Source organism: Rhodopila sp., from assembly GCF_035548095.1.
In the GTDB taxonomy this organism is placed as follows: domain Bacteria; phylum Pseudomonadota; class Alphaproteobacteria; order Acetobacterales; family Acetobacteraceae; genus Rhodopila.
In genome coordinates this window covers 57672-254922 of record NZ_DASZUV010000014.1, presented here as the reverse complement: position 1 = coordinate 254922, position 197251 = coordinate 57672, and the positions used below count along the sequence as shown (strand labels likewise).

187 protein-coding genes, 2 tRNA genes, 1 other RNA gene and 2 pseudogenes (1 of these 192 running past the window's edge) are annotated in these 197251 nt (G+C 66.8%); 80 read left to right on the top strand and 112 right to left on the bottom strand.

Features of this window, described 5'->3' with window-relative positions; translation table 11 throughout:
* Positions 1–326 precede the first annotated feature (326 nt).
* From VHC04_RS11835 to VHC04_RS11785, 11 genes are all read right to left on the bottom strand, one after another.
* Positions 327–824, bottom strand: a complete 498-nt coding sequence (locus VHC04_RS11835) for a DUF1269 domain-containing protein (RefSeq protein WP_325681343.1) — start codon at positions 822–824, stop codon at positions 327–329.
* Positions 825–896: 72 nt separating this feature from the next.
* Positions 897–1232, bottom strand: a complete 336-nt coding sequence (locus VHC04_RS11830) for a hypothetical protein (RefSeq protein ID WP_325681341.1) — start codon at positions 1230–1232, stop codon at positions 897–899.
* 252 nt (positions 1233–1484) lie between these two features.
* Complete coding sequence (locus tag VHC04_RS11825) at positions 1485–3131, bottom strand: complex I subunit 5 family protein (RefSeq protein ID WP_325681339.1); 1647 nt, start codon at positions 3129–3131, stop codon at positions 1485–1487.
* Entirely contained in the window at positions 3128–4663 is a 1536-nt protein-coding gene (locus VHC04_RS11820; protein WP_325681337.1) for a complex I subunit 5 family protein, read from the bottom strand. The genes VHC04_RS11825 and VHC04_RS11820 overlap by 4 nt, the downstream gene beginning before the upstream one ends.
* The gene (locus VHC04_RS11815; RefSeq protein WP_325681335.1) at positions 4660–4980 is read right to left on the bottom strand and encodes an NADH-quinone oxidoreductase subunit K; all 321 of its coding nucleotides are present in this window, start codon (positions 4978–4980) and stop codon (positions 4660–4662) included. Before VHC04_RS11815 ends, VHC04_RS11820 begins: the two co-directional genes overlap by 4 nt.
* A complete protein-coding gene (locus VHC04_RS11810; protein ID WP_325681333.1) occupies positions 4977–6011 on the bottom strand; it encodes a hydrogenase subunit MbhD domain-containing protein in 1035 nt (344 codons plus the stop codon). The genes VHC04_RS11815 and VHC04_RS11810 overlap by 4 nt, the downstream gene beginning before the upstream one ends.
* Complete coding sequence (locus VHC04_RS11805; RefSeq protein ID WP_325681331.1) at positions 6008–6349, bottom strand: monovalent cation/H(+) antiporter subunit G; 342 nt, start codon at positions 6347–6349, stop codon at positions 6008–6010. The genes VHC04_RS11810 and VHC04_RS11805 overlap by 4 nt, the downstream gene beginning before the upstream one ends.
* The gene (locus tag VHC04_RS11800; protein ID WP_325681329.1) at positions 6346–6636 is read right to left on the bottom strand and encodes a monovalent cation/H+ antiporter complex subunit F; all 291 of its coding nucleotides are present in this window, start codon (positions 6634–6636) and stop codon (positions 6346–6348) included. Before VHC04_RS11800 ends, VHC04_RS11805 begins: the two co-directional genes overlap by 4 nt.
* Positions 6629–7111 (bottom strand): Na+/H+ antiporter subunit E, encoded by a 483-nt coding sequence (locus VHC04_RS11795; RefSeq protein ID WP_325681327.1) that lies wholly within the window; start codon positions 7109–7111, stop codon positions 6629–6631. The genes VHC04_RS11800 and VHC04_RS11795 overlap by 8 nt, the downstream gene beginning before the upstream one ends.
* Positions 7108–10248, bottom strand: a complete 3141-nt coding sequence (locus VHC04_RS11790; RefSeq protein WP_325681325.1) for an efflux RND transporter permease subunit — start codon at positions 10246–10248, stop codon at positions 7108–7110. The genes VHC04_RS11795 and VHC04_RS11790 overlap by 4 nt, the downstream gene beginning before the upstream one ends.
* Complete coding sequence (locus VHC04_RS11785) at positions 10248–11303, bottom strand: efflux RND transporter periplasmic adaptor subunit (RefSeq protein WP_325681323.1); 1056 nt, start codon at positions 11301–11303, stop codon at positions 10248–10250. The genes VHC04_RS11790 and VHC04_RS11785 overlap by 1 nt, the downstream gene beginning before the upstream one ends.
* Before the next feature lie 341 nt (positions 11304–11644).
* Between VHC04_RS11785 and VHC04_RS11780 the strand changes: the two genes are divergently transcribed.
* Both VHC04_RS11780 and VHC04_RS11775 read left to right on the top strand, forming a co-directional pair.
* Entirely contained in the window at positions 11645–12706 is a 1062-nt protein-coding gene (locus tag VHC04_RS11780; protein ID WP_325681321.1) for an AI-2E family transporter, read from the top strand.
* The gene (locus VHC04_RS11775) at positions 12703–14460 is read left to right on the top strand and encodes a metallophosphoesterase family protein (RefSeq protein WP_325681320.1); all 1758 of its coding nucleotides are present in this window, start codon (positions 12703–12705) and stop codon (positions 14458–14460) included. Before VHC04_RS11780 ends, VHC04_RS11775 begins: the two co-directional genes overlap by 4 nt.
* Positions 14461–14585: 125 nt before the next feature.
* Here the strand turns inward: VHC04_RS11775 and VHC04_RS11770 are convergent, their stop codons facing one another.
* The 7 genes from VHC04_RS11770 to VHC04_RS11740 all read right to left on the bottom strand — a co-directional run bounded on the left by VHC04_RS11770 (position 14586) and on the right by VHC04_RS11740 (position 23477).
* Positions 14586–15890 (bottom strand): LLM class flavin-dependent oxidoreductase, encoded by a 1305-nt coding sequence (locus tag VHC04_RS11770; RefSeq protein WP_325681318.1) that lies wholly within the window; start codon positions 15888–15890, stop codon positions 14586–14588.
* 63 nt (positions 15891–15953) lie between these two features.
* The gene (gene rsmA / locus VHC04_RS11765; protein ID WP_325681316.1) at positions 15954–16766 is read right to left on the bottom strand and encodes a 16S rRNA (adenine(1518)-N(6)/adenine(1519)-N(6))-dimethyltransferase RsmA; all 813 of its coding nucleotides are present in this window, start codon (positions 16764–16766) and stop codon (positions 15954–15956) included.
* Positions 16767–16801: 35 nt separating this feature from the next.
* Positions 16802–18247 (bottom strand): peptidylprolyl isomerase, encoded by a 1446-nt coding sequence (locus VHC04_RS11760; protein ID WP_325681314.1) that lies wholly within the window; start codon positions 18245–18247, stop codon positions 16802–16804.
* 18 nt (positions 18248–18265) lie between these two features.
* Positions 18266–20500 carry an LPS-assembly protein LptD gene (locus VHC04_RS11755; protein ID WP_325681311.1) on the bottom strand — a complete coding sequence of 745 codons (2235 nt, stop codon included), beginning with the start codon at positions 20498–20500 and terminating at the stop codon, positions 18266–18268.
* A gap of 1 nt (position 20501) precedes the next feature.
* The gene (lptG, locus tag VHC04_RS11750; protein WP_325681309.1) at positions 20502–21614 is read right to left on the bottom strand and encodes an LPS export ABC transporter permease LptG; all 1113 of its coding nucleotides are present in this window, start codon (positions 21612–21614) and stop codon (positions 20502–20504) included.
* A gap of 3 nt (positions 21615–21617) precedes the next feature.
* On the bottom strand, positions 21618–22748 hold the full coding sequence (gene lptF / locus VHC04_RS11745) for an LPS export ABC transporter permease LptF (protein WP_325681307.1): 1131 nt from the start codon (positions 22746–22748) through the stop codon (positions 21618–21620).
* An 81-nt stretch (positions 22749–22829) separates the two neighbouring features.
* Positions 22830–23477: a cytochrome b/b6 domain-containing protein gene (locus tag VHC04_RS11740; protein WP_325681305.1), complete on the bottom strand. Its 648-nt coding sequence runs from the start codon at positions 23475–23477 to the stop codon at positions 22830–22832.
* 275 nt (positions 23478–23752) lie between these two features.
* Here VHC04_RS11740 and VHC04_RS11735 point away from each other — a divergent pair, with 275 nt between their 5' ends.
* Positions 23753–24604 carry a carbon-nitrogen hydrolase family protein gene (locus VHC04_RS11735; RefSeq protein ID WP_325681303.1) on the top strand — a complete coding sequence of 284 codons (852 nt, stop codon included), beginning with the start codon at positions 23753–23755 and terminating at the stop codon, positions 24602–24604.
* A 71-nt stretch (positions 24605–24675) separates the two neighbouring features.
* A complete protein-coding gene (locus tag VHC04_RS11730) occupies positions 24676–25428 on the top strand; it encodes an NAD kinase (protein ID WP_325681363.1) in 753 nt (250 codons plus the stop codon).
* A gap of 25 nt (positions 25429–25453) precedes the next feature.
* Here the strand turns inward: VHC04_RS11730 and VHC04_RS11725 are convergent.
* A pseudogene (locus tag VHC04_RS11725) lies at positions 25454–26910 on the bottom strand (MFS transporter).
* A 235-nt stretch (positions 26911–27145) separates the two neighbouring features.
* Here VHC04_RS11725 and VHC04_RS11720 point away from each other — a divergent pair.
* The 7 genes and pseudogenes from VHC04_RS11720 (at position 27146) to VHC04_RS11690 (ending at position 37482) form a co-directional block, all read left to right on the top strand.
* Positions 27146–28345, top strand: a complete 1200-nt coding sequence (locus VHC04_RS11720) for a serine hydrolase domain-containing protein (protein ID WP_325681301.1) — start codon at positions 27146–27148, stop codon at positions 28343–28345.
* A gap of 162 nt (positions 28346–28507) precedes the next feature.
* Entirely contained in the window at positions 28508–30289 is a 1782-nt protein-coding gene (locus tag VHC04_RS11715) for a putative bifunctional diguanylate cyclase/phosphodiesterase (protein ID WP_325681299.1), read from the top strand.
* A gap of 54 nt (positions 30290–30343) precedes the next feature.
* Positions 30344–31519 (top strand): serine hydrolase domain-containing protein, encoded by a 1176-nt coding sequence (locus tag VHC04_RS11710; protein ID WP_325681297.1) that lies wholly within the window; start codon positions 30344–30346, stop codon positions 31517–31519.
* 182 nt (positions 31520–31701) lie between these two features.
* Entirely contained in the window at positions 31702–32628 is a 927-nt protein-coding gene (gene truB, locus VHC04_RS11705; RefSeq protein ID WP_325681295.1) for a tRNA pseudouridine(55) synthase TruB, read from the top strand.
* A 280-nt stretch (positions 32629–32908) separates the two neighbouring features.
* Positions 32909–33178: a 30S ribosomal protein S15 gene (gene rpsO / locus VHC04_RS11700; protein WP_325681293.1), complete on the top strand. Its 270-nt coding sequence runs from the start codon at positions 32909–32911 to the stop codon at positions 33176–33178.
* A gap of 154 nt (positions 33179–33332) precedes the next feature.
* Positions 33333–35804, top strand: a pseudogene (gene pnp / locus VHC04_RS11695) (polyribonucleotide nucleotidyltransferase).
* A gap of 265 nt (positions 35805–36069) precedes the next feature.
* Entirely contained in the window at positions 36070–37482 is a 1413-nt protein-coding gene (locus VHC04_RS11690; RefSeq protein ID WP_325681291.1) for an NAD(P)H-dependent flavin oxidoreductase, read from the top strand.
* 47 nt (positions 37483–37529) lie between these two features.
* Here the strand turns inward: VHC04_RS11690 and hemH are convergent, their stop codons facing one another.
* The 10 genes from hemH to rfbB all read right to left on the bottom strand — a co-directional run bounded on the left by hemH (position 37530) and on the right by rfbB (position 45652).
* The gene (gene hemH / locus VHC04_RS11685) at positions 37530–38588 is read right to left on the bottom strand and encodes a ferrochelatase (RefSeq protein WP_325681289.1); all 1059 of its coding nucleotides are present in this window, start codon (positions 38586–38588) and stop codon (positions 37530–37532) included.
* The gene (gene hemE, locus VHC04_RS11680; protein ID WP_325681287.1) at positions 38578–39612 is read right to left on the bottom strand and encodes a uroporphyrinogen decarboxylase; all 1035 of its coding nucleotides are present in this window, start codon (positions 39610–39612) and stop codon (positions 38578–38580) included. Before hemE ends, hemH begins: the two co-directional genes overlap by 11 nt.
* 152 nt (positions 39613–39764) lie before the next feature.
* Complete coding sequence (locus VHC04_RS11675) at positions 39765–40241, bottom strand: DUF1178 family protein (protein WP_325681285.1); 477 nt, start codon at positions 40239–40241, stop codon at positions 39765–39767.
* A gap of 141 nt (positions 40242–40382) precedes the next feature.
* A complete protein-coding gene (grxC, locus tag VHC04_RS11670; protein WP_325681283.1) occupies positions 40383–40640 on the bottom strand; it encodes a glutaredoxin 3 in 258 nt (85 codons plus the stop codon).
* Positions 40641–40651: 11 nt separating this feature from the next.
* Positions 40652–41914: a CCA tRNA nucleotidyltransferase gene (locus VHC04_RS11665; RefSeq protein ID WP_325681281.1), complete on the bottom strand. Its 1263-nt coding sequence runs from the start codon at positions 41912–41914 to the stop codon at positions 40652–40654.
* Complete coding sequence (locus VHC04_RS11660) at positions 41898–42140, bottom strand: DUF6111 family protein (RefSeq protein ID WP_325681279.1); 243 nt, start codon at positions 42138–42140, stop codon at positions 41898–41900. Before VHC04_RS11660 ends, VHC04_RS11665 begins: the two co-directional genes overlap by 17 nt.
* Before the next feature lie 141 nt (positions 42141–42281).
* A complete protein-coding gene (rfbD, locus tag VHC04_RS11655; RefSeq protein WP_325681277.1) occupies positions 42282–43172 on the bottom strand; it encodes a dTDP-4-dehydrorhamnose reductase in 891 nt (296 codons plus the stop codon).
* Positions 43165–43716, bottom strand: coding sequence for a dTDP-4-dehydrorhamnose 3,5-epimerase (rfbC, locus tag VHC04_RS11650; protein ID WP_325681275.1), 552 nt, complete (start codon positions 43714–43716; stop codon positions 43165–43167). Before rfbC ends, rfbD begins: the two co-directional genes overlap by 8 nt.
* Complete coding sequence (gene rfbA / locus VHC04_RS11645) at positions 43713–44588, bottom strand: glucose-1-phosphate thymidylyltransferase RfbA (protein WP_325681272.1); 876 nt, start codon at positions 44586–44588, stop codon at positions 43713–43715. The genes rfbC and rfbA overlap by 4 nt, the downstream gene beginning before the upstream one ends.
* Positions 44585–45652 carry a dTDP-glucose 4,6-dehydratase gene (gene rfbB / locus VHC04_RS11640; protein ID WP_325681270.1) on the bottom strand — a complete coding sequence of 356 codons (1068 nt, stop codon included), beginning with the start codon at positions 45650–45652 and terminating at the stop codon, positions 44585–44587. The genes rfbA and rfbB overlap by 4 nt, the downstream gene beginning before the upstream one ends.
* A 228-nt stretch (positions 45653–45880) precedes the next feature.
* On the opposite strand from rfbB, the gene VHC04_RS11635 reads away from it, so the two are divergent.
* Complete coding sequence (locus VHC04_RS11635; protein ID WP_325681268.1) at positions 45881–46849, top strand: PEP-CTERM sorting domain-containing protein; 969 nt, start codon at positions 45881–45883, stop codon at positions 46847–46849.
* A gap of 170 nt (positions 46850–47019) precedes the next feature.
* On the opposite strand, the gene VHC04_RS11630 is transcribed toward VHC04_RS11635, so the two are convergent.
* The 3 genes from VHC04_RS11630 to VHC04_RS11620 all read right to left on the bottom strand — a co-directional run bounded on the left by VHC04_RS11630 (position 47020) and on the right by VHC04_RS11620 (position 50021).
* Positions 47020–48516 carry a fatty acyl-CoA synthetase gene (locus VHC04_RS11630; protein WP_325681266.1) on the bottom strand — a complete coding sequence of 499 codons (1497 nt, stop codon included), beginning with the start codon at positions 48514–48516 and terminating at the stop codon, positions 47020–47022.
* 2 nt (positions 48517–48518) lie between these two features.
* Entirely contained in the window at positions 48519–48908 is a 390-nt protein-coding gene (locus tag VHC04_RS11625; protein ID WP_325681264.1) for a RidA family protein, read from the bottom strand.
* An 84-nt stretch (positions 48909–48992) separates the two neighbouring features.
* Entirely contained in the window at positions 48993–50021 is a 1029-nt protein-coding gene (locus VHC04_RS11620; RefSeq protein ID WP_325681262.1) for an alpha/beta fold hydrolase, read from the bottom strand.
* A 141-nt stretch (positions 50022–50162) separates the two neighbouring features.
* Here VHC04_RS11620 and VHC04_RS11615 point away from each other — a divergent pair, with 141 nt between their 5' ends.
* Complete coding sequence (locus tag VHC04_RS11615; RefSeq protein WP_325681260.1) at positions 50163–50738, top strand: hypothetical protein; 576 nt, start codon at positions 50163–50165, stop codon at positions 50736–50738.
* 10 nt (positions 50739–50748) lie between these two features.
* Here the strand turns inward: VHC04_RS11615 and VHC04_RS11610 are convergent, their stop codons facing one another.
* Together VHC04_RS11610 and nudC are read right to left on the bottom strand one after the other, a co-directional pair.
* Positions 50749–51234 (bottom strand): DUF488 family protein, encoded by a 486-nt coding sequence (locus VHC04_RS11610; protein ID WP_325681258.1) that lies wholly within the window; start codon positions 51232–51234, stop codon positions 50749–50751.
* On the bottom strand, positions 51234–52172 hold the full coding sequence (nudC, locus tag VHC04_RS11605) for an NAD(+) diphosphatase (RefSeq protein WP_325681256.1): 939 nt from the start codon (positions 52170–52172) through the stop codon (positions 51234–51236). The genes VHC04_RS11610 and nudC overlap by 1 nt, the downstream gene beginning before the upstream one ends.
* Positions 52173–52599: 427 nt before the next feature.
* Between nudC and VHC04_RS11600 the strand changes: the two genes are divergently transcribed.
* The 3 genes from VHC04_RS11600 to VHC04_RS11590 all read left to right on the top strand — a co-directional run bounded on the left by VHC04_RS11600 (position 52600) and on the right by VHC04_RS11590 (position 56913).
* A complete protein-coding gene (locus tag VHC04_RS11600) occupies positions 52600–54591 on the top strand; it encodes a glycosyl transferase family 90 (protein ID WP_325681254.1) in 1992 nt (663 codons plus the stop codon).
* A gap of 165 nt (positions 54592–54756) precedes the next feature.
* On the top strand, positions 54757–55875 hold the full coding sequence (locus tag VHC04_RS11595; RefSeq protein WP_325681252.1) for a tetratricopeptide repeat protein: 1119 nt from the start codon (positions 54757–54759) through the stop codon (positions 55873–55875).
* Between the two features lie 366 nt (positions 55876–56241).
* Positions 56242–56913: a class I SAM-dependent methyltransferase gene (locus VHC04_RS11590; protein WP_325681250.1), complete on the top strand. Its 672-nt coding sequence runs from the start codon at positions 56242–56244 to the stop codon at positions 56911–56913.
* Positions 56914–56935: 22 nt separating this feature from the next.
* Here VHC04_RS11590 and VHC04_RS11585 read toward each other — a convergent pair whose 3' ends face one another.
* From VHC04_RS11585 to hpaH, 7 genes are all read right to left on the bottom strand, one after another.
* On the bottom strand, positions 56936–58069 hold the full coding sequence (locus VHC04_RS11585) for an amidohydrolase family protein (RefSeq protein ID WP_325681248.1): 1134 nt from the start codon (positions 58067–58069) through the stop codon (positions 56936–56938).
* Complete coding sequence (locus VHC04_RS11580; protein WP_325681246.1) at positions 58066–59136, bottom strand: amidohydrolase family protein; 1071 nt, start codon at positions 59134–59136, stop codon at positions 58066–58068. The genes VHC04_RS11585 and VHC04_RS11580 overlap by 4 nt, the downstream gene beginning before the upstream one ends.
* A gap of 2 nt (positions 59137–59138) precedes the next feature.
* Positions 59139–59450, bottom strand: coding sequence for a non-heme iron oxygenase ferredoxin subunit (locus VHC04_RS11575; protein ID WP_325681244.1), 312 nt, complete (start codon positions 59448–59450; stop codon positions 59139–59141).
* A 75-nt stretch (positions 59451–59525) separates the two neighbouring features.
* The gene (locus VHC04_RS11570; protein ID WP_325681242.1) at positions 59526–60308 is read right to left on the bottom strand and encodes a short-chain dehydrogenase/reductase; all 783 of its coding nucleotides are present in this window, start codon (positions 60306–60308) and stop codon (positions 59526–59528) included.
* A gap of 138 nt (positions 60309–60446) precedes the next feature.
* Positions 60447–61367, bottom strand: coding sequence for an amidohydrolase family protein (locus VHC04_RS11565; protein WP_325681240.1), 921 nt, complete (start codon positions 61365–61367; stop codon positions 60447–60449).
* Between the two features lie 536 nt (positions 61368–61903).
* Positions 61904–62419: a homoprotocatechuate degradation operon regulator HpaR gene (gene hpaR / locus VHC04_RS11560; RefSeq protein ID WP_325681238.1), complete on the bottom strand. Its 516-nt coding sequence runs from the start codon at positions 62417–62419 to the stop codon at positions 61904–61906.
* Complete coding sequence (gene hpaH / locus VHC04_RS11555) at positions 62416–63222, bottom strand: 2-oxo-hept-4-ene-1,7-dioate hydratase (RefSeq protein ID WP_325681236.1); 807 nt, start codon at positions 63220–63222, stop codon at positions 62416–62418. Before hpaH ends, hpaR begins: the two co-directional genes overlap by 4 nt.
* A 186-nt stretch (positions 63223–63408) precedes the next feature.
* Between hpaH and VHC04_RS11550 the strand changes: the two genes are divergently transcribed.
* From VHC04_RS11550 to VHC04_RS11535, 4 genes are all read left to right on the top strand, one after another.
* Entirely contained in the window at positions 63409–64866 is a 1458-nt protein-coding gene (locus tag VHC04_RS11550) for a 4-hydroxyphenylacetate 3-hydroxylase N-terminal domain-containing protein (RefSeq protein WP_325681234.1), read from the top strand.
* 60 nt (positions 64867–64926) lie between these two features.
* Positions 64927–65430 (top strand): DedA family protein, encoded by a 504-nt coding sequence (locus tag VHC04_RS11545; protein ID WP_325681232.1) that lies wholly within the window; start codon positions 64927–64929, stop codon positions 65428–65430.
* A 246-nt stretch (positions 65431–65676) separates the two neighbouring features.
* Positions 65677–67335 carry a 2,3-epoxybenzoyl-CoA dihydrolase gene (gene boxC, locus VHC04_RS11540; RefSeq protein ID WP_325681230.1) on the top strand — a complete coding sequence of 553 codons (1659 nt, stop codon included), beginning with the start codon at positions 65677–65679 and terminating at the stop codon, positions 67333–67335.
* 38 nt (positions 67336–67373) lie between these two features.
* A complete protein-coding gene (locus VHC04_RS11535) occupies positions 67374–67505 on the top strand; it encodes a hypothetical protein (RefSeq protein ID WP_325681228.1) in 132 nt (43 codons plus the stop codon).
* A gap of 61 nt (positions 67506–67566) precedes the next feature.
* Here the strand turns inward: VHC04_RS11535 and VHC04_RS11530 are convergent, their stop codons facing one another.
* From VHC04_RS11530 to VHC04_RS11505, 6 genes are all read right to left on the bottom strand, one after another.
* On the bottom strand, positions 67567–68244 hold the full coding sequence (locus VHC04_RS11530) for a 3-oxoacid CoA-transferase subunit B (RefSeq protein ID WP_325681226.1): 678 nt from the start codon (positions 68242–68244) through the stop codon (positions 67567–67569).
* A gap of 5 nt (positions 68245–68249) precedes the next feature.
* The gene (locus tag VHC04_RS11525) at positions 68250–68990 is read right to left on the bottom strand and encodes a CoA transferase subunit A (RefSeq protein WP_325681224.1); all 741 of its coding nucleotides are present in this window, start codon (positions 68988–68990) and stop codon (positions 68250–68252) included.
* Positions 68991–69057: 67 nt separating this feature from the next.
* Positions 69058–70941, bottom strand: coding sequence for a hypothetical protein (locus VHC04_RS11520; protein WP_325681222.1), 1884 nt, complete (start codon positions 70939–70941; stop codon positions 69058–69060).
* Between the two features lie 82 nt (positions 70942–71023).
* Positions 71024–71287, bottom strand: coding sequence for a hypothetical protein (locus tag VHC04_RS11515; RefSeq protein ID WP_325681220.1), 264 nt, complete (start codon positions 71285–71287; stop codon positions 71024–71026).
* A gap of 292 nt (positions 71288–71579) precedes the next feature.
* Positions 71580–73028, bottom strand: a complete 1449-nt coding sequence (locus tag VHC04_RS11510; RefSeq protein ID WP_325681218.1) for a VanZ family protein — start codon at positions 73026–73028, stop codon at positions 71580–71582.
* A 141-nt stretch (positions 73029–73169) separates the two neighbouring features.
* A complete protein-coding gene (locus VHC04_RS11505; RefSeq protein ID WP_325681217.1) occupies positions 73170–73994 on the bottom strand; it encodes a DUF4349 domain-containing protein in 825 nt (274 codons plus the stop codon).
* Positions 73995–74258: 264 nt separating this feature from the next.
* Between VHC04_RS11505 and VHC04_RS11500 the strand changes: the two genes are divergently transcribed.
* On the top strand, positions 74259–74480 hold the full coding sequence (locus tag VHC04_RS11500; protein WP_325681215.1) for a hypothetical protein: 222 nt from the start codon (positions 74259–74261) through the stop codon (positions 74478–74480).
* A 193-nt stretch (positions 74481–74673) separates the two neighbouring features.
* On the opposite strand, the gene VHC04_RS11495 is transcribed toward VHC04_RS11500, so the two are convergent.
* Entirely contained in the window at positions 74674–75597 is a 924-nt protein-coding gene (locus VHC04_RS11495) for a homoserine O-succinyltransferase (protein WP_325681213.1), read from the bottom strand.
* A 182-nt stretch (positions 75598–75779) separates the two neighbouring features.
* Here VHC04_RS11495 and VHC04_RS11490 point away from each other — a divergent pair, with 182 nt between their 5' ends.
* A complete protein-coding gene (locus VHC04_RS11490) occupies positions 75780–76625 on the top strand; it encodes a TauD/TfdA dioxygenase family protein (RefSeq protein ID WP_325681211.1) in 846 nt (281 codons plus the stop codon).
* Here VHC04_RS11490 and ruvC read toward each other — a convergent pair.
* Positions 76604–77134, bottom strand: a complete 531-nt coding sequence (gene ruvC / locus VHC04_RS11485; protein ID WP_325681361.1) for a crossover junction endodeoxyribonuclease RuvC — start codon at positions 77132–77134, stop codon at positions 76604–76606. The genes VHC04_RS11490 and ruvC overlap by 22 nt on opposite strands.
* Positions 77135–77341: 207 nt before the next feature.
* Here ruvC and VHC04_RS11480 point away from each other — a divergent pair, with 207 nt between their 5' ends.
* Positions 77342–78010, top strand: coding sequence for a glycosyltransferase family 2 protein (locus VHC04_RS11480; protein WP_325681209.1), 669 nt, complete (start codon positions 77342–77344; stop codon positions 78008–78010).
* A 35-nt stretch (positions 78011–78045) separates the two neighbouring features.
* On the opposite strand, the gene VHC04_RS11475 is transcribed toward VHC04_RS11480, so the two are convergent.
* From VHC04_RS11475 to VHC04_RS11450, 6 genes are all read right to left on the bottom strand, one after another.
* Complete coding sequence (locus tag VHC04_RS11475) at positions 78046–78795, bottom strand: YebC/PmpR family DNA-binding transcriptional regulator (RefSeq protein ID WP_325681207.1); 750 nt, start codon at positions 78793–78795, stop codon at positions 78046–78048.
* 186 nt (positions 78796–78981) lie between these two features.
* A complete protein-coding gene (locus VHC04_RS11470; RefSeq protein ID WP_325681205.1) occupies positions 78982–81372 on the bottom strand; it encodes a hypothetical protein in 2391 nt (796 codons plus the stop codon).
* A gap of 424 nt (positions 81373–81796) precedes the next feature.
* Positions 81797–82615 (bottom strand): TIGR00282 family metallophosphoesterase, encoded by an 819-nt coding sequence (locus VHC04_RS11465; RefSeq protein WP_325681203.1) that lies wholly within the window; start codon positions 82613–82615, stop codon positions 81797–81799.
* A gap of 197 nt (positions 82616–82812) precedes the next feature.
* Positions 82813–82969, bottom strand: a non-coding RNA gene (gene ssrS / locus VHC04_RS11460) — 6S RNA.
* Positions 82970–82978: 9 nt separating this feature from the next.
* A complete protein-coding gene (locus VHC04_RS11455; protein ID WP_325681201.1) occupies positions 82979–83329 on the bottom strand; it encodes a cell division protein ZapA in 351 nt (116 codons plus the stop codon).
* Positions 83330–83338: 9 nt separating this feature from the next.
* Entirely contained in the window at positions 83339–83590 is a 252-nt protein-coding gene (locus VHC04_RS11450; protein ID WP_325681199.1) for a hypothetical protein, read from the bottom strand.
* 81 nt (positions 83591–83671) lie between these two features.
* Between VHC04_RS11450 and VHC04_RS11445 the strand changes: the two genes are divergently transcribed.
* From VHC04_RS11445 to thiE, 3 genes are all read left to right on the top strand, one after another.
* Positions 83672–84103 carry a hypothetical protein gene (locus tag VHC04_RS11445; RefSeq protein WP_325681197.1) on the top strand — a complete coding sequence of 144 codons (432 nt, stop codon included), beginning with the start codon at positions 83672–83674 and terminating at the stop codon, positions 84101–84103.
* 126 nt (positions 84104–84229) lie between these two features.
* Positions 84230–85144 (top strand): class I fructose-bisphosphate aldolase, encoded by a 915-nt coding sequence (locus tag VHC04_RS11440; RefSeq protein WP_325681195.1) that lies wholly within the window; start codon positions 84230–84232, stop codon positions 85142–85144.
* Positions 85144–85815, top strand: coding sequence for a thiamine phosphate synthase (gene thiE, locus VHC04_RS11435; RefSeq protein WP_325681193.1), 672 nt, complete (start codon positions 85144–85146; stop codon positions 85813–85815). Before VHC04_RS11440 ends, thiE begins: the two co-directional genes overlap by 1 nt.
* Positions 85816–85873: 58 nt before the next feature.
* On the opposite strand, the gene VHC04_RS11430 is transcribed toward thiE, so the two are convergent.
* Positions 85874–86362: a CinA family protein gene (locus VHC04_RS11430; protein WP_325681191.1), complete on the bottom strand. Its 489-nt coding sequence runs from the start codon at positions 86360–86362 to the stop codon at positions 85874–85876.
* A 629-nt stretch (positions 86363–86991) separates the two neighbouring features.
* On the opposite strand from VHC04_RS11430, the gene VHC04_RS11425 reads away from it, so the two are divergent.
* The 3 genes from VHC04_RS11425 to VHC04_RS11415 all read left to right on the top strand — a co-directional run bounded on the left by VHC04_RS11425 (position 86992) and on the right by VHC04_RS11415 (position 90579).
* Positions 86992–87888 carry an NUDIX hydrolase gene (locus VHC04_RS11425; RefSeq protein WP_325681189.1) on the top strand — a complete coding sequence of 299 codons (897 nt, stop codon included), beginning with the start codon at positions 86992–86994 and terminating at the stop codon, positions 87886–87888.
* Positions 87889–88163: 275 nt separating this feature from the next.
* Positions 88164–89285, top strand: a complete 1122-nt coding sequence (locus VHC04_RS11420) for a hypothetical protein (protein ID WP_325681187.1) — start codon at positions 88164–88166, stop codon at positions 89283–89285.
* A gap of 19 nt (positions 89286–89304) precedes the next feature.
* The gene (locus VHC04_RS11415) at positions 89305–90579 is read left to right on the top strand and encodes a hypothetical protein (RefSeq protein WP_325681185.1); all 1275 of its coding nucleotides are present in this window, start codon (positions 89305–89307) and stop codon (positions 90577–90579) included.
* A gap of 24 nt (positions 90580–90603) precedes the next feature.
* Here the strand turns inward: VHC04_RS11415 and VHC04_RS11410 are convergent, their stop codons facing one another.
* Entirely contained in the window at positions 90604–91110 is a 507-nt protein-coding gene (locus VHC04_RS11410; RefSeq protein WP_325681183.1) for a prolyl-tRNA synthetase associated domain-containing protein, read from the bottom strand.
* A 192-nt stretch (positions 91111–91302) separates the two neighbouring features.
* On the opposite strand from VHC04_RS11410, the gene nadA reads away from it, so the two are divergent.
* The 3 genes from nadA (at position 91303) to VHC04_RS11395 (ending at position 94519) form a co-directional block, all read left to right on the top strand.
* Positions 91303–92286: a quinolinate synthase NadA gene (gene nadA / locus VHC04_RS11405; RefSeq protein ID WP_325681181.1), complete on the top strand. Its 984-nt coding sequence runs from the start codon at positions 91303–91305 to the stop codon at positions 92284–92286.
* A complete protein-coding gene (gene nadC, locus VHC04_RS11400; protein ID WP_325681179.1) occupies positions 92286–93131 on the top strand; it encodes a carboxylating nicotinate-nucleotide diphosphorylase in 846 nt (281 codons plus the stop codon). The genes nadA and nadC overlap by 1 nt, the downstream gene beginning before the upstream one ends.
* 179 nt (positions 93132–93310) lie before the next feature.
* Positions 93311–94519 (top strand): MFS transporter, encoded by a 1209-nt coding sequence (locus VHC04_RS11395; RefSeq protein WP_325681177.1) that lies wholly within the window; start codon positions 93311–93313, stop codon positions 94517–94519.
* A 179-nt stretch (positions 94520–94698) separates the two neighbouring features.
* On the opposite strand, the gene VHC04_RS11390 is transcribed toward VHC04_RS11395, so the two are convergent.
* The gene (locus VHC04_RS11390) at positions 94699–95742 is read right to left on the bottom strand and encodes an MBL fold metallo-hydrolase (protein ID WP_325681175.1); all 1044 of its coding nucleotides are present in this window, start codon (positions 95740–95742) and stop codon (positions 94699–94701) included.
* Between the two features lie 528 nt (positions 95743–96270).
* Here VHC04_RS11390 and VHC04_RS11385 point away from each other — a divergent pair.
* Entirely contained in the window at positions 96271–97179 is a 909-nt protein-coding gene (locus tag VHC04_RS11385; RefSeq protein ID WP_325681173.1) for an SMP-30/gluconolactonase/LRE family protein, read from the top strand.
* A gap of 61 nt (positions 97180–97240) precedes the next feature.
* On the opposite strand, the gene VHC04_RS11380 is transcribed toward VHC04_RS11385, so the two are convergent.
* Positions 97241–98155, bottom strand: a complete 915-nt coding sequence (locus VHC04_RS11380; protein WP_325681171.1) for a metal ABC transporter solute-binding protein, Zn/Mn family — start codon at positions 98153–98155, stop codon at positions 97241–97243.
* A 97-nt stretch (positions 98156–98252) separates the two neighbouring features.
* On the opposite strand from VHC04_RS11380, the gene VHC04_RS11375 reads away from it, so the two are divergent.
* Positions 98253–98954 (top strand): M48 family metallopeptidase, encoded by a 702-nt coding sequence (locus VHC04_RS11375; RefSeq protein WP_325681169.1) that lies wholly within the window; start codon positions 98253–98255, stop codon positions 98952–98954.
* A 101-nt stretch (positions 98955–99055) separates the two neighbouring features.
* Here VHC04_RS11375 and VHC04_RS11370 read toward each other — a convergent pair whose 3' ends face one another.
* From VHC04_RS11370 to rpsL, 31 genes are all read right to left on the bottom strand, one after another.
* Positions 99056–100393, bottom strand: a complete 1338-nt coding sequence (locus VHC04_RS11370; RefSeq protein WP_408903802.1) for a replication-associated recombination protein A — start codon at positions 100391–100393, stop codon at positions 99056–99058.
* An 84-nt stretch (positions 100394–100477) separates the two neighbouring features.
* Positions 100478–100903: a 50S ribosomal protein L17 gene (gene rplQ, locus VHC04_RS11365; protein WP_325681167.1), complete on the bottom strand. Its 426-nt coding sequence runs from the start codon at positions 100901–100903 to the stop codon at positions 100478–100480.
* 73 nt (positions 100904–100976) lie between these two features.
* On the bottom strand, positions 100977–102008 hold the full coding sequence (locus VHC04_RS11360; protein WP_325681165.1) for a DNA-directed RNA polymerase subunit alpha: 1032 nt from the start codon (positions 102006–102008) through the stop codon (positions 100977–100979).
* Positions 102009–102110: 102 nt separating this feature from the next.
* The gene (gene rpsK, locus VHC04_RS11355) at positions 102111–102506 is read right to left on the bottom strand and encodes a 30S ribosomal protein S11 (protein ID WP_325681163.1); all 396 of its coding nucleotides are present in this window, start codon (positions 102504–102506) and stop codon (positions 102111–102113) included.
* A gap of 81 nt (positions 102507–102587) precedes the next feature.
* A complete protein-coding gene (rpsM, locus tag VHC04_RS11350) occupies positions 102588–102965 on the bottom strand; it encodes a 30S ribosomal protein S13 (protein WP_325681161.1) in 378 nt (125 codons plus the stop codon).
* Positions 102966–103151: 186 nt separating this feature from the next.
* The gene (locus tag VHC04_RS11345) at positions 103152–103802 is read right to left on the bottom strand and encodes an adenylate kinase (RefSeq protein ID WP_325681159.1); all 651 of its coding nucleotides are present in this window, start codon (positions 103800–103802) and stop codon (positions 103152–103154) included.
* Positions 103799–105136 carry a preprotein translocase subunit SecY gene (gene secY / locus VHC04_RS11340; protein ID WP_325681157.1) on the bottom strand — a complete coding sequence of 446 codons (1338 nt, stop codon included), beginning with the start codon at positions 105134–105136 and terminating at the stop codon, positions 103799–103801. The genes VHC04_RS11345 and secY overlap by 4 nt, the downstream gene beginning before the upstream one ends.
* A gap of 363 nt (positions 105137–105499) precedes the next feature.
* Positions 105500–105988, bottom strand: coding sequence for a 50S ribosomal protein L15 (gene rplO, locus VHC04_RS11335; RefSeq protein ID WP_325681155.1), 489 nt, complete (start codon positions 105986–105988; stop codon positions 105500–105502).
* Between the two features lies 1 nt (position 105989).
* Positions 105990–106172 (bottom strand): 50S ribosomal protein L30, encoded by a 183-nt coding sequence (rpmD, locus tag VHC04_RS11330; protein WP_325681153.1) that lies wholly within the window; start codon positions 106170–106172, stop codon positions 105990–105992.
* On the bottom strand, positions 106165–106761 hold the full coding sequence (gene rpsE / locus VHC04_RS11325) for a 30S ribosomal protein S5 (RefSeq protein ID WP_325681151.1): 597 nt from the start codon (positions 106759–106761) through the stop codon (positions 106165–106167). Before rpsE ends, rpmD begins: the two co-directional genes overlap by 8 nt.
* 15 nt (positions 106762–106776) lie before the next feature.
* Positions 106777–107139 carry a 50S ribosomal protein L18 gene (gene rplR / locus VHC04_RS11320; protein WP_325681149.1) on the bottom strand — a complete coding sequence of 121 codons (363 nt, stop codon included), beginning with the start codon at positions 107137–107139 and terminating at the stop codon, positions 106777–106779.
* Positions 107136–107669, bottom strand: a complete 534-nt coding sequence (rplF, locus tag VHC04_RS11315; RefSeq protein WP_325681147.1) for a 50S ribosomal protein L6 — start codon at positions 107667–107669, stop codon at positions 107136–107138. Before rplF ends, rplR begins: the two co-directional genes overlap by 4 nt.
* A 12-nt stretch (positions 107670–107681) precedes the next feature.
* Positions 107682–108080 (bottom strand): 30S ribosomal protein S8, encoded by a 399-nt coding sequence (gene rpsH, locus VHC04_RS11310; RefSeq protein WP_325681145.1) that lies wholly within the window; start codon positions 108078–108080, stop codon positions 107682–107684.
* Positions 108081–108092: 12 nt separating this feature from the next.
* Positions 108093–108398, bottom strand: a complete 306-nt coding sequence (gene rpsN / locus VHC04_RS11305) for a 30S ribosomal protein S14 (protein ID WP_325681143.1) — start codon at positions 108396–108398, stop codon at positions 108093–108095.
* A gap of 60 nt (positions 108399–108458) precedes the next feature.
* On the bottom strand, positions 108459–109016 hold the full coding sequence (rplE, locus tag VHC04_RS11300; protein ID WP_325681357.1) for a 50S ribosomal protein L5: 558 nt from the start codon (positions 109014–109016) through the stop codon (positions 108459–108461).
* 142 nt (positions 109017–109158) lie between these two features.
* Positions 109159–109476, bottom strand: coding sequence for a 50S ribosomal protein L24 (rplX, locus tag VHC04_RS11295; RefSeq protein WP_325681141.1), 318 nt, complete (start codon positions 109474–109476; stop codon positions 109159–109161).
* Entirely contained in the window at positions 109476–109844 is a 369-nt protein-coding gene (gene rplN, locus VHC04_RS11290) for a 50S ribosomal protein L14 (RefSeq protein ID WP_325681139.1), read from the bottom strand. The genes rplX and rplN overlap by 1 nt, the downstream gene beginning before the upstream one ends.
* A gap of 12 nt (positions 109845–109856) precedes the next feature.
* Positions 109857–110132: a 30S ribosomal protein S17 gene (rpsQ, locus tag VHC04_RS11285; protein ID WP_325681137.1), complete on the bottom strand. Its 276-nt coding sequence runs from the start codon at positions 110130–110132 to the stop codon at positions 109857–109859.
* Between the two features lie 12 nt (positions 110133–110144).
* Positions 110145–110351 carry a 50S ribosomal protein L29 gene (gene rpmC / locus VHC04_RS11280; RefSeq protein WP_325681355.1) on the bottom strand — a complete coding sequence of 69 codons (207 nt, stop codon included), beginning with the start codon at positions 110349–110351 and terminating at the stop codon, positions 110145–110147.
* Positions 110352–110365: 14 nt separating this feature from the next.
* Entirely contained in the window at positions 110366–110782 is a 417-nt protein-coding gene (rplP, locus tag VHC04_RS11275) for a 50S ribosomal protein L16 (protein ID WP_325681135.1), read from the bottom strand.
* Positions 110783–110788: 6 nt separating this feature from the next.
* A complete protein-coding gene (rpsC, locus tag VHC04_RS11270) occupies positions 110789–111466 on the bottom strand; it encodes a 30S ribosomal protein S3 (protein ID WP_325681133.1) in 678 nt (225 codons plus the stop codon).
* Positions 111466–111858 (bottom strand): 50S ribosomal protein L22, encoded by a 393-nt coding sequence (gene rplV, locus VHC04_RS11265; RefSeq protein ID WP_325681131.1) that lies wholly within the window; start codon positions 111856–111858, stop codon positions 111466–111468. The genes rpsC and rplV overlap by 1 nt, the downstream gene beginning before the upstream one ends.
* A 1-nt stretch (position 111859) precedes the next feature.
* Positions 111860–112138: a 30S ribosomal protein S19 gene (rpsS, locus tag VHC04_RS11260; RefSeq protein WP_325681129.1), complete on the bottom strand. Its 279-nt coding sequence runs from the start codon at positions 112136–112138 to the stop codon at positions 111860–111862.
* A 3-nt stretch (positions 112139–112141) separates the two neighbouring features.
* Positions 112142–112972, bottom strand: coding sequence for a 50S ribosomal protein L2 (rplB, locus tag VHC04_RS11255; RefSeq protein WP_325681127.1), 831 nt, complete (start codon positions 112970–112972; stop codon positions 112142–112144).
* Between the two features lie 16 nt (positions 112973–112988).
* Positions 112989–113282, bottom strand: a complete 294-nt coding sequence (locus VHC04_RS11250) for a 50S ribosomal protein L23 (protein WP_325681353.1) — start codon at positions 113280–113282, stop codon at positions 112989–112991.
* 20 nt (positions 113283–113302) lie between these two features.
* Positions 113303–113968, bottom strand: a complete 666-nt coding sequence (gene rplD, locus VHC04_RS11245) for a 50S ribosomal protein L4 (protein ID WP_325681125.1) — start codon at positions 113966–113968, stop codon at positions 113303–113305.
* A gap of 14 nt (positions 113969–113982) precedes the next feature.
* Complete coding sequence (gene rplC, locus VHC04_RS11240; RefSeq protein ID WP_325681123.1) at positions 113983–114702, bottom strand: 50S ribosomal protein L3; 720 nt, start codon at positions 114700–114702, stop codon at positions 113983–113985.
* Positions 114703–114706: 4 nt separating this feature from the next.
* Positions 114707–115015 (bottom strand): 30S ribosomal protein S10, encoded by a 309-nt coding sequence (gene rpsJ / locus VHC04_RS11235; RefSeq protein WP_325681121.1) that lies wholly within the window; start codon positions 115013–115015, stop codon positions 114707–114709.
* 85 nt (positions 115016–115100) lie between these two features.
* The gene (gene tuf / locus VHC04_RS11230) at positions 115101–116288 is read right to left on the bottom strand and encodes an elongation factor Tu (RefSeq protein WP_325681119.1); all 1188 of its coding nucleotides are present in this window, start codon (positions 116286–116288) and stop codon (positions 115101–115103) included.
* Between the two features lie 63 nt (positions 116289–116351).
* Positions 116352–116828, bottom strand: coding sequence for a 30S ribosomal protein S7 (rpsG, locus tag VHC04_RS11225; RefSeq protein ID WP_325681117.1), 477 nt, complete (start codon positions 116826–116828; stop codon positions 116352–116354).
* A gap of 12 nt (positions 116829–116840) precedes the next feature.
* Entirely contained in the window at positions 116841–117212 is a 372-nt protein-coding gene (gene rpsL / locus VHC04_RS11220) for a 30S ribosomal protein S12 (RefSeq protein WP_325597476.1), read from the bottom strand.
* A 457-nt stretch (positions 117213–117669) separates the two neighbouring features.
* On the opposite strand from rpsL, the gene asnB reads away from it, so the two are divergent.
* Together asnB and VHC04_RS11210 are read left to right on the top strand one after the other, a co-directional pair.
* Complete coding sequence (gene asnB, locus VHC04_RS11215) at positions 117670–119433, top strand: asparagine synthase (glutamine-hydrolyzing) (protein WP_325681115.1); 1764 nt, start codon at positions 117670–117672, stop codon at positions 119431–119433.
* Positions 119434–119525: 92 nt separating this feature from the next.
* Positions 119526–119601 (top strand) — tRNA-Ala (locus VHC04_RS11210).
* 26 nt (positions 119602–119627) lie between these two features.
* Here the strand turns inward: VHC04_RS11210 and VHC04_RS11205 are convergent.
* The 4 genes from VHC04_RS11205 to VHC04_RS11190 form a co-directional block, all read right to left on the bottom strand.
* Positions 119628–119876: a hypothetical protein gene (locus tag VHC04_RS11205; RefSeq protein ID WP_325681113.1), complete on the bottom strand. Its 249-nt coding sequence runs from the start codon at positions 119874–119876 to the stop codon at positions 119628–119630.
* Between the two features lie 277 nt (positions 119877–120153).
* Positions 120154–121164 carry an asparaginase gene (locus tag VHC04_RS11200; protein WP_325681111.1) on the bottom strand — a complete coding sequence of 337 codons (1011 nt, stop codon included), beginning with the start codon at positions 121162–121164 and terminating at the stop codon, positions 120154–120156.
* Positions 121161–122600, bottom strand: coding sequence for an amidase (locus tag VHC04_RS11195; protein ID WP_325681109.1), 1440 nt, complete (start codon positions 122598–122600; stop codon positions 121161–121163). Before VHC04_RS11195 ends, VHC04_RS11200 begins: the two co-directional genes overlap by 4 nt.
* Positions 122600–122800: a hypothetical protein gene (locus VHC04_RS11190; protein WP_325681107.1), complete on the bottom strand. Its 201-nt coding sequence runs from the start codon at positions 122798–122800 to the stop codon at positions 122600–122602. Before VHC04_RS11190 ends, VHC04_RS11195 begins: the two co-directional genes overlap by 1 nt.
* Positions 122801–122911: 111 nt before the next feature.
* Between VHC04_RS11190 and VHC04_RS11185 the strand changes: the two genes are divergently transcribed.
* The 9 genes from VHC04_RS11185 to bfr all read left to right on the top strand — a co-directional run bounded on the left by VHC04_RS11185 (position 122912) and on the right by bfr (position 132483).
* Positions 122912–124990 (top strand): hydantoinase/oxoprolinase family protein, encoded by a 2079-nt coding sequence (locus VHC04_RS11185; RefSeq protein ID WP_325681105.1) that lies wholly within the window; start codon positions 122912–122914, stop codon positions 124988–124990.
* Between the two features lie 19 nt (positions 124991–125009).
* Positions 125010–126674 (top strand): hydantoinase B/oxoprolinase family protein, encoded by a 1665-nt coding sequence (locus tag VHC04_RS11180; RefSeq protein ID WP_325681103.1) that lies wholly within the window; start codon positions 125010–125012, stop codon positions 126672–126674.
* The gene (locus tag VHC04_RS11175) at positions 126652–127101 is read left to right on the top strand and encodes a globin (RefSeq protein WP_325681101.1); all 450 of its coding nucleotides are present in this window, start codon (positions 126652–126654) and stop codon (positions 127099–127101) included. Before VHC04_RS11180 ends, VHC04_RS11175 begins: the two co-directional genes overlap by 23 nt.
* 93 nt (positions 127102–127194) lie before the next feature.
* Positions 127195–129117, top strand: coding sequence for a polysaccharide biosynthesis protein (locus VHC04_RS11170; RefSeq protein ID WP_325681099.1), 1923 nt, complete (start codon positions 127195–127197; stop codon positions 129115–129117).
* An 11-nt stretch (positions 129118–129128) separates the two neighbouring features.
* Positions 129129–130268 (top strand): DegT/DnrJ/EryC1/StrS family aminotransferase, encoded by a 1140-nt coding sequence (locus VHC04_RS11165; protein WP_325681097.1) that lies wholly within the window; start codon positions 129129–129131, stop codon positions 130266–130268.
* A gap of 457 nt (positions 130269–130725) precedes the next feature.
* Positions 130726–131247, top strand: coding sequence for a hypothetical protein (locus VHC04_RS11160; protein WP_325681095.1), 522 nt, complete (start codon positions 130726–130728; stop codon positions 131245–131247).
* Between the two features lie 11 nt (positions 131248–131258).
* The gene (locus VHC04_RS11155) at positions 131259–131492 is read left to right on the top strand and encodes a hypothetical protein (RefSeq protein WP_325681093.1); all 234 of its coding nucleotides are present in this window, start codon (positions 131259–131261) and stop codon (positions 131490–131492) included.
* A complete protein-coding gene (locus VHC04_RS11150) occupies positions 131492–131734 on the top strand; it encodes a (2Fe-2S)-binding protein (RefSeq protein WP_325681091.1) in 243 nt (80 codons plus the stop codon). Before VHC04_RS11155 ends, VHC04_RS11150 begins: the two co-directional genes overlap by 1 nt.
* Positions 131735–131997: 263 nt before the next feature.
* A complete protein-coding gene (gene bfr / locus VHC04_RS11145; RefSeq protein WP_325681089.1) occupies positions 131998–132483 on the top strand; it encodes a bacterioferritin in 486 nt (161 codons plus the stop codon).
* Positions 132484–132529: 46 nt separating this feature from the next.
* Here the strand turns inward: bfr and mtnA are convergent, their stop codons facing one another.
* From mtnA to VHC04_RS11130, 3 genes are read right to left on the bottom strand one after another with little or no spacing between them, the layout of a single operon-like run.
* Complete coding sequence (mtnA, locus tag VHC04_RS11140; protein ID WP_325681087.1) at positions 132530–133618, bottom strand: S-methyl-5-thioribose-1-phosphate isomerase; 1089 nt, start codon at positions 133616–133618, stop codon at positions 132530–132532.
* Positions 133615–134115: a UPF0262 family protein gene (locus VHC04_RS11135; protein WP_325681085.1), complete on the bottom strand. Its 501-nt coding sequence runs from the start codon at positions 134113–134115 to the stop codon at positions 133615–133617. The genes mtnA and VHC04_RS11135 overlap by 4 nt, the downstream gene beginning before the upstream one ends.
* Complete coding sequence (locus VHC04_RS11130; protein WP_325681083.1) at positions 134112–134531, bottom strand: DUF983 domain-containing protein; 420 nt, start codon at positions 134529–134531, stop codon at positions 134112–134114. Before VHC04_RS11130 ends, VHC04_RS11135 begins: the two co-directional genes overlap by 4 nt.
* Before the next feature lie 143 nt (positions 134532–134674).
* On the opposite strand from VHC04_RS11130, the gene VHC04_RS11125 reads away from it, so the two are divergent.
* Positions 134675–135325 (top strand): aspartate/glutamate racemase family protein, encoded by a 651-nt coding sequence (locus VHC04_RS11125; protein ID WP_325681081.1) that lies wholly within the window; start codon positions 134675–134677, stop codon positions 135323–135325.
* A gap of 358 nt (positions 135326–135683) precedes the next feature.
* Here the strand turns inward: VHC04_RS11125 and VHC04_RS11120 are convergent, their stop codons facing one another.
* Positions 135684–136670, bottom strand: a complete 987-nt coding sequence (locus VHC04_RS11120) for an N-carbamoyl-D-amino-acid hydrolase (RefSeq protein ID WP_325681079.1) — start codon at positions 136668–136670, stop codon at positions 135684–135686.
* Positions 136671–136882: 212 nt separating this feature from the next.
* Here VHC04_RS11120 and VHC04_RS11115 point away from each other — a divergent pair, with 212 nt between their 5' ends.
* The 3 genes from VHC04_RS11115 (at position 136883) to VHC04_RS11105 (ending at position 140533) form a co-directional block, all read left to right on the top strand.
* A complete protein-coding gene (locus VHC04_RS11115) occupies positions 136883–138382 on the top strand; it encodes an MmgE/PrpD family protein (protein WP_325681077.1) in 1500 nt (499 codons plus the stop codon).
* 18 nt (positions 138383–138400) lie between these two features.
* Positions 138401–139558: a bifunctional 2-methylcitrate synthase/citrate synthase gene (prpC, locus tag VHC04_RS11110; RefSeq protein ID WP_325681075.1), complete on the top strand. Its 1158-nt coding sequence runs from the start codon at positions 138401–138403 to the stop codon at positions 139556–139558.
* A gap of 570 nt (positions 139559–140128) precedes the next feature.
* A complete protein-coding gene (locus tag VHC04_RS11105) occupies positions 140129–140533 on the top strand; it encodes a histone H1-like repetitive region-containing protein (protein ID WP_325681073.1) in 405 nt (134 codons plus the stop codon).
* A gap of 138 nt (positions 140534–140671) precedes the next feature.
* On the opposite strand, the gene otnK is transcribed toward VHC04_RS11105, so the two are convergent.
* A complete protein-coding gene (otnK, locus tag VHC04_RS11100) occupies positions 140672–141967 on the bottom strand; it encodes a 3-oxo-tetronate kinase (RefSeq protein ID WP_325681071.1) in 1296 nt (431 codons plus the stop codon).
* Entirely contained in the window at positions 141912–143015 is a 1104-nt protein-coding gene (locus VHC04_RS11095; RefSeq protein WP_325681068.1) for a glycosyltransferase family 4 protein, read from the bottom strand. The genes otnK and VHC04_RS11095 overlap by 56 nt, the downstream gene beginning before the upstream one ends.
* A gap of 451 nt (positions 143016–143466) precedes the next feature.
* Here VHC04_RS11095 and VHC04_RS11090 point away from each other — a divergent pair, with 451 nt between their 5' ends.
* Together VHC04_RS11090 and VHC04_RS11085 are read left to right on the top strand one after the other, a co-directional pair.
* Entirely contained in the window at positions 143467–144708 is a 1242-nt protein-coding gene (locus VHC04_RS11090) for a DEAD/DEAH box helicase (RefSeq protein ID WP_325681351.1), read from the top strand.
* Positions 144709–144847: 139 nt separating this feature from the next.
* The gene (locus tag VHC04_RS11085) at positions 144848–145573 is read left to right on the top strand and encodes an aspartate/glutamate racemase family protein (protein ID WP_325681064.1); all 726 of its coding nucleotides are present in this window, start codon (positions 144848–144850) and stop codon (positions 145571–145573) included.
* A 113-nt stretch (positions 145574–145686) separates the two neighbouring features.
* Here VHC04_RS11085 and VHC04_RS11080 read toward each other — a convergent pair whose 3' ends face one another.
* Together VHC04_RS11080 and VHC04_RS11075 are read right to left on the bottom strand one after the other, a co-directional pair.
* Positions 145687–146640 carry an aldo/keto reductase gene (locus VHC04_RS11080; protein ID WP_325681062.1) on the bottom strand — a complete coding sequence of 318 codons (954 nt, stop codon included), beginning with the start codon at positions 146638–146640 and terminating at the stop codon, positions 145687–145689.
* 85 nt (positions 146641–146725) lie between these two features.
* Positions 146726–148444, bottom strand: coding sequence for an N-acyl-D-amino-acid deacylase family protein (locus VHC04_RS11075; RefSeq protein ID WP_325681060.1), 1719 nt, complete (start codon positions 148442–148444; stop codon positions 146726–146728).
* Positions 148445–148499: 55 nt separating this feature from the next.
* Between VHC04_RS11075 and VHC04_RS11070 the strand changes: the two genes are divergently transcribed.
* Entirely contained in the window at positions 148500–148805 is a 306-nt protein-coding gene (locus tag VHC04_RS11070; RefSeq protein ID WP_325681058.1) for a hypothetical protein, read from the top strand.
* Positions 148802–150319 carry a 2,3-bisphosphoglycerate-independent phosphoglycerate mutase gene (gpmI, locus tag VHC04_RS11065; RefSeq protein ID WP_325681056.1) on the top strand — a complete coding sequence of 506 codons (1518 nt, stop codon included), beginning with the start codon at positions 148802–148804 and terminating at the stop codon, positions 150317–150319. The genes VHC04_RS11070 and gpmI overlap by 4 nt, the downstream gene beginning before the upstream one ends.
* A 164-nt stretch (positions 150320–150483) precedes the next feature.
* Here gpmI and VHC04_RS11060 read toward each other — a convergent pair whose 3' ends face one another.
* A complete protein-coding gene (locus tag VHC04_RS11060) occupies positions 150484–151704 on the bottom strand; it encodes an ABC transporter substrate-binding protein (protein WP_325681054.1) in 1221 nt (406 codons plus the stop codon).
* 200 nt (positions 151705–151904) lie between these two features.
* Here VHC04_RS11060 and argE point away from each other — a divergent pair, with 200 nt between their 5' ends.
* Together argE and VHC04_RS11050 are read left to right on the top strand one after the other, a co-directional pair.
* Entirely contained in the window at positions 151905–153080 is a 1176-nt protein-coding gene (argE, locus tag VHC04_RS11055) for an acetylornithine deacetylase (protein ID WP_325681052.1), read from the top strand.
* A gap of 6 nt (positions 153081–153086) precedes the next feature.
* Complete coding sequence (locus VHC04_RS11050; protein WP_325681050.1) at positions 153087–154070, top strand: succinylglutamate desuccinylase/aspartoacylase domain-containing protein; 984 nt, start codon at positions 153087–153089, stop codon at positions 154068–154070.
* Positions 154071–154155: 85 nt separating this feature from the next.
* Here the strand turns inward: VHC04_RS11050 and VHC04_RS11045 are convergent, their stop codons facing one another.
* Both VHC04_RS11045 and VHC04_RS11040 read right to left on the bottom strand, forming a co-directional pair.
* On the bottom strand, positions 154156–155313 hold the full coding sequence (locus VHC04_RS11045; RefSeq protein ID WP_325681048.1) for a GNAT family N-acetyltransferase: 1158 nt from the start codon (positions 155311–155313) through the stop codon (positions 154156–154158).
* Positions 155314–155323: 10 nt separating this feature from the next.
* On the bottom strand, positions 155324–155791 hold the full coding sequence (locus VHC04_RS11040; protein ID WP_325681046.1) for a RidA family protein: 468 nt from the start codon (positions 155789–155791) through the stop codon (positions 155324–155326).
* A gap of 238 nt (positions 155792–156029) precedes the next feature.
* Here VHC04_RS11040 and VHC04_RS11035 point away from each other — a divergent pair, with 238 nt between their 5' ends.
* The 3 genes from VHC04_RS11035 (at position 156030) to dnaJ (ending at position 160128) form a co-directional block, all read left to right on the top strand.
* Positions 156030–156593, top strand: coding sequence for a nucleotide exchange factor GrpE (locus VHC04_RS11035; RefSeq protein ID WP_408903801.1), 564 nt, complete (start codon positions 156030–156032; stop codon positions 156591–156593).
* 176 nt (positions 156594–156769) lie between these two features.
* The gene (gene dnaK, locus VHC04_RS11030) at positions 156770–158698 is read left to right on the top strand and encodes a molecular chaperone DnaK (RefSeq protein ID WP_325681044.1); all 1929 of its coding nucleotides are present in this window, start codon (positions 156770–156772) and stop codon (positions 158696–158698) included.
* A gap of 296 nt (positions 158699–158994) precedes the next feature.
* The gene (gene dnaJ / locus VHC04_RS11025; RefSeq protein WP_325681041.1) at positions 158995–160128 is read left to right on the top strand and encodes a molecular chaperone DnaJ; all 1134 of its coding nucleotides are present in this window, start codon (positions 158995–158997) and stop codon (positions 160126–160128) included.
* A 223-nt stretch (positions 160129–160351) separates the two neighbouring features.
* Here dnaJ and VHC04_RS11020 read toward each other — a convergent pair whose 3' ends face one another.
* Complete coding sequence (locus tag VHC04_RS11020) at positions 160352–163621, bottom strand: ribonuclease E/G (protein WP_325681039.1); 3270 nt, start codon at positions 163619–163621, stop codon at positions 160352–160354.
* Positions 163622–164267: 646 nt separating this feature from the next.
* Here VHC04_RS11020 and VHC04_RS11015 point away from each other — a divergent pair.
* The 3 genes from VHC04_RS11015 to prfB all read left to right on the top strand — a co-directional run bounded on the left by VHC04_RS11015 (position 164268) and on the right by prfB (position 169114).
* A complete protein-coding gene (locus tag VHC04_RS11015) occupies positions 164268–165212 on the top strand; it encodes an N-acetylmuramoyl-L-alanine amidase family protein (RefSeq protein ID WP_325681037.1) in 945 nt (314 codons plus the stop codon).
* A 107-nt stretch (positions 165213–165319) separates the two neighbouring features.
* Positions 165320–167953, top strand: a complete 2634-nt coding sequence (locus tag VHC04_RS11010; protein ID WP_325681035.1) for a penicillin-binding protein 1A — start codon at positions 165320–165322, stop codon at positions 167951–167953.
* A gap of 29 nt (positions 167954–167982) precedes the next feature.
* Positions 167983–169114 (top strand): peptide chain release factor 2 gene (gene prfB, locus VHC04_RS11005; protein WP_325681033.1). Its coding sequence is split into 2 segments (ribosomal slippage): positions 167983–168051 and positions 168053–169114, totalling 1131 coding nucleotides; the frame shifts between segments, so codons are not numbered across the junction.
* Between the two features lie 109 nt (positions 169115–169223).
* On the opposite strand, the gene VHC04_RS11000 is transcribed toward prfB, so the two are convergent.
* Together VHC04_RS11000 and VHC04_RS10995 are read right to left on the bottom strand one after the other, a co-directional pair.
* Entirely contained in the window at positions 169224–170528 is a 1305-nt protein-coding gene (locus VHC04_RS11000; RefSeq protein ID WP_325681031.1) for an MFS transporter, read from the bottom strand.
* A 145-nt stretch (positions 170529–170673) separates the two neighbouring features.
* Positions 170674–172074: a helix-turn-helix domain-containing protein gene (locus VHC04_RS10995; protein ID WP_325681029.1), complete on the bottom strand. Its 1401-nt coding sequence runs from the start codon at positions 172072–172074 to the stop codon at positions 170674–170676.
* 252 nt (positions 172075–172326) lie between these two features.
* Here VHC04_RS10995 and VHC04_RS10990 point away from each other — a divergent pair, with 252 nt between their 5' ends.
* On the top strand, positions 172327–172731 hold the full coding sequence (locus tag VHC04_RS10990) for a hypothetical protein (protein ID WP_325681027.1): 405 nt from the start codon (positions 172327–172329) through the stop codon (positions 172729–172731).
* A 24-nt stretch (positions 172732–172755) separates the two neighbouring features.
* On the opposite strand, the gene VHC04_RS10985 is transcribed toward VHC04_RS10990, so the two are convergent.
* A complete protein-coding gene (locus VHC04_RS10985; protein WP_325681025.1) occupies positions 172756–176349 on the bottom strand; it encodes a hydantoinase B/oxoprolinase family protein in 3594 nt (1197 codons plus the stop codon).
* A gap of 285 nt (positions 176350–176634) precedes the next feature.
* Between VHC04_RS10985 and VHC04_RS10980 the strand changes: the two genes are divergently transcribed.
* From VHC04_RS10980 to flgH, 14 genes are all read left to right on the top strand, one after another.
* A complete protein-coding gene (locus VHC04_RS10980; protein WP_325681023.1) occupies positions 176635–177471 on the top strand; it encodes a transporter substrate-binding domain-containing protein in 837 nt (278 codons plus the stop codon).
* A 12-nt stretch (positions 177472–177483) separates the two neighbouring features.
* Positions 177484–178137: an amino acid ABC transporter permease gene (locus tag VHC04_RS10975; protein WP_325681020.1), complete on the top strand. Its 654-nt coding sequence runs from the start codon at positions 177484–177486 to the stop codon at positions 178135–178137.
* A complete protein-coding gene (locus tag VHC04_RS10970) occupies positions 178134–178790 on the top strand; it encodes an amino acid ABC transporter permease (RefSeq protein WP_325681018.1) in 657 nt (218 codons plus the stop codon). The genes VHC04_RS10975 and VHC04_RS10970 overlap by 4 nt, the downstream gene beginning before the upstream one ends.
* A 19-nt stretch (positions 178791–178809) precedes the next feature.
* A complete protein-coding gene (locus VHC04_RS10965; RefSeq protein ID WP_325681347.1) occupies positions 178810–179580 on the top strand; it encodes an amino acid ABC transporter ATP-binding protein in 771 nt (256 codons plus the stop codon).
* A 13-nt stretch (positions 179581–179593) separates the two neighbouring features.
* The gene (locus tag VHC04_RS10960) at positions 179594–180976 is read left to right on the top strand and encodes an aspartate aminotransferase family protein (protein WP_325681016.1); all 1383 of its coding nucleotides are present in this window, start codon (positions 179594–179596) and stop codon (positions 180974–180976) included.
* A gap of 128 nt (positions 180977–181104) precedes the next feature.
* A tRNA-His gene (locus tag VHC04_RS10955) sits at positions 181105–181180 on the top strand.
* 16 nt (positions 181181–181196) lie between these two features.
* Complete coding sequence (gene mobA, locus VHC04_RS10950; RefSeq protein ID WP_325681014.1) at positions 181197–181811, top strand: molybdenum cofactor guanylyltransferase; 615 nt, start codon at positions 181197–181199, stop codon at positions 181809–181811.
* 13 nt (positions 181812–181824) lie between these two features.
* Positions 181825–182625 carry an aspartate dehydrogenase gene (locus VHC04_RS10945; RefSeq protein WP_325681012.1) on the top strand — a complete coding sequence of 267 codons (801 nt, stop codon included), beginning with the start codon at positions 181825–181827 and terminating at the stop codon, positions 182623–182625.
* Positions 182626–183144: 519 nt separating this feature from the next.
* Positions 183145–184497, top strand: a complete 1353-nt coding sequence (locus VHC04_RS10940) for an MFS transporter (protein ID WP_325681010.1) — start codon at positions 183145–183147, stop codon at positions 184495–184497.
* A 341-nt stretch (positions 184498–184838) separates the two neighbouring features.
* Positions 184839–186671, top strand: coding sequence for a translational GTPase TypA (gene typA, locus VHC04_RS10935; RefSeq protein ID WP_325681007.1), 1833 nt, complete (start codon positions 184839–184841; stop codon positions 186669–186671).
* Between the two features lie 409 nt (positions 186672–187080).
* Complete coding sequence (gene flgF / locus VHC04_RS10930) at positions 187081–187830, top strand: flagellar basal-body rod protein FlgF (RefSeq protein ID WP_325681005.1); 750 nt, start codon at positions 187081–187083, stop codon at positions 187828–187830.
* An 81-nt stretch (positions 187831–187911) separates the two neighbouring features.
* Positions 187912–188697, top strand: coding sequence for a flagellar basal-body rod protein FlgG (gene flgG, locus VHC04_RS10925; RefSeq protein WP_325681003.1), 786 nt, complete (start codon positions 187912–187914; stop codon positions 188695–188697).
* 5 nt (positions 188698–188702) lie between these two features.
* On the top strand, positions 188703–189713 hold the full coding sequence (gene flgA, locus VHC04_RS10920) for a flagellar basal body P-ring formation chaperone FlgA (protein WP_325681001.1): 1011 nt from the start codon (positions 188703–188705) through the stop codon (positions 189711–189713).
* Entirely contained in the window at positions 189710–190450 is a 741-nt protein-coding gene (flgH, locus tag VHC04_RS10915; protein WP_325680999.1) for a flagellar basal body L-ring protein FlgH, read from the top strand. Before flgA ends, flgH begins: the two co-directional genes overlap by 4 nt.
* Before the next feature lie 118 nt (positions 190451–190568).
* Here flgH and VHC04_RS10910 read toward each other — a convergent pair whose 3' ends face one another.
* Positions 190569–191894 (bottom strand): ABC transporter substrate-binding protein, encoded by a 1326-nt coding sequence (locus tag VHC04_RS10910; RefSeq protein WP_325680997.1) that lies wholly within the window; start codon positions 191892–191894, stop codon positions 190569–190571.
* A 127-nt stretch (positions 191895–192021) separates the two neighbouring features.
* Here VHC04_RS10910 and VHC04_RS10905 point away from each other — a divergent pair, with 127 nt between their 5' ends.
* The 4 genes from VHC04_RS10905 (at position 192022) to VHC04_RS10890 (ending at position 195215) form a co-directional block, all read left to right on the top strand.
* A complete protein-coding gene (locus VHC04_RS10905) occupies positions 192022–192705 on the top strand; it encodes a GNAT family N-acetyltransferase (RefSeq protein ID WP_325680993.1) in 684 nt (227 codons plus the stop codon).
* Positions 192702–193508, top strand: coding sequence for a S49 family peptidase (locus VHC04_RS10900; protein ID WP_325680991.1), 807 nt, complete (start codon positions 192702–192704; stop codon positions 193506–193508). The genes VHC04_RS10905 and VHC04_RS10900 overlap by 4 nt, the downstream gene beginning before the upstream one ends.
* A gap of 98 nt (positions 193509–193606) precedes the next feature.
* Positions 193607–193975 (top strand): VOC family protein, encoded by a 369-nt coding sequence (locus VHC04_RS10895; RefSeq protein WP_325680989.1) that lies wholly within the window; start codon positions 193607–193609, stop codon positions 193973–193975.
* A gap of 157 nt (positions 193976–194132) precedes the next feature.
* The gene (locus tag VHC04_RS10890; protein ID WP_325680987.1) at positions 194133–195215 is read left to right on the top strand and encodes a zinc-binding dehydrogenase; all 1083 of its coding nucleotides are present in this window, start codon (positions 194133–194135) and stop codon (positions 195213–195215) included.
* 22 nt (positions 195216–195237) lie between these two features.
* On the opposite strand, the gene VHC04_RS10885 is transcribed toward VHC04_RS10890, so the two are convergent.
* Together VHC04_RS10885 and VHC04_RS10880 are read right to left on the bottom strand one after the other, a co-directional pair.
* On the bottom strand, positions 195238–196467 hold the full coding sequence (locus tag VHC04_RS10885; RefSeq protein ID WP_325680985.1) for an MFS transporter: 1230 nt from the start codon (positions 196465–196467) through the stop codon (positions 195238–195240).
* On the bottom strand, positions 196467–197251 hold the 3' portion of the coding sequence (locus VHC04_RS10880) for a CinA family nicotinamide mononucleotide deamidase-related protein (protein WP_325680983.1). The gene runs 469 nt beyond the window's last position; the window shows 785 of its 1254 coding nt (coding positions 470–1254); its start codon lies beyond the right edge, outside the window; the stop codon is at positions 196467–196469. Before VHC04_RS10880 ends, VHC04_RS10885 begins: the two co-directional genes overlap by 1 nt.

Sequence of the window (197251 nt, the reverse complement as noted above, 5' to 3'; positions counted from 1 at the left end):
AATCCCATCCACGCGTCGAACTGCTGGTCTTTCGGTAGCGTGCTCGTGTCGAAGCGCAATGATTCCATCGGACTTTCAGCTGTCAGCGGGTCAAGCGGACGGTGCCATGAGGACTATGACCGGAGGAGCTATCACGAGGAGCTGTCACAAGCAGGACTGTCACGGTGAGGACTACCGTATGTCGCGAGGCGGGAACACGCAACGACATTGAGGGCGCAAGGCCGTCATTGCCTTGCGCCCGATCAAACCGCCCCATCCGCGCCGCATGCCGCGGACCGGCCTCCCGCGGCCGGCCGCACGCCGATTCCCGCGCCGGATGCCGAGGCCTATGGTTGCGCCTGCAAGCCTTCCAGCGCCTGCCGCAAAACATGCTCCTTCGTCTCATCGAAGGAGCTCCGCATGATCGTGCCGCCGGTGCCAGCCAGTTCCGCCGCGACCTTCTCGGTGGTCATCTTGCGGATCAGCAGGAACAGCGCCGCATTACCGGACTGCAGGGTACTGCCGACTCCCTTCATGAACTTGTCGTCGATGCCGACATCGGTCAGCGCGCCGCCGACAGCGCCTGATGCGGCGCCGATCGCCGCGCCGGCCAGCGGCATCATGAACAGCAGCCCCACCAGGGCGCCCCACAGCGCACCCGACGCCGCGCCGGTCTTCGCCGGGTGGTACAGCTGATTCAGCCGGACATGACCTTCGGGACATTTCGTCACGATGACCGCATCTCCCAGCTCGATCAGGTATTCCTTCTGCATGGCCAGAAGGCGCTGGCGGACTTCCTCGGCCTTCGCCTCAGTCGGATATTCGATTACGAGCAGGTCTGACATGAAGAACCCTTTGTCACATGACTGAAACGTCATGCCGTGCCGCCGGCCGACGGCACGGCATGACGTCGTCTTCTACTTGATCATAAGGGTCGTGGTATCGAAATTCACCGTTTCCATCTTGCCGGCCGTGGTCGACACGACGGCGATGCCGCGGTTGAAGTCCAGCGCGACGATCCGGCTGCCAGGGTGCTTCAGCTTGATGTTGTTCAGCAACATGGTCTGCAGGATCTCATAGACCGTCTGGCCGCCCTTCGACAGGCGGGTCTGCACCTCGGCGCGCTTCTCGGGCGACAGCCCGGCCATCTCCGCCTGTTCCAGCGTCGTTGCCGTCTGCGCGTAGGCAAGCGGGGCCGCGATGGCGGTGAAGGCAGCGCCCAGAATCAGGGCCTTGCGAATGGTTGCGATCATTCTGATCTCCTGTGAACGGCGAAAGGCCGCTTGTGTCCCGGCGGATCACCCGCCGGAAATCGGCGGAGAGATACCAGTCTTCGCCATGCCTGGGATGTGCCTGGAGTCCCAGCGGCAAGTTGCGGCGTCCCAATTGCCAGACCGCCCCGATCGCGGCTGTATCTTGATTGGGACTACGAATTTTTCACATTGCCGCCGACACCGCAATACCACGACACCACGACACTGGCACGGCCGGTGCCGGCTGCTGGCTCAGCCCCACATCAGCGCCGCCAGCGCCAGGACCAGCGCGAGCAGCGACGCCGTGGCGACCGGCCATAGCCGGGCGGCCGCATCCACCCGCTCGATCGCCGCGCCGACGGACAAGGTCGACCGAGCGACGGTGCTGGAGACGGGCAGCACGATGGCCTGGTCGCGCAGCAGGAAGCCGCCCCAGCGCCGCCATCCCAGCCCCAGCACGACACCCACCGCGACCGGCAGCGCCGCCTCGATCAGGTTCAACGGCGACAGCGCGTCGACCACATCCTCGCCCGGCACGGCGGCGAAGAGCACCCAAGGCAGCAGCACCGAGGCCAGGGCGGTCGCCAGCCACGGCCAAGCAAGCACGCGCGGCGGCTCCGGCACGCCGGCAACCAGCGGCAGCGCGGCGACGCGGCACAGGAAATGCGTCATCAGCAGGGCGGTCGCCGCCGATGACAGCACGCCCAACACACCCGCCAGGCCGTAGCCCAGCACCGGCTTGATCGCCAGCTTGGCCAGATAGCCGCCGGTCAGCGGCAAGCCGGCCATTCCCAGCGCCATGATCGCCGCCGGCACCAGCACCAGCCAGCCGCGCCGCGCTCCGGACAGCGGCGCAAGCCCGACACCGAGGAACAGGCCGCCCTTCGCCAGCGTGTGATGGGCGCCATAGAAGGCCGCCGCCAGCGCCACGGCGGTGCTGCCCGTCATCAGCCCCATGCCGAACACCGCGACGATCACGCCCATCTGGCTGATGCTGGAAAAGGCCAGGACGGTTCGCGGATTGCTCTGCCGCAGGCCGACCAGCGCGCCGTAGAACGCCGAGACGAAGCCCAGCACCACCATTGCCTGCCCCCAGCCCGGCAGCGCCGCGCCCAGCGGCAGAAAGCGGATCAGTCCGATGACGCCGGCCTTCACCGCGGCCCCGCTCATGACCGCGGCGGCGGGGATCGGGGCGGTGCGGTAGGTCACCGGCATCCAGGCCTGGAACGGCACCATGCCCAGCTTGATGCCGAATCCCAGGATGAGCAGCGCCGGAACCACCACGCGATAGCGCGAGCCAGGCAGCGCCGCCACCACCGCGTGGATCATGCCGGCGTCGCCGGGCGCGGATTGCGCCAGCATGACGAAGGCGATCAGCAGCAGCGCCTCGCCGACCACCGCAAAGGCGACATAGATCAGGCCGACGCGCTGGGCATCGGCCGTCGCCGCCTCGATCACCAGGCCGTAGGCCGCCAGGCTGACCAGCGAATACAACAGGTAGAAGCTGACAAGGTCGGCGGCGACGAAGACGCCCAGGCTGCCGGTCAGGGTCAGCAGCCACCAGACGGCGATGCGGCCCCGCCTGGGATCGTCGCGCAGCCAGCCTGCCGCGTAGATCCCGGCCGCCATCCACAGCAATGCCGCCACGCCGAGCAGGATTGCGCCGGGCAGGTCCAGGCTCAGCCGCAGCCGCAGCAGCAGGGGCGGCAGGTCCAGTGACTGGTTCACGGCGAACAGCGCCGCCCACAGGCCCGGCACCGGCGCCAGGACCAGCCATGTCACCATGCGGTCCCGAACGCCGGCCCGCAGGCAGCCGAGCAGCATCAGCAAGGGCAAGACCAGCGTCGCGGCCAGCGGCACCGCGAACGACAGCGCCAGGGCTGCGACCAGCGCGCTCATTGGACTGCCTGGATCAGCGCGGGGCGGCCGATCTCCAGCAACAGGGACGGCCGCACCGGCATCAGGCCCAGGGCCAGCGCCAGGATCGCCAGCCCCAGCACGACGGCCTGCCGGGTCCACCCGACCGGCGCCACGACCACCGCCGGGGCAGCGGCCGACAGCGCCGGGCTTAACACGCGGAACGTATAGCCCGCCGCCAGCAGGCCACCCACCATGATGACCAGCGCCCACCACCACTGCCCCTCGCCGACCGACGCCAGCAGCAGCATCGCCTTGGCGATGAAACCGCCGCTGGGCGGCAGCCCCATCAGCGACATTCCCGCCAGGCCGAAGGCGAACAGCACCATCGGCAGCGTCCGGCCCACACCGGCCAGGCCGGCGATGCGGTCATGGCCCAGCGCCTCGGCGATCAGGCCGGCAGCCAGGAACATCGCCGCCTTGGCCACCGCATGGGCGACCAGCTGCATCATGCCGCCGGTCCAGGCGAAGCGGGTCCAGTCCGTATCCGCACCCGCCAGGGGGGAGACAGCCAGCGGCGACGCGGCGAGGGGAAACAGGAAGAACAGGTAGCCAATCTGTGCCACGGTCGAGTAGGCGATCATCATCTTCAGCCGCGCCTGCCGCAGGGCCAGCACGCTGCCGACGATAATGGCGCACGCCCCCATCGCACCCAGCAGGGTGGCGGCGCCGGCCCCTGCCCCGCCCACGCCGGCGGTGGCATCGAACCACAGCCGCACGGCCAGGATGAAGGATCCCTTGACCACTAGGGCCGAGAGCAGCGCGCTGGCAGCCGCGGGCGCCCCGGCATGCGCCGGCGGCAGCCAGAGATGCAGCGGGAACAGCGCGGTCTTCGCCGCCAGCCCCGCCGTCATCAGCGCCACCGCCACGTAAGTCACCGGCTCGGCCCGCACCGCGTGGCTCAGCAGGGTGATATCCAGGGTGCCGTAACCGCCATACAGCACCCCGCATCCCAGCAGGTACAGCACCGACCCGATCAGCGCGAACAGCATGTAGCGCAGCGCCGCGACCAGCGTTTCCGGCTTGCCCTCCAGCGACACCAGCGGCACGGCGCCGAAGGTCAGGAGCTCCAGCGCGACGTAAAGCGAGAACAGGTCACCGGCGAGCCATACCATGCTCAGCCCGGACCAGACGCCCATCAGCATGGTCCAGAATACCAGCGGCGCCCTGTCCGCGCCGCCGTCCGTGGTGGCATCGGCCTTATGCGCGAACCCGGCCTGGGCATACAGCGCGATGGCGGCGATCACCACCGCGCTGACCAGCAGCATGACGGCGGACAGGCCATCGGCGCGCAGCGCGATGCCCAGCGGCGGTGCCCAGCCGCCCAGGACGTACACCAGCGGGACGCCGGTCCGCCACAACGTGCCGGCGATCCCGGCAGCGATGGCCAGCTCGGCGGCGCATACCGCCAGCATGGTCCAGGCGGCGACCCGGCGGCCGAAGGCCACCGCCAGCACGACGCCGACTGCCGGCACCGTGATGGCCAGCACCGGCAAGGCGGAGGCGTCGATCATTCCTCCCCGGTTCCCGTCGGCTCCAGGACCGTGTCCCCCGTCGCCTGGAAGATCCGCAGCAGCAGCGCAACAGCCAGCGCGGTCGCGGCAAAGGCGACGACGATGCCGGTGATCACCATGGCCTGCGGCACCGGATCGCCGCCCAGGCCGGCATCGGCGCCGCGGCGGGATACCACGCCGAACATCAGGAAAGTCCCCGCCCCGAACAGGTTCAGCGCCAGGATTTTCCGCAGCGGTTGCGGGTCGACCAGCGCGCCGTACAACCCGATGCCGATCAGCCCCGCCGCGCACAGGCCGAACAAGGTCAACGAGCTCATGGCCGCCGCTCCGCCGGGCCGGTCACCAGCAGGCCCAGGATCACCGCGATCGACAGCAGCAGCGGGAATTCGATCAGGATGATCATCGCCTTGGCGACGCCGGGCGGGTAGGACAGGAATCCGGCCGGGAAGGCGAACCCGGCAAACCCGGCCGCCAGGAAGATGGCCGGCCCGACCGCCACGGTCCAGCGCACCAGCCGGCTGCCCAGCAGCGGCGCCTGCCGCAGCCCGGCCAGCAGCACCAGCAGCCACATCGCCGCCAGGATGGCCCCGCCCTGGAAGGCGCCGCCCGGTTCCTCGGCGCTGACCCACAACAGATACACCGCGACGACGATGCCGATCGGCGGCAGCAGCCGCGCGATCAGGGTAACCGCGCCACCCTGGGCCGGGATGGCGGCGGGAAATGGCCTGCCGCCCCAGACCGTGTCCCGCGCCAGCGACCACACGCCGACCAGGGCCAGCAGCAGGACGATCTTTTCCATCAGGGTGTCGAAGCCGCGATAGGCCATCAGTACGCCGGTGACCGCGTTGTACAGGCCCAGTTCGGGCAGGTGGCGCAGCGCCGTCGCTGCCTGGCTGTGCGACGGGCCGGTGGTCCACAGGACCAATCCGGCCAGGCAGGCGGTGACCAGGCCGGACAGCAGCAGCGCCGCCAGGCGGATCGCCGCCTCCCCGAGAATGACCTTGGGGCGTGCCGCCCAGCCAGGCATGACCTCGGGGCGTGCCGCCCCGCCGGGCATGGCCTTGGGGAATGCCGCCTCGGGGTCCGCTTCGGGCGGAATGTGCGGCAGCGTCGGTGGCAAGCGCATGGCGGCGGCGACCAGCACCGCGCCGGTGACCCCGCTGCCGATCGCCGCCTCGGTCAGCGCCACGTCGCCGGCATGCAGGCGCATCCATGCGAGTGCCAGCAGCAGCCCGAAAGCGACGAAGGCCACCACCGCCGCGAAGGCATCCGCCGCCGCCGTCGCCCGCAGGGCCAGCCCGAGCAGCAGCAGCACCAGGACGCCGTCCGCCACCAGGGTCGCGCTCACGACCGGGGAGCCTCCGATGAAGAAGCGTGCGATGGCGAAGCACCGGGTGGCGACGCTCCGCGCCAGATCGCCCGCGCCATCACCTGCGTGACCGTCGCGCCGGCCACCTGGGTCAGCAGCCAGATCGCCAGCAGCTTCAGCGCACCCGACACGCTGGCGGCCTGCGGCAGCAATCCCAGCACGATCAGCCCCAGTCCCAGGTTGTCGGCCTTCGACAGGGCGTGCAGCCGGGTCATGGCATCCGGAAAGCGCAGCAGCCCGACCGTGCCGGCGACGAAGAACACGACGCCGGCGGTCACCAACACGGCCGTCGCGAGGGCCGCCGGCAGCGCCGTCACCGCCGGACCTCCGCGTCCCGCGGCGATGGATCGGGGCTGGCCGCCAGTCCGCGCACGAAGACCACCGCCACGAACACCGCCAGCAGCGCCAGCACCAGCGCCAGGTCGACCGAGCCGGGCAGGCCGGTGGCGATTCCCAGCAGCAGCAGCGCCGCGATGCCGCCCGTACCCAGCAGCTGGGCGGCCATCATCCGGTCGAAGTCCGACGGCCCCCGCAGAATGCGCACCAGGCCGATGGCGACCATCAGCAGGATGACGGCGGCGGCGATGAGCAGGAATTCAGGCATCGTCTCGGCCCAGCATGCGGATGAAGCATGCTTCCTCGTCCGCCATTTGCTGTCCGACCGGCTGCGCGCCGTCAAGGCAGTGGATGACGACGGCGCCATCATCGCCGGTCACCACCGGCACGGTGCCCGGCATGGTGCTGGCATAGGCCAGGAAGGCGTCGCGCGCCGGTCCGGGCGGCAGGCGCGGCGCGAACGGCACGACGTCCACCCGCAGAGGCATTGCCGGCGAGAAGGCACGGCGTGCCACGTCGATGCCGGCGGCCAGCGACTGCGGCGGGAAGCGCAGCACCATCCGCAGCAGGTCCGGCAGCGACAGCACGCCCTCGGCCGGCGGCGACAGCACCATGCTCGCCCAGGCGGCCAGGACGGCGGCGGCGGCGGCCGCGGGCAGGTCGGCCAGATGGGCGCCGGCCAGAACCAGCCACAGGATCAGGAACAGCACCCCGCGCAGCAGGACCTCGATGGCGGCGATCATGCCTGACGACCGAGCGTCTGCACCGGTGGATCATCCCGCGGCCCGCCGGGCGCGCTCTCCCGTGCGTCGGCCGGAATATCGTCCTGCGTCCTGCCGCGCGTCGCGCCCGGGGGTGGCTCCGGGATCCGGAACCAGGTGACATACAGGGCCGGCAGGAAGATCAGCGTGACGAGGGTGCCGATCAGGAACCCGCCCATCACCGCGAACGCCATCGGCCCCCAGAAGATCGTCGCCGCGATCGGGATCAGGCCCAGCACGGTGGAGATCGCGGTCAGCATGATCGGGCGGAAGCGCGACACCGCCGCGTCAACCACGGCCACCCAGCGGTCTTTCCCGGTCACCAGCTCGATCTGGATCTGCTCCACCAGGATGACGGCGTTGCGGGCGATCATGCCGATCAGCGACAGGATGCCCAGGATCGCCACGAAGCCCAGCGGCTGGTTGAAGATCAGCAGGGCGGCGATGACGCCGGTCATCGCCATCGGCACGACGAGCAGCACCAGCGCCAGCATGCTGAAGCTTTGCAGCTGGATCATCAGGAAGGTGATCATCACCAGCAGCATCATCGGCACGACGGCCTTCACCGAGGCCTGGGAGTTCGCGCTCTCCTCCACCGTGCCGCCGACCGCGATCCGGTACGGGACCGGCAAGCCGGCATTCAGCGCGTCGACCTCGGATTCCAGGTGGGAGACCACGGTCTCCGGCAGGATGCCCGGCACCACGTCGGCCTGCACCGTCAGGGTCGGCACCCGGTCACGCCGCCAGATCAGCGGGTATTCCTGGTCGAAGGAGAAGGTGGCCAGTTGGCTCAGCGGCACCGTCCGCCCGTTCGGCAGCGGCAACTGCACGTTGCGCAGCGTCTCCAGCGAAACCCGCTGCTCATCGGTGGCACGCACCATCACATCCACGAGGTAGATGCCGTCGCGCAGCTGCGTGACGGTGGTGCCGGCGACCACGGACTGCAGCACCGATGCCAGTGCCGCAGAGCTCAGGCCCAGCAGGCGCGCCTGGTCCTGGTCGATATTGATGCGGACCCGCCGCGCCGGCTCCATCCAGTCGAAATTGACATGGGTGGCGCCGGGATCGGCGGCCACGATGCCGGCCAGCTTCATGGCGATGTCGCGCACCTCGGCGATATCGGGTCCGCTGACCCGGTATTGGATCGGCCAGCCCACCGGCGGCCCCAGGCCCAGTGGGGAGACGCGGGATACCGCGCTGGGGAACTGGTCGGCCAGCACCTTTTCCAGCCGCGCATGCAGGCGTTCGCGGGCGGCGACGTCCTTGGCGATAACCACGGTCTGGCTGAAGAAATCGTTCGGCAGTTCCACCGCCAGAGGCAGGTAGAAGCGGATGGCGCCGCGGCCGACATAGGTGCTCCAGCTCGCGACATCCGGATCGGTGGACAGGAATTTCGACAACCGGGCGGACGCGTCCTCCGACGCGAAGATGGAGGCGTTCTGCGGCAGGCGCAGGTCGACCAGCAGCTCCGGCCGGTCGGATGGCGGGAAGAACTGCCGCTGGATCAGCGGCGACAGCAGCAGCGCCACGACCAGCGCGCCGGCGGTGACGCCGATGGTGATCCAGCGCATGCGCATCGCGCGCAGCAGGATTCCCTTGAACACGGCCATGATCCGGCTCGGCTTCGGCTGGGTCTTCGGCGGCCGCAGCAGCCAGACACCCAGCAGCGGCGCGAAGATCACCGCGACGAACCAGGATACGATCAGCGACACCCCGACCACGACGAAGATCGAGAAAGTGTACTCGCCCGCCGAACTCCTGGCGAAGCCGATCGGAATGAAGCCGGCGGCGGTGACGAAGGAGCCGGTCAGCATCGGCATCGCGACGGTCGTATAGGCGTACGCGGCCGAATCTTCCCGGCTGTCGCCGGCGGCCAGCCGCGCGGTCATGACGTCGATCGTCGTCATCGCGTCATCCACCAGCAGGCCCAGCGCGATGATCAGCGCGCCCAGCGAGATGCGCTGCAGGTCGATGCCCGCCAGCTCCATGATCGGGAAGACGATCGCCAGGGTCAGCGGGATGGTGATCGCCACCACCAGCCCGGCGCGCACGCCCAGGCTGACGAAGCTGACCGCCATGATGATGGCGATCGCCTGCCACAGCGAGGTGGTGAAGTCGGCGATCGCGTGCTCCACGACATGCGGCTGGTCGGCGACCAGGATCGGCGTGATGCCCAGCGGCAGGTTCTGAGTGATCTGGTGGATCGCCGCATCGACGTTGCGGCCCAGCGCCAGCACGTCTCCACCCTCCCGCATCGAGATCGCCAGGCCGATCGCCGGCTTGCCGTTCACCCGGAACAGCGGCTGCGGCGGATCGGCGAAGCCGCGGTGCACGTCGGCGATATCGCGCAGCCGGATCATTCTGCCGCCGACGACGAAATTGATATTGCGAAGGTCTTCCTCGGATTCGAACGCGCCGCTGACGCGCAGCAGGATCTGTTCGTTGCCGGTCTGGATGATCCCGGCCGGGCTGACGACGTTCTGCGCCTGCAAGGCCGCGATCAGGGCGGAGCGGTCGATCCCCAGCCCGGCCAGGCGCTGCATGGAGAATTCGACGAACACCCGCTCATCCTGCGCGCCCAGCATCTCCACCTTGGAGACGTCCTGGACGCCGAGCAGCCGGGAACGGACATCGTCGACATAGTCGCGCAATTCGCGATGGGTGAAGCCGTCGGCCGTGAAGCCGTAGATGATGCCGTAGGTATCGCCGAACTCGTCATTGAAGCCGGGGCCGACCACGCCGGCCGGCAAGGTATGACGCATGTCGCCGATGCTCTTGCGGACATGGTACCAGACATCCGGCACCTCCCGCGCCGGCGTCGCCCCTTTCAGGTTGACGAAGATCGTCGTCCGCCCCGGCGTGGTGAAGCTGCGCAGGAAGTCCAGGTGCGGGGTTTCCTGCAGCGTACGCTCCAACCGCTCCGTCACCTGCTGCAAGGTGTCGTCGATCGTGGCGCCGGGCCAGGCGGCCGAGACGACCATGGTCTTGATGACGAAGGCCGGATCCTCATCGCGACCCAGGCTGCGAAACGATGTCAGCCCCGCCAGGATCGAGGCGATCATCAGGTAGACGACCAGCGAGCGATGCTCGAGCGCCCATTTGGAGATATTGAAGCCCACTAGGTCGAGGGCTCCAGCAGACGGACTTTCTGTCCGGGATGCAGCGCCTGGATGCCCGCGGTCACCACGATGTCACCCGGCTGCAGCCCGTGCGCCACCGTCACGCTGGCCTGGCTGAAGGAGACCGCCTCGATGTTGCGCAGCGACACGGAAAGCGTCTTCGGATCGACGATCCAGACGGCGGGTTTGCGATCCAGCTCCGTCAGCGCCGAGGCGGGGATGGCGATGACCTGATCCGCCTCCAGCCGTAGCTGGCCATTCACCGTCGCGCCCAGGCGCATGGCCGGCGGCACGTCGGTCAACGCGATCCGGACGGCGAAGGTGCGGGTAACGGGATCCGCCTGCGGGGCGATCTCCCGCACCCAGCCGCGGGCGGTGACCGACGGATCATCGGCGAGATGCACGACGATGCGCGGATCGGAAGGCGCGGAACGCAGCACCTGCGCCGGCACGTCGAACACGGCATCACGGCCATCCTTGCGGGCGATGGTGACGATCATCTGCCCGGCCTGCACCACCTCGCCCGGTTCGGCGCCGCGCGCGGTGATCGAGCCGGCGGCATCGGCCTGCAGCACCGTGTAGCTGACCCGGTCGGCGTCGATGCGGACCTGTACCTCGGCCGCGTCCACATTGGCCTGCGCGGTGTGCAGCGCCCGTTCCGCCACCTCGAACTGCGCGCGCGGCGTATGGCCCTGGGCGAGCAGCGTCCGCTGGCGCTGGAACTCCGACCGGGCCTGCGTCAGCGCCGCCTGCGCGGCATTCAGCTGGGCCTGCGAGGCGCGCAGCGCGTTCAGTTCGTTCTGCGGGTCCAGCCGGGCGAGTTCCTGCCCGGGCTCGACCTGGTCGCCGACATTGACGAAGCGCTCGATCATGCGGCCGCTGATGCGGAAGGCCACGTTGGAGGAGTCCTGCGCCTCGACATGGCCGGTCAGCGTGACCGTGTCACCGGCCGTGGTCGGCTCGACCGTCACTGTCCGCACCGGACGGGGAACCGCCGTCTCCCCCTGCTCATTCTTCTTACAGGCGCTCAACAGAAGCACGACGGATGCCGCCATCAGACAGGCCATCGGGCGGCCGTGGCCGAACCGGTGCCGGATCATGCCACGCCTCGAACGAGGCGGTCATAAAAATCCAATACAATCATCATGCTTCGCGGAGCACCCTGGGGAATCGGCCGGAACACAATCGTCGGGTCGGCTGGATTTTTCAATGGCCAGGACGGCGACGAACGTCATCCGAGCCGGCGATGCCGGCCCTGCGTCCCACCACCGTCCTGCGCGTCCCGCGCGTCCCGAACCGGCAACCGATCGATACTTTCCGGATCAACACCCGCGTTGCCGACACGCCAGCGGGTTGTTAGGACCGGGACGAGCCCCTTCGGAGGAGGTCGAAACCGATGCGTAGTCCGGTCGCAGCGCTGCGTCGGTCGGCCAACCGGTCGCTCGGCGTGATGGTCGGTGTCGGCACCGCGATCCTGTCGGTGGCGGCCCTGGGCATCGGCCAGCCCGTCTTCGCCCCGCTGTTCTTCGCGCTGTTCATCATCGCCGTCGTCTGGCCGCTGCAGGCTCGGCTGGAGCGATGGATGCCGGGCCTGCTCGCGCTGCTGCTGACGATGATCGCCGCCATCGTGCTGTTCGGGGCCTTCGCCTTCCTGATCAGCTGGGCGTTCAGCCATGTCGCCCGCTATACCGTCAGCGAATCGGCACAGTTCCAGGTCTTGTACGAGCGGGTCACGCAGTGGCTGGCCGGGCATGGCGTGGACGTGTCCAGCCTGTGGACGGAGCACTTCAACGCCGGGTGGCTGCTGGCCGCGGCGCAGCGCATCACGACGGTACTGAACAGCATGCTGAGCTTTTCGCTGGTCGTGCTGATCTATGTCGTGATCGGACTGCTGGAGGTGGAGGACACGATCGCGCGGCTGCAACGGATGCGGGACAGCACGCTGGCCTTTGTCCTGCTGACCGGCGGCGCCCGCATCGCCGCGAAGTTCCGGCGCTACATGGCGGTGCGCACGCTGATGAGCCTGATCACCGGCCTGCTGGTCTGGGGGTTCGTGGCGCTATGCGGCGTGCCGCTGGCCCGCGAATGGGGCATCATCGCCTTCGCCTTCAACTATATCCCGGTGATCGGCCCCGCGCTCGCCACGCTGTTCCCGACGATGTTCGCCATCGCGCAATTCGATTCCCTGCAAAGCGCGGTATTCGTGTTCGCCGTGCTGAACCTCATCCAGTTCCTGGTCGGCAGCTACATGGAGCCGCGGGTGGCCGGCAATGTGCTGGCGATGTCACCCTTCCTGGTCCTGCTGTCGGTGTTCTTCTGGACCTGGCTGTGGGGTCTGGGCGGCGCTTTCATCGGCGTGCCGATCGCCATCGCCATCCTGACCTTCTGCGAGGTGCATCCGGCCAGCCGCTGGGTCAGCGAGTTGTTTGGGGCGGAGCCCGAGGAACGTCCGACGTGACGACGCCCGCGCGCGACTCCTCCCCTGATCCCATCCTCGATCCCATTCTTGACCCCAGGGCCGGCGACTTCGAGGACGACGCGTCGAGCACCCATCAACGGTCCCTGCTGTCGCTGGCCGGCAGCCTGCTGAGCGAGATCAGCCTGCCGAAGCTCATCACGCTGTGGCTGCTGCTGCTGCTGCTGCCCGCGGTGCTGCTGGGACTGGCGCCGCTGTTGATCACCGCCTGGGCGATTGCCGTCTGGACCCACACAGCCGGCGTCGGAACCGAGCTGTATCCGATCCTGCTGCTGCCGGTGCTGGCCGCGATCGGCTGGTTCGGCGGACGCCGCCTGCTGCGCGTGGCGGAGAAAAGCTTCTGGTCGCTGAACGCGCTGGCGGTGCAGCCGATCTACATCTTCTTCCGCGAGGGGCTGCGGCACCTGGTGGAAGGCCTGCTGCCGGCATTGATGCGGCCGAGCTGGCGGGCGCTGGTCCGGTCCTTGTGCGCCGCCGCGTCCGGCATCGTGCTGTGCCTGCTGGGGGTCGGCCTGATCATGCTGCTATGGCCCGCGACGCTGTGGGTGGCGCACCTGGCGGATTTGCGCGGCCTGCATCTGCTGCTGCCGAGCCTGCTGGCGAACAGCATCGTCCTGATCACCGTCTACTGCGCCGCCGCCGCGCTGGTCTGGGGCGTCGGCGACGCGTTCATGGCGCAGCCACTGGATCTGCCGGGCTTTGCCCCGCCGCGGCCGGATGACCGCACCTGGCGTGTCGCGCACCTGTCGGATGTCCACACGGTGGGGGAGCGCCATGGCTTCCGCATCGAGAGCGGCCGAGCGGGCCCCAGCGGCAATCGCCGCCTGGAACGGACCCTGGCGCGGCTTGACGCGATCCATCGCGCGCAGCCATTGGACCTGATCCTGATCACCGGCGACATGACCGATGCCGGCCGGTCCGGTGAATGGGCCGAGTTCTTCGCCGCGCTGGACGCGTATCCGCATCTGGCGGAACGGATCGTCGCCCTGCCCGGCAACCACGACGTCAATGTCGTCGATCGGGCCAGCCCGGCCAGGATGGACACCCCGCTGAGCCCGATGCGGCGGCTGCGACAGATGCGGACCCTGTCGGCCCTGGAACGGTTACAGGGCCGACGCATGCACGTCGTCACCGAAGCCGGCCTGGGTGGGACGCTCGGCACGGCACTGCGTCCGCTGGCGGAGGACATCGAGGCGTTCGCCGATCTGGGCGGGCCGCGGCGCCGGGAACGGGAGCTGGGCGCGGCGTGGGATTCGGCGTTTCCGATGGTACTGCCGCCTGCCGCCCCGGACGGGCTTGGGGTGATCGCGCTGGATTCCAACGCGGACACGCATTTCTCCTTCACCAACGCGTTGGGGCTGATCCCGACGGAGCAGTTGCGGCGCGTGATGGCGGCCACCACGCTCTATCCCAAGGCCGGCTGGATCGTCGCGCTGCACCATCACGTGGTGGAGTACCCGCAAAAGGCCAAGGCACTGTCGATGCGGATCGGCACGGCGCTGATCAACGGCAGCCTGGTCATCCGCCGCCTGCAGCGCCTGGCCGGACGCGCGGTCATCATGCACGGGCACCGGCATGTCGACTGGATCGGCCAGTGCGGCAAGCTGCTGATCGTATCGGCCCCGTCACCGGTCATGGCGCCGCGCGACCCTTATTTCTATGTGCATACCTTAGTCATGGGAACGGACGGGACGGTGCGGCTGCGCGCGCCGCAACGCGTAGAGGTGGACGGGTAGGAAGCTGCCCGTCACTGCCTGCCCGTCACGGCGGACCCGAGCCCGTCATGAAAGGACTCGCCATGAAGGGTCTCATGACGCGGCAACGCCGCGTCACCTGATATCAGCCTCCACGACCCACGGGATCAGTCGTTGCCGGCGGCGGCCTGCTGCTGTTCCTCGGCCGGGTCGGCGGCCGGGATGTTGATCCCGCCACCCCGCCGCGCGGCGATGGCATTCGGAGTGGCATCGCTGGCGACGACCGATCTGCCATAGGCGGGGATCGGCGGAATCGCGTCGCGCGCCAGCGGCTGCATCCGTTGCTTCCGCCGCAGCGCCGCCTCGATATACGGCGCCAGCTCGGCCTGCTTGCGGGCGTCGCGTTCCGCCTGGTCGGCCTTCATCACCGGCATCACCTCGGCGGCGAACAGTTCCAAGGAGGCAATGATATCGGCATGGGTGTTGCGTCCGGCCTGCTGCACGAAGATCACCTGGTCCACGCCGGCGGCCTGGTACTGCCGCAGCCGGTCGATCAGTTGCGCCGGCGTGCCGATCCCGTTGCCCACGGCCGGCGGCAGGCTGCCGCGCGCCCGTTCGAACCGCTCCCAGACATTGGTCACGCCCGGTGTATGTTCGCCATAGACGTAATGATGTCCCAGCGCGTAGCCGAAGAACTGGAACCCGTCCTGGCCGCGCCGGACCGCCTCGGCCTCATCCCTGTGCACCGAGAAGCCGGTCGCCATGGCGATGTTGGCGTTCACCGCATGGCCGATCGGCACGCATTCATCGGATTTGATGATCTCGTAGTATTCACCGGCCCATTTCGCCGCCTCCGCCGGGTCCACGAAGGCGAAGGCCAGCGCGCCGATGCCGTTGCGCGCGGCAACGTGGATCGTTTCCTTGTTGGAACAGGCCAGCCAGATCGGCGGATGCGGCCGCTGCAGCGGCTTGGGCAGCACGTTGCGCGCGGGCATCGAGAAGAACTGGCCCTTGAAGCCCGGATAGGGCTCCATCACCATCATGTTGGCCGACTGTTCCGTTGCCTCGGCCCACATCAGCTTCTTCATCGCGGGATCGATATTGAAGCCTTCCAGCTCCGCCCGCGACGCCGAGGACCCGGTGCCCCATTCCGCGCGGCCCGACGACACCAGATCCAGCATGGCGATCCGTTCCGCCACGCGGGCCGGCGGGTTGTAGCCGGGCGGCGACAGCACCACGGCATGGCCGATATGGATCCGCCTGGTGCGCGCGGCGGCGGCGGCCAGGAACACTTCCGGCGCGGAGTTGTGGGAATATTCCTCCAGGAAGTGGTGCTCGTTCGCCCACACATAGTCGAAGCCCAGCCGGTCGGCGACCACGACCTCATCCAGCGCGTCCTGCACCAGCCGGTGTTCCGAGTCCGCATCCCATGGACGCGGCAGCTGAAGCTCGTAGATCAGGCCGAATCTCATGGCGCGTCCGCCTCCTGGATCGTGGATTTTCTACCGCTCAGTAGCCGAAGCGGAGACCGGCGTCTACCGAACCGGCGGATCATCGGCCAGCACCCGGACCAACCGGTCGAACTCGGCCACCGTCAGCGTCTCGGCCCGCCGTTCCGCGGCGATGCCGGCCTTGTCCAGCAGCGCCTCGCCGCCCAGTCCGCGCAACGCGCCGCGCAGCATCTTCCGGCGCTGGCCGAAGGCGGCCGCGGTCAGCGACTCCATCCGCGCGAACAGCGCCGGTTCCGGCTGCGCCGGGTGCGGGGTCAGGCCGATCACCGCCGACCAGACTTTCGGCGGCGGCGTGAAGGCGGCCGGTGGGATGCGCATGACGATCCGGGCGTCGCAGCACCATTGGGCGAGGACCGACAACCGACCATAGGCGCTGGTACCCGGGGGCGCGCAGATCCGCTCCGCCACTTCCTGCTGGAACATCAGGGTCAGGCGCTCGAAGGCCGCCGCCTGGCGCAGCCAGCCCACCAGCAGGGGCGAGGCGATGTTATAGGGCAGGTTCGCGATCACCTGCCGCGGCGGCGGCACCAGCGCCGGCAGGTCGACGGTCAGCGCGTCCGCCTCGATCACCCGCAGCCGGCCGCCGGCGGTCTCCGCCAGTTCCGACACGGCGCCGACGGCCCTGCTGTCCAGCTCGATGGCGGTCACGCTGGCGGCCGGCGAGGCCAGCAGCGACCGGGTCAACCCGCCCGGTCCGGGACCGACCTCGATGACGTGCCGGCCGGTCAGGTCCCCGGCTTCGCGCACGATCCGATCCGTCAGGTTGCCGTCCAGCAGGAAGTGCTGCCCCAACGCGTGGCGGGCGGCCAATCCGTGCCGGGATATGACGTCCCGCAACGGCGGGCGTGTCACCGTCCCGGAGGGCGGCGCTGTCACACGTTGCCGCGCAGGTCGATATTCGCCTGCCGGTGCAGGTCGCGCATGACCTGCCGCGACAGCAGCTCCACACGCTCATTGATCACCAGACGCTCCGCGTCTTCCTTGGAGATGGCAGCCAGGTTCTTTTCCTCGCGGGAGCAGACCACCATGACGGTGATGCCCTCACGCGACACCAGCGGCTCGCTCACCTTGCCGATCGGGATGGTCGCCAGCATCTGGCGGAACTGCGGCGGGTTGACCGCTTCCAGCCGGACATCGCCGGGATCGACGCCATGGGCGTCCAGCTTGTTCGCCTTGGCGTATTGTTCCATCGCGTCGCAGCCATGCACCGCGCCGGCGATCTCCCGCGCGCGGTTCAGGGTCTGGCGCTGCTGATCGGTCGGCTTCGTCGGGTCGGTCAGCAAGGAGGTGAATGGCAGGAAGGCCTGCCGCACGGCGACGACCGTACCCATCTCCCGACCGATTTCCCGCCGGCCGCGCATCTGCACGATCATGATGCCGCCGGGCACGCGCACCGGGTTGCTGATGGCGCCCACCGGCATCTGATTGGCCAGCGGCAGGATGGCCTGATCCAGCTGGTTGGCTTCCAACCAGCCCATTTCACCGCCCTCCAGCGCGTTCGGGGTCTGGCTGAACTGGGCGGCAACGATCGCGAACGGCGCGCCGGACCGCAATTCGTGGATCACCGTCTCGGCAAAGCGCTCCGCGTCCGCCGCGTTGGCGGGATCGTCGATCGGAATGAAGATCTCGCCCAGGTGATACTGCGTCTGGCCGACCATCTGCTGCATCATCTTCTGCCGCTCCGCCACATCGGCGGGGGAGATGCCGCCCCGTTCGCCCATCACCTGCCGCAGCACCTCGCCCCAGGCGAGCTGCGAGCGCACCTGGTCCACCATGGTGCGGAAACTGACGCCGTCGGCCGCCAGCTTGGCGCGCAGCATGCCCTCGCCCAGGCCGTTGCGCTGCTCGATCTCCCGGATGGCATCGGCGATCTGCTGGTCCTGGACGATGATCTTGCGCCGCAGGGCCTCCTGCATGCGCAGCCGCTCATCGACCAGCTGGCGCAGGATTTGCGGCCGCAGACGCCCCAGCACGTCCGGCGACAACGGCAGGCCGGTGGACATCGCGAACAGCCGCGTGCGCGCCTCGATATCGGCGCTGGTGATCACATCGCCATTGACCACGGCGGCGATCCGCATGGCATCAGGCCGAATGGCACCAGGATTGGCCTGCGCGGCTGCCGGCTTGCCGGCGGGGGCCCGCGGCGGCGATGCGGCCAGGGCGCCGCCAGCCGTCACCAGTATTCCGGCGGTCAGCAGCGCCGCCCGCAGCCCGGGTCGAAGCGGCGACAGCAGGCCTGGCCGCGGCACGCCTGGCCGCGGCACGCTCGGGCGGCCGCGGCCCGAGTGCCGAAGACGGATGCGAATGGCGGCCGGCATGTCACAATTCTCCCGAGGTCACAGCGCCCGATAGCCGAACTGGCCGATGGTCTTGAAGGTCAGCAGGAACAGGACCGCCGTGGCCCCGTTGTCGCCGTTGTAGCTCGTATAGCGACGGTAGAACCGCAGATCAAAGATGAAGCATTCATCCTCATACACCGCGTCGCCGCCCACATAGACCATCTGGTTGGTGGCCAGGTCGCGCCGCACATTGGCACTGAGCCGGTAATGACCCCATTGCGAGGACGCACCCAGGGTGATCTCGTTACGCGGCACATAGTAGCCGGAGCTGGCCGGCGGCGGCGGTGCCTGCTGGTAGTAATAGTAGGGATCGTAGTTCGTATAGATGTAGCCCGCGTTGACCCGGAACAGCGGCACGCCGGCGGATGCGACGGCATCCGCGAAATGCGTGGAGATCGGGCCCGGGTTGAGCCGGGTGCGATAGGTCACGTCCAGCCAGGGCGACGGCGCGAAGGTGGCGCGGGCGACGATATCCGACACCTGGTTCTGCAGGCCGGAGGCGGCCGGAAACAGATAGTCCTTGTTGGTGCGATATGACTGGCCGATGATTCCGTCGAACGCCGTGCCGCCCAGATACCAGGCGGTGTGCAGCGCGACGTTGGCGCGCGTGCCGCCTTCCAGGCGATCCACGCCGGGAAAGCGGTTGAAGCCGAACAGGTTGGCGTCGGTGAACTCGAAATCCAGGCTGTCCTCGTTCGGATAGCGCCAGTTCTGGCTGTCGCCGGTCTGCGGCGCCACGATCACCTGCGCGATCGGCTCGATCAGCTGGGTACCCCAGGCGCCGCTATTGCGCGCGAACGGCCAGCGGAAATCCAGCGCCACCTGCGGCAGCGCCCGCGCCGCGGACATGTTGTCGGTATTTCCGAAGGTCGGCTGGTTCTCAAGCTGTGAGGCATTATAGCCGATCGCGTCGCCATGCAGGGTGACCTTCCACAGATCGCCCAGCCGGCCGACGAACGGACGCTCCCAGTTCAGCGCCAGGGAGGCGCGGCGGGTATTGGTGCCGTCGGTACGGATCACGTTGAACGCGCCGGCATCGACCGAGAGCCGTCCGCCCAGGGAGTCCTGCCGGCCGAAATAGGAATACTCGTAGCGCGGCAGCACCACCGGCAGCTGGCTGTCGGTGATGGTGTCGTTCAGGCCCTGGTAGATGCGGGAATCCAGCCTGGCGTACGCGCCGTCACCGAACCCTTCCAGGTAGAACTGGCTGGCCAGGATGTTCGGATCACCGCTGAGGCCGCTGGTCAGGTGAAAGTCCCGCACATAGTCGGCGGACGACGCGCGGTTGACGACGAAGCCGTAACGCCAGGTATCGTCCCAGGAAAACTGCCCCGTCGAGGCGACGCTGCCTTGCAGCGAATCGTTGATGTAGCCGGCGGAGCCATTCAGGACGAGGTAACCGGAATTGAAGCGACGCCGGTACTCGGCGTCCATCTGCGGTCCGGCGCGGCTGGTGATCATCGGGGTAAAGGTGGCATCCGACTGGTCGTCGATCACCCAGTAGTAGGGCTGACCGTAGAACGCGCCGATATTGGACGAATTGCCCAGCACCGGCGGCAGGATGCCCGACATGCGCTTCACCGACGGATCGGCGTGCCAGAAATACGGCACGTACGCGACCGGGATGCCGAACATGTCCAAGGTCGCGTCGTAGTACTCGATCTTCTTGTGCTCCAGGTCCTGCACGGCGGACTTCGCGCGGATCTGCCACAGCAGCGGCCGGCTGGGATCGGTCGCGCATGCGTTGCAGACCGAGTAGACGACCTTCGACATCTCATTGATCTGGCCGCCGGTACGCTGCGCGCCGTTTGCCGCCATGCGTCCGTTCTGCTGCAACAGGGCACGCACATCCTTCAGGATGCCGTCCTTCATGTTGTTCCGCATCTCGGCATAGTCGGCGAACATCACCTCGCCGTCCGGCTCCAGCAGCACGACATTGCCGGTGGCGGCGGCGACGCCGGTGTTGCGGTCGAAGGTGATCCGGTCGGCGCGCAGCACGTGCCCGTTCTGCCAGGCCTCCACGTGCCCGGTCGCGGTGACCAGCGCCTTGTCCTTGTCATACTCGACCTGGTCGGCCGAGAAGGTCACCGGCTCATCCTTCTTCACATTCTCCGTCGGGGTCGGCGCCAGGATATTGCTCATCTGCGCGTGCGCCGCGCGATGCGGCAGCACCGAGCAGATGACGGCAAGCGCGGCGAGCGGCAGGCAGCAGCAGTATCGGATACCCATCATCTCAGCCGTCTTCCGTGTGCAGCAGCAATGCGACCGCCAGCATCAGTCCGGCGGCCGCCGGTGCCCAGGCCGCGAGCGTGACCGGCAGGGCGCCGGACTGTCCGATCTCCTCGGCGACCTTGGAGACCACGAACAGGGCGAATCCGGCAACCACGCCGGAGCCGATCATCTTCGCTACGCCGCCGCGCCGCGCCGGCCGCATGGAGAACCCGGCCGAGACCAGCGCCATGGTGGCGGTCAGCAGCGGCAAGGCCAGCAGGGCCTGGAAGTGCAGCCGATGGCGGATGGAGGAGAAGCCGGAGCGGTCGAGCAGCGCGATGAAGTCCGGCAGCGCCCAAACCGACAACGTATCGGGCGAGGCGAAGCTCTCCTGGACACGGTTGACCGTCAGGTCGGTCGGCAGCGTGCGGTTCTCCGGCAGTTCGGGCAATTGATCGGGACGGATGGTGCGGGCGTTCTCCAACTCCCACGCACCCGGTATCAGGGTGGCCTTCGTCGCCTCGATTCGTGCAAGCAGCTTGTCGTTGCCGTCCAGGCGGAAGACGCTGACGTCGCGGGCGGACAGCTGATGCCCCTTCAATTGCACGCCATAGGCGTGGATGATCGCCACGCCCTGCGGATTGAGCAAGCGGTCCGACTGACGCAGCCAGAGCTGACCGCCGTTCAGGGCCAGCGGGCCACCGCCGCTGCGCAGATAGGCGTTCTCCATCGCCTCGGCCCGCGCCAGCATCACCGAGGAGACAGGGCTGATGCCGGCGGTGGCGACGACGCCGAAGAGAAAGGCACAGAAAGTGGGCGCGGCCAGAAACTCCCAGGCCGAAATCCCCGCGGCGCGGGCGACGATCAGCTCCGAAGACCGGGTCAGCCGCCAGAAGCACAGGATGCCGCCCAGCAGCACCGCGAACGGCAGGATCTGCATGGCGATATAGGGCAGGCGCAGCAGCGCGATCTGCGCCACGATGCCGAACGTCGCCTCCGGCAGGCTGGCGGAGCGGCGCAGCAGCTCGATGAAGTCGAACATTGCCACCAGCCCTGACAGGGCCAGCAGCATGCCGAAGACCGCCAGCGCGAACTGCCGGACGATGTACAGCGACAGGGTGACGACGATGGTCATCGGTCAGGGTGCGCTCTCACGCAGGCGTCTGGGCGTCGGAACCAGCGACGGACCCATCAGCAGCACGCCGCAAACGATCGCCGGCAGGATGGCGTGCAGCCACATCAGGAAGATCAGCCGGTTGTCGCGCGCCGCCAGGGTGCCGATCGCCAGTCCCAGGGCGAGCAGCCCGACCATGATCCCCACCGTCACCAGCGGCCGGACCCAGCCGCCATGCCGGCGGAACGCTCCGCCCAGCGCCGACCACAGCGCCACCATCGCATAGGAGACCGTCGTCAGCGGCGCGGTCAGCCGCTTGTATCCCTCGGCGACCCATTTCGACTTGTCGCGCTCCAGCGCCGGATGCGGGTCCAGCAGCTCCGGCAGCGAGACTTCCGACATGTCGGGCAGGCGGGCGCCGGTATCCTTGGTGGCATCGGCCAGGTCGATCTCGTTCTGCTTGAAGGTCAGCATGTTCAGCCGGCCGGTCTGGTGGTCGATCTGCTGGCGACTGCCATCCAGCAGGACGACGCGGGGACCGTTCGGCCCTTCCACCAGGCGTCCGCGCTCCGCCAGGATCGTGGCATGGGCACTGGGATCACGGGCGTCATCCACCAGGATGCCGCTGAGCGTGCCGTCGGGGGCGCGGGAACGGATATAGACCGTCAGCTTGTCGGACAGCGGCGTGAACACCCCCTCCTGCAACAGGAAGGCGGCGAGCCGGTTGCGGATCTGCCACTGGTAGTCGCGAAACGCCGCCAGGCTGGCCGGCACCAGATACAGGGTCAGCGCGTACCCCAGCATGGTGGTCAGCAACGCCACCATCAGTGCCGGCCGCGCCAGCGCCCAGGGCGAGAGCCCGGCGGCACGCATCACCGTCAGCTCCCGATCCGTCGACAGGCGCTGATAGACGAACTGGATCACGATATAGGTGGTGATCGGCAGGATGACCGCGACAAAGCTGGGGATCAGCAGCCCCGTCAGGTGCACGAAGACCGCGAACGACAAGCCGCGGTTGACCACCAGCTCCACGAAGCGGAGCGACTGCGTCAGCCAGATCAACGCGGTCAGACCGCCGGTTGCCGCCACCAGCGCGACCAGCACCTGGCGGAAGATATAAATATCGAGCCGCTTGACGAGTCTGCCGGAACGCATGCGGCTTTCTGCGGCAGCCACCGGCGGGATGCAACCCACGCATTGGTAACCGCCCGGATCCGCGGCGACCGGGGCGGCCCGCTACAGCCGCACGATCCAGGCCACGATGCCGGCCGCCACGACCAGCGTCGCCAGCGCCAGCAGCGGGCTGCGCAGGCGCGGCGGCGCCATGCCGGCTGGCATCGCCTTGGTGCCGGTGATCATCGGCCGCAGCAGGTTCTGCCGCTTCAGCACCAGGTAGACCAGGATCGCCAGCACGTGCAGCACCACAACGGCCTGGATCAGCGTGAAGTTCAGACCGTGGATGTGGGTCAGCCAGTCGCTCCTGTCCTTGCCGACCAGGTGCATCAGCGGCCCCTCGGTCATGATGTCGTCATTGGCGAACAGGCCGGTGCCCGCCTGCACGCCGATCAGCGCCAGCATCAGCAGCACCATCCAGCCGCCGGCGGCGTTGTGTCCGACCTCGGTATCCGGCTCCCGCCTGGCCAGGCGGGACAGGTGGCGCAGCGCCGCCAGCGGACTGCGGACGAAGCCGGAGAAGCGGGCAGTGTCGCTGCCGACGAAGCCCCAGATCACGCGGAAGATCAGCAGCGCCAGGACCGCGTAGCCGACCAGCATGTGCCAGTCCATGTGGTTGCTGCGTTCCGTCCACCAGGCCAGCCCGATCAGCACCACCAGTATCCAGTGGAACAGCCGCGTCGGCAGGTCCCACACCGTGATCGGCCGCATCCAGGTCTCCTTGTCCGAACCGGCGCACACCATATGGTCGCTCCGGCCAACGTGCCACTATGGACATGCCGCGTCGCGCATGTCCCTCAATGGCCCCTACGGCCACATCCCCCACGGCCTTATCCCCACGACCATATCTCCACGGCCTTGTCCTCGCGGCCTTGTCCGCGGAGCGCACCCCGGTGGAGAAGCCACCACGGGCGTGCCGCATCCGCCGGCGGCGGTTGCGCCGCGTCGCCGGATCGGCTTCTCTTCCGCCACAAGCGGAGGGACCCATGCGCGTCAGCGTGATGCAGATGAACCCCGGCGCCGACAAGGAACAGAACATCGCCCAGGCGCGCCGGCTGATCGAAAGCGCGGTGGAGCAGGACCGCCCGGATATCGTCAGCCTTCCCGAGGTGTGGGATTCGCTGGGCGGCGACCGCGCGACGCGCGCCGCCAATGCCGAGACCCTGCCGCCCCCCGGCTCGAACGAGCCCGGCGGGCCGGCCTATGCGTTCCTGCGCGAAACGGCCCGCGCCGCCAGGGTGCATGTGCATGGCGGCTCGATCATCGAGCAGGGCCCCGAGAAGCTGTTCAACACCACCGTGGTGTTCAACCCGGACGGCACCGAGCTGGCGCGCTATCGGAAGATGCACCTGTTCGACATCGTGGCGCCGGACGGCACCGGATATCGGGAGAGCAACAGCTACGACGCCGGCCGCGAGGTGGTGACCTACAAGGCCGGCGACGTCACCGTCGGCTGCGCGATCTGCTACGATATCCGCTTCCCCGACCTGTTCTGGACGCTGCGCGAACAGGGCGCCGACCTGATCTTCCTGCCCAGCGCCTTTACCGCCGCCACCGGCAAGGATCATTGGGAGGCGTTGATCCGGGGCCGCGCGATCGAGACCCAATGCTGGTTCGCCGCGCCCGCGACCTGGGGCAAGCACCTGGAAGGCAAGGGTGAGCCCCGCTTCACCTACGGCCATTCCATGGTGGTCGATCCATGGGGCCATGTGGTCGCCCGGGTGTCCGACGGCGTCGGCTGGGCCACCGCCCGCATCGACCCGGCGGTGACCGACCAGGTCCGCCGCAACATGCCGGTGCTCGCCCACAGGGTCCCGGCGGCCAGGATGCGCGTGTGACGATCTCCCCGGCCACCGGCGCCCCCTATGGGCCGGTCGCCGGTGAGGATCACGGCTTTCAGGCCGGACAGATCGCGTTCCTGGCGGCGGCGACCCCGGTGGCCGTCGACGCCCATACCCGGCTGGTCGAACGCTATGGCAACTCCGACCTGCAACGGGCCGCCGTGGTGGTGGCGCTGGGCGGAGACGGCTTCATGCTGGAGACCATCCACCTGGTCCAGCCGCTGCGAATCCCGGTCTACGGCATGAACCGCGGCTCCGTCGGCTTCCTGATGAACGCCTATCAGGAGGACGAGCTGCCGGAACGCCTGTCGCGCGCCCAGGCGGCGGAGCTGCATCCGCTGCGGATGCACGCGGTGACCGCGAACGGCGCGGTGGAGGAGGCGCTGGCGTTCAATGAAGTCAGCCTGTGGCGCCAGTTGCGCCAGGCGTCGAAGATCCGCATCACCATCGACGGCCGCGTCCGGCTGGAAGAGCTGTCCTGCGACGGGGTGCTGATCTCCACCCCTGCCGGCTCGACCGCCTATAACCTGTCGGCGCATGGTCCGATCGTACCGCTGTCGGCCAATCTGCTGCCGCTGACACCGATCAGTGCCTTTCGGCCGAGGCGCTGGCGCGGCGCCCTGCTGCCCTCCAGTGCCGACGTCGTCTTCGCGGTGCTGGAGCATGAGAAGCGGCCGACCGCCGCGGTGGCCGACTTCACCGAGGTTCGCGACGTGGTTTCGGTCGCGGTCAGCGAGGACAGGTCGATTTCGGTTACCGTGCTGTTCGACCCGGACCAAGGTCTGTCGGAGCGCATTATCGCGGAACAGTTCACCGTCTGAACGGTTCACCGTCTGAACGCGGCCGTCAGCCTCGTTTGGCCGCCTCGTCCGCGCCCAGGGAGCCGTGCGGCTCCAGGCCCTGTCCGACCATCCTGGGGTCGGACCCCGGCCGGCCGCGCAGGATGCCCATCAGGCCGGCGACCAGCGCGAAGGCGACGAGCAGCCACAGACCATCGGCGATCGCGGATAGCAGATGGCGTTCCGCCAGGTTGCGGGTGGTGTCGACGGCGCCGGTGTAGACGTGCAGCCGCCAGGCCAGCAGCGCCGAGGCGCAGGCCACGCCGAGGCTGGTGCCGAGCATGCGGGCGAGGTTCAGGAGACCGCCGGCCTGGCCGCTGCGGGCGGCGGGAGCCGCGCTCATGGTCGCGCTGTTGTTCGGTGCGATGAACAGGCCAAGCCCGGCGCCGAACAGTCCGAGCGCGGCCATGACCGGGCCAAGGCTGGCCGGGGTGCCGTCCATCACCCGTGTCAGCAGGATCAGGGCCGCGCAGCAGGCGGCCATTCCACCCAGCAGCAGCACGCGCAGGCCCAGCCGCGCCTGCAGCGCGCCGGTGAACGGCGCGATGATGCCCAGCAGGACAGGCACGATGGCCAGCCGAACCCCCGCCGCCAGCGGCTGGTCCCCATAGCCGCGGACGAGCGCGAACGACATCAGGAAGAACATGCCGTAGAGCAGCGCGTAGGACAGCACGATCGCCAGGACGCCTCCGGCAAAGGCCGGCGCCCTGAACAGGCCGAGATTGAGCAGCGGCGCCGGGGCCCGCAGCTGGCGCCGGATAAATCCCGCCAGCAGGATCACCGCGGCGGCACCGCTGGCGCGCAGCAACGGCGAGGCCAGCCCCCAGGCCGCGCTTTCGCTGATGGTCAGCAGCAGGGCGGTCAAGGCGGGCATCAGCAGCAAGGCGCCGGGGCCGTCGAAGCGGCGGTCCGCCGCCGCCGCGTCCGCGGTGCGCGGCACGATCAGCCAGCCGGCCAGCGTCCCCACGACGGCAAACGGGACAGTGACCCAGAACACCCAGCGCCAGCCCAGCGCCGACAGAATGATACCGCCAGCAGCGGGCCGACGCTGACGCCGATCGCCTGCGCGGCGGCAAATACGCCCATGGCGGCTCCCTGCCGCTCCGGCCCGGCCGCCTTCACCAGGATCACCACGCTGTTCGCACCCAGCATCGCGCCCGACAGGCCCAGCAGGACGCGGAAAGCGATCAGCTGCCACAGTGTCCCGGCCATGCCGCACAGCAGGGACGCCACCGCGAACAGCGCGAAGCCGATCAAATACATCAGCTTGCGTCCGGCAATCTCCGCCAACCGCGCATAGACCGGCAGGATGGCGGCAAAGCTGAGCTGGTAGCCGATGGCAACCCAGCTCACCGCGCTGAGCGGCGCGTCGAACGCCTGTTCCAGCGTCGGCAGCGCGAGTTGGACGATACTGGCGTCGACCTGGCCGATGAAGGCGCCGATGCAGGTGACCGCCACCACCATCCACGGATAGGACGGCAATCGCCGCAGCGGGCCGGCCGGGCTGGGTTCGAAACGATTGAGCGAGGTCGTGGCGGTTTCGGACATCCGGGCCATCGTCTGGCGCATTGCATGGACAGCATAGCCAGCAGGGCCGGGCCACGCACCCCGGAATCCGCGGCATGCCGATCCCGGGCAATTTGCCGCAGCCCGCGCGGGGGTTAAGCTCCCTGCCTCCCAACGTGAGGAAACCGGCACCATGACGACCCCCCTGCCCTCTGCCCGTCCCGAGGAAGTCGGCCTCAGCCAGGCCGGGCTGGACCGGCTGGCCGCGGCGCTGAACGAGCGGATCGTCAGCGGCCACCTGCCCGGCGCCGTGGCACTGGTCGCTCGGCACGGGAAGGTCGCCTGGTTCAACAGTTTCGGCCTGCTGGATCCGGGCTCCGGCGCGGCGATGACCAAGGATGCGATCTTCCGCGTCTATTCGATGACCAAGCCGATCGTATCGGTGGCGGTGATGATGCTGTGGGAGGAAGGCCGCCTGCTGCTGAGCGACCCGATCGGCAAATACATCCCCGCCTTCAACCAGACCAAGGTCGGCGTGATCGAGGGCGACACCTGGCGCGCGGCCGAACCGGTGCGCCCGATCACGGTGCAGGACCTGCTGCGCCACACGTCGGGCCTGACCTATGAATTCCTGGGCGCCACGCCGATTCACAAGGCCTATGCGCAGGCGCGCGTCGCCCGGCTGAAGCAGTCGAACACCGACCAGGCGAATGAATTGGCGGCGCTGCCGTTGCTGCACCAGCCGGGGACGGCATGGGAATACAGCCGCTCGACCGATGTGCTGGGCCGGTTGGTGGAGGTCGTGTCGGGCCAGACGCTGGGCGCCTTCCTGTCGGCGCGCATCCTGCAGCCGCTGGGCATGACGGACACCGCGTTCTCGGTTCACGAAGCACAGCAGCACCGGATCGCCGAGGCGTTCGCGCGGGATCCGGAGAATGGCACGGCCGTCGCGCTGCTGGATGTGCGCCGCCCGGCGATGTTCGAGTCCGGCGGCGGCGGACTGGTCGCCACGACGATGGACTATGCGCGCTTCTGCGCCATGCTGCTGGGCAACGGACGGCTGGGCAACGGGCCACTGGGCGAGACCCGGCTGCTGGGCCGCAAGACCGTGGAGCTGATGACATCCGATCACCTGGGCCCGGTCATGGGCGCGCCGGACCTGCTGCCGCCCGGCCATGGCTTCGGCCTGGGCTTCGCGGTGCGCACCAGCGCCGGCATGGCGACGTTCCCCGGGTCGGTGGGCAATTATTATTGGAGCGGCATGGCCGGCACGTCCTTCTGGATCGACCCGGTGGAGCGCCTGTTCGCCGTGCTGATGATCCAGGCGCCGGTCCAGCGAGAGTACTACCGCCTGCTGTTCCGCGACCTCGTCTACGCGGCGGTGGCCGACTGACATCCGCGGCGGTGCGCCGGTTCATCGGCTGGCCAGCGCAATGACGTCGGTCGCGCAATGACATCGATCGCGCAATGACACCGGTCGCGATGAGCCGCCCCGCGTTAACGGCTTGCTAACCCTTCCGCCCGAAGCTGCGGGGCGATGGCGGACGGGTCTTCCTTGCTGGGGTTTGCTCATGGTGCCTTGCCGGCCTTGCGCATGGCGCTGCCGCTGGCCGCGCTGTGCGTGGCGGTGGCCGCGCTGACGAACGCCCGCAGCCTGTCGCGACGCCTGGCGTTGCAGGGCCGGCGCATGCGCGCCCTGGCCGACGCCGCATTCGACGGCCTGATCATCGCCCGCGCCGGCCATATCGTCGACGTCAATCCGGCACTGGCGCGATTGATGGGCGTGGGACCGGGCTGGTTCGACCATCGGCGCGTCGACTCGCTGCTGCAATCCGGGCCGCCATCGCATCTGGAGCCGGCGGCGGAACAGCGCCTGATCCTGCCCGACGGCTCATTGCATCCGGTGGAGGTCGTCGCCCGCCAGGTGGACGACACGGCGGAGCAGGTGCTGGCAATCCGCGACCTGGCGCCCAGCAAGGCGACGCAGGCGCAGATCGACCGGCTGACCCATACCGATCTGCTGACCGGCGTGGGCAATCGCCAGGCGCTGCAGAAGAGCCTCGCCAAGATGATTTCCATGGCGGACAGAGCCGGCAGGGGATTCGCGCTGCTGCGCGTCGACCTGGACCGGTTCAAGGCGATCAACGATGCGTTCGGCCTGGGTATCGGCGACCGTCTGCTGGTGCAGGCCGCGCAGCGGCTATGCGCGACGGTGCGCGAGGTCGACACCGTGGCGCGCATCGGCAGCGACGAATTCGGCATCGTCCAGCCGCTGACCGGCAGGCCGGCGGATGCGGCGGCCCTGGCCGGCCGTATCATATCGGAAATGGCATTGCCGTTCGACATCGATGGCCAGCTGGTGAAGCTGGGTGCCAGTGTCGGCATCGCCCTGTATCCCGATGACGGCGCCTCGGGCGCCGATCTGATGAGCCGGGCCGCCCTGGCCTTGAACCGGGCGCGCAAGGATGGCCATGGAACGTGGCGCTATTGCGAACCGGGCATGGACCGGCTGCTGCGGCAACGCCAGGCCCTGGCGCACGACCTGGGCACCGCCCTGATCGAGAACCAGTTCTCCCTGGTGTACCAGCCATTCTTCGAAAGCGACTCGCTGCGCGTCGCCGGCTGCGAGGCCCTGCTGCGCTGGACGCACCCGCGGCAGGGGATGGTTTCCCCCGCTACCTTCATCCCGATCGCCGAGGAATGCGGCCTGATCGTACCGATCGGCCTGTGGGTGTTGCGGACCGCCTGCGCCGCCGCCGCGGCCTGGACCAATCCCATCACCGTGTCGGTCAATCTGTCGCCGGTTCAGTTTCAGCAGGACAACATCGCCGAACGGATCGGCGCAATCCTGCGGGAGACCGGTCTGGCCCCGACTCGGCTGGAGCTGGAGATCACCGAGGGCTTGCTGATGGACGATACCGAACAGGCCATGGCAATGCTGACGGCATTGCGCCGGCTGGGCGTGAAGCTGGCGATGGATGATTTCGGTACCGGCTACTCCAGCCTGAGTTATCTGAAGAAATTCCTATTCGATAAGTTGAAGATCGACCGCAGCTTCATCCGCGACCTGGATGACAGCGCCGATGCCAGGCCGATCGTGCAGGCGATCATCGCCATGGCCCGAAGTCTTCATCTGAACGTGACCGCCGAGGGCGTGGAGACCGAACGCCAGCTGGCCTATCTGCGCCAGCAGGGTTGTCGCTTCGTACAGGGCTTCCTGCTGGGCCGGCCGGAGCCGATCGCCGATCTGCGCTGGGCGACGCACGCCGAGGAATGGGAAGCCGCCGCGGCGGACGCGGGCGAGGTGGCGGCGCACAGATCAGCCACCGGCGATTAGGCGCGACGGCGGGCGATACTGGACTTTTCCACCCGTTTCGCGCAGAAAAACACAATGAAAAACCAAGCACTAATTGACAAAGCACTGGCGACGGTGCTGGCGCGGGGGGAAATACCTGGTCTCGTGGCGACAGCGGCCGACCAGTCCGGTGTCATATACAGTTCGGCGTTCGGCCGCCGCGACATCGCCGGCCCGGCGCGCATGACCGAGGATTCCGTCTTTCGCATCGCATCGATGACCAAAGCCATCACCGGCACCGCCGCGATGCAGATGGTGGAGCAGGGCAAGCTGTCGCTGGACCAGCCGGCACAGGAGATCCTGCCGTTCCTGGCGGACACCAAGGTGCTGACCGGATTCGGCACCGGCGGCGTTCCGATCATGCGTCCCCGGAACGGGGAAATCACGCTGCGCAACCTGCTGACCCACACCGCGGGCTTCGTCTACGATACGTGGAACGGCAACATGGCCCGCTACACGCAGTTGACCAGCTTGCCGGCCGCGCGCACCGGCAAGCTGGCCGCCTTGTCCGCCCCGCTGGGCTTCGATCCGGGCGAACGGTGGGAATACGGCATCGGCATCGACATGGTCGGGCGCATGGTGGAAGTCGTCAGCGGCCTGGACCTGGAGACCTATTTCCAGCGCCACATCTTCGGGCCGCTGGGCATGGCGGATTCCACCTATGTCGAACGGTCTGAGTGGGGCAACCGGCTGGTGCCGGTCCATGCCCGAGCGGCAGATGGCCGCATGAGCATTCTGCCCTCGCCGCCCGGGCCGGTCACCGACCGCGAATTCTTCGCCGGCGGCGGCGGCCTGTTCTGCACCGCGGGCGACTACCTGCGGTTCCTGCGCGCGTTGATGGCCGGCGGCGAACTGGACGGGGAACGCATCCTGAAGCCCGGGACTGTTGCCCTGATGGGGCAGAACCACATGGGTGACCTGAACGTGCTGCCCATGAAGACCTTCAATCCGCCATTCTCCAACGATGTCGACCTGTTTCCGGGCATGCCGAAGAAATGGGGCCTGACCTTCCTGATCAACACGCAGGACGTCCCGGGCCGCCGCAGCGCCGGCAGCCTGGCCTGGGCGGGGATCAACAACACCTATTACTGGCTCGACCCAACCCGGGCCGTCGCCGGCGTCCTGATGACGCAGATCCTGCCCTTCGCCGACAAACCCGTGCTGGACGCCCTGGATGCGTTCGAGGCGGCGGTCTACGAGAGTCTGAGCTGACGACATCCGCCTGGTCCGGCCCGACCCGGGCAGGCCTCATGGGCCGCCCTCGCCCGGGTTGGTCCCGGCCCGATCTACCCCTGGAACCGACCGCCGCCCCAGCGCCTGGTTGACAAGGCGGCGGGCTGTGCCTAACCCGCCGCCTCCCTGTCGCCCTCCCTGCCGTACCGAGTGCCCCGATCATGTCCCGCCGCAAACCGCGCGGCCGTCCGCTCGACGGCTGGCTTATCGTCGACAAGCCGGCCGGCTTGACCAGCACCGACGTCGTCAACCGCGTCCGGCGCCTGTTCGACGCCCAGAAGGCGGGCCATGGCGGCACGCTGGACCCGCTGGCGACCGGCCTGCTGCCAGTGGCCTTCGGCGCGGCGACCAAGACCGTTCCCTATGTGATGGACGGTACCAAGCTCTACCGCTTCACCCTGCGTTTCGGAGAGGCCCGGGACAGCGACGACGCCGACGGCAAGGTGATCGAGACCAGCGATGTCCGCCCCGATGATGCGGCGATCCGCGACGCGCTGCCCGGCTTCCGCGGCACCATCATGCAGGTGCCGCCGATCTTCTCGGCCATCAAGGTGGCCGGGGAGCGGGCCTATGACATGGCGCGGGAAGGCCGGGCGCCGGTGCTGGAGCCGCGTCCGGCGCAGGTGGACCGGTTCGAGCTGATCGAGCGTCCCGACGCCGATACGGCGGTGTTCGAGGTTGCCTCCGGCAAGGGCGTCTATATGCGCTCCTTGGCCCGCGATCTGGCGCGTGCCTGCGGGGCGGTGGGCCACATCGCCGCGCTGCGCCGCCTGCGCGTCGGCCCGTTCCTGGAGCGGCACGCCATCCCGCTGGACCGTATCAACCGGGCCGAGGACGGCACGCCGGCCCCGGCCGATCTGCTGCTGCCGGTGGTCACGGCACTTGGCGATATCCCGGCGGTGCGGCTGACCGAACAGGAGGCGATGGAGCTGCGCCACGGCCAGGCGTTGAGCCTGGTCGGGCTGATGGGCCGCATCCCCGACGCGGCCGACCCGGATGGCGGCCTCGCGCGGGCCATGCTGGGCAGCCGGGTGATCTCGCTGTGCCGGCTGGAGGATGGGCTGCTGCGGCCGGAGCGGACGCTGTAAGGCAGGGGGACCCGGCGCCGGCCCATGCTCTCCTGCCCGCCGATCGCGGCAGCCATGCGGCCGGCAGGCGCGCGCACGATTTCACTTGCCAAACCGCCGTGTCCCGAGGATACCCCGCCGACCTTCCGGACCGCGCGATCCGACACTGACTCTGCTGGCCGACATCCCGGCACAGCCAGGGGCGGCACTCGCGGGCCGTCATCCGCATGCGCGGATGGTTCCGTGGCCATTTGCGCCGCGGCGGACGGTGGATCTTAACCCTGTTCCAGGAGACAACACGATGTCGATCACCGCGGAGCGCCGCACGGCGCTGATTGGCGAATATCAGACCGGAGGCAGCGACACCGGCAGCCCGGAAGTGCAGGTCGCCCTGCTGTCGGAGCGGATCAGCAACCTGACGGAGCATCTGAAGACGCACGCGAAGGACTTCCACTCGCGCCGTGGCCTGCTGATGCTGGTCGGCCGCCGTCGCCGGCTGCTCGACTACCTGAAGAAGAAGGACCAGGCTCGGTACCAGACGCTGATCGGGCGGCTGAACCTGCGCCGCTGACCGATACCCGCCCCGGACTTCGGCCCGGGGCGGCACGACTGCATGAATCACGGAGATAAAGCTGGCCAACGGCCGGTTTCATCCCTATGTGCAGCGCGTCGAAAGACGCGAACCTGATCGGGGGCAGGTGAACCCCCTTCAACACCGCGACGCGGTGGACATTGGATCGCCGATCCGGCACGCCCTTCATGGTGCGGGGACCAAGCGACGGCGTTTCCGGCCACATGGCCGCGGCTGCGATCCCCGGACTCCGGCCCGCAGCACGCGCTCCGTGTTACCCGAGACGCCGCCACCCCAACCCACCAGGGGGGAAGCGCGGACCGGCCGTCTACCGTCCGCCGATGCCGCGCATCCACTGGGACACTGAATGTTCAATTACTTCCGCAAGGAACTCGACTGGGGCGGCCGCAAGCTGGTCCTGGAGACCGGCAAGATCGCGCGCCAGGCCGATGGCGCCGTCATGGTCTCCTATGGTGAGACCATCGTGCTGTGCACCGCGGTTGGCGTGAAGACCGCCAAGCCGGGCCAGGATTTCTTCCCGCTGACGGTGAATTACCAGGAGAAGGCGTTTGCCGCCGGCAAGATCCCGGGCGGGTTCTTCAAGCGTGAGGGTCGACCGAGCGAGATCGAGGTACTCAAGAGCCGGCTGATCGACCGGCCGATCCGGCCGCTGTTCCCCGAGAATTTCCGTAACGAGGTCCAGGTCATCGCCACGGTGATGAGCTACGACAACGAGAATGATCCGGACATCGTCGCGATGATCGGTTGTTCCGCGGCGCTGACGCTGTCGGGCATCCCGTTCTTCGGCCCGGTCGCGGCCGCCCGCGTCGGCTACCAGGACGGCAATTACATCCTGAATCCCACCGATGACCAGAAGAAGACCAGCCAGCTCGACCTGGTGGTCGCCGGCACCGCCGAGGGCGTGCTGATGGTGGAATCGGAAGCGCAGGAGCTGTCCGAGGAGGTCATGCTGGGTGCCGTCACCTTCGGCCACCAGAACTTCCAGCCGGTGATCGAGGCAATCATCGAGCTGGCGGAACGCGCCGCCAAGGATCCGTGGCCGCTGCCGGAACTGACCGAGGCCGAGAAGGCACTGAAAGCACGGGTGGACGCGCTGGGCCGCGCCTCGCTGGCCGAGGGCTATCAGGAGAAGGTGAAGCAGGACCGCTATGCCAAGGTTGGCGCCGCGAAGAAGGCGGTGCTGGAGGCGCTGGCCGCCGAGGGGCTGGATACCGCCAAGGCCGGCGCGATGCTGCACGACCTGGAAGCCGACATCGTCCGCAACGCCATCCTGGACACCGGCATCCGCATCGACGGCCGCGACACCAGGACGGTGCGGCCGATCCTGGCCGAGGTGCACATCCTGCCACGCGCGCACGGCTCCGCCCTGTTCACCCGGGGCGAGACACAGGCGTTCTGCGTCGCCACCCTGGGCACCGGCCAGGACGAGCAGGTGATCGACGCGCTGGAAGGCGAGTACCGAGAGAATTTCATGCTGCACTACAACTTCCCGCCCTACTCGGTCGGTGAAGCGGGCCGCATGGGATCGCCGGGCCGGCGTGAGGTGGGCCACGGCAAGCTGGCCTGGCGCGCCATCCATCCGCTGCTGCCGGAGAAGGACAAGTTCCCCTACACGCTGCGCGTGGTGTCGGAGATCACCGAATCCAACGGCTCCTCCTCCATGGCCACCGTCTGCGGCACCTCGCTGGCGCTGATGGATGCCGGCGTGCCGCTGAAGCGGCCGGTGGCGGGTATCGCCATGGGGCTGATCAAGGAAGACAAGGGCTTCGCCGTGCTGTCCGATATCCTGGGTGACGAGGATCACCTGGGCGACATGGACTTCAAGGTGGCGGGCACCGAGCTCGGCGTGACCAGCTTGCAGATGGACATCAAGATCACGTCCATCACGCCCGACATCATGAAGATCGCGCTGGCGCAGGCGAAGGATGGGCGGATGCACATCCTGGGCGAGATGGCCAAGGCGTTGACCGGCCATCGCGGCGACGTGGCGACCACCGCGCCGCGCATCACCGTGATCAACGTGCCGAAGGAGAAGATCCGCGAAGTGATCGGCACCGGCGGCTAGGTGATCCGGGAGATCGTCGAGCAGACCAAGTGCAAGATCGATATCGACGATGACGGCACGATCAAGATCGCCGCGGTGGACGCCGACCAGGCGCAGAAGGCGATCGACTGGATTCGCGGCATCGTGGCGGAGCCGGAGATCGGCGTGATCTACACCGGCAAGGTGGTAAAAACCGCCGATTTCGGCGCTTTCGTCAACTTCCTGGGCTCCCGCGACGGGCTCGTGCATATCAGCGAGCTGGCGCAGGGCCGCGTCGCCAAGACCACCGACGTGGTGAACAACGGCGACACGGTGAAGGTGAAGGTCATCGGCTTCGACGACCGCGGCAAGGTCAAGCTGTCGATGCGGGTCGTCGATCAGGCGACCGGTGCCGACATCACCGACCAGGTCGGCGCCAAGCCGCAGCGTGACCCGCGGCCGGAGCGTGAGGATCGGGGTCCCCGCGGAAGCGATCGCGGCGACCGTCCGCGGCGCGACCGTGAGCCGCGTGAACTGGCACCGGTGCCGGAAGAGGCTGGACAGCCGCCCGTGGCGGAGTAACGCCGCGGCGGAGTAACAGCATTGCAACATCGTCCGGCTTTCGGGCCGGACGATGCTTAACATTCCCGTGATCGGACGATATGGTGCCTCGCTTTCAAACGAGGCACACCCGCCACGGATCGCCGGACCGGACGCTGCCTATCAGGCGCTCCCTGCGGCGCAACCGGACCGCTGACGACTCCGGCGAGTTCGGAATCCCTGAACGAGGCGAGCGTTCCCCCCACCCATGTGACGCGGCACCGCCGCGCCGGATGTCTGAAACACCATGTCTGTGATCAATGCGATACGGATGGGCGGCGCCGAAGTCCTGCCGCTGATCGAAGGTGGCAAAGGCGTTGCGATCTCCAACGGCATCTCGGCCGGCCACTGGGCACTGGCGGGTGGCGTCGGCACGTTCAGCGCCGTCAATGCCGACTCCTATGACCAGGATGGGCGGGTCATCCCGCAGATCTATCACGGCCGCACCCGACGTGAGCGGCATGAGGAGTTGATCGCCTACGCGATCCGCGGCGCATTGGCGCAGGCTCGGCGGGCCTTCGACATCACCGGCGGCAAGGGGCGCATCCACGCCAACATCCTGTGGGAGATGGGCGGCGCCGAACGTGTCATCACCGGCGTGCTGGAGCAGGCGAAGGGCTTGATCCACGGCATCACCTGCGGTGCCGGCATGCCATATCGCCTGTCCGACATCGCCGCGCGCTTCAACGTGCACTACTATCCGATCGTCTCCTCGGGCCGCGCGTTCAGCGCCTTGTGGAAGCGCGCCTATCACAAGACCGCGTCATTGCTGGGCGGCGTGGTGTATGAGGATCCGTGGCTCGCCGGCGGCCATAACGGCCTGTCCAACAGCGAAGACCCCACCAAGCCCGAAGACCCGCTGCCGCGTGTGCTCGCCTTGCGCAAGGCGATGCGGGATTTCGGCCTGCACGATACGCCGATCATCATGGCCGGCGGCGTCTGGTGCCTGGATGACTGGGCGGACTGGATCGACAACAAGGATCTGGGGCCGGTTGCCTTTCAGTTCGGCACCCGCCCGCTGCTGACCGTGGAAAGCCCGATCGGCGATGCCTGGAAGCAGCGGCTGCTGACGTTGAAGGAAGGCGACGTCTTCCTCAATCGCTTCAGCCCCACCGGCTTCTATTCCAGCGCGGTGAACAACAGCTTCATCCGTGAACTGCGTGACCGCAATGACCGCCAGGTTGCCTACTCGACCGAGGCGGTGGGTGAGCACACCGCGGAATACGGTGTCGGCCCGCGCCGGCGCCTGGTCTATCTGACGCCGCCCGACCTGGAGCGCGCCCAGGGCTGGGAGCAGAGCGGCTTCACCGAGGCGCTGCGCACGCCGGACTCGACCCTGATCTTCGTGACGCCGGACAAGGCGCGGGAAATCCTGCAGGATCAGACCGACTGCATGGGCTGCCTCAGCCAGTGCCGCTTCTCCAACTGGTCGCAGCAGGAGCCGGACTTCACCAACGGAAAGAAGGCGGACCCGCGCAGCTTCTGCATCCAGAAGACGCTGCAGGACATCGCCCATCGCGGCGATGAGCCGGACGCGGTGGAGCACAACCTGATGTTCAGCGGCCACAATGCGTTCCGCTTCGCCAAGGACCCGTTCTACTCGAACGGCTTCATTCCGACGGTGAAGCAGCTGATGGAGCGGATTCTCACCGGACGATAGCGGCCGGCGGGCAAGGGAGGCCGCCGCTTCTGCCACCGGACAGCGGCTCAGGATGCTCGCATGTCGGCCGGCGCAAATGGACAATCGCCGAAACAGGCGGCGCATAGACGCTTGCCTGTCGCATTGCACAGGCCAGGACCGCTTGCCAGGGCGCCGGCGACCAGTCCGGCCAGCGCCGCCACGAAACCGGGATCGGCGTTCTGCGTTGGGACGCGGAAATACCCGGGCACCCCCTTCGCCCTGGCCAGATCGCGATATTCCACGTCCAGTTCGACCAGCGTCTCGGAATGTTCCGACACGAAGGCGATCGGCACCACCAGTACCGCCGTCCCGTCATGTGCCGCCCGCTCCACCTCCACCTCTGTGCTGGGCTCGATCCATTTCTGCGGCGTGGCGCGCGATTGATAGCAGATTGCATGATCGACGGACCGGCCCCACGCGGCCAGCACGGCGGCGACGGTCAGTTCGATCTGCGATTGATATGGATCGCCGCGCCGGACGATGATCTCCGGCAACCCGTGCGCAGAAAACAACACCCGCAACGGTACTCCAGGGTCCAGCTCGGTTCGAGCCTTGTCATAGGCCGCGGCAACCAGGGCGGCCGTCGCGCGGATATAGGCGGGATCGGTGGGATAGCAGCAGATCGCCGTGGTGCGGACCATCAGGCCGACGCGTGACGCGGCCTCCCTCCAGGCGATCAGCGAACTGCCCGTGGTCGTGCTGGAATAGTGCGGATACAGCGGCAGCAGAACGATCTCGTCCGGTCCCCAGGCCTTCACCGCGCGCGCCGCTTCCAGGCTGAACGGATGCCAGTACCGCATGGCGATGAAGCACCGCGCCTCGTGGTCCGGCAGCGCCTTTTCCAACGCACTTGCCTGGTCTTGCGTCAGTGCCAGCAGCGGCGACTTGCCGCCAAGCAGGCGGTAGTTCCCGGTCGCCGGCGCCACTCGGGCGCGGGCAATGACACGTGCAAGCAGCGGACGGACAAAGAAGGGAACGCGCAGGATCGCCGGGTCGCGGAACAGGTTCAGCAGGAACGGCTTGATTGCCGCCGGACTGTCGGGGCCGCCCAGGTTGAACAGGACCACCGCGACCTTACGCGCCACGCACCTGCTCCCGCAGCATCGCGACGTGTTCCGGCGGGGTCTGCGGCACGATGCCATGCCCGAGGTTGAAGATGAAGGGCCGGCCGCGCGCCGCCGCCAGCACGGCCCGAGCCTCGGCAGTCAGCGCGTCGCCGCCGGCGACCAGCGCCATCGGGTCCAGATTGCCCTGCACGGCAACCGAGGCCGGCAGCATCGACGCGGCGGCGCGCAGATCGCTGCCGGTGTCGACGCCGATACCATCGACGCCGGTATCGGCATAACCGCCCAGCATCAGCCCGGCCAGGCGCGGGAAGCCGATCACCGGCACATGCGGATAGCGGCGCTTCAAGGCAGCCGTGATGATCCGGGCCGGAGCCACGACATGGCGGCGGAACAGGCTGGGAGCCAGGATGCCGGCCCAGGAATCGAACAGCATCAGGGCTTCGGCCCCAGCCTCGACCTGCGCCGACAGATACTGGACGGTGGTTTCCGTCAGCAGATCCATCAGGTCCTGGAACAGCGCCGGCTGCGCATAGGCCATGGCGCGCACCACGCCGAAGTCACGGGATCCGCCGCCCTCGATCATGTAGCAGGCCACGGTGAACGGGGCGCCGGCAAAGCCGATCAAAGCCGTTCCCCCCTCGAACCCTTCCCGCCGCAACCCGGTCCGGACCAGCCGCACCGTCTCCATCACCGGCGCGACGCGCTCGGCGACCAGCGTCGGGTCCAGCGCCGCCAGGCCGGCCCGGTCGCGCAGCTTCGGCAGCACCGGCCCCTCGCCTTCGCGGAACTCCAGCCCGTGTCCCAGCGCCCAAGGCAGCACGAGAATGTCGCTGAACAGGATCGCGGCGTCGAAACCATAGCGGCGGATCGGCTGCAGCGTCACTTCGGCCGCGAGATCGGGGTTGGTGCACAGGCCCATGAAATCCCGGACCTGGGTACGCACTGCGCGGTATTCGGGCAGATAGCGGCCGGCCTGGCGCATCAGCCACATCGGCGGAGGCCACACCGCCTCCCCGTTCAATGCCCGCAGCAAGGGTTTCATGAATTGCCGATCCATTGCGCGACCGGAGATGGGGCCGCGGCGCCTGTCTCCAAGGTCTGGCGGAAGGCGTCAAGGAGATGGATCAAATCCGCCCCGGAATCCGCCCCGGCGCCGCGGCCCGATCGAAGCGGTGCGATCGAAGAAGCCGCCGATCAGCCGTCCGCCCGCGACACCCAGGGGATGCGAGCGACCGCGATCCCCTCGTCGGCCAGGCTTTCCGCCTGTTCCTCCGACGCCTCGCCGTAGATCGGCCGTTCATCCACCTCGCCACGGTGAATGCGCCGCGCTTCATCAGCAAAATCATTGCCGACATAGTCGCAGTGCTTTTCGATCTCGGCGCGCATGCGCTGCAGCATCGCCATCATCTGTGCCGGCAGCCTGCCGGCGGCGACCTGGCCGGGCGCCGCACGATCCGGGACAGCCCCCGGCCGCGGCCTGGCGGGCACCGGCAACGCCTCCTGCTTCCGGCTCGCGACCGCGGGGGCCATCAGGGCACGCTCGACCGACGTCTCGCCACACGCCGGACATTCGATCAGCCGGCGGCCGGCCTGCTTCTCGAACGCGGCGCTGTCCTTGAACCAGCCGTCGAAATCGTGACCATCCTTGCAGCGCAACTGGTAATGAATCATCCGCTATCCTGTCATCCGACCGGTGCTTCTCGCCTCGGCCTCATGAGTCTGGCCATTCCGGGATTTTGGCACTCGAACGCCATGAGTGCCAAGCCCCTTCGTAACCGACCGCAAAAGACCTGTCCCATCAGACCAATCCCATCACGCCAGTCCCAAAAGCGGGTCCAGCTTGCCCGCCCTGTCCAGCGCCAGCAAATCGTCGCATCCGCCGATATGCTGCCCATCAATGAAGATCTGCGGCACGCTCGTCCGTCCTGAGCGGCGGATCGATTCCTCGCGCGCGGCGGAGCCGGATTGGGCGGCAATCTCCCGGAACGGGACGCCCTTCCGCGTCAGCGTGTGAACCGCCCGCTCACAGTACGGGCAGAACAGCTGCGTGTAGATTTCGATATCCGGCATTGTGTCACCTCTTATGACCCATCTTGGGCCGACGGCGACGGGACGCAAGCCTGGCGGGCGAGTTCTGCAAGGCATGCAGAGCGGTCGGCGACCGCGCCACCGGCCAGCCACCAGGCGCGGACGGCGTACAACAGCCGCCCCACCGCCGGTCCGGGCGCTTTACCCAGGGCCAGGACGTCCTTGCCCATCAGCGGAAACACCGGCTGTGGCAATGCCACCAGGCGCTGGCGCAGCCTTTCCGGTGCACCGGCGATCCAGCTTCGGTCGATGAGGTCGTCCCGGCGATAATCCGCCAGCAGGCGGCGCAACGCCGCATCGTCGTCAGCCGGTTTCGGTGCCGGCGTCGCGCGCAGACGCAGCAGGCGGTCGCGATCGTCGTTCGACAGTTTCAGGCGCTCGGCGAAGCCTGCAGGGTCGGCGTCCAGCATCGCGGCCACGCGCAGGATCGGGTCGGCGGGCGCCCCCGCATCCCGCAGCGCAGCCAGGGGCGCGGCCGACAGCTCCGGCGCCACCGCCGGCAGCACACCCAATTCCGCCATCAAGGCGACGCCGTCGACCGGATCGGCCGCGGACAGGATACGCCGCAGCTCCATCCAGACACGCTCGACCGACAGACGCGCGAGGCCGGGAATGCCGGCGCGAAGGGCCTCACGCGTCGCGGCGTCCGGCGGTGACCGCCCGTAGCGGGACTGGAACCTGAAGAAGCGCAGGATGCGCAGGTAATCTTCCCGAATTCGCGTGGCCGGATCGCCAACGAAGCGAACCAGGCCGGCTTTCAGATCACCCAGCCCCCCGGCATAGTCATAAACGCCGCCATCCCGGTCCAGCGACAGGGCATTGATGGTGAAGTCGCGCCGCATCGCGTCGGCCCGCCAATCCTCGGTAAACAGGACGACGGCGTGCCGGCCATCGGTTTCCACGTCGCGGCGCAGGGCGGTGATCTCGAAGCCACGCCGATCGACGACCGCCGTGACGGTGCCGTGCGCCAGGCCCGTTGGCACCACCTTGATGCCGGCGGCCCGCAACGCTTCCGCCGCGGCTTCCGGGGCCAGCGGCGTGGCGAGGTCGATATCGGCCACCGGCAAGCCCAGCAGTGCATCGCGCACGGCGCCCCCGACCACGCGCGCGAGCGGGAGCGCATCCCAGATACGGCTCAGCGCGACGTCTCCGGCGAAAGGCGGCGGGCTCAGTCGCAACGCCGGCACTTCGTTCGCCGCGGGGGCCGTCGCCGGGGTCATCGTGGGGATCATCGCGGGGTCATCGCGGTGCGGCATGGCCGGGGACGATCCGGCCATTGTCCATTCTGGCGGGAACATAGGCCAGATCGGCATCGCCGGCATCGCGCCCGCGCAGGAACAGCAGCAGGCCCAGCATGGCCACAACCGAGACGGCCAGCGCCGGCACCGCCCAGCGCGGCAGCGCCTGGGACGGCGATAGCAGCCGCAATGCCGCGAAGGCGGCGAAGGGCGACAGGAACAGGACGATCTCGATCAGGCGCATGGCGGGGTGCTGTGCACGATCCGGGCGATGTGGCCGGGCAGCTTGGTGCGTCCGGCAGTGCTTGACCAGCCGGATCATCACGCCGCCATACGGCGGGCCGTTTATCACGCCGCCGGGCTGCCAGGGTCCGGCGGAACGGCGCTATGGCGGTGCGATGGCGAAAATCTCGTCCACGGTGAGGCGCAGGCTGTCGCGCCATGGCGGCAGGACGACGCCGAATGTCTGCCGCAGCTTCGAGCAATCCAGGCGGGAATTCGCCGGGCGTCTTGCCGGGGTCGGATAGTCCGCGGTGCGGATCGGCGCGACCGAGGGCGTGCGCGCGCCATGACGGGCGGCCTCCTCGAAGGCCGCGACGGCCAGGCCATGCCAGGTCGTCGCACCGGTGCCGGTGGCGTGGAACAGCCCTTGATAAGCCGCCTGCCAGCCGGTTTCATCCAGGCGCCTGATGATGGCCAGGATCGCATCGGCAAGGTCGGCGGCGGTGGTCGGGCACCCCTGCTGGTCGGCGACGACACGCAGCGCGTCGCGGGTTTTCGCCAGGGTCAGCATGGTGCGGACGAAATTCCTGCCCGTCGCGGCGTACACCCATGCGGTCCGCAGGATGACCGCCTGACCGCCCTCCGCCAGCACCGCTTCCTCACCGGCCAGCTTGCTGGCGCCATAGACACCCTGGGGCGCGACCGGGTCCGTCTCGACATAGGGTTCCGGCTTGGCGCCGTCGAACACATAGTCGGTGGAGATGTGGATCAGTGGAATGCCGGCTGCCTTGCACAGCCTCGCGAGCGTCGCCGGGCCGTCGCGGTTGGCGCGGTAGGCGGCCTCGGAGTCGGATTCGGCGGCATCGACGGCGGTGTAGGCGGCGGCGTTCACCACCAGCCGCGGAGCGGTTGCCCTGACCGTCGCCTCGATCGTCTCCGGCCGGTCGAAATCGAAATCCGGACGGCCGACACGGACAACACCCGGCGCGCGGGACAGCGCCGAGGCGACCTGCCCCGCGCCGCCGGTGACGAGGATGGGTCCGGCCTCAGGCATGGAACCAGGGCTCACAGTCGCGCAGGCGCGGCAGGACCTTGTCCTTGTCCGACAGGATCACATCCGCCACCGGCCATTGGATGGCGATGTCGGGATCGTTCCAGATCACCCCGCGTTCCGCCGGTTTATCGTAGGGGGCGGTGACCTTGTAGATGACCTCGGTTTCCTCGGTCAGCGTGCAATAGGCATGCAGAAAGCCGACCGGCACCCAGATCTGGGTCCAGTTTTCCGCACTGATCTCCGCGCCCGCCCATTTGCCGAAGGTCGGCGAGCCCTTGCGGATATCCACCGCGACGTCGAAGATCGCGCCCTTGACGCAGCGCACCAGCTTGCCCTGAGCGTTCTGCCCGATCTGACAGTGCAGGCCGCGCAGCACGCCACGCGCGGTGGACAGGGCGTGGTTGTCCTGCACGAAGGGTCCCGGCACGCCGGCATCGGCGAAGCGGCCGGCATTCCAGGTCTCCGAGAAGAAGCCGCGCGGGTCGTTGAAACGCGGCGGCGTGATCAGCTTGACCTCGGGGATCGCCAGCGATTCGACCTTCACGCGTGTTCCCCCTCGGCCAGTTCCAGCAGCACCCGCCCCAGCTCCGTCTTGCCCAGGCTCAGCGCCTGTTCCCGCAGGTGATCGGCATCGATGAAGCCCATGCGGAAGGCGACTTCCTCGGGGCAGCCGACCAGCATGCCGGTGCGCGACTGGATGGTCTGCACGAAGGTTGCCGCCTGCAGCAGGCTGTCCGGCGTTCCCGCATCCAGCCAGGCGCAGCCGCGCGACAGCTTTTCCACGTGCAGCATGCCGGATTCCAGATAGACCCGGTTCAGATCGGTGATCTCCAGCTCGCCACGGGCCGAGGGGCGGATCTGCGGGGCGATCCGGCTGATGTTCTTGTCATAGAAATACAGGCCGGTGACCGCCCAGTTGCTGTTAGGCACCGCCGGTTTTTCCACGATCTCCACCGCCTTGCCGGTCTGGTCGAAGGACACGACGCCATAGCGTTCAGGATCGCGGACCTGATAGGCGAACACCGACGCACCCTGCGGCCGGCCGGCGGCGGCGCGCAGCAGGGCCGACAGGTGGTCGGCGTGGATGATGTTGTCGCCCAGCGCCAGCGCGCAGGGCTGCCCGTCGATCCAGTCCTTGCCGATCAGGAAGGCCTGGGCGATCCCCTCGGGCTTCGGCTGCACCGCATAGGCGAAGCGGACGCCGAAGCGCGAGCCATCCCCCAGCAGACGGCGGAACTGCGGCAGGTCCTCGGGCGTGGAGATCAGCATGATGTCGCGGATGCCGGCCAGCATCAGCGTCGACAGCGGATAGTAGACCATCGGCTTGTCGTAGACCGGCAGCAGCTGTTTGGAGGCTGCCAGCGTCATCGGATGCAGACGGGTGCCGGAACCGCCGGCGAGCAGAATCCCCTTCATGCCGCCCTCTCCGTCTTCGCGCCGAGCCGTTGCCCGGCATAGCGGGCCGCGCGGACGGACCGCCACCAGGCGGTGTTGGCCAGGTACCAGTCGATCGTCTTGGCCAGACCGGCCTCGAAGTCGTGCGGCGCCTTCCAGGCCAGCGCGCCCTCGGTGCGTGTCGGGTCGATCTCATAGCGGAAGTCGTGGCCCGGCCGGTCGGTGACGAAGCGGATCAGCCGCTCCCGCTTGCCGGCCGGGTCGGGAACACGGCTGTCCAGGTGGGCGCAGATTGCCTTCACCACTTGCAAATTGGTCCGCGGCTGGCGGCCGCCGATGGCATAGGTCTCACCCGGCTTGCCCTGCTCCACCACGCGGACCAGCGCGGCGGCATGATCCTCGACGAACAGCCAGTCCCGCATGTTGGAGCCATCGCCGTAGACCGGCAGCTCCTTCCCTTCCAGCGCGTTGAGCGTCACCAGCGGGATCAGCTTTTCCGGGAACTGCCAGGGGCCGTAATTGTTGCAGGTGTTGGAGACGATGGTCGGCAGCTTGTAGGTGTGCTGCCAGGCGCGGACCAGATGGTCGGAGGCCGCCTTGCTGGCGGAATACGGGCTGCGCGGGTCATAGGGCGTGGTTTCGCAGAACGGCGGGTCGTCCGCTTCCAGCGCGCCGAACACCTCGTCAGTGGAGACGTGGTGGAAGCGGAACACCGCCTTGCGGCCCGCATCCAGCGCCTCGTAATACGCTCGGGCGGCTTCCAGCAGGATGAAGGTGCCGACGACGTTGGTCTGCACGAAGTCGGCCGGACCGTCGATCGAGCGATCGACATGGCTTTCGGCCGCCAGGTGCATCACCGCATCTGGCTGGTGCGTCGTGAACACCTGCCGCATGGCGGCCGCATCGGCGATATCGGCCCTGATCAGGACGTGGCGCCGGTCGGTCCGCGCGTCCTCCAGCGCCTCCTCGGACGCGGCGTATGTCATCTTGTCGACGTTGACGATGATGTGATCGGTGTGCCGCAGCAAATGGCGCACGACGGCGGAGCCGATGAACCCGCATCCACCGGTCAGCAATAATTTCATTAAATGCAAAACCCCTGCTGTTTGCAGCCCGGGAGCCAGCCGTATCACCTTTGTGGGCGGTGCAGCAACCCGAAGCGAGGCCGAGCGGGCAAGGGTTGTCCGGCCGGCGCGCCGCTATGGTGAGCCGGACATAGGCGTCGGTCCGTCCGCATGTCTCAAAACATTGACAACCCGTCATGTGGCGGTATCGTTATTTCCAAATGGAAATAGCCAAACGGGGGTATCACCATGCGTTACGGGATCATCGGCCTGACGGCCATCGGACTGGCCCTGCTGGCGCCGGCGGCGAAGGCGGACCTGGTCTTGTCGGGGCCGACCACGGGGGCCGGCGACTATAGCACCGCCCAGCTGGCGGCGATGGCGAATGCCGGCAACACCGTGTCGGACAGCACGCTGGGCCTGACCGGTATCTCACTATGGAGCCTGCTGGGCGGCTCGTCCGGCATCACCACCAGCACAGCCGCCGGCGACAACAGCAAGAACGCCATCCTGCGCTATTACCTGGTGGGCAGCGGCGGCGGCCAGACCTCGGTGGTGTCAGCCGGTGAGATCAACCCGTCCTTCGGCAACAAGTCGGTGTTCGTGGCCTATGAGACCACGGGCGGCAGCCTGCTGGCGCAGCCGGAGCTGATCGTGCCCGGCGCGACCGGACGTGACGTGACCAGCCTTGGCAGCCTTGTGCTGACCTCGGTGGCGGCGCAGCCGAGCAGCGGCGGCGGGCAATCGAGCAGCGTGACACTGTCCGGCAACGTGGCCAGTCCGGGCACCTACTCCCTGGCGGACCTGCAGGCGCTGCCCCCCATGACGACGAGCCTGCCCGGCACGGCGACGACCTATGAAGGCACGTCGCTGTTCAATTTCATCGACCCGACGGGTGACATCACCAGCGAGATCGTGACGACGATCGGGACCGACGGCTATACGGTCGCATTCGCGGCGGCGGAGCTGGACCCGGCCTATGGCGGCGATCCCGAGAACATTCTTGCCTACGCCTCCAACGCCGGCGATTTCCCCGACAGCGGCATCGCTCGGACAATCCTCCCAGGCGACACGGTCAAGCATGGAAGATGGATGTCGAACCTGGATTCCGTGATCGTCACGAATGTGCCGGAACCGGCCTCGATGGCGGTGCTGGCGGGGGCGCTGGGCCTGTTGGGCGCGATCCGCCGGAAGACGCGGCAGCCGTCGCCGGTCTGACGGCGCGATCCCACAGGGCAGGCGGCGGACACGCGCGACCCGCCGTCTGCCCGGGGCAGCCCGCGGATCAAAGCCCGCCGCACATGACGGGGTCAGGCTGGCCTCGTCGTCCCTGGCCACGATCCGAATACCCTGGATTACCGACGCGGGCCTTGGACGGTATGCCGGGATCAGGCGTAGTGCCGCCGCAGTTCCCGCTTCAACAGCTTGCCCGCGGTATTGCGCGGCAGCGTATCGACGAACTGGACCTGCTTCGGCAGCTTGTACGGAGCCAGGTGCTGGCGGGCATGGGCGATCAGTTCCGCCCCGGCGACCTGATGGCCCGGCCGCAGCACCACGAAAGCGGTCACGGCCTCGATCCATTTCTCGTCCGGCAGGCCGACCACCGCCACCTCGGATACCGCAGGGTGGGTGAACAGCACCTCCTCCACCTCCCGGCTGGCGACCAGAACACCGCCGGTGTTGATCACATCGCGGATGCGGTCGACGATGTAGAGGTAGCCTTCCGCATCGAAATAGCCGACATCGCCGGAATGAAACCAGCCGCCGGCGAAGGCTTCCGCGGTTTCCGCCGGCTTCTCCCAATAGCCCTGCATCAGGTGCGGGGAGCGGTGCACGATCTCCCCATGCGTGCCGGGCGGCACGTCGTTCATGTCGGGATCGACGACGCGGGTGCGCACGTTCAGGCAAGGTCGGCCGCAGGAGGCCGGACGCGCCTCGTGCTCCTCGGGGCGCAGCACGGTGGCGAGCGGCGCGATCTCGGTCTGGCCGTAACAGTTGTAGGGACGCGCGTTGGGCAGGCGTTCCCGCAATTCCCGCAGCACCGGGACCGGCATGATCGAGGCGCCGTAATAGACTTTCTCCAGCGACGAGAGATCGCGCGTGGCGAAATCCGGGTGGCGCAGCAGGCTGATCCAGACCGTGGGGGGTGCGAAGAAGGAGGTGATGCGTTCCTGCTCGATCAGGCGGAGCACGAGGTCCGGCACCGGCGCCTCGATCAGGATGGTGCGGATACCGACCAGCAGTTGCGGCATGGTGAAGGCATGGGTCTGCGCCGTATGATACAGCGGCAGCGCGGCCAGAGCTCGGTCGGTCTCGGCATAGTCCATGCCGTGGATGACCGAATAGTACTGTGACAGCATCGCCTTGTGCGACATCATCGCGCCCTTCGGCGCCGCCGTCGTGCCGGACGTATAGACGATCTGCGCCAGGCTGTCGTCGTGCAGCTCCGGGTCCGGGACCGGGCCGGCCGGCGGGGCCTGGGCGATCGCCACCATGTCCATGAGCGGGTGTGACGGCACATCCAGGCCGGCCAGATTCGCTTCCAGCCCCTGCCCTACCAGCACGAGGCGGGAGCCGGACTGGGTGACGATGTAGGACAATTCCTCTCCGGTCAGGGCGTAGTTGACCGGGACATGCACGAAGCCGCCACGCACGCAGGCGAGCCAGGCGATGAAGTACGCGTCGGAGTTGCGGCCATAGGCGGCGATGCGATCGCCCGCTTGCACGCCCTGGCTGGCGAACCACGCCGCCACGCGATCGGCCGCCTGGTCCAGGCCGGTGAAAGACCAGTCGCGGTCGCCGAACAGCAGGGCTGAACGGTCCCGGAAGATATGCGCCGTGCGACCGACGGCGTCACCGACGGTGTTGCGGCGGATGATGTCCATGGTCAGGCCACCGCCTCGGCCTCGATCTCCACGACGAAGCGCGGGTCCGCAAGGCCGGCGACGAACAGCAGCGTGGAGGCCGGCGCATGGTCGCCGAACACGGCGCCGCGCGCGGTGCGGAACGCGGCCAGCAATTCCCGGTCGGTCAGGAATACGGTAGTCTTGACGATATTCTCCACACTCATCCCATTATCGCTGAGCACCGCGCGGAGATTGGCGAAGGCCTGGCCGATCTGGGCCTCGCCACTGTTCGGTATGGTGCCATCGAGCGCCATGCCAACCTGGCCGGAGACGATGAGCCGCCGCGCCGCGCCGGTGATTTCGATCGCATGGGTATAGCCGCTGGGCTCACGAACCGCCGGCGGATTGCTGCGCTTGATCTGGACTGGCATCGTCTGGTCTCCCTTTGAAACGTGGGTCGAGGCCCCTATTGGCTGGTGGGGTAACGCGAATGCGGGCGCGGAGGCAATCCTGCATCAGGTGTCCAGCCAGGCCCGGACTTCTTGTCTGATAAAGGCCGCATCGGCCGGATTGCCGACCGGGTTGCCGGCGCGATGGCCCCAGATGCTGTCGATCGGGCGCAGGACGGCGTGACGCAGGAAGGGCAGTTCCGCCTGGTTGTCGGCCACCCGGAAATACAGATCGGTCGCGCCGGGCATCAGCAGCACCCTGGCCTGGATGGCGCGCAGGGCGGCGACCAGATCGCCGTCATACAGGTCGTTGGCGCTGATGTCCGCCGCGTCCCAGGTACGCAACTGCGCGTACAGGTTCGCCGCTCGGCGTGCACCGAACCGGGCCTCCCAGTCCGTCTTGAGAAATGTTTCCAGGTCGGGCGCACCCAGATTCGGCCGCGGGCCGGACCCCAGGTGCAGGTTGGCGCGATAAAAATCCTGGCTGAGCGCCCAGGCCGCGTAGATCCGGCCGAAAGCGCGCTTCGCCGCCGCCGGTTCCGCCGAGAACCGGCCATTGCCGAGGTGCTGGGGCGCCGCCTCCAGCGTGGCCATCAGCGAGCGGAGGAAGACCTGGTTGTGCACGGCGGTGCGTGCGACGCCGCAGTTTACCACGATGCGCGCCACGTCGGCGGGGAACAGCGCCGCCCAGTGATAGGCCTGCAACGCGCCCATGGACCAGCCATAGACGCAGGCGACCTGCCGGACTCCGAACAGGCTCTCCAGCGCCGTTCGCTGTGCCCGCACATTGTCGTGGATGGTGACCAGCGTGGGATAATCGTCCCGATCCGCCGGGGACGAGGACAGGCCATTGCCGAACATGTCCGGGATCACGATGAACCAGCGTGTCGGGTCCAGCACCTTGTCGGGCCCGATCAGCCATTCCAGCTCCGGATGCCGGGCGCTGTAGCTGGTGGGGTAGACGATCACGTTGTCCCGCGCCGGCGACAGCGTGCCGTGCGCCTTCCAGGACAGGTGCGCATCGGTCAGGCGGGCGCCGGATTGCAACGTGAGATCGCCGAGCGCGAAGACGCCATGTCGGGTGGGCCAGGTCATCCGTAGGGTCTCCACTGGTGTCGCCGGAGTATGCCTTGGCGGCGCCGGCCTGGGCAGTATTTTGAAAATTTTCCTTGCACGCGGCTTTCGGGTGCGATAGTAGGCATGGAACATAACAGGAACATAGACAAGGACCCTGTGATGCCGACCCACTCCAACGCCCCCGACAACCGGTTCCTGACGGAGCGCGCGGTCGCCCGGATCGCCCCGTTCTTCAGCGACGGCTCCGCCTTGTACACCGATGAGGATTGCCGCCAGATGGCCCGCAGCGTGCTGGGCAGCTTCTCCCCCACCAACGGGCAGGAACTGCAGCTTTCGGCGCAGATCGCGGCGCTGGAGATGGCGAGCCTGGACTGCCTGCGCTGCGCCGCGCTGCTGTCGTCGACCCAGGCGGCGACCACGTTGCAGATCCATGAGGACGTGATCCGGCTGAACGCCCTGTCATCCCGCGCGCAGCGGCGCCTGGCCCGGCTGCAGCAGGATCGCGGCCATGGCGAACCGGCCGGGTTCGACGAGGAGGAGTTCAACGCCGTCCTGAGCAGGGCGCGGGAGATCGTGATGCGCGCCCGCACGCTGGGTGAGGCGTCCCGCGTCGCGCAGGACCTGGAAGCGTCATCCAAGCGGCGGGTCACCAGCGCGGCGCGGCGCAGGGCGGAGCAGGCCTGGGCCGACGACCTGCAGAACCTGACCGCGTGGACGGAGCAGACGCAGCATTGAAGGGGCGGGATCAGACCGCGAGGTGGGTGACCGGCTGGCCGGTTTCGGCGCTGATCATCTCGGCGATCAGGCGGCGGTGACACATGCGGTGGTCCCGCTCGAAGCACAGCAGGCAGGCGGTGCGTTCCTTCGCAAGCTGGACCGCCTGGTGCAATTCCGCCTGGGGCCGGTCGCCGGTGATGTGCTGCTTGTAGAGCGCGATCATCTTTTCGGGATGGCCCGCCCGCACGGCATCCCTGCCCGGTTTCGGCGTGCCGAGCGCCTGAAGATGGATGTAGGCGATGCCGGCCTCATCCAGGGCGGCCGCCAGCTGCCGCTTGGAGAAGCCGGGTTTCCGCGATTGCGGCACGGCGCGGACATCGATCAGAAGCCGGGTGTGCGCGTTGGACAGCGTCCTGATGACGCTGTCGATCGTCGTGCCTTCATAGCCGATCGTCTGGATGACGGGGGCCTGGAGGGCGGGGGCCTGGAGGGCGGGTGCTTGTGTGTCGGACATCAGCCGTGCGCGAGCCAGTCCTCGATCAGGCGGCGGGCGATGCTGTCGACGCGCGGCAGGTCGAAGCCCAGCGCCTTGTGGTTGCGCATCTCCGCCCGGCTGAACCACCGGGCGTCCTTCAGTTCGTCATCCTGCAAGGTGATCTCCTCGGTCAGGCCCTCGGCGTAGAAGCCCAGCATGATGTTGCCGGGGAACGGCCAGGGCTGGCTGGAGTGGTAGTGGACGGCGCCGCACTGGATGCCGGATTCCTCCAGCACCTCCCGCCGCACCGCTTCCTCCAGCGTTTCGCCCGGTTCGACGAAGCCGGCGAGCGTGGAATACATGGTCGCGCGCGGGAAGCGGGTGGAGTGGCCGAGCAGCGCCTTGTCGCCGCGGTGGACCAGCATGATGACGGCGGGGTCGGTGCGGGGGAAATGCTGGGCGTTGCAGACCGTGCACTGCATCATGTGGCCGGCGCTTTTGATCTCGCACGGGTTGCCGCAGACGCCGCAGAACCTGTGGCGCTGGCGCCAGTGCATCAGGCCGCGGGCATGCGCCAGCACCGACGCCTCGGGCCGCGGCACGCCCCACCCGACCGCTCGGAGGTCCACGAAGGTGCCGAGTTCGGGGGGCAGCAGCGGCACCGGGTCCTCGGCGGCGCTGATGTCGATGGCGAACACGGCGCGGGTTTCCAGGATGCCGAGGAAGGCCCAGGGCGCGTCGTCCTCGCCGTGGGCCATGCGCAGCGTGTGGGCGGTGGCACCGGAGATATAGACGGCCTCCGGCTCCTCGCCGCCATGGCCGCGGACGAGGTTGCGGGAGCGCCAGACGGGGATGAAGAGGGAGTCGGGGTCGGCCAGTCTTTCGGCGACCCAGGCCGGATCGTCGCGGCGGGGGGCGAGGCGGTCGAGCGGGGAGTTGGCGTAGACGTTGGGGCGGGAGGCGAGGATCAGGGTCATGGGCGGTCGTCCCGGGTGGGTGGTTGGGCGGGACGGTGCCATGGGGTGGGGGTGGGGGCAATGGTGGTGGGGGTTGGGGCTCCTCTCTCTGGATTTTGACATGTTGCCGCTGCGTGGTGGCACCGCTGATGAGGACAGGTTAGAAAGCCGACTTTCAGATCGCCGCTTATCGAGGCCTCATGCTCTTCAGACCACGCGTCAGATCGAGAATTGCTGTCGACGCACACACACGACGCCATGAAGGCCCAGGACATGCCAAGAGGGCCGCCCGATGATTGAGCCACACTGGCCCCCGCTTCGCTGCGCGGACTCCAGACTGAGCGAGCTACGCCGAGAAGCATCCGTTGCCGACGCCAACCCCTTCTGGGCCTTGGCTACCAGCGTTAAGCTCTTGTCGATTGGCGGTCATATATCGCTGGCACGTGGCTTGCTGGAGCAGCTGGAACAGGAATATCTGCCTGGTCAGATGAGACCGGAAATGGTCTTGCGACTTGTCGTTGGCGCCATCATGGCACGCGATCCTGATCGCGCAACCAGAATGCTGACGAGACATTTTGGGGATTCTTATCAATACCGCTTTGATATCGACACATGCGGCTTGCCGGCCAATAGCGCCCGGATGCAAGTAGATGGAAATGAAGTCTGGTTTCAATTCAGCGAGGCGATGTTTCAGTCAAAGGCGCCCGATATCATCATTGAGCGTTGGGCGTCAGTTCTTGTTTTGATCAACCACTTTATGGGATCGCCCTATCGGACCGACGGTAGTACCGCACTCAATTTGGGTGACGATGGCGGCATCCCCGGTCTGGCATTTTGTGATTTTCGACCGGGAGCATTCTTGATTCCCGATTCGCACTATCTTAGCAACAATCGATATCAGATCTTGCGTGAAGAATTCAGCAGGAATCGCATTCCCTGGCAGGAGCGGGAAGCATTGGCCTTCTGGCGTGGTTCCACGACCGGGCAAGTCGGCGGTCTGGCGAATGGGTGGCGCGGGCTGCCGCGGATCAGACTGTGCGAGATCAGCCAAGCTTTTCCCAGTATAGTGGACGCCGGCATTACCCGAGTGAGCCAAATCTTAGATAAGGATGCACAGCACGAACTGACACAAAGGGGGCTCATACGACCGGCCGTCAATCGCGTTGCATTGAATCGTTATAAATATCAGATTGATATAGACGGCAACACAAACGCGTGGGACGGCTTCTATATGCGCCTACTGACAGGAAGTCCGGTTCTGAAGGTAGCATCTCGCCAAGGCTATAGGCAATGGTACTATGACAGGCTCAAGCCATGGGTGAATGTGGTTCCTGTCGAAGCTGACATGGGCGACTTGATTGAAAAAATTGACTGGCTTCGAGCCAATGATTCCATCGCGCAGAGGATTGGCGAGGCGGGATGGGCGCTCGCGGAATCGCTTGCTGAAGAGGGAGAATTGAATAGGGTTGCACCTACTGTTGCCGCAGCTTTGCATGCTTGCTCCCGTCAGCCACTAACGGCAATTCGGTTCGATACCTTGCAAGGAGGTTCGCCCGCTACATTCGCGCCGACCAACGCTCTGGCGGCTAGCGTATCAGTGCCAGATGGCCAATTTACGTCCATCATCACGCTGCCTCCCCCGCAAGGGATCGGCGATTTTGTTCTTCTGATGGATGCCTCCTCCCACCAAAGTGATCAGATCGAAGTCGATCTGTATTTGGATGGTCAAAGAATTGCCAGTTGCATACTGGGCAGACGCCGGACCGTTTACGCCCAAATACCGACATCGCTGATCGAGGCCAAGGATGCGCTGACACTGACGTTGGTTCCGACAGGTATGAACGCGTCGGGGGAACAACACTGTCTGAAAGTGCATAGGGCAGGCATCGCTCTGGCCAGATTGGGCGTGTGGGACGGATATGAAAGTGTTTTACACCTAGTGGAGGCACTGCAGAAAATCTCGCTTGGAAAGTCGACACATGACCTTGGGGTAGCAACACGGGACCGGCCAGTTCTCTTGCCCAAACCGAACACGGTCCTGGAACCCGTTTATACGTGCTTCGGAACCAAATTATATGGGGACACGGACAAGGGCCGGATCAGACATGGATGGGACGGCGCGGTACCCGATAATTTGTTTCTTATTTCGCACGGTGGCTCGGCAATCCTGGTCCGAAAGGATCCAAATGGCACGCTTCTTCGGGTAATCGTCCGCGCGGAGGGACCGGAAGCACCGCGTGATCCCTGGACGCCGTGGACGGGGGGCTATCACCACGTATTCGGATTGGAAACCGCCGAAAATGTTGATGGGGCTCAATTTGCTTTGCGTGGTGGCAGGCTCTTCTTATGCGCTGAACCCTCTGGAGACATAACGCTCAGCCGCAAACGACGCGCTGCGTGGGAGACGTTCCGAACTAGGCCGAAAGAAGCCTCGGCATGAAATCGGCAAAATCAAGATTCTGCCGCGTGGTTCGCAAGGTCGTAGAGGAATTGCGTCGGGTGTTTGCCCTGATCTGGAGTAACTCTCCGAAGGGGCCTCGATCTTGTGGCTTCCACGCACTGCGATTTATTTCGTTCCGAGGGTAGCAGCCACAAGGATCTGTCGATGACAAGTCTTCTGACCCGTTGGCGCGATTGGCGAGAGCGCCGCGCAGGATTACGCGAACTTTATGGTCTCCGGGCAGAGGAGCGGGAGCGGGAGCGGTTTCGGGTGAAAGACGTTCTCGCCGACGCCGTTTCCGCCATCAAACGCGATGATCTCCAGCATGCAGAAGACATGTGGATAAAAGCGATATCGCTTAGCAAGCAAGACGCGGAGACGTCTCCCTGGGCCCTGCCGATCCTCCTGGGTCTAAAGCGCTTCGATGAAGCAGAAGAACTGATGAAGCGTCTTCAGGCGCGCAGACCATCCAACTCGGAATATGCACTCGGCCTTGTGAAGGTCGCCCAGGCTAAGGGGGACCACGAGGCAGCAGCGCAATTTGCCGTCCAGGTCAGAAAGCGGTTTCCACGTGTCATGGAGGGTTACACCCTGGGCCTCTCCTCTCTTCGCGATAGCAAGCGCTTTCAGGAAGCGGAGTTATTAGCACAGGAAGCAATGGAGCGCTTCCCCAATCAGGTTGAGATGTTCATGGAGCATGCGCGCTTGGCATCCGACCAAACCGACTGGGCAGCGGCCCGAGAACGATGGAACACAGTGCTGACCCGCTTCGATCATGCTAGCGGATATATCGGCGTGGGACATGTGCTAATCGAACTCAAACAGTTCGAGGAAGCGGATGAACTGCTCGCCGCTGGACGTGTTCGCTATCCGCTTGAGGTCAGTATGGTAATCGAATACGCGCATTCTGCAGAACAGCGCGGCGACACAGCCGAGGCAAAGGCAAGGTGGCGACGAGTGATAGATCGCTTCCCAACGCATGTGATCGGCGTAACTGCGGCAGCTGCGGCATTGGAACGTCTGGGGGATTCTGATCAGGCCGAACAAGTTCTTTTAGAAACGGTCGAGCGAATTCGTCACGTTCCAACTCCTCTAATTCGCTTGGGTGAAGTGCAGTTGCGACGGCATGATTTTTCTGCCGCATCGGAAACATTTTCCAAGCTGAGGGAAAGGTTTCCAGGTGAGGCGATCGGTTATCGCCGCGGCGCCGAAGCAATGGATGGCCTTGGACGTTCTGATGAAGCCAAAGCCTTGAGAACGATGCATCCTTCTGCTGAACATTAGAATTTGATCTCTGTGTACTATAGTGTGATGAAAATCCGCAATTACGCTACGCTGCGACGTCTCGACAACCCCGTGGCCGTTAGCGTCACCAGAAAACGGCCGATCGTGTTTATCGCGGACCAGTTGCGCCTGAATCCCTTGCGAGTGAACTGTGGCAGCACCGGGATCAAAGCGAGTCAGCAAGGTCACCTGTTCATGGCATTTCCTAACCGGAACCATGTCTTCAGCTCAAAGATTGAATATTTCAAGGGAGGATTTGGAAAGAACTTACCTTGATCACCGAAGACTGCCTTATTTCGGCTATACTGCACTGATCTCTTAAGGTAAGTTATGTTCGATAAGAACTCACTGCCGGTAGGATAAATTATGACACTTCTCCGTAATCAACTTGTGAGTAAAATTTACCGCGACCAAGATCCATTTATCGGATTTCCTAAGGGTCTTTACACGGTGGACATGCAGGGCTGGAATTCTCAACATCCTATCTTGCAGGAAGTTGTTAGCAGGACCGAGGCCCCAGTTGTGGTAGAAATTGGCGTCTGGAAGGGCGGTTCCACAATTCAAATGGCAAAAGCCATGGAGCGAGCCGGCGTAGATGGGGTAATAGTTGCAGTTGACACATGGCTTGGATCGCCTGAACACTGGATGGCTGACAATTTATTTTCAATGCTCCGCCTTGAACATGGCAGACCAAGTTTGATGCAAACGTTTATGTCAAACGTAGTTGAGGCGGGGGTGGAACAATATATCCTGCCTCTTCCCATCGATTCTCTCAATGCTGCGTATATGCTTCAGCGGTGGGGTTTGCGTCCTGATGTTATCCACCTCGATGCCGCACACGAATACGAAGCTGTTCTCAACGACCTTAAGGCATGGTGGCCACTACTGAAACCCGGCGGCATCTTTATTGGGGATGATTATAGTCCCACTGGCGCATGGGTCGGCGTATTGCATGCTTTCGATGATTTCTTCTCCGCACCCGGCCTTCCCCCGATCGAGCACCGGGACGGCAAGTGTTGGATACCCAAGCCAGCCTGAGCAGGCGGCAAAAGAGCAAACCCTACCGCCCCCGATAAACCCCCTCCGCATTCCCCCGGAACACCGCCTGCCTCTGCGCTTCCGTCATCTTCATCGGCAGCGCATGCGCGGGATCGTCGAAATCCCAATGCGGATAGTCCGTCGCGAACAGCACGCGGTCCCAGCCGATCCAGTCGAACACCTCGGCCAACTGCGTCCTGGGGTCAGGCTCCTCGATCGGCTGCGTCGTGAACCACACATTCGTCCGCATATACTCGGACGGCGCCTTCTTCAGCCTTGGCAGCTCCCGCTTCAGCTTCCTCCACTGCGCGTCCATCCGCCACCCCAAGGCGGCCGCCCAGGCCAGCCCGCCCTCGATCAGCACCAGCTTCAGGGTCGGATATGTCTCGAACACGCCCTCCAGGATCATGCTGATCAGCAGCGCCTGCTGCGCCTGGGCATGGCCGACCATCTCCTCAATATAGTAGCTGCCCCAGCCGCCGGCGGTGTTCGGCCAGCCGCCATTGCCGAACGCGTGCACGCCGATCGGCAGGCCGGCCGCCGCCGCCGCCTCATAGATCGGCCAGTAGCGTCGTTGCCCCAGCGGCTCCGCCGTCCGGCTCAGCAGCAGCACCTGCGCGAAGTCGGGGTTCGGCGCGCAGCGCTCGATTTCCTTCACCGAGGCGGCGGCATCCTCATACGGCACCACCACCGATCCGCGCAGGCGCCGGTCCCGTGACGTCCATTCCGCCACTTGCCAGTCATTCACCGCACGCGCCACGGCGGCCGAGGCGTCGGGGCTGATCGCCCCCTGCCCCGCCCCGAGCGGGTTGAGGATGCCCAGGGTGACGTTGTTCGGATCCAGGTGCTGGGCCTGCATGAAGGCCAGGTCACTGCCGGGCCCGCCGCCGCCGGGCGGCCAGGCGTCCCGCCGGCTCGCCTGCGGCTGGTTCTTCGGATAGGCCGCGCCCTTCTCCCACGGCTGGCGGTAGGTCAGGCTGAATTCGTGGAAATGCTCGACCCATCGCTTTTCCATATAGGGAAACAGCGACGTGCTGACGCCGCCGACCGACTTGCCAGCCGCGCGCGGGTGGATGTCGCCATCGGCGATGGCCAGCTTGCTGGTGCTGACGCTCTGCGCACCTGGCTGCTGACGCGGAAGGACATCGACGGTCATGTCACGGTCTCCCTTTCCCTCAGTCGGACATAGGTCCGCAGCGGGTTCTCTTCCATGATTTTTCGGCCCAGCGCCGGATCCAGGCCGGCCGGCAGCACATCGCTGCCATCATATTGCCAATGCGGATAGTCGGTGGAGAACAAAATCATCTCGTCCGAGCCCATATGGTCGATGATCCGCATCACGGATGCGGCATCGGGCGGCACGTCGAAGGGCTGCAGCGTCAGCTTCACCCGGTCCCGCACGATGGAGCCGGGGGGATCGGCCACCCACGGGTTCTCACTTCGGACACCCTTCCAGAATTTTGTCAATCGCCACAGATAGGCCGGCAGCCAGGTGACGCCGGATTCCATCAGCACGACGGTCAGGTTGGGGAACTTGGCGAAGACACCCTCGGCGATCAGGCTGGTGAGCTGCGATTGGAACGCCGTCGCCTGGTTCACGTATTCCTCGGTATAGCTGGTCGGCCAACCCACCGGCGTGATCGGATGGCGATACATCGATCCGGCATGGATACCCACCGGCAGCCCATGCCGCTCGGCCGCCGCATAGATCGGCCAGTTGTGGCGGCGACCCAGCGTCGTCTCCGACCCGACCAGCAGCATCACCTGCACGAAGCGGCGGTCGGCGGCGCATCGGTCGATCTCGTCCACTGCCATCTCGACATTCTGCATCGGCACGATGATGGAGGCGCGCAGCCGCGAATCCCGGTCCAGCCACTCCCGCGCCACCCAGTCGTTCAGCGCTCGGCACATCGCCTGGCCCAGGTCCTCGCTGAACTGAGCCTGCACGCCATACAGGCAATTGAGAATCCCCAGCCGCGTGCCCAGCGGGTCCAGCGCCTGCCGGGTCAAGGTGCCGACGTCGGTTGCGGTACGGCCGCTGTCGTCGCGCCAGTCCTGCCGGAAACTCAGCGGGTTGCGCGACGGGTAGCTGATCGTCGTCAGATCCTCGATCCCGCGGCGGATCGCGGTCTCCCGCCACAGCTCGTCCAGATACGGCAGCAGCGCCTGCAGGCCCGGAACGACCGGATGCAGGTCGCAATCGATCGGGCCCGTCGCAGGCATGCTCAGATTTCCACCAGCAGGTCGGTGCCCTCGACCTTCACGGGGTAGACGGCGATATCCTCATCGGCCGGCGCCGACAGCGCCTTGCCGGTGCGGATGTCGAACTGCGCCGCATGCAGCGGGCATTCGATGCAGCCGTTCTCGACCCAGCCATCCGACAGCAGCGCGTATTCGTGGGAGCAGACATTGTCCGTGGCCCGGAACTCGCCGCCGGGCAGGTGATACAGCGCGACCTCCTTGTCGCCGACCCGCACGCCGATACAGGCGCCTTCGGCCACGTCACTCGTCGCCGCCACACGAACCCAGTCCGCCATTCCGTCCTCCAGTCACCACGTTCCGCGCAGCATGCCAGCAGAATGGCCGTCAGCCAACCGGCCGGCGCCGGTGCGTCAGAACATCGACCCGCGATGCGCCGCACCGCCGTCGATGGTGATGATCGTGCCGGTGGTGTAGGCGGACAGGTCGGAGGCCAGGAACGCCACCATCGCCCCGATCTCCTCCGGCTTGCCCGCGCGGCCCATCGGCAGCGGCTTCATCAACTCCTGCCAGCGCGCCGCGTCGCCGAACCGGTCCTGGGCGCGCGTCTGCATCATCGTGACCAGCCGCTCGGTGGCGATGGCGCCCGGGTTGATGCCGACGACGCGCAGCCCGTCATCCCCGGCCGATCCGCCCAGCGCGCGGGTAAACGCCATCAGCGAGGCATTGCCGCTGGACCCCGCGATATAGCCGCGATCCACCTTCTCCCCGGCCATGCCCAGGATATTGATGATCACGCCCCGGCCGCGCGCCTTCATCGCGGCATAGAAGGCGCGGCACATGTTGATATAGCCGAAGACCTTCAGATCCCACGCCTCGCGCCACCGGCGTTCATCGATCGCCCACAGGTCGCCGCCGGGAATGGCACCGGCATTGTTCACCAGGATGTCGATGCCGGGATGCCGTTCGGCGAGGAAATCGACGTTGCGGCTGTCGGCCAGGTCCAGCGCGTGCACCTCCACGCCGGCATTGTGCCGCGCCAGAAGCGCTTGCCGAGCGGCATCCAGGTCGGCCTGGGTGCGGGAAACCAGGATGACATTGACACCTTCCGCGGCCAGCGCCTCGGCGCTCGCCAGCCCGATACCTTTCGACGCGCCGGTGATCAGCGCCGTACGGCCAGCCAGTTGCAGGTCCATGCCGTCCTCCCCCGCGATCTGCTGCCCCAGTACGACAGGACCGCCCCGGCGGCAAATCGGCGGGCAGAGACCATGGGATCAGTATCCGCCCGCCGGCGTGCCTTGATGAACGCTCTGTCGAAGGTCGCAGGACGGCTATCAACCGACGCCTGGCAACGCGACCCGGTAGAACGCCAGCGCATTCTCGGCAAACAGCTTGCGCCGATCCTCCAGCGGCAACCCCGCCGTCACGTATTTGAACTGGCAGTAGATCCAGTCCCAGCTCGCCTTCACCCCGTCCACCGGATAGTTGGAGGCAAACATGCAGCGATCGACCCCGAACATGCCGATCGTTTCGCGGATCACCCGCCCGTTCACCTGCAGCGTCCATGGCTCGCCTGCCACCGTCAGGCCGGAAATCTTGCACCAGACATTGGGGCAGCAGGACAGAGCCTCCATGCCTCGCTTCCAGACGGCAAGCTGCTCAGCGGAGCGGTCCAGCGGGTAGCCGGTATGGTTCAGCACGACGCGGAGATCAGGATGCTCCCGGCAGACATCCGCCGCTTCTGCCAGATGATACCACGGGACCCGCAAATCCCAGGACAAGCCGTATTTCGTCAGCAGCCCGAGCCCCTTGCGCCAGGCAGGGTCCTGCAGGCTGCGACTCCGGCCGCGGACCGGCCTGCCGGGGCCTTCGGCAATGATCGGCTTGGTCCGGATACCGCGGACCAGCGGATTGGCGGCCTGCGCGGCGATGATGTCCTCGGCGTCCGGCGTGTCGACCCAGGCATGCGCGACGATCGCGTTCGGCATCCCGTATCGTGCCGCGATGTCGGTCAGCCACGCCGTTTCCGCCAGTTGCTGGCTGCGGTCGCACTCGGCCTCGATATGCACGGTGGCGATCACGTTATGCAACGCCGTGTCGCGCCGATACTCCGGCGGCAAATAACTGCGGCGCAGACGGGAGTAGTCGCCTAGAAATCCGTGCTCCCCCGATGCCAGCCACGGGTATCGCAACGGGCCATCCAGGTCCCACAGGTGGTGATGCGCGTCGACAATCGGCAGGTCGTCCTGTTCCATGGGCGCCACCTAAGCAGCCCGGCGGATTTTTGTCAGCCGCGACCGGATCGCCGGAACCGTGCGCCGGTACCACCCGTGCCGCGATCGCAACAATGCACCGCGGCACCGCCGTGCCTGCCACCGGAATGGCGGCGTCCGTGCCACGGATGCCCCCTCGGTTCGGCATGGCCTGGCCGCGCCAGATCCCGGAACCGCCCCGAACCGATCCTGACAGAACCTTCGTGGCTGTGGCATGCACCGTCACCGCAACGAGCCCATGGCCGCGCAGATCGCTGGGCATCGCCACGCGCAATACGATTGAAACAAATGTCCAGGTTCTGTTGGCGGCCTTGCGCAAATTCCCGTGCAACGTGTACTAAATTATGCACGGTGGCGGCTGATAGATGCCGCATATCGCCGCATTTCACTACGACCGTATGCGGAGAACCCGACCGGCCCTGCAGCGAACTGCGCGCTTTGGTCATGTCTCACGCTGAAGTTTCGAAAACTCGTGGCAGCAAGCGCAACATAGGCTTACACACCGGAAATGCAAAGCGTTACATGTCTTCGAGTGAACTCACAGTATCGTGAGGCAGCGTCACCTCCAGGCTTTGCATCACCTCCTCCAGCTCCTCCAGCAGGCGCTGCAAATCCGCCATGCGCTCCGCCCCGAACGCGTCCGTGATGGCGCCGTAGATCACCTCCGAGTCCGGTGAGACACGTTCGATCAGCGCGGTGCCGAGCGCACTGATCCCGATATGCGCTCGGCGCAGATCGGCGGGATCGGCATGCCGTTCGATCAGCCCGCGCGCTTCCAGGTCCTTCAGGATGCGCGACAGGCTTGGGCCCAGCAGGAATGTCACCCGCGCCAGCTCCGTCACTTCCAGTCGGCTGCCATTGGCCAATGCGCGCAGAATCCGCCACTGCTGCTCGGTAATGCCGTAGCGGCGCAGTTTCGTCCGAAAATGCCGCATCACCCCTTCACGCGCACGCAGCAGAAGCATCGGCAATGAGCGGGAAAAATGCCGAAGCCGCACCCGGACGCGCGGCGCGGCATCCACCAGGTCGTTCATCGGGCAAAATGGCAGTTGATGATGCCGTACGGCCCGTAATCCGCGGTGATGGTATCACCCGGCCGCGCCTCGATCGGGCGGATAAAGGAGCCGGCGAGAATAACTTGTCCGGCTTGCAACGATTCGCCGTAGGCATGCAGCCGCTGCGCCAGCCACACGATCCCGCGCGCTGGATGGTTCAGCACACCGGCCGCCAGGCCGGTTTCCTCCACCTCGGCATTGCGGGCGACGATCGCGCCCATCCAGCGCAGATCGACCGCGTCGGGACGCATCGGACGACCGCCGGTCACGATGCCCGCGTTCGCCGCATTGTCGGCGATGGTATCGAAGATCTTCCGCGCCGCCTTCGTGTCCGGATCGGCGCGCAGCACGCGCGTATCCAGAATCTCCAGCGCCGGCAGCACATAATCCGTGGCGTTCAGCACATCCAGCACCGTCAGGGCCGGTCCCGACAGCGGTGCCTTCAGCACGAAGGCGATCTCCGCCTCGATGCGCGGCTGGATGAAGCGGTCGGGCGGAATGACATCGCCATCCTCGAACATCATGTCATCCAGCAACACGCCGGAATCCGGGATGTCGATGTTCAGCGCATACTGCATCGCCTTCGAGGTCAGCCCGATCTTCCACCCTGTCTGAACCCGTCCATCCGCCTTCTTGCGCGCCATCCAGGCAGCCTGGATAGCGTAGGCGTCATCCATCGTGATGTCTGGATATTGCACCGAGAGGATGCCGATCTGAATGCGCGTGCGTTCCGCCGTGTCGAGGCTTTCGGCGGCCTGGGCGATCTGGTCGGCGGTCAACATGACAGCGGCTCCGCGGCTGGATGGCGCGGCGGCAGCGCCGGCTCTGATTGATTAACATGTTACGGGCGGCCATCGCGCCGGGTCAAGGCGAGCACAATTCCAGGGTTGGCCGGTAGATATTTCTCATGTTAAATATCTGTCACAGGCCGCCAGCGCGGCGAAACGACGACAGGGAAGGACGACGTCATGACCGCTCGCACCGGTGCGCAATACAAGGCCGGGCTGGCCGACTCCCGCACTGTCTGGCTGGGCAGCCAGAAGGTGGACATCCTGACGCATCCGGCCTTCGCCGGCTCGATCGAGGGCATGGCCGGCTATTTCGACTGGCAGAACAGGTTCGCCGACGACTGCCTGGTGGACGATCCGGACACCGGCGCACCAATGAACGCCAGCCTGATCCTGCCGCGCGGCGCCGATGACCTGGCCCGCCGCCACCGTGCGTTCGAGCGGCTGAGCCAATACTCGTACGGCATGCTGGGCCGCACGCCTGACTATGTGAACGTTACGCTGGCCGGCTTCACGGCCCGTGCCGATGTGTTCAGCCCCACCGGCGCCGACCGGTTGCGCCGTTTCTACCGAGAGGTGGTGGATGGCGATTTGTCGATGACTCACACCATCATCCAGCCGGCGATCGACAAATCCATCCCCGATACCCATGGCATCAACGGAGAGTTGGCCGCTCGGGTCGTCCGCCGCACCGATACCGGCGTGGTCGTGCGCGGCGCCAAGGTCCTGGCCACGCTGGGCCCGTTCGCCGATGAACTGTTCGTGTATCCCGCCGCGCCGCTGCCGCCCGGCACGCCGGCGGAATACGCGCTGTGTTTCTCCGTCCCGATGGCGACCAAGGGGCTGCACACGCTGTGCCGCGACCATTGCGGTACCGCCGATAGCCGGCAGGACCACCCGTTCTCCAGCCGGTTTGATGAGCAGGACGCGTACATGATCTTCGACGATGTCGAGGTACCATATGAGCGTCTGTTCATCGATTGCGACATCGAGGTCTATAACGGCCTGCGCCGGGCGGGATGGGCGGCGAACGTGTTTCAGCAGACCTCGATCCGCGCGGCGGTGAAGCTGGAATTCGCCTATGATCTGTGCCTGCGCATGGCGCAGGTGACCAACAGCGAAACCAAGCCGGACGTCGCCGCCGCGCTGGGAGAGATCTGGGCCTATGCGCAATTGACCCGCGCGGCGACCAGGGCGGCGGAAGCCGGCGCGCATGATCAGGGAAACGGCGCCTTCTTCCTGGATGACCGGCCGCTGCGGGCGATCCGCAGCATGATGCCGGCCTGGATGATCCGGGTGAATGAGATCATCAAGTCGCTGGGATCGCACAACCTGCTGGCGACGCCCAGCCTGTCACTGTTCGACAATGGCGAGATCGGTCCCCTGCTGGAACAGCTGATGCCCGGTGCGCGCGGCGTCAGCGCCCGGGAGCGGGCGGAGGTATTCCGCACGGCCTGGGATTTTGCCGGCTCCGCACTGGGCGGCCGCGTGGAGCTGTACGAGCGCTTCTACCTGGCCAGCCAGCAGAAGAATTTTACCCGGGACCACTCCCAGTTCCTGCAGGAATCCGGTGGCGCCGGTTTCGGGTTGTTCAGTGATTTCCTGCGTGAGATTGGCGGTTCCCCGATTGGGCGGTAAGAGCGCGCGCGGCGCCACGCAAGGGGCGCGCCCCGCGCAGGAGAGACCGCCATCACTGCCTTGATCGACGCCACCCTGGCCTTCATCCGGGACCACGAGGCCTGGGCGGCGCCGATCGTCCTGGTGCTGGCCTTTGGGGAATCGCTGGCCTTCATCTCCCTGCTGCTGCCGGCCACCGTCATCCTGTTCGGCGTTGGCGGGCTGATCGGCGCCACCGGCATCGGCTTCTGGGAAATCTGGGTCGCGGCGGCCGTCGGCGCCTTTCTGGGTGACTGGCTGTCGTACTGGTTCGGCTATCACTACCAGCACCAGATCGCCGAGATCTGGCCGCTGTCGCGCTATCCGGATCTCGTGCCGCGCGGCATCCGCTTCTTCAACCGCTTTGGCATAGCCGGCGTGTTCTTCGGCCGGTTCTTCGGCCCCCTCCGCGCGGGTGTGCCACTGGCGGCCGGGATCTGCGCCATGCCGGCCCCCGCCTTTCAAATCGCCAATGCCACCTCGGCGGTGATCTGGGCGACCGGCATCCTGGCGCCCGGGACGCTGCTGTTCGACTGGTTGAAATGACCGGTGGCTGATCAACCGGGGCCGCCTTGGGGCACCGGCTGCGCCGCACCGGCCGCGATCGCCGCCGGTTCCCGCCCTGAGCCTGGATCTGGGCGGCCTGGATTTGGGCGGTCTGGATGTGGACCCGGATTTCCCTTTGGGCCGGAATGAGCAGCGGCCGCGCCGGCGATGCGGATGTGCCGTTGCCGGCCACCCGGCCCGAGACGCAGAATACGCGCCCCCGCCGCCGTTTCGAGGATTCCCAGGATGACCCATCCCCCTCCGGTCGACTATCAGACGGACCCGACGCGTTATCGGCACTGGACCCTGGCCGTCGACGGCCCGATCGCCACCCTGTCGGCCGCGTTCGACGAAGAAGCCGGCCTGCGTCCCGGCTACAAACTGAAGCTGAACAGCTACGACCTGGGCGTCGATATCGAATTGCACGACGCCATCAACCGCATCCGGTTCGAGCATCCCGCGGTCAGGACCGTCGTGATCACCAGCGCCCGCGACCGCGTCTTTTGTTCCGGTGCCAATATCTACATGCTGGGCGTGTCCAGCCATGCGTGGAAGGTCAATTTCTGCAAGTTCACCAATGAGACGCGCAACGGGCTGGAGGATTCATCGCGCCATGACGGCCTGAAATTCCTGGCCGCCGTCAACGGATCCTGCGCTGGCGGCGGCTATGAGCTGGCCCTGGCCTGTGACCGCATCCTGCTGGTGGATGACCGCAGCAGCGCGGTCAGCCTGCCGGAAGTGCCGCTTCTGGGGGTGTTGCCCGGCACCGGCGGCCTGACGCGCGTCACCGACAAGCGACATGTCCGCCCCGACCTGGCGGATGTGTTCTGTACCATGAGCGAGGGCGTGCGCGGCAAGAAAGCGAAGGACTGGCGACTGGTGGATGACATCGCGAAACCCGCGCAGTTCGCCGCGAAAACGGCGGAGCTGGCCAGGGAACTCGCGGCCGACAGCGTGCGCCCGACTGCCGCGAAACCGGTCGCCCTGACGCCTCTGGCGCGATCGGTGGAACCGGATGCGTTGCGATATCAGGCTGTTACCGTATCGATCGATCGATCGGCACGCGTCGCGACGTTCCTGGTGCAAGGTCCGTCCGATGTGCAGCCGGACGATCCGGAATCGATCCTGGCCGCCGGCGCCAACTGGTATCCGCTGACACTCTCGCGGGAATTGGAGGACGCCATCCTGTGGATGCGCACGAACGAGCTGGACATCGGCGTCTGGTTGCTGAAGACGCAAGGCGACCCCCGGGCGGTGCTGGCGCTGGACGAGATTCTTCTGGCCTACCGGGAGACCTGGCCGGTACGCGAGACCGTTGGCTATCTGCGCCGTACGTTCAGCCGCCTGGACGTGACGTCGCGCAGCCTGTTCGCCCTGATCGAGGAAGGATCCTGCTTCGTCGGCTCGCTGCTGGAGCTGGCGCTGGCCTGCGATCGGTCCTTTCACCTGGCGCTGCCCGACGACGAAACGAAAACGCCGCGGATTGCACTGACAGAGGTGAATTTCGGGCTTTATCCGACGGTCACCGGACAAAGCCGTCTGCAACGCCGCTTCTATGACGATGGTGCCATGCTGCAGACCATGCGCGCCGAGACGGGGCGCCTGTTCAGCGCCGATGAAGCATTCATGCTGGGATTGGTGACCAGCAACCCCGATGACATCGACTGGGCGGATGAAACCCGCATCGCCATCGAGGAACGTGTCGCCATGAACCCCGACGCGCTCAGCGGCCTGGAAGCCAATCTTCGTTTCAATGGAAAAGAAACGATGATGACCCGGATCTTCGGCCGCCTGAGCACATGGCAGAACTGGATCTTTCAGCGCCCGAACGCGGTGGGCGAGAAGGGCGCGCTGAAAGTTTATGGCAGGGGGGCACGACCGGAGTTCGACCGCGAACGCGTGTAGCCGGGGTGTAAACGCTTTCTTCACATCTGACGGACAAAATGAAACGGCTGGCAGGACGGGCCTGCCAGCCGTTCAAACCGGAGGATCAGATGGTAACGCATCTCGTCTTCCTGGCGCTGATTGTGGTGATCGCGACCGTCAAAGTCAAGATCATCATCAGGCAGCGTTAGGGGAACGGCCGGCCCTTCGGGGCCGGCCACCCCGGTTCGCGCGAGAATGCTCGTCCGCCCGTCACCCCGACGCGATCTCCTTCAGCCCGTCGGCAACCGTCAGCGTTCCACCGGTCACGGATCTCACCTCCTCCACTGTCAGTCCAGGGGCGATCTCGCGCAGCAGGAAGCCCGATCCAGTCGGCTCAAACAGGCCGTAATTGGTCATCACCAGGGTTACGACACCGCGAGCCGTCACCGGCAGGTCACACGCCTCCACCAATCGAGGTTCGTTCTTGCGCGTAACATGCTCCAGTATGATGAAGACGCGCCTGGCGCAGGCCGCCAGATCCATCGCGCCGCCGATGCCACCGCCCTTCTGGCCGGCCAGCTTCCAGTTGGCGAAATCGCCGCCCATCGAAACCTGATAGGCGCCCATCACCGTCGCATCGATATGACCGCCGCGAATCACGCCGAAACTGTCCGCATGGTGTACCACGGCCGCGCCCGGCCTCAGTGTCACGTTCTGGCCGCCGGCATTGACCAGGTTCAGATCCTCTTCTCCCTCGGGGGCGACGGGACCATAGCCGATCACGCCGTTCTCGGAATGATAGGTGATGTCCCGGTCACCGATATCGGTGTTGGAGCACATGGTGGGGATACCGACGCCCAGGTTCACGATCCAGCCGTCCTGGAACTCGCGCGCCACGCGGTCCGCCATCTGCTGGCGCGTCAGGCCCTTGGTCTTGCTTTCGCTCATGCCGCCTATCTCCCCCTCGCCTGGCGCTTGGCCGGCCATATACCCTCGGGTGCGGGAGGCACCTGCACCAGACGATGGACGTAGATGCCCGGTGTATGAACATCGTCGGGATCGATGGCCCCCGCCGGCAGGATCGGGTCGTCGATTTCCGCGATCGTGCAGCGCGCCGCGGTCGCCATCACGGGATTGAAATTTCGTTGCGAACGATGAAATCGGAGATTCCCCAGCACATCGGCCGTTTTCGCTCGGATGAACGCGTAATCGAGCGGGAGTGCGTATTCCAGCAGGTACTCCCGGCCGTTGATCACGCGCGTCTCACGCCCGTTGGCCAGTTCGGTGCCGACCGCCGTCGGTGTGTAGAAGGCCGGGATACCGGCACCCGCCGCGCGCATCCGCTCCGCCAGCGTACCTTGTGGCACCAGCTCGGCGTCCACCTCTCCGGATTCGTAATATTTGGTGAACGGCAGCACGTCGGTCGGCCGCGTCGCCGCGGTGAAGGCACAGATCACCTTCGCCACCTGCCCGTTTTCCACCAGCATGCCAATATCCGGCATGCGCGGCTGCTGGGCGCCCCCTGTCGTATTGGCGACCAGCGTCAGCCGCTTCGCCCCCTGCTCCATCAACGCCTTGATCAGATTGAACGGCGTGCCTGGCATGGCGAAACCGCCAAATGCGATCGTTGCACCGTCCTGTATATCCGCCACCGCATCGGCGAAACTTGCGCGCAGCTTGCTCTTCTGGGTCATCTCGTCTCCGCCCCGGCATGGGCTCCGGCCCACGCTGTTGTCACCACGTTCGGGACGCGATCAACGGTCAGCCGATGGAAGGTGTCAAGGGATCGGCGGCCGGCCGGGTCAGCAGGCCGGCGATGCATACCAGGAAGAACAATGTGGCAAGCCGTGGCGCCTCAAGCACGTCGTCGAACAGGCCGGAGACCAGGAACGCGGTCACCGCCCCCACCACCGGCGCGGCGCCGGGGATGCCGGATCGCGCACTGGCCAGCGCCTGCAGCAAGGCCGCGCCCGCCAGCGCGAGATACGCCGCGACGCCGAGCAGCCCGGTCTCAAACAACAGCATCAGATAGACGTTCAGCATGCGCCAGGCGACATGCGTGTCGTCGGTGAACAGCCACCGGTCCAGGCCCTGAGCGAAGTCACCATTCGCCAGCAACTGGTTGCCGGCGGCATCGGTCACACTGACATTCCGCACCTCCACGCGGCCGTGCTGGATGAACACGGAAAACTCGACCAGCCGGTGCAGCAGCCCCCCCAGCGCGGCACGCCCCAATCCAGCCGTGGACAGGGTCACGTCCAGCGTTTCCCACCGTCCACGTACAGGCAGGTTGATGGAACCGCCTCGGCATTGATCGGAATACAATAGGACCTTATCGCACAGGGACACCCCAAGCATGTTGGGTTCGTCAACCGCCTTGGCCTGCAGCCGCACCCGCACCGGTCCGCCATCCGTCCCGATCTTCTGGCCCAGGAAGAAAGCGGTCTCGTCACGGATCTCCAACGCGGTGTTCGCGCCCTGTGGCAGCAGGCGCAGATCGCTGGGCCGGTCGACCCGGGACCGGACCAGCATCGCCCGCTGGTAGCTGCCGAGACCCATCCCGAACAGTGTCGGCAGGATGCCCGTATCGCGGACCGCGAGTCCGGCCTGCCAGTTCCCTTCGCGCGTCGTGAAATCGCCGCTGCTGTCGGCGAAGCGAGCGCGCATGCCGGTGAAGGCCACGATGCCCGCAAGGCCGCCCACGACCACGGCCGCCGCCAGGATTCTGCCCAGCACGGATGCGTTCCGGCGGCCGCGCGGCCAGGCGAACCCCGCAGCGACCATCCCCGCGGCGCCAGCCAGGTACGCCGTGCGCGCCAGCGTCGCCGCCAGCGTATATACGCCCAGCATCAGGCCCAGCACGGCAGCGCCGATGCCCAGGATGCGCGGCCGCAGCGTCCCCAGACTCAGCGTCCCCCGACTCAGCGTCCCCAGACTCAGGGCGAATGGCAGTGCGAGAGCGGCATAGGCGCCGATATGGCCGCCACCGACATGCATGCTGGCGAACGGGCCAGCCACGCGGTAGTCGCCGCTGAAATCCAACAGGTTGGCGTATAGCAGCCTTTCCGCCGCCACGATCGCTGTCACCACCGCCAGGCCACAGGCGATGCCCTGGCCCAGGCGCAGCGCCACGTCCCCGTGCGTGCGCTGCCGCCGCGCCAGAAACGGCATCAGCAGCAGCGCGGCAATCAGGCTCCGCGCCAGGCGCAGCGCATTCAGCGGCTCCAGATACGGGATGTCCGACGGCATCGCGCCGAGCGGCGAGGCCAGACCTGCAATAACGGCGATGGCCCAGAGCATCGCGAGTGCCGCCAGGATCCAGCCGCCCGGTCCGCGCGGCAGGTCGCCGGCTTCGGGCGGTGTGCGGAGCAGCAGGATGCCCAGCGTGGCCAACACGAACAGGTCCGCTTCGCCAATGAGCAGCCAGCCGGTCCACATGGTCATGTCATATGCCGGGAGCACGATCGGCAGGATCAGCAGGAAAGCCGCAGGGCGCATCCACAGCAGGATCGCATACGCGGCCAGCACCGCACCCAATACCCAGGGGCCGAGCGGATAGAGAACGACGGTATAGGTGGCCGCAGCCAGGGGAACCAGCGCGGCCACCACGCGGGCCACGGTCTCTGGCGAAGCGTGCCTGGTCACGGATGACATCCCGCCACGCCTGGCGCGGTCCGGCAAGAGCGCGATTCACAGCTTCCAACCGCCGGCTTCAGGCGATCGCGCTTTAGCAGTCGGCGCCGCAGATCCCCGACTTCATATTCACCCTGAAGGCGGGGGCGTGCGGCGTATCGGGGGTGCAGAACTGGTAGGTCGTGCCGCTGGGGCTGGCGTCGACAGCCCAGTTGAAGCTGCCGCCCCCAGCATAGTCATAGTGCAGGATGCCGGGCGCGGTGTCGCTCGCGCCGCCGACCTGATAGGTCCCGGCCTCATCGCCACGTCCCGAACTGGCCATCCCCTTCTCATAGATGATGCCGCTGGCGCCACCCACATGGGTCTCATTCCATTCCAGGTTCGGTCGGCTGGCGCCTGGAGCACCGCATACGCAAACCGACCCCGCAGTGGTAAAAATGGAACGCAGGGCCGACCGCGTCAGGACGGTGGAACAATCGCCCTGCGCCTTAGCGAGCCCGGGCATCAGCGCGGACAGCAACGCGGCAGCGGCCATGAGCCTGGCCATAGGTCGCCTCCCCCCTTCGATTGGAACTATGTCAATTGTGGCACGCCGGATGACACACTGGCAACGCCAGATTGCAAATGCCGACCGTTCGTGCCGATATTTGTCAGTATTCTTCGACGTCACCCGCGGCTCGTCCGGCCGGCGGCGGCGCGAGGTCCCGCCGGTCCCGGCTCCGCGGCGCCGGTACCGATGCAGAGCGGCGAGCGATCGCAGCCAGCAGGGCCCAGGCCAGATCGAGCAGCGGCAACGCCAGCGCGGCCGCCAGCCCGCCGACCGCCACGGCGTTGATGTCGCCCTCCAGACCCGGGCGCAGATAGCGGGCGACCTCGACCAGCATCGACAGCGACGCGCCCAGGCAAAAGGCCAGGGCCATCCGCCCGGTCCGCGGGGCGCATAACCATACGGCCAGCCCGACCGGCAGATACATCAGCGCATGACCGACCAGGTTCTTGGCCGCCTCGGCCTTGGTCACGATGTAGTAGTCATAGAGCGGCAGCCAGCCCAGCGGATTTGTCTGCGCCATGGCATCAGGCCAGGATCGCCATGCGCCGGAAACGAGCTGGTTCGCCAATGCCAATGCCAGCAGGTACGGGATCACCAGCCACGGCACCGTCGCCGCGGCTCTCGCTCGTACCCGGAGGAGGTCCTGCCGGACCAGCCAGGACAGGCCCGCGGCACCGATGGCGATGCCCAGCGTCCGATACAGGATGGCGATCGCGGCTGGTGACGCGCTCAGCACCAGGGTCGACAGGATGAACAGGGCCACCGCCAGGCAGAAGCCGCGCGTGACCGCGGCGACAGTACCGCGCCCGACGCGGTAGCGGCCGGCAACCTTGGTGAAGGCCAGCAGCATGCCCACCGGCACGAAGGCGCTCACGGACGCCACGATCACCAGCACGCGGATCGCCACGGGCCTTCCGGCGCCCGGCACCGCCGTCAGGGTCTCGGGCAGGCGCGCGATCTGCGCCGCCAGGTCCGCCGGTTGCAGGGCGAAATCCAGCGGCATCAGCACGAACACCACCAGCGCTATCAGGTACAGCCGCAGCAGCGTGACCAGGGCGGCCACCGGATCGCGCCGGCGCAGCAAGGTGGGACCCACCGTCTCGTGCCACAAGACGAAGCCGGCACAGCCGATCAGGCAGCCCAGCGACTGCGCCAGGACATAGTTCAGCGTCACGGTACGCGGCGGGAAGAACAGCTGGAGATATTTCACCGCCAGCACCGTGACGACACACCAGGCCAGCGCGACGACAAAGGCGAACGGCTTCAGCCACCCGATCCGGCGCGGCCACAGCGTCGCGGCGACCAGGAAGCCGTAGGGCACCAGGGCCAGCAGATTGCCCATCCAGTCCGCCTGCTGGTCGGAGCCATGCGGGACAAACCGCATGTGCAGGAACGCATTCCAGGCATCCGCCGGACTGCGCGGCACGAAATTGATGCCGGCCGGTCCGACCAGCGTGCTGGAATAGATCAGCAGCGCCAGCAGCCCCAAGCTGAGCAACAGCGCCGTGCCGTTGGCCGGCCAGATGCCGGGCTGCCGTGGCTCAGGCATGCCGGCCGGGTCCGCGCCAGGGGTCCCGCAAGAGACGGCGCCGCAGACGGGCCAACGGCGAAACCCGTCGGCCGGCGGCGAAGCGGACCGCGGGCGCCTTCCTCCCACCATGGCGGGCGGAGAGCCGCTTGTTGAGCGGGCTCAACGCCGGCGGATCACCAGATGCAGCAGCCACAGCCCGATCAGCCCCAGCGGTACCCAGGGCAGCGCCAAGGCCACCCAGGCGATCATGTCTCCGGTCGAAGCGATCACCATCCGCGCGAAATCGTCCATGGCCGCTCGGATCGGTGAGATATCAAACGGCCCGGCCTGCTGGATCAGCCCGTTATAGGTGATATCCACCCGCACCGTATCCGTAATGGTCCGCAGGTAGTCGCGCTGCGCGGTCAGGCTTTCGACCGTGCCCTGCACCTCGGCGAGCTGTTTCTCGACGGCCACGAGATCGCCGACCGAAGCCCCTTGCTGCGCCAGAAGCTGCGTCAACCGGTCGCGCAGCGTGATCTGCGCCGCCAGCCGCTTGTCGATGTCGAGAGAGGCGATGGTCTTGTCCTCGGCATTCTCGGCCTGGCTGACCAGACGGGCCGGGGGAGCGGTGAGGACCGCGACGAAATCCTTGTATTTGTCCGGCGCGATGCGCACGGACAGCGAGCCCTGCACGGAACCGTCCGGCTGGCGGTCCACCCGCGCATGCAAGATCGATCCGCCGGCCGACAGCGCGGCCTGGGACGCGGCGCGCACCGCCGGTTCCACACCCTCACCCGGCAATTCCAGCACGAAGCTCTGCGTGTAGGCGACCCGCCGATCCGAGGCATCCTCGGTGCGCATCTTCATGAAATTGCCAGGCGCGGCGGCCATCATCGGGGCCGCCATCGGCGGCAGCGGCCGGATCGGCGCCTCGCGGCGGCAGGCGCCCAACAGCGCCAGGGCGACGAGCATCAGGCAAAGCAGCGAGTGGCGGCGGTTCATACGGCGGCCTGTCCCCAGCCTGTGTTGCGAGACCATGATCCTGGCAGGTGCCGACACGCACCGGGGGCTCGATAGCATCCCACCTCCGGCACCGCCAGCATGGCGTTGCCGCCACAGGGCCGGTGTTTTCTCGGCGACATGGCAGCCCCGAAGGAGCCAAGCTGGCGAATCCGAGGCGTGATCCGCTAAAGTCAAAATTGAGGTGGGCCAAGGATGGTGCACCTCGCGCCAGAATGTGCCCGACCCTCCTGATTGGAGCCTGAGATGAAACTTCGTTACCTGACCGCCGCTGCTCTCGTGGGGGCCCTGTTCGCGGGCCAGCCGGTGCTGGCGCAGACCACGACCACGGATGCGCCCGCGAAGACGACGACGCACCACCACAGCTCGCACAAGAAGTCTTCCAGCAAGAAGAAGAAGCCGACTTCGACGGCCCCTGCCTCCTCGACGGCCCCCGCCTCCTCAACGGACGGCGCGAAGACCGAATAAGCGCGTTCCGGTGCGGCCCGTGCCGAACGGTCCGCGCCGGCTTTCGCCCAGATGACGACATCGCTTCCGATAAGGCGCCGCGTGGTGACGCCCTATTTGATCCGCTGATTTTGATCCGCTGATATCGACGCATTGAACTTCGGATCGCTGTTCGTCCGTCGCCATCGGCCTCGTCCTGCCTAGGCGCGAAGTCTCAGCGCCCCGGTGCCAGCTGCTCCAGGTCATATGGCGTCCCCTGGTAGACCATATTGATCCAGTTCCCGAACAACAGGGTCCGGTGCGCGCGCCAGGTCATGCGAGGCGCCAGATCGGGGTCATCATCCGGAAAATAGTTGAACGGCAGCGCCGTCTCCAGACCCGCGTCGCGGTCGCGGCGATATTCGCCGAGCAAGGTTTCGGCATCATATTCAAGATGATTGAACATGTAGATGCGCCGGGCGGCGGCCTCTTGAATCAGGCAGATGCCGCTTTGATCGGACTCCACCAGGATCTCCAGCCCCGGCACCGCGACGACATCGGCAGGCCGCACTTCCGTATACCGTGACACCGGAACGAAGAAATTGTCGTCGAAGCCGCTCGTCAGCGGTTCGAACGGCTTCACCGTCCGGTGGCGGAAGACGCCGAATCGCTTGGCGCCCACATCGTATTTCGGCAATCGATGGAAATGGTACAGCGCCGCCTGCGCTCCCCAGCAGATGAACAGGCTGCTGAAAACATGCGTCCGAGTCCAATCCAGAATCTCGGTCAGCTCCTGCCAATAGGTCACCTGCTCATAGGCCAGGTGCTCGACCGGCGCGCCGGTGACGATCAGCGCGTCAAAACGGCGATGCCGTACGTCCTGCCATGTGTTGTAGAATGCAGTCAGGTGTTCCTGCGGCGTATTCTTCGACTCATGCGTCGCCGGGCGCAGCAATGTCATCTCGACCTGAAGGGGCGTCGCGCCCAGCACGCGCAACAGCTGCGTCTCGGTCTTGATCTTCTCCGGCATCAGGTTCAGCAGCGCGATCTGCAGCGGACGGATGTCCTGGCGCAGCGCCACATCCTCGGTAATGACGGGCACACGCTCGCGATCGAGCACGGTTCTCGCGGGCAGGTCGTTGGGGATCTTGATCGGCATGGTTCCGGTCGCTTCGCAATCGCGCGCAGACCATGCCGGGGTCCAATGCCTGGATCAATCGCCCCTGGATCAATCGCCCCTGGATCAATAGCCGGCGCGCGGGCGGACAGTATCCGCGCCGATGCTTGACAAGTCCTGCCCCCGCCCCGGACCCTGCCGGAAACACAGGAGGCGTCCGGGCCATGCGCAATCAGCTCCTCGACATCCAACCCATCGCCGGCGCGCTGGGCGCCGAGATCGGTGGCGTCAACCTGGCGGATGAACTGGGCGATGGCGTCATCGCCGAGATCCGCCAGGCGCTGCTGGACCATGGCGTGATCTTCTTTCGCGACCAGGTCCTGGACGTCGACAGGCACAAGGCGTTCGCGCGCCGGTTCGGGGACATCTTCATCCATCCCAATTTCCGCGGCACGCAGGCAGATCCCGAAGTGGTGAACGTGGTGCGCAACCCGGGCGACGCGCGCATCGTCGGTGAGAAATGGCACCATGACACGACGATGGTGGCGGAGCCGCCGATGGGCGCGGTGTTCTACGCGATCGAGGTGCCCCCGTATGGCGGCGATACGATGTTCGCCAGCCAGTACCTCGCCTATGAAACCTTATCGCCGGGATTGCAGGCCTTGCTGGAGGGACTGCGCGTCAAGCACACCGATCGCGCATTGGCCGGACCACAGGCCGGCGTCAGCAAGACCCGATCGACCGCGGTGCGGGAGGATGCCGACTGGCGCGAGACGATCACCTATCATCCCGCTGTCATCACCCATCCGGAAACCGGGCGGAAGGCGTTGTTCGTCAACCATTCCCACTGCGTCGCCTTCGAGGACATGACCGAGGAGGAAAGCCGGCCGCTACTGGATTACCTGCTGGAGCACGGGCATCGGCCGGAATTCACCTGCCGGTTCCGTTACACACCCGGTTCGGTGGCGTTCTGGGACAACCGCTGCGTCAAGCATATCGCGGTGAACGATGCCGGCCCGTTCCGCCGGGTCGCGCGGCGCATCCAGATTCAAGGCACCCGGCCGCAATAGCGTTCACCCGGCGACGGCGGCCGCCCCCAGGCCAGCCGAGAGGACCGGTGATGCGCGTGGCAGATCGCCACCGCCAGTGCGTCCGCCGCATCTGACCGGCGCAGCGCCGCACCCGGCAGCAGGCGGCGGACCATCATCTCCACCTGCTGCTTGTCGGCGCCGCCGGTGCCCACCACCGCCATCTTGACCGTCTTGGCCGCATATTCCGCGACCGGAATGCCGGCCAGTGCCGGCGCCAGCAGCGCCACGCCGCGGGCATAGCCCAGTTTCAGCGTCGCCGAGCCATTGCGGTTGACATAGGTCTCCTCGACCGCCGCTTCCTGCGGCCGGTGCCGCTCCAGCAGGTCAGCCAGCAAATCATGCAGCGTCCTCAATCGATGCGGCACGGAGTCGCCTCCGTCGGTGGCGATCACCCCGTCGGCAACATGGCGCAGCCGGCTGCCCTCGGCCTCGATGATTCCCCAACCGGTGAAGCGCAGCCCCGGATCGATCCCCAGCAGCCTGACCATCGCGCGAATCGCCCCCGTTTCAGCGATCCGCATGGTTATAGCGGCGGGCGCTGCCGCGCCATGCTATACTGAATCGTGCGACCCTGAAGGCCATGCCACCTCGGATCATATCACCCTGGACTAAATCACCCTGGACTAAATCACCCTGGGCCATGCCGCCCTGGCGGCTGCCGCTCTCGACACCCTGGACGGACCAACCCTGCCTTGATGAACATCTGCGTCGTCACGCCCTATTTCCGCGCCGATCCGGCCTGGCTGCAGCAGGCGCATGACAGCGTGAAAGGGCAGTCGATCCCGGCCCATCACATCCTGGTCTGCGACGGGTCGGAACCGGCACAGATCGCCGACTTTCAGGGCACGCACATCATCCTGCAGCGCAACTACCAGGACTATGGCAATACACCGCGTCTGATCGGCAGCTTCCGGGCGGTCACGCGGGACGCCGACGCCATCGCCTTTCTGGATGCCGATAATTGGTACCATCCGTTCCACCTGGAAGGGCTGCTGCGGTTCGCGCAGGAACGCGGGCTGGATGCCTGCGCTTCGGCGCGCATGCTGCACCGGCTGGACGGCTCGCCGATGATGAAGTGCCCGCATGTCACCGGGCGGCCGCACATCGATACCAGCTGTCTGCTGGTGATGAAGCCGGCCTTCCGCCACCTGATCGGTTGGACGCTGTTTCCCCAGGCGGTGGCGGCCGATACCGACAACCGGCTGTGGCAATACATGCGCGGGGCGGGCGCGAGGCTGGATTTTCTGGACAACCCCACCGTCGCCTATCGCACCCGCCATCGCATCCATTACGACCTGGCCGGCCTGCCGCCGCCGCCCGAGGCCGTGGTACGGTCCGACCTCAGCGGTGAGCACTATCGCTGACAGTCAATTCACGGGGTGCGGCCCGGAAGCGGCCGTCAACCGGACAGGGCCGCCATCACCGCTTCGGGGATGTCGAAATTGGCGTAGACGTTCTGGACGTCGTCATTGTCCTCCAGCGCGTCCAGCAGCTTCATCAGGCTGCGCGCGCGTTCCTCGTCCACGGCGACCGAGCTGGTCGGACGCCAGTCCAGCCGCGCGGTCTCGGGTTCGCCAAACCGCGATTCCAGGGCGTCGCGCACCGCGAAGAAATCGTCGACGGCGCAGGTGACTTCATGCCAGTCGGCGTCGCTTTCCACATTCTCCGCGCCTGCCTCGATCGCGGCTTCCAGCATGTCGTCGGCCGAGGCCGCGGCGGCCGGGTAGCGGATCACGCCCAGGCGGTTGAACATGAAGCTGACGGAATTGGTCTCCCCCAGCGCGCCGCCGTGCTTGGAGAAAGCCGCTCGCACATCGGACGCGGTGCGGTTGCGGTTGTCGGTCAGCGCCTCGACGATCACGGCGACGCCGGCCGGGCCGTAGCCCTCATACCGGACCTCGGCGTAATCGTCGCCGCCGCCCGCGCCGGTCGCCTTCTTGATGGCGCGGTCCACCGTGTCCTTCGGCATGTTCGCCTGGCGCGCTGCGATGACGGCGGCGCGCAGACGGGGATTGGACGCCGGGTCCGGCAAGCCCTGACGGGCCGAGACGGTGATCTCCCGGATGATCTTGGCGAACTGGCGGGCGCGCCGGGCATCCTGTGCGCCCTTGCGGTGCATGATGTTTTTGAACTGGGAATGGCCGGCCATGGTCGATGCGTTCAGGTTCCGTGTACGATACCGGGGGATAGATAGCGTCGGGCGGGCGGCGGGAAAAGCACGCTCAATTCACCTGGCGTGTCACCGGCCGCGTGGCCTGGCAGTCATCATCCGGCGCGGCGGCCAGGATGTCGCGGCCATGAAAAAAAGCACCACATGCTCGGACGAGCGGTGGCTTTATCCAAGGCCTGTTCCCCTTGACCCGGGCCAGGCGCCGGCGACCGCGATGCCGATCGTCAGAAGCACGCCAGCGGCGCTGAGCCATGCCGCGAGGCGCCGGACAGGGGTCCAGCCATCCCGCAGGATGATCGTGCTGTGGCCGGCGGGCAGCGGCAGGACCATCAGCCCGGCGCTGCCCTGCCAGGGCAGCACCGCCTGGCCGTCGAGGCTCACGCGCGTGGACGGAAACCAGGGATGCGCCAACTGCACGAAGCCGGGCGCGTCGCTATCGATCGTCAAACTGACCCTGTCCAGCGTGACGGCGTAGGCGGTCAGCGTGGCATGCCAGGGCTGCCGTGCCGCCGGCAATGCACCGGCGGGGCCGCGGACCGCCAGCGCCACGGCGCGGCCGGCCGCGAAATCCGGCTGCTCGATCCGCAGCAGCGCCTGCAGCGTCGCGCGGATCGACGGAATCCGCGGATCCAGTCGCGACGCCTGAAAATCATCACCCCACAGGACGGGCTTCTCAAGTCCTCGATCGGGCTCCAGGGAGACCAGGAGCCGACTGAACAGGACAGGGGCTCCCGGCACCGGCAGATAGCGGCCCAGCACGGGATCATCCACGCCGCCCACGATCGTATCAGGACAGCCGAGGGCGGTCGCGCCGTAGCAGATGACCCTCCGGACATTGAACAGGCCCAACCCCGCCTCCGCCTCGGCCGACAGGCGCCCGGTCTGCCGCAGATCCCGCGCCGCCAGCTCGGCGACCGTGACCAGCAGGTTGTGCAGCCGCGTGGCTGCCAGGTTGTGATTGCCGACGACCCGCTGCACCAGGGCGTCGTAGCTCATCGGCGTGCCATGCGGGTCGATATTCGCCTCCAGCCTGCCGTCCGGGGCGACGATCAGCGCGACGACGCGCTGGTCCGGCGCGGTGCGTTCCAGATAACGCCCCGCCTCGATCAGGAAGTCCTTGTCGGTGCGGGCCACGGGCTGGATCGCGGTGCTGGCGAGGTCGATCACCACCAGCACCACCGCGGCCAGCAGCGCCCGACCGGCCAGCAGACCGTTGTCGATCAGCCAGTCCAGGCCGATCGCGGCCAATATTGCCAGGAAGAACAGCAGGAACACGATGTCGCGGACCAGCGGGTTCCACAGGAAGAACGACGCCAGCAGACAGACCATGGCCGGCAATGCGACCGCCCGCCGCTCCGACCGCAGCCGGCGCAGCAGCAGCCCAACCAGACCGGCAAGCCCGAACAGCACAAGGCCCAGCCCCAGATAGGCCCAGACATCGGCGCCCCAGGTCGTGCGCGTGTTGCGCCACAGCACCAGATGCAGCAGCCGGCTCAGGCTGGGTATCCGTAGCCGGAACGGCGCTCCCGCCGGCTCGATCATTACCCAGTCAGCCTCGGCCATCACCGGCAGGACGGCGATCATCGACGTGACCACACCGGCGAGCCCGGCAGCCATCAGCCACGGCACGCCACGCCGGTACCAGAAGCCGACAACGAGGGAGACAGCGCTGAACAGCACCAGATAGGCGGCCACGAACAGCGCATGCGGCTGGTGGTTGACGATCAGTCCGGCCGTGGCAAGCGCGAAGATCAGCAGGTTGACCCACCGCCAGCCGCGACCTCGGCACAGCCCGTCGGCCGCGAAGAATACCAGCACCAGAAAGACGATGGTGAAGGCCTGGGGCAGCACGCCGCGGAACAGCAGCAGGTGCAGATGCGCGAACGACCCGGCAAACATCGCCGCCGCCAGCGCCGCCGCCACCGGACCGACCGACAGCCGCCGCATCCAGGCGTAGAACAGCAAGCCGCTGAGCACATGCAGCGCGAACAGCAGCCACTTCGCCGTCAGCAGCGCATCATGCACCGCATAATCGATCCCACCGCCAACGACGTACAGCAGCGGACCGGTGAACCACAGCAGCGGGGCACCCGCGTACTGGTAATTGGTCCAGAACGGCAGCGTACCGTTCTGCAGACCACGGCGCACCTCCAGGATACGCGCGATATGGGAACCGGTATCCCCGCCCAGCAGGACGCCAGGGTTGAGGTAGGCGTGGCCGAACAGGACCACCAGGATCAGCAGCAGGATGAACGCCTCAGCGCCCGAAGCGGTGCGCAGCAGCCGGCTGAAGCTCGCGCGGGCGACCTCCAGCCAGACCAGCAGGAGAAGCGCAAGCGCGGCCAGCGCCAGCATGGTGAAGCCGGCCACGCCTGGCGCCGACAGCAGCAGGCCGGCCCGGATCGGGCGTCCGTGCAGGCTGGCATCGATGACGGCGTCCTTCAGCCGGTCGATCGTAATGAAGGAGACCGCCATGATCGCTGCCGCGGCAGCCGCCAGGGCCAGCAAGGCAGCAACGTTCGCGCGCCGATCCGGCGCCGCACCGGCCTCAGGCATCGTTCCCTCAGGCATCGTTCCCTCGGGCATCGTCCCCTCGGGCATCGTGTCGCCTGAATGGCGGCCGCGCCAAGCAGGACATCAGCCATGGGTCTGGCGGGTTCAACGCCTTGTTTCGATTCGCGCTGGTCCGATGGGTGTGGCCTGGCTGGCTGGCATGCCCTGTCGCGTCCGATCCGATCGCCGGCATGTTTAGCGCAGCCCGCCTGGCCGTTGCCACGAAGAAGGCCAGTTGCGCCGACCGGGCCTTAGGCGTGCACCATCTTCGTCCGCGCGCGCACCATGCCATGCGAAGGCATGGCGGGGCGGCGGCGGCGGAAGCGGGCCGCGGTGCGGGTAGAATCCCGCTCCGCCCGCGCCGATGCGCAATGGCCGATCCTGGCTTAACGCAGCACGGAGGAGACGACAGGCCGCGGCGCCACGGTCATGACAGCTCCGGCATGACCTGCGACAGCCGCCCACCTTGCCGCAAGGGTGCGATCCGGCGGGCCTTGCCGGTGCCGTCGTCGGTTTCGACGAAGACACCGCAGACCGTTGCCTCACCCTCCGCCGGATTCAGCTTCTCACCCGGCATCTTTCGCCAGAAGCGCAGGCCCGCGCCGTCCTTCGCCATGCCGATGACGCTGTCATAATCACCGCACATTCCGGCATCGGACTGGAACGCCGTACCACCCGGCAGCACCTGCGCATCCGCCGTCGGGCAATGGGTGTGGGTGCCGACGACGAAGGAGATCTGGCCATCGAACATATGCGCATAGGCCATCTTTTCGCTGCTGGCCTCGGCATGGAAATCCGCGACGATCGCCTGCACCGAGGTGCCCAGACGGTAATGCGTCAGCACGTCCGCGGTGCCGCGGAACGGGCAGTCCAGCGGGTCCATGAACAACCGGCCCATCGCCTGCAGCACCAGCACCTTGCGGCCATCCGGCAGGGCTACCAGCACCGATCCATTGCCCGGCGTGCCGGGCGGATAGTTCAGCGGACGGATCAGCCTCGGGTTGTCGGCAATGAAGGGGATGATTTCCTTCCGATCCCAGGCATGGTTCCCGAGGGTCAGCACATCGGCCCCGGCATCGAACAGCGCCCGCGCCATATCCGGGCTCAGGCCGAAGCCGTGCGAGGCGTTTTCGGCATTCACGATCGCCAGGTCGATGCGCAGGGCCTGCCGCAGGTCGGGCAGCCTCGCCGCCACGGCGTCCCGTCCGGTCCGCCCCACCACATCACCCAGGAACAGAATTCTCATTCACCCCTCATCCGCATCGCGCCGCGTTCAGCCACGACGGCGTCCAGCGGTATGTCGTAGGAGCCGGCGGAGGTTTCGTCCACCTGTCGCGGCGCACGGACGCGATCCGGCCGGACACAGTCCAGGGCGCGGTCGTGGAAGCGCCGCCACGCGCATCGCCTGCTTCGCGGCATCCAGGTCGTCATTGATCGGGAACGTGCGGAGCCGCCATGGCCGTTGGCGCTTCATCCTCCCAGAGCCTGCTAGTGCAGGTGGGCGCCGGATACCAGGACCACGATCCCGACAGAGCCAGCTCCCGAGGGAGATGCTTAACGGCCCCGGGGATGAGTTGCCTGACGCACCGGGCAGCTCCGCCAAGTGAACTTAGGGTTGCTCGAGCCCGTCCGCAATCTCTTCCGCGCGCTTTGCCATCCGGCTGAGCTTGCGGGTCAGTTTCGGGTCCGGCTTGGCAGCGCCGGGTTCGGCGGCCTCGAGCTGCTGCAGGCGCGCCCTGGTCTCGAACAGATCATCCGCGAGCAGCAGCGAAGCCATCACCAGCATGCGTGCCTCACCCGACGGTCCGGCGGCGGCACGCACCCCGTCGATCCGCCGGTTTACCTCGGCCGCCATCGCCTCCAGGTGCTTTTCCTCTCCGTCCTGGCAGCCGATCACATAGGCGTAGCCGTTGATGCGAAGCGTCACCTGCGCCATCGCGCCTTCCTTCTGCCCGTCCATGCCTGCCGGCTACTGCGTCTTCGGTTCGCCCAGCGCCGCCCGCAGGCGGGCGATCAGCGAATCCAGCCGGTCCGCGATCTGGGGAAGAGACAGGTCGGCGTCCGATCCGTCAACCACGCCGGCCGCCGCGACCGATGGCGGTTGCGGCGACGGCATGGCCGCTGCCGTCATCGGGCGCCCCGCCGCGAGCCTGGCGATCCGCTCCAGCGCGGCCTCCAACCGGTCCGCCGCCGTTTCCGGATCTTCCGCGTCGTCCGCCATGCGCCCTGTGCTATCCCCAGCCGATACTGCGTGAGCCGATGCTGCTTGATCTGATCGCGGCTGGAGGCTTGAACGTCAAGCATGATCGTTCACCCCCCGCCATTGCCTCCGGCCGTGATCGTGCACGGTCTGGCTGATGCGCGGACCGCCCTGGCGGTGGGGATGCCGGTCACGCTGCTGTCGGCGCCAGGTGCGGCCGCCTTCGCCGGCTGTCTTTGGTGGCGTGAGATGGTGACCGCCGCCCGCGCCGCCTGCCCGGCAACCGGGGCAACCGATATCCTGGATTGCGCGGACGCGCCCGGCCTGGCGATGGCGGCCCTGCGCGGCGGGGTTTGCCGGCTGGTGCTGTCCACCGCGGTGCCGGCCTGGGGCCCGGTTCGACGGCTGGCGGAGGCGCAAGGCGGCTTCGTGCTGGCTGATGCTCCTCCTGCCCTGGATCTCGGTGCCGTGGATGGGGCATTCCGACTGCGCGCCTGGCTGAATGCCGCTGATTCCCACCCCGGAAACAGGTGACAGGAAGCAAGGGTGACAGGCACACCGGCGTGAGTTACACCCCGCCGCGCCGCCCAGGAAAACGCAGCCAGGGAAACGCATCCAGGGAAACGTCTCAGGAAATATGTCCAAGAAAGGATTTTCGTCATGCGTGTGACGCAAAAAGTCAAAAAGATGCTGGATTGGTATGAGGGCGAAAATCCCGGCGTGAAAGCCAATCTGGCGCGCATCCTGTGCACCGGGAAGCTGGCCGGCACCGGCAAGGTGGTCATCCTGCCGGTCGACCAGGGATTCGAGCACGGGCCGGCCCGCAGCTTCGCACCCAATCCGGCGGCATACGACCCGCATTATCACTACCAGCTCGCCATCGAGGCCGGGCTGAACGCCTATGCCGCACCGCTGGGCATGCTGGAGCAAGGCGCCGATACGTTCGCCGGCCAGATCCCGACGATCCTGAAATGCAACAGCTCCAACAGCCTGGCCAGCAGCAAGGACCAGGCGGTCACCGCCGGCGTCCAGGACGCGCTGCGCCTCGGCTGCTCCGCCATCGGCTTCACCATCTACCCGGCCAGTGAATACGCCTTCGATCAGATGGAAGAACTGCGCGAGCTGACCCTGGAAGCGAAGTCGGTCGGCCTTGCCACCGTCGTGTGGAGCTACCCGCGCGGCCCGAACCTCGACAAGGCGGGGGAGACGGCGCTGGATATCTGCGCCTATGCCGCCCAGATGGCGGCGCTGCTGGGTGCCAACATCATCAAGGTGAAGCCGCCGACCGCGGTGATCAGCCTGGACGCCGCCAAGAAGTCATACGCCAATATCGACGGCTCCACCCTGGCGAAACGCGTCGCGCATGTGATGCAGGCCTCGTTCGCCGGCAAGCGCATCGTCGTGTTCTCGGGCGGCGAGGCCAAGGATCTCGACGGCATCTATGAGGAAGTGCGCGGCATCCGCGACGGCGGCGGCAATGGTTCCATCATCGGCCGCAACACGTTCCAGCGCCCGAAGGAACAGGCACTGGAGATGCTGGATAAGATCATCAGCCTGTACAAGAACGGAGACTGATGCCGATCATGAGCTCGGGGGAACAGGGCTGCCGCGTCTACCTGATCACCCCGCCCAGGCTCGATCCGGGGCCATTCGCCGAAAGCCTGGCGGCGGCCCTGGACGCCGACGACGTGGCCGCGGTGCAGTTGCGGCTGAAGGATGTGGACGACGACACGTGGCGACGTGCGATCGACACGCTGCGCCCGGTGACGCAGGCGCGTGGCGTGGCGTTCCTGCTGAACGACAGGGCCGACCTTGTGGTCCCGACCGGCTGCGACGGCGCCCATGTCGGCCAGGATGATATGCCGGCGCGCGAGGCTCGGCGGTTGATGGGCCCGGACCTGACCCTGGGCGTGACCTGCAAGGGCAGCCGCGATCTGGCCATGCGTGCCGGCGAGGACGGCGCCGATTATGTCGCCTTCGGGGCGTTCTTTCCGTCCGGCACCAAGGACGTCACCGCGACGATCGGCCCCGAGATCCTGGCCTGGTGGTCCGAGATGATGGAACTGCCCAGCTGCGCGATCGGCGGCATCACAGCGGAGAATTGCGTCCCCTTGGTGCGCGCGGGCGCGGATTTCCTCGCCGTGGTCGGCTGCGTGTGGAACCATCCCGACGGCCCGGCCGCAGGCGTGAAGGCGTTGAACGCGGCGATTCGGGCGGCGGATTGGTACCGGCGGCACGGAGGCTGACGCCCGAACCGGTTCTTTCCGACACGGACGCAGGTGCCCGGTCTCGCCGGCCGCCGCTCTACGCGTCCACCGCCTCGGCCAGCAGTTCCAGAGCCCGCAGGGCGAACGCGCGCATATTGGCGATCCGGTCGTCGCTGCCGGTCTCCAGCGTGATCGCCTTGCTGAAGCCGTCACCGGCGACCGCGATGCAGCTATGTCCGGCCTTGTCGCCATATCGGTTGCCGGTCGGGCCGGTCGCACCGGTCTCGCCCAACCCCCATTTGGCGTCCAGCCGAGCACGCACCGTATCGGCGAGCAGCATGGCATAGGGTTCGGTGGAGGCTCGCTCGATCGGTGCCGGCAGCGGGTTTGGAATCTCCAGGAAGCCCCGGCGCGCCTGCGCGGTGTAGATCACGCCGCCGCCGCGGAAATAGGCGGAGGCGCCGGCCATCGACAACAGCGCGGCGGAGATCAGGCCGCCGGTCGAGGACTCCGCGATGGCGATCGTCTCCCCCCGCTCCCTCAGCTTCGCACCGATCCTGTGTGCGAGCGGCAATAGGCTGTCCATGCGTGTCTCCCCTATCCGTCATGCGATGCCGGCCGAGCCGGATTGTTGCGCGGCTCGTCCCCCATGTCCAATTGGGCGGGATCGCATGCGGCGATTTTCTTTCTTTGGTTTGGCAAACGGCATTATCATGGCGAAGGAGGGATGGTGGTTATGCATCGGTCGAAGACATCGGACTCGTCCGGGCGCCCGCCCAGGCCGGCCGGGGGCTCCTGGATGGCCGGCATGGTGATCGGCAGCGCGATCATGACCATGGCCACGAGCGCCGCCCTGTTCGGCGCATCGATGGCGATCCGTGGCGCCGGGATGAAACAAGGCTGAACCACCGGCCCGGGTGGAAATCGCCCGTAGCCGAACCATCGCCGGCTGTGCCAGAAGGCCGCATGCAGCGACAGCGCAGGCAGCACGCGACAGGAGCGGAGACCGCGGGACGCGCCGCCGGCGATATCGCTATCCAGGACCGCACTTCCCAGGAGCCTGCTTCCCGGAACCCCGTCGCCCACAGCCCCGTCGCCCACAGCCCCGTCGCCCAAAATCCCGGTGCCCAGTGTCCCGATTCCCAGAATCCTGTTTCCCAGAGCCCTGTCTCACAGCCGGGTGCGCCACAGGGAGTCACCGCGGAACTGACGGCGGTGATCGTCGCGGTCACTGACGGTGAGCCGCGCGTCCTGACCATCGAGCACGGCCAGGCGCTGCCCTCGGGGCCCTTCGAACCCGGCCACCGTTCCCTGCAGGCGGGCCTGCGCAGCTGGGTGGAGACACAGACCCGGCACCCGCTGGGCTATGTCGAACAGCTCTACACGTTCGCCGATCTCGACCGGAAAAAAGAGGCGCGCGGCCGCGCCGTGTCGGTGAGCTATCTGGGCCTGACGCGAGAAGTACCGTCCGAGACCGGATGGGATGCGGCCTGGACACCTTGGTACCGCTTCTTTCCATGGGAGGACCTGCGCTGCACGGCGGCACCCGTCAGTCACGGAAGCCTGGGCGCCGCCCTGACCGCATGGGCCGACGCGGCCGGCGATCCCGCCGCCGTCCTGGCACGCCGGCGGCGGGTGGAGATCAATTTCGGCCTCGGCGGTCAGAAGTGGAATGAGGAACTGGTGCTGCAGCGGTATGAGCTGCTGTGGGAAGCCGGGCTCGTCGCCGAATCGCCCGCCGCCGTCAAACCCCTCCCGCCGACGCTGGGAGCCGCGCTGGGCCGGCCGATGCAGCATGACCATCGCCGCATCCTTGCCACCGGCGTCGCCCGCCTGCGCGCGAAGATCAAATATCGCCCCGTGGTGTTCGAGCTGATGCCGCCGACCTTTACGCTTCTGCAATTGCAGCGGACGGTGGAGGCACTCGGCGGCCGCCTGCTGCACAAGCAGAATTTCCGCCGCCTGATCGACCAGCAGGACCTGGTGGAGGAAACCGGCGAGGTCACCACCGGCACCGGCGGACGGCCGGCGAAGCTGTTCCGCTTCCGCGGCGAAGTGCTGGCGGAGCGGCTGGTCGCGGGCACGAAGCTGCCGCTCGTCCGCGCCGTTTGAATGCGCGGCGTGCGGTGAAAATTGGCCTCGGCCCGACCGCCGGCACTGTATTGCCGGTCATGATGGCATAGACGGGCGGCATGCAAGGACGACCCGGAACGGCGGCCAAGGCCGGTCCGGCCGCCGCGTCGCCGAAGCCGTCGCGTTAACCGTCCGGCAACCTTTTGTCGGGCAGACTGCGGCATGACCACCGGTGGCCTTGCCATGGCAGCAGCATCCGCGCACGACGCCGTTTCCTCCAGCCTCATCCGCGCCCTCGTCGCGCCGCCGGTGCCATGAGCAGCGGCAGTTCGACGTCATCGGTACGCCAGTACCATCCGGCAACGTTCCTGGAACGGGGCGTGGCGATCCCGTTCACCACGCCGCTGCTGTACGGCACGCGGGCGCGGCCCGGCCAGCGCAACGGAGCGGAGCTGATCATTCCCAACCCGTCCGGCGGGCGCGGCGTCTACATCATGTCCTGGGCCAGCATGGCACAGCTGTGCACGCCCACGCTGCACGACCGCATCTTCAATGAGCAGATCGCTCTGCTGCCCAGCGTCACACCGGCCTCCATCCGGCGCGTCGCCCGCAAGATCGCCCTTGAAGGCCTGGCTGGTGACCAGGCCATGGAAGCGGCCGATGCCGCCATCGCGGCCGAAGCCACCGACCGCACGGTCACCAATTACGAGTTGCTGATGCGCCTGGTGGACCAGGTCGCGGCATCACCCAACGCGCCCTTCAGCGCGCGCGGCCACGATACCCGGGACGCCGCCCGCCGCGCCCGGCTGACGGCAGATTTCGTATCCCGCCTGCTGGGCCGATCGCCGGATTGGCTGGCCACCGCGCTGGAACAACTGGCGGACATCATCACCCCGTTCGGCACCGGGACCAACGACGCCCGCGCCCGCCTGCCGCGCGTCGCCGCCCGACTGCGCGGCGTGCGCAAGGAACTTGCCAACTGGTCCGAAGCCCAGGTGGAGGAGGGGCTGATCGAGCATTGCCGGGTGATCCTCGCACTGGCTGATGTGACCCTGGCGCTGGCGGACGACGTGCTGAAACAGGCGCAGGAGTTGACCGGCGACGTCATTGAGCTGCTGCGCCAATGGGACGCGAACCAGGACTCCATCGCCGAGCGCGCGGCCAGGCCCGACTGGCTGCTGGACGGGTGGGAACAGATTTCCCTGATCTGGAGTCATGCTCGTGACGATGCCGCCCGCCGTGCGGCGGTGGCCGAGATCGTGGCGCTGACCCCGGTCATGCCGAAGGAGGTGGATGGCTGGCTCGGCGGGGCCGAAGCAGCCAACGACATCCTGCGCTTCCGCCGGCTGGTGCCGTTGAACGAGGATTGGCGCACTGGCGCCGTCGCCTTCAAACTGGTGGCGCGGAACGAGACCTTCCGTGCCCTTGCCGCCTGATCCGGAAGGGACTCATCGCATGAAGACGGCCCCGCCCGCCGCCCCGTCTGCTTCCGCCGCCGACATGCGGCTGCTGCGCCAGGCGCTGACGCATGTCGATGACGACAAGCTGCGCCGCATCGCCGCCGTGGTGGACTCCACCGCCGATCCCGCCGTCAACATGGCGGTGCTGGAACCGTTGCGCGCCCGCCTTGGCCCGCTGCACCCGCCCCGCCTGCTGCGGCTGCCACGCCTGCTGTTCCTGCCGTTCGATCCGATCATGGTGGAGGCCAAGGCCTGGCGCGCCGAGGAGCCGTTGGTACCCCGATCAGCGGTCATGCCGGTCACCGACCTGGTGCGAACCGCCTTGGGGACGGATGCTGCGGAGATCGAGGCCCTGATCGCCGGGCGGGACACCGCGGATGTCGAGGTCGTGGCCCAGGCCGGCGGCATGCTGTGGCCGAAAGCCGCCGCCGTCGCCGCGTCGGCATCCACGCCGCCGCCGGCCTGGGCGGAGAGCGGCCTGCCGGGGGCCGCGTTTCAACCCCTGTTGCTGGGCATGGCAACCGTGTGGCGGCGGGCGGTGCGGTTGCGCGTGCTGGCGCGCGATCGCCTGCTGGACGCGATGAAGGCCAGCCAGAAGATGGTGGAGGAATTGCTGGCCGACACACCGGCCGAGTCTCCGCTGGGCTGCGCCATGATTGCTCGGCTGATCCTGCTGCAGGCCCCCAGTGCCGCCCCGTTCGTGCGCCTGTTTGCCAATGCCGCGACCAATCGCGCGGACCAGGCGATCCTGCACAAGGCGCTGGTGCAGAGCGTAACCTGTGTCGCCGCCAGCCTGGACCAGACCGATGCTTTCTGGGAGCGGATCGGCAAGGCGCCGCTGGAGGATGCCGGCGACGTCGCGCGTGGCCTGGTCTCGCTGTTGACCCAGCTCGAGGAGGACCCCGGCGGCCATGTCCCGCCGCCGCGGTTGCTCGCGATGCGCGACGGGCTGAACCGGGCGTGCCTGGCGCGCTTTGCCGACGGGCTGAACAACGGGGTGACCGCCCCGCTGCAACAGGCCTCGGAGCCGCTGTCCGCCGCCTCCCAGGGCGCGCTGGAAGACACCGCGCGCGACCTGCGGATGCTGGAGACCGCGGCACGCCCGTTGGGCGGCGGCGGCGAATATGATGCGCTGCTGGAGGCCGCGACGCGCGCCGTCCATGACGGTGGCGTCCGCGGCACCTTGTCGCGCATGGGAGAAATCCGGCTGACCGAGATCCTTGCCGGCCCCGAGGCGGCGTTGAGCCTGTATCGGGCCGGCGCGTCCTGACGCCACTTGCGCGGCGGCCGGTGGTCAGCGCGCGGTCAGGTCGGACATGCGCACGATCACTGGCTGGTAGCCCAGCGCGGTCACGAACCGCACCAGGTCGGCGGAGCGCAGCGTGGTCGAAGCTTCGTTGTGCAGCGGGTGGAAATTCACCCATTCGGAGTCCAGCATGTCATGGTCCAGAACGACGGTGACGCGGCGCTTGGTGTCGTTCAGCAGGCCGAACGGCGTCACCGATCCAGGCGTCAGTCCCAGTACCTCCTGCAGCAGAGCGGACCGCGCGAAGGAGAAGCGAGGCGCGCCCAGGGCTTTTTCCAGCCTGCCCAGATCGGCGCGGTTTTCGCCGGGCATCACCACCAGCCACAGCCCGCCCTTGCGGTCCTTGATGAACAGGTTCTTGCAGTGCAGGCCGGGAATCCGGTCATGCCAGTCCCGCCCTTCCTCCACGGTGAAGATCGGCGGGTGTTCCACCGTGCTGTGCTCGATGTGTAGCTGGTCCAGCAGGGCAAACAGGTCGTCGGGCGTCGCGGGCATCGGACGTGGGTCTGCGGTCGGTTTCGGCTATGGAAGTGCGCGAGATGTGCGGGAACCCGCCGGCGGAATCAAGCCACGGCGCGCGGCGCAGTGTTCCGACGCCACCGCGGGCGACCCTTGACATCCTTATACTCATGGCTAGCATAAGCCCAATAATGCTCATATTGAGCATTACAGGACGGGAGGATACCCATGCTGACCGCGGACCTGCTGGAGCGAACAGCGCCGCTTTATGACCGCGTCCGGTCGGTGATTCCGCCGATCGAATGGCCCAGCTTCGCCGAGGACATCGATGCGATCCTGACGCTGAAGAAGCAGCGCAACGCAGTGATCCTGGCGCATAACTACATGACGCCCGAGATCTTCCACTGCGTGTCCGACATCGTCGGCGACAGCCTGGCGCTGGCGCGGGAGGCCACCAAGGTGGACGCCGACGTGATCGTCCTGGCCGGCGTCCATTTCATGGCCGAGACGGCGAAGATGCTGAACCCGAACAAGACGGTGCTGATCCCCGACAGCGGCGCCGGCTGCTCGCTGGCGTCCTCCATCACCGCCGCCGATGTGCGGCTGATGCGGGAGAAACATCCGGGCGTGCCGATCGTCACCTATGTGAACTCCACTGCCGCGGTGAAGGCGGAATCCGATATCTGCTGCACCTCGGGCAATGCGCTGAAGGTGGTGGAATCGCTGGGTGTCGATACGGTCATCATGCTGCCGGACGAATACCTGGCGCAGAACATCGCCGCGCAGACCAGGGTGAAGGTCCTGACCTGGGCCGGCCATTGCGAGGTGCATGAGCGTTTCACCGCCAACGACGTCCGCACCCTGCGCGCCGAGAACCCCGGCGTGATCATCCTGGCGCATCCGGAATGCCCCCCCGAGGTCGTTGCCGAGGCGGATTATGCCGGCTCGACCGCCGACATGTCGGCCTTCGTCGGGCGGGAGAAGCCGGCCAAGGTCGTGCTGCTGACGGAATGCTCGATGGCGGACAATGTCTGCGTCGGCCACCCCGAGGTGTCGTTCGTCCGCCCGTGCAACCTGTGCCCGCACATGAAGCGGATCACCCTGCCGAAAATCCGGCACGCACTGGAAACGATGACCGAGGAGGTGACGATCGATCCGGCCTTGGCCGAACGCGCCCGCCGCTCGGTTGAGCGCATGCTGGAGGTCCGCTGATGCCGTCGCTGCCGATGGTGATGATCGAGCCTGTGGTGCGCGCCGCGCTGTTGGAGGATCTGGGCCGGGCCGGCGACCTGACGACCGATTCGATCGTTCCGGCCGACGCGGTGGCCCGCACGGCGCTGGTGGCGCGGCAGCCGGGCGTTGTCGCCGGTCTGGATTTCACCCGTTGCGCGTTCCAGCTGATCGATCCGGCGATCCGCATGACGGTGGCGCTGCCGGATGGCAGCCGGCTGCGTCCCGGCGATACGATCGCGACGATCGAGGGGCCGGCCCGCGGCGTGCTGACGGCGGAACGGGTGGCGCTGAACTTCCTGTGCCACTTGTCCGGCGTCGCCTCGGCCACGCGCGGCATCGCCGATGCGATCGAGGGGACGAAGGCGCAGGTGTGCTGCACCCGCAAGACCATGCCGGGACTGCGTTTTGCACAGAAATACGCGGTGCGGATCGGCGGCGGATCGAATCACCGTTTCGGGCTGGATGACGCGGTACTGATCAAGGACAATCACGTCGCCATCGCCGGCGGCGTTCGCCCGGCAGTGGAGCGCGCGCGGCGCGGTGTCGGCCATCTGGTGAAGATCGAGCTGGAGGTCGATACGCTGGCGCAGCTTGCCGAGGCCATGACCCTGGGCGTGGATGCGGTGCTGCTCGACAACATGGGTCCTGACATGCTGCGCGAGGCGGTGGGCATGGTGGCCGGCCGAGCGATCACCGAGGCATCGGGCCGCATCCGTCCGGACACCGCCCCGGCGATCGCGGCCAGCGGGGTCGACCTGCTGTCGGTCGGCTGGCTGACCCATTCGGCGACCGTTCTGGACGTGGGGTTGGACTGGGTGGGGTGACCCTCCACCCGGCCAACCCGACGGTCGATGTCAGGAGGCACGGCGCCGCCTACGTTGCGCCATCCGCCTGGCCGGTCTCCCCGTGCATTTCCATACCACCTCCGATACGCTTCCGCCGGCGGCCGGATCTGCGGCGCGTGACGGAGAAGAAGCGCCAATGGTGTCCCGTGGGATGATCCGTGGATAGCCGCCTGACCGCCGGGGCAGAGCGGCGTATTCTGGTGTGGATGTGCGTGCTGGTGGCGGTCAACCAGCTCGGGTTCGGGGCTGTGGTGCCAACCCTGCCGCTGTTTGCACGCAGCTTCGGCGTCGCCATCTCCGCCATTGGCCTGGCCATCGCCGCCTATGGCCTCGCCCGGCTGCTGGCCGCCGCCCCCACCGGGCAGATCGCCGACCGGTTCGGCCGGCGCCAGGCGCTGGCATTGGGCGGGCTGGTCACCTCGGCCGGCAACCTGTGGTGCGCGCTGGCTGGCAGCTTCCCGGAATTCGTCATCGCCCGTTTCGTGGCCGGCGCCGGCGCGGGGCTGGTCGTCACCGCCGGGCAGATCGTGCTGGCCGATATCAGCACGCCCGAACGGCGCGGCCGCATGATGGCCGTCTACCAGGGCAGCTTCATCTTCGCCGCTGGCGTAGGGCCCTTCCCTGGCGGCCTGCTGGCGGAGCTGGGCGGGCTGCGTGCGCCCTTTGCCGCCTACGCCGTCGCCGGGCTGCTGGTCGGACTCGTCGCCTGGCTCGCCGTGGGCGAGACACGCGGCCTGGCACACGCCCATCGCGGCAGCGGAGCGCCCCTGCCGCCGCTGGCGGCGCAGGTCCGGCTGCTGGGCGCCAATGTCGGATTCATGCTGGTCTGCCTGGTCTCGCTGGTGAACGCGGCCACGCGCACCGGCGGACTGTTCAACATCGTCCCCCTGGTAGGCGGCGAGCAGCTGGGCCTGTCGGTCGCCGCTGTGGGATTTGCCATGGCGTTGGGCAGCCTGGCCGGCGTCATCGTCGCCTACCCGGCCGGCTGGCTGACCGACCGGTTCGGCCGCAAGGCGGTCATCGTGCCCGCCGCCTTCGTCACCGCGGTGGCGATGACGCTGTTCAGCGTGGCGCCGAACTATCTGTGGTTCACCGCCGCCAGCCTCGCCTGGGGCGTCGCCAGCGGCATCGGCGGCGCGGCGCCGGCCACCTACGCCGCGGACGCCGCCCCACCCGGAATGAATGCCACGACCATGAGCATGTTCCGCATGGTCGGCGATATCGGCTACGTCGCCGGGCCGGTGCTGCTGGGGCTTGTTACGGATCTGTACGGCACTGGCCTGGGCCTGGCCGTGGCGGCTGGAATGCTGGCGGCCAGCGGCGGATTGTTCGCCGCTTTCGCACCCGAGAGCTATCATCCGCGATAACGCTGCAACCGTCGGGCTGCCGGTGCTGATGCCGGGCGATCCCGCTCATTTTGAACGAGCAGGGCGGAGGGGCCGCTCCAGGCGCCGCGAGGAGCGCGGCTCTGGCCCTGGCGGCGGGCACAAGTCTTGCGCGGCGGATTGGCCAAGGGGGATTGCCCAGGGGAATTGCCCAGGGGGACCTAGGTAAGGGGAATCTCGGCACGGCCACCATCGGCATCCACCGCGTCGCCGCTGCCGACCGCGCCGCTGTGCCACACCTGGCCGGGGCGCATCGGCAGGAACCGGTTCGGCGCCACGCCATGCGCGGCGAGGGCGGCGGCCAGGTCGATGGCCGGTTGTTCCGGTCCCTCATCAGTCAGGCGGAACGTACCCCAATGGTAGCCCAGCGCCTGGCGCGCGCTCAGCAGCCTGAATGCGGTCACGGCATCGTCGGGGTTCATGTGCTGCGGACCCATGAACCAACGCGGCTCATAGGCGCCGATCGGCAGCAGGGCCAGATCCGGCGGCCCATGCCGGCGCATCACGTGATGGAACGGCCGGCCGTTGTCGAAGCCGGTGTCGCCGGCGAAATAGATCGCGCCGCCCAGCCCCTCGATCACGAACCCCGTCCATAGCGCCTTGTTGCGGTCCCATGGCCAGCGCGCCGTCCAGTGATGCGCCGGCACCAGCGTCACCCGCGCCCTGCCGCCCAGCGGGATGATGTCCCCCCAGTCCGCCTCGGTCACCGTGTAGTCGGAGCGGCCGGCGCGCAGCACCGACGCATGGCCCAGCGGGGTGATCACGTGGGGCTGGTCGCGGTCCCACAGGCGGCACAGCGTTTCCAGGTCCATATGATCGTAATGGCCATGGGACAGCAGGATCGCGTCGATCCGCGGCAGGTCCGCAAAGTCGATGCCCGGTGGGTTGTAGCGGCTGGGACCGGCGAAGCGGAACGGGCTCACCCGCTCGGACCACACCGGATCGGTCAACAGATTGAGGCCGCCGGCCTGTATCAGGAAGGTCGCGTGGCCGACGAAACTGATGCGAACCGCCGCGCCATCGACCCGTGACGGCGGCACGTCGAGCGCAAACGGGCTGGGCAGCGACGGCGGCCAAGGCTCGCGCTTGCCGCGGAAACGCCACCGCAGCAGGTCACGCAACCCGCGCACGCCGGCTCCGTGCGGATTGAAGAAACGCTTGCCGTCGAAGTGGTCGCTAGATGCGCCGCGTCCATCGGGACTCATGGCGGGTGTATCGCCGGCCGGCGGATCGCGGGTTGCGGTATCGCGCGTTGGGATATCGGTTGCAGGCACGTCCAGCCGGTCCTCGTCTCTCGGGATGCCGCGTCTCTCGGGATGCCGCCGGCCCATCCCGCGTATCCACTGACGACAGCCGGCAGGATGAAGCTGGTCACTCATCCGGATGGGTAAAGGGGGCAGACAGGAGCATGTGGATCCAATCAATAGCCCTGCCCCAGCCGCCATTCCCGCGCAACAGTCCCGCGCAAGTGGCGTCCTGTCATCACGGACAACGGCACATTGCCCCCGTCACCCGGGTTCGGATCATTGCAGGCCGGATGGCCTGAGGGGAGAATCATGCGATGCGACTGCCTGGAATGACGGCGGCTATCACCCGCACGGCGCGCCTTGCCGCCCGGCCTGTTGTCAGGCACCTGTTGTCAGGCACCGTTGTCAGGCACAGGGGCCAGCGCTCGCTTGACGCGCGCCGCGTTCAGGTGAGACTGCCCCCACCATGACAGAGGGGGAAACAGCATGAGCGACGTGACAATCCTGGCCACCGGCCTCGGATTCCCGGAAGGCCCGATCGTCTGCCCGGATGGCAGTGTGATCGTCACCGAAATCCGCAACCAGCAGCTGTCAAAGATCACACCGGACGGCACCACCAGCGTATTCTCCCGCTGCGGCGGCGGCCCGAACGGCCTTGCGATCGGGCCGGACGGCGCGCTGTATCTGTGCAACAACGGCGGCAGCAAATATGTCGAGGGCTACTCGATGGGCATCGCGCCCCACCCCGACTACAAGTTCGGCTATGTGCAGCGCGTCGACGCCAAGACTGGCGCGTTCAAGACGCTGTATGCCGAGGTCAACGGCAACAAGTTGTCCGCGCCGAACGATCTCGTGTTCGACAAGCAGGGCGGCTTCTATTTCACCGACCTGGGCAAGCGCTATGCCCGCCACCGCGATCATGGTGGACTGTACTACGCGCTGCCGGACGGATCCAAGGTGACAGAGATCGCGTACCCGATCCTCAGCCCGAACGGCTGCGGCCTGTCACCCGATGAAAAGACCATTTACGTCGCCGACACCGAAGGCGCTCGGCTCTGGGCTTTCGACATCGAATCGCCGGGCGTGCTGCGCAAGCCGCCGCCGCACGTGCATCACAGCGGCCGCGTGATCGCCGGCCTGCCGGGCAATGCGCGCTTCGACAGCCTGGCGGTGCTGGCCAACGGCAACATCGCCGTGGCGACGCTGAACACCGGCTACATCACGGAAATCTCGCCCGGTGGCGACATCGTCCGCGCGGTGAAGATGCCGGACACGTACCCGACAAATATCTGCTTCGGTGGGCCGGATATGCGCACTGCGTATATCACGCTGTCGGACTCGGGCCGACTTGGCACGATGCAGTGGCCGACGCCAGGCCTGAAGCTGAACTACTGATCGGACCAAGGCAGGCGTGGCCGATTGCACCAGGCCACGCCCCTTATCAGGGCCTGACGGATCAGCTCTTGGCCGGGGCCCGCATCGCCGCCGCGAACAGCGTGGTGTTGTGGCGCAACATCGACAGATAGGTCGGCGCCGGGCCGCCGGGCGGTGACAGCGCGTCGGAATAGACGGTGCCGCCCAGTGTCGCGCCGGTTTCACGTGCAAGCATTTTTGCCATGCGCGGGCTGGTCATGTTCTCGATGAACACGGCGTGGATCTTCTCGCGCTTGATCTGCGCGATCAGCGCGGCGATGTTGCGGGCCGATGGCTCGAACTCGGTGCTGATGCCCTCGGGGGCCAGGAACTCGATGTCATACCGAGCACCATAGTAGCCGAACGCGTCGTGGGTGGTGATGATGCGGCGCTGGTCCTTCGGGATCGGGCTCAATTGCGCCTCGATCCAGGACTCCATCTGGGCGATCTGCGCGGCGAAGCCGTTAGCCGCCTGCCGATAGGCATCGGCATGAGCGGGGTCGGCATCGGCCAGCCCCTCCCCGATCGCCTGGGCGTACAGGACACCGTTGCGCGGGTCCTGCCAGGCATGCGGATCGGTGGTGATCGCGCCGCCTTCCTCCTTCATCGTGCGCGGCTGCACCTGCGCGGCGGCCACTACGGTGGTACCCTTGAAACCCGCCGCGCCGGTCAGCCGATCCAGCCACCCCTCCAGGCCAAGCCCGTTCTTCACCAGGACCTTGGACTGCGTCAGGGCACGCAGGTCGCCGGGTGTCGGTTGGTACGTGTGCGCATCGCCGTCCGGACCGACAAAGGTACGGACCGCAATCGCATGGCCGCCGACCTGCTTCGTCATGTCGCCAAGGATCGAGAACGTGGCCACGACCGGCATCGGCGCCGTGTCCGCCAGCGCCTCGGTCGCAAGAGCCGCCGCGGGCGCCAGCACCGCGATACCGGCCAGGAAGGTTCGTCTCCGCATCTCAGAACTCGCAATGTTATATTATAACATTATCCCAAGCCGCGCTCCAACTCAAGAGACGTTGACGCGACGCCACGCGATAACTGCATATGGCCGCATGGATCAGACGTTGCCGGCCACTGTCGTCCTGCCGTCAGGCACCGCCCGGATCGCCTGGCGCCGGAGCAGCCGCGCGCGGCGGGTGTCGTTGCGCATCCATCCGGCGGACGGGTCGGTGATCGTCACCCTGCCGCTACGGGCGACCTACAAGGCGGGCATGGCGCTGCTGATGGACCACGCGGACTGGGTATCCGACCGGCTGGCGGCGTTGCCCGAGGCGATCCGGTTCGAGCCAGGTGCCTGCGTACCGATCGGCGGCGTGCCGCACCTGATCCGGCATACGCCGCAAGCCAGGGGCGGCGCCTGGATCGAGGATGGAGCGCTGCATGTCAGCGGCGCGCCGGACTTCGTCCAACGCCGGGTTCGCGATTTCCTGCGACAGGAAGCGCGGCGGCGCCTGACCGCCCTGACCGCCGTCAAGGCGGCCGCGATCGGCATCGCGCCGCTGCGGGTGACGATCAAGGACACCTCCAGCCGGTGGGGAAGCTGCGCGCCGGACCGGACGATCGCGCTGAGCTGGCGCCTGGTGCTGGCCCCGGATTTCGTGCAGGACTATGTCGTGGCCCATGAGGCCGCGCATCTGCGGCACATGAACCACGGGCCGCATTTCTGGTCTCTGGTGCAGCACCTGACGCCGCATAGACATGCGGCCATGGTCTGGCTGAAGGCGGAAGGAACGCGGCTGCTGCGTATCGGGTAAGGCCACGAGCGCTGGCTTTTGCATGACCGGCGGGACTGCGTTTCCGGCCCTGGCGGTGACGGGAAAACCAACCTGGCGGCCGGCCGCGACACCGGCTCGCCCTATTCACCGTCCTGACGCTTCGCCCGCAGTTCCGCCCAATGGGCCAGGCGGCGGCCGATCTCCCGCTCAAAGCCGCGGTCGCGTGGGCGATAAAACTGCTCCCGCGCCATGCCGTCGGGGAAATAGTTCTGGCCGGAAAACGCCTCCTCGGCTTCGTGGTCGTACTCGTATCCGGCGCCGTAACCCAGCGTCTTCATCAGCTTGGTCGGCGCGTTCAGGATATGCGCCGGCGGCATCAGGCTGCCGGTCGCCTTGGCGGCCCGCCGGGCCTGGCCGAACGCGGTATAGACGGCATTGGATTTGGGAGCGGTGCCCAGATAGAGCACGACCTGCGCGATCGCCAGCTCGCCTTCGGGGGAGCCGAGCCGTTCATATGTCTCCCAACCGGCCAGCGCCTGCGGCAGGGCGTTGGGGTCGGCCATCCCGATATCCTCGGCAGCGAACCGTACCAGGCGGCGCGCGATGTAGCGCGGGTCCTCGCCACCCGCAAGCATGCGGGCAAACCAGTACAGGGCGGCGTCCGGATCCGACCCGCGCAACGACTTATGCAGCGCGGAGATCAGGTTGTAATGCTCCTCCCGATCCTTGTCGTACAGGGCCGCCCGCTTGGCCAGCAGGGTGGACAGGGCTGGCACGTCCAGCTTCGCGGTGGCCGGCGGCAAGGCGGCGATCTGTTCCGCCATGTTCAGCAGGTAGCGCCCGTCGCCATCGGCCATGGCCCGCAGCGTGGCACGTGCCTCGTCCGTCAGCGGCAAGGAACGTTGCAGCTCGGCCTCGGCGCGCGTCAGCAGCAGGTCCAGCGCCGCATCGTCGAGCCGGCGCAGCACCAGCACCTGGCAGCGCGACAGCAGCGCGCCGTTCAGGGCGAAGGACGGGTTTTCGGTGGTGGCGCCGACCAGGGTGACGGTGCCGTTCTCCACCACCGGCAGGAACCCATCCTGCTGGGCGCGGTTGAAGCGGTGAATCTCGTCGACGAACAGCAGGGTGCCCTGGCCGGTCCGGCGACGCTTCGCCGCGTCATCGAAGGCCCGTTTCAGGTCGGCCACACCCGAAAACACGGCCGAGAGCTGGACGAAATGTAGATGTGCCTGGGCGGCGAGCAGCCGAGCGATCGTGGTCTTGCCGACGCCGGGGGGACCCCAGAGGATCAGGGAGGCTAGCGACCCGCGGTCCAGCATACGGGTCAGCGTGCCGTCCGGTCCCAGCAGATGGTCCTGGCCGACGACGTCGGCCAAGATCGCTGGCCGCAGCCGGTCGGCCAATGGCCGGTGCCCGGCCGGTTCCACGGCGGGCGGTGGGGGCGCTACGGCGCCGAACAGGTCGTCGGAGGGGGGCACCGAGACAACATAATGCCTGCCACGCGGTGATGCGATGGCAGGCTTCTGATGTCAGCGCAGAAAACCGGCGGCGGTGGGCGCCGCTTATTCCTCGCCGCCCTCGTCTCCTTCCTTCGCCTGCACCGGGCCGCTGTCCTGGCCCTTGGCAGACACGTCGCGATCGATCAGTTCGATCACCGCCATGCTGGCCGCGTCGCCATAGCGTACGCCGGCCTTCAGGACGCGCGTATAGCCGCCCTGGCGGGTCTTGTAGCGTTCCGCCAGCGGCCCGAACAGCTTGGAGACGATCACGTCGTCGCGGAGTTGCGCATAGGCCAAGCGCTTATTGGCCAGCCCGCCCTTCTTGCCCAGCGTGATCAGCTTCTCGGCCACCGGGCGAAGCTCCTTCGCCTTGGGCAGCGTCGTGGTGATCTGTTCATGCTTCAGCAGCGCATGCGCCATGTTGCGGAACATGGCGGCGCGGTGGGTGGAGGTGACGCCGAGCTTTCGGCCGGCAACGCCGTGACGCATCGTAGTGACTTTCCCTTTACATCCAGCCCGTAGTCCAAGTCCCCCGGCGCGCGGCCGCGGGACGGATCACGGGTCAGAACGGCTCTTCGAGCCGCTTCGCCAATTCCTCGATATTTTCTGGCGGCCAGCCCGGCACGGCCTGGCCCAGGCTGAGCCCCATGGAGTTCAGCACTTCCTTGATCTCATTCAGCGACTTGCGGCCGAAGTTCGGCGTACGCAGCATTTCCTGCTCGGACTTCTGCACCAGATCGCCGATGTAGACGATATTGTCGTTCTTCAGGCAGTTCGCGCTGCGGACCGACAGCTCCAGCTCATCCACCTTGCGCAGCAGGTTGCGATTGAACGGCAGGTCATCCTGCGGCTCTTCCTGGCGAACATGCTGCGGCTCATCGAAGTTGATGAACAGCTGCAACTGGTCCTGCAGGATACGGGCGGCCAGGGCCACCGCATCCTCAGGCGTCACCGCGCCGTTGGTTTCCACCGTCAACAGCAGCTTGTCATAGTCGGTCACCTGGCCGACACGGGTCGGGGCAACGCTGTAGGACACGCGGCGGACCGGCGAGTAGATCGAGTCGACCGGGATCAGTCCGATCGGCGCATCCTCGGGCCGGTTGACGCTGGACGGCTGATAGCCCTTGCCCAGGTTGACGGTGAACTCCATGCCCAGCTTCACGCCGTCATCCAGCGTGCAGATCACCAGGTCCGGATTCATGATGTCGATATCGTGGCCGGCCTGAATCTGGCCGGCACGCACCTCACCGGGACCGGTCGCCGTCAGCGTCATGCGCTTCGGACCTTCGCCGTGCATCCGCAGTGCCAGCTGCTTGATGTTCAGGACGATGTCGGTCACATCTTCCCGCACACCAGGGACGCTGCTGAATTCATGCAGCACGCCGTCGATCTGCACCGCGGTCACCGCCGCGCCCTGCAGCGAGGACAGCAAAATCCGGCGGATGGCATTGCCCAGGGTCATGCCGAAGCCGCGCTCCAGCGGTTCGGCGACCACGGTGGCGACGCGCGCCGGATCGGCGCCGGGCTCGACTTCCAGCTTCTCAGGTTTGATCAGAGACTGCCAGTTTCTCTGAATAACTGCACTCTGCCTCATGCTACACCTTTCGAACCGCGCCCCGGCCGTTGCGCACCGGTCGGGAGACAGTCACACGCAGGTCAATCCGGCCGGGCGGGGCCGGACGTTACGATCAAGAACTCAGACGCGGCGGCGCTTGCGCGGCCGGCAGCCATTATGGGGAATCGGCGTCATGTCGCGGATGGTCGACACGCTGAAACCCACCGCCTGCAAGGCGCGCAGCGCGCTCTCGCGTCCCGAACCCGGGCCGCTGACCTCGATCTCCAACGATTCCATGCCGTGTTCCCGCGCCTTGCGGCCAGCATCCTCGGCGGCGACCTGGGCGGCATAGGGCGTGGACTTGCGGCTGCCCTTGAAACCCTGGCTGCCGGCGGAGGACCACGCTATGGCGTTACCCTGGGCGTCGGTGATGGTGATCACCGTGTTGTTGAAGGTCGCGGCGACATGCGCCACCCCGGACGTGATATTCTTACGCTCCTTGCGGCGCGGGCGAGAGGCGGCGGCGGGTTTCGCCATGCTGTATGTTCCTGCCTGAACTGAAGGCCGCGCCCATGACGGCGCGGCGGATACGTGAAATGCGGACCCGGAAGCCGGGGATTACTTCGTGACCTTCTTCTTGCCGGCGATGGCCACGGCCTTGCCCTTGCGGGTGCGCGCATTGGTGTGCGTGCGCTGGCCCCGTACCGGCAGGCCACGGCGGTGACGCAGGCCGCGATAGCACCCCAGATCCATCAGACGCTTGATATTCATCGCGACTTCCCGACGCAGATCGCCTTCCACGCGATAATCACGATCGATCAGCTCACGGATGCGCAGCACTTCCTCATCCGAAAGCTGGTTGACCCGACGCTCATCGGGGATGTTAAGCTTCTGACAGATCTCGGCCGCCTTGCTCGGACCGATTCCGTAGATATAGCGAAGCCCGATGGTCACTCGCTTGTTCGTCGGGATGTTCACGCCGGCAATGCGCGCCACGCTTGAGTCTCCTGTCGTCCGGGGGGCCGGATCATGCATGCCCGTAAGGGCCGAATAAAAGGCGCATGCGACGCCACGCCCTTAACGGGGTGCGCCGGGGGGTCTGCGCCGGAGCGCGGGACTATAGTCGCCGCCGCGCAGGAGTCAACGATCCATTGTCAACTCTACGTGAGACGGCGGGAGCCGCTATAACGTCGCCATGACCGCGTCGATCTGGCGTGCGACCTCATCGATATCGGCCATGCCATCCACCGGCCGCAGGATACCGGCAGCGGCATAATGTGGGATGATCGGCGCGGTTTGCGCATGATAGGCATCCAATCGCGCCGCAACGGTTTCCCGCCGGTCATCGGCGCGGCGGACGAATTCGGTGGAGCCGCAAGCGTCGCAGACGCCGCTGGCCAGGGTCGGCTTGAAGGTGTCGTGATAACCCATGCCGCACCGGGCGCAGGTGAAGCGGCCGGCGATGCGGTCGGTCAACGCCTCATCATCCACCTTCAGTTCGATCACCGCGTGCAGCTTCAAGCCCTTGTCGGCCAGCATCCGATCCAGCGCTTCGGCCTGCGGGACCGTGCGCGGGAAGCCGTCCAGGATGAAACCCTTGGCGGCGTCGGACTTGCTGAGGCGGGACGCCAGCATGCGCACCAGGATGTCGTCCGACACGAGGCCGCCGGCGGCCATTATCGCCTTGGCTTCCAGCCCGATCGGCGTGCCGGCCGCCACCTCGGCGCGCAGCATGTCCCCCGTCGAGATCTGGACGAGTCCATACTTCTCCTCAAGCCGCTTGGCCTGCGTGCCTTTCCCCGCGCCAGGCGGTCCCAGAAGAATGATGTTCACCGACGTCCCTTTGCTCGGTTCTTGCGCATCAGCCCTTCATATTGATGGGCCAACAGGTGCGACTGGATCTGTGTCACCGTGTCCATGGTAACCGACACGACAATCAGAATCGAGGTGCCGCCGAAATAAAATGGCAGCCCATAGTCGCTGATCAGCACTTCCGGCAACAGGCAGATCACCACGAGGTAGATACCGCCCACCGTGGTCAGTCGGGTCAGAATCCGGTCGAAATACTGGGCTGTGGCGCTGCCGGGCCGGATGCCCGGGATGAAGCCCCCATATTTCTTCAGGTTGTCGGCCGTCTCCTCGGGGTTGAAGACCACTGCCGTGTAGAAATACGAGAAGAAGATGATCAGGAAAGCATACAGCGCCATGTAGGCCGGCTGGCCGTGCCCGACCTGCGCCGCGATCCACTGCAGCCAGGGCGGCCCGTTGGTGGCAAAGCCGGCGACGGTGGCCGGAATCAGCAGGATGGAGCTGGCGAAGATCGGCGGGATCACGCCCGAGGTGTTGATCTTCAGCGGCATATGCGTCGAATCGCCGCCGAACATGCGGTTGCCGACCTGGCGTTTCGGATACTGCACCGGAATCCGCCGCTGCGCCCGCTCAACGAAGACGATCACGCCCACCGTCACCACGGCGATCACCACGAACAGCAGGATGAAGAACGGCGACAGCGCGCCGGTGCGTCCCATCTCCAGCAATGAGGCGAGCGCGCTGGGCAGGTTGGCAACGATGCCGGACATGATGATCAGGCTGGTGCCGTTGCCGATGCCGCGGGCGGTGATCTGCTCGCCCAGCCACATCAGGAACATGGTGCCGCCGACCAGGGTGATCACGCAGGACAAGATGAAGAACATGCCCGGGTTGATCACCGCGGAGCCGAAGCTGCCATGCATCGACTCCAGGCCGATGGCGATGCCGTACGCCTGGAACATGGCGATCAGCACGGTCAGGTAACGGGTGTACTGGTTCAGCTTCTTGCGGCCGGATTCGCCTTCCTTCTTCAAGGCCTCCAGCGACGGGACCGCGGCGGACATCAGCTGAATGATGATGCTGGCACTGATATAAGGCATGATGTTCAGCGCGAAGACGGTCATGCGCCGTAACGCGCCGCCGGTGAACATGTCGAACATGCCCAGGATGCCGCCGCCGTGCTGGTTCATCATCTCCCCCATCACGGAGGCGTCGACGCCCGGGACGGGGATGTAGGTGCCCAGCCGGTAGACGATCAGGGCGCCGAGGGTGAACCAGATACGCTGCTTGAGCTCCGTCGCTTTCGCGAAGACGCCCATGCTCATGTTGGCTGCTAGCTGTTCGGCGGCAGATGCCATCACGTGGTCTCTCGGTTGAAGGCTGGCTTATGGGTCGGCGCGCCCTTCGGCGCAAGGTGTTTGGGGGCGGATGGGCGATGCCGGACCTCGACGATTGCGATCGCGCGGGATCATGATCCGAAAAAGCGCCGATCTCATCATTGGTATGTTTTGCACCGCGGACGGCCATGCCTTGCTTCACGATGACAGGGATTCCTGCCGATGGCGACTCATCCGGAATCGGGGCTGGTACCGACCTGAACGGGCCGGACGCCTTGCGCTGTCACACATGGCAGAACGGCGCCGGCATCACGCCAGCGCCGTTCCGATGACCTTCCAATACGCCCGCAGGGACACCTGAACCGCGCGGTCGTGCGACCAGGCTCAGCCAGCCGCCTCTCCCGTGGCTTTCGGCGCCACGGTCGTGGTGATCGACCCGCCGGCCGCTTCGATGGCCGCCTTCGCCGTGGCGGAGGCACCGGACACGGTAATCGTCACGGCCTTGCTGATGGATCCCTCGCCCAGCAGCCGCACGCCGTCCAGATCGCCCGATGCCAGGCCGGCGCCGATCAGGGTCGCCTCGGTGATCGGCTGACCGGCGTCGATCCTGCCGGCGGCGATCGCCGCGTCCAGGGCGCGCAGGTTTACCGGCGCGTATTCCTTGCGGAACGGGTTCTTGAAGCCGCGCTTCGGCAACCGGCGATAGATCGGCAACTGGCCGCCTTCGAAGCCGTTCAGGGACACGCCTTCACGCGCCTTCTGGCCCTTCACGCCCTTGCCCGACGTCTTGCCCTTGCCGGAGCCGATGCCGCGTCCCAGCCGCTTCGACTTCAGCCGGGCGCCGGGATTGTCGCGCAGTTCGTTCAGGTTCATGTCAGGAAAGCTCCTCCACCTTGATCAGGTGGGCGACCTTGCGGATCATCCCACGGATCGAAGGCGTATCGTCCAGTTCCCGCGTCGCGCGGATCTTGTTCAGACCCAGCCCGACCAGGGTTTCCTTCTGGCCAGGCTTCCGCCCGGCCGCTGACGCAACCTGCGTCACGCGTACCTTAGGCATTGGCCTGCACCTCCTGCTGCGCCGGAGCCTGCTCGCGCCGGCCGAACAGTTCCGGCACCTTTTTGCCGCGGCGGGTCGCCACGGAGCGCGGGCTGGCGCATTTCTGCAGCGCCGCGAAGGTTGCCTTCACCATGTTGTGCGGATTGCGGCTGCCGAGGTTCTTCGCCACGACGTCGCCGATCCCCAGCGATTCGAACACCGCGCGCAGCGGGCCGCCGGCGATGATGCCGGTGCCTGGCGTGGCCGACCGCAGCACGACATTGCCGGCACCAAAATGCCCCTCGACATCGTGATGCAGCGTACGACCTTCCTTCATCGGCACCCGGATCATGCCGCGCTTGGCGCGTTCGGTTGCCTTGCGGATGGCCTCCGGCACCTCCCGCGCCTTGCCGGCGCCGTAGCCGACCCGACCCTTCTGATCACCCACGACCACCAGCGCCGCGAATGCGAAGCGCCGGCCGCCCTTCACCACCTTGGCCACGCGGTTGATGGTGACCAGCTTGTCGACGATGCCGTCATCCGCGTCGCGGTCCTGATTGCGCTCGCGGTCCCGGCCCCGGCCGCCACCTTCCCTGGGTTCCCGTGCCATTCGTCCGTGTCCCTACTAGAAGTCCAGCCCGCCTTCGCGGGCGGCCTCGGCCAGCGCCTTGACGCGGCCATGATACAGATACGCGCCCCGGTCGAAGACGACCTGCGTGATGCCGGCGGCCAGCGCGCGCTCCGCCACCAGCTTGCCCACCGCGGCCGCCGCCGCCTTGTCGGCACCGGTCTTCAGCGAGCCCTTCAGGTCCTTGTCCAGGGTGGATGCCGCCGCCACGGTATGACCGCGCGCATCGTCGATGACCTGGGCGTGGATGTTCTTGCCAGAACGGAAGACCGACAGACGCGGACGCCCGTGCGCCTTCTGGCGAAGCTGAAAGCGCAGCCGCTGCTTGCGGCGCGCGGCGAGATCCTGCTTGGCGCTCATTTCTTCTTGCCTTCCTTGCGCCGAATTGTTTCGTCGATGTACCGAGCGCCCTTGCCCTTGTAGGGTTCGGGGGGACGGAACGCGCGTATTTCGGACGCGACCTGGCCGACCAGCCGCTTGTCGATGCCTTCGACCTTGATCGTCGTAGGCCTCTCACAGGTGATCTTGATGCCGTCCGGCACCGGGTAGACCACCGGATGGGAGAAGCCCAGGTTGATCTCCAGGTTCTTCCCCTGCACCGCGGCGCGATAGCCGGTGCCGGTGATTTCCAGGGTCTTGTCGTACCCCGTGGAAACCCCCTTCACCATCGTCGCGATCAGCGCCCGGGTGGTGCCCCACATCATGCGGGCCTGGGTCGTATTGTTGACCGGCTTCACCGAGACCTTGTTGCCGTCGACCGTCGCCTCGACCTGGTCGGTCAGCGAGAGCTTCAGCTCGCCCAGCTTGCCCTTGGCGGTGACCAGCCCGTTGGCGATCGCCACCTGCACCCCGGCGGGTACCTCGACCGGATATTTTCCGACGCGTGACATCCGCGCTTCCCCTTAGAACACGCGGCAGAGGACTTCGCCGCCCACATTGGCGGCTCTGGCCTCGGCATCGCTCATCACGCCGCGCGGCGTGGACAGGATGGAAATACCGAGGCCGGCATAGACCCGCGGCAGTTCCTTGATCTTCGAGTACACACGGCGGCCCGGCTTGGAGACACGATGGATCTCCTTGATCACCGGTTCGCCTTCATTGTACTTCAGCTCGATGCGCAGCTGCGCGATGCCCGGGCGGACTTCCTCGGCCTCATAGCCGCGGATGAAGCCCTCGCGCTTCAGCACGCTCAACACATTGGCCCGCAGCTTCGACGCCGGCGCCAGGCAGCTTGACTGCCGAGCGCGCTGGGCGTTGCGGATACGGGTCAGCATATCCCCCAAGGGATCGGAAAGTGACATGCGCCGCCCCCTTTACCAGCTTGCCTTGACCATGCCCGGAATCTGCCCGGCACTGGCCAGCTCGCGCAGCGCGTTGCGCGACAGCTTGAACTTGCGATAGTTGCCGCGCGGACGACCGGTCAGCTCGCAGCGCAGGCGAATGCGCACGGCGGAACCATTCCGCGGCAGCTGCGCCAGCTTCAGCGTCGCTTCGAACCGGTCCTCCACGGGCAGCGACCGATCCATCACGATCTCTTTCAGAGCCTGCCGCTTCGCCTTGTCGCGCCGGGTCAGTCTCTCGCGCTCTGCGTTGCGGTTGACCTTGGAAACTTTGGCCATCCTACTCTCTTTACCTCCGGAACCTGCGCTCTCCGAGGACAGCGCGGTTTTCCAAAAAACTCAGTTGGCGAAAGGCAGATCGAACGCCTTCAGCAAGGCTTTCGCTTCCGCATCGGTCTTGGCGGTGGTGACGAACTGGATGTCCATGCCGCGCACCTGATCGACCCGGTCGTAGTTGATTTCCGGGAACACAATCTGCTCCTTCAGGCCCATGGCGAAGTTGCCGCGGCCGTCGAAGCCCTTGCCCTGGATGCCGCGGAAGTCGCGGACACGCGGCAGGGCGATGGTCACCAGGCGGTCCAGGAACTCATACATCCGCGCCTTGCGCAGCGTCACCTTGCAGCCGATCGGCAGGCCGGCACGGATCTTGAAGCCGGCGATCGCCTTCTTGGCCACCGTCTTCACCGGCCGCTGCCCGGCGATCACCGCCAGTTCCGCCACCGCGGAATCGAGCTTCTTCTGGTCCGACGTTGCCTCACCAACACCCATGTTGATGACGATCTTCTCCAGCTTCGGCACCTGCATCTCGTTGCCGTAACCGAATTCCTGGCGCAGCTTCGCCCGAATCTCGGTCTGGTACCGCTTCTGCAGCCGCGGCGCCTGTTCCGGCGTCGCCACCGGATTGTCGACGCCGGTGATCTCCACCCGGCGGGCGGCGCGCTGCGCCTCCTTGCCGACCGGCGCGCCCGAGCCGCCGCGATTCGATGCCGGCTTGGCGCCAGCCTTGCCCTTCGAGGCTGTCTTGCTTCCGCTCATGGTCCTAGCTCTCGATCACTTCGCCGGTCGCCTTGGCGACACGGACCTTGCGACCACCCTCCAGCACCCGGAACCCGACCTTGGTCGGCTTCTCCGACTTGGGATCGATCAGCTTCAGGTTGGACAGGTGGATCGACGCCTCGCGGTACTGGATACCGCCCTGCTCGGTCTGGCTCTGCCGCGTATGGTGAGTCGCCATGTTGATCCCGGCCACGACCGCACGGCTTTCCGAAGGCATGACCCGGGTCACCTCACCGCGGCGGCCCTTGTCCTTGCCGGTGATCACCAGGACGGTGTCGCCCTTGCGAATCCGCGCGGCCATCACAGCACCTCCGGCGCCAGAGAGATGATCTTCATGAACCTGCGTCCCCGCAGTTCACGCACCACCGGCCCGAAGATGCGGGTGCCGATCGGCTCCTGCTGCTTGTTGATCAGCACGGCGGCGTTGCGGTCGAAGCGAATGGCACTGCCATCCTGGCGGCGCACCGGGAAAGCCGTGCGGACGATCACCGCCTGGTGCACGTCGCCCTTCTTCACCTTGCCCCGCGGGATCGCTTCCTTGACCGATACGACGATGACGTCGCCGACCGAGGCGGTCTTCCGCTTCGAGCCGCCGAGAACCTTGATGCACTGCACGCGGCGGGCACCCGAGTTGTCGGCGACTTCCAGATTGGTCTCCGGATGAATCATCGCTCGCCCCCGTTACGCGGTGGCCGGCGGAGAGACGGCTTCGCCAACGGGCTCACCGTTCCGCTCGACCAGAGTCCAGGTCTTGCGCTTGCTGATCGGCGGGCATTCGATGATGCGCACCGTGTCACCGACCTTGCAGACATTGCCTTCGTCATGCGCCGCATACTTCTTCGAGCGGCGGATGAACTTCTTGTACAGCGGATGCATCACGCGACGCTCGACAAGAACCGTGACGGTCTTGTCCATCTTGTCGCTGGTCACCCGCCCCGTCAGGACGCGCCTGGGCATCGCCCCTTCTCCTTACGCCTGGGCGGCGGAGTTTTTCTTCTCCGCCTGAATGGTTTTCACGCGCGCAATCTCGCGCCGCACCTCACGCACGCGGGCGGTGCCTTCGGCCTGGCCCGTCGCGCGCTGGAAGCGCAGGTTGAACTGTTCCTTGCGCAGATCGATCAGCAGCGTATCCAGCTCGTCCGAGGTCTTCGTCCGGATATCGCCGGCCTTGTGCAGAGCAGCCTTGGCCATCATGCGTCTCCGATCCGGGCGATGAACTTGGTCTTGATCGGCAGCTTGGCGGCACCCAGCGTCAGCGCCTCACGCGCCAGCTCCGGCGTAACGCCGTCGATCTCGAACATGATGCGGCCCGGCGCCACGCGCGCCACCCAGTATTCGGGCGAGCCCTTGCCGGAACCCATGCGAACTTCGGCCGGCTTGGTCGACACCGGAACGTCCGGGAAGATGCGAATCCATACACGGCCGGTGCGGCGCATGGCGCGCGTGATCGCACGCCGGGCCGACTCGATCTGTCGCGCGGTGATCCGCTCCGGCTCCAGCGCCTTCAGGCCGAAGGTGCCGAAGTTCAGCGACGTGCCGCCCTTGGCATTGCCGTGGATGCGACCCTTATGCTGCTTGCGGAATTTTGTGCGTTTCGGAGACAGCATCTTCCATTACCTCTGCGGGGCCTGTTCGGCCGCCCGGCGGTCCTGCGCCATCGGATCGTGCGCCATGATCTCGCCCTTGAAGATCCAGACCTTCACACCGCAGGTGCCGTAGGTGGTCTTCGCGGTCGCCTCACCGTAATCGATGTCGGCGCGCAGCGTGTGCAACGGCACCCGGCCCTCACGATACCATTCCACGCGGGCGATTTCCGCGCCGCCCAGCCGGCCGCCGCAGTTGATCCGGATGCCCTGGGCGCCCAGGCGCATCGCCGACTGCACCGCGCGCTTCATCGCGCGACGGAACGCCACGCGGCGCTCCAGCTGCTGGGCGATGTTCTCGGCCACCAGCTGCGCGTCGATCTCGGGCTTGCGAATCTCGACGATGTTCAACGCCACCTCGGCCTTGGCCATCTTCGTGAGATCCTTCTTCAAGGTCTCAATGTCCTGGCCCTTCTTGCCGATCACCACACCCGGCCGCGCCGCGTAGATCGTTACGCGCGGCTTCTTCGCCGGACGCTCGATCACCACGCGGGACACGCCGGCGCCGCGCAGCTTCTTGCGCAGGTGCTCGCGCAGCTTGATGTCGTCATGCAGCAGCTTGCTGTAGTCCGCCCCGGCGAACCAGCGGCTGTCCCAGGTGCGGTTGATGCCCAGGCGCAGACCGACCGGATTGACTTTGTGACCCATTACTCGGTCTCCCCTTCGTCCTGCGTGCGCTCCGCGACGACGATCTTCAGATGGCTGAACCACTTCTCCACCCGCGCCGCCCGCCCGCGGCCACGCGCATGGAAGCGGCGCATCACGATGGAGCGGCCAACCTCGGCGCGCGACACGACCAGGCGGTCGACGTCGAGCTGATGGTTGTTCTCGGCATTGGAGATCGCGCTCTCCAGCGCCTTCTTCACCTGACCGGCGATGCGGCGCTTGCTGAAGGTCAGCGTGGCGACGGCGCGCTGCGCCGGCATGTTGCGGATCATCGCCGCGACAACGTTCAGCTTGCGCGGGCTGACCCGCAGGTTGCTGACGATGCACTGGGCCTCATTGTCCGCGAGGCGGCGGGGTGCTTCTGGCTTGCTCATCTCAGCCTCGCTTCGCCTTCTTGTCGGCCGCATGGCCATGGAAGGTCCGCGTCGGCGAGAACTCACCGAACTTGTGCCCGACCATGTTCTCGGTCACCTGCACAGGCAGGAATTTGTGGCCGTTGTAGACGCCGAAAGTGAGCCCCACGAACTGCGGCAGGATCGTCGAGCGCCGCGACCAGATCTTGATGATCTCATTGCGCGAGGACGCCCGAGCGGCCTCGGCCTTGTTCAGGAGGTAGCCGTCGACGAACGGACCTTTCCAAACGGAACGCGCCATCTCTTACTTGCCCTTATTCCGGCGGCGGATGATCAGGTTATCCGTCCGCTTGTTGACGCGCGTCTTGTAACCCTTGGTCGGGATGCCCCACGGCGTCACCGGGTGACGACCGCCGGAGCTGCGACCCTCGCCGCCACCCAGCGGGTGGTCGACCGGGTTCATGACGACGCCGCGGTTGTGCGGACGGAAGCCCATCCACCGCGTGCGGCCGGCCTTGCCGATCTTCTGGTTCATGTTGTCGGGGTTCGACACCGCGCCGACGCTGGCCATGCACTCGGCCCGCACCACGCGAAGCTCACCGGACATCAGCTTGATCTGCGCGTAGCCGGCATCCTTGCCGACCAGCTGCGCGTAGGTCCCGGCCGAGCGGGCGATCTTGCCGCCGGCGCCGATCTTCATCTCCACATTGTGGATGATCGTGCCGACCGGGATCGCCGCCATCGGCATCGCATTGCCGGGCTTGATGTCGACGCGTGGTCCGGAGACGACCGTATCGCCGACCTTCAGCCGCTGCGGTGCCAGGATATAGGCCAATTCGCCATCCTGGTACTTGATCAGCGCGATGAAGGCGGTGCGGTTCGGATCGTATTCCAGGCGCTCGACCGTCGCCGGCACGTTGAACTTGCGCCGCTTGAAGTCGACCACGCGGTAGGCCTGCTTGTGCCCGCCGCCGCGGAAGCGCGAGGTGATGCGTCCGTGGTTGTTACGCCCGCCGGTGCTGTGCTGCCCCTGGGTCAGGCCCTTCACGGGCTTGCCCTTCCACAGCTCCGACCGGTCGATCAGCACGGTGCCGCGCAGGCTCGCCGTGACCGGATTGAATTGCTTCAGTGCCATCCGCTAAGCGCCTTCGTCACAGGGCGGTGGAGATATCGATCGTCTGGCCGGGCGCCAGGGTCACGATGGCTTTCTTCAGATCCGAACGGACGCCGGGGCGACCGCGGAAGCGCTTGGTCTTGCCCTTCTGGATCAGGGTGTTGACCGAGGCGACCTTCACGTTGAACAGCGCCTCGACAGCGGCGGCGATCTGCGGCTTGGTCGCATCGATGGCGACCTTGAAGCCGATCTGGCCGGTCTCGTTCAGGATCGTCATCTTCTCGGTGATCAGCGGCGCGCGGATGATCTGGTACATCGCCTCACGCGACAGCTTCTTCTTCGGCGCGGCGGTCATGCTTGCGCTCCCTGGGCTGCGTCTGCCGTAGCGGCCGCCGGTGCCCCGGCCACGCGGGCCTTCAACCCGTCCAACCCGGCCTGGGTGATCGCCAACACGTCGTGGTTCAGGATATCATAGACATTGGCGCCGATCGTCGGCAGCACATCCAGCTTGTGGATGTTGCGGCTGGCACGCAGGAAGCTCTCATCCACCGTCTGGTCGATGACCAGGGCCGAGGACCAGCCCAGCGCCTTGATCTGCCTTGCCAGCGCGCCCGTCTTGCCGTCGGTGGTGGCCGCCTGCAGCACGACCAGCTTGCGGTCGGCCGCCTTCTGCGCCAGCGCCGAGATCAGACCCAGGCGACGGACCTTCTTGTTCAGGCTGTAGCCGTGGTCGCGGACAACCGGGCCGTGCACGGCGCCGCCGGTGCGGAACTGCGGCGCGCGCAGGCTGCCCTGGCGGGCATTGCCGGTGCCCTTCTGCTTGTACGGCTTCTTTGTCGTGCCGGATACCTCGCCCATGCCCTTCACCTTGTGGGTGCCGGCGCGACGCTTGGCGAGCTGCCAGTGCACGACCCGCGCCATGATGTCGGCGCGCGGCGTCACCGCGAAAATCTCATCCGGTAGCTCCGCGCTGCCGGTGGCGGTTCCCTGGTCCAGGGAGATGATATCGACCTGCATTGTCTCCCCCTCTCTCAGGCTGCCGGAGCCGTGGCTTCGACCAGCGCGGCCGGATAGGCGGCATCGGCCGGGCGAACCCGTTTCACCGCATCGCGCACCAGCACATAGCCGTCCTTGGCACCGGGCACCGCGCCCTTGATCATCAGCAGCCCCTTCTCGGCGTCCACCGCCGCGACTTCCAGGTTCAGCGTGGTAATCCGCTCGACGCCCAGATGGCCGGCCATCTTCTTGTTCTTGAAGGTCTTGCCGGGATCCTGACGGTTACCGGTCGAACCCAGCGAACGATGGCTGATGGACACGCCATGGCTTGCCTCCAGACCGGCGAAGTTCCAGCGCTTCATGCCGCCGGCGAAGCCCTTGCCCTTGGAGGTGCCGCAGACATCGACTTTCTGACCCGGCACGAAATGCGCCGCGGACAGGGTCGCGCCCGGCTCCAGCAGGCCGTCAGCGTCGACGCGGAACTCGACCAGCTTCCGCTTCGGCTCCACCTTCGCCTTGGCGAAGTGACCGCGCTGCGGCTGGGTCACGTTCTTCACCTTCGCCTTGCCCCAGCCGATCTGAACGGCGTTGTAGCCGTCCTTCTCCTGCGTGCGCGCGGCGACGACCTGCACCTGGTCAAGGTGCAGCACGGTGACCGGCACATGGGTGCCGTCATCCTTGAAGATGCGGGTCATGCCAAGCTTCTTGGCCAGAAGACCGGTGCGGACGGCCTGATGGGTCGATGGATTTGGCATGGTCTTAGATCTTGATCTCGACATCCACGCCCGCTGCGAGGTCGAGCTTCATCAGCGCGTCCACCGTCTGCGGGGTCGGTTCCACGATATCCAGCAGCCGCCGATGCGTCCGGATTTCGAACTGCTCGCGGCTCTTCTTGTCGACATGCGGGGAACGATTGACCGTGAACCGCTCGATATGAGTCGGCAGCGGGATCGGTCCGCGAACCCGCGCACCCGTGCGGCGGGCCGTGTTCACGATCTCCTTCGTGCTGTTATCCAGCACGCGGTGATCATAGGCCCGAAGGCGGATGCGGATATTCTGGTTGTCCATCGTTCGCTCTTGTTAAAGCCCCGCCGAAACGAGAGCCGGCGCCCGCCGCCCCGGAAGGGGGCGGGCGCCGGCCAGCGTTTCCGTTTTACTGCGTGATTTTGGCGACGACGCCGGCGCCGACGGTGCGGCCGCCTTCGCGGATCGCGAAGCGCAGACCCTCATCCATGGCGATCGGCGCGATCAGCTCAACCGACATCGACACGTTGTCCCCCGGCATCACCATTTCGGTGCCTTCCGGCAGCTGCACCACACCCGTCACGTCGGTGGTGCGGAAGTAGAACTGCGGACGGTAGTTGGTGAAGAACGGCGTGTGGCGGCCACCCTCTTCCTTCGTCAGGATGTAGGCTTCGGCCTGGAACTTCGTGTGCGGCGTGATCGTGCCGGGCTTGGCCAGAACCTGGCCGCGCTCGACGTCCTCACGCTTCGTGCCACGCAGCAGCGCGCCGATATTGTCGCCCGCCTGGCCCTGATCCAGCAGCTTGCGGAACATTTCGACGCCGGTCACGACGGTCTTGGTCGTCGGCTTGATGCCGACGATCTCGACTTCCTCGCCAACCTTGATGATGCCGCGCTCGACACGGCCGGTCACCACGGTGCCACGGCCGGAGATGGAGAACACATCCTCGATCGGCATCAGGAACGGACGGTCCGTCGCGCGCTCCGGCTGCGGAATATAGCTGTCGACCGCACGCATCAGTTCCAGGATCGCGTCGTGGCCGATCTCCGGCTGCTTGCCTTCCAGCGCGCACACCGCCGAACCCTTGATGATCGGGATGTCGTCGCCCGGGAAGTTGTAGCTGCTCAGCAGGTCACGGACTTCCAGCTCCACCAGCTCGACCAGTTCGGGATCCGCGATGTCCATCTTGTTCAGGAACACGACCAGGGCCGGCACGCCGACCTGGCGGGCGAGCAGGATGTGCTCACGGGTCTGCGGCATCGGGCCATCGGCGGCGGACACCACCAGGATGGCGCCGTCCATCTGCGCCGCGCCGGTGATCATGTTCTTCACATAGTCGGCGTGGCCGGGGCAATCGACGTGCGCGTAGTGACGGTTTTCCGTCTCATACTCGACATGCGCGGTGGAGATCGTGATGCCGCGGGCCTTCTCTTCCGGCGCCTTGTCGATCTGATCATAGGCCGTGAACGTGGCGCCGCCGGTCTCCGCCAGCACCTTGGTGATCGCAGCGGTCAGCGACGTCTTGCCATGATCGACATGGCCGATCGTGCCGATATTGCAGTGCGGCTTGTTCCGCTCGAATTTCGCCTTAGCCATCGTAATCTCCGTCGATCCCGACAGGGATCCTGTTGGTTAACCAGTTGCTACAAGCGCCCGCTCTTACCAGCGATAATGGCTGAAGGCCTTGTTGGCCTCGGCCATCCGGTGGGTATCCTCACGCTTCTTCACCGCCGCGCCGCGGTTGTTCACCGCGTCCAGCAATTCGTTCGACAGGCGGTCCTGCATCGTGTGCTCACCCCGCTTGCGGGCGGCATCGATGATCCAGCGGATCGCCAGGGCCTGCCGACGCTCGGCGCGCACCTCCACCGGCACCTGGTACGTGGCGCCGCCGACGCGCCGCGACCGGACCTCGACCGCAGGCTTCACATTGTCCAGCGCCTCATGGAACATCCGCACCGGATCGGCCTGCTGGCCGCCGCGGCGCTTCAGGACGTCCAGCGCGCTGTAGACAATGCCTTCAGCCACGGACTTCTTGCCGTCGAGCATCAGCGCGTTCATGAAACGGCTGATCACGACATCGCCGAACTTGGCGTCCGGCAGAATCTCACGCTTTTCCGCGCGGTGACGACGAGACATCGCTTCGCCCCGTTATTTCGGCCGCTTCGCGCCATACAGCGACCGGCGCTGACGACGCTTGGCGATGCCCTGGGTGTCCAGCACGCCACGCAGGATATGGTAGCGCACGCCCGGCAGGTCCTTCACGCGACCGCCGCGGATCAGCACCACCGAGTGCTCCTGCAGGTTGTGGCCTTCGCCGGGGATATAGCTCACCACCTCGTAGCCATTGGTCAGGCGCACCTTCGCGACCTTCCGAAGCGCCGAGTTCGGCTTCTTCGGCGTGGTGGTATACACGCGGGTGCAGACGCCACGCTTCTGCGGGCAGCCCTGCAGAGCCGGAACCTTGTTCCGGGTCTTCTGCGGCTCCCGCCCCTTGGCGATGAGCTGGTTAATGGTCGGCATGGACCTCTTTCTCTTCTCCGTTCGCGACGGCCGCAGCCTGGGTCCGGCCGTCGGCTAACAGGCAAAGCCCGCCGGGGCGGGACCGAATCCCATCCAGCGGGTGACAGGAAGCGCGCGGCCTAAGCCCCCTTGTTCAGGAAGACGGCGCCGCATGCGACATGGGCCTGCAAGCGACGGCCGGCCATCCGAAACCGGGGCCGACCGAGGGCGCGATACCTAGAAGCCCGGTCTGGCGGAGTCAACACCGATTCGCGCCGTGGCCGCGCGCGCCGCCCGTACATCCCGCAAGTCCGCGCCTCGCCCGCACCGGAAATCCCGCGCATGCGCGGCCATCAGGACATACACGAACCACCCGGCGCGTGGCGGAAAACGTGCATACCACCGCGCGCGGGACGCGACAGGGGGCGCCGCTTTGCGCTATCCGTATCGCCTGCGTGGCGGGAGTGATGACTTATTAATGTGCGGCATAGCTGGTTTGATTCTGTCCCCGGGGGCAGCGACACCCGACCCTGCCGTCCTCGCCCGCCTGATCGGCTCGTTGCACCATCGCGGCCCGGACGGATCGGGACAGACCGTCGTCGGCCATGTGGCGCTGCTGCACAACCGGCTGTCGATCATCGACCTGGTCACCGGCGACCAGCCGCTGCACGCCGGCACCGCGGCTCTGGTCGCCAATGGCGAGGTCTATAACTACCGCGAACTGCGCGCCGCCATGCCGGACACCCGCTTCGCCAGCAACAGCGACTGCGAGCCGCCGCTGCATCTTTGGCTGCGCGACGGATCGGCTTATGCGGAGCAGCTGCGGGGCATGTACGCCATCGCGATCCATGAGCGGCGGCATCATACCGTCACGCTGACCCGCGATCCGTTCGGCATCAAGCCGCTCTATATCGCCGAGGTCGCCGGCGGGCTGGCTTTCACCTCGGAACCGCAATCCCTGCTGGAGGCCGGGCTGGTGCGCCGCGCGGTGCGGCCGGGCAAGGTGGAGGAGCTGCTGCAGCTGCAGTTCACCACCGGCGCCGACACCGTGTTCGACGGCATCCAGCGGTTGCTGCCGGGTGAGACCCTGACCTGCACCGACGGCGCCGTCGCGGACCGCCAGCGCCTGAGCCCGATCCCGCCGGGACCGCCGGAGTCGCTGTCCGAGGACGAGGCGCTGCGCCGGCTGGACACGGCTCTGCTGGAAAGCGTCGATCTGCACCAGCGCTCCGACGTGCCATACGGCATGTTCCTGTCGGGCGGCATCGACAGCTCCGTGCTGATCACGCTGATGGCGCGTCTGAACGAGCAGCCGGTGCTGGCCTTCACCGCCGGCTTCGACGCGCCCGGGTCTGTCGATGAGCGCGAACATGCCGCCGCGGTGGCGAAAGCGGTGGGCGCGCGTCATGAAGCGATCGAAGTGACCGAGGCCATGGTGTGGGAACGCCTGCCTGAGATCGTCGCCGCGATGGACGACCCGGCCATGGATTACGCCATCATCCCGACCTGGTTCCTCGCTCGGCGGGCCAGGCAGGACGTCAAGGTCGTGCTATCCGGTGAGGGCGGGGATGAGATTTTCGGCGGCTATGACCGCTACCGCCGGGCGACGCTGCCCTGGTGGCGCGGTGGCCAGCGCATGTGGGCCACCGGCAGCTTCGACAAAGTGCCGGTGCTGCGATCGAAGCTGACGGCATGGCGGGACGGTATGGCGGCTGCCGAGGTGCGGGCCAACGAAGGCGGGCGCACCGACCTGGCCGGTGCCCAGGCGCTGGATATCGCCGACTGGCTGCCCCACGACCTGCTGCTGAAACTGGACCGCTGCCTGATGGCGCACGCGGTCGAAGGCCGCACGCCGTTCCTGGACAAGGGTATCGTCGAGGCTGCGTTCCGCCTGCCCGATTCGATGAAGATGCGCGGCAAGATGGGCAAGTGGATTCTTCGGAGATGGCTGGAGGCGAACCTGCCGATGGCCCGCCCGTTCGCACCGAAGACCGGCTTCACCGTGCCCGTCGGCGCCTGGATCAAGGCGAAGGGCAACCGCCTTGGCCCGCTGGTCGCCGCGCAGCCGGGCATCGCCGAGATCGCGCATCCTGATCAGGTGGAGGCATTGTTTCGGGATATCCGCCGCTGGCGGCACGGTTTCGCCTGTTGGAAGCTGCTGTTCTATGCGCTGTGGCATCGCCGCCATATCCTGGGCCTGCCGCCGCAGGGGGACGTGTTCGAGACGTTGTCGGCGCGGTAAAAAAGGGCGCCCCTGCCCCGCGAGCGGCGCCGTAAACGGCACTTGACTTCGCGGGGCGCCCCGCCCATTAACGGCGCCTCGTTGGCGGGGATGGGGCTGTAGCTCAGTTGGGAGAGCGCCTCGTTCGCAATGAGGAGGTCAGGGGTTCGATTCCCCTCAGCTCCACCACCCCTGCACCAGACGCCCCCGTTGTTTCAGTTGGTCGTTGCCTTCGGTGCCGCCGCAACGGCCGTGGCGGCGTTCCCCGCTGCATTCCGGGCATTGCCAAAATTCAGCGCCACGAAATTCACCAGCTTGTACGCCGCGCCATAGGCCGGGTTGGACGTGTCGTTCGGACGCGGCAGCACCACCGCCAGGGCGGAGCAGACGCTGACCGCCGAGGCCAGATATGGCAGCGCCGGCCCGACGCCGGGAACGGCGGCGATGATGTTCGTAAGATCCATGCACTCTCTCTTCTGAAATGGGGACTTCGGCCCGTCCGGGCCCAGGCGCGCCGCCGTAAGCCGGCATGACCGGAGGGTGCTTTGGGCTCCGGAGGCAGCGGATCACGCGCCTGTCCCGATAAGGATCAAAGTCCTGGGACTTTAATCACATTTCATGTAAAAAGTCAAGTTGGGAAACATGCGACGCGAATGGTAGGTGCCCGGTCGTGAGCGCGTTCGCGCCGATCCTCCCCGGCGGGAGCGGGATTGATGTCGATCGACGGCACCCGCCGCACGCTCAATACTCTCGGAACATCCGCAAGATCTCCTCGGGATCCTGCGTCCGGGTCAGCGCCAGGGCCAGCAGCAGCCGAGCCTTCTGGGGGTTCAGGTTGTCGGCGATCAGCAGGCCGGCCTGCCGCAGCCTTGTGCCACGAAACGTGCGGCCGGAGCCGGCGCGGGTGCATTGCAGGACGGTCACGCCCTGCTTCACCGCCTCGGTCAGCGCGGCGAATTCGTCGGGCGGCGTCATGCCGGGCGCGAACCCGGCGGCGACGATCCCTCGGGCGCCGGCCGCCACGAAGGCACGCGCGGCCGTGCCATCGCCGCCGGCATAGGAATAGGAGATATCCACCCGCGGCAATGCCTCCAGCCCGGCGATGTCGAATTCGGTGTCCGGCGCATGCCGGCGGACCGGACGGCGGTAATAGGCGATCGCATCGCCATCGGCGTGGCCCAGCGCACCGAAATCCGGGGTCCGGAAAGTCTGCAGCCGCAAGGTGGAGGTTTTCGTTACCTCGCGCGCCGCGTGGATCTCGTCATTCAGCAGCACCAGCACGCCCAGGCCGCGCGACTCCGGACAGGCGGCGACGCGGATGGCGTTCACCAGGTTCATGCCGGCATCGCTGGACAGCGCGCTGGATGGACGTTGGGAGCCGACCAGCACCACCGGCACCAAGACCTTCAGGGTCAGGTTCAGGAAATAGGCGGTCTCCTCCAGCGTCGCCGTGCCGTGGCCGATGACGATGCCGGCCAGGTCGGGATGGTCGCGTTCCAGCCGCGCGCACAGCGCCGCCAGCTCCTTCCAGTCGGCGAAGCCGATCGCCGGGCTGGGAACCGCCTTGAAGCGGATCGGCATCACATTCGCGACCAGCGCCGTCTCCGGCCATTTCTCCAGGATCTCGTCGGCGTGCATCATGCTGCCCGCCGCGGTGTAGTCCTGCAGATCCAGCGGGCCGCGCCCCAGGGAGGCGATGGTGCCGCCGGTGCCGATGAAGGCGACCTTGGGCTTTCCAGGGGACCTGCTCATGCCTCGGCTCCCGTCTGATCGACGATGGCCGGCCGCGCCCAGTGGAACTTCGTGTCCATCTGATAGGCGCCGGCGATCTTCAGGATGCGGCCTTCCGCGAAGGGCCGGCCGGCGATCTGCAGCCCGATCGGGCAGCCGTTGGGATCGAAGCCGCACGGCACGCTGATCGCCGGCAGGCCCAGGTAGTTGAACGGCCGCGTATTCGCCGACAGCGCCATGAACCGGTGCTCGGTTCCCGGCGGGCCATGGTCGATGTCGGTCTCTGCCAGGGTCGGCAGGCACGTGCGGATGGTCGGCGTCGCCAGCACATCGACCTGGGAGAAGACCTCGGCTGCGAATGCCTTCAGCACCGGCCCGCGACAACTCAGCGCCTCGATATAGTACGCGGCGGGGATGGCGTAGCCGGGATACATCCGTCCGCTGATATGCGCGCCATAGGCCTGCGGGTCGGAACGCATCCACTGAGCGTGGATCGGCGCCGCTTCGGCGCGGGAAATGATGCCGCCATAGGCGGCGACCGCGTCCATCACCGGCAGATGCAGCCGGATGATCGTCGCGCCGCGCGCCTTCAGCACCTCCAGGGCCGCGTCCACCGCCGCGACCACGGCTTCGTCGGCGTCGTCGAAAAAGACATTTGTCGGGACGCCGATGCGCTGGCCGCGCAGATCGTTATCCATGAAGGTTTCATAGGATCCCGGCACCGGTTCGCGCGAACTGGTCGGATCCTTGGGATCGTGCCCCGCGATCACCGTCAGCACGCGGGCACAGTCGCGGGCGGTGCGTGCCAGCGGGCCGACATTGTCGAGGGAGAAGGACAGCGGCATCACGCCGTGGCGTGACACACGGGTCTGCGTCGGCTTCAACCCGGTCACGCCGCAGGCCGAGGCCGGAATGCGGATCGAACCGCCGGTGTCCGACCCCAGCGCCATGTAGTTGAAGCGCGCGGCGACAGAGGCCCCCGATCCCGAGGAGGATCCGCCGGTGACATAAGGCAGGTTCCACGGATTGTGGCAGTCGCCGAAGGTCTTGTTATGGCCCGTGGGGTTCTGCGCGAACTCGGCCATGTTGAGTCCGCCGAATGTATAGGCACCCGCCGCCGACAGGCGCTCGACCACCGTGGCGGTGATGCTCGGCCGATGCTCCCGCCGCAGGGCGGAACCGCAGGTCGAAAGCCGGCCGACGTCATAATACATGTCCTTGTGCATCATCGGCACGCCATGCAGCGGCCCGACGCGGCGACCCGCCTTCACCGCCTTGTCGGCAACCTCGGCGGCTCGTTCGCCGGCTTCCCGGTCCTGCCAGATCACGGCATTCACCTGCGGGTTCACCGCGTCCAGGTTCTTCCAGCAGGCATGCAGCAACTCGCGGGACGTCGCCTCCTGCTTGCGCACCGCATCCGCCGCGCCGATCAGCGACAGGTTCGCCAGCCGGTTCATCACGCCGGCTCCTTCGTTGCCTGTAGCGCGACTTCGAAGCCGGACGGCTCATCCTCGAACGCCAGCGTGCCGCGCAGCGCCTCGAACGCGGCGATCGTCTGTTCCAGTTCGGCAGCGAGGCGCCTGGCCGGGTCGTTCGGCGGGTCGATCCCATGCCAGAGCTTGATCATGGCTTCGACCGACGGCTCGAACGCGCTCATGCTGCCTCACGATTGCTGTGCGGGTGACAGGAGACACCAGTTTGTGCAGCGCGGCAATGAGGGTGCGTTATTGCTCTTCCGCATGACCGGCACGCGGGTTAGCGTTCACTCATGAACGCCCGCACACGCCTGGCCGTCGATATCGGCGGCACGTTCACCGATCTGGTCCTCACCTTGCCCGACCGGGCCTTGCCCGACCGGATTTTGACCAGCAAGGTGCTGACGACACATGACGCGCCGGAAGCGGCGGTCATCGCCGGCACCACCGCGATCCTGGCAGAGGCCGGCCTGACCGGCGCCGACCTGGATCTGGTGATCCACGGCACCACGCTCGCCACCAACGCGCTGATCGAACGCAAGGGCGCCCGTACTGCGCTGATCACGACGGCGGGATTCCGGGACTCGCTGGAAATCGCCTACGAACATCGTTTCGAGCAGTACGATCTGTATATGGAACGGCCCGCGCCGCTGGTGGACCGCGATTTGCGGCTGGAGGTACCGGAGCGGATGGCGGCGGACGGCTCCGTGCTGCTGCCATTGGACGAAGCCGCGCTGCTGGACCTGGCCGATGTCCTGAAGTCGCAACGGATCGAGGCGGTCGCGATCAGCTTCCTTCACGCCTACGTCAACGCGGATCATGAGCTGCGCGCGCTGGAGCTGCTGAGTGCGGCGCTGCCGGATGTCGCCTTCACGATCTCCTGCCAAGTCTGCCGCGAAATCCGCGAATATGAGCGAACCTCCACCACCGTCGCCAACGCCTATGTGCTGCCGCTGATGGGCCGTTATCTGGGCCGCATGGGCGACGGCCTGGCCGGGATCGGCGTGGGCTGTCCGCTGCTGCTGATGATGTCATCGGGCGGGGTCTGCACGATCGAGACGGCACGGCGCTTCCCGGTGCGGCTGGTGGAAAGCGGGCCGGCAGGCGGCGTCATCCTTGCGCGCCGCATCGCCGCGCAGGGCGGTTACGACAGGGCGCTGTCCTTCGACATGGGCGGCACCACCGCAAAGATCACGCTGATCGACGATTTCACGCCCCAGCAATCGCGGCATTTCGAGGTTGCGCGCGCGTATCGTTTCGCCAAGGGCAGCGGCATCCCGGTGCGCATCCCGGTGATCGACATGGTGGAGATCGGCGCCGGCGGCGGCTCGATTGCGCGCGTCGACGCGTTGCGCCGGATCGCGGTCGGGCCGGACAGCGCCGGATCGGCTCCCGGCCCCGCCTGCTACGACCGCGGCGGCACCGCACCGACCGTGACGGACGCCGATGTGGTATTGGGGCGCATCGATCCGGACCGTTTCGCCGGAGGGAAGATCACGCTGCGGCCGGACAAGGCGCGCCAGGCGGTCGCCGACGGCATCGGCGTGGAACTCGGCATGCAGACCCGGGAAGCAGCCCGCGGCATCACCGAAATCGTCGACGAGACCATGGCCAGCGCCGCCCGGGTTCACGCCGTGGAGAACGGCAAGGATACGGCCAACCGTGCCCTGATCGCCTTCGGCGGGGCCGCGCCCCTCCACGCCGCCCGGCTGGCACAGAAACTGGGGATAAGGCGCGTCATCATCCCGGTGGAGGCCGGCGTCGGCTCCGCCCTGGGCTTCCTGGACGCGCCCATCGCCTATGAGGTGGTGCGCACCGTCCTGATTCGTCTGTCGGCGATCGATCCCGACCTGATCGGCACGCTGTTCCGCGACATGCGCGCCGAAGCGGAAGCAGTGGTACGCCTGGGCACGCCGGACGGGCACCTGACTGAAACGCGCACCGCCTTCATGCGCTATCGCGGCCAGGGACACGAGATCGCGGTGAAGCTGGACGATGTCGCGCTGGATCCGGTGTCCTTGCAGGCCGCGTTCGAGGCTGCCTATGAGCGCCTGTTCGGCCGCATCATCCCAAAGCTGGAGATCGAGGCGGTGACCTGGACGCTGTCGCTGGCGGAGGACACGGAACTGCCGGCCGGCGTCGAGGATCCGCCGGCCGTGAACGCCGGCGCGTCCGCCGGCACCCGTTCCATCATCGAGAGCGCCACCGGCGAGACCGTCAATGCCGCGGTCCATGCCCGCTCGGCATTGCCGCCCGGCGCGTGGCTGGACGGCCCCGCCGCCATCATCGAACCCGGCACCACCACCATCGTCCCCACCGGCATGACCGTCCGGATCGGCGGCGGCGGCGAACTGATCATCGAGGCACCCTGATGACGAAGCCAGCGGCGGCATGAGCATGCTTTCCGAAATCGACGTGCAGATCATGTGGAACCGGCTGCTGTCGGTGGTGGAGGAGCAGGGGCAGACCCTGGTTCGCACAGCCTTCAGCACCTCGGCCCGCGAGGCCGGCGACATCTCGGCGGGGGTGTTCGACCTGCAAGGCCGCATGGTCGCCCAGGCCGTCACCGGCACACCGGGTCACGTCAACACCATGGCCGCCTCGGTCGGGCATTTCCTGGAGGTGTTTCCGGTCGCGGAAATGAAGGAAGGCGACGTCTACATCACCAACGATCCCTGGAAGGGTACCGGCCATCTGTATGACCTCGTGGTCGTCTCGCCCACCTTCATGGATGGACGCATCGTCGCGCTGTTCGCCTGCACCTCGCACCTGGTGGACATGGGCGGCGTCGGACAGACGCCCGAAGGGCGGCAGATCTATCACGAGGGCCTGTTCATCCCGCTGCTGCGGCTGGCCAGCGCCGGCGTGATGAATGAGGACCTGCTGGCGATGATCCGGTCCAATGTGCGTGAGCCGGTGCAAGTGGTCGGCGATATCTACGCGCTGATGGCCTGCAACGAGATCGGCAGCCGCCGGCTGGTCGCGATGATGCGCGAATTCGGCCTGACCGGGATCGAGGCCCTGTCGGAGGAGATCATTTCACGCAGCCGCCGCGCCATGTCCGACGCGATCGGCAAGCTGCCGAAAGGCACCTGGTCCGCGTCGATGCGGATCGACGGGTACGAGGCGCCGATCGACCTGGTCGCGGCCGTGACGATCGGAGAGGATACGATCCATGTCGACTTCACCGGCTCGTCCGGCATGTCGTCCTACGCGATCAACTGTCCGCTGTGCTACACGGAAGCCTATACGACCTTTGGCGTGAACTGCGTGGTCGCCCCGCATGTGCCGAACAATGCCGGCACATTGGACGCGGTGAAGGTGACCGCCCCGCCCGGCAGGATCGTCAGCGCCACCCATCCGGCTGCCGTCTATGCCAGGTCCGTCATCGGCCATATGCTGCCCGATGTCGTCTACGGCTGCCTCGACCAGGCGCTGCCGGGCCACGTCCCGGCCGAAGGCACATCCAACCTGTGGACGCTGAACCTGATCGCCGGCCACGGCCTGACCGGCATCGGCCAGGCGGCGGGCGCCGCCTTCATGGTCAACAGTTTTCATTCCGGCGGCGCGGGCGCGCGGCCGACCCAGGACGGCCTGTCTGCCACGCCCTTTCCCTCCGGCGTCCGCAATGTGCCGGTGGAGGCGACGGAGGCGATCACCCCGCTGGTGATCTGGCGGAAGGAGTTGCGACGGGATTCCGGCGGCGCCGGGCAGTACCGCGGCGGACTGGGACAGGTGATGGAAATCGGTTCGCGCGAGAACGCTCCGTTCGGCATCTTCGCCCGCTTCGAGCGCGTGCGGTACCCGGCGCGCGGCCGTAAGGGCGGAGGCCCGGGCGCGCCGGGGCGGCTGTCGCTCGCGTCGGGCACGGTGCTGAAGGCCAAGGGGTTGAGCGTGGTGCCGCCGGGCGACCGGCTGGTGGTCGAGATGCCGGGCGGCGGCGGCATGGGGCCGCCCGCCTCACGCGACCGGGACGCCGTGCAACGCGACGTGCGGCTGGGCTATCTTTCACCCGAAGCAGCGGAGCGGGATTATGGGAACTCCGGAGGGGGCTGATCTGGCGGGGACCGGTCCGGCGGAGGCCGCCCTGACGGAGACTGACGCGGCGGTCGTCCGGGATACGCTTGAACAAGTGTCGGCGCGGGTCGCGGACCCCACACCGCATGTGTTCCGCCGCCTGTTCCAGGACATGCCGGAGACCGAGGCTCTGTTCGTCCGGGACGGCGATGCGCTCGTGCGCGGACAAATGTTTCAGGTAACGATGGAAAGCCTGATGGATTTCCTGGGCGACCGAGCCTATGGCGCCAGCCTGATCCAGATCGAGCGGATCAACCACCAGGGTCTGGGCGTGGAGACCGAGATGTTCGACCGGTTCTACTGGACAGTGATGGGGGCATTTCGGGACATCCTTGGCGACGATTGGACACCCGCGATGGACACTGCCTGGACCCGGGTGATCACCGCCCTGACCCGCAAGGCCTGACCCGCAAGGCCTGACCCGACCCGCTCGGCCGCTGCCGGACGCCTGGATGGACCCGCCTATCCGCCTCGCCTGAGCCGCGCTATATCGCGCTCCATGGCCGTTGCGCGCTCCTCGATTCGCATCGCCGTCAACGTCGCCCTGGACGGTCTGGCAGCGGCGCTGGCGGTGCCGGTTGCCTCCTGGCTGGCCGACCCCGCGGCACCCGGCCTGGCGCCCTATTGGCGGATTCCGGCCGGCGCCGCTTGTCTCCTGCTGGCTGGCGTGCCGTTCCGGCTGTCGCAGCAATACTGGCGCTTCGCCGCGATCGGCGACCTGCTGACGGTCGCCGCCAGCGCGGGCATCGGCGCGGCGCTGTTCTGGCTGATCACGCTGGGTGCCGGTGTCCCATTCCCCAACCCGGCCTTCCCCGCCATCCACGCGCTGACGCTGCTGTTGTTCCTGGGCGCGCCACGGGTGCTGTACCGCTGGGGCCGCTGGCGGCCGGACCCGCAGCAGCGCGCAGTCGAGGCCGCTTCCATCCTGCTGGTCGGCAGCATCGAGGACGCGGACTTGTTCCTGCGCGCCCTGGCCCAGGACCGGCGTCCCCAGGATCGAAGACCAGCCTTCCGGGTGGAGGGGCTGCTGGTCTCCTCCAACCGCCAGACAGGACGGCGCATCCAGGGGCGCGCGATCCTGGGCTCGCTGGATGATGCCGCGACGGTCCTGGAACAATTGCGCGCGGACGACCGTTTACCCGGGATGCTCGTCGTCGTGACCCCCGAACTGGCGAGGCTGGCCGAAGTCGTCGCCCAGGCCGACCGGTTCGGCCTGATCGTCCGCCAGGCCCCGCGCCCCACCGCCCTGGCCGACCCCGACAAGCCCCGCCCGGTGGAACTGCGTCCCGTCGCGATCGAGGATCTGCTGAACCGCCCGCAAGTCCCGCTCGACCGCGACGGCATGGCACGGCTGATCCAGGGGCGGCGCGTCATTGTTACCGGCGCCGGCGGCACGATCGGCAGCGAACTCGCCCGCCAGGTCGCCGCCTTCGGCCCTGGTACACTGATCCTGCTGGACAATGGCGAATATGCGCTGTGGCAGATCGACCTGGAGCTGGCGGAAACCCATCCCAGCGTCCCCCGCAAGGCGCTGATCGCCGATATCCGCGACGAGGCCCGCATCCACGCCATCTTTCAGGAGCACCGGCCGGAGCTGGTGTTCCACGCGGCGGCGCTGAAGCACGTGCCGATGGTGGAGGCGAACCCGCTGGAGGGCCTGGCCACCAACGCCGCCGGCACCCGTCACGTCGCCGATGCCGCCCGCGCGGTCGGCACGCTGGCGATGGTGCTGATCTCGACCGACAAGGCGGTGAACCCGACCTCGGTGATGGGCGCGTCGAAGCGGCTCGCCGAGATGTATTGTCAGGCCCTGGATATCGTCGCGCAGTCGCAGCAACAGGGCATGCGCTGCATCACCGTCCGCTTCGGCAATGTGCTGGGCTCCACCGGATCGGTCGTGCCGCTGTTCCAGCGCCAGTTGGCGCGCGGCGGCCCGCTGACCGTCACCCATCCGGACATGCAGCGCTATTTCATGACCGTGCGGGAAGCGGTGGGGCTGGTGCTGCAGGCCTCGGTGCTGGGGCTCAGCGGCGCGGCGCTGCCATCCGGCGCCACCGGCGGCATCTTCGTGCTGGACATGGGCGAGCCGGTGAAGATCGTGCACCTCGCCCGCCAGATCATCCGGTTGGCCGGGCTGCAGCCGGACAAGGACATCGAGATCCGCTTCACCGGCCTGCGGCCTGGCGAGAAGCTGTTCGAGGAATTGTTCCACGGCAAGGAGCCGCCGGTGCCGACGGGCTATGCCGGGCTGCTGATGGCCTCCCCGCGGACCGCCGACCCCGCCATCGTGGCGCGCGCCATCGAAGAGATCGGCAGCGCCTGCCGCGGTGGCCAGGTGAAACTGGCGCTGACCCTGCTCGGCCGCCTGATTCCCGAATTCGAACACAATGCCGATGGCACAGTCGGCGAAGTCCGCGCGTGAAAGAGTAGAGTATGACCGCTTCCGCCAAGCCGATCCCGTTCCTCGACCTGAAGGCCCAGCAGGTCCGCATCGCCGCCGATCTGCGCCGCCGGCTGGACGCGGTGCTGGAGCACTGCCAGTTCGTCCTGGGCCCCGAGGTGCGCGAACTGGAAGAAGCGCTGGCCGCCTTCTGCGGCGCAAAGCACTGCGTCAGCGTCAGCTCCGGCACCGACGCGCTGCAGATCGCCATGATGGCCGAGGGGATCGGCCGCGGTGACGCCGTGTTCCTGCCCGCCTTCACCTATACCGCCACCGCCGAGGTGCCGCTGGTGCTGGGTGCCACCCCGGTCTTCGTCGATGTCGATCCCCGCACCTTCCAGATCGATCCCGTCCACCTGGCCACGCGGATCGAGGAGGTGAAAGCCGCCGGCCGGCTGCGCCCGCGCGCGATCGTCGGTGTCGACCTGTTCGGTCAGCCCGCTGACTGGCCCGCCATCGCCGCCATCGCGCAACGGCACGACCTGCTGACGATCGACGACCTGGCGCAGAGCTTCGGGGGCTCCCTGCACGGCGCGATGCTGGGGACCCAGGCGGATGCGACCGCGACAAGTTTCTTTCCGTCCAAGCCGCTGGGCGCCTATGGCGATGGCGGCGCCCTGTTCACCCAGTCCGACACGCGGGCCGACCTGTATCGCAGCCTGCGCACACACGGCGAGGGCAAGACGCGGTATGAGGTGCTGCGCACCGGCATGAACGGCCGCCTGGACTCGATCCAGGCTGCGGTGCTGCTGAGCAAGCTGACCGTGTTCCCCGAAGAGCTGAAGGCGCGCGAACGCATCGCCCAGGCCTATGACCAGCGGCTGGGCAACGCCGTCACCACGCCTGCCAGAGTGCCGGACAGCACCAGCGCCTGGGCGATCTATGCGATCCTGCTGCCCGACGGTACCACTCGGGACCGCGTGCAGGGCGCGCTGAAACAGGACGGTGTTCCGACCGCGATCTACTACCCGCGTCCCCTGCATCTGCAACCGGCCTATCAGGCCCATCACGACGGCACCGCGATGCCGCAATCGGAAAGCCTGGCGCAACGGATTCTGGCGCTGCCGATCCACCCGGACTTGACGGACGCGGACGTGGATTCCATCTGCGGCGCGGTGTTGCGGGCGGTGTAAGCTGGCGGCGACCTGGTCCCGGTTGGCCAAGCGGAAACGATACCGGACGGGATAATGCCGGCCGAATGAGGCCGCGGACGCATTACCGCCTGTTCCTTGACGGGTGACGTCTTCCGAACCCACGGTTATCGCTGTGGATTGGCAATGATCAGACCGCATGTTCCGACACGACTTTCGGAACAAGCCGATGGCATGCCTGCGACGGCCGCAGACATGCGGGCGCGCCAGGCCGGCCACAGAACGGACCGCTGATGAGCGCCAGCGGGCATGCAGACCGTCCTGCACGAAGTCGGACGGCCGCTTCGACCGCCTTCCCGTGCCGTCGAACAGGGGCCCTGCGTCCCGATGGCCGAAGCGCACTCGAAGCCGCTGCAGAATGAGAATGAGAATGATTCTCTATTGCGAATCATTCTCATTCATCGCAGGATGCGGACGCCACGCAGGAGGTTCCCCCTAGATGGGCCAAATCATCCGACTCCCCGCTCACCCGGCCGCCTACCCCGACACCTGCACGCGGCTGGACACCGCCGAATGCGTGGCTTTGCTGGCGATGCGATGGTGGGTCGCCGCGTTTCGCCAGAATGAGGATCCGTTGCCGCGCATCAGCGGCGGGCTGGAACGGGCGGGTGCCGGCCGAGCGGCATTGTCGGTGGATGCGCTGATGTCGATTGTGGCGCGGTCCGCCCGGCGGTCCCTGATGATTCACCGGCCACGCTGCCCGCATCTGGGCACTGATGAAACCCATCTGCTGCATGCCGCGGCGCTGGTGCAGCAGGGCGATCGTCATTTGGCCGAAAAAGCACTGCATATCGCTCTGTTATCCGCGCAGGGCGCCGAATTCGCGCTGGGCCCGCTGGATGGGCTGGGTCACCTGTTCGCCCAGGCCCGCCTCTTCTTCCGCCGACGGCTGCCGCCTGACACCACCGTACACGATGAGGAAGGCTGGTCATCCAACCTCTACTCCGACATGGTCCATTGAGGAGGCGCGGAATGGAACGGCATTTCTCCACCGGCACCTCCATGATCGTGGCGTTGATGGCGGCGCATCGGGAAGCACAGCAGGCCGCCGCCCTTGGCCGCCGTGTCCACGCCGCCTGCTCCCAGGAAACCGTCGCTCGGATCGAGGCCTATCTACGGGATACGGTCGCTTCATCCACACCCGATCACTCGCATGTGAAAATTGCGAGTAGTTCGCATTTACATTCTCGCGAAGCTGCGCTTTAATGCCCATCACGGCCGGCGGACCCCGGCCGCAGGAGAGGTTACGCCCCGTGTATGTCTGCCTCTGCAATGCCCTGACCGACCGCCATGTGAAGCACGCCGTCACGACGGCCGGTGTGACCAAGACGTCCGAGGTCTATGCCGCCTGCGGCTGTCGCGCCCAATGCGGCCAGTGCGTCAGGTCTGTCGTGAACTTGCTGCGTGGTATTGTCGGGACAGAACCGGAGTTACACGCCGCCGATTGAGCGAACGGCATCGCCGCCCTTCGGGCGGTCGCTGGCAGCGAACCCGCCGCGCCACCAGTCGCCTTCTTGAAGGGCGCGACACTGGGTGGAGATGTTTTTCTTGCACGATCTCCTGTCACGGTAGACAACGTGGCGGCTGGCCGGGTCGGCTCTGTTTTGGTTCCCGTTTTCGGGTCGCCAAGCGCCGCCCCCTCGGCGCTCATGCCGTGCGATCTCCCACTTCCGCCGGTGGACACGATCGCACCCTACCGGAGGAATAACGGATGCTGCGCGATCCGAAGGTTGTGGAACACCTCAACACCCAGCTTACAAATGAGCTGACGGCGATCAACCAGTACTTCCTGCACGCGCGGACCCTGCAGCATTGGGGCATCACCAAGCTGGGGAAGCAGGAATACGACGAATCGATCGACGAGATGAAGCACGCGGACAAGCTGATCAAGCGCATCCTGTTCCTGGATGGCTTGCCCAACGTGCAGCGGCTGAATCCCATCCAGGTGGGGGAGGATGTGGAGCAAATCCTGAAGTCCGACCTCGCGCTGGAAGAGAAGGCGATGACGGACCTGCGTGCGGGCATCGCCTATTGTGAGAGCGTGCAGGATTTCGTGTCACGCGAGCTGCTGGTGGAAATCCTGGACAGCGAGGAAGAGCACGTCGACTTCCTGGAACGCCAGTTCGACCTGATCGCGAAGATCGGGATCGAGCGCTATATCCTGCTGAATTCGGCACCCGCGCCAGAGCAGGAATAGGGTCGCGATACGGCTGCCCCGAGGCCGGTCTCCATGCCCGCGATCTTTATGCCCGCTCGGGGAACAGCCGCGCCAACCCCTCGGCCGAGGCATCGCAGCGGCCGCGTTCCGTGATCAGGCCGGTGACCAGCCTGGCCGGCGTGACATCGAAGGCCGGATTCGCCGCCGGGCTGCCGGAAGACACGATCCGCATCGTCGCGATGGTTCCGTCGGCGAGTTGGCCGGTCATATCGGTGACCTCGGCCTGGCCGCGCTCCTCGATGGGAATATCCGCCACGCCGTCGGCTACGGTCCAGTCGATGGTGGTGGAAGGCAGCGCGACCCAGAACGGCACGCCGTTATCCTTGGCGGCGAGCGCCTTCAGATAGGTGCCGATCTTGTTGGCGACATCGCCATGCCGCGTGACCCGGTCGGTGCCGACGATCACGAGATCGACTTCGCCATGCTGCATCAGGTGGCCACCGGCATTGTCGGCGACCACGGTATGCGGCACGCCGTGCCTGCCCAATTCCCATGCCGTCAGCGCGGCTCCCTGGTTGCGCGGCCGCGTCTCGTCGACCCAGACATGCAAGTCGATGCCGGCGTCATGCGCCATGTAGATCGGCGCCAGGGCGGTGCCCCAGTCCACCGTGGCCAGCCAGCCGGCATTGCAATGGGTCAGGACGTTGACGCGCCGGGCGGGTCGCACCGCCTGCCGGATCAGCGGGAGACCGTGCCGGCCGATCGCCTCGTTCTGCGCCGCGTCCTCGTCCGCGATGCGCCCGGCCTCCTCATAGGCGGCGGCGACGCGTTCCGCCGGCGGGGTGTTGCGCAGCCGGGTCAGCATCCGCTCCAGCGCCCAGCGCAGGTTCACGGCCGTCGGGCGGGTGGCGTTCAGCAGCCCGGCGTCGCGTTCCATCGCCTCGGTGGAGGCATCGGCGCGCAGAGCCAGACACAGTGCGTAGGCAGCCACTGCGCCGATCAGCGGTGCCCCTCGCGTCTGCATGGACTTGATGGCATGGGCGCCCTGGTCCCGCGTGGTCAGGCGCAGGATATCCAGCGTCCAAGGCAGTTTGGTCTGGTCGAAGATACGGACCGACCAGCCGTCATCCGGATCGACCCACACGCTGCGGTAGGTGACGCCGTCGACCTTCATCGCGCCGGTACCCGCTGGGCGAGGACGCAGACCAGGGTGAACAGCCGGCGCGCGGTATCGAAGTCGATATCGATCTTGCCGGCCAGGCGTTGCGTCATCAGTTCCGCCCCTTCGTTGTGCAGGCCGCGGCGGCCCATGTCGATGGCCTGGATCCGCTGCTCCCGCCCCTCGTGCACGGCCAGGATGTGGCTGTCCACCAGCAGTTGATAGTCCTTTACCAGCCGGCGGAACGGCCCCAGCGCAAGACCGACGACGGTCAGCCGTCGCTCTCCGGCGTCGCGGATATCGAAGACGAGCCGTCCCTCGACGATCGACAGGTGCAGCGCATAGGGACCAGGGTCGGTGGTGCCGATCAGCGGCGCGAAATGGTTGGCCGCAGCCAGGTCGGCCACCGCCTGTTCCCGGTCCGCCTCGATATAGGGTGACAGGTTCGCGGGCATCTCGCCGTCCAGGATCACGTGGTCCAGACGGCGGGCCGAGCTTGTGATATCGGTCATCCTGGTGGCGTGGACTTGAGCATATCCAGGTTGGTCATGACCCCGACGGTGGCGCCCTTGATGGGTTGCAGCAGCGCGAGGCACAGAGCCAGGGTCAGCGGCAGGAAGATAGCCGCCATCAGCCACACCGGCGGCTCTCCCATCCGGTCTACCTCGAACAGCAAGGGTACGACGATGTGGCCGACCACGAGGATGGTCAGATAGGGCGGCGCGTCGTCGGCACGCGCCAGGCCCAGCGGGGCGCCGCACGCGCTGCAGGCGGGCACGATCTTGAGGAACTTGTTGAAAATCTTCCCCTTCCCGCAGGCCGGGCAGCGCCCCTTCAAGCCCCACAGGATGGCACTGGACATCGTTGGCTGCGGCCACGGATTGGCTGGTTTGGCGGCAGTCTCGGCGGTCCAGCGGGTCGGAGCCATGGCGAAATCTTCTCCTTCAGCGCCGGATCAGCGGTTTCTCCCGCGTCAGGACGCCCTGATAAGGTGGCAGACTAGCTTCTGCTGCACCGCAACGCCATATCGGCACGCTTGATTGCCATCTCCAGAGCGGGGAGGATCGGCGCATGGCACGTATTCTGGTGATCAACCCCAACTCCTCCGCCGCCTGTTCGGCGGGGATCGATGCCGTGGTGGACCGTTTCCGCCTGCCGGGGGCCCCGGCGATCGAGGTCGCGACGCTGTGCGAGGGTCCTCCGGCGATCATGACATGGCAGCACTGGCACGCGGTCGTCGGCCCGATTTGCGCCGAGATCGAACGGGAAGCCGCCGACGCCTATATCATCGCCTGCGCCTCCGACCCTGGCATCGAGGCCGCTCGGTCCGTCACCCGCCGGCCGGTATTGGGCATCTTTCGCTCCGCCGTGGCCAGCGCGGTGGCGCGGGCGGAGCGGTTCGGGATCATCGCCATGGTGGATGCCTCTGTGCCGCGCCACGCGGCGGCGCTGCGCTCCATGGGGCTGGAGGCAAGACTGGCCGGGGAGGTGCCGCTGAACCTGCCGATGCAGACCTTGCTGGACCCGAAGGCGGCGCGATCAGCACTGATTCGGGCCGCGGAGATGTTGCGGTCGATGGGGGCGGAGACGCTGATCCTGGGCTGCACCGGCATGGCGCACCACCGCGCCGCGGTGCAGGAGGCCGCTGGCCTGCCGGTGATCGAGCCGACCCAGGCGGCGGTGACGCAGGCGATCGGGATATTGCTGGCGGAGGCCGGCTGAAGCCTGACAGGGCCAGGCTGAGCCTGCCAGGCTTTATCAACTCTTTGATTCAAGGGCGCGATTCACGCCTTCCAACCGCCGGCTTCAGGCGATCGCGCTCTACGCGGCAGGCCAGGGTTCGTCATCAGCCGGGGAAACAATCGCCGGGGAAACAATCGCCGGGGAAACAATCGATGCTACGGTTACGGTGACCGCCTTCCATCCATGGGCCGCGTCAACCAGGGCGGATGCCGGCAGGGCGGATGGCTGCAGGGCGGATGCAGGCCGGCGGCGAGTCGTTAGCCTTTAAAAACGGACTGCATCGCCAGTGCACCGGCCGTCCCGTTCCCGGGGCACCCGCCGCCGATCCGGTGTCAGATCAAGCCCGCTTCCACACAGGCGGCTCGACGGCGCCGACCTGCCCGGTGATCCGCACATAGGCTTCCGGCCGGCGATGCTTCTCGAACGCAAAGATCGTCGTGCGACCCAGGGTGCACATGTCCAGGTCGCAATCAGCGGTGACCAGTTCGTCGTCCCAGCTTCCCGCCATGGCGATGATCTCACCCTGCGGGTTCACGATGATCGAGTGGCCGAACAGCTCGCATCCATCCTCGATGCCAGCCTTGGCCGTCGCGACAGCGAAACAGGCATTCTGATAGCAGCCGGCCTGGATCGACAGGTGGGAATGAAACACCCGCAGGTGATGTGCTTCGAACCCGCCGGCCTCCTGGTTCAGGCTGGGCGTGTTGTAGCCCAGCATCACCAGCTCCACGCTTTGCAGTCCCAGCACGCGCCAGGCTTCCGGCCAGCGGCGATCGTTGCAGATGAGCATGCCCATATTGAGGCCAGGCAGGGTTCCCATCGGCGCGCGTATGACCGGGAAGCCCAGATTGCCGACCTCGAAATACCGCTTCTCCAGATGCTGCACCTTGCGGCGCGGATCATATTCGGCGTGACCTGGCAAATGCACCTTGCGATACTTCAGCAGGATATCACCCGCCGGGCTGACCAGGATCGCCGTGTTGAAACGGCGCTTGCGCACCACGCCGGTTTCATCCGCTTCATGCGCGATCTCCGCATAGCCCAGATGAAAGCCGATCCCATGGCGCGCCGCAGCCTCGAACAGCGGGGCGGTTTCGTTCGACGGCATCGCCGTCTCGAACCAGCCATCCGCCTCGGCGATATCGGCGTGATAGTGCCGCGGAAAGAAAGTCGTCAGCGCCAGTTCGGGAAATACCACCAGTTCCACGCCGCGCTTGTGCGCACGTTCCATCAACCGGACCATGCGCTCAACCGCGACGGACCGGGGTTCCGCCTTCTGGATCGGACCAAGCTGCGCGGCGGCGACAGTGATGATGCGGGCCAAATGGTTTCTCCTTGGCAAGGGAATCTCGGGGGCGGGCATGCCGGCCGGCGACCACGGCTGCCGTATCATCATACAGAACCGCCGGTCTCCCGCCATCACGCATAACTCCGTCCCGTCCACCGTTGCGCGCTTGCCGTTCCATGGGCGCGACACTACGAAGCACGCCAATCACTGTCGTCGGACAAGGCTCCACGCGGCACGGAGGACAGCGCATGATCGACCATGACGTCCGGGTCTACCCGTCCAGAACCGAGCTGAAACGCGAGGATCAACTGGCGTGGAAACTGGCCGGCGTCGCCGCCGACAGGGTCGCCGTTGCCAGGGATGTGCGGGAGATGATCATCAACCGGATCATCGACAATGCCGCGGTGGCCGTCGCCGCATTGAACCGGCATCCGGTCGTCTCCGCGCGTGACATGGCGCTGGCCCGTCCTCACCGGCACGGCGCATCCGTGTTCGGCGTGAGGTCCAGCACCCGCGTCACACCGGAATGGGCGGCTTGGGCCAATGGCGTCGCAGTGCGCGAGCTGGACATGCACGACACATTCCTGGCTGCCGATTATTCCCATCCCGGCGACACCATTCCGCCGATCCTGGCAGTCGCGCAGACCAGGGAAAAATCCGGCCGCGATCTGATCCGCGGCATCGCCACCGGATACGAAATCCAGATCGACCTGGTGCGCGCGATCTGCCTGCACAAGCACAAGATCGACCACATTGCCCATCTGTGCCCGGCCCAGGCGGCTGGCATCGGCACGCTGCTGGGCCTGAAGCAGGACGTCATCCATCAGGCCGTGCAGCAGGCCGTGCATGTCAGCTTCACCACGCGACAGTCACGCAAAGGTGAAATCAGCTCCTGGAAAGCCTATGCCCCGGCGCATGCCGGCAAGCTGGCGATCGAGGCGGTGGATCGGGCGATGCGCGGCGAAGGGGCGCCAAGCCCGATCTATGAGGGCGAGGATAGCGTGATCGCGGCGATGCTTGACGGGCCGGCCGCGCATTACACGGTGGCATTGCCGACCACCGGCGAAGCGAAGCGTGCCATCATGGACTCCTATACGAAGGAGCACAGCGGCGAATACCAGTCGCAGGCATTGATCGACCTTGCCTTCCGCATGCGTGAGAGGATCGAGGATTTCGAGGCGATCGAAAAAATCGTGATCCATACCAGCCATCACACGCACCATGTGATCGGCACCGGTGCCAATGATCCGCAGAAGATGGATCCGAACGCCAGCCGCGAAACGCTCGACCACTCGATCATGTACATCTTCGCCGTCGCCATGCAGGACGGCACCTGGCACCACATCCACTCCTACGCACCGAAACGCGCCGCCCGGCCCGACACGGTACGCCTGTGGCACAAGATCGAAACGACCGAGGATCCCGAGTGGACGCGCCGCTACCATGCCACCGATCCAGCCGAGCTGTCGTTCGGCGGCCGGGTGGAGATTATCCTGCGCGACGGCAGCAGGCTGGTGGACGAGCTGGCGGTGGCCAACGCGCATCCGAACGGCGCGACGCCCTTCGCGCGCGCCGATTATATCCGCAAGTTCGAGACGTTGACCGACGGCATCATCGCCCGGCGCGAGTCGAACCGGTTCCTGGATGTGGTCCAGGATCTGGCGCGGCTACCGGCGGGGGAATTGCACCAGTTGAATGTCGCCGTGCCCAGCGGCACGCTGGTGGTCGGGAAGCCGGGCATTCTTTGACGGAGTCAGGAGGAAAGCATGAGTGAGACGACGACAGCAGCGCCCAACCGGGCGAAGAAGGGTGTGGGCCTGTCCGGCGTCACCGCCGGCAATACGGCGCTGTGCACCGTGGGGCGGGCCGGCAACGACCTGCACTATCGCGGCTACGACATCCTGGAATTTGCCGACAGCAGCGAATTTGAGGAGATCGCCTATCTGATCGTGCACGGCAAGCTGCCCACGCGCGCGGAGCTTGCGGGGTACAAAGCGAAACTGAAATCGCTGCGCGGTCTGCCGGCCTCTGTAAAGACCGTGCTGGAAGCATTGCCGCCGGCGGCGCATCCGATGGACGTGATGCGCACGGCCGTCTCCGCCCTGGGCTGCGCGCTGCCGGAAAAGGAAGACCAGAACCAGCCGGGCGCGCGCGACATCGCCGACCGGTTGATGGCCTGCCTCGGCTCCGCGCTGCTGTACTGGTTCCACTATGCGCATAACGGCAAGCGCATCGATGTGGAGACCGACGACGATTCCATTGGCGGCCACTTCCTGCATCTGCTGCACGGCAAGGCGCCGACGGCGGACCATGTGCGGGCGATGCACACGTCGTTGATCTTGTATGCAGAGCATGAGTTCAACGCGTCGACCTTCACCTGCCGCGTCGTTGCCGGCACCGGGGCCGACATGTACTCCGCGATCACCGCCGGGATCGGCGCGCTGCGCGGCCCGAAGCACGGCGGCGCGAACGAGGTGTCGTTCGAGATCCAGAGCCGCTACACCACGCCCGATGAAGCCGAGGCGGATATCCGCAAGCGGATCGAGCAGAAGCAGGTGATCATCGGCTTTGGCCACGCCGTCTATACGATCGCCGATCCTCGCAACAAGGTGATCAAGGAAGTCGCCCGGCGTCTGTCGAGGACCGCCGGCAACATGAAGCTGTTCGACATTGCCGACCGCATCGAGGCGACGATGTGGGATGCGAAGCGGATGTTCGCGAACCTCGATTGGTTCAGCGCCATCTCCTATCACATGATGGGCGTGCCGACCGCGATGTTCACGCCGCTGTTCGTTATCGCGCGCACATCCGGCTGGGCCGCGCACGTGATCGAACAGCGCATCGACAACAAGCTGATCCGCCCGACAGCGAATTATGTCGGCCCCGAGGACTTGAAGTTCGTGCCGCTGGATCAGCGCGGCTGAACCCGGTCGAGTCTGATTCGAACCGACCGCCGCGGCAGGGGATGCCGCGGCGGTTTCGTTTTTTACCCATGGCGTCAGCGCTGCGGGCACCGGCATCAGGGATGCGAGCATTGGGGCGTCAACGCCGCTGACGCAATTTTTTTACCGGCTTTCCATCCATCCCTGGTTGCTTTTCGTTGACATCGGCGCGGGAGACGCAGAATAGCGATTCTGTGTCCGCGAATCGATTCGTTCCATCCAGGGTTGGCGATCAACGGATGGGTCGGCGCGCGGGTCGTTCAACAGAAGGACGGTCGATGGGCCGCGACACTGCTAGGCCTGAGAAGAGTCGATCAAGCACTGAAAATGAGTGCGCAGGGCGTGTTGTCGTGCATGCCGGTCACGCCCGACCGATCGATGGCGACAACCCGCTCGTCGGTTTGGCAATGCAACAAATACCGCGGCGTGTTGATGAGCAGCGGTCAGCTTCCCCTCTGCTCGCAATCCGGCCTGTCTCAGAGGTTCGCCCGATCCGGCGCGCCGCTTCACAACGCACGACCAAGACCCGCTCGGTAACAAGGAGATTTGCAGGTGAGCACTGACGACACACTGGACGAGCCGACACGCGCCCAGCCGATGGCGATGCGCGCGGCGGTGAAGAAGGCCGCGCCGAAGAAAGCGGCCGTGAAGAAGGCGGCACCGAAGAAGGCGGCGGTGAAGAAGGCCGCCGTGAAGAAGGCGGCACCGAAAAAGGCGGCACCGAAGAAGGCTGCCGTGAAGAAGGCGGCACCGAAAAAGGCGGTGGTGAAGAAAGCCGCCGTGAAGAAGGCGGCGCCGAAAAAGGCGGCGGTGAAGAAGGCTGCCGTGAAGAAGGCGGCACCGAAAAAGGCGGCACCGAAGAAGGCGGCGACAAGGAAGGCCGCCCCAAAGAAGGCTGCGTCGCGCCGCAAGGCCGCGCCGCCCCCCGCGACCACGCCAGCGCCAGCCGAATCGTAACCCCACGCCCGGTTCGAAAAAGGCGCCGCAAGGCGCCTTTTTTGTCTCCGCACCTCAGGTCCCGCGAGCGGATCGGCGCGGCCGCAGCGGTTCCAGTCAGGCTGAAACCGCTCATCGCGCCGCTGTCGCGCGGCCATATCAGCCCAAAGTGCGAAACGCTTTCAGGAAGAAATCCGTGGCGCCAAAATTGCCTGATTTCAACGCCAGCAACAAATCGTCGCCGGCGCCCGAGGCACAGGTCCATGGCACGCCGGGATCGATCTCGGCGCCGATCCGAAGCGAACGCACGCCCAGTCGTCCAACCACCGCGCCTGATGTCTCCCCGCCAGCCACGACAAGCTGACGCACACCACGCGCCACCAGCCCCTCGGCGACACGCGCCAGTGTTTCCTCCACCAGTGCGCCCGCCGCGTCGCGACCTAGCCGGGCCTGCAGCGCCGAGACCTTGTCCGGTGGCGCCGAGGCGGCGATCACCACAGGCGTGTCGCCCAGCTTGCCATCCACCCAAGCCAGCGCAGCCTCGGCCATCGTCGCGGCATCCGGCGTTGCCAGCGGGTCCAGATCCAGCACCGGCACGTGATCACGCGCGAAACCAAGCTGAGCCAGGGTGGCGCGGGAGCAGGAACCGGCCACCACCGCACGTGCCCCGTCGATGCGCGGCAGATCGGCGCTATCGGTCCGTTCCGGCAGCAGACCGGCCTTGCGGAAGTTCGACCCCAGCCCGATCGCGATGCCGGATCCGCCAGTGATCAGCGCGTGCGCCGCCGCCGCCTCCCCGATCGCGGACAAATGCGCATCGGTGATGGCATCGACGATGGCGTAGCGCCGGCCCTGCTCCTTCAGCCGCGTCATCGCATCACGGATCGCAGCGGCACCCTGGTCGACGGTGACGAACGGAACCAATCCGACCGTGCCGTCCGTCTGGCGCGAGAGCACGCGTACCAGGTTCGCATCCTTCATCGGCGTCAGCGGATGGTTCTCCATGCCGCTTTCGTTCAGCAATGCGCCGCCGACGAACAGGTGGCCCTGGTAGATGGTACGCTGATTGGTCGGGAAGGCCGGACAGGCCAGCGCAAAGCCGCAGCCCAGCGCGGCGACCAGCGCATCGGCGACCGGGCCGATATTGCCTTGATCGGTGCTGTCGAAGGTCGAGCAGTACTTGAAGAAGACCTGTCTGGCACCGCCCGCGCGCAGCCAGTCCAGCACGGCGAGGCTCTCATCGACCGCCTGCTTCACCGGGGCGGTGCGCGACTTCAGTGCCACCACCACGGCATCGGCGTCCGGCACCGGCTGTCCGGAACCGGGCACCCCGATGACCTGGACGGTACGCATGCCGCCGCGCACCAGCATGGAGCACAGATCGGTGGCCCCGGTGAAATCATCGGCGATGGCACCCAGCAGCATGGTCATTTCCCCCTTCGGTGCGCGCCTCATCCAAGCGCGCTTCATGGTGCAGGACGGCGGCGAGACGCTGCGCCTGATCCATCCAGGATGGCAGTGCGCGTCCCGCCTCCCAGGCCGTTGCGGCGAAGTCCCGGCGCAAGGTGCCGTCGAAGATCAGGCGGCGCAGCGCCTTGGCCAACTGCTCGACATCACCCGGCGCGCAGACGACACCAGCCTCGGGCGGCACCAGCGTCGGCGCCGCGCCGGTGGCGGTTACCGCAACCGGCAGGCCGCGCCGCAACGCCTCGGCCAGGGCCATGCCGTAGCCTTCGTACCAGGAAGTCAGCGCGAACAGATCGGCGGACATCCATAAAGCGTCCATTCGCTCCGGCGGGAGTTCACCGGCGAACCTGACGCGGCGTGCGATGCCCAGTTTCTCCACCAGTGCCGCCAGGCCATTCGCATGCACCTTGTCGCGATCGGCGGCGCCGACGATCGTCAACTGCCAGTCGAGATCGGTCAGCCGCGCGAGCGAGCGCAGCAGCACGTCATACCCCTTGCGCGGGATCAGCGCGCCGACTGCCAGGATCGCGCAGCCCTTTCCGGCGGAGCCGATGCTGCGCGGCAGGTCCTCCACGCCGGGCACGATCGCCTGAACGCGGGTTCGCGGCAGCTTGAAATCGGCGGCCAGCCGGTCGGCTGTCTGCTCGCTGGTGGTGACCAGACACGGCATGGCGGCGAACAGGCAGGTCTCCAGCGCCGCAAGGCGCTGGGCGACTTCCGGTTCCAGCCCGGTCTCCTGCGACACGGGGTGATGGATCAGCGCCACCGCCTCCCGCGGCACCATGGCCGGGGCCAGCGCCGCGAAGGCCGGCAGGGCAAGGCCATCGATCAGCGGCACGCTGCCGGAGTCCAGCTCTGCCCAGGCGGCATGGGCGGCATCGATGGCGGCCTGGTCCGGATCGGGGAAGCGGCCCTGCAGCTCGACCACGCGGACATCATGACCCAGGGTGCGCAGGCATTCCACCATGCGGCGATCGTACAGATAGCCGCCGGAGATCGTGTCGAACGGGGCCGGTACCATCAGCGAGATGTGCATCGCTCGGGTTTAGCAGGCGGATGGGCGCAGGCCTACGCCGATGCGGGTTGAACGTGCGAAACCTCGACGTGTGACACGCCTGGTCCATGAATTGCCGCGCCATCTGGACGGCCCCGGCGCGGAACGAGGCCGCCGCGACGCGCCATGGCGATGTGCGCGCGGCATTGGAGGCCCGGAAGAAAACCCTCCTCACCCCGGTCTGATGGCCGAGGATTGGTCCATCCGAGCGCTTCGGCATGGCCGGGCATACACAATCGGGCTTGCAATCCGGCGCCCAGGCCGCCATATGCGGCTCGTGTTTCCGTGATTGCGTGATGAGCGGGCGTTCTTGTGCCCGAAATTTCGGAAAATTCATTTCGATCACACGTTCGTCCCCATTGATCGCGCAGGGTGACGAACAGAGGGCGCTCGCCACGGGCCGGCGCCGGAGTATCCAGTTCCCTTGACACAAGTGACTTTCGCGGCCCTCGGCATCGCCGAACCGCTGCTGCGGGCGCTCGACGCGCGCAAGTTCCATACGCCCACGCCGATCCAGGCCGATGCGATCCCACCTTTGCTGACCGGCCGCGATCTGCTGGGCGTCGCCCAGACCGGCAGCGGCAAGACCGCCGCCTTCAGCCTGCCGCTGCTGCACCACCTGGCGGCCCATCCAGCCCGCCTGGCACCATTCGCGCCGCGCGCCCTGATCCTGGCGCCGACCCGCGAGCTGGCGCTGCAGATCGAGGAGACGATCCGCTTCCTGACCCCGCATCTGCGCCTGCGCACCGCGGTGATCATCGGTGGCGCCTCCCGCTTCAAGCAGGTCGAAACGATGCGGCGTGGCGCCGATATCGTGATCGGCACACCGGGCCGCGTCTGCGACCTGATGCAGACGAAGGAGCTGCATCTGCACGGTGTCCGGCACTTCGTGCTGGATGAGGCCGACCGTATGCTCGATCTGGGCTTCATCCGCGACATCCGACGGATCGTCGCGGCACTCCCGACGCCCCGGCAGAACTGCCTGTTCTCGGCCACCATGCCGCAGGAGGTCGCCGCGCTGGCGCATGGCCTGCTGCACGACCCGGTGCGGGTCGAGATCGCCGTAAAGCAGGAAACCGCGCCGAAGATCGACCAGTTCGTCCATCACATCACTCAGGCCGGCAAGACCGGCCTGCTGCTGTCGTTGCTGGACGATGCGGCGCTCAGCCGGGTGATCGTGTTCACCCGCACCAAGCACGGTGCCAACAAGCTGGCCGCGGCGCTGGAACAGAAGGGCGTGCAGGTCAACGCGATCCACGGCAACAAGAGCCAGCCGCAGCGTGAGAAGGCATTGCGCGAGTTCCGCGGCGGAAGGGCGCGGGTACTGGTGGCGACGGACATCGCCGCGCGCGGCATCGATGTGACCGGCGTCACGCATGTGGTGAACTTCGACCTGCCGGCGGAGCCCGAGAGCTATGTCCACCGTATCGGCCGCACCGCGCGCGCCGGGGCCGCGGGCGTGGCGATCGCCTTCTGTGACCCGGAGGAGCTGGGCGCGCTGCGGCAGATCCAGCGCCTGTCGGGCACCGCACTGACAGTGGTCGGCGACGCGCCGTCGCCAGAGCAGTTCCGCTCGGCACCCGCGAAGCCGAAGCGTCCCGGCCAGGCACAGCGCAAACGGTTCGGCAACCGCAACGGCGGCAACGACAACCGGCGGGTTCGCCGGGCAGCTTGATATCCGGCCGGCCTGGCGGCTGAGGATCGGAGCATGGAAAGTCGGAACGACCTTCTCATGCTCTGCTCCGATCCGCCGGACCGGGCGCTCCATGCCTTCTGACTTTCAGCCTCGGGCGATCGCGCCGTAGACTGACGGCATGTCCGAGCCGAATGACCGAATCCTGGGTGTCCTGGGCGGGATGGGACCGCTGGCCAGTGCGCAGTTCATGCTGCGGCTGACCCTGCTGACGCCGGCATCACGCGACCAGGACCATATCCCCGCCATCCTGTGGTCGGATCCGCGGATTCCCGACCGCATCGCCGGGCGCGCCGGCACCGGGCCGGACCCGCTGCCCTGGCTCCTGCGCGGCATCGATGGTCTGCGCCAGGCGGGCTGTGCCGCCATCGTCATCCCGTGCAACACGGCGCATGCCTGGTATCCAGACATGGTGGCGCACAGCCCGCTGCCCATCCTGCACATCGTCGACGCGGCCGCCGCCGATCTGGATGCGCTGCATCTCGACTCCCGCCGCATCGGCGTGATGGGGACGGTGCCGACGCTGCAATTGCGGCTGTATCAGGACCGTCTGGCGGCGCTGGGCTGGGACTGTATCCAGCCGACCGACGACGAAATGCGGCGCCTGATCCTGCCAGCCATCGCGCAGGTGAAGGTGAATCGATTGGCCGAGGCCCATCCGCCGTTGGCAGAGGCGGTGAACCTGCTCGCCGCCCGTGGTGCCTCGGCGGTGGTGCTGGGTTGCACGGAAATCCCGTTGGGCATTCTGGCCGGGCCTTCGGATGCGCTGCGCGTGCCGGTCATCGATACGATCGACTCCCTGGCGCGCGCATCGATCCGCTGGGCACGGCCGACAGCCGAGGGCTGATATCGGCCAAAATCACCCTCAGAAGCGACCCGCCCGGGAACCGCGCTCAGAGCACGATCGCCCGGGGGATAGCGGTCAGAAAAGGGTGAACGTGCCCTTCAACCACGGGCTCGCTAGCGCGGCTTGCTGGCGGCATCGATCTTCGCGATCGAATCGGCGTCCAGTTCGATCGTCGCGGCACCGACCAGCTCCGCCAATTGCTCCAGATTGGTCGCGCTCACGATCGGCGCCGTGACACTGGGCCGCGCGATCAGCCAGGCGATGGCGATCTGGCCCGGCTTCGCCTCATAACGATGCGCGACCTCATCCAGCGCCTTGATCACGCCGAAACCATAATCGTTCAGGTATTTCTCGACGCGCGAGCCGCGCGCCTTGCCCTCGGCATCCGCTTTCGAGCGATACTTTCCACTCAGGAACCCGCTGGCCAGGGAGTAGTAGCCGATAACCCCGACCTTCTCCCTCAGACACAGATCCTCCAAGGGACCCTCGAACTCGCCGCGCTCCACCAGGCTGTATTGCGGCTGCAGGCTCTGGTAGCGCGGCAGGCCTTTTTCGGTGCTGACCTTCAATGACTCCGCCAGGCGGTCGGCGGTGAAGTTTGAGGCGCCGATCTCCCGCACCTTGCCGGCCTTGATGAGATCGGCATAGGCGGACAGGGTTTCCTCGATCGGCGTGTCGGGGTCGTCGCGGTGCGATTGGTACAGGTCGATATAGTCCGTCTGCAACCGGCGCAGCGACGCCTCGACGGCTTCCTGCATATACCGGCGGGACAATCCCTTCTTGCCAGGCGCCATCTCGATGCCGAGTTTCGTCGCCAGAATGAGCTTGTCGCGGTTGCCGCGCGCCTTCAGCCACCTGCCGATGATCGTTTCGGATTCCCCGCCGGTATTGCCGGGTACCCAGCGCGAATAGACATCCGCCGTGTCGAGGAAGTTGAACCCGGCATCCAGCCACGCATCCAGCAGGGCAAAGGATGTCTTCTCATCAGCCGTCCAGCCGAACACGTTGCAGCCGAACGTGATCGGCGGCACTTCCAGCGACGACTGGCCCAATCTGCGCTTCTGCATGTCTTGCCCTTTCGTGGCGAAACCCATTCCAGTCAGCCGCAGGGCAGCCCGCGCGGCGCCGCCCTGCCATGATGGGTGAACTTCTCTAGCCGGCCCTGGCGCGCACCAGGCGACCCGGCGTCGCACCGGTATAAATGCCATTGGCAAAGACCTCGGTGCCGGCACAGAATGTGTGGTGATAGCCGTCCACACGCTGCACCAGACGCCGCCCCTGCATCGGCAGGTCATAGCGGACCTCCGGCACGTGCAGACGCAGCTTCTGGAAGTCGATCACGTTCACATCCGCCTTCTTGCCGACCGCCAGCCGGCCGCGATCATGGAAGCCGAAGAAATCCGCCGTCTCGCTGGTCTGGCGCTTCACCATCAGCTCCAGCGGCAGCCGCGGTCCGCGGGACCGGTCCCGCGCCCAGTGGATCAGCATCCAGCTCGGCACGCTGGCATCGACGATGGACGAACAATGCGCGCCGCCATCCGACAGGCCCAGGATCGTCGCGTCGTCATTCAGCATCGCGTGGATGACGTCCAGGTTGTCGGCGCTGTAGCCGACGATCGGGAAGAACAGGAACTTGTCGGCACCCTGGGCGAGGTAGTCATACGCGACCTCATCCGGGGAGTGGTTGGACCTGGCGGCGATCGCGGCGATGCTGTCCTTCTCTTCGGGTTCATAGTTGGGCGGATCGCCCATCGGGAACATCCGATGCCAGCTTGTGGTGATCAGCTGGCGGAACTGTGACAGCCGGTGCAGCAACGCGGGTGACGGCGCCTCGGCCAGCACCTGGGCGCGGAAGGCCGGGTCCTGCATCCGCTTGATCCGCTCCGCGACGGGCAGTTGCAGCAACGCCTGGTAGCTGGGACGGATGGAAAACGGATTTAGGGCCGTATCGATTCCGAGCATGACACCTACAGGCCGGCCGGCAATCTGAGCGGTGACCATGGCGCCCTCGGAGCGGGCCTTGTGGACCCCCTGCATCAGCCGCTTCCATCGCGTGATGTCGGTCGGGCGGTCGGTCAGCAAGAACCAGACGGGCCGGCCGGTCTCCTTTCCGAACTTCGTCATCCAGGCCAGCTCCTCGGCCTCGTCGTCGAAGTCGCTGTTGACGCCGAAGGCGCCGTAGCCCAGCCCCTTGAAGGCGGAGCCGATGCCCAGCAGTTCGTCCACCTCGGAATAGCGGCCCGGTACCATGTCGCCCGTCGGTGTCTTGTGCGAGTTGGTGCGGGATGTGGTGAAGCCGAACGCGCCGGCCTTCAGACCGGCGACGACATGATCGCGCATGGCCGCGATATCCTCGGCGCTGGCCGGCTCGCGGTTGATCGCACGGTCACCCATCACGTAGACCCGCAGCGGATGGTGCGGGATCTGCGCCGCGACGTCGATCGAGCGCTTCATCTGGTCCAGCGCGTCAAGATATTGCGGAAACGTCTCCCAGTTCCATTTCAGGCCGTCGGCGAGCGCGATACCGGGGATTTCCTCGATCGATTCCATCAGGCCGATCAGGGCGGAATGATCTTCATTCCGAGCCGGCGCGAAACCGACGCCGCAATTGCCGAACAGGATCGTCGTCACCCCATGCCACGACGATGGAGCCAGCTCGGAATCCCAGGTGGCCTGGCCGTCGTAATGGGTGTGGACATCCACCCAGCCCGGCGTCACCAGCAGGCCGTTGGCGTCGATCTCCCGCTTCGCCGGGCCGGCCTTGCCGCCGACCTGGACGATAGTCTGGCCATCCAGCGCGACATCGCCGGTATAGGCGGCCGCCCCTGTCCCGTCGACGATCGTGCCGCCGCGGATCACCGTGTCGTGCATGCGTTCTTCCCCTCTGGCTGTCCTGGTCGGTTGCATGGGAAACCCGCGGCGGCCGGTGGTCAAGCTGGGCGGGTTGGCCAGTCACCGGCTACCGGCCGATCTGTACGTATTTGTTTGCTTTGTTTACGTCCGCGCACTGCCCGCCGTTTTCTTTCGGCGGCCGGACGTGGCGCCGGTCATCCGGCCGCCGCTGGCCTGGGGCGACGGCACGCACGGCAACTGGTTCGCCGCCTTTCCGTCCTACATCCGTCAGGATGCCGGGGTGACCCACGCCGGGCAACCGGTTAATCTCACGGCCTACCCTGCGGGCATCGGTGCCACGACCTGCCCGGAACCGCTGAACAAAAGGCCAGATGCATGACGAAACGCCCGGTGATGCTGGTGATCCTCGACGGGTTCGGCTGGCGCGAGGAGTCCGCCGACAACGCCGTACGTCTGGCGAAGACGCCGACCTTCACCGGCATGTGGCAATCCTGCCCGCACGCCTTCCTGCATACGTCAGGCCGCGATGTCGGCCTGCCGGAGGGGCAGATGGGCAATTCCGAGGTCGGCCACCTGAACATCGGCGCCGGCCGGGTGGTGAAGCAGGAACTGGTGCGGATCGGCGACGCCGTGGCCGACGGCAGCATTGCCGACGCGCAGGCATTCAAGGACCTCGTCGCTGCGCTGAAGAAGACCGGCGGCACCTGTCATCTGATGGGGCTGGTATCCCCCGGCGGCGTGCACTCCCACCAGGATCACGGCGCGGCGCTGGCCAGTCTACTGGACAAGGCCGGCATCCCGGTCATTGTGCATGCCTTCACCGATGGCCGCGATACCCCGCCGCAATCCGCCGGGGACGATCTGGCCCGCCTTCGCGCCGCCCTGCCGGCGAAGGCAAGGATCGGCACGGTCATCGGCCGCTACTTCGTGATGGACCGCGACAAGCGCTGGGACCGTGTTTCCCAGGCCTATGCCGCCATGGTGGACGCCAAGGGCAGTCGCCAGCCGACGCCCGACGCCGCAATCAAGGCCGGTTACGAGCAGGGAAAGTTCGACGAGTTCATCCCCGCCTCGGTGATCGGCGACTACAAGGGAATGCAGGACGGCGACGCCATTCTATGCTTCAATTTCAGAGCCGACCGGGTGCGGGAGATTTTGGGGGCGCTGCTGGACCCGGCCTTCGACGGCTTCCCGCGCGATCGCGTCGTATCCTTCTGTGCCGCCGTCGGCATGACCCGCTATTCCGACACGCTCGCCCCGTTGATGGGCGTGCTGTTTGAGCCGGAGACATTGAAGAACATCCTGGGTGAAGTCGTCGCGCATGCCGGCAAATCCCAGCTCCGCATGGCGGAGACGGAGAAATACCCGCACGTCACGTATTTCCTGAATGGCGGGGTGGAAAAGGAGTACCCGGGGGAAGACCGGATCATGGTCCCTTCCCCCAAGGTGGCCACCTATGACCTGCAGCCGGAGATGTCGGCACCGGCACTGACCGACAAGGCGGTGGCGGCAATCGATAGCGGGAAATACGACCTGATCGTGCTGAACTATGCCAACCCCGACATGGTCGGCCACACCGGCGTCCTGTCGGCGGCCATCAAAGCGGTGGAGACGGTGGATACCGGCCTGGGCCGTATCGCCGAGGCGATCCGCCGGCAGAACGGCGCGCTGCTGGTCACCGCCGATCACGGCAATTGTGAGATGATGAAGGATCCGGAGACCGGTGGTCCGCACACCGCCCACACCACCAACCCGGTGCCGGTGGTGCTGATGGGCAGCAACGCGCCCGCCCTTGCCGCGGGCCGGCTGGCCGACCTGGCACCCACCTTGCTGGAACTGCTGGGCATTCCGCAACCAAAGGAAATGACCGGCCATTCGCTGATCCAGCGCTAGACAGCACACGCTGCGTCGCCCGGGCCCCGCGACCCGGGGTGTTGCCATGGCGTGAGCAGCGTCTTTGCGGACGGGCCGGCACCGGATATCGTTCCGTTTCGGAAGCCGGCCGGCCGGCGGAGCAGGAAGCACCGGACCCGTCCTCCCGCCGCGACGCCGTCATGTCATTCCGGTAGCAGCCGGTACATCGTGCCATCGAACTGCACGAGACGCAGGCCCTTCATCGGCCGATAGTCATCCGGGCCGGTGCTGATCTCGATTCCTGGCAACACCATCGACAGCTTCGTCGTCGGCGGCAGCGATGTCGCCGCCTTCAGGATACCCTGCCGCGTCAGATCGTTGCCAGCCCGCTGCAGCACAAGCACCAGTGCCTGCGCCATGTTGTAGCCATAGGCCCAGACCGGATTGGCGATATCCGCTTCCGGCGCATATTTCGCCTTCCAGGCCATGAACTCCTTCATGCCAGGATCGTTGGCCCATGCCGGATCGGTCGGATCCTTCAAATACTGGCCCGTAATGACCCCGACCGACTTGTCGAACCCGGCCGAGGACAGCGCCGGCCGCACCAGCGCGCCATTGGAATCGATGATGTGCACCGGATGCCAACCCAGGTCGGCGATCTTGCGGATCGTCATCGCCGAGAATTTCGGCGTCGAGGCATCATAGACGACATCCACACCCGCGGACTGCAGCTCCACGATCTGAGAATCCACGGTCGCATCCGTCAGCTCATATGACAGGGTCTTCACGACCATCTTGTCGTATTTGTCGCCGAGCGCATCCTTCAATCCGGCGACGTAGTCCTTCCCCAGATCGTCGTTCTGGTAGATGATGCCGATCTTCGCGTTCGGATATTTCTGCAAGATGTACTTGCCATACATCTCTCCCTCCAGCCGGTAGCTTGGCTGGAACGGGATGCTCCAGGGGTATTCCTTGGGTGCCACGAACATCGATGCGCCGGAGCCAAGCCAGATATCCGGCACTTTCTTGGCGTTGACGTATTTGCGGATCGCGGCATTGGACGCCGTACCGATCGTCTGGAACAGGAAGGCGACCTGCTCCTCCTCGATCAGCTTGCGGATCACCTCCACGGCCTTGGGCGGGCTGTAGCCGTCATCCAGCGCGATCAGCCTGATCTTGCGGCCGTTCACGCCGCCCTGATCGTTGACCATCTGGAAGTAGTGCGATTCCGCCGTCGAAATCTGCCCATAGACGCTGGCCGGCCCGCTGAACGGTGCGTTCTGGCCGATCTTGATTTCCGTGTCGGTAATCCCGACCAGGGGCTGCTGCGCCCGGGCCGACGGCACCAGGGAAAGCTGCACCATGCTCGGCATCGCCAACAGGCCGGCGATCAGCGCACCGGCCAGCCATCGTCTCGTTGTCATTGTTTCCTCCCCGGTCCCCTTTGCCGCGGCTGGGCCGGATCACGGCCACTCCGCATGGCGTTCCGGCGCCGACGGTGGCATCCGGCGCCGCGTCCGGCAAGGCACTGCGTCCCGCCACGCGGGGCATTTTCGTGCAATCCGTCCCAAGTCAACCGATTGTAACGCCTTGCCGCACCGCGGCATGCGTATATGTTGGCAGGATGGACGCCCCCGCTGACATCGCCACGAGCTCGACCATCGCACTGCTGGAACGCCTGGTGCATTTCGACACGACCAGCCGGAACAGCAACCTGGAGCTGATCGACTTCATCCGCGCCTATCTGGACCAGCACGGTATTCCCTATCGCGTCAGCCGCGATCCGACAGGCCAGAAAGCGAACATCCATGCCATCATCGGCCCGCGGACCGCGGGCGGCATCGCGCTGAGCGGCCATGTCGACACCGTGCCGGTCGATGGACAGGCATGGAGCGGCGACCCCTTCACGCTGCGGCGGCACGACGCGACCCTGGTGGGGCGTGGCGCCTGCGACATGAAAGGCTTTGTCGCCGCCTGTCTCGCCGCCGTACCGATGCTGAAGGCGCGCGGCCTGGCGCGGCCCGTTCACCTGTTCATCAGCTACGATGAGGAAGTTGGCTGCGGCGGCGCGCGGCGCCTGATCGAGGATCTGTCGGAGTCGGGGCTGACACCGTCCCTGTGCATTGTTGGTGAGCCATCCGGCATGCAGCCGATCCTGGCGCACAAGGGAAAGCTCAACCTGAACGTCAAGGTGCGCGGCAAGCCCGGTCATTCCAGCGACCCGGCCGCCGGCGTGAATGCCGTGCAGGCGGCGGCCGAAGCGATCGCCTGGGTCGCCCGGGATGCGCGCCGGCTGGCGGCCGAAGGCCCGTTCATGCCGAATTTCGACCCGGGTTACACGACGGTTCATGTCGGCACGATGCGCGGCGGCACGATCCTGAACGTCATTCCGGAACACGCCGAATTTACCATGGAATGGCGCCACATCCCCGGGGACTCGCCCCACCTTCACATGGAAAGGATGCAGGCCTGGATTGCCGAATCGATCGAACCGCCGATGCGGGCCGTCGATCCGGCCTGCGGGTTCGCATACGATATTGAGTTGGAGATGCCGGGCATGGCACTGCCGCCGGACCATGAACTGGCCGGGCTGGTCAAGCAATTGACGGGATCGAACAGCACCGGCGCCGTCAGCTATGGGACCGAGGGAGGCTTTTACGAGAAGGCCGGCATCCCGACGATCATTTGCGGGCCGGGCCACATTGCGCAGGCTCATCAGCCCGATGAGTGGATCGCGGTATCGGAACTGGCGGCGTGCGATGCCTTCATCCGCAAACTGGCGGATCGTCTGGGCGCGTGATGTGGCATGACCCTGATCCAGACCCAAGCGCCGTTGCCCGAGTTCCAGGTCGATCTGCCCCGGCCGGACATCACGCCCTGGATCGTCGGCAACACCGGGATTGCCGGCTTCACCACGCTCGACTCCGACCGGCCCGGACCGCATGTCGCGGTATTATGCCTGACGCATGGTAACGAATTCGCCGGCGCGATCGTGGTGGATGAATTGTTGCGAGCACAGTTCAAGCCGCTACGCGGCCGGCTGTCCCTCGGCTTCGTCAACCTGACCGCCTTTGCCCGCTTCGATCCGAAACATCCCACAGCGTCACGCTTCATCGATGAGGATCTGAATCGTGTGTGGGACGATGCGATCCTGAAAGGCCCGCGCCGTTCGATCGAGTTGGATCGCGCGCGGGAGATTCGCCCGTTCATCGAAACGGCGGACATCCTGGTCGACCTGCACTCCATGCTATGGGCCTCGGAGCCCCTGATCCTGTGCGGCACCTCGGCTCGGGGAAAGGCACTGGCGATGGCGCTGGAAACGCCGACGCTGGTGATTGCCGACAAGGGACATGTGAATGGCCGGCGCCTGATCGATTATGCGCGGTTCATCGATCCCCGCGGCTCTGCCGCCGCCTGCCTGGTGGAGGCCGGCCAGCACTGGGAGACGCGGACGGTCGATACGATGCGGGCGAGCGTTGCCGGGCTGCTACGGCATTTCGGCATGACGGCTGGTGCGGATGCCCCGCTGCCGCCGTCGCCCGCGACCGTCGGCGCCTGTTCTGCCCCCCGGTTTGCACAGGTGACAGCGGCGGTGACGGCGGTCACATCACAATTCACGTTCGTGCAGGCCTATCATGGCGGCGACGTGATCGCGGCACGCAACACGCTGATCGCGATGGACGGTGACATCGAGATCCGAACGCCATACGACAACTGTCTGCTGGTGATGCCCAGCCTGCGGCCGAGCCGGGGTCATACGGCGGTGCGGCTGGCGCGGTTCGAGACATAGGGCCGGCCGCGTTACCGCGAGAATGCGCGTTGCAGCGAGGGGGGTTGGAACGACAGGCCGCTCATTCGCCCTGCACGGTCTTCCCTCATTCGCCTCCCTTCCGGAACGGCGACTCCTCGGCCAGGACAGCCATCTCCCGCTCGATCGCGTCCCGTTCCTCCACGAGGAAATTCGCCACCGCGCGACGCAGGCCCTTATGAGCGATCCAGTGGGCCGAAAACGTGTGCTTCGGCAAATAGCCGCGCTGGATCTTGTGGCGGCCCTGGGCGCCGGCCTCGACTCGTTTCAGCCCGTGTTCGATCGCCCAATCGATCGCCCTGTAGTAGCACAGCTCGAAATGCAGGAATGGCCAGTCGCCGCGGCACCCCCAGTTGCGGCCGTACAGCGCCTCGTCCCCCGCCAGGTTCAGCGCCCCAGCCACCGGCTTGCCGCCCTGCTCCGCATACATCAGGACGACCTTGTCGCCCAGGCGCGCGCCCAGCAGCGAAAAGAAGTCCCGCGTCAGGTACGCCGATCCCCATTTCCGGTCCACGGTCGCGCGGTAGAAGCGATAGAACGCATCCCAATGCGCCTCGGTGATGTCCGCCCCGGACAGCGCGTGAAAATTCAGCCCGGCGGCATTGGCATCCCGTCGCTCCCGCCGGAGTACCTTGCGCTTGCGGGAGGACAACGCGCCGAGGAAATCCTCGAAAGTCGCGTAGCCTTCATTTTCCCAATGAAACTGCATGCCGATCCGCTGCAACCATCCGGCCGCGCCCAGAGCCTCCCATTCCTCCTGGACGCAAAAGGTCACGTGCACCGATGACGTGCCCAGCGACTCACAGGCCTGCTCCATGGCGGTGGCCAGCGCGGCGACAGGGATGCCGGTGTCCGGCCGGCGCAGCAGCCTCGGTCCCGGCACCGGACTGAACGGCACCGCGACCTGCAGCTTCGGATAATAGTCACCGCCGGCGCGCTCCAGCGCGTGCGCCCAGCCATGGTCGAACACGTATTCGCCGTAGCTGTGCGACTTCGCATACACCGGCGCCGTGGCCACGACGTGCCCATCGGCATTGCGCAACACCATGTGCTGCGGCAGCCAACCGGTGCGGCGGCCGGCCGATCCGCTATCCTCCAGCGCGCTCAGGAAGGCATGGCTGACGAACGGATTGCCCGTCCCGGCACAGGCATCCCAGTCGGCGGGATCGATCTCCGCGATACTCGCATGCAGGCTCAGGGTCAGCGCAACCGAACCATCGGGCATACAAGGCAGCCTATGCGATTTCGAACATGCCTTCCACCTCAACGGCGGCATCCGCGGGCAGCGACGGCACCCCGATCGTCGTGCGCGCGTGGCGCCCGGCCTCCCCGAATACCGCCACCGCCAGGTCGGATGCCCCGTTCATCACCAGCGCCTGCTGGGTGAATTCGGGCGGTCCGGCGATGAAACCGCCGAGGCGCACCACACGCTTCACCCGATCCAGATCACCGTCGCAAGCGGACTTCAGGTGCACCAGGACATTGATGAAGCACAGGCGGGCGGCCTCCTTGCCCTTGTCGACCGATACGCCCCAGCTCACCTTGCCGGTGATGGCGATCTTGCCGTCGATCGCCGGCACCTGGCCGGACACGACGACCAGGTTGCCGGTCTTCACATAAGGTACGTAATTGGCGATCGGCGCCATCGGCCGCGGCAGCGTGATTCCCAGCTCCGCCAATTTCGCCTCGATCTGTCCGGCCATGCCGCCCGCTCCCATCACTGTAGGGTCCGGACCATAGCGCAGGGGCTGCGCCCCCGCATCCTTCTCCGATCCCCCTTGGCCAGCTCCTCCAGGCATCCCCTCGGCGCGAAATGCCCCTGCGAGCCGTTCGAGCGGGACCCGACCGGCCGAAGAAATGACGAGCCGGCTTGTTCCGAGGGGCGTGCCGCCCTAACTCAGACGCGCAATGAACCACTCACAGCAATCGAACCAGGAGCCCATGACAGATCAACCGGCGGCCGACCCGCAGGCCGCGAACCCGACACCAGAGCAGATGATGCAAACGGCGTCGGAACGTATCACCGCGCTGGAGGCGGAGTTGTCGGAGATGAAGGACCGCTGGATGCGCTCCGAGGCCGAGAACGCCAATATCCGAGCGCGCGCGCGCAAGGACGTCGACGACACCCGCCAATATGCGGTGCAGAAATTCGCCGCCGACGTGGTGGAGGCCGCCGAGAATCTGCGGCGCGGCATCGCCAGCCTGCCGCAGGGTGACCACCTGCCGGAGATCGTCATCAAGGTCCGCGAGGGCCTGGAAGGCGTCGAGCGCAGCTTCCTCGGCACCCTGGAACGCAACGGCATCAAGGGAGAGGACCCGGTAGGCCAGCCCTTCGATCCCAACCTGCACCAGGCGATGGCGGAGCAGGAGACGGAGGCCCACAAGCCGGGCACCGTGATCCAGGCCTGGTCCTCGGCCTGGACGCTGAACGGGCGGCTGCTGAAGCCGGCCATGGTCGTCGTCGCCAAGGCGCCCGCCCCGGAACTGACTGCGCCCCGCGGTTGAGGCCGGCCGCCCCTGTCACCGGCCTCGGCCCGGGGGCGGCAATTTATGTCAAATCAGGACGAAATTCCCGCCCATTACTCTTGCCGCGGCCGGGTCCGGGCCATACATCAACCGTCATTCAAATAGGGATCCCCCCGGTGCCTCGGGCCGGCGCGATCCGCTGAAAGGAGAACTTCATGAGCAAAGTGATCGGTATCGACCTCGGTACCACGAATTCCTGCGTCGCGATCCTGGAAGGCAAGGATATCCGGGTTATCGAGAACGCGGAGGGGGCGCGTACCACGCCCAGCATGGTCGCCTTCACCGACAGCGGTGAACGCCTGGTCGGCCAGTCCGCCAAGCGGCAGGCGGTGACCAACCCGTCCAACACCCTGTACGCCATCAAGCGCCTGATCGGCCGCCGCTATGACGATCCGACCGTGACCAAGGACAAGGCCATGGTCCCCTACCAGATCGTCCGCGGCGACAATGGCGACGCGTATGTGGAGGTGAAGGGGGAGAAATACTCCCCGAGCCAGATCAGCGCCTTCGTCCTGACCAAGATGAAGGAGACGGCGGAAGCCTATCTGGGTGAGCCTGTCACTCAGGCGGTCATCACCGTGCCGGCCTACTTCAATGACAGCCAGCGCCAGGCCACCAAGGACGCCGGCCGCATCGCTGGCCTGGACGTGCTGCGCATCATCAATGAGCCGACGGCCGCGGCGCTCGCCTATGGCCTCGACAAGAAGAACAGCGGCACGATCGCGGTGTACGACCTGGGCGGCGGCACCTTCGACATCTCGGTGCTGGAGATCGGCGACGGCGTATTCGAGGTGAAGTCCACCAACGGCGACACCTTCCTGGGCGGCGAGGACTTCGACCTGCGCGTCATCGACTACCTGGCCGACGAGTTCAAGAAGGAGCAGGGGATCGACCTGCGCAAGGACAAGCTGGCGCTGCAGCGGCTGAAGGAAGCCGCCGAGAAGGCGAAGATCGAGCTGTCTTCCAGCAAGGAGACCGAGATCAACCTGCCGTTCATCACCGCGGATGCTTCGGGGCCGAAGCACCTGGTGATGAAGCTGACCCGCGCCAAGCTGGAAGCGCTGGTGGACGACCTGATCAGCCGGACGCTGGAGCCGTGCCGCGCGGCGCTGAAGGATGCCGGCGTGAACGCCAGCCAGATCGATGAAGTGATCCTGGTCGGCGGCATGACCCGCATGCCGAAGGTGATCGAGACGGTGAAGTCCTTCTTCGGCAAGGACCCGGCCCGCAACGTGAACCCCGACGAGGTCGTGGCGATCGGCGCGGCGGTGCAGGGTGGCGTGCTGAAGGGCGACGTCAAGGACGTGCTGCTGCTGGACGTGACCCCGCTGTCGCTGGGCATCGAGACGCTGGGTGGGGTGTTCACCCGGTTGATCGACCGCAACACCACGATCCCGACGAAAAAGAGCCAGACCTTCTCCACCGCCGACGACAACCAGAGCGCGGTGACCATTAAGGTCTACCAGGGCGAGCGCGAGATGGCAGCCGACAACAAGCTGCTGGGCAATTTCGACCTGACCGGCATCCCGCCCGCCCCGCGCGGCGTGCCTCAGATCGAGGTGACGTTCGACATCGACGCCAACGGCATCGTCTCGGTGTCCGCCAAGGACAAGGCCACCGGCAAGGAGCAGCAGATCCGCATCCAGGCCAGCGGCGGGCTGTCCGAGGCCGATATCCAGCGGATGGTCAAGGAAGCCGAGGCGAACGCCGAGGCCGACAAGAAGCGGCGCGAAACGGTCGAGGCTCGCAACCACACCGAAAGCCTGGTCCACCAGGTCGAGAAGAACCTGTCCGAACACGGCGACAAACTGGCCGCGCAGGACAAGGGTGAAGCCGAGGCCGCGGTGGCTGCTGCGAAATCGGCGCTGGAAGGCAGCGACGGCGACGCCATCAAACAGGCGGGCGAGCGTCTGAGCCAGGCGGCGATGAAGATTGGCGAGGCGATGTACAAGGCTGAGGCCGCCGCCGGTCAGGCTGGCGCGGCCGGGGCCGGGGCTGGTGCCCAGCCAGGCGGCACCCAGGACGACAAGGTCGTCGACGCCGAGTTTGAGGAAGTCGACGAGAACAAGAAGAAGTCGGCCTGACCGGGACGGGCTGATCCATGACGGGGTGCGCGGTCGGTGACAGAACGGATCACGCGCCCCAGCGGGACCGTACCCGACGGGACCGTACCCGACGGGACCGTACCCAGCGGGTGCATTCCCGGCCGGAGGCCGCGGTGCGCGGCGTGGCGGCTCTGCCCGCCCGCCGCCCCCGGCAGTTCTTGGAATACGGCCTGTCCGAGTTGATCTCCGCGCCCGTTCTTCCAGTGAAGACGGGCGCGGTTCGTTTTGACGACACCGCGGTTGTGCCTGCTGCGGCTGTGCAATAAAGGTCTGAGATGGCCACCAAACAGGATTATTACACCATTCTCGGCGTCGGCCGGGACGCCAGTTCGGATGACCTCAAAAGGGCGTATCGCAAACTGGCGATGCAATACCACCCGGACCGCAACCCCGGCGATACACAGGCGGAAGCCCGTTTCAAGGACGTCAACGAAGCCTATGACATCCTGAAGGATGAGCAGAAGCGTGCCGCGTATGATCGTTTCGGCCATGCTGCATTCGAGAATGGCGGCGGCCCCGGCGGCATGGGCGGCTTCGATTTCGCCGCCGGCGATATCGGCGATATTTTCGAGCAGATGTTCGGCATGGGCCGCCGCGGAGGCGCCGCCCGCGCACGCAGCGGTGCCGACTTGCGCCAGGGCGTCGAGATCGACCTGGCCGAGGCGTTTTCCGGCACCAAGGTTTCGCTGCGCGTCGCCACCCGGGTGAAATGCGAAGCCTGTGAGGGCACCGGCTCCGCCGACAAGAGCCGCGCCGCCGATACCTGCCGGACCTGTCAGGGCACCGGCAAGGTGCGGGCTCAGCAAGGTTTCTTCCTGATCGAGCGCACCTGCCCCACCTGCGGCGGCCAGGGCCGCGTCATTCGCAATCCCTGCCGGTCCTGCCAGGGCGCGGGCACGGTGCAACGGGAGCGCACGACCCAGGTCGCCATTCCGGCGGGCGTGGAGGACGGCACGCGTATCCGTCTGGCGGGCGAGGGCGAGGCCGGTGGTCCCGGCGCGCAGAACGGCGACCTGTACGTCCATGTGTCGATACGTCCGCATGAATTCTTCCAGCGCGAACAGGCCAGCATCCTGATGCGCGTGCCGCTGCGCATGACGCAGGCGGCGCTGGGCACCGAGATCGAGGTGCCGGTTATCGATGGCTCCCGCGCCAAGGTGAAGATCCCCGCCGGCACGCAGACCGGCGATCAGTTCCGCTTGCGCGGTAAGGGATTTTCCGTCCTGCGCAGCCCGGCGCGCGGCGACATGTTCATTCAGGTCGCGGTGGAGACCCCGCAGAACCTGACGCCCCGGCAGCGGGAGCTGCTGGAGGAGTTCGAGGCGGAAGCCGGCAAGGGCGGCAAGGGCAGCCCCGACCATGAAGGGTTCTTCGCAAAGGTCGCGGCATTCTTCGAGGGCGGCCGCTGATCGACACCATCACAGGGTCAGCCGACCCCGTGATGGCGCCTGACGCTCGACGCTGAAAGCGAGCGCTCGAAAAGCGCCAGCCTCAACCCTGATCGGGATGACGCGGCGGCGGGGAAGCCGGCCCTGACCTGACAGGGCCGGACCGACCCTGTCAGGCTCCGCTCCTTTTTGCTTCAGAAGCGCAATCCGCGCTGTCCGGCTGCCGGCCTCGGGCGATCGTGCCCTACCGCCGCCACCAGCCGCGCTTCTTCTCCGCCGCCGGCGCATCACCGGCCCCGACCAGGATCGGCAGGATCGCCGGTGTCGGGGGCGGCGGTTCGATATGCGGCGCCGGCTGCGGCGACGATTCCGGTTCGGCATCGTTGTCCGCAACGGACGATGCCGGTCCGACCGCCGTCACCGACGAGTCCGGCTCCGATGAGTCCGGCTCTGGCGCGGCAGCATTGTGGATCTCCACCGACGCGGCCGGAACAGGGGTGTCAACCGCCGGGGCTTGCGCTGCGTCAGCCGCCACGTCGCCGACATCCGCAACCGCGGTTTCCAACACCGGCGCATCTGCTGGGGGCGCCGTCGGGTTGGCCTCACCCGCGGCAGACGCCTCCGAACCCGGTGCTTCTGCACCGGCGGGCTGCCCGGTGGGCGCCCCGACAGCCCCCTCTCCGATAGCCCCCTTTGGGGCGAACGCGATCCTGACCGGCGCCTCATCCGATACCGGCCCAGGGGTGGCTTCGGGTTCGGGTTCCGGCGCCGATACATTGACGATTGCGGCCGCCTGCTGCTTCGGCGGGGTGGAGCGCATTTCCACCTGCTCCATCACATCGAAGATGTCGAAGACCTGGCCGCCGAACGGATTGGCCGGGGTTGGACCGACATAGGCCGATGCGATATCCGGCTGCTCCGCGCCAGGGATGGCCAGAGGCGAAATCTCGCCCTCACCCTCCCGCCGCCGACGGCGGCCACCGCGCCGGCCACGACGACGGGCCCGCGACTCCTCGTCGCCCTGCGCATCGGCGGACGCTTCCGCCTGGGACTCACCCTGCGATCCTTCCCGCGTTTCCGCCGCGAATCCGCCAACTGCCTCTGCCACCGGCTCCGGTGTCATTTCCGTTTCCGGCTCCCGGCGTTCCGCTTCACGCGGTGCCGCATGCACGATGTCGGCCTCGGCGCCAACCTCCTCGGCACCCGTTTCGGCCCCCGCCGCATCGTCCTCATCGGCGGCCGCGACGGCGGATTCGGTCTCATCCTCCCGCCGGCCACCACGACGACGACGACGGCGGCGGCGGCGGCGATTGCCGTCCTCCGCTCCGTCCGCGGTCTCCGAGTCGGTCCGCGCCTCCTCGTCGCCCTCCTCCTCGTCTTCCGAGGCGACCAGATCCTCTTCCTCGGCGTCGATGTCCGCCGGCGGCGGCACCATCACCGGCCGGTCCGGCGTCACTGCCACCGGGAAATCCTCGGGGGCGCGGGCACGCACCCGGTCGATGCGGAACTGCGCCGCCGTCTGCGTATCGTCGGCGGCGATGATCACATGCATGTGATATCGCAACTCGATCTCGCGCAGCCGCTCGCGCTTGTGGTTCAGCAGGTACAGCGCGATCGGCGTCGCGCAGTGCACCACGATCTCGGCGGCCCGCCGCTTGCCGCCTTCATCCTCGATGCCGCGCAGCACGTGGATGGCGGCATTTTCGGTGCTGCGGACATGGCCGGTGCCACCGCAATGCGGGCACGGGATGAAGCTGGTCTCGGCCAGTGAGGGGCGCAGGCGCTGCCGGCTCATTTCCAGCAGGCCGAAATGGCTGATATGGCCAACCTGGATACGGGCGCGGTCGTTCTTCAGCGCCTCCTTGATCCGGCGCTCCACCATCGCGTTGTGGCGCTTTGACTCCATGTCGATGAAGTCGATGACGATCAGGCCGGCCAGGTCGCGCAGGCGCAACTGGCGCGCGGCCTCGTCCGCCGCCTCCAGATTGGTGCGCAGGGCGGTCTCCTCGACATTCCGTTCCCGCGTCGAGCGGCCGGAATTCACGTCGATCGCCACCAGCGCCTCGGTCTGGTTGATCACCAGATAGCCGCCGGAGCGGAGCTGCACGGTGGGCGACAGCATGGCATCCAGCTGCGCTTCCACCTGGCTCCGAGCGAACAGCGGCTGCCCCCCGGGGGAGCTGGCGTCGCGCCAAAGCTGCACCTTCTTGGCGTGGGACGGCATCAGCATGCGCATGAACTCATGCGCCGCGCGCCAGCCTTCCTCACCGTCCACCAGAATCTCGTCGATGTCGCGCGAATAGACGTCGCGGATCGCCCGCTTGATCAGGCTGGCTTCCTCATAGATCAATGCCGGAGCGACCGATTTCAGCGTGTGCTCGCGGATGTCGTCCCACAGCCGCAACAGATACTCGAAGTCGCGCTTGATCTCCGGCTTCGGGCGGTTTGCGCCGGCAGTGCGGACGATCAGGCCCATGCCGCGCGGGATGTCCAGCTCCGCCATGACTTCCTTCAGGCGACGGCGATCGGCGGCCGAGGTGATCTTCCGGGAGATGCCGCCCCCCCGCGGCGAATTCGGCATCAGCACGCCGAAGCGTCCGGCCAGCGACAGATAGGTGGTCAGCGCGGCACCCTTGGTCCCGCGTTCCTCCTTCACCACCTGGACCAGCAGGATCTGGCGGCGGCGAATCACCTCCTGGATCTTGTAGTTGCGCAGGAAACGGGAGGTCAGGCGGCGTTCGCGGGAATCATCGGCGCTGTCCTGGTCGGCCCCGCCGAGGATTTCCGGCGGCGGTGCATCCTCGGCCGCATCGAAATCATCATTTTCCTCGCCCGCGTCGTCATCACCCACAACGGACAGCACCGGAGGTTGCGGCACCGCCAACAGCCTGGGGGTGGAAGGCCGCGCCCAATCGCCGGCTACCGCGTCGGTGACGACCGGCGCGGCGAACGCCTCGGCGGTGCCCGGCGCCGATGCGACCGCGCCGATCGCCTCCCCCGGACCTGCGTCCACCGGCGCGGACACAATGGTTTCCCGCGAGATCAGCAAGGGAGTCGCCGGCAGCGCCCAGGGCTCCGGAGCCGCCGCTTCCGGCCCGGCATCGCGGCTGGACGCGGCGCCCGCATCCCCGGAGGCCGCTTCCTGGTCGTCGGCATCGGGCTCGGGCTGGTCGGGCGTGTGACTCAGCGCCAGCTCCAGCTCCGCCTCTTCCTCTTCACGCCGTGCTTCCTCGGCCTGCAGTTCCAGCAGGCGCTGCCGGTCGGCGACCGGGATCTGGTAGTAATCCGGGTGGATTTCGCTGAAGGCGAGGAAGCCATGCCGGTTCCCGCCATATTCGACGAATGCCGCCTGCAGGCTGGGTTCTACACGGACGACCTTGGCGAGATAGATATTGCCTTTCAGCTGCTTCTTGGTGGACGTCTCAACGTCGAAATCTTCAAGCCGGGTTCCATCCAGCACCACGACGCGGGTTTCCTCCGCGTGCGTGGCGTCGATCAACATGCGCTTCGTCATCTAGTCCTGAGCTCCGGTACGCGGACCGTCGGCCGGACCCGCCGCCAGGGTGCACTCCCTGACGGGCCGAGGCCGGACGGCCGCTTGATAGGCTTGTGAGAAGGGGCCCGTTGACGACGGCAGGAAAGGCGCGATGACCGTGCTGGCCGCGCCATCCGCCACCCGGCATGTCGGGTGAAAGTCCAATTCTGGACGGATGGAAGACGGCGTTCTTCATCAGTTCCTGACATTCGGACGGAGTGGACCGTAAAAGGCCCCCTGCCCCCGTGTGAAAGCATTGCCCGCCTGCCCCAGCGGGACGAACCCTGACGGGACGCGGCGGCCGGCGCGCCTGACTGCCCACGGACGCCATCCGTGCGGACTTACCTGCGGGCGGGCGCGCCCAATAGCGGCGATACAACTGACGCTGCCGGCGGCTGGTTGCCGTTCGCCACCCGCTCTCCCCAGAGTGGCGAAATCGAACCTAGCCCCGCCGAAGGAGCCGAGACCCGCGCGGATCGCACAGGCCCCGGTTGCACCACCGAAGCGTCATTAAAATGGATCAAATGCACCGCCGCCGCAAGCGAGTCGTGTTGCAGCGCCATGAAGCCGCCGTTTTCAAGAAGTTAAGGTGCATCTCTCAACCCTGTCTGTTAAGAGCCGAGTCATGGATGACTTGCCGGTTACCCGACGGTTGCTGTTGCGCCGCTTTTCCGGCGGCGCGTCTGTGTTCGGCACCTTCTTGTTGCCGGCGGCGTTGCACGATGCGATGGCCGCCACGCGGAGTCACCCCGGCGCTCATCCTCCCCCGCCTCGGCGGCCCAAGCCGCCCGCCGCCCAGTCCTTGCAGGACCGGCCGCTGGTGATGCTGGACCCTGGCCATGGCGGCAAGGATCCGGGCGCGATCGGCGTGTCCGGCACCTATGAGAAGCAGATCGCCCTTGCCACCGCGCAGGAGCTGAAGCGCATGTTGGAAGCCAGCGGCCGCTATCGCGTGGCGCTGACCCGATCCCGCGACGTGTTCATCCCGCTGGACGACCGGGTCGATCGGGCGCAGCGGCAAGGCGCGGCACTGTTCGTGTCGATGCACGCCGATGCGCTGGCCGATCACTCGGTGCGTGGCGCCTCGGTCTACACCCTCGCGCAGACGGCGTCGGACGCGCAGACCGCAGCCCTGGCCAGGACCGAGAACAGCGCGGACCGCTTCCTGGGCAAGCAATGGCACGGCACCTCGCCCGAGGTGGCGCAGATCCTGTCCAGCCTGGTACGGCGGGAGACTCGGGCCGGGTCGGTACGCCTCGCCCGCCAGATGGTGGGCAACCTGGACCAGGACCTGCCGATGCTGCCCAACCCGGCGCGCCACGCCGGGTTCGTGGTGCTGAAAGCGGCGGATATCCCCAGCGTGCTGGTGGAAATGGGCTTCATGTCCAACCCCCGCGATGAGGCGGCGCTGCGCCAGGCCAGGCACCGCATGATGGTGGCCCAGGCGATGCAGCGGGCGGTCGATGCTTATTTCGTGGCGCAACGGCAGACGGCAGCCGTCTGGGGAGCGGATCCCTGGGCACCCGACGCCGCGCGGCTGAGCGCCTGGAAGCCATGGACGACCGGCTGACGCCACCCGCAACCGCCCGATCAAGACGACGACTCATGCAAATAATGAGATTATGCGTCGTGATCTCTTCGCTTCCCCAGAGCTGAAAAACCTCCCATACCGCTGCCATGAAACGCCCCCTGACCGCCGGTGAGCGTCTGTCACCGCAACCGGCCTCGCGCCGCGGCGCCCAACAATCATCCGAACCGTCCACGCAAGGTCCGCATCAGACGGGGTCGAAGCGGCCGCGGAAGCGCAAGCCGAACCTGCTGGTACGTGCGGTGAACGGCTTGTTCGGCGCCATGCTGGCGATCGTCGTGCTGGTGGGAATCGCCGGCGCCGGCGCGATATGGATCGCCTATCGCCATTTCAGCGCCGACCTGCCGGATGTGGATGGGCTGCGCAACTACCAGCCGCCGGTCATGAGCCGCGTGTTCGCGGGCGATTCCCGCCTGTTGACGGAACTGGCGACTGAACGGCGTATCTTCGTGCCGATCACCGCGATCCCGCCGCTGGTGCGGCAGGCCTTCATTTCGGCCGAGGACCAGAATTTCTATACCCATGCCGGTGTCGATCCGCTGGCGATCGCCCGAGCGGCGGTTTTTGATCTGACGCATTACGGCAGCGGCAAGCGGCCCGTCGGCGCCTCCACCATCACCCAGCAGGTGGCGAAGAACATGCTGCTGGACAACCAGATGTCGATGGCGCGCAAGATCAAGGAGGCCATCCTGGCCACCCGGATCGAGGAGAACCTGACGAAGGACCGTATCCTCGAACTCTACCTGAACGAGATCTATCTGGGCCTGGGCGCCTATGGCGTCGCGGCGGCGGCGCAGGCCTATTTCAACAAGCCGCTGGATCAACTGACCCTGGCGGAGACGGCGTTCCTGGCAGCGCTGCCCAAGGCACCGAACAATTTCAACCCGTTCAAATACCCGGACGCGGCCCGCGCGCGGCGCGATTATGTGCTGGACCGCATGCTGGACGACCGGATCATCACCGCCCAGCAGGCCGCCGCGGCGAAGGCCGAACCGATCGTACCCTCGGCCTTCCGCCGTCCGCCGCCGATCCCCGGCGCCGACTGGTTCACCGAGGAAGTGCGCCGCCAGCTGATCGCGCGCTTCGGCGGCGACATGACGACGCAAGGCGGCCTGATGGTGCGCACCAGCCTGGACCCGGTGCTGCAGGCCGCGGCCGACAAGGCGCTGCGTGAGGGGCTGATAACCTATGATCGCCGCTATGGCGGCTGGCGTGGTCCGGTCGGGCACCTGATGCTGGCTCCGACGGACTTCGACACGCGCTGGCCGGCAGCGCTGGGTGAGGTGCAGCGTCCGGCCGGCATGCTGCCGGCCTGGCGTCTTGCCGTGGTCGCCTCCACCTCGGACCAGGAGGCTCGGCTGGTCTGGCTCGATCCGGCCGGCGAACGCCGCTCCGGCACCCTCATGCTCTCCGACCTGGGGTGGGCGCGGCCGGTTCGCGACGGCAAGATGGGCGCGGCCCCGCGGCGCATCTCCGATGTCGTACAAACGGGCGATGTGGTGATGGTGGAGCCGCCGGCGTCCGCCGCCGCGCCGCCGCCGATCGCCACCAAGGGCAAGCAACCGGCCGCGCCGCCGGCATCGCGGCTGGTGCTGCGGCAGATCCCCACCGTGCAGGGCGCGCTGGTCTCGATGGATCCGCGCACCGGCCGCGTGCTGGCCATGGTCGGCGGCTGGAGCTTCGAGCAGAGCCAGTTCAACCGCGCCACCCAGGCGCAGCGGCAGCCGGGTTCCAGCTTCAAGCCGATCGTCTATCTGAGCGCGCTGGAAAAGGGCGTCTCCCCCAGCCAGCGCTTCATGGATGCGCCGCTGGTAGTCGACACGCCGGACGGGCGCTGGCGGCCGGGCAACTATGAGTTGACCTTCAATGGGCCGACGCCGCTACGCATCGCGCTGGAGGAGTCGCTGAACCTCGTGACGCTGCGGGTGGCGCAGCATGTCGGCATGCAGGCGGTGGCCGACACCGCCATTGCCTTCCATATGGTCGACAGCATGCCCAAGGTGCTGCCCGCGGCACTGGGGGCCGTCGACACGACGGTGCTGCGGGAGGCCGGCGCCTATGCATCCTTTGCCATGGCGGGGCGGGAAGTCGTGCCAACCCTGATCGACAGCGTGCAGGACCGCGACGGGCATGTGGTGATGCGCGCGCCAGGCCTGAATTGCGACAATTGCGGCGATGCGGCGACGCCGCCGACATTGACCGACGACCGCAAGCAGATTGCCGATGCCGCCAGCGTGTTCCAGCTGGTCACCATGATGCAGGGCGTGGTGCAGCGCGGCACCGGCTATGAGGCCGGCAAAGGGCTGAACCGGCCGATCGCCGGCAAGACCGGTACGACGCAGGATTTCAACGACGCCTGGTTCACCGGTTTCACGCCCGACATCGTCACCGCCGTATGGGTGGGCTTCGACACACCCGCCTCGCTTGGCAATAACGAGACCGGCGGCCGGCTGGCCGCGCCGATCTGGCGCGACTACATGACCACCGCGCTACAGGGACGACCGGTGCTGAACTTCCCGATGCCGCCCGGCGTCACCATGGCCCAGTGGGACACCGGGCACGGCCCCCGGACCGATGCCTTCAAGGATGGCCAGGTGCCGGGCGCCTCGGCCGGCACCATCGGTGGCGGCGGCGGCGGCGTGGCCAGCAGCGGCGACACCGGTGGCGGTGGCGGCGGTCCGGCTCCCGGCGGGGTTGATACCAACCTGGGCGGCCTGTATTGAGCCGCCTCCATTGAACCGCCAGTGATCCCATGTCCGCCGAATCCGACGCCCTCAACGATCAGATCAAGCAGTCGATCGCGCTGCTGAGGAGGCATCTTTGACTGGGATGCCGCCGAAGCCCGTCTCGCCGACCTGAACAACCGCGCCGAGGACCCGGCGCTGTGGAACGACTCCGCCGCCGCCCAGAAAGTGATGCGGGAACGCAACCAGCTGGCCTCCGCCATGGAAGGCGTGACGAAGCTGGAGCAGGAGGTCGCCGACGCGCTGGAACTCATCGAGCTGGCAGAGGCGGACGGGGATGAGGCGATGCTGGCCGAGGCCACCGCATCGCTGCGCGCCGCCGCCGAGGAGGCGAAGCGGCGCGAGATTGAAAGCCTGCTGTCCGGCGAGGCCGACGCCAATGACTGCTATATCGAACTGAATGCCGGTGCCGGCGGCACCGAGGCACAGGACTGGGCCGAGATGCTGATGCGCATGTACATGCGCTGGGCGGAACAGCACGGCTACAAGGTGCAGCTACTGGAAGAGTCCGAGGGCGAGCAGGCCGGCATCAAGTCCGCCACGCTGCTGGTCAGCGGTCCCAACGCCTATGGCTGGCTGAAGACCGAGGCCGGGGTTCACCGCCTGGTCCGCATCTCCCCCTTCGATTCCAACGCCCGCCGGCAGACCAGCTTCGCCAGTGTCTGGGTCTATCCGGTGGTCGATGACAACATCGAGGTCGAGATCAACGAGTCCGACCTGAAGGTGGACACCTACCGCGCATCGGGGGCCGGCGGCCAGCACGTCAACAAGACGGAAAGCGCCATCCGCATCACCCATGTCCCGACCGGGATCATCGTCGCCTGCCAGACCGACCGCAGCCAGCATCGCAACCGGGCGCAGGCGATGGCGATGCTGAAGGCGCGGCTGTATGAGGCGGAGCTGCAGAAGCGCGAGGCGGCCGCCGCGGCGCAGGAGAACGCCAAGACCGATATCGGCTGGGGGCACCAGATCCGGAATTACGTGCTGGCGCCCTACCAGCTGGTGAAGGACCTGCGCACCAACGTGGAAACCGGCAATCCGTCGGCGGTGCTGGACGGTGACCTGGATGCATTCATGGCCGCCGCCCTGGCCGCCCGCGCCGGCGCCACGCGGTCGGAGGCCAGCGCCCAGGCACGGTAGCCGCCGGGCCGGGGGCGAATGCGGCCCCTGGTCACTGGCCCCTGGTCACTGGCCCCTGGTCACTGGCGCCTGATCACCGGCGCCCCGTCACTGGTGCCTCGTTGGCACGTCACACTCGCACCGCCGTCGTCCGTGGCTGGCGCCAGCCGGCGACCAGCAGGCAGCACACGCCCGTCACCGATACGACCGCGATCGGCATGATCCCCAGCGAAAAGCTGCCGGTTTCGTCCTTGATCCAGCCGATCATCCAGTTGAAGAAGAACGACGACAGGTTACCCAGCGCGTTGATCTGCGCCAGCCCGGCGGCCGCGGCGGCGGGGCCGAGCCATTCGGAGGACAGCGCCCAGAACGGGCCTTTGCTGGCATAGGTGCCGGCGGCGATCAGCGTCAGCAGACCGATGGTCAGCCACAGATTGTTGGTTACCCAGAACGTCGCCACCATCGCCAGTGCCATCCACAGCAGCGGCAGCGCGTTGTGCCACACCCGCTCACCGGAGCGGTCGGAGCTATGGCCCCACATCACCATCCAGACCGCGGCGATCGCGAAGGGCACGGCGTTCACGAGGCCGGTCTGGAAGTTGGTCAGCCCGAATGATTTCACCAGTTGCGGCATCCACAGCGCCAGCGAGGTCGAGGCACCGGACGCCCCGGCATAGACCAGCGCCATCATCAGGACGGTGCGGTTGGTCATGATCCGCCACACCGACTGATGCTCGACACGCGGCGCACGCTGACGCTCTGCTTCCAGTTTCGTCATGAGCCAGCGCTGCTGGTCCAGGCGCAGCCAGTCGGCATGTTCCGGCCGGTCGGTTAGCCAGACGAACGCGCCGATGCCCAGCAGGATGGTCGGCACGGCTTCCAGGATAAAGATCCACTGCCAGCCGCCCAGGCCAAGCACGCCGTCCAGCCCCAGGATCGCGCCGGAGATCGGCGAGCCGATCAGCCCGGCGACCGGGATCGCCACCATGAAGATGCCGACGATCTTCGCGCGGTACTCCGACGGGAACCAGTAGGTCAGATAGAGGATGACCCCTGGGAAGAACCCGGCCTCGGCCGCGCCGAGCAGGAAACGCAGGATGAGGAAGGAAGTCGGGCCACCGATCAGCGCGAACGCGGCCGAAACGATGCCCCAGGAGATCATGATGCGCGCGATCCAGGTACGGGCACCGAAGCGGGCCAGGGCCAGGTTGCTGGGTACTTCCAGGATGAAATAGCCGACGAAGAAGATACCGGCGCCCAGGCCATAGGTTTTCGGATCGATGCCGACCGCCCTGTTCATCTGCAAGGAGGCGAAACCGACATTCACACGATCGATATAACAAAGCAGATAGGCAATGATCAAAAATGGCATCAGCCGCCAGAAGACACGGCGCATGGTCGCCTGTTCCAGCTGGTCGACCGCCGAGGCAGCCATGGACATCTGTTCCTCCCAAATCCGTCTTTTGCGAAATCCTAGGCATAGATGACGCCTAGGCGCCAGTCCCGCAGGCAATGGCTTTTGGTTGGGAAAGAGATCGATCCACACGCGATGTATCCCCGGACTTTCCGGCCCGGCGCCGTCACCGCCGCCTCGCTTCAAAACGATACGGCGAGGAACCGGCCGTCAGGGGATCCAGCGCCAGGCGGTGTTCCAGAGGCGGAAAGGCACGACTGTAACAGTCCTGCCGATCGCAGAGGCGGCAGGACAGGCCGATGCCGATCTTTGATCGCTCCAGGTCCAGCCCGTCCGCATAGGCGACCTCGCCGGCATTCGCCAGCGCGCAGCCCATCGCCACGACATGCATCGGCCGCGGCTCACCATAGCGCACCGCCGGCGGAGCGACGGTACGGGCGAAGCACAGGAACGCGGTGCCATCCGGCAGTTCCGCCACCTGCACCTGTACCGTCGCGGGCTGGGCAAACGCGGTGTGCACCACCCAGCGGGGGCAAGAGCCGCCGAAACGTGCGAACGGAAAGCCGGCGGCGGAAAATCGTTTTGATACATTACCGGCCGGATCGACGCGCAGGAAGAAGAACGGCACGCCGCGCTGGCCGATACGCTGCAGGGTCGACAGGCGGTGACACGCCTGCTCGAACGACACGCCGAACCGCGCGGCGACCAGTTCCATATCATGCCGTAACGAAGCCGCCGCGCCGCGAAACACCGCGTACGGCATCAGCAGCGCCCCGGCGACATAATTCAGCAATCCGATCCGGATCAGCATTCCTGCTTCCGTGGTGCTCGGCGACGCCTCCTGCACCGCCGCCTCGACGGCGTCACGGGCCTCCAGCAGAGCCAGCTGGAACGCCATCTGGAAGCCGCGGCTCTGGCGCGGCAGGTTTTCCGACAGGGCCAGGCTGCGCGTGGCGGGGTCGTAGCGGCGCAGCGCGCCTTCCAGCGGCTGGACCGAGACGGTTACCGCATGAACCCGGCGCAGTCGTTCCGCAATCGCATGGTTCATCTCCGACGGCGTGCCGGGCGCGAGTTCCGCCGCCAGCGCCTCGGCGGCGGTCTCCAGCGCCGGGAAGTGGTTGGAGTGCTCGTCGAAGAAGTCCCGCGCCTCCTCATTCGGCAGGATGATCCGCCGGCCGGACGGCAGCGCCATGCCGCTGGCATCCTCCCGCGCTACACGCCAGGCGCGGTACAGCGCCAGGATCGCCCGCGCGGCATGCGGGCTGCCGGCGGCGATGGCCTCCACTTCGGGATGAGGCACCGCCTCCACGCCAAGCAGCGGGTCGCCAAACGCCTCCCGCAGCCCGACCTCCAACTGGCGTTCCTGCGAACCGGAAAGCTCCCGCAGATCGACCCGCAGCGTCTCTGCCAGCTTGATCAACAGGGAAGCGGTAACGGCCCGCTGGTCGTGCTCGATCAGGTTCAGATAGCTGGCGGAGATGCCCAGCGAGGCGGCCAGCGCCTGCTGCGACAGGTTCCGCTCCGAGCGCAGGCGACGGACGGTGCGGCCGATCAGGGTACGGCTCATGCAGGCTGCCTTCGCGCCGGGGCCCGGATTGCGGCAGTGGCCGCGACGGCAGGCGGCGCGCCGGAGAAGGCGGTGTGCATGGCGGGTCTCGGACCCCTCTCTCTCACTTGTTTACAACCTTTACAAATCTGGCGACAAGGCAGTGAAGTCAGTCACGGGATTGCGGATATCCGGGTGTTTTCGCCCTTCCAACCCGTCGCCAGCATGTCAATTATTCACCAACGGAGCAATTGAAAGCTGGAGGACCCGACGATGCGCACCACCCTTTTCCGCACCCCGGACGGTTTCGCCACCGGTCGCCATGGCGACACCGTCGCCCGCCGGTATGAGGGAGCAGCCGAGGGCGTCGCCTCACTTGGGATCGAGGCCGTGCCGGGCCACGAACGGGACGATGATGGCCTGGTCCATGGCCATCGCTGGGCGGACACGGAGATGCAGGCGGGGCCGCCGCGCCCTGCGCCGCACACCAGGGCGCCGGCCGAGGAGCGGTGCGATGACGGCCTCGTGCATGGCCACCACTGGGCAAGTGCCGCGGCGTCACAGGCCCCGCACGCCCGGCCGACCGCGTGGTCGCTGCCACTCGTGATGCTGCTGCGCCAGGCGGAGCAGTATGACGACGGGCTGGTGCATGATCACGCCTGGGCGGCGGGGACGTGACCAGCACCCCGCGTCCATGCCGGATCAGGCGGCGCGCCCGAATCCGCCGCCACCCGGCGTCTGGATGACGAAGACATCGCCGGGCCGCAGCTCCGCGCTGTCGGTCCCAGTCAGCACCTGGCGCACGCCATCGGCACGCTCGACCCATTGCAGGCCGGGCGCGCCATCGGCGCCGCCATCCAGCCCGAACGGCGCCACGGTGCGGCGGGAGGAGACGATCACCGCCGTCATCGGCTCCAGGAAACGGACGCGGCGCACCGCGCCGTCACCGCCACGCCATTTCCCCGCGCCGCCTGATCCGCGGCGGATGGCGAACTGCTCCAGCCGGACAGGATAGCGCAGCTCCAGCACTTCCGGATCGGTCATACGCGTGTTGGTCATGTGCGTCTGGATCGCCGAGGTGCCGTCGAAGCCGGGTCCGGCGCCGGTGCCGCCGCAGATCGTTTCGTAGTATTGGCGGGTGGCATCGCCGAACAGAAAATTGTTCATCGTGGCCTGGGAACAGGCAATGACGCCCAGCGCGCCGAAGATGGCGTTGCAGGTGGCCTGAGAGACCTCCGTGTTGCCGGCGACCACCGCCGCGCCGGGATGCGGCGACAGGAAGGTGCCGGGCGGGATCACCAGGGTCAGCGGCTTCAGGCAGCCATCGTTCAGCGGGATGTCATCGCCTACCAGGCAGCGGAAGACGTACAGCACCGCCGCCCGCGTTACCGCCGGAGGCGAGTTGAAATTTCCCTCGTTCTGCGGTCCGGTTCCCGTGAAATCCACCACCGCGCTGCGGCTCGCCTTGTCGACGCTGACCGACACGGCCAGGGTGCGGCCGTTGTCCATCTTGTAGTCGAAACGTCCCGACCCCAGCCGGTCGATCACGCGGCGCACCGATTCCTCGGCGTTGTCCATGACGTGCCGCATATACGCGCTGACCACCGGCCAGCCGAACTGCCCGACCACGCGCCGCAGCTCCTGCACGCCCTTCTCGTTCGCCGCCACCTGCGCCTTGATGTCGGCCACGTTCACGTCGGGGCTGCGGGCCGGATATTTCGCGCCGTTCAGCAGCGCCCGGAACGCCTCCTCCCGGAAATGGCCGCCGTCGACCAGCAGGAAATCGTCGATGACGACGCCTTCCTCCTCCAGCGTGCGGGAGACCGGCGGAGTCGACCCGGGCGTGATGCCGCCGATATCGGCATGATGACCGCGGCTGCCGACGAAGAACAGGATCTCCGTCCCCGCCTCGTTGAAGACAGGTGTCATGACAGTGACATCCGGCAGGTGCGTGCCGCCGTTGAACGGGTTGTTCAGCGCGACCACATCGCCGGGCTTCAACGTGTCACGACGGTGCGCCAGCACGGTGCGGACGCTTTCTCCCATGGCGCCCAGATGCACCGGCACATGCGGCGCGTTGGCCACCAGGCTGCCGGTGGCATCGAAGATGGCGCAGGAGAAATCCAGCCGTTCCTTGATGTTCACGCTCATGGACGTGTTCTGCAGCACCGCGCCGGTCTGCTCCGCCACGTTCATGAACAGGTTGTTGAACAGCTCCAGAAGCACCGGATCCGGCCGGCCGGTATCGGCGGCGACGGCGTCGGGCCGAGCCTCCGTGCGGCGGAGGATCATGTGGTCGAGCGGGGTGATTTCGGCGGTCCAGCCGGGCTCCACGACGGTGGTGGCGTTGGCCTCGCGAATCAGGGCCGGGCCGGGGATGCGGTCGCCGGCCAGCAGCGCGGTGCGATCCAGCACCGGGGCCTGGCGGGACTCGCCACCGGTAAAGATGTCGACGTGATCGATCGGTTTCGGGGCGCCTTCGCTCCGCCGGGGCAGCGCCGCCTCGCGTGCGGCCTCACCGGGAAAAATCGCCTCCGCGGCGACGGTCTCCACCACCACCGGACGGTCCGGCGTGGCGAAGCCGAAGCGGAGGCGATGCGCCTCGGTGAATGCCGCACGGATCGTCTCCAGATCGGCCAGCTTGATGATCAGTGCCGCCTCGGTGCCGGCATAACGCAGGTGGACGGTTCTCGAGATAGCGACCGAGGCGGCCGTAGCCCCTTGTTCCGCCAGCGCTTCGGTTGCCTCGGCCGCCAGCTTGTCGGCCAGTGCCTCGACCTGCGGCAGGTTCTCCGCCGACAGGGCGATTTCCACCGCCTGTTCCCGCATCGCCGTCTGGTCGGCGAGGCCCATGCCATATGCGGACAGCACGCCGGCATAGGGGTGGATGAACACCGTTTCCATCCCCAGCGCGTCGGCCACCAGGCAGGCGTGCTGGCCGCCGGCGCCACCAAAACATTGCAGGGCGAAGCGGGTGACGTCGTGCCCCTTCTGCACCGAGACCTGCTTGATCGCATTCGCCATGTTGGCCACGGCGATACGCAGGAACCCCTCCGCAACCTGCTCGGCGGAACGGGCTTCGCCGGTCGCCTGTCCGATCTCCCGCGCCAGTTCGCCGAATTTCCGCCGCACCACCTCGGCATCCAGCATCTGGTCCCCGTTCGGGCCGAAGATCGCCGGAAAATGCCGCGGCTGAATCTTGCCGACGCAGACATTGGCGTCGGTGACCGCCAGCGGACCGCCGCGGCGGTAGCAGGCCGGGCCGGGATCGGCGCCGGCGGAGTCCGGCCCGACACGCATGCGGGCGCCGTCAAAATGCAGGATGGAGCCGCCACCCGCCGCCACCGTGTTGATCGCCATCATTGGCGCCCGCATGCGCACACCGGCGACGGCCGTCTCGAAGGCGCGCTCGAAGCCGCGGTCATACAGCGCGACGTCGGTGGAGGTGCCGCCCATGTCGAAGCCGATGATCCGGTCCAGCCCCGCCATGCCGGCGGTGCGCGCGGCGCCGACGATGCCGCCGGCCGGTCCGGACAGGATGGCGTCCTTGCCCTGGAAATTCTCCGCCGCGGTCAGGCCGCCGTTGGACTGCATGAAGTAGACCTTCGTGCCGGGCAGCTCCCCGGCCACCTGGTCGACATAGCGGCGCAGGATCGGCGACAGGTAGGCATCGACGACGGTGGTGTCGCCGCGCGGCACCAGGCGCAATAACGGGCTCACCGCATGGCTGGCGGAGACCTGGGTGAATCCGGTCTCCCGCGCCAGCGCCGCCAGGCGCCGCTCGTGGTCCGGATATTTCCAGGCGTGCATCAGCACGATGGCGCAGGCGGCGATGCCGGCTGCACGTGCCTCGGCCAGCACGGCGCGGGCCTGGGCTTCATCCAGCGGTTCGACTTCCGAACCATCCACGGCGACCCGGCCGCCGATTTCCTCCACCCGTTCGTACAGCATGGTCGGCAGGGTGATGGCGAGGTCGAACAGCCGCGGCCGCGCCTGGTTGCCGATGCGCAACGCATCGGCGAAGCCGCGATTGACCAGCAGCAGGGTGCGGTCGCCCTTACGCTCCAGCAGCGCGTTGGTGGCGACGGTGGTGCCCATCTTCACCGCCTCGATCCGGCCGGCCTGGATCGGCTCGTCGAGCTTGATGCCCAGCACCGACTTGATGCCGGCGATGGCGGCATCCTGGTAGCGTTCCGGGTTTTCGGACAGCAGCTTGTGGGTGGACAGGCTGCCGTCGGGATGGCGGGCGACGATGTCGGTGAAGGTGCCGCCGCGGTCGATCCAGAACTGCCACATATGCCAAAGCGCCCGTTGTCTGAACGGCGCGTATCTGGGCAGAAGCGGCGGGTGCGCGGCAAGCCCTGAAATGGCGTGGCCCGGTTATGCTGTCCGCCGCCACGCGTCGCGGGCGCCCGGCGAGACCCATTCGCGCAGCCGGGCCAGGACGGGATCGTGCCGATCCTGCCAGGGTTGTGCTCATGCCCGCCAATAATGGACGATCGGCCACCTCCGCGTCATCGGTGCAATCCCCGAAACGCGCGGCACGGTTTTCGCAACGTCCCATCCGCAATGGGGGATGGGATGAAAACTCTGCTACGATCCGCGCTCTCCGCGCTGCTGCTTTTCACGGCATTTGCCGCGGCCAGGGCAGACGACTCACTTCTGGACACCGTTCTCAAACGCGACAAGATCATCGTCGCCACCTACAGCACCTCACCGCCGCTGGCCTATGTCGATGACAACGGCAAGCTGGTCGGATTCGAGATCGACATGGCCCACCAGATCGCCAAGGACCTGCTGGGCGATGAGAACAAGGTGGAGTTCGTCGTCGTGCAGTCCGATGGCCGCTTCCCGGCGGCGCTGTCGGGCAAGGTGGATTTCGGCCTGTGCTCGACGACGATCTTCCCCGATCGCGCGGTGCGTATCGCGTTCACCCGGCCGTACCTGGACACCGGCAACAGCCTGATCGCCCGCAAGGATGCTGGCATCAAGGATTTCGCCCAGCTCAACGACCCGAAATTCACTTATGCCATCCTGAACGTGCCGCCAGCGATCGAGCGGGCGAAGCAGTTGCTGCCGAACGCCAGGCTGCTGCTGCTGGACAGCCCCTCGGCGCTGTTCCTGGCGGTGAAGACCGGCCGCGCCACGGCGTTCAACATCGACAAGCCGATCGCTGATTATTACGAACATGAAAACGACGACCTGATGCGGCTGAACGTGGACGGTACGCCCTTCGCCTATGTCCAGCAGGACGCCATCTTCATGAAGCCCGGCGACTTCAAGTGGTGGCTGTTCCTGGATACCTGGGTCGGCGAGCTGCGCTCCGGCTCCCGCTACCCGCAATACGTGGCGTGGTACCAGAAATGGCTGCACAAGGACCCGCCCCCGCAGCGGGGCTATGATTTCAACAAATACTAAGCCGCCATCGGCATGGCCATCGACCTAAACTTCCTCGCGCGCCTGCTGCCGGATCTGTTGCAGGGCGCGCTGGTCACGGTCGAGCTGTCGGTGCTGACCATGCTGATCTGCCTGGTCTGGGGCCTGCTGGTCGCCCTCGCGCACATGACGCGGGGGCCGCTGGGCTGGCTGGCTGGCGCCTACATCCAGATCGTGCGCAACACGCCGCTGCTGATCCAGATGTATATCGTCTATTTCGGCTTTCCGATGGCGGGGTTCGCGTTCAGCGGCTTTACCTCCGGCCTGCTGGCGCTGTGCCTGCAGAATGGCGGCTACGTGGCCGAGATCTATCGCGGCGGCCTGCAATCGGTCTCCGCACGGCAATATGAGGCCGGGCGCGCCCTCGGCATGCGCCGCTGGACATTGTATCGCGTGGTGATCCTGCCACAGGTGATCGCGCGGGTGGTCCCACCGCTGGCCAACCAGGCGATCAGCATCACCAAGGACACCGCCCAGGTCGCCGCCATCGCGGTGATGGATATCATGAAGGTGGCGCAGGTCTGGGTGGAATCGTCGGCCAATACCTATGACGTGTTCTTCGCGGTGGCACTGATCTACCTGGTGCTGACCACCATCATCAGCCTGGGCGCCCGCATCGCCGAACGGCAACTGGCCTTCGCGTCATGATGAAGACGTTCGCGCCGCTGCTACACAGCTACTGGTACCTGTTCCGCGGTGCCGGCATGACCCTGCTGATGGCCGGCACCGCCGTGATCCCCGCCACGCTGCTGGGCGTCCTGCTGGCCCTGGCCCAGATCTTCGGCCGCCGCGCCACCCGCTCGGCTGTCCTCTTCTACATCCTCCTGCTGCGCGGCATTCCGCTGCTGGTGCTGCTGACCTTCGTCTATTACCTGCTGCCGCTCACCGGTATCGACCTGCCGCCGTTCTGGGGCGTGGTGCTGGTGCTGGCCTGCTACTACGCCGCGTTCATGAGCGAGGCGTTCCGTGCCGGCATCCAGGCGCTGCCCCAGGCGCAGTGGGACGCCGCCAGAAGCCTGGGCATGAGCCGCGGGCAGATGCTGCGCATCGTCATCTTCCCCCAGGCCCTGCGCCTGGCCGCGCCGCCTTTCATCAATTTGTGCGTCAACCTGGTGAAGGCGACCTCCCTGGTCTCCATCGTCGGGCTGTGGGAACTGACCATGGCGAGCCGGGAGGTGGTGGAGCGCACCCTGGCACCGTTCCAGATCTTCATAACCGCCGCCGCCATCTACTTCGTCATCTGCTATTCCCTGGCGCTGTATGGAAAATATCTTGAACGTCGAGCCCTCACCGGCCACTGACACCGCCCTGCCGAGGCCGATGCTGGCGATGTCCGGCATCGTCAAGCGCTATGGCGACAACCGGGTGCTGCGCGGCGTGTCACTGACCGTGGCGCGCGGCGAAACCGTGGTGGTCATCGGTCCCAGCGGATCGGGGAAGACCACGCTGCTGCGCTGCGTGAACCTGCTGGAGGATTATCAGGAGGGTACGGTCGCCGTGGACGGCGCCCCGGTCGGCTATGCGCTGGACCGCGCCGGCAGGCGCCAACGCATGTCCGAGCGCGACATTGCGGCGGCGCGCGAGCAGATCGGCATCGTCTTCCAGAGCTACAACCTGTTCCCACATATGACGGTGCTGGAAAACATCGTCGCCGCCCCCGTCCGCGTGCGGGGCGTGCCGCGCGCGAGGGCAGAGCAGCGGGCGCGGGACCTGCTGGCCATGGTCGGGCTTTCGGACAAGGCGGACGCCTACCCCGTCCGCCTGTCCGGCGGTCAGCAGCAGCGCGTCGCCATCGCCCGCGCCCTGGCGATGGACCCGAAGATCATGCTGTTCGATGAGGTCACCTCGGCGCTGGACCCCGAACTGGTCGGCGAAGTGCTGGCGGCGATGCAGCAGCTCGCCCGCGACGGCATGACCATGATCGTGGTGACCCACGAAATGAGCTTCGCGCGCGACGTGGCCGACCGGATCGTCTTCATGGACGGTGGCGTGATCGTCGAGGAAGGTCCGCCGGAACAGATCTTCGGCGCACCGCGGACCGAGCGGGTGCGCCAGTTCCTGAAACGGTATAATGAACGCTATCGACTCTGAGGAGAATCCCGCCATGTCAGCCAGCACGCTGCCGAACGCCACCCTGACCGCGACCTATGAGGCGATGACCCCCGGCTCGGCCGCGCTGGCAGGCAAGGCGCGGGAGCTGCTGCCCAGCGGGATCGCGCATGACAGCCGCAATTTCGATCCCTATCCGCTGTATATACAACGCGCGCTCGGCCCGGTGAAATGGGACGTCGACAACAACAAATACGTCGACTATTTCGGCGGTCACGGCGCGCTGATCCTGGGCCACAACCATCCCGCCGTCATGGCCGCCGTCCACGCGGCGCTGGACCGCGGCACCCATTTCGGGGCCTGCCATGAGCTGGAAGTACGCTGGGCGGAACTGATCACCCGGATGGTCCCCTCGGCGGAGCGGGTGCGCTTCACCTCCTCGGGCACCGAGGCGACGCTGATGGCGCTGCGGCTGGCGCGCGCCTGCACCGGTCGGGAAAAGATCGTGCGGTTCCGCGGGCACTTCCACGGCTGGAACGATCACATGACCAGCGGCTACTCGAATCATTTCGACGGCACGCCGACCAGCGGTGTGGTGCATGGATTGTCGGACAGTGTGCTGCTGTGCGATCCGAACGATGTGGACGGCATCACGCGCCTGTTCAACGACCACAAGGACATCGCCGCCGTCATCATCGAGCCGACTGGCGCCAGCTTCGGAAAGATGCCGATCCTGCCGTCCTTCCTGCAGGTACTGCGCGACCTGACCCGGCAGGCCGGCACGATCCTCATCTTCGATGAGGTCGTCACCGGCTTCCGCGTCTCCCGCGGCGGCATGCAGGCCGCATGCGGCATCATCCCCGACATGACCACGCTGGCGAAGATCGTCGCGGGCGGCCTGCCGGGCGGCGCCGTGGTCGGCAAGAAGGCGCTGCTGGACTGGCTGGACTTCAAGGTCACGACCGCCAAGGGGCTGGAGAAGATCTATCACCCGGGCACCTTCAACGCGAACCCGGTCTCCGCCGCCGCCGGCATCGCCACGCTGGAAACCCTGCAGAACACCGATGCCAATGACCGCGCCAACGCTTTCGGCGCCGAACTGCGCCGCAAGATGAACGAGGTGCTGGAGGATGAAGGCGTGAAATGGGCCGTCTACGGCACCTATTCCGGGATCCACGTCTATACCAACCCGGACGATGCCGACATCACCCCTTCCACCTTCAACGCGCTCGACTTCGCCCCCTCCATGCTCGGCAAGGCACGCGGCGCCGGCATCACCTCCAAGGTGCGGATGGGCATGCTGGTGAACGGCGTCGACATGAACTCCGGCCCGTCCGGGACGATTTCCGCCACGCACGGGGACGAGGAGATGGCGATCACCGTCGATGCGTTCCGCGCGACGATCCGTTCGCTGCGGCGCGAGGGGCTGCTGGCCTGACGCAGCCCCCGGCACGGTCGATGGCCCGGCACGCGACAGGCCTGCTGCGCGGCCGCCCGGGCGGGCTTGCGACAGGGACGGTGCTTGACGCAGATGCCGCGTCGGGCCTACACCCCGCCCCCTGGATGGCGGGCGTAGCTCAGTTGGTAGAGCGCCAGGTTGTGGTCTTGGATGCCGTGGGTTCGAGTCCCATCGCTCGCCCCATCCTCCTTCCCCGAACATGAGACAGATCGCCGGGCTGGTTCTGGCCGGGGGCGCGGCGCGCCGCATGGGCGGCGGCGACAAGCCGTTGCGCCTGCTGCTGGGGCGCCCGTTGCTGGACTACGCGCTGGCGGGGCTGGACACACCGTTGCGGGCGATCAGCGCCAATGGCGAGCCCGGCCGCTTCGGCCGGTATGGCCTGCCGGTCCTGCCGGACGGTCCCTTTGCCGGGCGCGGCCCGCTCGCCGGCATTTTGGCCGGGCTCGACTGGGCGGCCGGGCAAGGCGCCGAGCTGCTGCTGACGGTGCCGGGCGACACGCCGTTCCTGCCGCCCGACCTCTCGCGCCGGCTCATCCCCGCCCCCGCCTGCGCGCGCAGCGACGGGCAGGCGCATTATCTGACGGCCATGTGGCGCGTCAGCGATCGCGCCGCCCTGCGCGCGTTCCTGTCAAACCCCGGCTCACCCCGCGTGTCGCGATTTGCGGATAAGATCGGCCTGCGCCGCATCGATATCGCGATGGAGCACCCTCTTTGGTTCGTGAACATAAACACATTGCAAGAGCTGGCGGACTTGGAAACGATGGCATCGCGGCAAGGTGGGGCGATCGCGCCGCCTCCGTCGCAAGACCGGTAGCGGGAACGTCATGATGCGGACTGTCGCCATCGCCGGATTGGGCGCCATAGGGCTGCCGCTGGCGCGCGCCCTGGATCAGCGGATCGAGGGCCTGAAGCTGGTCGCGGTAGCCTGCCGCGACGCGGCGAAGGGCCGCGCCAGCCTGTCCGGCTTCATCGATCCACCCCCGATCGTCTCCCTGCCCGAATTGTCGGACGCCGACATCGTGGTGGAGGCCGCGCCCGCCGCCATCTTCGACAAGATCGCCACCCCGGCCCTGGAGGCGGGCCGTGTCCTGGTGCCGATCTCGGTCGGGGCGTTGTTGCCACGCATGCATCTGCTGAAGCTGGCGCAGGCAACCGGGGCGCGGATCATCGTGCCGACTGGTGCGCTGCTGGGCCTGGATGCCGTCCGTGCCGCCGCCGAGGGACCGGTGGACAGCATCACCCTGGAAACCCGCAAACATCCGCGCGGCCTGGTTGGCGCCCCCTATCTGGTCAAACACGATATCGATCTGACCGGGCTCGCCCGGCCCGAAGTGGTGTTCGAAGGCAACGCGATGGAGGCGGCGGCCGGATTCCCCGCCAATGTCAACGTCGCCGCCGCCCTGGCGCTAGCCGGGATCGGCCCGGTGCGGACCCGGGTGCGGATCTGGGCGGATCCGGCGGTGACCCGCAATATCCACACGGTCACGGTGGAAGCCGACGCCGCCCGCTTCTCCATGACCATCGAGAACGTGCCGACGCCGGAGAACCCGAGGACCGGCAAGATCACCGCCCTGTCGGTGCTGGCCTGCCTGCGCGGCATGGTGTCTCCGCTGAAGGTCGGCACCTGATCCACGGAAGGCCGGCAGGGCCGGACCGGCCCAGTCAGCCTATGGAAAATCTTCGGAAAAACTCGGTGGGGCAGACGCGCGCCACGCGGTCCTTCCAGCCCCGCAAGCGGGGTATGCCGGCCGGCACATGCATCGCCGCCATTCCGGCAATCCAGCGCCGGTCGCACCCGGGTTTGTTCCGTTACCGTACCGTACTGGCCGCAATGGGCGTCAGTGTTCCGGTATCCGGTGCCAGTGTCAGCGCGGATTGACATCACCGGCATCGTGCACGTGATTGCCACGGACGCGGGTCGGCTGGAACGCGAGCACCGACATGCAGCCATGCGGGCGACCGCGAGAGGAAACCAGGGCGGCGGCGTGCCGCTTTCCCTGCAATTGACAGGTGACATCGTGGCATGTGTCATTCGACCCGTGCTGGATTGCTCCACGCGAGCGGGCTGGAGCAAGCCAGCGGACAGGTGACCTGATCGCGGATGCAACCCGGCCACCAATGCAAGAAAAAGCAGCGGAGGACGCATCGTGACCTCGATCAGCGCCCGGTTGGACCGGCTTCCGATCACATCGACCCATCGCATGGCGTTTCTCGCGCTGGCATTCGCCTATTTCTTCGAACTCGGTGACCTCAATACCTTCGCCTACGCGGCACCGGGAATCATCCATGGCTGGGGCATCAGCGTGGACACCGTGGCGGCCATCACCGCGGCCAGTTTCGGCGGCATGTTCATCGGCGCCATGACCGGCGGCACACTGGCCAACCGGATCGGCCGCAAGCGTGCGTTCATCCTGTCCACCCTGTTCTACTCGGCGTTTTCCCTGCTCAACGCCTTTGCCTGGGATGTATCCTCCCTCGCCGTCCTGCGCTTCCTCACCGGCATCGGCTTGTCGTCGATGACGGTGATCGCCAACACCTATATCGGTGAGTTCTTCCCGGCCCGGCTGCGTGGCCACTACATGGGTCTGACCATGACGATCGGACTGGTGGGTATTCCGGCAACCGCCTGGGTCGCGCGCTTCGTCGTGCCCAGCGCGCCGTGGGGCTGGCGGCTGGTCTTCGTGTGGGGCGCGCTGGGCATCGTGGCGATCGCCTTTGCCACGCGCATGGTCGAATCGCCGCGCTGGCTCAGCATCCACGGCCGCGCCGAGGAAGCCGATGACGTGGTGCGCCGGCTGGAAAAGGAAGCCGAGAGGCACGGCCGGCTGCCGACCGCCGAGACCCGGCCGGATGAGCCGCCGCGCCCGCGGCGCGGCTACATGACGGCGCTGCGCGCGCCGCATCTCGGTCGTACCGTGTTCGTCGGCGCGATCAGCATCGTCAGCACGCTGGGCTTCTACGGCTTCATGGCATGGGTGCCGACCCTGCTGTATCAGCATGGATTCTCGGTAACCCGGTCCTTGACCTATACGAGCGTCATTGCGCTATGCAATCCGGTCGGCGCGCTGATCGCCGCCTTCCTGATGGAGCGTATCGATCGTAAGTGGTTCAATGCCGGTGTATCGTTCTGGGTCGCGGCCTGCGTCCTGCTCTACGGTCTGGCGGATACGCCGGCCAGGATCATGCTGCTGGGCGCGCTGGTGATCATCGGCCTGCAGGCCGGCGCGACCGGCCTTTACATCTACAGTTCGGAACTGTTTCCGACCGAAATCCGCTCGCTGGGCGTCGGGATGACCTATGGCGCCGGCCGGCTGACCAATGTCGCCGGACCGTTCATCATCGCCGCGGTCTACAGCAGCCTTGGCTACTCGGCGGTATTCCTGACAGTGGCCGGCACCTTCCTGCTGCTGACGCTGTTGTATGCCGTGCTTGGCCCACGGACGACCGGGCGGCCGCTGGAAGCCGTCAGCCCCGGCACGACCAGCGCCCAGGCCGTCTGACTCGCGCGGCTCGTGCGCGGGCCGCGAGGGCGGACACCGCCATCCCGCCGTCGGCGACAAACCTGGGCGCACGTGGCCGCGAGGCGGCTTGGCTCTGCCGGGGGGCGTGGCTCCCCGGACAACCTGGCTTGGAAACACCTGGCTCCAAGACACCTGGCTCCAAGACACCTGGCTGCAACCTCGTTGCGTTCGGGCTTGAAACAGCGCGGCTCCCGAGGGATCTTTCAGGGCCGTATCTGTCCGGCGCATGGCAACTACCCTCCGGAAATGGCGATTCCCCCTCGTAACCGGCGCCAATCCCCCTTATGTGTGCGCCGCACCATCCCCGAAGCCAGGCCCGTATGCAGATCAGAAACGTCGCGATCATCGCCCATGTCGACCACGGCAAGACCACACTGGTGGACAAGCTTCTTGGTCAGTCGGGCGCCTTCCGCGAGCACCAGCAGGTGGCGGAGCGGGCGCTGGACCGCAACGACCTGGAAAAGGAACGCGGGATCACCATCCTGGCCAAGTGCACCTCGGTGGTCTGGGGCGACACACGGATCAACATCGTCGACACGCCCGGCCACGCCGATTTTGGCGGCGAGGTGGAGCGGATCCTGAACATGGTGGATGGCGCCATCGTTCTGGTCGATGCCGCCGAGGGGCCACTGCCGCAAACCAAGTTCGTCGTCGGCAAGGCACTGGCGCGCGGCCTGCACCCGATCGTCGTCGTCAACAAGGTGGATCGCCAGGACGCCCGGCCGCACGAGGTGCATGAGGAGGTGTTCGACCTGTTCGCCGCCCTGGGCGCAACGGATGAGCAACTGGATTTCCCGACCCTGTTCGCCTCCGGCCGCAACGGCTGGGCGGACGACTCGCTGGACGGCCCGCGCAAGGATCTGTCGGCGCTGTTCGACCTGGTGGTGCGCCACGTCCCGCCGCCGCGGGTGAACCCGGACGCGCCCTTCGCCATGGTCGCCTCCATCCTGGAATACGACAACTTCCTCGGCCGCGTGCTGACCGGCCGCGTCGAGCAGGGCACCGCCAAGGTCAACATGCCGGTGAAGGTGCTGCGCCAGGACGGATCGGTCGTGGAAACCGGCCGCCTGACCAAGCTGTTGTCCTTCCGCGGGCTGGAGCGGGTGCCGGTGGATGAGGTCCAGGCCGGCGACATCATCGCCGTAGCCGGCCTGTCGGACGGCACCATCCCGGACACGATCGGCGCGCCCGACCTGCCAGGCCCGCTGGAAGCCATCCCGGTCGATCCGCCGACGCTGACCATGACCTTCCGCATCAATGACGGTCCGCTGGCCGGACGCGAGGGCAAGAAGGTCACCTCCCGCCAGATTCGCGAACGCCTGTTCCGCGAGGCCGAGGGCAATGTCGCCATCCGCGTCTCCGACTCCACCGAAACCGACGCCTTCGAGGTCGCCGGACGCGGTGAGCTCCAGCTGGGCGTACTGATCGAGACGATGCGCCGCGAGGGGTTCGAGCTGACGATCGGCCGCCCCCGCGTGCTGACCCGCCGCAACCCCGACACCGGCGAACGCGAGGAGCCGATGGAGGAGGTGTTGGTTGACGTGGACGAACCCTACTCCGGCGTGGTGGTGGAGAAGCTCAGCCGCCGCAAGGGGGAGATGCAGGACATGCGGCCCTCCGGTGGCGGCAAGATCCGCCTGACCTTCAGCATCCCGAGCCGTGGCCTGATCGGCTACCACGGCGAATTCCTGACCGACACGCGCGGCACCGGCATCATGAACCGGCTGTTCGCGGGATACGGCCCATGGAAGGGGCCGATCGAGGGGCGCCGCAACGGTTCTTTGATCTCCACCGAACCCGGTGAGGCGGTGCACTACGCGCTGTTCTACATCCAGGAGCGCGGCACGATGTTCGTCACGCCCGGCGAGAAGGTCTACCAGGGCATGATCCTGGGCGAGCACAGCCGGGAGTCGGACCTGGAGGTGAACCCGATCAAGGAAAAGAAGCTGACCAACATCCGAGCGGCTGGCAAGGATGACGCGATGCTGTTGGTGCCACCGCGGAAGATGAGCCTGGAACAGGCGATCTCCTACGTCGAGGACGATGAGCTGGTGGAGGTCACGCCCGGTGCGATCCGGCTGCGCAAGCGGTATCTTGATCCGCATGAGCGCAAGCGGTACGAACGCCGCATCGACGCCGAAGCGGCGGCGTAACCGGTTCAGCTGGAAGAAGGGGGCGCGAGCCCCCTTTTTTGTTGGGCGACAGGGCATGCGAACCAGCCGCCATCTTCGCACGCACCGTCGGTCAGCGGCTATCATTTCTTTCTGATAACAGAAAGCCCGACGCGCCCCATCTCCATCGATGACAGCCCGGACCACGCGGTACCGGCCGTTTCATCCTGCGTCCTGCCGGCTTGCCGAGCGCTGATTTCTGTCCTTGGCGGACCCGGCACGATCTGCCGACACAGAAACCTTTCTCGGCACCTTCTGCCCAGCCGCCGACCACCATTCAGCAAGCGGGATCCGCCAAAATCCGCCGCATCCGTCCTGGCACGCAACTTGCGGTCACAGGTGTCGACCGACGCAACCAGGCGGCATTCACAAAAGGTGAAACGGCGACGACATGGACATCGTAACCTCCCTCGCAGCCTCCCGGCTCGTCGCCCAGCAACGCGTCATGGAGGTCACCGCCAACAACATCGCCAATGCCAACACTCCCGGATACCGGACCGAACGGGTGCAGTTCTCCGACTGGATAGACCGCCAGCATGCGCTGGTGCCGGGCGCACCGTCGGGTGATCACAATGTCATCTATACGCAGGACCGGGCGACCTGGCGGGAGTCGCAATCCGGAACGATAACCCACACCGGCAATCCGTTCGACCTGGCGCTCAGCGGCGAAGGATATTTCACCGTCAGCACGCCGACCGGGCCGCGCCTCACGCGCGACGGGCGTTTCGGCCTGACGTCCAACGGTACCCTGGCCGACAGCAACGGCAACCCAGTACTGAACACCAACGGCCAGCCTATCCTGATCTCGGCCGCCGACACCAATGTCACCATCGCATCGGACGGGTCCATCTCGTCCGAGAACGGACCGTTGGGCAAGATCGGCGTCGTGCAACCGGCCGACATGATGAAGCTCTCCGCCGAGGGTGCCACCCGTTTCGTTTCCAACGCGCCGACCACGCCCGTGGCCACGCCCGGCATCGTTCAAGGCGCGGTGGAGGACTCCAATGTCCAACCCGTCATGGAAATCTCCCGCATGATCGACGATTCCCGCCAGTTCCAGCTCATGACCCAGTTCGTGCAGTCGGAGGCCGACCGCCAGCAGAACGCTATCGACAAGGTACTCAGCCAGTCGAACACCTGATCGCCGGCGCCGGGCGGCATCGCCCGGCACGTGGCGCAAACCGCACCGACACCGTGACAGAATGGCACAGGAGACCACGCCATGCGCGCGCTCGATATCGCCGGCACCGGAATGCAGGCTCAGCAAACCAATGTGGAGGTGATCTCCAACAACCTGGCGAACATGACGACCACCGGCTTCAAGCGGCGGCGCGCGGAATTCCAGGACCTGATCTATCAGAACCTGCGCCGCGTCGGCTCGGACAGTTCCGATTCCGGTACGGTCGTGCCCTCCGGCGCGCAGGTTGGCCTGGGGGTGAAGACCGCCGCCATCTACCGGATCAATGAGCAGGGCAACCTGCAGCAGACCGGCAACACGCTGGACATGGCGATCCAGGGCAACGGGTATTTCCAGGTCACGCTGCCTTCCGGCGACACCGCCTATACGCGCGACGGCACGTTCGGCCTGGCCGCGGACGGCACCATCGTCACCGCCGACGGCTACACCGTGCAGCCAGGTCTGCAGATTCCATCCCAGGCCACCGGCGTAACCATCAATACATCGGGCCAGGTGCAGGTGACCCTGGCCGGCCAGACTGCGCCACAAACGGTCGGCCAGCTTCAGCTCGCGGTATTTCCCAACGAGGCGGGGCTGGATGCGCAGGGCAGCAACCTGTTCATGCAGACCGCCGCCTCCGGCGCGCCGGTCACCGGCAATCCGAACAGCAACGGTTTCGGATCGACCATGCAAGGGTTCGTCGAAACCTCCAACGTCAATGTGGTGACCGAGATCACCAACCTGATCAGCGCCCAGCGCGCCTACGAAATGAACAGCAAGGTGATCTCGTCCAGCGATGAGATGCTGTCCACCCTGACCAACCTGCGGTGACCGCCATGCGCGCTCGTCTTTCCCTGCTGATCGCCGCCCCCATGATGCTGGCGCTGGTCCTGGCGGATGCCGGCACCGCGCCGGCCGCCTCCCTGCGCACGATGACGACGCTGCATGGGCCCGACGTCTATCTGCGCGACCTGTTCGACGATGCCGGCCACAACGCCGATGCGCGCCTGGGTCCGGGTCCCGAACCGGGTGGGCGCATCATCGTCGAAGCGGCGCAGCTGAATGCGATCGCACGACAGTTCGGCGTGGCCTGGACGTCGGTCTCCAGCTCCGACAGGGCGGTGCTGGAATGGCCGGGCCGGCCGCTGCGGCGGGAGGAGGCGGTCGAGGCCGCGCGCATCGCCATCACCGCCGCCGGTGCGCCGAACGATTGGGACATCGAGCTGCCCGGCTTCTCACCGCCGGTGGTGCCGTTCGAGACCGACGCAGTGCCGACGGTGTCGCAGCTCGACTACGACCGCCAGTCGGGACGTTTCACCGCCATCCTGTCGGTCACCGCCGAGGGGATGCACCCGATCAATACCCGCATCAGCGGCCAGGTCATGGAGATGGCCGATGTCCCGGTCGCCGCCACCCGCCTGCTGCCGGAGACGGTGCTGCGGGCGGACGATGTGCGGATGGCGCGGGTGCGGGCCTCACTGCTGGCGACGGACACGCCGCGCGCGATCGGCCAGGTCGTCGGGCTGGAGCTGCGGCGGGCGGTGCAGCCGGGCCAGCCCCTGCACGGCGCCGACCTGATCCGCCCGCCGCTGGTACGCCGCGGCGCGGTGGTTCAGATGCAGCTGGCGGTCGGCGGGTTGAGCGTCAGCGGCCAGGCCGTGGCGGTGGAATCCGGCGCCGACGGCGATCGTATCCGCGTGCAGAACATGAACTCGCGTGCGCTGTTGATGGCGCAGGTCATCGGCCCCGGCCTGGTGCGCGTCACCCCCGACGCTCCCGCCATCTATCCCGCTGGCACCGGACGCATGCCCACCCCGATCGCCACGCCCAGGCTCGCCACCCAATGAGCCGCCCGCGGCTGCGCCTGTTCGCCGTGCTGCTGCTCGCGGCGCCGGTGCTGGCGGGCTGCGGGGGACTGCAGAAACTGGCGGAGCTGGGGCGGCCGCCGAAGATGGATCCCACGGCCGACCCTACCTCCGACCCGAAATGGCGGCCAGTGACCATGCCGATGCCGAACCCGCAGCCGACGCCGAACAATCCGAACTCCCTGTGGCGGTCTGGCTCGCGCGCCTTCTTCAAGGATCAGCGCGCCGCCCAGGTCGGCGACATCGTGACCGTGCTGGTGAATATCAACGACGCCGCGAACTTGAAGAATGTAACCGCCGCCGGACGCAACAGCGCGGAGAACGCGGCGATGCCGAACTTCTTCGGGCTGGAGGCGCTGGTGCCCCCGAACGTCAACCCGTCCTCCCTGCTGAATGCCAGCAGCAACAACAACAATAACGGCACCGGACAGATCCAGCGAAATGAAGCCGTCACGCTACGCCTGGCCGGGGTGGTGACGCAGGTGCTGCCGAACGGCAATCTCGTCATTGCGGCAAGGCAGCAGTTCGTGGTGAACAGTGAGCTGCGGGACCTGCAGGTGACCGGCGTGATCCGGCCACAGGACATCGCGTCGGACAACACGGTGCAGCACGACCGGATGGCCGAGGCTCGGATCGCCTATGGCGGGCGCGGCCAGCTGACCGATCTGCAGCGGGCGCGCTGGGGGCAGCAGATGATCGATGTCCTGATGCCATGGTGATCGGGCAGCACACTGCTGTCCGGGCCCAGCGCCGATCGATAGCGGATGGACGCATCGGACCGGCAGCGGCACGCCGTCATGGCGGTCCGCGCCGGCGAGGCCGCCTGTCCGTGACCGGTTACGCCTGGTTGGACTTGTCCAGTACCGGTTGGAAAGCCTCGGTCGCCTTCTTCAGCTCCGGCGCTGGCTCCGCGCCGCCGATGATGCTGGTCAGGGCGGCGCCGATCGTATCGCGGAATTCCGTCACCGGCACGATCACCGGCAGGCCGGAGCGCGCGATCTTCAGGCTGGTGATCGTCGTTTCGAACCATTCCTTCGGGAAGCTGCTATTGGCGATCACGTCCTCCCGAGCGTAGGGGGACAGGCGCGCGGGGGTACCGGAACCGCTGCGCAACACCTCGGTCAGCATGTCCTTCCCGGCGGCCCATTGGATGAACAGCCAGGCCGGCTTCTTGTTCTTCGCCTGGGCGGGGATGCCGATACCTTCGATGAACGTGGCGGAATGCTGTGCCTTGGGACCGGCCGGTACCACGGCAAATCCGACCTTGTCCACGACCTTGGACTTCGTCTTGTCCAGCAGCGGCGCCGAAAAGCCGATGCCGTCCCACCACATCGCGCCGCGGCCCTGCATGAAGGTCGTCTGGCATTCATTCCAGTTGAAGCCGATGTTTCCGGGCGGCCCATACTCCCGCATGATCTTCTGGTACCAGCTCGCCGCCTCGATCGCCTCCGGCGTGTCGGTCAGCAGCTTCTTGCCGTCCGGCGTCACCGTCTCCTGGTCCCAGCCCAGCAGAATGTTGTCGTACAGCACGACATTGGCGTTCTTCAGTCCGCGGCCGACGAAGCCATAGACACCCTTCTTCGGGTCCGTCAGGGCGTGCGCCATCGACATCATTTCGTCGTAGGTCTTCGGCGCCGCGTTGAAGCCTTTCTCGGCCAGCAGCGCCTTGTTGTAGAAGATGATGAACAGGTCCTGGTTGTTCGGGATGACGTTGATCTTGCCGTCCGGCGCGGTCGCCACCTGCATCGAGGCCGGGCTGAAGTCCGCCATGTCCAGGTCGGGGTTGCTGATCGTCTTGTCGGCGATATAGGGCCGCAGATCATCCATCCAGTTGGCGCGCTCCACCAGACGCTTCTGCACGTGCATGCCGACATTCACCACGTCGAAGCTCGGATGGCCTGTCGCCATCTCCATCGCCACCTTCGGGCGCTGCTGCTGTTCAGGAATCGACTCGAAGCCGACCCTGATGCCGGTCAATTCCTCGAACTTCGGCAGATTGCGCTTGATCAGGTCGGCACGGGGAGAGAGCTGGAAGTTCACCTCGATGCTCTGGCCCTTGAACTGCTTCCAGTCGAACTGCGACTGGGCGTTGGCCCGCTCCACGAGCGCCGGGGCGGCCAGAGCAACCGCGCCCGCCTTCAGCACCTGCCTGCGACGTATCATCCGTATTCCTCCTGCACACGCCCCTTTGCGGGCGCTGTCGGCGGGTGTCTTACCGCGCCGCCGGCCAATGTGATAGGGGCACGACGCGCGGCGCCGCGTATGGACAGGGAAAAGGAGTGCGACAGCCATGCCACCGCCGATCGGGCCGGAGGTCGATCCCACGCCGCGGCCGCTGCCCGCCCGTATCTCCCTGCGCGGACAACACGCCGTACTGGAGCCCCTGCACCGCCGCCACGCCGCGGAGCTCTGGCAGGCGGCACAGGGCGCGGACGATAGCTGGACCTACCTGTCCGCCGGTCCCTTCGCCTCCCAGGCCGCGATGGCGCAGCATGTCATGGCCTTGTCGGTGGAGTCCGAGCGGATGGCGTGGGCGGTCCGGCCGCTGACGACGGGGATCGTGTCGGGGTGGCTGTCCCTGACGCATATCCAGCCGTGGCATGCCTCCATCGAGATCGGGTACATCTGGTTCAGTCCCCGCCTGCAACGCACCCGCGCCGCGACCGAGGCGATCTTCCTGCTGCTGAAACTGGTCGCCGAGGACCTGGGCTATCGCCGCATCGTCTGGCGCTGCAATGCGCTCAACGCCCCTTCGAAGCGCGCCGCCGAGCGGCTGGGCTTCACCTTTGAGGGCACGCACCGGCAGAACATGGTGGTCAAGGGCCATCTGCGTGACACCGACTGGTACAGCATCGTCGCCGAGGAATGGCCGCGCGTGCGCGATGCCCTGGCCGCGTGGCTGGACCCGGTCAATTTCGACGCCGGCGGAACCGCGCTGCACGGGCTGGCGGAGTTGCGGGAGCGACTGGCATGAGCACCTCCGGCCTGCTGCCCTGGCGGCGCCCGACCTACAGCGTGATCGTGCTGCATGGCACCATCTCGCCCCGCCCCGGCCAGCTCAACGCCGACTCCGCTCGGCCGCTGATCCAGAAGGCCTTCGCCGCCGCCGCCGGCAACCCGGTGATCCTGGACATCGAAAGCCCCGGCGGCTCTCCGGTCCAATCCGACCTGATCGCCGGCATGATCCGCGAACGCGCGGACCGGGCGGGACTGCGCGTGCACGCAGTAATCCGGGAAGTGGGCGCCTCGGGCGGCTACTGGCTGGCCTGCGCGGCGGATGAGATCCACGCCAATCCCATGAGCATCGTCGGCTCGATCGGCGTGGTCGGCGGCGGCTTCGGATTCCCCGGCCTGCTGTCGCGCCTCGGCGTTGAGCGCCGCCTGTACACCGCCGGCCACAACAAGGCCCGGCTGGACCCGTTCAGCCCGGAAAAGCCGGAAGACGTCGCCTTCGTGAAGGACCTGATGGAGAAGTTGCACGCCAACTTCCGCGATTGGGTCGTGCGGCGGCGCGGCAACCGGCTGCGCGGGAACCTGGATACGCTGTTCGACGGCAGTTTCATGCTGGGCCAGCAGGCCCTGGACCGCGGCCTGATCGATGGTTTCGCCACCGTTTCCTCCCTGGTCGAGCTGCTCGGCGGTCCCCGCGCCCGCCCCCGAAGCTTCGCGCCGAAACGCCGCGGCCTGTTGGCGCGCCTGCCCAGGCTGGCGGCGGAACAGGGGGTGGACGCGCTGCTGGATGCGCTGGAAGATCGCGCCGGGCTGACGCTGCGGTAAGACGGCTGACGCTGCGATAAGAGGATAGGCTGCGGTTGGGCGGGCAGAGCCGGGCCGCGGCAGGCCAGGCGGGTACCGGGTTGCCGTTGGAGGTCTCGATGTTGGATCACGTCACCATCGGTGTCAGCGACCTCGGCCGGGCGAAAGCCTTCTATGATAAGGCCTTAAAATCAATCGGTATCGAACGCCTCCATGCGGAAGGGGATTCATTCGCGGGGTACGGAAGCAATCGAAAGGCCTTCTTCTGGATCGGGCTGAAACCTGCTCCGATAGCCGGTGCTCATATCGCTTTCGCCGTCGATGATCGCGCGTCCGTCGATCGTTTCCACGCCGCGGGTTTGTCTGCCGAAGGCCGCGATAACGGCGGCCCCGGCCTGCGGCCGCATTACCATCCGCACTATTATGGGGCGTTCATCCTCGATCCGGATGGGCACAATATAGAGGCGGTCTGCCACGCTCCACCGTAGGCCGCGGGTGGCCGCGCCAGGCACGGCCTTGATCGCGACGTCCTATCGGTTCCCCCGGCAGATCCGTCCGTTGACGACACCGTGGCCTCGGCATGGCGCATAAAGCCGTCTACCCTGGGACACAGGCGTTCCGAAACGACAACGGGAGGAAACCCTCATGCGTGCCGCTGTGCTGCGGAAAGGCTCGATCGTCGTCGATACGGTTCCCGATCCGGTGCTGGAACAGGGCCAGGTGCTGGTGCGCAGCATGGCGTGCGGCATCTGCGGCAGCGATCTGCACGCGGCGAAATTCACCCGCCAGTTCGTCGATCTGGCCGCCCGTACCGGCGGCCGTTGGGGCATGGACCCCGATCGCGACGTGGTGTTCGGCCACGAATTCTGCTGCGAGGTCGTCGAATACGGCCCGAACACGCCCGCCAGGCTGAAACCGGGCACGCCGGTCGTCTCCATGCCGCTGACCTTGTCCGGGCAGACGGTGCAAGGCATCGGCTACTCCAACGACATTGCCGGCGGCTTCGCGCAATACATGCCGCTGGCGGACCGCATGCTGCTGCCGGTGCCGAACGGGCTGTCGCCGGTGCATGCCGCGCTGACCGAACCCATCGCCGTCGGCTGGCACGCGGTGCAGAGTGCGCGGCTGGATCAGGATGACGTGCCGCTGGTGGTGGGCTGCGGTCCGGTGGGACTGGCGGTGATCGCCGGCCTCGCGATCCGGGGCGTGCATCCGATCATCGCCGCCGACTATTCGCCAGCCCGGCGCGCGCTGGCACTGAAGATGGGCGCCGACATCGTCGTCAATCCGGCCGCGGCTTCGCCCTATGAGACCTGGAAGACCACCGCCACGCCCGACGGTTTCGATGGCAGCCGCTACGCCCAGCTGTTTGGACTGGGGCCGAAACTACGGCCGGCGGTGATCTTTGAATGCGTCGGCGTGCCCGGCGTGATCCAGCAGATCATGGAGGGCGCGCCCGCCTCGGCCCGCATCGTCGTCGTGGGCGTGTGCATGGAGACCGACCGGTTCGAGCCGTTCTTCGGCATCGTCAAGCAGCTGAACGTGCAGTTCGTGCTGGCTTATACAAAGGAGGAATTCGCTGAAAGCCTGTCCCACATCGCCGAAGGACGGGTGAACGTCGCGCCGCTCGTGACCGGTACGGTGGGGTTGGATGGTGTCAGCGTTGCGTTCGCCGAACTGGGGAACCCGGAAAAGCACGCGAAAATCATCGTCGATCCCTGGACGTGATGCCAGCCGACGCGCCGTTTCGCTATGCCGCCTGCCCCTCCGTCCGGCCAACCGGCGCCCCGACGCGGCGAGCGCGGCTGAGCAGGAACAATGCGATCACCAGATTGCCGATATTCCACGCTACCCCATTGGCGAATGCCGCTCGGTACGATCCGGTGGCATCGAAGATCACCCCCGACATCCAGCCGCCCAGCGCCATGCCCAGCAAGGTCATCATCATCACCAGACCGACCCGCCCGCCTGCCTGGTTTGCCGGGAAATTCTCCCGGATGATGATCGCATAGCTTGGTACCAGGCCACCCTGGAACAGGCCGAACAGCGCCGACACGACGTATAGCGACGGCAGGCTGCTGAACATCAGGTACAGCGCCAGCGCCGTTCCTTGCGCCGCCGAGCCGATCACCAGGGTCGCCAGGCCACCCAGGCGGTCGGCCAGGAAGCCGGAACCGATGCGGCTGATGATACCGAACCCGGTCATCAGCGACAGCATGAAGGCACCCGCCTGCGCGCCGTAGCCAAGATCGCCGCAATAGGCGACGATGTGCACCTGCGGCATCGACATCGCGACGCAGCATGCCAGCCCGGCCACCGCCAGCAGCAGTTGCAGCGCCCGTGGCCCCAGGTCGACACGCCGGTTCGCCATCGGCGGTGGTGCCGTGCCGGCACGGCGCTGCAGGGAGCGGGCCCGGAGGACCAGCACCAGCGGCAGCATGCCGCACACGCAGATGGCGGCCGCCGCCAGATGCGCCGTCCGCCACCCATGGGCGCGCACCATGAACTCGATGAAAGGGGGCCAGCACGCACCGGCGACGTAGTTGCCGGAGGCACACAGCGCCACGGCGATGCCGCGCCGCTGCTCGAACCAATGCGAGATATCGGCCATCAGGGGCGCGAAGGTCGAACCGGCGCCCAGCAGTCCGATCAGCACGCCGTAGACGATCCCGAACTGCCACAGCGTCGTGGCCTGGGACGCCAGCAGATTGCCCAGCCCCAGCGCCAGCGCGCCGATCACCAGCGGGATGATGATGCCCACCTTGTCGGCCAGCCGGCCCATGATCATGCCGCCGACCCCGAAGCCGATCGTGGTCAACGTATATGGCAGGGTGGCAGCGGCGCGGTCCACGCCGAAATCGGCCTGCACCGCCGGCAGCACCACGACGACGGACCACATGCCGCCACCGCCCAGCGCCGCCAGCCCCACCGAGGCGGCAAGCCGCACCCAGGCATAGGGCGAGTCGATCTCGCGCCGCATCATTGCTTTTCGAAATCGATGCGCTCCACCACCGGCAGCCCCAGCAGGAAGCGGCGCAGGCAATCCAGCCCCAGCTCGACGGCCCCCAGCCGCACCCACTCGCGCCCGCCCAGGATGCGGGAGCGGCGGAAGGCCATGCGTTCGCCATCGGTGATGCCGATGAAGATGCTGCCGCCCAGGTCGATCCGGTCGGGGCCTTCATCCAGTTCGGTCAGCACCACCAGCGCGTGGGTGGACCCGGTCTGCTCTCGAGCGGCGCGGGTGACCGCCTCGGTGGCTTCCTGGTTCAGCTCCGCCGGCAAGGTCACGCTGTGCAGGCTGGCAAGGTGGCGGGAGACGGTGCCGTGATGGAACACTTTCTCGGCGCCGGGCAGATGCGCGATGCGGGCGGCGATCTGTCCGCCGGTGAAGGTTTCCACCACCGTCAGCGTACCGCCCAGCCGGACCAGCGCGTCCAGGGTAACGCCTTCCAGCGTCTGGTCGTCCTCGGCGATGATGAAGTTGCCCAGCCGGCGCTTCACCTCCGCGATGCACGGCGCCAGCTTGCGCTGCACATCGGCCAGGTCGGCGCCGCGCACCGTCAGCTTCGTCTCGATCTCGGGATAGTGGGCACGGAAGCCCAGCTTGACGCCGCCTTCGGCGTCCAGCAGCTCGACGCCCTTCAGCAGCTCGTCGATATGCGATTCACCCAGGCCATAGCTATGGAAACGTTTCAGATGGATCGACGCCGGCTGGCCGACGCGGGCCAGGATGCGGGGGATCACCTGCTCCTCCAGCATCCGCC

Excerpts from the sequence above, each read along its gene's own strand:
- VHC04_RS11835 (WP_325681343.1), bottom strand. The coding sequence starts at position 824 with ATGTCAGACCTGCTCGTAATCGAATATCCGACTGAGGCGAAGGCCGAG.
- VHC04_RS11830 (WP_325681341.1), bottom strand. The coding sequence starts at position 1,232 with ATGATCGCAACCATTCGCAAGGCCCTGATTCTGGGCGCTGCCTTCACC.
- VHC04_RS11825 (WP_325681339.1), bottom strand. The coding sequence starts at position 3,131 with ATGAGCGCGCTGGTCGCAGCCCTGGCGCTGTCGTTCGCGGTGCCGCTG.
- VHC04_RS11820 (WP_325681337.1), bottom strand. The coding sequence starts at position 4,663 with ATGATCGACGCCTCCGCCTTGCCGGTGCTGGCCATCACGGTGCCGGCA.
- VHC04_RS11815 (WP_325681335.1), bottom strand. The coding sequence starts at position 4,980 with ATGAGCTCGTTGACCTTGTTCGGCCTGTGCGCGGCGGGGCTGATCGGC.
- VHC04_RS11800 (WP_325681329.1), bottom strand. The coding sequence starts at position 6,636 with ATGCCTGAATTCCTGCTCATCGCCGCCGCCGTCATCCTGCTGATGGTC.
- VHC04_RS11795 (WP_325681327.1), bottom strand. The coding sequence starts at position 7,111 with ATGATCGCCGCCATCGAGGTCCTGCTGCGCGGGGTGCTGTTCCTGATC.
- VHC04_RS11785 (WP_325681323.1), bottom strand. The coding sequence starts at position 11,303 with ATGGCGGCATCCGTCGTGCTTCTGTTGAGCGCCTGTAAGAAGAATGAG.
- VHC04_RS11780 (WP_325681321.1), top strand. The coding sequence starts at position 11,645 with ATGCGTAGTCCGGTCGCAGCGCTGCGTCGGTCGGCCAACCGGTCGCTC.
- VHC04_RS11770 (WP_325681318.1), bottom strand. The coding sequence starts at position 15,890 with ATGAGATTCGGCCTGATCTACGAGCTTCAGCTGCCGCGTCCATGGGAT.
- VHC04_RS11760 (WP_325681314.1), bottom strand. The coding sequence starts at position 18,247 with ATGCCGGCCGCCATTCGCATCCGTCTTCGGCACTCGGGCCGCGGCCGC.
- VHC04_RS11755 (WP_325681311.1), bottom strand. The coding sequence starts at position 20,500 with ATGATGGGTATCCGATACTGCTGCTGCCTGCCGCTCGCCGCGCTTGCC.
- lptG (WP_325681309.1), bottom strand. The coding sequence starts at position 21,614 with ATGACCATCGTCGTCACCCTGTCGCTGTACATCGTCCGGCAGTTCGCG.
- lptF (WP_325681307.1), bottom strand. The coding sequence starts at position 22,748 with ATGCGTTCCGGCAGACTCGTCAAGCGGCTCGATATTTATATCTTCCGC.
- VHC04_RS11740 (WP_325681305.1), bottom strand. The coding sequence starts at position 23,477 with ATGCGGCCGATCACGGTGTGGGACCTGCCGACGCGGCTGTTCCACTGG.
- VHC04_RS11735 (WP_325681303.1), top strand. The coding sequence starts at position 23,753 with ATGCGCGTCAGCGTGATGCAGATGAACCCCGGCGCCGACAAGGAACAG.
- VHC04_RS11720 (WP_325681301.1), top strand. The coding sequence starts at position 27,146 with ATGACGACCCCCCTGCCCTCTGCCCGTCCCGAGGAAGTCGGCCTCAGC.
- VHC04_RS11710 (WP_325681297.1), top strand. The coding sequence starts at position 30,344 with ATGAAAAACCAAGCACTAATTGACAAAGCACTGGCGACGGTGCTGGCG.
- truB (WP_325681295.1), top strand. The coding sequence starts at position 31,702 with ATGTCCCGCCGCAAACCGCGCGGCCGTCCGCTCGACGGCTGGCTTATC.
- rpsO (WP_325681293.1), top strand. The coding sequence starts at position 32,909 with ATGTCGATCACCGCGGAGCGCCGCACGGCGCTGATTGGCGAATATCAG.
- VHC04_RS11690 (WP_325681291.1), top strand. The coding sequence starts at position 36,070 with ATGTCTGTGATCAATGCGATACGGATGGGCGGCGCCGAAGTCCTGCCG.
- hemE (WP_325681287.1), bottom strand. The coding sequence starts at position 39,612 with ATGAAACCCTTGCTGCGGGCATTGAACGGGGAGGCGGTGTGGCCTCCG.
- VHC04_RS11675 (WP_325681285.1), bottom strand. The coding sequence starts at position 40,241 with ATGATTCATTACCAGTTGCGCTGCAAGGATGGTCACGATTTCGACGGC.
- grxC (WP_325681283.1), bottom strand. The coding sequence starts at position 40,640 with ATGCCGGATATCGAAATCTACACGCAGCTGTTCTGCCCGTACTGTGAG.
- VHC04_RS11665 (WP_325681281.1), bottom strand. The coding sequence starts at position 41,914 with ATGCCGCACCGCGATGACCCCGCGATGATCCCCACGATGACCCCGGCG.
- VHC04_RS11660 (WP_325681279.1), bottom strand. The coding sequence starts at position 42,140 with ATGCGCCTGATCGAGATCGTCCTGTTCCTGTCGCCCTTCGCCGCCTTC.
- rfbD (WP_325681277.1), bottom strand. The coding sequence starts at position 43,172 with ATGCCTGAGGCCGGACCCATCCTCGTCACCGGCGGCGCGGGGCAGGTC.
- rfbA (WP_325681272.1), bottom strand. The coding sequence starts at position 44,588 with ATGAAGGGGATTCTGCTCGCCGGCGGTTCCGGCACCCGTCTGCATCCG.
- rfbB (WP_325681270.1), bottom strand. The coding sequence starts at position 45,652 with ATGAAATTATTGCTGACCGGTGGATGCGGGTTCATCGGCTCCGCCGTC.
- VHC04_RS11635 (WP_325681268.1), top strand. The coding sequence starts at position 45,881 with ATGCGTTACGGGATCATCGGCCTGACGGCCATCGGACTGGCCCTGCTG.
- VHC04_RS11630 (WP_325681266.1), bottom strand. The coding sequence starts at position 48,516 with ATGGACATCATCCGCCGCAACACCGTCGGTGACGCCGTCGGTCGCACG.
- VHC04_RS11625 (WP_325681264.1), bottom strand. The coding sequence starts at position 48,908 with ATGCCAGTCCAGATCAAGCGCAGCAATCCGCCGGCGGTTCGTGAGCCC.
- VHC04_RS11620 (WP_325681262.1), bottom strand. The coding sequence starts at position 50,021 with ATGACCTGGCCCACCCGACATGGCGTCTTCGCGCTCGGCGATCTCACG.
- VHC04_RS11615 (WP_325681260.1), top strand. The coding sequence starts at position 50,163 with ATGCCGACCCACTCCAACGCCCCCGACAACCGGTTCCTGACGGAGCGC.
- VHC04_RS11610 (WP_325681258.1), bottom strand. The coding sequence starts at position 51,234 with ATGTCCGACACACAAGCACCCGCCCTCCAGGCCCCCGCCCTCCAGGCC.
- nudC (WP_325681256.1), bottom strand. The coding sequence starts at position 52,172 with ATGACCCTGATCCTCGCCTCCCGCCCCAACGTCTACGCCAACTCCCCG.
- VHC04_RS11595 (WP_325681252.1), top strand. The coding sequence starts at position 54,757 with ATGACAAGTCTTCTGACCCGTTGGCGCGATTGGCGAGAGCGCCGCGCA.
- VHC04_RS11590 (WP_325681250.1), top strand. The coding sequence starts at position 56,242 with ATGACACTTCTCCGTAATCAACTTGTGAGTAAAATTTACCGCGACCAA.
- VHC04_RS11585 (WP_325681248.1), bottom strand. The coding sequence starts at position 58,069 with ATGACCGTCGATGTCCTTCCGCGTCAGCAGCCAGGTGCGCAGAGCGTC.
- VHC04_RS11580 (WP_325681246.1), bottom strand. The coding sequence starts at position 59,136 with ATGCCTGCGACGGGCCCGATCGATTGCGACCTGCATCCGGTCGTTCCG.
- VHC04_RS11575 (WP_325681244.1), bottom strand. The coding sequence starts at position 59,450 with ATGGCGGACTGGGTTCGTGTGGCGGCGACGAGTGACGTGGCCGAAGGC.
- VHC04_RS11570 (WP_325681242.1), bottom strand. The coding sequence starts at position 60,308 with ATGGACCTGCAACTGGCTGGCCGTACGGCGCTGATCACCGGCGCGTCG.
- VHC04_RS11565 (WP_325681240.1), bottom strand. The coding sequence starts at position 61,367 with ATGGAACAGGACGACCTGCCGATTGTCGACGCGCATCACCACCTGTGG.
- hpaR (WP_325681238.1), bottom strand. The coding sequence starts at position 62,419 with ATGAACGACCTGGTGGATGCCGCGCCGCGCGTCCGGGTGCGGCTTCGG.
- hpaH (WP_325681236.1), bottom strand. The coding sequence starts at position 63,222 with ATGTTGACCGCCGACCAGATCGCCCAGGCCGCCGAAAGCCTCGACACG.
- VHC04_RS11550 (WP_325681234.1), top strand. The coding sequence starts at position 63,409 with ATGACCGCTCGCACCGGTGCGCAATACAAGGCCGGGCTGGCCGACTCC.
- boxC (WP_325681230.1), top strand. The coding sequence starts at position 65,677 with ATGACCCATCCCCCTCCGGTCGACTATCAGACGGACCCGACGCGTTAT.
- VHC04_RS11535 (WP_325681228.1), top strand. The coding sequence starts at position 67,374 with ATGAAACGGCTGGCAGGACGGGCCTGCCAGCCGTTCAAACCGGAGGAT.
- VHC04_RS11530 (WP_325681226.1), bottom strand. The coding sequence starts at position 68,244 with ATGAGCGAAAGCAAGACCAAGGGCCTGACGCGCCAGCAGATGGCGGAC.
- VHC04_RS11525 (WP_325681224.1), bottom strand. The coding sequence starts at position 68,990 with ATGACCCAGAAGAGCAAGCTGCGCGCAAGTTTCGCCGATGCGGTGGCG.
- VHC04_RS11510 (WP_325681218.1), bottom strand. The coding sequence starts at position 73,028 with ATGCCTGAGCCACGGCAGCCCGGCATCTGGCCGGCCAACGGCACGGCG.
- VHC04_RS11505 (WP_325681217.1), bottom strand. The coding sequence starts at position 73,994 with ATGAACCGCCGCCACTCGCTGCTTTGCCTGATGCTCGTCGCCCTGGCG.
- VHC04_RS11500 (WP_325681215.1), top strand. The coding sequence starts at position 74,259 with ATGAAACTTCGTTACCTGACCGCCGCTGCTCTCGTGGGGGCCCTGTTC.
- VHC04_RS11495 (WP_325681213.1), bottom strand. The coding sequence starts at position 75,597 with ATGCCGATCAAGATCCCCAACGACCTGCCCGCGAGAACCGTGCTCGAT.
- VHC04_RS11490 (WP_325681211.1), top strand. The coding sequence starts at position 75,780 with ATGCGCAATCAGCTCCTCGACATCCAACCCATCGCCGGCGCGCTGGGC.
- ruvC (WP_325681361.1), bottom strand. The coding sequence starts at position 77,134 with ATGGTCAGGCTGCTGGGGATCGATCCGGGGCTGCGCTTCACCGGTTGG.
- VHC04_RS11480 (WP_325681209.1), top strand. The coding sequence starts at position 77,342 with ATGAACATCTGCGTCGTCACGCCCTATTTCCGCGCCGATCCGGCCTGG.
- VHC04_RS11475 (WP_325681207.1), bottom strand. The coding sequence starts at position 78,795 with ATGGCCGGCCATTCCCAGTTCAAAAACATCATGCACCGCAAGGGCGCA.
- VHC04_RS11470 (WP_325681205.1), bottom strand. The coding sequence starts at position 81,372 with ATGCCTGAGGCCGGTGCGGCGCCGGATCGGCGCGCGAACGTTGCTGCC.
- VHC04_RS11465 (WP_325681203.1), bottom strand. The coding sequence starts at position 82,615 with ATGAGAATTCTGTTCCTGGGTGATGTGGTGGGGCGGACCGGACGGGAC.
- VHC04_RS11455 (WP_325681201.1), bottom strand. The coding sequence starts at position 83,329 with ATGGACGGGCAGAAGGAAGGCGCGATGGCGCAGGTGACGCTTCGCATC.
- VHC04_RS11450 (WP_325681199.1), bottom strand. The coding sequence starts at position 83,590 with ATGGCGGACGACGCGGAAGATCCGGAAACGGCGGCGGACCGGTTGGAG.
- VHC04_RS11445 (WP_325681197.1), top strand. The coding sequence starts at position 83,672 with ATGATCGTTCACCCCCCGCCATTGCCTCCGGCCGTGATCGTGCACGGT.
- VHC04_RS11440 (WP_325681195.1), top strand. The coding sequence starts at position 84,230 with ATGCGTGTGACGCAAAAAGTCAAAAAGATGCTGGATTGGTATGAGGGC.
- thiE (WP_325681193.1), top strand. The coding sequence starts at position 85,144 with ATGCCGATCATGAGCTCGGGGGAACAGGGCTGCCGCGTCTACCTGATC.
- VHC04_RS11430 (WP_325681191.1), bottom strand. The coding sequence starts at position 86,362 with ATGGACAGCCTATTGCCGCTCGCACACAGGATCGGTGCGAAGCTGAGG.
- VHC04_RS11420 (WP_325681187.1), top strand. The coding sequence starts at position 88,164 with ATGAGCAGCGGCAGTTCGACGTCATCGGTACGCCAGTACCATCCGGCA.
- VHC04_RS11415 (WP_325681185.1), top strand. The coding sequence starts at position 89,305 with ATGAAGACGGCCCCGCCCGCCGCCCCGTCTGCTTCCGCCGCCGACATG.
- VHC04_RS11410 (WP_325681183.1), bottom strand. The coding sequence starts at position 91,110 with ATGCCCGCGACGCCCGACGACCTGTTTGCCCTGCTGGACCAGCTACAC.
- nadA (WP_325681181.1), top strand. The coding sequence starts at position 91,303 with ATGCTGACCGCGGACCTGCTGGAGCGAACAGCGCCGCTTTATGACCGC.
- nadC (WP_325681179.1), top strand. The coding sequence starts at position 92,286 with ATGCCGTCGCTGCCGATGGTGATGATCGAGCCTGTGGTGCGCGCCGCG.
- VHC04_RS11390 (WP_325681175.1), bottom strand. The coding sequence starts at position 95,742 with ATGAGTCCCGATGGACGCGGCGCATCTAGCGACCACTTCGACGGCAAG.
- VHC04_RS11385 (WP_325681173.1), top strand. The coding sequence starts at position 96,271 with ATGAGCGACGTGACAATCCTGGCCACCGGCCTCGGATTCCCGGAAGGC.
- VHC04_RS11380 (WP_325681171.1), bottom strand. The coding sequence starts at position 98,155 with ATGCGGAGACGAACCTTCCTGGCCGGTATCGCGGTGCTGGCGCCCGCG.
- VHC04_RS11375 (WP_325681169.1), top strand. The coding sequence starts at position 98,253 with ATGGATCAGACGTTGCCGGCCACTGTCGTCCTGCCGTCAGGCACCGCC.
- rplQ (WP_325681167.1), bottom strand. The coding sequence starts at position 100,903 with ATGCGTCACGGCGTTGCCGGCCGAAAGCTCGGCGTCACCTCCACCCAC.
- VHC04_RS11360 (WP_325681165.1), bottom strand. The coding sequence starts at position 102,008 with ATGAGGCAGAGTGCAGTTATTCAGAGAAACTGGCAGTCTCTGATCAAA.
- rpsK (WP_325681163.1), bottom strand. The coding sequence starts at position 102,506 with ATGGCGAAACCCGCCGCCGCCTCTCGCCCGCGCCGCAAGGAGCGTAAG.
- secY (WP_325681157.1), bottom strand. The coding sequence starts at position 105,136 with ATGGCATCTGCCGCCGAACAGCTAGCAGCCAACATGAGCATGGGCGTC.
- rplO (WP_325681155.1), bottom strand. The coding sequence starts at position 105,988 with ATGAACCTGAACGAACTGCGCGACAATCCCGGCGCCCGGCTGAAGTCG.
- rpmD (WP_325681153.1), bottom strand. The coding sequence starts at position 106,172 with ATGCCTAAGGTACGCGTGACGCAGGTTGCGTCAGCGGCCGGGCGGAAG.
- rpsE (WP_325681151.1), bottom strand. The coding sequence starts at position 106,761 with ATGGCACGGGAACCCAGGGAAGGTGGCGGCCGGGGCCGGGACCGCGAG.
- rplR (WP_325681149.1), bottom strand. The coding sequence starts at position 107,139 with ATGAGCGCCAAGCAGGATCTCGCCGCGCGCCGCAAGCAGCGGCTGCGC.
- rplF (WP_325681147.1), bottom strand. The coding sequence starts at position 107,669 with ATGTCACGCGTCGGAAAATATCCGGTCGAGGTACCCGCCGGGGTGCAG.
- rpsH (WP_325681145.1), bottom strand. The coding sequence starts at position 108,080 with ATGTCACTTTCCGATCCCTTGGGGGATATGCTGACCCGTATCCGCAAC.
- rpsN (WP_325681143.1), bottom strand. The coding sequence starts at position 108,398 with ATGGCCAAAGTTTCCAAGGTCAACCGCAACGCAGAGCGCGAGAGACTG.
- rplX (WP_325681141.1), bottom strand. The coding sequence starts at position 109,476 with ATGGCCGCGCGGATTCGCAAGGGCGACACCGTCCTGGTGATCACCGGC.
- rplN (WP_325681139.1), bottom strand. The coding sequence starts at position 109,844 with ATGATTCATCCGGAGACCAATCTGGAAGTCGCCGACAACTCGGGTGCC.
- rpsQ (WP_325681137.1), bottom strand. The coding sequence starts at position 110,132 with ATGCCCAGGCGCGTCCTGACGGGGCGGGTGACCAGCGACAAGATGGAC.
- rplP (WP_325681135.1), bottom strand. The coding sequence starts at position 110,782 with ATGCTGTCTCCGAAACGCACAAAATTCCGCAAGCAGCATAAGGGTCGC.
- rpsC (WP_325681133.1), bottom strand. The coding sequence starts at position 111,466 with ATGGGTCACAAAGTCAATCCGGTCGGTCTGCGCCTGGGCATCAACCGC.
- rplV (WP_325681131.1), bottom strand. The coding sequence starts at position 111,858 with ATGAGCAAGCCAGAAGCACCCCGCCGCCTCGCGGACAATGAGGCCCAG.
- rpsS (WP_325681129.1), bottom strand. The coding sequence starts at position 112,138 with ATGGCGCGTTCCGTTTGGAAAGGTCCGTTCGTCGACGGCTACCTCCTG.
- rplB (WP_325681127.1), bottom strand. The coding sequence starts at position 112,972 with ATGGCACTGAAGCAATTCAATCCGGTCACGGCGAGCCTGCGCGGCACC.
- rplD (WP_325681125.1), bottom strand. The coding sequence starts at position 113,968 with ATGCAGGTCGATATCATCTCCCTGGACCAGGGAACCGCCACCGGCAGC.
- rplC (WP_325681123.1), bottom strand. The coding sequence starts at position 114,702 with ATGCCAAATCCATCGACCCATCAGGCCGTCCGCACCGGTCTTCTGGCC.
- rpsJ (WP_325681121.1), bottom strand. The coding sequence starts at position 115,015 with ATGGACAACCAGAATATCCGCATCCGCCTTCGGGCCTATGATCACCGC.
- tuf (WP_325681119.1), bottom strand. The coding sequence starts at position 116,288 with ATGGCTAAGGCGAAATTCGAGCGGAACAAGCCGCACTGCAATATCGGC.
- rpsG (WP_325681117.1), bottom strand. The coding sequence starts at position 116,828 with ATGTCTCGTCGTCACCGCGCGGAAAAGCGTGAGATTCTGCCGGACGCC.
- rpsL (WP_325597476.1), bottom strand. The coding sequence starts at position 117,212 with ATGCCGACCATTAACCAGCTCATCGCCAAGGGGCGGGAGCCGCAGAAG.
- asnB (WP_325681115.1), top strand. The coding sequence starts at position 117,670 with ATGTGCGGCATAGCTGGTTTGATTCTGTCCCCGGGGGCAGCGACACCC.
- VHC04_RS11205 (WP_325681113.1), bottom strand. The coding sequence starts at position 119,876 with ATGGATCTTACGAACATCATCGCCGCCGTTCCCGGCGTCGGGCCGGCG.
- VHC04_RS11200 (WP_325681111.1), bottom strand. The coding sequence starts at position 121,164 with ATGAGCAGGTCCCCTGGAAAGCCCAAGGTCGCCTTCATCGGCACCGGC.
- VHC04_RS11195 (WP_325681109.1), bottom strand. The coding sequence starts at position 122,600 with ATGAACCGGCTGGCGAACCTGTCGCTGATCGGCGCGGCGGATGCGGTG.
- VHC04_RS11190 (WP_325681107.1), bottom strand. The coding sequence starts at position 122,800 with ATGAGCGCGTTCGAGCCGTCGGTCGAAGCCATGATCAAGCTCTGGCAT.
- VHC04_RS11185 (WP_325681105.1), top strand. The coding sequence starts at position 122,912 with ATGAACGCCCGCACACGCCTGGCCGTCGATATCGGCGGCACGTTCACC.
- VHC04_RS11180 (WP_325681103.1), top strand. The coding sequence starts at position 125,010 with ATGAGCATGCTTTCCGAAATCGACGTGCAGATCATGTGGAACCGGCTG.
- VHC04_RS11175 (WP_325681101.1), top strand. The coding sequence starts at position 126,652 with ATGGGAACTCCGGAGGGGGCTGATCTGGCGGGGACCGGTCCGGCGGAG.
- VHC04_RS11170 (WP_325681099.1), top strand. The coding sequence starts at position 127,195 with ATGGCCGTTGCGCGCTCCTCGATTCGCATCGCCGTCAACGTCGCCCTG.
- VHC04_RS11165 (WP_325681097.1), top strand. The coding sequence starts at position 129,129 with ATGACCGCTTCCGCCAAGCCGATCCCGTTCCTCGACCTGAAGGCCCAG.
- VHC04_RS11160 (WP_325681095.1), top strand. The coding sequence starts at position 130,726 with ATGGGCCAAATCATCCGACTCCCCGCTCACCCGGCCGCCTACCCCGAC.
- VHC04_RS11155 (WP_325681093.1), top strand. The coding sequence starts at position 131,259 with ATGGAACGGCATTTCTCCACCGGCACCTCCATGATCGTGGCGTTGATG.
- VHC04_RS11150 (WP_325681091.1), top strand. The coding sequence starts at position 131,492 with ATGCCCATCACGGCCGGCGGACCCCGGCCGCAGGAGAGGTTACGCCCC.
- bfr (WP_325681089.1), top strand. The coding sequence starts at position 131,998 with ATGCTGCGCGATCCGAAGGTTGTGGAACACCTCAACACCCAGCTTACA.
- mtnA (WP_325681087.1), bottom strand. The coding sequence starts at position 133,618 with ATGAAGGTCGACGGCGTCACCTACCGCAGCGTGTGGGTCGATCCGGAT.
- VHC04_RS11135 (WP_325681085.1), bottom strand. The coding sequence starts at position 134,115 with ATGACCGATATCACAAGCTCGGCCCGCCGTCTGGACCACGTGATCCTG.
- VHC04_RS11130 (WP_325681083.1), bottom strand. The coding sequence starts at position 134,531 with ATGGCTCCGACCCGCTGGACCGCCGAGACTGCCGCCAAACCAGCCAAT.
- VHC04_RS11125 (WP_325681081.1), top strand. The coding sequence starts at position 134,675 with ATGGCACGTATTCTGGTGATCAACCCCAACTCCTCCGCCGCCTGTTCG.
- VHC04_RS11115 (WP_325681077.1), top strand. The coding sequence starts at position 136,883 with ATGATCGACCATGACGTCCGGGTCTACCCGTCCAGAACCGAGCTGAAA.
- prpC (WP_325681075.1), top strand. The coding sequence starts at position 138,401 with ATGAGTGAGACGACGACAGCAGCGCCCAACCGGGCGAAGAAGGGTGTG.
- otnK (WP_325681071.1), bottom strand. The coding sequence starts at position 141,967 with ATGAGGCGCGCACCGAAGGGGGAAATGACCATGCTGCTGGGTGCCATC.
- VHC04_RS11095 (WP_325681068.1), bottom strand. The coding sequence starts at position 143,015 with ATGCACATCTCGCTGATGGTACCGGCCCCGTTCGACACGATCTCCGGC.
- VHC04_RS11085 (WP_325681064.1), top strand. The coding sequence starts at position 144,848 with ATGTCCGAGCCGAATGACCGAATCCTGGGTGTCCTGGGCGGGATGGGA.
- VHC04_RS11080 (WP_325681062.1), bottom strand. The coding sequence starts at position 146,640 with ATGCAGAAGCGCAGATTGGGCCAGTCGTCGCTGGAAGTGCCGCCGATC.
- VHC04_RS11075 (WP_325681060.1), bottom strand. The coding sequence starts at position 148,444 with ATGCACGACACGGTGATCCGCGGCGGCACGATCGTCGACGGGACAGGG.
- gpmI (WP_325681056.1), top strand. The coding sequence starts at position 148,802 with ATGACGAAACGCCCGGTGATGCTGGTGATCCTCGACGGGTTCGGCTGG.
- VHC04_RS11060 (WP_325681054.1), bottom strand. The coding sequence starts at position 151,704 with ATGACAACGAGACGATGGCTGGCCGGTGCGCTGATCGCCGGCCTGTTG.
- argE (WP_325681052.1), top strand. The coding sequence starts at position 151,905 with ATGGACGCCCCCGCTGACATCGCCACGAGCTCGACCATCGCACTGCTG.
- VHC04_RS11050 (WP_325681050.1), top strand. The coding sequence starts at position 153,087 with ATGACCCTGATCCAGACCCAAGCGCCGTTGCCCGAGTTCCAGGTCGAT.
- VHC04_RS11045 (WP_325681048.1), bottom strand. The coding sequence starts at position 155,313 with ATGCCCGATGGTTCGGTTGCGCTGACCCTGAGCCTGCATGCGAGTATC.
- VHC04_RS11040 (WP_325681046.1), bottom strand. The coding sequence starts at position 155,791 with ATGGCCGGACAGATCGAGGCGAAATTGGCGGAGCTGGGAATCACGCTG.
- VHC04_RS11035 (WP_408903801.1), top strand. The coding sequence starts at position 156,030 with ATGACAGATCAACCGGCGGCCGACCCGCAGGCCGCGAACCCGACACCA.
- dnaK (WP_325681044.1), top strand. The coding sequence starts at position 156,770 with ATGAGCAAAGTGATCGGTATCGACCTCGGTACCACGAATTCCTGCGTC.
- dnaJ (WP_325681041.1), top strand. The coding sequence starts at position 158,995 with ATGGCCACCAAACAGGATTATTACACCATTCTCGGCGTCGGCCGGGAC.
- VHC04_RS11020 (WP_325681039.1), bottom strand. The coding sequence starts at position 163,621 with ATGACGAAGCGCATGTTGATCGACGCCACGCACGCGGAGGAAACCCGC.
- VHC04_RS11015 (WP_325681037.1), top strand. The coding sequence starts at position 164,268 with ATGGATGACTTGCCGGTTACCCGACGGTTGCTGTTGCGCCGCTTTTCC.
- VHC04_RS11010 (WP_325681035.1), top strand. The coding sequence starts at position 165,320 with ATGAAACGCCCCCTGACCGCCGGTGAGCGTCTGTCACCGCAACCGGCC.
- VHC04_RS11000 (WP_325681031.1), bottom strand. The coding sequence starts at position 170,528 with ATGGCTGCCTCGGCGGTCGACCAGCTGGAACAGGCGACCATGCGCCGT.
- VHC04_RS10995 (WP_325681029.1), bottom strand. The coding sequence starts at position 172,074 with ATGAGCCGTACCCTGATCGGCCGCACCGTCCGTCGCCTGCGCTCGGAG.
- VHC04_RS10990 (WP_325681027.1), top strand. The coding sequence starts at position 172,327 with ATGCGCACCACCCTTTTCCGCACCCCGGACGGTTTCGCCACCGGTCGC.
- VHC04_RS10985 (WP_325681025.1), bottom strand. The coding sequence starts at position 176,349 with ATGTGGCAGTTCTGGATCGACCGCGGCGGCACCTTCACCGACATCGTC.
- VHC04_RS10980 (WP_325681023.1), top strand. The coding sequence starts at position 176,635 with ATGAAAACTCTGCTACGATCCGCGCTCTCCGCGCTGCTGCTTTTCACG.
- VHC04_RS10975 (WP_325681020.1), top strand. The coding sequence starts at position 177,484 with ATGGCCATCGACCTAAACTTCCTCGCGCGCCTGCTGCCGGATCTGTTG.
- VHC04_RS10970 (WP_325681018.1), top strand. The coding sequence starts at position 178,134 with ATGATGAAGACGTTCGCGCCGCTGCTACACAGCTACTGGTACCTGTTC.
- VHC04_RS10965 (WP_325681347.1), top strand. The coding sequence starts at position 178,810 with ATGCTGGCGATGTCCGGCATCGTCAAGCGCTATGGCGACAACCGGGTG.
- VHC04_RS10960 (WP_325681016.1), top strand. The coding sequence starts at position 179,594 with ATGTCAGCCAGCACGCTGCCGAACGCCACCCTGACCGCGACCTATGAG.
- mobA (WP_325681014.1), top strand. The coding sequence starts at position 181,197 with ATGAGACAGATCGCCGGGCTGGTTCTGGCCGGGGGCGCGGCGCGCCGC.
- VHC04_RS10945 (WP_325681012.1), top strand. The coding sequence starts at position 181,825 with ATGCGGACTGTCGCCATCGCCGGATTGGGCGCCATAGGGCTGCCGCTG.
- typA (WP_325681007.1), top strand. The coding sequence starts at position 184,839 with ATGCAGATCAGAAACGTCGCGATCATCGCCCATGTCGACCACGGCAAG.
- flgF (WP_325681005.1), top strand. The coding sequence starts at position 187,081 with ATGGACATCGTAACCTCCCTCGCAGCCTCCCGGCTCGTCGCCCAGCAA.
- flgG (WP_325681003.1), top strand. The coding sequence starts at position 187,912 with ATGCGCGCGCTCGATATCGCCGGCACCGGAATGCAGGCTCAGCAAACC.
- flgA (WP_325681001.1), top strand. The coding sequence starts at position 188,703 with ATGCGCGCTCGTCTTTCCCTGCTGATCGCCGCCCCCATGATGCTGGCG.
- flgH (WP_325680999.1), top strand. The coding sequence starts at position 189,710 with ATGAGCCGCCCGCGGCTGCGCCTGTTCGCCGTGCTGCTGCTCGCGGCG.
- VHC04_RS10910 (WP_325680997.1), bottom strand. The coding sequence starts at position 191,894 with ATGATACGTCGCAGGCAGGTGCTGAAGGCGGGCGCGGTTGCTCTGGCC.
- VHC04_RS10905 (WP_325680993.1), top strand. The coding sequence starts at position 192,022 with ATGCCACCGCCGATCGGGCCGGAGGTCGATCCCACGCCGCGGCCGCTG.
- VHC04_RS10900 (WP_325680991.1), top strand. The coding sequence starts at position 192,702 with ATGAGCACCTCCGGCCTGCTGCCCTGGCGGCGCCCGACCTACAGCGTG.
- VHC04_RS10895 (WP_325680989.1), top strand. The coding sequence starts at position 193,607 with ATGTTGGATCACGTCACCATCGGTGTCAGCGACCTCGGCCGGGCGAAA.
- VHC04_RS10890 (WP_325680987.1), top strand. The coding sequence starts at position 194,133 with ATGCGTGCCGCTGTGCTGCGGAAAGGCTCGATCGTCGTCGATACGGTT.
- VHC04_RS10885 (WP_325680985.1), bottom strand. The coding sequence starts at position 196,467 with ATGCGGCGCGAGATCGACTCGCCCTATGCCTGGGTGCGGCTTGCCGCC.